Annotated in this window: 202 protein-coding genes, 3 tRNA genes and 3 pseudogenes; 105 read left to right on the top strand and 103 right to left on the bottom strand. The window is 63.5% G+C overall.

Annotated features, from left to right (window positions below; genetic code table 11):
• Positions 1 to 313: 313 nt before the first annotated feature.
• Entirely contained in the window at positions 314 to 1,561 is a 1,248-nt protein-coding gene (locus GRS80_RS03115; RefSeq protein ID WP_200840308.1) for a hypothetical protein, read from the bottom strand.
• A gap of 157 nt (positions 1,562 to 1,718) precedes the next feature.
• Between GRS80_RS03115 and GRS80_RS03110 the strand changes: the two genes are divergently transcribed.
• A complete protein-coding gene (locus GRS80_RS03110; protein ID WP_160046276.1) occupies positions 1,719 to 2,960 on the top strand; it encodes a hypothetical protein in 1,242 nt (413 codons plus the stop codon).
• Positions 2,961 to 3,126: 166 nt separating this feature from the next.
• Positions 3,127 to 3,621: a type IV pilin N-terminal domain-containing protein gene (locus tag GRS80_RS03105; protein WP_160046293.1), complete on the top strand. Its 495-nt coding sequence runs from the start codon at positions 3,127 to 3,129 to the stop codon at positions 3,619 to 3,621.
• A gap of 9 nt (positions 3,622 to 3,630) precedes the next feature.
• On the opposite strand, the gene GRS80_RS03100 is transcribed toward GRS80_RS03105, so the two are convergent.
• Positions 3,631 to 4,254, bottom strand: coding sequence for a methyltransferase domain-containing protein (locus GRS80_RS03100; RefSeq protein ID WP_160046275.1), 624 nt, complete (start codon positions 4,252 to 4,254; stop codon positions 3,631 to 3,633).
• A gap of 154 nt (positions 4,255 to 4,408) precedes the next feature.
• Here GRS80_RS03100 and ahaH point away from each other — a divergent pair, with 154 nt between their 5' ends.
• From ahaH to GRS80_RS03060, 8 genes are all read left to right on the top strand, one after another.
• Complete coding sequence (gene ahaH, locus GRS80_RS03095; RefSeq protein ID WP_160046274.1) at positions 4,409 to 4,741, top strand: ATP synthase archaeal subunit H; 333 nt, start codon at positions 4,409 to 4,411, stop codon at positions 4,739 to 4,741.
• Positions 4,728 to 7,040: a V-type ATP synthase subunit I gene (locus GRS80_RS03090; protein WP_235019615.1), complete on the top strand. Its 2,313-nt coding sequence runs from the start codon at positions 4,728 to 4,730 to the stop codon at positions 7,038 to 7,040. Before ahaH ends, GRS80_RS03090 begins: the two co-directional genes overlap by 14 nt.
• 287 nt (positions 7,041 to 7,327) lie before the next feature.
• Positions 7,328 to 7,615, top strand: coding sequence for a hypothetical protein (locus GRS80_RS03085; protein WP_149081137.1), 288 nt, complete (start codon positions 7,328 to 7,330; stop codon positions 7,613 to 7,615).
• Between the two features lie 15 nt (positions 7,616 to 7,630).
• Positions 7,631 to 8,218 (top strand): V-type ATP synthase subunit E, encoded by a 588-nt coding sequence (locus tag GRS80_RS03080; RefSeq protein WP_160046273.1) that lies wholly within the window; start codon positions 7,631 to 7,633, stop codon positions 8,216 to 8,218.
• Positions 8,215 to 9,291 carry a V-type ATP synthase subunit C gene (locus GRS80_RS03075; RefSeq protein WP_160046272.1) on the top strand — a complete coding sequence of 359 codons (1,077 nt, stop codon included), beginning with the start codon at positions 8,215 to 8,217 and terminating at the stop codon, positions 9,289 to 9,291. Before GRS80_RS03080 ends, GRS80_RS03075 begins: the two co-directional genes overlap by 4 nt.
• Positions 9,288 to 9,629, top strand: a complete 342-nt coding sequence (locus GRS80_RS03070) for a V-type ATP synthase subunit F (protein ID WP_160046271.1) — start codon at positions 9,288 to 9,290, stop codon at positions 9,627 to 9,629. The genes GRS80_RS03075 and GRS80_RS03070 overlap by 4 nt, the downstream gene beginning before the upstream one ends.
• Positions 9,630 to 9,631: 2 nt before the next feature.
• Positions 9,632 to 11,395: an ATP synthase subunit A gene (locus GRS80_RS03065; RefSeq protein ID WP_160046270.1), complete on the top strand. Its 1,764-nt coding sequence runs from the start codon at positions 9,632 to 9,634 to the stop codon at positions 11,393 to 11,395.
• Positions 11,396 to 11,397: 2 nt separating this feature from the next.
• On the top strand, positions 11,398 to 12,813 hold the full coding sequence (locus GRS80_RS03060; protein ID WP_160046269.1) for an ATP synthase subunit B: 1,416 nt from the start codon (positions 11,398 to 11,400) through the stop codon (positions 12,811 to 12,813).
• A 144-nt stretch (positions 12,814 to 12,957) separates the two neighbouring features.
• Here the strand turns inward: GRS80_RS03060 and GRS80_RS03055 are convergent, their stop codons facing one another.
• Positions 12,958 to 14,949, bottom strand: coding sequence for a long-chain fatty acid--CoA ligase (locus tag GRS80_RS03055; protein WP_160046268.1), 1,992 nt, complete (start codon positions 14,947 to 14,949; stop codon positions 12,958 to 12,960).
• 183 nt (positions 14,950 to 15,132) lie between these two features.
• Positions 15,133 to 16,053: an MBL fold metallo-hydrolase gene (locus GRS80_RS03050; protein ID WP_160046267.1), complete on the bottom strand. Its 921-nt coding sequence runs from the start codon at positions 16,051 to 16,053 to the stop codon at positions 15,133 to 15,135.
• 244 nt (positions 16,054 to 16,297) lie between these two features.
• On the opposite strand from GRS80_RS03050, the gene GRS80_RS03045 reads away from it, so the two are divergent.
• Positions 16,298 to 17,482 (top strand): ATP-binding protein, encoded by a 1,185-nt coding sequence (locus GRS80_RS03045; RefSeq protein ID WP_160046266.1) that lies wholly within the window; start codon positions 16,298 to 16,300, stop codon positions 17,480 to 17,482.
• 142 nt (positions 17,483 to 17,624) lie between these two features.
• On the opposite strand, the gene GRS80_RS03040 is transcribed toward GRS80_RS03045, so the two are convergent.
• Positions 17,625 to 18,533, bottom strand: coding sequence for a cation diffusion facilitator family transporter (locus GRS80_RS03040; RefSeq protein WP_160046265.1), 909 nt, complete (start codon positions 18,531 to 18,533; stop codon positions 17,625 to 17,627).
• A 254-nt stretch (positions 18,534 to 18,787) separates the two neighbouring features.
• Between GRS80_RS03040 and GRS80_RS03035 the strand changes: the two genes are divergently transcribed.
• Both GRS80_RS03035 and GRS80_RS03030 read left to right on the top strand, forming a co-directional pair.
• Complete coding sequence (locus tag GRS80_RS03035) at positions 18,788 to 19,216, top strand: CrcB family protein (protein WP_160046264.1); 429 nt, start codon at positions 18,788 to 18,790, stop codon at positions 19,214 to 19,216.
• Positions 19,217 to 19,281: 65 nt separating this feature from the next.
• Positions 19,282 to 19,650, top strand: a complete 369-nt coding sequence (locus tag GRS80_RS03030; RefSeq protein WP_343161424.1) for a CrcB family protein — start codon at positions 19,282 to 19,284, stop codon at positions 19,648 to 19,650.
• A 17-nt stretch (positions 19,651 to 19,667) separates the two neighbouring features.
• Here GRS80_RS03030 and GRS80_RS03025 read toward each other — a convergent pair whose 3' ends face one another.
• Positions 19,668 to 20,141, bottom strand: a complete 474-nt coding sequence (locus GRS80_RS03025; RefSeq protein ID WP_160046263.1) for a hypothetical protein — start codon at positions 20,139 to 20,141, stop codon at positions 19,668 to 19,670.
• Positions 20,142 to 20,182: 41 nt separating this feature from the next.
• A pseudogene (locus tag GRS80_RS03020) lies at positions 20,183 to 20,366 on the bottom strand (universal stress protein); the annotation flags it as partial.
• A 65-nt stretch (positions 20,367 to 20,431) separates the two neighbouring features.
• Here GRS80_RS03020 and GRS80_RS03015 point away from each other — a divergent pair.
• Both GRS80_RS03015 and GRS80_RS03010 read left to right on the top strand, forming a co-directional pair.
• Complete coding sequence (locus GRS80_RS03015; protein ID WP_160046262.1) at positions 20,432 to 21,001, top strand: magnesium transporter; 570 nt, start codon at positions 20,432 to 20,434, stop codon at positions 20,999 to 21,001.
• A complete protein-coding gene (locus GRS80_RS03010) occupies positions 21,001 to 21,582 on the top strand; it encodes a magnesium transporter (protein ID WP_160046261.1) in 582 nt (193 codons plus the stop codon). Before GRS80_RS03015 ends, GRS80_RS03010 begins: the two co-directional genes overlap by 1 nt.
• A gap of 52 nt (positions 21,583 to 21,634) precedes the next feature.
• On the opposite strand, the gene GRS80_RS03005 is transcribed toward GRS80_RS03010, so the two are convergent.
• Entirely contained in the window at positions 21,635 to 22,291 is a 657-nt protein-coding gene (locus GRS80_RS03005) for a phospholipase D family protein (protein ID WP_160046260.1), read from the bottom strand.
• 104 nt (positions 22,292 to 22,395) lie between these two features.
• Complete coding sequence (locus GRS80_RS03000; protein ID WP_160046259.1) at positions 22,396 to 23,175, bottom strand: endonuclease/exonuclease/phosphatase family protein; 780 nt, start codon at positions 23,173 to 23,175, stop codon at positions 22,396 to 22,398.
• 181 nt (positions 23,176 to 23,356) lie between these two features.
• Between GRS80_RS03000 and GRS80_RS02995 the strand changes: the two genes are divergently transcribed.
• Positions 23,357 to 24,211 carry a proline dehydrogenase family protein gene (locus tag GRS80_RS02995; protein WP_160046258.1) on the top strand — a complete coding sequence of 285 codons (855 nt, stop codon included), beginning with the start codon at positions 23,357 to 23,359 and terminating at the stop codon, positions 24,209 to 24,211.
• 63 nt (positions 24,212 to 24,274) lie between these two features.
• On the opposite strand, the gene GRS80_RS02990 is transcribed toward GRS80_RS02995, so the two are convergent.
• Positions 24,275 to 24,703, bottom strand: a complete 429-nt coding sequence (locus GRS80_RS02990; protein ID WP_160046257.1) for a PIN domain-containing protein — start codon at positions 24,701 to 24,703, stop codon at positions 24,275 to 24,277.
• Positions 24,703 to 24,972 carry an AbrB/MazE/SpoVT family DNA-binding domain-containing protein gene (locus GRS80_RS02985; protein ID WP_160046256.1) on the bottom strand — a complete coding sequence of 90 codons (270 nt, stop codon included), beginning with the start codon at positions 24,970 to 24,972 and terminating at the stop codon, positions 24,703 to 24,705. Before GRS80_RS02985 ends, GRS80_RS02990 begins: the two co-directional genes overlap by 1 nt.
• A gap of 261 nt (positions 24,973 to 25,233) precedes the next feature.
• Here GRS80_RS02985 and GRS80_RS02980 point away from each other — a divergent pair, with 261 nt between their 5' ends.
• Positions 25,234 to 25,515 (top strand): hypothetical protein, encoded by a 282-nt coding sequence (locus GRS80_RS02980; RefSeq protein WP_160046255.1) that lies wholly within the window; start codon positions 25,234 to 25,236, stop codon positions 25,513 to 25,515.
• A gap of 41 nt (positions 25,516 to 25,556) precedes the next feature.
• The gene (locus GRS80_RS02975) at positions 25,557 to 26,300 is read left to right on the top strand and encodes a DNA alkylation repair protein (RefSeq protein WP_160046254.1); all 744 of its coding nucleotides are present in this window, start codon (positions 25,557 to 25,559) and stop codon (positions 26,298 to 26,300) included.
• A 179-nt stretch (positions 26,301 to 26,479) separates the two neighbouring features.
• Here the strand turns inward: GRS80_RS02975 and GRS80_RS02970 are convergent, their stop codons facing one another.
• From GRS80_RS02970 to GRS80_RS02955, 4 genes are all read right to left on the bottom strand, one after another.
• Positions 26,480 to 27,496, bottom strand: coding sequence for a GNAT family N-acetyltransferase (locus tag GRS80_RS02970; protein WP_160046253.1), 1,017 nt, complete (start codon positions 27,494 to 27,496; stop codon positions 26,480 to 26,482).
• Between the two features lie 91 nt (positions 27,497 to 27,587).
• Positions 27,588 to 28,874 carry an antibiotic ABC transporter permease gene (locus GRS80_RS02965; RefSeq protein ID WP_200840307.1) on the bottom strand — a complete coding sequence of 429 codons (1,287 nt, stop codon included), beginning with the start codon at positions 28,872 to 28,874 and terminating at the stop codon, positions 27,588 to 27,590.
• Positions 28,871 to 30,097 (bottom strand): ATP-dependent carboxylate-amine ligase, encoded by a 1,227-nt coding sequence (locus GRS80_RS02960; RefSeq protein ID WP_200840306.1) that lies wholly within the window; start codon positions 30,095 to 30,097, stop codon positions 28,871 to 28,873. Before GRS80_RS02960 ends, GRS80_RS02965 begins: the two co-directional genes overlap by 4 nt.
• Positions 30,098 to 30,284: 187 nt before the next feature.
• Positions 30,285 to 31,493: a potassium channel family protein gene (locus GRS80_RS02955; RefSeq protein ID WP_149081118.1), complete on the bottom strand. Its 1,209-nt coding sequence runs from the start codon at positions 31,491 to 31,493 to the stop codon at positions 30,285 to 30,287.
• 131 nt (positions 31,494 to 31,624) lie between these two features.
• Between GRS80_RS02955 and serS the strand changes: the two genes are divergently transcribed.
• A complete protein-coding gene (gene serS / locus GRS80_RS02950) occupies positions 31,625 to 33,004 on the top strand; it encodes a serine--tRNA ligase (RefSeq protein ID WP_160046252.1) in 1,380 nt (459 codons plus the stop codon).
• A gap of 64 nt (positions 33,005 to 33,068) precedes the next feature.
• Here serS and GRS80_RS02945 read toward each other — a convergent pair whose 3' ends face one another.
• The 4 genes from GRS80_RS02945 to GRS80_RS02930 form a co-directional block, all read right to left on the bottom strand.
• Complete coding sequence (locus GRS80_RS02945) at positions 33,069 to 33,599, bottom strand: hypothetical protein (protein ID WP_160046251.1); 531 nt, start codon at positions 33,597 to 33,599, stop codon at positions 33,069 to 33,071.
• 321 nt (positions 33,600 to 33,920) lie between these two features.
• The gene (gene cofG, locus GRS80_RS02940; protein ID WP_160046250.1) at positions 33,921 to 35,123 is read right to left on the bottom strand and encodes a 7,8-didemethyl-8-hydroxy-5-deazariboflavin synthase subunit CofG; all 1,203 of its coding nucleotides are present in this window, start codon (positions 35,121 to 35,123) and stop codon (positions 33,921 to 33,923) included.
• Between the two features lie 112 nt (positions 35,124 to 35,235).
• Positions 35,236 to 35,505 (bottom strand): hypothetical protein, encoded by a 270-nt coding sequence (locus GRS80_RS02935; RefSeq protein WP_160046249.1) that lies wholly within the window; start codon positions 35,503 to 35,505, stop codon positions 35,236 to 35,238.
• 114 nt (positions 35,506 to 35,619) lie between these two features.
• A complete protein-coding gene (locus tag GRS80_RS02930; protein WP_160046248.1) occupies positions 35,620 to 36,252 on the bottom strand; it encodes a hypothetical protein in 633 nt (210 codons plus the stop codon).
• A 721-nt stretch (positions 36,253 to 36,973) separates the two neighbouring features.
• Here GRS80_RS02930 and GRS80_RS02925 point away from each other — a divergent pair.
• The gene (locus GRS80_RS02925) at positions 36,974 to 37,141 is read left to right on the top strand and encodes a hypothetical protein (RefSeq protein WP_160046247.1); all 168 of its coding nucleotides are present in this window, start codon (positions 36,974 to 36,976) and stop codon (positions 37,139 to 37,141) included.
• A gap of 40 nt (positions 37,142 to 37,181) precedes the next feature.
• On the opposite strand, the gene GRS80_RS02920 is transcribed toward GRS80_RS02925, so the two are convergent.
• The 5 genes from GRS80_RS02920 to GRS80_RS02900 form a co-directional block, all read right to left on the bottom strand.
• Complete coding sequence (locus GRS80_RS02920) at positions 37,182 to 37,877, bottom strand: hypothetical protein (protein WP_160046246.1); 696 nt, start codon at positions 37,875 to 37,877, stop codon at positions 37,182 to 37,184.
• 524 nt (positions 37,878 to 38,401) lie between these two features.
• On the bottom strand, positions 38,402 to 38,908 hold the full coding sequence (locus tag GRS80_RS02915; protein ID WP_160046245.1) for a VTT domain-containing protein: 507 nt from the start codon (positions 38,906 to 38,908) through the stop codon (positions 38,402 to 38,404).
• Between the two features lie 83 nt (positions 38,909 to 38,991).
• A complete protein-coding gene (locus GRS80_RS02910; RefSeq protein ID WP_343161422.1) occupies positions 38,992 to 39,942 on the bottom strand; it encodes a phosphatase PAP2 family protein in 951 nt (316 codons plus the stop codon).
• A 544-nt stretch (positions 39,943 to 40,486) separates the two neighbouring features.
• Positions 40,487 to 40,560: transfer RNA gene (locus GRS80_RS02905), tRNA-Ile, on the bottom strand.
• A 67-nt stretch (positions 40,561 to 40,627) separates the two neighbouring features.
• On the bottom strand, positions 40,628 to 41,248 hold the full coding sequence (locus tag GRS80_RS02900; RefSeq protein ID WP_160046244.1) for an FxsA family protein: 621 nt from the start codon (positions 41,246 to 41,248) through the stop codon (positions 40,628 to 40,630).
• 135 nt (positions 41,249 to 41,383) lie between these two features.
• Here GRS80_RS02900 and GRS80_RS02895 point away from each other — a divergent pair, with 135 nt between their 5' ends.
• From GRS80_RS02895 to GRS80_RS02885, 3 genes are all read left to right on the top strand, one after another.
• Complete coding sequence (locus GRS80_RS02895; protein ID WP_160046243.1) at positions 41,384 to 43,045, top strand: DUF255 domain-containing protein; 1,662 nt, start codon at positions 41,384 to 41,386, stop codon at positions 43,043 to 43,045.
• 81 nt (positions 43,046 to 43,126) lie between these two features.
• Positions 43,127 to 43,930: a helix-turn-helix domain-containing protein gene (locus GRS80_RS02890; protein ID WP_160046242.1), complete on the top strand. Its 804-nt coding sequence runs from the start codon at positions 43,127 to 43,129 to the stop codon at positions 43,928 to 43,930.
• 43 nt (positions 43,931 to 43,973) lie between these two features.
• Positions 43,974 to 45,074 (top strand): hypothetical protein, encoded by a 1,101-nt coding sequence (locus tag GRS80_RS02885; protein ID WP_160046241.1) that lies wholly within the window; start codon positions 43,974 to 43,976, stop codon positions 45,072 to 45,074.
• Between the two features lie 167 nt (positions 45,075 to 45,241).
• Here GRS80_RS02885 and mptA read toward each other — a convergent pair whose 3' ends face one another.
• Positions 45,242 to 46,171: a GTP cyclohydrolase MptA gene (mptA, locus tag GRS80_RS02880; protein WP_160046240.1), complete on the bottom strand. Its 930-nt coding sequence runs from the start codon at positions 46,169 to 46,171 to the stop codon at positions 45,242 to 45,244.
• A 400-nt stretch (positions 46,172 to 46,571) separates the two neighbouring features.
• On the opposite strand from mptA, the gene GRS80_RS02875 reads away from it, so the two are divergent.
• On the top strand, positions 46,572 to 47,846 hold the full coding sequence (locus tag GRS80_RS02875) for a DUF418 domain-containing protein (protein ID WP_160046239.1): 1,275 nt from the start codon (positions 46,572 to 46,574) through the stop codon (positions 47,844 to 47,846).
• Positions 47,847 to 48,149: 303 nt separating this feature from the next.
• Here GRS80_RS02875 and GRS80_RS02870 read toward each other — a convergent pair whose 3' ends face one another.
• Positions 48,150 to 48,557 carry a hypothetical protein gene (locus GRS80_RS02870; RefSeq protein ID WP_235019613.1) on the bottom strand — a complete coding sequence of 136 codons (408 nt, stop codon included), beginning with the start codon at positions 48,555 to 48,557 and terminating at the stop codon, positions 48,150 to 48,152.
• 72 nt (positions 48,558 to 48,629) lie between these two features.
• Complete coding sequence (locus GRS80_RS02865; protein ID WP_160046238.1) at positions 48,630 to 49,295, bottom strand: helix-turn-helix domain-containing protein; 666 nt, start codon at positions 49,293 to 49,295, stop codon at positions 48,630 to 48,632.
• Positions 49,296 to 49,485: 190 nt separating this feature from the next.
• On the opposite strand from GRS80_RS02865, the gene GRS80_RS02860 reads away from it, so the two are divergent.
• The 6 genes from GRS80_RS02860 (at position 49,486) to ftsZ (ending at position 54,739) form a co-directional block, all read left to right on the top strand.
• Positions 49,486 to 50,130 (top strand): helix-turn-helix domain-containing protein, encoded by a 645-nt coding sequence (locus GRS80_RS02860; RefSeq protein ID WP_160046237.1) that lies wholly within the window; start codon positions 49,486 to 49,488, stop codon positions 50,128 to 50,130.
• A gap of 84 nt (positions 50,131 to 50,214) precedes the next feature.
• A complete protein-coding gene (locus GRS80_RS02855; RefSeq protein WP_160046236.1) occupies positions 50,215 to 50,565 on the top strand; it encodes a HalOD1 output domain-containing protein in 351 nt (116 codons plus the stop codon).
• Positions 50,562 to 50,747 (top strand): hypothetical protein, encoded by a 186-nt coding sequence (locus tag GRS80_RS02850; protein ID WP_160046235.1) that lies wholly within the window; start codon positions 50,562 to 50,564, stop codon positions 50,745 to 50,747. The genes GRS80_RS02855 and GRS80_RS02850 overlap by 4 nt, the downstream gene beginning before the upstream one ends.
• A gap of 270 nt (positions 50,748 to 51,017) precedes the next feature.
• The gene (locus tag GRS80_RS02845; RefSeq protein ID WP_160046234.1) at positions 51,018 to 51,962 is read left to right on the top strand and encodes a calcium/sodium antiporter; all 945 of its coding nucleotides are present in this window, start codon (positions 51,018 to 51,020) and stop codon (positions 51,960 to 51,962) included.
• 89 nt (positions 51,963 to 52,051) lie between these two features.
• The gene (locus tag GRS80_RS02840) at positions 52,052 to 53,434 is read left to right on the top strand and encodes a D-aminoacyl-tRNA deacylase (RefSeq protein WP_160046233.1); all 1,383 of its coding nucleotides are present in this window, start codon (positions 52,052 to 52,054) and stop codon (positions 53,432 to 53,434) included.
• Positions 53,435 to 53,593: 159 nt separating this feature from the next.
• Positions 53,594 to 54,739, top strand: coding sequence for a cell division protein FtsZ (gene ftsZ / locus GRS80_RS02835; protein ID WP_160046232.1), 1,146 nt, complete (start codon positions 53,594 to 53,596; stop codon positions 54,737 to 54,739).
• Positions 54,740 to 54,924: 185 nt separating this feature from the next.
• Here the strand turns inward: ftsZ and GRS80_RS02830 are convergent, their stop codons facing one another.
• The 3 genes from GRS80_RS02830 to GRS80_RS02820 form a co-directional block, all read right to left on the bottom strand.
• The gene (locus GRS80_RS02830) at positions 54,925 to 55,998 is read right to left on the bottom strand and encodes a glutamate-cysteine ligase family protein (RefSeq protein WP_160046287.1); all 1,074 of its coding nucleotides are present in this window, start codon (positions 55,996 to 55,998) and stop codon (positions 54,925 to 54,927) included.
• Between the two features lie 48 nt (positions 55,999 to 56,046).
• Positions 56,047 to 56,844 carry a succinylglutamate desuccinylase/aspartoacylase family protein gene (locus GRS80_RS02825; protein WP_343161423.1) on the bottom strand — a complete coding sequence of 266 codons (798 nt, stop codon included), beginning with the start codon at positions 56,842 to 56,844 and terminating at the stop codon, positions 56,047 to 56,049.
• A gap of 266 nt (positions 56,845 to 57,110) precedes the next feature.
• On the bottom strand, positions 57,111 to 57,443 hold the full coding sequence (locus GRS80_RS02820; RefSeq protein ID WP_160046231.1) for a 2Fe-2S iron-sulfur cluster-binding protein: 333 nt from the start codon (positions 57,441 to 57,443) through the stop codon (positions 57,111 to 57,113).
• Between the two features lie 451 nt (positions 57,444 to 57,894).
• Between GRS80_RS02820 and GRS80_RS02815 the strand changes: the two genes are divergently transcribed.
• Positions 57,895 to 59,295 (top strand): S8 family peptidase, encoded by a 1,401-nt coding sequence (locus GRS80_RS02815; RefSeq protein WP_160046230.1) that lies wholly within the window; start codon positions 57,895 to 57,897, stop codon positions 59,293 to 59,295.
• A 54-nt stretch (positions 59,296 to 59,349) separates the two neighbouring features.
• On the opposite strand, the gene GRS80_RS02810 is transcribed toward GRS80_RS02815, so the two are convergent.
• From GRS80_RS02810 to GRS80_RS02800, 3 genes are all read right to left on the bottom strand, one after another.
• Positions 59,350 to 60,462, bottom strand: coding sequence for an alanine--glyoxylate aminotransferase family protein (locus GRS80_RS02810; RefSeq protein WP_343161421.1), 1,113 nt, complete (start codon positions 60,460 to 60,462; stop codon positions 59,350 to 59,352).
• 100 nt (positions 60,463 to 60,562) lie between these two features.
• Positions 60,563 to 61,612: a DMT family transporter gene (locus GRS80_RS02805; protein ID WP_160046229.1), complete on the bottom strand. Its 1,050-nt coding sequence runs from the start codon at positions 61,610 to 61,612 to the stop codon at positions 60,563 to 60,565.
• Positions 61,613 to 61,800: 188 nt separating this feature from the next.
• Positions 61,801 to 62,124: a nuclear transport factor 2 family protein gene (locus GRS80_RS02800; protein WP_160046228.1), complete on the bottom strand. Its 324-nt coding sequence runs from the start codon at positions 62,122 to 62,124 to the stop codon at positions 61,801 to 61,803.
• A gap of 133 nt (positions 62,125 to 62,257) precedes the next feature.
• Here GRS80_RS02800 and GRS80_RS02795 point away from each other — a divergent pair, with 133 nt between their 5' ends.
• The 4 genes from GRS80_RS02795 to GRS80_RS02780 all read left to right on the top strand — a co-directional run bounded on the left by GRS80_RS02795 (position 62,258) and on the right by GRS80_RS02780 (position 65,638).
• Entirely contained in the window at positions 62,258 to 64,090 is a 1,833-nt protein-coding gene (locus GRS80_RS02795; protein ID WP_160046227.1) for a Rieske 2Fe-2S domain-containing protein, read from the top strand.
• Between the two features lie 95 nt (positions 64,091 to 64,185).
• On the top strand, positions 64,186 to 64,731 hold the full coding sequence (locus GRS80_RS02790; RefSeq protein WP_343161420.1) for a DUF367 family protein: 546 nt from the start codon (positions 64,186 to 64,188) through the stop codon (positions 64,729 to 64,731).
• A 25-nt stretch (positions 64,732 to 64,756) separates the two neighbouring features.
• Positions 64,757 to 64,906: a 50S ribosomal protein L40e gene (locus GRS80_RS02785; RefSeq protein ID WP_124194562.1), complete on the top strand. Its 150-nt coding sequence runs from the start codon at positions 64,757 to 64,759 to the stop codon at positions 64,904 to 64,906.
• A 276-nt stretch (positions 64,907 to 65,182) separates the two neighbouring features.
• Positions 65,183 to 65,638: a hypothetical protein gene (locus tag GRS80_RS02780; RefSeq protein WP_160046226.1), complete on the top strand. Its 456-nt coding sequence runs from the start codon at positions 65,183 to 65,185 to the stop codon at positions 65,636 to 65,638.
• A gap of 18 nt (positions 65,639 to 65,656) precedes the next feature.
• Here the strand turns inward: GRS80_RS02780 and GRS80_RS02775 are convergent, their stop codons facing one another.
• Positions 65,657 to 66,268, bottom strand: coding sequence for an MBL fold metallo-hydrolase (locus tag GRS80_RS02775; protein ID WP_160046225.1), 612 nt, complete (start codon positions 66,266 to 66,268; stop codon positions 65,657 to 65,659).
• 133 nt (positions 66,269 to 66,401) lie between these two features.
• On the opposite strand from GRS80_RS02775, the gene GRS80_RS02770 reads away from it, so the two are divergent.
• The 4 genes from GRS80_RS02770 (at position 66,402) to GRS80_RS02755 (ending at position 69,399) form a co-directional block, all read left to right on the top strand.
• Positions 66,402 to 66,578, top strand: a complete 177-nt coding sequence (locus GRS80_RS02770) for a DUF5786 family protein (protein ID WP_160046224.1) — start codon at positions 66,402 to 66,404, stop codon at positions 66,576 to 66,578.
• A complete protein-coding gene (locus GRS80_RS02765) occupies positions 66,575 to 67,138 on the top strand; it encodes a DUF99 family protein (protein ID WP_343161419.1) in 564 nt (187 codons plus the stop codon). Before GRS80_RS02770 ends, GRS80_RS02765 begins: the two co-directional genes overlap by 4 nt.
• 105 nt (positions 67,139 to 67,243) lie before the next feature.
• Complete coding sequence (locus GRS80_RS02760; RefSeq protein WP_343161418.1) at positions 67,244 to 68,761, top strand: PQQ-binding-like beta-propeller repeat protein; 1,518 nt, start codon at positions 67,244 to 67,246, stop codon at positions 68,759 to 68,761.
• Positions 68,758 to 69,399 carry a hypothetical protein gene (locus GRS80_RS02755; protein ID WP_160046222.1) on the top strand — a complete coding sequence of 214 codons (642 nt, stop codon included), beginning with the start codon at positions 68,758 to 68,760 and terminating at the stop codon, positions 69,397 to 69,399. Before GRS80_RS02760 ends, GRS80_RS02755 begins: the two co-directional genes overlap by 4 nt.
• A gap of 356 nt (positions 69,400 to 69,755) precedes the next feature.
• On the opposite strand, the gene GRS80_RS02750 is transcribed toward GRS80_RS02755, so the two are convergent.
• Positions 69,756 to 69,829, bottom strand: a tRNA-Val gene (locus GRS80_RS02750).
• Between the two features lie 61 nt (positions 69,830 to 69,890).
• Here GRS80_RS02750 and GRS80_RS02745 point away from each other — a divergent pair.
• Complete coding sequence (locus GRS80_RS02745) at positions 69,891 to 70,382, top strand: DUF192 domain-containing protein (RefSeq protein ID WP_160046221.1); 492 nt, start codon at positions 69,891 to 69,893, stop codon at positions 70,380 to 70,382.
• 83 nt (positions 70,383 to 70,465) lie between these two features.
• A complete protein-coding gene (locus GRS80_RS02740) occupies positions 70,466 to 72,508 on the top strand; it encodes an ABC transporter ATP-binding protein (protein WP_160046220.1) in 2,043 nt (680 codons plus the stop codon).
• Between the two features lie 267 nt (positions 72,509 to 72,775).
• Here the strand turns inward: GRS80_RS02740 and GRS80_RS02735 are convergent, their stop codons facing one another.
• Complete coding sequence (locus GRS80_RS02735) at positions 72,776 to 73,120, bottom strand: hypothetical protein (protein ID WP_160046219.1); 345 nt, start codon at positions 73,118 to 73,120, stop codon at positions 72,776 to 72,778.
• A 71-nt stretch (positions 73,121 to 73,191) separates the two neighbouring features.
• Positions 73,192 to 74,115, bottom strand: a complete 924-nt coding sequence (locus tag GRS80_RS02730; protein ID WP_160046218.1) for a phosphatase PAP2 family protein — start codon at positions 74,113 to 74,115, stop codon at positions 73,192 to 73,194.
• A 110-nt stretch (positions 74,116 to 74,225) separates the two neighbouring features.
• Here GRS80_RS02730 and GRS80_RS02725 point away from each other — a divergent pair, with 110 nt between their 5' ends.
• Positions 74,226 to 74,963: a creatininase family protein gene (locus tag GRS80_RS02725; RefSeq protein WP_160046217.1), complete on the top strand. Its 738-nt coding sequence runs from the start codon at positions 74,226 to 74,228 to the stop codon at positions 74,961 to 74,963.
• 29 nt (positions 74,964 to 74,992) lie between these two features.
• Here GRS80_RS02725 and GRS80_RS02720 read toward each other — a convergent pair whose 3' ends face one another.
• From GRS80_RS02720 to GRS80_RS02710, 3 genes are all read right to left on the bottom strand, one after another.
• Positions 74,993 to 75,427, bottom strand: a complete 435-nt coding sequence (locus tag GRS80_RS02720) for a DUF5790 family protein (RefSeq protein WP_160046216.1) — start codon at positions 75,425 to 75,427, stop codon at positions 74,993 to 74,995.
• A gap of 256 nt (positions 75,428 to 75,683) precedes the next feature.
• Positions 75,684 to 75,839: a hypothetical protein gene (locus GRS80_RS02715; protein WP_160046215.1), complete on the bottom strand. Its 156-nt coding sequence runs from the start codon at positions 75,837 to 75,839 to the stop codon at positions 75,684 to 75,686.
• Between the two features lie 121 nt (positions 75,840 to 75,960).
• Positions 75,961 to 76,326, bottom strand: coding sequence for a dihydroneopterin aldolase family protein (locus GRS80_RS02710; RefSeq protein WP_160046214.1), 366 nt, complete (start codon positions 76,324 to 76,326; stop codon positions 75,961 to 75,963).
• A gap of 117 nt (positions 76,327 to 76,443) precedes the next feature.
• Between GRS80_RS02710 and azf the strand changes: the two genes are divergently transcribed.
• Positions 76,444 to 77,187, top strand: a complete 744-nt coding sequence (azf, locus tag GRS80_RS02705) for an NAD-dependent glucose-6-phosphate dehydrogenase Azf (protein WP_160046213.1) — start codon at positions 76,444 to 76,446, stop codon at positions 77,185 to 77,187.
• 39 nt (positions 77,188 to 77,226) lie between these two features.
• On the opposite strand, the gene GRS80_RS02700 is transcribed toward azf, so the two are convergent.
• From GRS80_RS02700 to GRS80_RS02690, 3 genes are all read right to left on the bottom strand, one after another.
• Positions 77,227 to 77,841 carry a DUF309 domain-containing protein gene (locus tag GRS80_RS02700; RefSeq protein ID WP_160046212.1) on the bottom strand — a complete coding sequence of 205 codons (615 nt, stop codon included), beginning with the start codon at positions 77,839 to 77,841 and terminating at the stop codon, positions 77,227 to 77,229.
• 251 nt (positions 77,842 to 78,092) lie between these two features.
• Positions 78,093 to 79,235, bottom strand: coding sequence for an aminopeptidase (locus tag GRS80_RS02695; protein ID WP_160046211.1), 1,143 nt, complete (start codon positions 79,233 to 79,235; stop codon positions 78,093 to 78,095).
• Positions 79,236 to 79,308: 73 nt separating this feature from the next.
• Positions 79,309 to 80,025: a queuosine precursor transporter gene (locus GRS80_RS02690; RefSeq protein WP_160046210.1), complete on the bottom strand. Its 717-nt coding sequence runs from the start codon at positions 80,023 to 80,025 to the stop codon at positions 79,309 to 79,311.
• 355 nt (positions 80,026 to 80,380) lie between these two features.
• On the opposite strand from GRS80_RS02690, the gene GRS80_RS02685 reads away from it, so the two are divergent.
• Both GRS80_RS02685 and GRS80_RS02680 read left to right on the top strand, forming a co-directional pair.
• Positions 80,381 to 80,575 carry a cold shock domain-containing protein gene (locus GRS80_RS02685; RefSeq protein WP_006087767.1) on the top strand — a complete coding sequence of 65 codons (195 nt, stop codon included), beginning with the start codon at positions 80,381 to 80,383 and terminating at the stop codon, positions 80,573 to 80,575.
• 210 nt (positions 80,576 to 80,785) lie between these two features.
• Positions 80,786 to 81,067, top strand: coding sequence for a PadR family transcriptional regulator (locus GRS80_RS02680; RefSeq protein ID WP_149080697.1), 282 nt, complete (start codon positions 80,786 to 80,788; stop codon positions 81,065 to 81,067).
• Between the two features lies 1 nt (position 81,068).
• Here the strand turns inward: GRS80_RS02680 and GRS80_RS02675 are convergent, their stop codons facing one another.
• The 7 genes from GRS80_RS02675 to GRS80_RS02645 all read right to left on the bottom strand — a co-directional run bounded on the left by GRS80_RS02675 (position 81,069) and on the right by GRS80_RS02645 (position 89,323).
• Complete coding sequence (locus GRS80_RS02675; RefSeq protein WP_160046209.1) at positions 81,069 to 82,199, bottom strand: hypothetical protein; 1,131 nt, start codon at positions 82,197 to 82,199, stop codon at positions 81,069 to 81,071.
• On the bottom strand, positions 82,196 to 83,470 hold the full coding sequence (locus tag GRS80_RS02670; RefSeq protein ID WP_160046208.1) for a hypothetical protein: 1,275 nt from the start codon (positions 83,468 to 83,470) through the stop codon (positions 82,196 to 82,198). Before GRS80_RS02670 ends, GRS80_RS02675 begins: the two co-directional genes overlap by 4 nt.
• A 12-nt stretch (positions 83,471 to 83,482) precedes the next feature.
• The gene (locus GRS80_RS02665) at positions 83,483 to 83,980 is read right to left on the bottom strand and encodes a hypothetical protein (RefSeq protein ID WP_160046207.1); all 498 of its coding nucleotides are present in this window, start codon (positions 83,978 to 83,980) and stop codon (positions 83,483 to 83,485) included.
• 173 nt (positions 83,981 to 84,153) lie between these two features.
• Complete coding sequence (locus GRS80_RS02660; RefSeq protein ID WP_160046206.1) at positions 84,154 to 84,720, bottom strand: thioredoxin family protein; 567 nt, start codon at positions 84,718 to 84,720, stop codon at positions 84,154 to 84,156.
• A 63-nt stretch (positions 84,721 to 84,783) separates the two neighbouring features.
• Positions 84,784 to 86,460: a hydantoinase B/oxoprolinase family protein gene (locus GRS80_RS02655; RefSeq protein WP_160046205.1), complete on the bottom strand. Its 1,677-nt coding sequence runs from the start codon at positions 86,458 to 86,460 to the stop codon at positions 84,784 to 84,786.
• A complete protein-coding gene (locus GRS80_RS02650; protein ID WP_160046284.1) occupies positions 86,457 to 88,544 on the bottom strand; it encodes a hydantoinase/oxoprolinase family protein in 2,088 nt (695 codons plus the stop codon). The genes GRS80_RS02655 and GRS80_RS02650 overlap by 4 nt, the downstream gene beginning before the upstream one ends.
• A 275-nt stretch (positions 88,545 to 88,819) precedes the next feature.
• The gene (locus GRS80_RS02645) at positions 88,820 to 89,323 is read right to left on the bottom strand and encodes a metallophosphoesterase family protein (RefSeq protein ID WP_160046204.1); all 504 of its coding nucleotides are present in this window, start codon (positions 89,321 to 89,323) and stop codon (positions 88,820 to 88,822) included.
• A gap of 61 nt (positions 89,324 to 89,384) precedes the next feature.
• On the opposite strand from GRS80_RS02645, the gene GRS80_RS02640 reads away from it, so the two are divergent.
• Positions 89,385 to 90,932, top strand: a complete 1,548-nt coding sequence (locus GRS80_RS02640) for an NUDIX domain-containing protein (RefSeq protein ID WP_160046203.1) — start codon at positions 89,385 to 89,387, stop codon at positions 90,930 to 90,932.
• Between the two features lie 265 nt (positions 90,933 to 91,197).
• Entirely contained in the window at positions 91,198 to 93,081 is a 1,884-nt protein-coding gene (locus GRS80_RS02635; RefSeq protein ID WP_160046202.1) for a PAS domain-containing protein, read from the top strand.
• A gap of 20 nt (positions 93,082 to 93,101) precedes the next feature.
• On the opposite strand, the gene GRS80_RS02630 is transcribed toward GRS80_RS02635, so the two are convergent.
• Positions 93,102 to 94,097, bottom strand: coding sequence for a phosphate uptake regulator PhoU (locus GRS80_RS02630; protein ID WP_160046201.1), 996 nt, complete (start codon positions 94,095 to 94,097; stop codon positions 93,102 to 93,104).
• A gap of 530 nt (positions 94,098 to 94,627) precedes the next feature.
• Between GRS80_RS02630 and GRS80_RS02625 the strand changes: the two genes are divergently transcribed.
• The 8 genes from GRS80_RS02625 (at position 94,628) to GRS80_RS02590 (ending at position 103,569) form a co-directional block, all read left to right on the top strand.
• Complete coding sequence (locus GRS80_RS02625) at positions 94,628 to 95,659, top strand: PstS family phosphate ABC transporter substrate-binding protein (protein ID WP_343161417.1); 1,032 nt, start codon at positions 94,628 to 94,630, stop codon at positions 95,657 to 95,659.
• Between the two features lie 15 nt (positions 95,660 to 95,674).
• Positions 95,675 to 96,676 carry a phosphate ABC transporter permease subunit PstC gene (gene pstC, locus GRS80_RS02620; protein WP_160046199.1) on the top strand — a complete coding sequence of 334 codons (1,002 nt, stop codon included), beginning with the start codon at positions 95,675 to 95,677 and terminating at the stop codon, positions 96,674 to 96,676.
• The gene (gene pstA, locus GRS80_RS02615; protein ID WP_160046198.1) at positions 96,673 to 97,572 is read left to right on the top strand and encodes a phosphate ABC transporter permease PstA; all 900 of its coding nucleotides are present in this window, start codon (positions 96,673 to 96,675) and stop codon (positions 97,570 to 97,572) included. Before pstC ends, pstA begins: the two co-directional genes overlap by 4 nt.
• A gap of 1 nt (position 97,573) precedes the next feature.
• Positions 97,574 to 98,404 carry a phosphate ABC transporter ATP-binding protein PstB gene (pstB, locus tag GRS80_RS02610; RefSeq protein WP_160046197.1) on the top strand — a complete coding sequence of 277 codons (831 nt, stop codon included), beginning with the start codon at positions 97,574 to 97,576 and terminating at the stop codon, positions 98,402 to 98,404.
• 3 nt (positions 98,405 to 98,407) lie between these two features.
• The gene (gene phoU / locus GRS80_RS02605) at positions 98,408 to 99,067 is read left to right on the top strand and encodes a phosphate signaling complex protein PhoU (RefSeq protein WP_160046196.1); all 660 of its coding nucleotides are present in this window, start codon (positions 98,408 to 98,410) and stop codon (positions 99,065 to 99,067) included.
• Between the two features lie 63 nt (positions 99,068 to 99,130).
• The gene (locus GRS80_RS02600; protein WP_160046195.1) at positions 99,131 to 100,144 is read left to right on the top strand and encodes a PhoU domain-containing protein; all 1,014 of its coding nucleotides are present in this window, start codon (positions 99,131 to 99,133) and stop codon (positions 100,142 to 100,144) included.
• A gap of 55 nt (positions 100,145 to 100,199) precedes the next feature.
• On the top strand, positions 100,200 to 100,997 hold the full coding sequence (phnE, locus tag GRS80_RS02595) for a phosphonate ABC transporter, permease protein PhnE (RefSeq protein ID WP_343161416.1): 798 nt from the start codon (positions 100,200 to 100,202) through the stop codon (positions 100,995 to 100,997).
• 115 nt (positions 100,998 to 101,112) lie between these two features.
• Positions 101,113 to 103,569, top strand: a complete 2,457-nt coding sequence (locus GRS80_RS02590) for a cbb3-type cytochrome c oxidase subunit I (protein ID WP_160046194.1) — start codon at positions 101,113 to 101,115, stop codon at positions 103,567 to 103,569.
• 69 nt (positions 103,570 to 103,638) lie between these two features.
• Here GRS80_RS02590 and GRS80_RS02585 read toward each other — a convergent pair whose 3' ends face one another.
• On the bottom strand, positions 103,639 to 104,496 hold the full coding sequence (locus GRS80_RS02585; RefSeq protein ID WP_343161415.1) for a metallophosphoesterase: 858 nt from the start codon (positions 104,494 to 104,496) through the stop codon (positions 103,639 to 103,641).
• 432 nt (positions 104,497 to 104,928) lie between these two features.
• Here GRS80_RS02585 and GRS80_RS02580 point away from each other — a divergent pair, with 432 nt between their 5' ends.
• Positions 104,929 to 105,156 carry a hypothetical protein gene (locus GRS80_RS02580; RefSeq protein WP_160046193.1) on the top strand — a complete coding sequence of 76 codons (228 nt, stop codon included), beginning with the start codon at positions 104,929 to 104,931 and terminating at the stop codon, positions 105,154 to 105,156.
• An 83-nt stretch (positions 105,157 to 105,239) separates the two neighbouring features.
• Here GRS80_RS02580 and uvrB read toward each other — a convergent pair whose 3' ends face one another.
• The 5 genes from uvrB to GRS80_RS02555 all read right to left on the bottom strand — a co-directional run bounded on the left by uvrB (position 105,240) and on the right by GRS80_RS02555 (position 112,453).
• Complete coding sequence (gene uvrB / locus GRS80_RS02575; protein ID WP_160046192.1) at positions 105,240 to 107,294, bottom strand: excinuclease ABC subunit UvrB; 2,055 nt, start codon at positions 107,292 to 107,294, stop codon at positions 105,240 to 105,242.
• 57 nt (positions 107,295 to 107,351) lie between these two features.
• Entirely contained in the window at positions 107,352 to 108,122 is a 771-nt protein-coding gene (locus tag GRS80_RS02570; RefSeq protein WP_160046191.1) for a DUF4397 domain-containing protein, read from the bottom strand.
• Positions 108,123 to 109,445: 1,323 nt separating this feature from the next.
• The gene (locus GRS80_RS02565) at positions 109,446 to 110,210 is read right to left on the bottom strand and encodes an IclR family transcriptional regulator (protein ID WP_160046190.1); all 765 of its coding nucleotides are present in this window, start codon (positions 110,208 to 110,210) and stop codon (positions 109,446 to 109,448) included.
• 218 nt (positions 110,211 to 110,428) lie between these two features.
• On the bottom strand, positions 110,429 to 111,019 hold the full coding sequence (locus tag GRS80_RS02560; protein ID WP_160046189.1) for a nucleotidyltransferase family protein: 591 nt from the start codon (positions 111,017 to 111,019) through the stop codon (positions 110,429 to 110,431).
• A gap of 3 nt (positions 111,020 to 111,022) precedes the next feature.
• Positions 111,023 to 112,453, bottom strand: a complete 1,431-nt coding sequence (locus tag GRS80_RS02555; RefSeq protein WP_160046188.1) for an amidohydrolase family protein — start codon at positions 112,451 to 112,453, stop codon at positions 111,023 to 111,025.
• A gap of 129 nt (positions 112,454 to 112,582) precedes the next feature.
• On the opposite strand from GRS80_RS02555, the gene GRS80_RS02550 reads away from it, so the two are divergent.
• Positions 112,583 to 113,095 carry a (2Fe-2S)-binding protein gene (locus tag GRS80_RS02550; protein WP_149080740.1) on the top strand — a complete coding sequence of 171 codons (513 nt, stop codon included), beginning with the start codon at positions 112,583 to 112,585 and terminating at the stop codon, positions 113,093 to 113,095.
• A gap of 2 nt (positions 113,096 to 113,097) precedes the next feature.
• A complete protein-coding gene (locus GRS80_RS02545; protein WP_343161414.1) occupies positions 113,098 to 115,596 on the top strand; it encodes a xanthine dehydrogenase family protein molybdopterin-binding subunit in 2,499 nt (832 codons plus the stop codon).
• Positions 115,597 to 115,806: 210 nt separating this feature from the next.
• On the opposite strand, the gene GRS80_RS02540 is transcribed toward GRS80_RS02545, so the two are convergent.
• Positions 115,807 to 116,322 carry a carbon monoxide dehydrogenase subunit G gene (locus GRS80_RS02540; RefSeq protein ID WP_238386811.1) on the bottom strand — a complete coding sequence of 172 codons (516 nt, stop codon included), beginning with the start codon at positions 116,320 to 116,322 and terminating at the stop codon, positions 115,807 to 115,809.
• 28 nt (positions 116,323 to 116,350) lie between these two features.
• On the bottom strand, positions 116,351 to 117,241 hold the full coding sequence (locus GRS80_RS02535) for a xanthine dehydrogenase family protein subunit M (protein WP_160046187.1): 891 nt from the start codon (positions 117,239 to 117,241) through the stop codon (positions 116,351 to 116,353).
• Positions 117,242 to 117,506: 265 nt separating this feature from the next.
• On the opposite strand from GRS80_RS02535, the gene GRS80_RS02530 reads away from it, so the two are divergent.
• Both GRS80_RS02530 and GRS80_RS02525 read left to right on the top strand, forming a co-directional pair.
• Positions 117,507 to 118,268 (top strand): cyclase family protein, encoded by a 762-nt coding sequence (locus GRS80_RS02530; RefSeq protein WP_160046186.1) that lies wholly within the window; start codon positions 117,507 to 117,509, stop codon positions 118,266 to 118,268.
• A 68-nt stretch (positions 118,269 to 118,336) separates the two neighbouring features.
• Positions 118,337 to 119,626 carry an amidohydrolase family protein gene (locus tag GRS80_RS02525; RefSeq protein ID WP_160046185.1) on the top strand — a complete coding sequence of 430 codons (1,290 nt, stop codon included), beginning with the start codon at positions 118,337 to 118,339 and terminating at the stop codon, positions 119,624 to 119,626.
• Positions 119,627 to 119,735: 109 nt separating this feature from the next.
• On the opposite strand, the gene GRS80_RS02520 is transcribed toward GRS80_RS02525, so the two are convergent.
• Entirely contained in the window at positions 119,736 to 120,161 is a 426-nt protein-coding gene (locus GRS80_RS02520) for a universal stress protein (RefSeq protein WP_160046184.1), read from the bottom strand.
• 137 nt (positions 120,162 to 120,298) lie between these two features.
• Here GRS80_RS02520 and GRS80_RS02515 point away from each other — a divergent pair, with 137 nt between their 5' ends.
• Positions 120,299 to 121,342, top strand: coding sequence for an alcohol dehydrogenase catalytic domain-containing protein (locus tag GRS80_RS02515; RefSeq protein ID WP_160046183.1), 1,044 nt, complete (start codon positions 120,299 to 120,301; stop codon positions 121,340 to 121,342).
• 17 nt (positions 121,343 to 121,359) lie between these two features.
• On the opposite strand, the gene GRS80_RS02510 is transcribed toward GRS80_RS02515, so the two are convergent.
• Positions 121,360 to 122,730: a nucleobase:cation symporter-2 family protein gene (locus GRS80_RS02510; protein ID WP_160046182.1), complete on the bottom strand. Its 1,371-nt coding sequence runs from the start codon at positions 122,728 to 122,730 to the stop codon at positions 121,360 to 121,362.
• A gap of 124 nt (positions 122,731 to 122,854) precedes the next feature.
• Between GRS80_RS02510 and GRS80_RS02505 the strand changes: the two genes are divergently transcribed.
• Positions 122,855 to 124,018 carry an MFS transporter gene (locus GRS80_RS02505; protein ID WP_160046181.1) on the top strand — a complete coding sequence of 388 codons (1,164 nt, stop codon included), beginning with the start codon at positions 122,855 to 122,857 and terminating at the stop codon, positions 124,016 to 124,018.
• A 31-nt stretch (positions 124,019 to 124,049) separates the two neighbouring features.
• On the opposite strand, the gene GRS80_RS21050 is transcribed toward GRS80_RS02505, so the two are convergent.
• Positions 124,050 to 125,903 carry an aldehyde ferredoxin oxidoreductase family protein gene (locus GRS80_RS21050; RefSeq protein ID WP_160046180.1) on the bottom strand — a complete coding sequence of 618 codons (1,854 nt, stop codon included), beginning with the start codon at positions 125,901 to 125,903 and terminating at the stop codon, positions 124,050 to 124,052.
• Positions 125,904 to 126,277: 374 nt separating this feature from the next.
• On the opposite strand from GRS80_RS21050, the gene GRS80_RS02495 reads away from it, so the two are divergent.
• Positions 126,278 to 127,660 (top strand): amidohydrolase family protein, encoded by a 1,383-nt coding sequence (locus GRS80_RS02495; RefSeq protein WP_160046179.1) that lies wholly within the window; start codon positions 126,278 to 126,280, stop codon positions 127,658 to 127,660.
• A gap of 86 nt (positions 127,661 to 127,746) precedes the next feature.
• On the opposite strand, the gene GRS80_RS02490 is transcribed toward GRS80_RS02495, so the two are convergent.
• Positions 127,747 to 128,982: a M20 family metallo-hydrolase gene (locus GRS80_RS02490; RefSeq protein ID WP_160046178.1), complete on the bottom strand. Its 1,236-nt coding sequence runs from the start codon at positions 128,980 to 128,982 to the stop codon at positions 127,747 to 127,749.
• Between the two features lie 218 nt (positions 128,983 to 129,200).
• On the opposite strand from GRS80_RS02490, the gene GRS80_RS02485 reads away from it, so the two are divergent.
• Positions 129,201 to 130,955 carry a methyl-accepting chemotaxis protein gene (locus GRS80_RS02485; protein WP_160046177.1) on the top strand — a complete coding sequence of 585 codons (1,755 nt, stop codon included), beginning with the start codon at positions 129,201 to 129,203 and terminating at the stop codon, positions 130,953 to 130,955.
• 17 nt (positions 130,956 to 130,972) lie between these two features.
• On the opposite strand, the gene GRS80_RS02480 is transcribed toward GRS80_RS02485, so the two are convergent.
• Positions 130,973 to 132,862, bottom strand: coding sequence for a CocE/NonD family hydrolase (locus GRS80_RS02480; RefSeq protein WP_160046176.1), 1,890 nt, complete (start codon positions 132,860 to 132,862; stop codon positions 130,973 to 130,975).
• 282 nt (positions 132,863 to 133,144) lie between these two features.
• On the opposite strand from GRS80_RS02480, the gene GRS80_RS02475 reads away from it, so the two are divergent.
• The 4 genes from GRS80_RS02475 (at position 133,145) to GRS80_RS02460 (ending at position 138,554) form a co-directional block, all read left to right on the top strand.
• Positions 133,145 to 134,719, top strand: a complete 1,575-nt coding sequence (locus tag GRS80_RS02475) for a solute carrier family 23 protein (protein ID WP_160046175.1) — start codon at positions 133,145 to 133,147, stop codon at positions 134,717 to 134,719.
• Between the two features lie 72 nt (positions 134,720 to 134,791).
• Complete coding sequence (locus tag GRS80_RS02470; RefSeq protein ID WP_235019612.1) at positions 134,792 to 135,310, top strand: hypothetical protein; 519 nt, start codon at positions 134,792 to 134,794, stop codon at positions 135,308 to 135,310.
• 378 nt (positions 135,311 to 135,688) lie between these two features.
• On the top strand, positions 135,689 to 136,903 hold the full coding sequence (locus GRS80_RS02465) for a CaiB/BaiF CoA-transferase family protein (protein WP_160046174.1): 1,215 nt from the start codon (positions 135,689 to 135,691) through the stop codon (positions 136,901 to 136,903).
• Positions 136,904 to 137,351: 448 nt separating this feature from the next.
• Positions 137,352 to 138,554, top strand: a complete 1,203-nt coding sequence (locus tag GRS80_RS02460) for a PQQ-binding-like beta-propeller repeat protein (protein ID WP_160046173.1) — start codon at positions 137,352 to 137,354, stop codon at positions 138,552 to 138,554.
• A 22-nt stretch (positions 138,555 to 138,576) separates the two neighbouring features.
• Here the strand turns inward: GRS80_RS02460 and GRS80_RS02455 are convergent, their stop codons facing one another.
• The 8 genes from GRS80_RS02455 to GRS80_RS02420 form a co-directional block, all read right to left on the bottom strand.
• Positions 138,577 to 142,104, bottom strand: coding sequence for a hypothetical protein (locus GRS80_RS02455; RefSeq protein ID WP_160046172.1), 3,528 nt, complete (start codon positions 142,102 to 142,104; stop codon positions 138,577 to 138,579).
• Positions 142,101 to 143,111 carry a hypothetical protein gene (locus GRS80_RS02450; protein ID WP_160046171.1) on the bottom strand — a complete coding sequence of 337 codons (1,011 nt, stop codon included), beginning with the start codon at positions 143,109 to 143,111 and terminating at the stop codon, positions 142,101 to 142,103. The genes GRS80_RS02455 and GRS80_RS02450 overlap by 4 nt, the downstream gene beginning before the upstream one ends.
• Positions 143,111 to 143,581 carry a hypothetical protein gene (locus GRS80_RS02445; protein WP_160046170.1) on the bottom strand — a complete coding sequence of 157 codons (471 nt, stop codon included), beginning with the start codon at positions 143,579 to 143,581 and terminating at the stop codon, positions 143,111 to 143,113. The genes GRS80_RS02450 and GRS80_RS02445 overlap by 1 nt, the downstream gene beginning before the upstream one ends.
• Complete coding sequence (locus GRS80_RS02440) at positions 143,556 to 144,473, bottom strand: hypothetical protein (protein WP_160046169.1); 918 nt, start codon at positions 144,471 to 144,473, stop codon at positions 143,556 to 143,558. The genes GRS80_RS02445 and GRS80_RS02440 overlap by 26 nt, the downstream gene beginning before the upstream one ends.
• A gap of 63 nt (positions 144,474 to 144,536) precedes the next feature.
• Positions 144,537 to 146,240 (bottom strand): secretion system protein, encoded by a 1,704-nt coding sequence (locus GRS80_RS02435; protein ID WP_160046168.1) that lies wholly within the window; start codon positions 146,238 to 146,240, stop codon positions 144,537 to 144,539.
• A 3-nt stretch (positions 146,241 to 146,243) separates the two neighbouring features.
• Positions 146,244 to 148,175 carry an ATPase, T2SS/T4P/T4SS family gene (locus tag GRS80_RS02430; protein ID WP_160046167.1) on the bottom strand — a complete coding sequence of 644 codons (1,932 nt, stop codon included), beginning with the start codon at positions 148,173 to 148,175 and terminating at the stop codon, positions 146,244 to 146,246.
• Positions 148,176 to 148,347: 172 nt separating this feature from the next.
• Entirely contained in the window at positions 148,348 to 148,812 is a 465-nt protein-coding gene (locus GRS80_RS02425; RefSeq protein WP_160046166.1) for a hypothetical protein, read from the bottom strand.
• The gene (locus GRS80_RS02420; protein ID WP_160046165.1) at positions 148,809 to 149,621 is read right to left on the bottom strand and encodes a hypothetical protein; all 813 of its coding nucleotides are present in this window, start codon (positions 149,619 to 149,621) and stop codon (positions 148,809 to 148,811) included. Before GRS80_RS02420 ends, GRS80_RS02425 begins: the two co-directional genes overlap by 4 nt.
• A gap of 408 nt (positions 149,622 to 150,029) precedes the next feature.
• Here GRS80_RS02420 and GRS80_RS02415 point away from each other — a divergent pair, with 408 nt between their 5' ends.
• From GRS80_RS02415 to GRS80_RS02405, 3 genes are all read left to right on the top strand, one after another.
• A complete protein-coding gene (locus GRS80_RS02415; RefSeq protein WP_160046164.1) occupies positions 150,030 to 150,710 on the top strand; it encodes a cytochrome c biogenesis protein CcdA in 681 nt (226 codons plus the stop codon).
• A 250-nt stretch (positions 150,711 to 150,960) separates the two neighbouring features.
• Positions 150,961 to 151,731, top strand: coding sequence for a coenzyme F420-0:L-glutamate ligase (locus GRS80_RS02410; RefSeq protein ID WP_160046163.1), 771 nt, complete (start codon positions 150,961 to 150,963; stop codon positions 151,729 to 151,731).
• Between the two features lie 117 nt (positions 151,732 to 151,848).
• The gene (locus GRS80_RS02405; RefSeq protein WP_160046162.1) at positions 151,849 to 152,844 is read left to right on the top strand and encodes a 5,10-methylenetetrahydromethanopterin reductase; all 996 of its coding nucleotides are present in this window, start codon (positions 151,849 to 151,851) and stop codon (positions 152,842 to 152,844) included.
• A gap of 36 nt (positions 152,845 to 152,880) precedes the next feature.
• Here GRS80_RS02405 and GRS80_RS02400 read toward each other — a convergent pair whose 3' ends face one another.
• Positions 152,881 to 153,075 carry a hypothetical protein gene (locus GRS80_RS02400; RefSeq protein WP_149080767.1) on the bottom strand — a complete coding sequence of 65 codons (195 nt, stop codon included), beginning with the start codon at positions 153,073 to 153,075 and terminating at the stop codon, positions 152,881 to 152,883.
• A gap of 114 nt (positions 153,076 to 153,189) precedes the next feature.
• Here GRS80_RS02400 and GRS80_RS02395 point away from each other — a divergent pair, with 114 nt between their 5' ends.
• From GRS80_RS02395 to yciH, 6 genes are all read left to right on the top strand, one after another.
• Positions 153,190 to 153,465 (top strand): hypothetical protein, encoded by a 276-nt coding sequence (locus GRS80_RS02395; protein WP_160046161.1) that lies wholly within the window; start codon positions 153,190 to 153,192, stop codon positions 153,463 to 153,465.
• Between the two features lie 164 nt (positions 153,466 to 153,629).
• Positions 153,630 to 153,824: a cold-shock protein gene (locus tag GRS80_RS02390; RefSeq protein WP_124194573.1), complete on the top strand. Its 195-nt coding sequence runs from the start codon at positions 153,630 to 153,632 to the stop codon at positions 153,822 to 153,824.
• A gap of 225 nt (positions 153,825 to 154,049) precedes the next feature.
• The gene (locus GRS80_RS02385) at positions 154,050 to 155,024 is read left to right on the top strand and encodes a MoxR family ATPase (protein ID WP_160046160.1); all 975 of its coding nucleotides are present in this window, start codon (positions 154,050 to 154,052) and stop codon (positions 155,022 to 155,024) included.
• A 7-nt stretch (positions 155,025 to 155,031) separates the two neighbouring features.
• Entirely contained in the window at positions 155,032 to 156,111 is a 1,080-nt protein-coding gene (locus GRS80_RS02380; RefSeq protein ID WP_160046159.1) for a DUF58 domain-containing protein, read from the top strand.
• 41 nt (positions 156,112 to 156,152) lie between these two features.
• Positions 156,153 to 158,444, top strand: a complete 2,292-nt coding sequence (locus GRS80_RS02375) for a DUF3488 and transglutaminase-like domain-containing protein (RefSeq protein ID WP_160046281.1) — start codon at positions 156,153 to 156,155, stop codon at positions 158,442 to 158,444.
• A 137-nt stretch (positions 158,445 to 158,581) separates the two neighbouring features.
• Positions 158,582 to 158,875 (top strand): stress response translation initiation inhibitor YciH, encoded by a 294-nt coding sequence (yciH, locus tag GRS80_RS02370; RefSeq protein ID WP_149080772.1) that lies wholly within the window; start codon positions 158,582 to 158,584, stop codon positions 158,873 to 158,875.
• Positions 158,876 to 158,970: 95 nt separating this feature from the next.
• On the opposite strand, the gene GRS80_RS02365 is transcribed toward yciH, so the two are convergent.
• Positions 158,971 to 159,336, bottom strand: a complete 366-nt coding sequence (locus GRS80_RS02365) for a rhodanese-like domain-containing protein (RefSeq protein WP_160046158.1) — start codon at positions 159,334 to 159,336, stop codon at positions 158,971 to 158,973.
• Positions 159,337 to 159,652: 316 nt separating this feature from the next.
• On the opposite strand from GRS80_RS02365, the gene GRS80_RS02360 reads away from it, so the two are divergent.
• A complete protein-coding gene (locus tag GRS80_RS02360) occupies positions 159,653 to 159,928 on the top strand; it encodes a ribbon-helix-helix domain-containing protein (protein ID WP_160046157.1) in 276 nt (91 codons plus the stop codon).
• A 10-nt stretch (positions 159,929 to 159,938) separates the two neighbouring features.
• A complete protein-coding gene (locus GRS80_RS02355) occupies positions 159,939 to 160,235 on the top strand; it encodes a type II toxin-antitoxin system RelE/ParE family toxin (RefSeq protein ID WP_343161413.1) in 297 nt (98 codons plus the stop codon).
• 83 nt (positions 160,236 to 160,318) lie between these two features.
• Here the strand turns inward: GRS80_RS02355 and GRS80_RS02350 are convergent, their stop codons facing one another.
• The 6 genes from GRS80_RS02350 to GRS80_RS02325 form a co-directional block, all read right to left on the bottom strand.
• Positions 160,319 to 160,543 carry a HalOD1 output domain-containing protein gene (locus GRS80_RS02350; RefSeq protein WP_160046156.1) on the bottom strand — a complete coding sequence of 75 codons (225 nt, stop codon included), beginning with the start codon at positions 160,541 to 160,543 and terminating at the stop codon, positions 160,319 to 160,321.
• A gap of 729 nt (positions 160,544 to 161,272) precedes the next feature.
• The gene (locus GRS80_RS02345; RefSeq protein WP_160046155.1) at positions 161,273 to 161,842 is read right to left on the bottom strand and encodes a hypothetical protein; all 570 of its coding nucleotides are present in this window, start codon (positions 161,840 to 161,842) and stop codon (positions 161,273 to 161,275) included.
• Positions 161,839 to 162,213: a hypothetical protein gene (locus tag GRS80_RS02340; protein ID WP_160046154.1), complete on the bottom strand. Its 375-nt coding sequence runs from the start codon at positions 162,211 to 162,213 to the stop codon at positions 161,839 to 161,841. Before GRS80_RS02340 ends, GRS80_RS02345 begins: the two co-directional genes overlap by 4 nt.
• Before the next feature lie 115 nt (positions 162,214 to 162,328).
• Positions 162,329 to 162,925, bottom strand: coding sequence for a uracil-DNA glycosylase (locus GRS80_RS02335; protein WP_160046153.1), 597 nt, complete (start codon positions 162,923 to 162,925; stop codon positions 162,329 to 162,331).
• A 158-nt stretch (positions 162,926 to 163,083) separates the two neighbouring features.
• The gene (locus GRS80_RS02330; protein WP_149080779.1) at positions 163,084 to 163,530 is read right to left on the bottom strand and encodes a hypothetical protein; all 447 of its coding nucleotides are present in this window, start codon (positions 163,528 to 163,530) and stop codon (positions 163,084 to 163,086) included.
• Between the two features lie 363 nt (positions 163,531 to 163,893).
• Positions 163,894 to 164,784, bottom strand: coding sequence for a twin-arginine translocation signal domain-containing protein (locus tag GRS80_RS02325; RefSeq protein ID WP_160046152.1), 891 nt, complete (start codon positions 164,782 to 164,784; stop codon positions 163,894 to 163,896).
• A gap of 537 nt (positions 164,785 to 165,321) precedes the next feature.
• Here GRS80_RS02325 and GRS80_RS02320 point away from each other — a divergent pair.
• The 4 genes and pseudogenes from GRS80_RS02320 to GRS80_RS02305 all read left to right on the top strand — a co-directional run bounded on the left by GRS80_RS02320 (position 165,322) and on the right by GRS80_RS02305 (position 168,266).
• Positions 165,322 to 165,395, top strand: a tRNA-Phe gene (locus tag GRS80_RS02320).
• Positions 165,396 to 165,763: 368 nt separating this feature from the next.
• A pseudogene (locus tag GRS80_RS02315) lies at positions 165,764 to 165,964 on the top strand (ABC transporter permease); the annotation flags it as partial.
• A 485-nt stretch (positions 165,965 to 166,449) separates the two neighbouring features.
• Complete coding sequence (locus GRS80_RS02310) at positions 166,450 to 167,691, top strand: MBL fold metallo-hydrolase (protein ID WP_160046151.1); 1,242 nt, start codon at positions 166,450 to 166,452, stop codon at positions 167,689 to 167,691.
• 152 nt (positions 167,692 to 167,843) lie between these two features.
• Positions 167,844 to 168,266: a nucleoside 2-deoxyribosyltransferase gene (locus GRS80_RS02305; RefSeq protein WP_160046150.1), complete on the top strand. Its 423-nt coding sequence runs from the start codon at positions 167,844 to 167,846 to the stop codon at positions 168,264 to 168,266.
• Positions 168,267 to 168,324: 58 nt separating this feature from the next.
• Here the strand turns inward: GRS80_RS02305 and GRS80_RS02300 are convergent, their stop codons facing one another.
• Positions 168,325 to 168,984 (bottom strand): helix-turn-helix domain-containing protein, encoded by a 660-nt coding sequence (locus GRS80_RS02300; RefSeq protein ID WP_160046149.1) that lies wholly within the window; start codon positions 168,982 to 168,984, stop codon positions 168,325 to 168,327.
• Between the two features lie 72 nt (positions 168,985 to 169,056).
• The gene (locus GRS80_RS02295) at positions 169,057 to 171,024 is read right to left on the bottom strand and encodes a molybdopterin biosynthesis protein (RefSeq protein WP_160046148.1); all 1,968 of its coding nucleotides are present in this window, start codon (positions 171,022 to 171,024) and stop codon (positions 169,057 to 169,059) included.
• Positions 171,025 to 171,139: 115 nt separating this feature from the next.
• On the opposite strand from GRS80_RS02295, the gene GRS80_RS02290 reads away from it, so the two are divergent.
• Positions 171,140 to 171,658, top strand: a complete 519-nt coding sequence (locus GRS80_RS02290) for a Tfx family DNA-binding protein (RefSeq protein ID WP_149080785.1) — start codon at positions 171,140 to 171,142, stop codon at positions 171,656 to 171,658.
• A gap of 75 nt (positions 171,659 to 171,733) precedes the next feature.
• Here the strand turns inward: GRS80_RS02290 and GRS80_RS02285 are convergent, their stop codons facing one another.
• On the bottom strand, positions 171,734 to 172,996 hold the full coding sequence (locus GRS80_RS02285) for a PQQ-binding-like beta-propeller repeat protein (protein WP_160046147.1): 1,263 nt from the start codon (positions 172,994 to 172,996) through the stop codon (positions 171,734 to 171,736).
• Between the two features lie 291 nt (positions 172,997 to 173,287).
• Between GRS80_RS02285 and GRS80_RS02280 the strand changes: the two genes are divergently transcribed.
• Positions 173,288 to 174,292, top strand: a complete 1,005-nt coding sequence (locus GRS80_RS02280) for a hypothetical protein (RefSeq protein WP_343161412.1) — start codon at positions 173,288 to 173,290, stop codon at positions 174,290 to 174,292.
• Here the strand turns inward: GRS80_RS02280 and GRS80_RS02275 are convergent.
• Complete coding sequence (locus GRS80_RS02275) at positions 174,289 to 175,206, bottom strand: ThiF family adenylyltransferase (protein ID WP_160046146.1); 918 nt, start codon at positions 175,204 to 175,206, stop codon at positions 174,289 to 174,291. The genes GRS80_RS02280 and GRS80_RS02275 overlap by 4 nt on opposite strands.
• A 164-nt stretch (positions 175,207 to 175,370) precedes the next feature.
• Between GRS80_RS02275 and GRS80_RS02270 the strand changes: the two genes are divergently transcribed.
• The 4 genes from GRS80_RS02270 (at position 175,371) to GRS80_RS02260 (ending at position 178,907) form a co-directional block, all read left to right on the top strand.
• Positions 175,371 to 175,553, top strand: coding sequence for an HVO_0416 family zinc finger protein (locus GRS80_RS02270; RefSeq protein WP_149080789.1), 183 nt, complete (start codon positions 175,371 to 175,373; stop codon positions 175,551 to 175,553).
• A gap of 99 nt (positions 175,554 to 175,652) precedes the next feature.
• A complete protein-coding gene (locus GRS80_RS20265; protein WP_200840305.1) occupies positions 175,653 to 175,811 on the top strand; it encodes a hypothetical protein in 159 nt (52 codons plus the stop codon).
• A 73-nt stretch (positions 175,812 to 175,884) separates the two neighbouring features.
• Complete coding sequence (locus tag GRS80_RS02265; protein WP_160046145.1) at positions 175,885 to 177,753, top strand: ATP-dependent helicase; 1,869 nt, start codon at positions 175,885 to 175,887, stop codon at positions 177,751 to 177,753.
• On the top strand, positions 177,750 to 178,907 hold the full coding sequence (locus tag GRS80_RS02260; RefSeq protein WP_200840304.1) for a M24 family metallopeptidase: 1,158 nt from the start codon (positions 177,750 to 177,752) through the stop codon (positions 178,905 to 178,907). Before GRS80_RS02265 ends, GRS80_RS02260 begins: the two co-directional genes overlap by 4 nt.
• Before the next feature lie 213 nt (positions 178,908 to 179,120).
• Here GRS80_RS02260 and GRS80_RS02255 read toward each other — a convergent pair whose 3' ends face one another.
• Positions 179,121 to 179,363, bottom strand: a complete 243-nt coding sequence (locus GRS80_RS02255) for a hypothetical protein (protein ID WP_160046144.1) — start codon at positions 179,361 to 179,363, stop codon at positions 179,121 to 179,123.
• 139 nt (positions 179,364 to 179,502) lie between these two features.
• Between GRS80_RS02255 and GRS80_RS02250 the strand changes: the two genes are divergently transcribed.
• Positions 179,503 to 180,150, top strand: a complete 648-nt coding sequence (locus GRS80_RS02250) for a riboflavin synthase (RefSeq protein WP_160046143.1) — start codon at positions 179,503 to 179,505, stop codon at positions 180,148 to 180,150.
• A 45-nt stretch (positions 180,151 to 180,195) separates the two neighbouring features.
• Here the strand turns inward: GRS80_RS02250 and GRS80_RS02245 are convergent, their stop codons facing one another.
• Complete coding sequence (locus GRS80_RS02245) at positions 180,196 to 181,626, bottom strand: MFS transporter (protein ID WP_160046142.1); 1,431 nt, start codon at positions 181,624 to 181,626, stop codon at positions 180,196 to 180,198.
• A 263-nt stretch (positions 181,627 to 181,889) separates the two neighbouring features.
• The gene (dpsA, locus tag GRS80_RS02240) at positions 181,890 to 182,435 is read right to left on the bottom strand and encodes a DNA starvation/stationary phase protection protein DpsA (RefSeq protein ID WP_149080826.1); all 546 of its coding nucleotides are present in this window, start codon (positions 182,433 to 182,435) and stop codon (positions 181,890 to 181,892) included.
• 243 nt (positions 182,436 to 182,678) lie between these two features.
• On the opposite strand from dpsA, the gene GRS80_RS02235 reads away from it, so the two are divergent.
• From GRS80_RS02235 to argS, 4 genes are all read left to right on the top strand, one after another.
• Positions 182,679 to 183,635: a succinylglutamate desuccinylase/aspartoacylase family protein gene (locus GRS80_RS02235; protein ID WP_160046141.1), complete on the top strand. Its 957-nt coding sequence runs from the start codon at positions 182,679 to 182,681 to the stop codon at positions 183,633 to 183,635.
• A gap of 1 nt (position 183,636) precedes the next feature.
• Complete coding sequence (locus tag GRS80_RS02230; protein ID WP_160046140.1) at positions 183,637 to 184,782, top strand: threonine synthase; 1,146 nt, start codon at positions 183,637 to 183,639, stop codon at positions 184,780 to 184,782.
• Between the two features lie 144 nt (positions 184,783 to 184,926).
• The gene (locus GRS80_RS02225) at positions 184,927 to 185,772 is read left to right on the top strand and encodes an ArsR family transcriptional regulator (RefSeq protein ID WP_160046139.1); all 846 of its coding nucleotides are present in this window, start codon (positions 184,927 to 184,929) and stop codon (positions 185,770 to 185,772) included.
• 106 nt (positions 185,773 to 185,878) lie between these two features.
• A complete protein-coding gene (argS, locus tag GRS80_RS02220; RefSeq protein WP_160046138.1) occupies positions 185,879 to 187,654 on the top strand; it encodes an arginine--tRNA ligase in 1,776 nt (591 codons plus the stop codon).
• 77 nt (positions 187,655 to 187,731) lie between these two features.
• Here argS and GRS80_RS02215 read toward each other — a convergent pair whose 3' ends face one another.
• On the bottom strand, positions 187,732 to 188,247 hold the full coding sequence (locus tag GRS80_RS02215; RefSeq protein ID WP_160046137.1) for a hypothetical protein: 516 nt from the start codon (positions 188,245 to 188,247) through the stop codon (positions 187,732 to 187,734).
• Between the two features lie 490 nt (positions 188,248 to 188,737).
• Positions 188,738 to 189,595: a MinD/ParA family protein gene (locus GRS80_RS02210; RefSeq protein ID WP_160046136.1), complete on the bottom strand. Its 858-nt coding sequence runs from the start codon at positions 189,593 to 189,595 to the stop codon at positions 188,738 to 188,740.
• Positions 189,596 to 189,782: 187 nt separating this feature from the next.
• On the opposite strand from GRS80_RS02210, the gene prf1 reads away from it, so the two are divergent.
• From prf1 to GRS80_RS02195, 3 genes are all read left to right on the top strand, one after another.
• On the top strand, positions 189,783 to 191,042 hold the full coding sequence (gene prf1, locus GRS80_RS02205) for a peptide chain release factor aRF-1 (protein WP_160046135.1): 1,260 nt from the start codon (positions 189,783 to 189,785) through the stop codon (positions 191,040 to 191,042).
• Positions 191,043 to 191,167: 125 nt separating this feature from the next.
• Entirely contained in the window at positions 191,168 to 192,520 is a 1,353-nt protein-coding gene (locus GRS80_RS20260; protein ID WP_200840303.1) for a CARDB domain-containing protein, read from the top strand.
• A 233-nt stretch (positions 192,521 to 192,753) separates the two neighbouring features.
• The gene (locus GRS80_RS02195; protein WP_160046134.1) at positions 192,754 to 193,524 is read left to right on the top strand and encodes a hypothetical protein; all 771 of its coding nucleotides are present in this window, start codon (positions 192,754 to 192,756) and stop codon (positions 193,522 to 193,524) included.
• A 47-nt stretch (positions 193,525 to 193,571) separates the two neighbouring features.
• Here GRS80_RS02195 and GRS80_RS20900 read toward each other — a convergent pair whose 3' ends face one another.
• The 4 genes from GRS80_RS20900 to GRS80_RS21045 form a co-directional block, all read right to left on the bottom strand.
• A complete protein-coding gene (locus tag GRS80_RS20900) occupies positions 193,572 to 193,697 on the bottom strand; it encodes a hypothetical protein (RefSeq protein ID WP_255455242.1) in 126 nt (41 codons plus the stop codon).
• A gap of 223 nt (positions 193,698 to 193,920) precedes the next feature.
• On the bottom strand, positions 193,921 to 194,244 hold the full coding sequence (locus GRS80_RS02190; protein ID WP_160046133.1) for a hypothetical protein: 324 nt from the start codon (positions 194,242 to 194,244) through the stop codon (positions 193,921 to 193,923).
• Between the two features lie 76 nt (positions 194,245 to 194,320).
• Positions 194,321 to 195,217, bottom strand: a complete 897-nt coding sequence (locus GRS80_RS02185; protein ID WP_160046132.1) for an acyltransferase — start codon at positions 195,215 to 195,217, stop codon at positions 194,321 to 194,323.
• Between the two features lie 128 nt (positions 195,218 to 195,345).
• Entirely contained in the window at positions 195,346 to 195,672 is a 327-nt protein-coding gene (locus GRS80_RS21045; protein WP_343161411.1) for a hypothetical protein, read from the bottom strand.
• Between the two features lie 26 nt (positions 195,673 to 195,698).
• Here GRS80_RS21045 and GRS80_RS02175 point away from each other — a divergent pair, with 26 nt between their 5' ends.
• A complete protein-coding gene (locus GRS80_RS02175) occupies positions 195,699 to 196,874 on the top strand; it encodes an aldo/keto reductase (protein WP_160046131.1) in 1,176 nt (391 codons plus the stop codon).
• 59 nt (positions 196,875 to 196,933) lie between these two features.
• Here the strand turns inward: GRS80_RS02175 and GRS80_RS02170 are convergent, their stop codons facing one another.
• Positions 196,934 to 197,731, bottom strand: coding sequence for an NAD(P)H-binding protein (locus tag GRS80_RS02170; RefSeq protein ID WP_160046130.1), 798 nt, complete (start codon positions 197,729 to 197,731; stop codon positions 196,934 to 196,936).
• 85 nt (positions 197,732 to 197,816) lie between these two features.
• Between GRS80_RS02170 and GRS80_RS02165 the strand changes: the two genes are divergently transcribed.
• The 3 genes from GRS80_RS02165 (at position 197,817) to GRS80_RS02155 (ending at position 200,062) form a co-directional block, all read left to right on the top strand.
• Complete coding sequence (locus GRS80_RS02165) at positions 197,817 to 198,488, top strand: helix-turn-helix domain-containing protein (RefSeq protein ID WP_160046129.1); 672 nt, start codon at positions 197,817 to 197,819, stop codon at positions 198,486 to 198,488.
• A 49-nt stretch (positions 198,489 to 198,537) separates the two neighbouring features.
• The gene (locus GRS80_RS02160) at positions 198,538 to 199,518 is read left to right on the top strand and encodes a bile acid:sodium symporter family protein (RefSeq protein WP_343161410.1); all 981 of its coding nucleotides are present in this window, start codon (positions 198,538 to 198,540) and stop codon (positions 199,516 to 199,518) included.
• An 85-nt stretch (positions 199,519 to 199,603) separates the two neighbouring features.
• Entirely contained in the window at positions 199,604 to 200,062 is a 459-nt protein-coding gene (locus GRS80_RS02155) for an NUDIX domain-containing protein (protein ID WP_160046128.1), read from the top strand.
• Positions 200,063 to 200,101: 39 nt separating this feature from the next.
• Here the strand turns inward: GRS80_RS02155 and GRS80_RS02150 are convergent.
• Positions 200,102 to 200,344 (bottom strand): annotated as a pseudogene (locus GRS80_RS02150) (DUF402 domain-containing protein); the annotation flags it as partial.
• Between the two features lie 169 nt (positions 200,345 to 200,513).
• Between GRS80_RS02150 and GRS80_RS02145 the strand changes: the two are divergent.
• A complete protein-coding gene (locus GRS80_RS02145; protein WP_160046127.1) occupies positions 200,514 to 201,194 on the top strand; it encodes a hypothetical protein in 681 nt (226 codons plus the stop codon).
• Between the two features lie 30 nt (positions 201,195 to 201,224).
• Here the strand turns inward: GRS80_RS02145 and GRS80_RS02140 are convergent, their stop codons facing one another.
• Positions 201,225 to 202,337 (bottom strand): hypothetical protein, encoded by a 1,113-nt coding sequence (locus tag GRS80_RS02140; RefSeq protein ID WP_160046126.1) that lies wholly within the window; start codon positions 202,335 to 202,337, stop codon positions 201,225 to 201,227.
• Between the two features lie 136 nt (positions 202,338 to 202,473).
• On the opposite strand from GRS80_RS02140, the gene GRS80_RS02135 reads away from it, so the two are divergent.
• Positions 202,474 to 202,941, top strand: coding sequence for an NUDIX domain-containing protein (locus GRS80_RS02135; protein WP_160046125.1), 468 nt, complete (start codon positions 202,474 to 202,476; stop codon positions 202,939 to 202,941).
• Between the two features lie 22 nt (positions 202,942 to 202,963).
• Here the strand turns inward: GRS80_RS02135 and GRS80_RS02130 are convergent, their stop codons facing one another.
• Both GRS80_RS02130 and GRS80_RS02125 read right to left on the bottom strand, forming a co-directional pair.
• A complete protein-coding gene (locus GRS80_RS02130) occupies positions 202,964 to 204,400 on the bottom strand; it encodes a DUF402 domain-containing protein (RefSeq protein WP_160046124.1) in 1,437 nt (478 codons plus the stop codon).
• The gene (locus tag GRS80_RS02125; RefSeq protein ID WP_160046123.1) at positions 204,397 to 204,774 is read right to left on the bottom strand and encodes a hypothetical protein; all 378 of its coding nucleotides are present in this window, start codon (positions 204,772 to 204,774) and stop codon (positions 204,397 to 204,399) included. The genes GRS80_RS02130 and GRS80_RS02125 overlap by 4 nt, the downstream gene beginning before the upstream one ends.
• Positions 204,775 to 204,905: 131 nt before the next feature.
• Between GRS80_RS02125 and GRS80_RS02120 the strand changes: the two genes are divergently transcribed.
• Positions 204,906 to 205,913 (top strand): PrsW family intramembrane metalloprotease, encoded by a 1,008-nt coding sequence (locus tag GRS80_RS02120; RefSeq protein WP_160046122.1) that lies wholly within the window; start codon positions 204,906 to 204,908, stop codon positions 205,911 to 205,913.
• A 621-nt stretch (positions 205,914 to 206,534) separates the two neighbouring features.
• On the opposite strand, the gene GRS80_RS02115 is transcribed toward GRS80_RS02120, so the two are convergent.
• Positions 206,535 to 207,578, bottom strand: a complete 1,044-nt coding sequence (locus tag GRS80_RS02115) for a PAS domain S-box protein (RefSeq protein WP_160046121.1) — start codon at positions 207,576 to 207,578, stop codon at positions 206,535 to 206,537.
• 352 nt (positions 207,579 to 207,930) lie between these two features.
• On the opposite strand from GRS80_RS02115, the gene GRS80_RS02110 reads away from it, so the two are divergent.
• Positions 207,931 to 208,281, top strand: coding sequence for a hypothetical protein (locus tag GRS80_RS02110; protein ID WP_160046120.1), 351 nt, complete (start codon positions 207,931 to 207,933; stop codon positions 208,279 to 208,281).
• A gap of 111 nt (positions 208,282 to 208,392) precedes the next feature.
• Here the strand turns inward: GRS80_RS02110 and GRS80_RS02105 are convergent, their stop codons facing one another.
• The 4 genes from GRS80_RS02105 to GRS80_RS02090 all read right to left on the bottom strand — a co-directional run bounded on the left by GRS80_RS02105 (position 208,393) and on the right by GRS80_RS02090 (position 211,838).
• Positions 208,393 to 209,262 (bottom strand): hypothetical protein, encoded by an 870-nt coding sequence (locus GRS80_RS02105; protein ID WP_160046119.1) that lies wholly within the window; start codon positions 209,260 to 209,262, stop codon positions 208,393 to 208,395.
• A gap of 206 nt (positions 209,263 to 209,468) precedes the next feature.
• Complete coding sequence (locus GRS80_RS02100) at positions 209,469 to 209,921, bottom strand: helix-turn-helix domain-containing protein (RefSeq protein ID WP_160046118.1); 453 nt, start codon at positions 209,919 to 209,921, stop codon at positions 209,469 to 209,471.
• 136 nt (positions 209,922 to 210,057) lie between these two features.
• Positions 210,058 to 210,924 (bottom strand): hypothetical protein, encoded by an 867-nt coding sequence (locus GRS80_RS02095; RefSeq protein WP_160046117.1) that lies wholly within the window; start codon positions 210,922 to 210,924, stop codon positions 210,058 to 210,060.
• Between the two features lie 137 nt (positions 210,925 to 211,061).
• A complete protein-coding gene (locus tag GRS80_RS02090; RefSeq protein ID WP_160046116.1) occupies positions 211,062 to 211,838 on the bottom strand; it encodes a type II CAAX endopeptidase family protein in 777 nt (258 codons plus the stop codon).
• Positions 211,839 to 212,061 lie beyond the last annotated feature (223 nt).

Raw genomic sequence — 212,061 nt, 5'->3', positions numbered from 1 at the left:
ATTTTCACGAAGTTGACCGATCAGCTGAGTTTCGCAGGCTCCTGGATCGAAAATCACCTCGACGGATTCATCCAGAAGTTGCGTTAATCACTAAGCGCCTTTCGAACGACCTCTTTGACCGGGCCGCAAGACAGCCACACCGATGCTGAAACCCAGCAAGAGACGTGTGGAACGTATGCGTCTTGAAACCAACAGGCCACAACGCTGGGCCTGAAATCCCATGGTGGGATTCCTCCGCGTTTACGCGGAGGAGGAGGTCAACGGATGTCGTGTGCTCCGGCGGCGACACACCGCCTTCCGACAGAACGGAGAGCTAATCGATCTCCGTCGGATCGACTTCCGGCAGAGTGATGAGATTCTCGCGACCGATTCGGAGTTTCTCGATCGATTCGTCGTCGTCCATCTGTGAGAGCAGTTGTGATACCTTGGCGTTCGACCAGCCGGTTTCTTTGACGATGTTCGCCTGTTTCATTCGGCCGCCGTTTTGTTTGAGCATCCTGAGGACCCGTTCCTCGTCGCTCAACAGTTCCGGATCGACGTCGTCGTCGATCTCTTCGTCGAACTCGATACTGGTGGACGACGGGCCCGCGAGATCTCCGTCCGCACGGTCGTCCGGGACCGTCTGTCCACCGCCCGAGTCCGTCGGTGTGGATGCAGACGAACTGCTCTCCGCGCTCGACGGAGCAGAGGCGGGAAGCCAGTCCGGGAGCCGCTCCTCGTCGGCGGACTGCCAGACGCGATAGAGGACGAACCCGCCAACGAGTACGATGATCAGACCAGCCAGCAGGTACTCGAGCGAGAGTCCAGCTGGGCCCGAGCCCTGGACGAAGATGATGTCGAGTTCGCCTTCCTCGAACTCGTGTGGCCCGTCCCACTCGAGGTCGGTGGGCGTCTCGAGGAAGTAGCCCGACGGAGACTCGATGACGAGCCGTTGGCCGTCGCCGAGATCCAGCCAGGAGCCGTTGTCCGCCTGGAGCGTATCATCGAAGTAGATTCGATTTTCGTCGACCCGGCTGAACTCCGTCCAGGTGAACGAGTAGGAGATGACGCCGATGCGGACATCGTCGTCGTACTCGTCTTCGGGCTCTTCGATTCGTGGCTGATCCCAGCCGTCGTCTTCGATCCTCATCTCGCGTCCGCTCGAGGCGGCGACGTCGGCGACGACGGCGTCGAACTGTGTACTCTCGTAGCCGACGTCACGGTTGCCGGCGGCAACCTCGGCGGCGTACTCCTCGAAGACGGTTTCGTCCTCGTCGTCGGTGATGAGAAACCGCGTTTCGATCGACCAGCGGGCGTCGCCGTCGTCGGTGAGGTTGATCCGGATCACCTGGTAGGGATCCGCGGGTGAGAGCGGCGACCCGTCGGTGGTGGTCGACGCGGGAGAGTGTTGGATGCTCGCGCGGTCACCTGGTTCGGCGATGGACGCCGTCGCTGGATCGACAGCGACCGCCGGGTCGGGCTCGGACTCGAGTGCGGCCGACGGCGAGACGGCCGCCATCCCGAGCATCGAGGTGACGAGGAGGGCTGTGAGGGCGACTGTGACAGCGGTGGATAACCGCATACCTAACAACGGGTGGTTTCCCGGGGGAAAAAACACTTTCCATACAAAAATACGGCGTTACTGCGCGTCGTAGCCGGTCTCGCCGTCCGAGAATCGTTCGGTAGCGCCCGTCTCGAGTGCGACCCGCTTTTGTATCAGGAACGCGTACCGTGGCCCGATGAACAGCGCGACTGCCGCCCTCCTCGCGTTGCTTCTCGTCTGCTCGCTTCCCGCCATGACGCTCGTCGCCGCGGATTCGAGCGGTCTCGCGGAATTCGAGTCGTCGGGAAGCGTCCAGGACCAGTCCCCACAACAAACGCCGGTCGAGGTGGATGGAACGACAAACCGCCTGCCGATCGGCGACGCTGGCACCAGCTACACACACGTCGGAACCGATCTCGGCACAGTTCTCGCGAGCAGCGACGACGAGTTGCGAATCGACCACGAACAGTACGTGATCGCTGAACGCGAGTTCGATACTGCCTCTCCGGACGAGCAGGCGGCGATGATCGAGGACGCACACGATAGAATCGAAGAGCGCGCACTCGAACTCGAGGAGCGCGAAGAGGAGATCATCCGCGGCCACGCGAACGGCGAGCGATCGGACGGGGAAGCCGTCCGGATGTTGTTGCGAAACTACAACGAAGCAGTCGCGTTGCAAAACGCACTCGACGACCTGAATCAGCACGCGGATATGGTACCGGGGTACTCGTTGTCGAACCAGCAACGGGATGCAACCGAGGCGACGCTCGGATTCCACAGGACGCCGATACGGACGAATCTCGCTCTGGCGAGCGAGCGAGTGGATCCGAACACCGAGTACGACATTCGCCTGCAAACGTCCCAGCATGGATATCGAGTCTCGATCCTCGACGGATCGACCTACGTTTCCGAGACGACACGGTTCGACAATCGCGAACCGCACTCGTCGGATCAGTTCGCGGAGATCGAAGACCAGACGAACCCCGCCTTCGAGCGCGGTCAGGAACTGTATCCGTGGGCCAGTGATAGCGGTAGTCCGAGTTATCCGCTCGGGTCAGGTCCCCACCTCGTCCGCCTCGTCCTCGACGACCACCACCTCGAGATCTACCTCGACGGCGGCTCCGGCGAAGTCCACCGTGAACTTCAGGAGCTATCGGTCAGCTCGTTGCCGGTCGATTCCTCTCAGAGCTGGACCAACGACGGACTCGAGATGACGCTCAACGAGACGCCGGCGAACGGACCGGCCGAAGTCATCGTCAGGGACGAGTCGACTGGCGACCCGGTCCCGGCGACGATCGCTATCGACGACCACGAGGTCGGGCAGACCGGCGTGGACGGAAGCCGCTGGATTCTCCCGCCGGACGGTACCTACGAACTGACCGCGGAGACCGAGTCGGGAACCGTCGAGGCGACGGTCGACGGGAACTGGCAGTACTGACGGACGCCGCGGCTCCCGTCTCGTTTGTCACACGGTTGTGGAACGGACGCGGCGACTGACGCAACGCCGGAGGCGAGAAGCCGGGCGTTTATATTCGAAGGCGCGGCCAGGGAGGTGCGTGACTGGGGTCGATCGAGGATCGGTGACGCCGAACGACGAGCCGCCGCTGTTCGGCGGCGGTCGAATCCCCGAGAGCGGTCGCGCTCTCAGTCCACTCGTCGGCGTCGTCGCGTTGCTCGCGATTACCGTCTGTCTGGCCGGCGTCGTCGCGGTCGGCGCGGCCACGTGGTCGCTCGAGTCGACGGGGCCGACCGCCGCGTTCGATCTCTCGGTCGACACCGACGCCGAGGACGTCGAAATCGCGATCGACCACGTCGCGGGCGATCCGATCGACGTTCGGGAGCTTTCGGTCGCCATCGCCGTCGACGGGGAGGACCTAGCCGAACAGCCACCCGTACCGGCCGCGGGCGCGAACGGATTCAACGGGACGCCGACCGGACCGTTCAACGAGCAGGCTGATCCGGAGTGGCAAAGCGGCGAGCGGGCGAGCGTTTTCGTCGCCGAGACGAACGACCCGGTGCCGACTGCGGGCGACGCAGTGACGGTCCGACTTGCGGCGGACGACCGGCAGATTGCGGCCCTCGAGGCGATAGCATCGTGAGGGCGACGGTCACTCCGGCGCGCGGCCGATCGTCGTGATCGCCACGTCCGGATCGTAGGAGGGACCCAGAAACGCGTGTTTGACCTCCTCGAAGCCGGCGCGTTTGAACATCCGATCGGCCTCGTACTCGTCGTAAAACAGCATTATCGAGTCCGCGAGTTTGCGAGCGAGAAAGCTATCGGGATAGTTGGGGCCGACGACGAGTACCTGGCCGCCGGGTTTCAACACGCGGCGAAACTCCCGCAAGGCGAGAATCGGGTTCGGCCAGTACTCGATCGAACCCGAGGACCAGACGACGTCGAACGTGTCGGTCGCGAACGGCAGTCGTTCGGCGTCACCACGGTGGAAGGTCACCGGCGGCGCTCGCTTGCCGAACTTCGCGTAGGCTCGCTCGAGTTGGTGTTCGCTCTGGTCGAGTGCGTACACCTCGTCGACGTGTTCGAGTAGCCCATCCGTGGCGAATCCGGTGCCACAGCCGACGTCGAGGACGGTCATCTCGGGCTCGAGGTCGAGCAGGCCGAGCGCGTCCGTTCGCATCTCTTCGGTCCAAATAAACGGGTTGACTCGATCGTAGACCCTGGAGAGATACTTGTAGAACAGCCGGGCGCGGGCCTTGTGTTCCAGAACTCCCATTAAACGTACGTTTCGCGCCGACCGGGATATGTCTACTGTTCTGTTCGACGATCCGTGCTAATCCGGGACTACTGCGTTCGCAAAGCGTCTGTGTCGTGGCGGACTTTCGCAACTACCATATACGCGCTGTCGCAAACGTTCGTTTGCTTAGAGTATGCCGAGGCCAGAGGTTCTCGAACGAATTCAGTCGGCGGAGCACGATGCCGACGACATCGTCGCAGAGGCAGAAGATGACCGCGACGAGCGAATAGCCGAGGCCCGGAAACGTGCCGAGGAGATTCGCACGGACGCGGAAGAGGAAGCGCGCGATCTCAAAGAGCGACGCCTCGAGGAGGCCCGCGAGGAGATCGATGAGGAGTGTGAGCGCGTCCTCGAAGAGGGCGAACAGGAGCGTGCGGCGCTCGCCGAGCGCGCCGAAAAACGGGTCGAGGAAGTAACCGACCACGTCGTCGACCTGTTCCAGGAGGACGTTCATGCTCAGACCTGAGCAGATGAGCAAGGTCTCGATGGCCGGCTCGAAGGGCGTCATGCCCACGGTCATCGAGACGATCCACGAGTTGAACCTGGTTCATCTCTCGGATTACGACGGCTCCTGGGAGGGGTTCGACAACGGTAACCCGATCGAGGGGGCCGACGACGCCTCCGAGAAGCTGGTGACCGTCCGCGCCCTCGAGAGCACGCTCGATATCTCCCGTGAGGAAACGGCCGCCGGAACGGTCGACGACAACTGGGAGCAGCGACTCGAGGAGATCCGGACGCGGGTAAACGAACTCGACGACCAACACTCCGAGGCCCGCGAGGAGCTACGGCTGGTCGAGGAGAAGATCGATCGCGTCGACCCCTTCGCCGAACTCGGGATCGATCCCGATCTGCTCTCGGGGTACGACAGCGTCGACGTCCTCGTCGGTGAGGGTTCCTACGCCGAGGTCGAATCGGCCCTCGAGGCGGCCGAGGAGATCCGCGCGTACGAGATCCTGACCGGCGGCGACGTCGTCGCGATCGTCGCCGCACCTGCGGAGGGTGAGTCGACCGACGGACTCGTCGACGATGCGCTCGTCGGAATCGAGTTCACCCGTCACCCGGTCCCGGAGACCGAACAGAGCCCCGGGGAGTACGTCCGCGAACTCACCGACGAGAAACGCGACCTCGAGGACGAACTCGATCGGATCGACGCCGACCTCGAGGAGATCGAACTCGACGACGGCGGCTTCCTCGTGCGCCTCGAGGAGGAGCTGAGCATCGAGGTCCAGCGCGCGGAGGCACCGTTGCAGTTCGCGACGACGGACAACGCCTTCATCGCCGAGGGCTGGATTCCCGCCTCCGAGTACGACCGATTCGTCGACGCCGTCACCGACGCCGTCGGCGATAGCGTCGAGATCGAACAGCTCGAGGTCGCGGAGTACGAGGAACACGAACACGGCGCCGAGGCTCACACGGGCAGCGGCGGTGACGGCGACGGTGGCAACGGTGACGCAGACGACGCCGAAGCGTCACAGCCGGCGCGTCAGAAGGCCGCGACTGACGGTGGGACGACCGGGGCGGCCGGCGCCGCCGGCTCGAGCGGTGCCGTCACGATGGACGAGGATCCGCCGGTTATCCTCGACAACCTGACGCCGGCGAAGCCGTTCGAACTGCTGGTGAAGATGGTGAGCCAGCCCAAGTACAGCGAACTCGATCCCACGTTGCTGGTGTTTCTGACCTACCCGTTTGCGTTCGGGTTCATGATCGGGGACATCGGCTACGGGATCCTTTACATGCTGATGGGCTACGGCTGCTGGAAGTACTTCGACTCCGACGCCGGCAAGGCGCTCGGAACGATCGGCATCTGGGCCGGTGCGTTCACCGTCGTCTTCGGCTACCTGTACGACGACATCTTCGGCATCCACATGGCGGACGTGGGACTCGGCTTCCTGCCGCTTGCCGGCTCGCTCTCGAAGGGGCTCCAGCTCTCGGAGTGGGCGTTGCTGTGGATCATCCTGAGCATCCTGTTCGGGATCATCCACCTCAACATCGGCCTCATCATGGGCTTCGTCAACGACCTCAGCCACGGGCTGAAGGCGGCCGTCTACGAGCGACTGTCGTGGATCCTCGCGATGAACGGGCTGTTCATCTGGATCTTCTCTCACGGTGACGCCGGGAGCATCGAACACGGTATCGCCGCGTTACCCGCTGACCTCGCGTTCAGCCAGACGAAACCCGAGTTCCTCGTTGGAACCGGCCCTGATGCCGTTCTCTACGAGTTCCTCGGCTTCGCCGGCCTTCCGGAGATCGTCGGCATCCTCGGCATCGCGATGTTCCTCGTCGGTAGCGTGATGGTCGGCGTCGGCGAGGGGATCGCCGGCGTCTTCGAGATTCCGGCGTGGGCGTTCGGCCACGTCCTCTCGTACCTGCGGATGGTCGCGGTCCTGCTCGCAAAGGGTGGGATGGCGTTCGCGGTCAATCTGCTGGTCTTCGGCGCCTACGAGACGGAGGCAGGCTACACGTACTTCAACTACCCCGGACTGCACATTACCGAGATCTCGGGGTACGAGTACGGAGAGCTCTCGCCCGAATTCGTCGGTCTCGTCCACGCCGGCGACGGTATCCTGGTCTCGGCGATCGCGATCATCGCCGCCATCGTCGTCTTCATCCTCGGGCACATTCTGGTCCTCCTGCTCGGCATCACCGCAGCAGGGATCCAGATGCTGCGTCTCGAGTACGTGGAATTCTTCCAGAAGTTCTACCAGGGCGGCGGCGAGGAGTACGAGCCGTTCGGTGAGGAGCAGACGGTCCAGCCGGCCGACTGATCGACGCTTCGTCTTTTTCCGCGCCGTTGTCGATTGACTCGAGTCCCACTGTGGACACGTACACCGGCCTCGGCTCGACACCACCTGGGCGAACGGATTCGGTCCGTCGATCGTTTCAGCCGGTACTGTCTCGAACCCGTCAGGAACCATCTTTGCCAATTTGTAGCACGATCGGGCGAAATCTGTTGATACGGTTTAGCTATGTCGAATTCTTTCGAGAGTTTTATGAGGGGAGCAGCGACAGATACGCCTGTTCGGAGAAATCCAATCCGCATATCGCACTAATCATGATCGAAAACGCACCCGAGCTCGCTGATATTGCACTGCAGGCGGCGGAGGCCGCTGAGACGAACGAATCTGACGTTGCGGTCGCGGAGAACTACGCCGAGGCTGCGGCGGCGATCTCCGTCGGTCTCGCCGCGCTCGCATCCGGTTACGCCGAGCGGGGGATCGGTGCGGCCGCCGTCGGCGCTATCGCCGAGGACGACGATATGTTCGTTCCCGGGATCGTTATGACGGTGTTACCCGAAACGCTCGTCATTTTCGCGATCGTCGTTATTTTCCTGGTTGGGTAACCCAACCGTCCCACAATGAGTTTGGACACAGTCGTCGAAGACATTCGAGACGAGGCCCGCGCGCGTGCGGAAGACATCCGTTCGGAGGGTGAAACCCGCGCTGAGGAGATCGTCGACGCGGCCGAAGCGGATGCCGACGAGATCCTCGAGAGCGCGGAGCGCGAGGTCGATCGCGAGATCGAACAGCTTCGCGAACAGCGACTCTCCAGTGCGAAACTGGAGGCGAAACAACAACGCCTGGAGGCCCGGCGTGACGTCCTCGGAGACGTCCGTGAAGCAGTCGAAGACGAACTCGCGACGCTCGAGGACGAGGAGCGTGAACAGCTCACTCGTGAGCTGCTCGACGTCGCGAGCGTCGAGTTCGAAGCGGGCGACGACGTCAGTGTCTACGGTCGCGAGGGAGACGCCGAGCTGATCGAGTCGATCCTCTCCGATGACGAGTACGCCGACTACGAGTACGCCGGTCCCTACGACTGTCTCGGCGGCGTCGTCGTCGAAAGCGAGGAATCCCGAGTCCGGGTCAACAACACGTTCGACTCGGTCCTCGAGGACGTCTGGGAAGAGAACCTCCGGGAGATCAGCAACCGCCTCTTCGACCAATGAGTTTCGGTGCCTCGAATCCGGAGTACGTCAACGGCCGCGTTCGGTCGCGTCGAGCGTCGCTGTTCGCGGACGAGGACTACCGCAAGCTGATCCGGATGGGGCCAAGTGGGATCGCACGGTTCATGGAGGAATCGGAGTACGAACGCGAGATCAACCAGCTCGGAACGCGGTTTTCGGGGGTCGACCTGATCGAGTACGCGCTGAATCAGAATCTCGCGAAGCACTTCGACGACTTACTGGACTGGTCGGAGGGTCGACTCTACGACCTCATCGCCCGCTACCTCCGGAAGTTCGACGTCTGGAACATCAAGACGATCATTCGCGGCGTCTACACCGACACGCCGGCCGACGAGATCGAAACCGATCTCATCCGGGCCGGTGAGATCGACGACGCGACGCTCGATCGTGCACTCGAGGCGGATACCGTCGAGGACGTCGTCGAGATCTTCAACCGGACGATCTTCCACGACGCACTCGAGGAGGCCTACGAGGAGTACGAGGAGACCGGCGCGCTGGTTCCACTCGAGAACGCCCTCGACAGGGAGTTCTACGAACGCCTCATCGAGGACCTGAGTGGATCGTACGATCTGTCGTTCACCGAGCCACAGTCGGGTCCGGAAGCGCTGTACGTCGAGTTCCTGCAGGCCGAGATCGACTTCCGGAACGCCCGGAACGCCTTGCGCCTCGCCCGAAGCGGCGCCGACCTCGAGCCCGCCGAGTACTACATCGAAGGGGGCGTTCTCTTCGACCGTTCGGAGCTCTCGCGGCTGGTCACCGACTACGACGAACTCGTCGACCACATCGCCGAGAGCAAACGCTACGGCGATCGGCTCTCGAGTGCCCTGACACGACTGCGTGAGGCGGAGAGTCTCATCCAGTTCGAACACGCACTCGACGCGGCGTTGCTCGAGTATTCGGATACCCTCTCGAGTATCTATCCGGTGTCGGTGTCGGCCGTCTTATCGTACATCCTCGCGAAAGAACGCGAGGTCGAGAACATCCGCGCGATCGCTCGTGGCCGGGAGGTCGGCCTTTCAGAGAGCGAGATCGAAGAGGAGTTGGTGATCCTATGAGCCAGGAGATCGCAGTCGTCGGCGACCCCGAGTTTACGACCGGATTCAGACTCGCCGGCGTTCGCCGGTTCGAGAACGTCGCCGACGAGCAGAAAGGGACAGAGTTAGACGACGCCGTCACGACGGTTCTAGACGACGAGGGCGTCGGCATCGTCGTGATGCACGACGACGACCTCGAGCACCTCTCGCGGAACGTCAGACAGGACGTCGAAACGAGCGTCGAACCGGTCGTCGTCACCATCGGCTCCGGTACGGGTGGCGGCGGACTGCGCGATCAGATCAAACGCGCGATCGGTATCGACCTCATGGAAGAGGACGACGAGGAAGACAGTAACTAACTATGAGCCAGGCAGAAGAAACCGAATCCGTCGACCAAGACGGTGTAATCGAACGCGTGAGCGGTCCTGTCGTGACCGCCACGGACCTCGACGCCCGGATGAACGACGTCGTCTACGTCGGCGACGAAGGGCTGATGGGCGAGGTCATCGAGATCGAAGGGAACCTGACCACGATTCAGGTCTACGAGGAAACCTCCGGCGTCGGCCCGGGTGAACCCGTCCAGAACACGGGCGAACCCCTGAGCGTCGACCTCGGACCCGGAATGCTCGACTCCATCTACGACGGCGTCCAGCGTCCGCTCGACGTCCTCGAGTCGAAGATGGGATCGGCGTTTCTCGACCGGGGCGTCGACGCACCCGGTATCGACCTCGAGAAGAGCTGGGAGTTTACGCCCGAGGTCTCCGAGGGCGAGACGGTCGAGCCCGGTGACGTCGTCGGGACGGTCCCCGAGACGGTCACGATCGAACACAAGGTGATGGTGCCGCCGGACTACGAAGGCGGCGAAGTCGTCTCCATCGAAGCGGGATCGTTCACCGTCGAGGAGACGGTCGTCGAACTCTCGAGTGGCGAAGAGATTTCGATGCACCAGGAGTGGCCGGTCCGCGAAGCGCGGCCGGCCGGCGACAAGATGACGCCGACCGATCCGCTGGTGACGGGCCAGCGAATCCAGGACGGCCTCTTCCCGCTCGCGAAGGGTGGGACGGCGGCGATTCCCGGTCCGTTCGGATCCGGAAAGACCGTCACCCAGCAGCAACTCGCGAAGTGGTCCGACGCCGACATCGTCGTCTACATCGGCTGTGGCGAGCGCGGCAACGAGATGACGGAAGTCATCGAGGACTTCCCGGAACTGCCGGACCCACAGACCGGGAACCCGCTGATGGCCCGGACGTGTCTCATCGCGAACACGTCGAACATGCCAGTCGCAGCCCGCGAATCCTGTATTTATACCGGGATCACGATCGCGGAGTACTACCGAGACATGGGCTACGACGTCGCGCTGATGGCCGACTCCACCTCGCGGTGGGCCGAAGCCATGCGCGAGATCTCGAGTCGACTCGAGGAGATGCCCGGCGAAGAGGGCTATCCTGCGTATCTCGCCGCGTCGCTCTCGGAGTTCTACGAGCGGGCGGGACTGTTTCAGCTGTTCAACGGGGACGTGGGTTCGATCTCGGTCGTCGGCGCAGTGTCGCCGCCCGGCGGCGACTTCTCCGAGCCGGTGACCCAGAACACCCTGCGGATCGTCAAGACGTTCTGGGCGCTGGATGCGGACCTCGCCGAGAAACGCCACTTCCCGTCGATCAACTGGAACGAGTCGTACTCACTGTACAGCCAACAGCTCGATCCCTGGTACCGAGAGAACGTCGCGGAGGACTATCCGGAGATCCGCCAGTGGGCGGTCGACGTTCTGGACGAGGAAGCCGAACTCCAGGAGATCGTTCAGCTCGTCGGCAAGGACGCGCTGCCGGAGGACCAGCAGCTGACGCTGGAGGTCTCTCGGTACATCCGCGAGGCGTGGCTCCAACAGGACGCGTTCAACGACACGGACACCTACTGCGAACCGGAGAAGACGTACCGGATGCTCCAGGCGATCAAGACGTTCAACGACGAAGCGTTCAACGCACTCGACGCCGGTGTGCCGGTCGAGGAGATCGCTGACGTCGACGCCGCCCCGCGGCTCAACCGTATCGGCGTCGCCGAGGAGTGGAACGAGTTCATCGACGACATCGAGGACTCTCTCGAGTCCCAGATCAGGGAGCTCTACTAGCCATGAAAGAATATCAGACAATTACGGAAGTCAGCGGTCCGTTGGTGTTCGCCGAAGTCGACGAGCCGATCGGCTACGACGAGATCGTCGAAATCGAGACGCCACAGGGCGACACCTTGCGCGGACAGGTACTCGAGTCGAGTGACGGGCTCGTCTCGATTCAGGTGTTCGAAGGCACCGGCGGTATCGATCGAAACGCTTCGGTTCGGTTCTTGGGCGAGACGATGAAGATGCCCGTCACCGAGGACCTCCTCGGGCGGGTCTTAGACGGCTCCGGGAACCCGATCGACGGCGGCCCGGACATCGTTCCGGAAGAACGCCAGGACATCGTCGGTGCGGCGATCAACCCCTACTCTCGGGAGTATCCCGAGGAGTTCATCCAGACGGGCGTCAGCGCGATCGACGGCATGAACACCCTCGTTCGCGGTCAGAAGCTCCCGATCTTCTCGGGCTCGGGGCTCCCACACAACGACCTCGCACTCCAGATCGCTCGACAGGCGACCGTTCCGGAAGAAGAAGAGAGCGAGGAGGGTGGCTCCGAGTTCGCGGTCATCTTCGGCGCGATGGGGATCACCGCCGAGGAGGCAAACGAGTTCATGGACGACTTCGAACGCACCGGCGCACTCGAGCGTTCGGTCGTCTTCATGAACCTCGCGGACGACCCCGCAGTCGAGCGGACGGTCACGCCGCGGATGGCGCTGACGACGGCGGAGTATCTCGCCTTCGAGAAAGGGTATCACGTGCTCGTGATCCTGACGGACATGACCAACTACTGTGAGGCACTGCGAGAGATAGGTGCCGCACGCGAGGAGGTTCCGGGTCGACGTGGTTACCCCGGATACATGTACACGGACCTGGCCCAGCTCTACGAGCGGGCGGGTCGAATCGAAGGCCGCGAGGGATCGGTCACACAGATTCCGATCCTGACGATGCCCGGCGACGACGACACGCACCCGATTCCTGACCTGACCGGCTACATTACCGAAGGCCAGATCATGATGGATCGGGATCTGAACAGTCAGGGGGTCGAGCCGCCGATCAACGTCTCACCCAGCCTCTCGCGGCTAATGGACGACGGGATCGGTGAGGGACTCACCCGTGCCGACCACGCCGACGTCAAAGACCAGCTGTTCGCCGCCTACGCGGAGGGGAAAGACCTCCGCGACCTCGTGAACATCGTCGGTCGCGAGGCACTCAGCGAGCGTGACAACAAGTACCTCGACTTCGCCGACCGCTTCGAAGAGGAGTTCGTCGAGCAGGGGTACGACACGAACCGATCGATCGACGAGACCCTCGAGATCGGCTGGGACCTGCTGTCGATGCTGCCGAAGGAGGAACTCAACCGTATCGGCGAGGATCTCATCGAGGAACACTACCGCGAAGACGACGGCGAGACGGTCGAAGCGGCCGCCGACTGATTCCGACAACGACTTCCGTTTTTTCGATGGCGGTTCGTCCGAACCGTGATGCGTCGGTACCGGCCGATCGCGAAACGGCGGGCGATCGACCGGCAATCAGTTACCGTAGACCGTATCACATGCCGAACGACCGCGAGTGGTCCGTCACTGTTCGTCGTACAGTCGATCGACTCGATCGGCGAATCGGTCCATGATAACGCGGCGTTTCTTCTTCATCGTCGGCGTGAGCATGTCGTTTTCCTCGGTGAACTCTCGCGGGACGAGTTCGAACCGCTTTATCGTCTCGTGGCGCTCGAACTCCTCGTTGACGCGTTCGACTTCCTCGCCGACGTACTCGCGGACGCGCTCGTTCTCACAGAGTGCCGCCGGATCGCCGGGGAGGTCGATTCCCTCGGTCTCGGCCCACTCTCGAACGTGATCCGTGTTCGGGACGAGCAACGCGCCGATGAACTTTCGTTCGTCACCGACGACCATACACTGTTCGACGACTTCGCTCGCCGCAAACGCATCCTCGATCGGTGCCGGTGCGACGTTCTTGCCCGTCGAGAGGACGATGATCTGTTTCGTCCGCTCGCGGAACTCGAGGTAGCCGTCCTCGCGGCGGTGGACGACGTCGCCGGTGCGAAACCACTGGCCGTCACCGATGTGTTCGGTTAGTTCCCCTCCGTCGCTGGCCCGGAGATCCGTCGTAAAGGCGCGGTCGGTTGCGGCGGGCTTGTTCCAGTAGCCGTCGGCGACGTTCGGTCCGCGAACGAGGAGTTCGCCGACGTCGCCGGGGTCGTCGAACGCCTCCTGGTCGACGACGCTCTCGTCGATCTCGATCTCGACGCCGGGCAGCGCCGGGCCGATCGTCCCGATCTTCGGCTCCTCCGGCGGGTTGACCGAGACGACGGGCGCGGTCTCGGTGAGTCCGTACCCCTCGTAGATCGGCAATCCCATGGCGTGATAGAGTTGGCAGAGTTCGGGCGAGAGGCTTCCACCGCCGCTGATCAGGAGTTCGATGTTTCCGCCGAGCGCCTCCCGAACCGTCGAGAAGACCAGCCTGTCGGCGACCGACCGCTTGGCCGAGAGCACCGGACCGGGCGACTCCGCCCGCTGATACTCGACGCCGACGTCGGTCGCCCACTCGAAGATCCGCTGTTTGACCGACGACTCGCTGGCTTGCTCGCGGATCGCGTCGTAAATCTTCTCGTAGACGCGGGGGACGCTTGTCGCCGTGTTCGGCTCGACTGCCTCGAAGTCGTCCTGAAGCGTGTCCGGATCTTCGGCGTAGGCGATACAGGCGCCGCTGGCCAAGAGGAGGAAGTGGCCCGCGGTCCGCTCGAAGACGTGTGCTAGGGGCAGGTACGAGACCGACTGGACGCCCTCGTCGATCGTCGGTAGGTCGTCGTCCTTGTCCGGACGCGGCCCGTACCGTTTGCGAATCTGGTTGACGTTCGCCCGGAAGTTTCGATGGGTGAGTTTGACTCCCTTTGGCTGTCCCGTCGTTCCGCTCGTGTAGATCAGACTCGCCAGATCGTTCATCTTCGGCTCGTCGACCCACTCCTGATACGTCTCGAGATCGAGCGCCTCCTCGCCGCGCTCGTGGAGGTCGCCGAGAGTCACCACGTCCTCGCGGTCGTCGTACCCCTCGAGTTCGTCCATCGAGACGATGAACTCGAGAGCGAGGTCGTCTTCGACCGCGAGGACGGTCTCGAGGAGGTTCTCGTTCTCGACGACGACGCCGGAGGCGTCGGGATCCTCGAGCAGATACCGGACCTGATCGGACGACGAGCCGGTGTAGACGGTCGTCACGACGCCGCCCGCACAGAGTAGGGCGAAATCACACTGTGCCCACTCCATTCTCGTATCGGCGAAGATTCCAACTCGGTCGCCGGTCTCGAGGCCGAGGTCGCGAAACCCCGCCGCGAGCGTCCGGACGATACTGCGCATCTCGGCGTAGGAGATCGCCCCGAACGCGCCAGGTGTCGCGGGGGGGACGACGTCGTCGGTCAGCGACCGATCGTAGACGCCACCCTTGTACCGCTGTGCTGGTCGATTTCTGTGTCGTTCGGCCGCGTCCTCGAACATCCGACCGAGCGTCGTCTCGCCGATCACCTCGTCGTCGTACTCCCGTTCTGCCTCCCGCCAGTCCATACCGTATGTGAACAGGCCCCGTACGATAAAACGTGATGAAACGTGGAACCGAGCCAACACCGTTTATTGTTGTGACCGTCGTCGGCCGACCGGTAACGAGACCGCGTCTCCGACGGAAACGATCGGCTTACTCCGATCGCTTGGGTCGTCGCGTCTGTGCGACTGGCGGTTCTCCTCGAGCGATCAGTCCCGATCGTCGAGGTAGCCGAGTACGCCGCGGGCGTTCATCGCCGCCTCGGCGCTGGCCTTGCGTTCGTTCCAGACGTCCTCGAGGTCGGTAGACGCGACGACGTGTTCGATCACCGCCTCGTCGTCCTCGAGTTCTTCACGCGCCGCCGCGACGTCGGCGACCCACTCCTCGAGGACGGTCGCGTACTCCTCGAGGGCGCGATCGAGGTCGTCGCCGACCTCGCGGGGACCGAAATGGGTGTAACAGAGCACGTCGGGATCGATCTCGGCGATCGTCTCGAGGTCGGCGAGACACCCCTCGAGGTCGAAGTCAGACGGCGGAGAGGTCTCGACGATCCGTTCGTGCTTGGGGGCCCAGAGACCTGCGGCGTCGCCGGTGAAGACCGCGTCGTTTTCGGGATCCGCGAAGACGACCTGGTGGAAGGCGTGGCCGGGTGCCTCGTGGACGCGCAGTTCGTGATCACCGAGGTCGATTACGTCGCCGTCGTCGATCTCGACGATCCGATCTTCAGGAACTGGCTCGGGTTCGGTGTAGAACTCCCACTGGTCGCCGACGGCGGCTTTCGTCCCGGCGACCAGCGCCGAGGGATCGGCGAGGTGACTCGCGCCCGCTGCCGGAACGTAGACGTCCGCGTTCGGGCACGCTCGTGCGAGAAACCCCGCGCCGCCGGCGTGGTCCAGATGGACGTGGGTGACCGCGATCGCCGCCAGTTCGTCGCGAGCGATGTCGAGTTCGGCAAGCGCCTCGAGGATCCGCTCGTGGTTGGTGCCGATCCCGGTTTCGACGACGGCGGGGCGGTCGTCGTCGAGAACGTAGACGGCGCCGTAGCCGTCGGTGTCGTACATCCCGGTATCGAGGTAGTAGAGATCCGTACAGTCGCCGGCCGTAACCGCTCGGACGGAACCTGACTCCATACCAGTAGCCCGTCGTCGGAGGGGTTAAAGGCTGGCGTCGGCAGCGATCGGCCGGGTCGACCGTCCGCGGCCGATCGATCACGATACACTGGGACGTGCGAGGATCACGATACACCGGACAGTACGATCACGACACAGTGGACCGTGCGAGGCCGTGACAAGTCGGTACAGACTTCACGTCTCAGTTTGTGAAGGGCGGTAGGGACGTCCGATTACCGCACGGCGCGAACCGCCAGTAGTGGAGATGACCGGAGAACCGTCGACCCGCCGCACGATCGACCACGGCCTCCCGTACGCCGTTAGTGCATTCGGTGGGCTCTCCGGCGTCGTCCTCCTGTCCTGGCTCGTCGCGTTTCGATCGACACTCGGTGTCGAGGGTGCGCTCGGTGCCGGGACGGTCGCTCTCTTCGCCCTGGGTCTGCTCTGGGGTGGGTGGCGACTCGAGCGTGGTTCAATCGGAGCCGATCAGTACGGGCGGATCGCCGGCTGGTGTCTCGCCGGCCTCCTCGCCCTGCTACTCGTCGGCGGCTTGGCACTCGTCGTCCTCACCCCCGACGATCGCCTCCAGGCCGTCGTCTGGGTTCACGTCGTCGTCACTACCGGCGCGTTCGGCGGGGTCGCGGTCGGCGTTCTCGAGGCGAGAGCGATCCGTCGAGAGGCCGAAGCGGCCGCAAACGCCGCCCACACCGACCGACTCGCACACGAGCGCGAACTGCTTCGCTATCTGAACGATCTCCTGCGACACGAAGTACTCAACAGCGTTCAGATCGTCCGCGGTCACGCGACGATGCTCCTCGATGGAAGCCGGGACGACCGAACACGAACCCGACTTGAGGCGATCAGCCAGGAGAGCGATGCGCTCACGGCCGTCGTCGAGGACGTTCGACTTCTGCTCGACGCGAACGAGTGTCCCGACCGACTGTCGACGGTCGACCTCGCGGAACTGCTCGAGGCCACGGTTTCGGCCGCTCGAGACGAACACGCTCACGCCGACATTGATACGTCTCTGCCCGACACCGCGGTCGTCGTCGGCAACGACGGCATCGAGCGAATCTTCGAAAATCTGCTCGAGAACGCGATCGTCCACAACGACTCGGAGACGCCCCACGTCGATCTGAGCGTCGAGACGACGCCGGAGGCGGCAATCGTTGCCGTCTCGGACGACGGCCCGGGCATTCCGGAACAGTGGCGCGGATCGCTGTTCGAACGAAAGTCACGAAATCACGGCCTCGGGCTCTATCTCGTCCGAATCCTGGCGGACAGATACGGAGGAACCGTCGAACTCGCCGAAACCGGCCCGACGGGGACGACGGTCGTCGTAACGCTCCCCCGGCCACCGGATTCGGCCGACCGTGACGAGAGTATCGACACCGGCGAGGCGGCCCTCGAGGGGCGACGAATCGACGAATCGGCCGTCGAACGGCCGTAGCTCAGGACGACCAGCGCAATCGGCGTGCCACGTCAGCGTGGCTCGGATTCACGTCACGAATTTCGCCTACGCTCTGGTTCGGTCGGAAAGCGGAAACGGGGGAACGGAATCACTGGAAACGTCCACTGGGCGAGACGGGGCATCACCGTTTGTCGTCCCGGTCTTTCCACTCGCCGATCCCGGACGGATCGAGGTGGATGTGGGCGTCGCCGACGTCCTCGAGTCCCCGTAGGCGGTCGATGAGGTCGGATTCGATGTCGTGGGCCCGCCGGAACGGCATGTCGCCGTCGACTTCCACGTGGACCTCGACCTCGAGGACGGTGCCGTCGTAGAAGACGGTTAGATCGTGGACGCCCTCGACCGCGGGGTGGTCGCGAAGCGCTCCCGTGATCTCGGCGCGCTGGTCGGCGTCCGCGGCGGCGCCGGTGAGGTACTCGACGTTCTCGCGGCCGATCTCGACGCCCTGGTAGACGACGAGAACGCTGACGAGTGCGCCGGCGAGCGGATCGAGCACCGGATGACCGAACAGAACGCCGAAAACGCCGACGACCGCCGCGAACGAGGTGTAGATATCGTTCAGACAGTCCGTCGCGAGCGCCTCGAGCGCGGTCGAGCCGATGTCGGCGTTGACGTACTCCGTGTAGCGGTAGACGAGGTACATATCGGCGATCGCAAAGCCGAGCGCGCCGAGCAACAGCGGGCTGGCCGCGGGTGGGTCCGGGAAGACGAGCCCCTGGACGGATTCGTAGAACAGATACAGCCCGAGTACTGCGATCACCGCGCCGACGAACAGCGCTGTCAGCGGTTCGATCCGGTCGTGACCGTGTGGATGGGTGTCGTCGGGTTCCTCGAAGGAACTCCGCCCCCAGACGAGCACGACGACGCTCGCGACCAGGTCGGCAACGGAGTGTGCCGCGTCCGCGACCAGGGCGACGCTCCCGAAGGCGAGCCCGGCCGCACCCTCGGCGAGAATCTTCACCGCGTTGCCGAGGACGTTCGCCCACGAGGCTCGAACGAACCCGCCTCTCCCGTCCGCGGCGTCGTCGACCATGTCACTGATTAGAGTCAGTCTAAACTTGGGTCTTTTCCTTCGGCGCGACGGAGTCGGAGCCCAGACCCGACCCGGTCGATTCGCGTTCCGAAATTCTGATACGGGTTCCTCGAGAATCCTGCCGTATCCGGGCGATGGGGCCCGCCCGACCCAACTGCCGACTCCCTCTGTGGCAAGACGTCCCGTCGGTGTCGCCACGTCGACGGCGGCGATCCGACCGCGAGGGCGGCTGACGGTCCCTGTGACCACCAGCCATGGCAGACGACCACCCCCTCGTTCGACTCGAGACGCTCGCACTAATCGCTATCGGCGGCTTCGCCGGTGCCAACCTCCGATTTTTCGCAGTGGGACTATTTCCGGACGTCCTCGCGGTGTTGCTCGTCAACGTCCTCGGGAGTTTTGCGCTCGGGTTTTTAGTGTACGAGGCGCAGTACGCTGGCCTCGTCGACCGAACGTCTCGTATCGTCTTTACGACCGGATTCCTCTCCTCGCTTACCACCTACAGCACGTTCGCGATCCAGACCGGGATCACCGCGGGACCCGCGGAACCGCTCGTACTCGTCGCTATCGTCGTGGGTAACTACGGGCTCGGATTCGCGGGCGTCCTCGCGAGCCGAGCGCTCGCACGCCGGGTAACCGACGGCTCGACCACGACTGCGGAAACCGGTGGTGAGACGGCGTGATCTCCGGTAGCGTCGTCGACGCGTTCGTCGCCGGCCTCCTCGCTCTCTCGCTTCTCTCGGAGGCCATCGCGTTCGATCCCGAACCCGCCCACATCGTCGGCACCGGCGGCGCAATCGGTGCCGTGTTGCGCCACGGGGTCTATCTCCACCTCTCGAGCGAGCGATTCCCGTGGCCGACGCTCGCGGTGAACGTGATCGGCAGTTTCGTCTTCGCGGTGGCGATCTTCGCCGGCGCTGGCGAGTCGACCATCCAGTTGCTCGGGATCGGCGCCTGTGGCGCGTTCACCACGTTCTCCTCGTTCTCGGTCGAGACGGTCCAGCTGTACGAACGCGGTGACCGCCGGCTCGCGGTCGTGAACGCGGCGGGCAACCTCGTCCTCTCGCTCGCCGGAATCGGTGTCGCCTGGCTCGTCGTCGCCGTTGTCTCGCTCTGAGCGCTCTCTCGAGGAAGTTATCTGGCCGACCGATCGTCGCACGTGAACTCGATCGCCTCGAGGCCGGACGGATCGCTCGGACACGGAGTGATCGATTGCTCGCTGATTTCGCCGTCTTCGTCGATCGTGATGCGTCGACAGAGTTCGCCGTCGTCGTGGACCGCTGTGGCGTCGATCTCCCAGCTCTCCCACTCCGATTCGCCGTCCAGTCGGGTCGATAGCCGGTAACTCGGGACGTCGACCGGCCAGGTGCAGCCGATCTGGACGGTGCCGGGAACGGTCCCGTCCGCGGGCGGAACCGTCTCTGTCGCCCAGTGGACCAGTGTGCCGTCCGCTTCGACGAGGAGATTGACGGCGCGTTCGTCGTCCGCTTCGTTCGCGAGCACCAACTGGCGGAGGGAAACCGTCTGGTCGAGCATCGTACACCCGGCGAGTCCACCGAGGGCACCGACGCCGAGGACGCCGAGGACCGAGCGGCGCGATACGTTCATTTTCGCTGACTAGACGCCGGGCCGTAATTTCGTTAACGATCTCACGGACGAACGACCGTCACCGGCGCGAGCGAGCGCCGAACGACCCCCTCCGCGACGCTCCCGAGGAGGTAGCGTGCGACTCCCTCGTCCGTGACTGCCGATGACGACGTGGTCGACGTCGCCTTCCTCGGCGTAGTCGACGATCGTTCGCGTCGGCTCGCCAGCGACGAGTTCGGTTTCGAGCGTCTCCTCGCACTAACGTGGGATCGTCCCGGTAAACTTAACAGTCGACTGGATGATTCACCCGTATGAGCGTTCGGCGTGACTTCTGGTCGATCTATCGGGAGGCGATACCGGTCTTGCTCGTCGCACTCGGCGGCGGACTGTTCGCCGGCCTGGTGCTCGAGGGGATGATCGAGAGCGTCGAGCGGTTTCCGGGCCTCCTCGTGATGATCCCGGTATTTCTGGCGACGAGAGGGAACGTTTACGGCGCACTGGGCGGGCGTATCGCGAGCGGCCTCCACCAGGGGCTGATCGAACCACGCTTTAGGTGGGACGACCGACTCGTCAACGCCGTCCTCGCCTCGTTCGTCAACGGGATCGGCATCTCGATCGTCATCGGCGTCGTCACCTGGATCGCGCTCTTGATACTCGGCTGGCAGGTCGCAGCGCTGTACGAACTCGTCGCCATTATGTTGGTCGCCGGCGCGTTGACGTCGGTCGTCTTGATCTTCGGGCTGCTCGCGTTGATCTTCGCCGGCTACACGTTCGGCTACGATCCCGACAACCTCGTCGGACCGATCGTTACCACGTTGGGTGACATCTTCGGCATGGTGTTCATGCTGTTCGCGATCGGGTTCGTCGAGGTGATCGTCTGATGGTCGTCGTCGGCGGCGGCTCGCTCGGCACGTGGAACTGGAAGCGCATCGTCGGGAACATGTTCCCGTTGCTGATCGTCCTCTCGATCATCGTCCTCTGGGCTGGCATCACTCTCGAGGGCGCAGAGGAGATGCTTAACCAGTACGCGATCCTTGCCGTGATGGTGCCGACGATGGTCGACATGGGCGGCAACCTCGGTGCGATCTTGAGTTCGCGGCTCTCGACGCGCTTTCACCTGGGGACGACCGAACTCGACCCGTCCGATCGCGTGCTGTGGGCGAACGTCGCGGCCATCCTGGCGCTCGCCGCGACGATCTTTTCTGCGCTCGCGGTCGGTGCGTACGGGCTCGGCATCCTCATCGGCTCGCCGCTCCCGCTCTCGCAGTTGCTGGTAATCTCGCTGGTCAGCGGGATGTCCGTCGCCGTCATCGCGGTCGTCTTCAGTTTTCTAGCGACCTACGGCTCCTATCGACTGGGGATCGACCCCGACGACACCACGATTCCGATCGTCACCAACGTCGTCGACGTCTTCGGAATGGTGATCTTCATTGGCGTCTCGGCGCTCGTCCTCGGCTTTTGAACGCTCGTGGCGACCGCTCCAGGTCGGCTCCAGACCGGGAGATCCGTCCGATTTAGACGAGTCGAAACAGACCGGCGAGGACGAAGAGCAACAACAGGACGGGTATCACCCTGAGCGCGACGTTTCGCATCGGGAGTAATCGAGCCTTGTTCGACCAGTTGCGAACCGAACTCCCGACGAGAACCGGGGGAAAGAGGTCGCGCCGACGCAACGGCTTCGACGTCGCCACCATCTCGTCGAGCCACTCGAGAAACGGCTCGATGTCCGGATGATCGGAGCTCTCCCGCGTCAACTCGAGGTTCAACTCGACGTTGTACTCGAAGGCGACCTGCGTGATGTTTGCGGATCCGATGATACACGACGGGTTCGGACCGTCTCGGATGTAGAGTTTCGCGTGGAGGCCGCGTGGTTGTTTGTACAACCGGACCTGGTCGTTGTCGTCGAGTTTCCAGAGATCGTACGCGATCCGCGGCGAAAACTGATCCGAGGCGGGGCCGACGATCACGACCAGTTCGTTGTCTCGAGAGCGCTCGAGAAACGAGACGACGTCGTCACGGATCGAGAGGTAGCCCTGATACGTGAAGTAGCCGCTTACGATGTACACTGTCCCGTTCCCGTCGAACAGCGCCGAGATTCCCTCTCGAACCCCGCGGCCCGTGCCGTTCGTACTCAACAGTCCGACGGAGGGCTCGAGTTCGGCTTCGCTCATTGCACGCTGTATTCGTCCAGGGATATTGAATTGAAGGTGTCGTTCCTCGTGTCCCGAAACGACACTCGAACGCTCGTCGTCTCGCCACTCGAACGGCCGAACAGTCACCAGCCCGTCTCGAGGACGATCGGTCGATGATCGGATAGCTGGACGTCGAGGACGTCACAGCGCTCGACGGCAATCGTCGGCGAACACAGGAAGAGATCGAGCGTTCGCGACTCGACGAAAAACTCGTCTAGGGGCCGCTTCGGAACGGTTTCGCCGGGAACGCGCATTTCGAGTCCCGTCCGATCCGCGAAGCTGGCCAGTTCGCCCGCCTCGTCGAAGGTGTTGAAATCGCCCGTCACGATCACGTCACGGCTTCCGGCTCGTCGCTCGATCAATTCCGCCAGTTCGAGGAACTGGCGGCCCCTGCTCCGGGCGCCGAGCGAGAGGTGGACGGCGAACAAGACCGCGTCCGCGGCGAGTTCGACCTCGAGGACGAGGCGCTTTTGACCGGCCGAGAGGTAGTGTGCCCTCGTCGGACGATCTCCCCTCGAGAGGACCGCGTTCGCGAGGTGGCCGAAAAACGGCACCGACTCGACGAGCCCGCCGTTACCGTACTTGTTGGCGACGTCGCCGCCGTAGGAAAGTCCGCGTTCCCGGAGTGACTCGAGGAGAGTTCGAAACTGGCAGTCGGTGACGGTTCGATGGGAGCCCCGATCGACTTCGAGAAGCGACACCACGTCGGGGCGTTCGCGATCGATCACCGACGCGAGTTGCTCGAGTTTCCGGCGTTCGACCTCGGCATCGCCGAGAACCGATCCGATCGGTGGCGGGACGTAGCCACCGAGGACGTTCCCGTATCCGAGCAGATAACCGGCGTTGCAGGTGAGGAGCTTCATTGGGACTCGAGTCGGGTGTAGAGACTCGGTTGACCTGACTGAGGGATCGTGAACTATAAATTTTCCTTCGTGTGTGTTGGTCACACCCCACATGGTCCGCGGGATGGTTCCGAGACGACGTGCATCGGGGACGACCCCGAAACGACACCCTAACTAACCGCTCGAGGCTGGTTCGTCCGCTATGATCCCGCCCGTCGCGAACCGCTTCGTCGCCGGCGAGAGAGCGATCGAGGCACTCGAGTACGCACGCCGGCTGGACCGCGAGGGAGTCGTCCCACTGTTGAACCTGCTCGGCTCCCACCACGACGACCGGGCGAGCGTCGAAGCCGACGCCGCTGAGTATCGTGCGCTCGCCGACCGCCTCGCCACCCTCGAGGGCGAGGCCGCGATTTCGGTCAAACCGACCCAGCTCGGACTCGATCTCGATGACTCCGTCTTTCGAGGCGAACTCAAGCGGATCGTCTCACGCGGCCGCGACCGCGACGTCTTCGTCTGGCTCGACATGGAAGAACACGGAACCATCGAAGCGACGCTCGAGGCGGCCGTCGACCTCGCCGCGGCGTACGGCGACGGGATCGGCGTCTGCCTGCAGGCCGACCTCTACCGCACTCGAGAGGACTTCGATCGACTCGCCGACACCGACGCGGCCCTGCGACTCGTCAAGGGCGGTGCCTACCCCCGGCCGGAGGCCATCGCGCACACCGATCCCGATCGGCGAGATCGCGCGTACCGAACCCTCCTCGAGCGGGCGTTCCAGCGCCGCGACCGTGCCATTGCCGTGGCGACACACGATCCCGACATGATCGAGTACGCACAGGAGCTCGGACGCCGCCACGACACCGACTTCGAGATCCAGATGCTGATGGGCGTTCGCCCGGACGCCCAGCGCGAACTGGCCCGCGAGTACGACCTCTCCCAGTTCGTCCCCTACGGCGAACGCTGGAAGCGATGGGTCCTCAATCGAGGGAAGCGAAACGTCGGCTTCGCGGCTCGAGCCGTCGGCGAGACAATGATTCCCGGCAATCGAGTGTCGTGACGTCCTGTTTCATCGCCGGCTACAGTTCGTCGGTCGAGGCGACCAGATTATTGCCGAACGCCATCACCCGAACGGATTATGTGGAGTGTCCAACCGGGTAATTCCGTCCACGGCATCGAAGTCGTCATCGAACGAATAGACGTATTCGATTCCTTCGCGTTCCATGTACGCGACGATCGATGCGTCGCCGAATGAGAGTCCGTCGTGGGTTTCGAATAGCTCGAGTGCTCGCAGGAAGTCCTTCTGTGCTGTGTGGTGGATCTCGAATCCGGCTGATTCGTTCAGGCGAGCGTAAGTCTCGTGTGCTTTCTCGTGACGGTGGCGGCTGTGGATCCAGTTCAACGTCTCGAGGATGACGTAGTCGATCACACGTCCCACCGGGAGGTCGCCGTGGTCCATCGCTCGAACGATCTCCGTAGCGGCGGCGTGGTTCCCGTCGTCAGCATCGACTATCCCGACGAGAACCGCCGTATCGACGGCCGCGACGTGCATCACGAATCCTCCGAGAGCGTGGAGTCAGATTCGTGACCTGCCAGATCGTGCGTTTCTAGCCCATCTCCGCCCATCGAAACGGGATCGAAATCGTCGAACGCACCGTGTCGCTGCTTGACGACTTCCACCGTAAGGTTCCCGTCCTCGTCGAGGTCCCACCGAATCTTGTCGCCCGCCTCGATGTCGAGACGCCGGCGCAACGATGCCGGAATCGTGACCATCCCTCGATCGCTGACGGTCGTCGACTCGGGGACGTTCTCGGCTGGCATAGTTGGCCCAACGGGCCGCTGTGCAATACATGTTGGGCTGCATGTGGCCCACGTTTCGTGAGCGAATCAAGACTGGTGGGTACTCGAGCGGTGGGTGAAACGGTGATTCCCGGCAATCCAGTGTCGTGATGGTTCAAGGTGAGTTCGTCGATCCGCTTTCACACAGCGCATTCTTCGTGAGTTACGGGTCGGAAACCATATGTGAACGTGTAGTCACTACCGACGTGTCTCGTGTCAACCGACCGATCAGCGACGGAACGAGTGAAAACGAGATTGTTCAGAGAACCCGACGAGGTCTGGACGGGAACGAGCTACGTCGCGATCAGTCTCCCATTTTTCGGGTTGTACGTCTACGGAAGTATCGTCCGCGGTTTCGGGTCGGATATCAACCTTCTCTTCGGACTACTGTGGGTTTTGTATGCAGTCCCGGAACTGCTTCCCGAACGCCATCAACGACTGGCCGGATCCCCTCGAATTGCCGGGTTCGCGTCCGTGCTCTTGTTGGTACTCTACTTCCTCCTCCAGCTGTCGGTGTTTCACTAACACGGAATTATTATCGTCCAGAATGATAGAAAGAGAAACCAATGGAACAGGATCTGGATAGCTGTAGCCTCCCGGAGATCCGTGAACTGGCGGATCAGTACTCCTGCGACCACGAGTGGGAAGATATCGAGGCGCTCGAGGCGACTAACCGGGACGAGACGGCGTTCAAAGTCGAAGCCTGGGCCAGGAAAGCGGTCGCCGAGGACGAACTGCCGGACCGACTCGGCTATCTCGAGGAGGTTTCGCGGAGCGAAAGCTGGCGCGTGCGAGAGCGCGTCGCGATGGCACTCAAATACGTCAACGCCCACTCGTTCGAACAGGTCGAGCAGACCTGGTACGCGTGGGTCGAACACGACGATAACTACGTTCGTCGGGCCTGTGAAGTCGGCTTGATGGGGATCCCGGAGGATCACGTCGATCCGGCGCTCCGAATCCTCGATCGCGTGATGTCGGATTCGAACGAGTACGTACAGAAAAGCTGTGGCGGATTCGCCGTGAGTTTCGTCGCAAACAAGGACCCAGCAGTCGGGCGAACGTATCTAGACCGGTGGAGCGACTCCGAAAACGTGCGGACGAGGTGGAACGTCGCCAAGGCAATCGGGGGTGCCTACGGACGGGATAACGAGCACGCACTCGACCTCGCATACCGGCTTTCGGACGACGACGAATACCGAGTACGACGGGCAGTTGCGTCGTCGCTACGGTCGTTGTTCGAAAAAGACACACAGGTCCGAGAACGGGTCGACCAATGGGACGATAGGGGGGAGTTCCGCTCTCTGTTGTAGGACAACACTCCCTCGTCCTGTTCACACACCGTCACTGGTAAACAGAAATATCGACGAGAACGCGTGGGTACGTCTCGAACGTGAGAGACGGATACGATCATCACGACGGACGAAATCGTCCGCGATGCGGGAATCGAGACGGTCTGGAACTAACCAATGGTGCGGATTGACCGCCGGTTTCAGGACTCGAGCCGTCTCGAGATCGTCCGCCCGGCGTTCAATACCGGCAGGGCGGGCGCGGGGTGGCCGCGCTCGTAGACCAGTAGCGGAATCGTCTCCGCGCCGAAGTACTCCTTGAACCGGAAGACGCCGTTTCGGAAATCCGGCGGCGACCCGCGCAGTTCGTAGGTGTCGTAGCCCTCCTCGATCCCCCACTTGATCGCGTGTTCGTGGAGCAACTCCGGGGCGTGATACTCGAAGTGGGCCTCCGTGACCGCGGTGAAGAGGTGCTGGAGCGTCGACTGTTCTTCGTCTAACAGGTACATGTACCTGCCCTGCGTTCCGCCGTCGACACGGAGCGAGAACACCACGATCCGGTCGTCGAACTCGTGTAATTCCCTGAAAAAGGACCGCGGATGGGTCGGCAGACCGACGCGGTCGGCCACCGCCGCGTAATCGCGGTAGAACTCCTCGAGCGTTCGCCCGTCGAGATCCTCCTCGACGACCTCGAAGTCGGAGTCGTGGCCGCGTCTGATCCCTCGCCTGCGTTCTCCGTCCATCTCGGAGAACAGCGTTTCCCAGCCACGCGAGAGGTCGAGCGTGAACCGACAGGTGAGGATCGTCGGCCGGTAGCCCTTCGCCTCGAGTAGTTCGTGATAGCGGACGTAGTTCTGGTCGTACGTCCTGATCTCGTCGAAGAGGATCCGTCCCGTGCACAGTTCCGCGACCGAATCGAGGAGCAACTCGAGGGCCTCCTCCTCGTCGGTCATCGTGACTGGGCCGCCGTAGCCGGGCCTGATTGAACTCAGCCGGTTGATTCGCCCGAGGTCGGTGACGAAGTTTGGGAAGACGGCGACCGGATTCTCACTTTTCGAGACCACGAGGTGTTTCGGCTCGTGGGAGAGCCCCTCCTCGACCGCCCGGAGCCACTCGTATCGATGATAGACGCAGCTGAGATCCGACTGGTCGACGACGTTGTTCCACTGATTTCGGTTGACCGCCTCGATGCTTTCTACGTGACGAACGTCCAGCCCCATCTAGGGCAGGCGGTTCGGGAGACGTCACCATAATTACGAACCGGCTTCCCAGCGTACAGTCGCCTTACTGGCGCTCGAGCCAGTGGACGAACTACGCCCGCTCGAGTTCGTACCGGCGCCGGAGATACCGCGAGAGCGAAAACGCCATCCAGGCCTGGCACCACCGCATCAGGGTAAAGTGCTTCGTGTACAACCGGCGTTTCTGGTAGTAGAACTGGCCGCCGCCGGCGTGGAGTTCCTCGCGCGTCCAGTCGACGATCCGGCGGGCCATCTCGAGGTCGCCCAGTTCGGCAAAGAGGACGATCCCCTGTGCGGCCGCGTGGACGTCTCTTGGGTAGGTACTCGACTCGTCCCATCGGGGCGCACCGCCGTCGAACAGCCGCTCGCGGTAGAACTCGAGGCCGCGCTCGAGCGTGCTCGCGTACCGATCGTCGCCGGTGACCGCCTGGTACCGAAGGAACGATTCGAGGATGAAGCCGTTGTGGAAGCTATCCATCGACAGATGCGAAGCCGTCGGCGGGTCGGTATACATCCAGCCGCCGACGGCTGTCTGCGTGCTCGCGACGTAGTCGAGGATCGCCGTCGCGGCCTCGAGCGAGCGTCGGTCGTCGAAGCGGTCCGCCAACTCGAGCAAGAGGCGGGCCCCGATCGCGTTCGCGTTCAGGGTATACGACTCGCCTCCGCCCGCTGAGCCGTCCCGCGAGGCGGTGTAGTTGATCCGCGCGCCCTCGTCGATGTCGGTGTACTCGAGGTCACGGAGGACGAACGCGCGGGCGGTCCGTGCGACGTCGGCGTACCGGGGTTCGGCGAGGACGTCGGCTCCTCGCAGGAGCGCCCGAACGGCGTACGTCGTCGATACGACCCCGGAGACTTCCCCCGGCGTCGAGGCGGTCGCACTCGAGAGGTCCTGCAGTGGGTGGCGGTGGCCGCCACCGCCGAAGCCCGAACACCAGTCGTTCGACTCGGCGATCAGCCACTCGAGTAGTTCCTCGGCGTCGCCGGCGTACTCGGCTTCGCCGGTCAGCGCGTAGAGTTCGAGGTTCGCGAGGGCGAACAGGGCCGCCCCCTTGTAGTTGCGCCGCTGCTCGACGAGAAACAGCGGCCGGAGGTTGATCGGTGCCCGCTTGATTGTCTCCTGGACGGCGAGGTTCAGGTACCTGTGTTCGAACGGGAGCGACTGAACGAGGGCGCTGCTGAGCCCATCCGCGTAGTCCCAGCCGGTGTACTCGCGCTCGCTCGCGTAGCGGAGCGCGTCTCGACAGAGCCAGTAGTACGGGTCCGACTCGAGTGTCTCCAGACTCCCGGAATCGACTCGCTCGCCGCCGGAGTCGTGATCCGCCGACAGGCCCAGCCGAGGGAGACTCGAGAACCGGCTCACGCCTCGACCCCTCTCCGCTCGTCCCGCACGGTTGATTCGGTACCTCTCGTCGGGGACGAAACGTCGATAGTCGGGAGCTTCGCCAGAAGCGACACCGGTGGAACCAGCCAGGCACCCAGATCTCGGTGGTCGACATCCCAGGCTGCGGTTCGCCTGCAGACGGTCGCCGCGTACTCAGTGGGGGAGGCCTCTTCTCGATTCTCGAGTTGGAACTGCAACTCGCGGAGTGGAAACACCATCTCGCCGTGCTCGGCCGGCGAGCCGACCGGCGTCTCGACCGCCAGATCGAGGCAACCTGCGACGATGGTCGAGGCGAACCGATAGCCAAAGCGGCGGGCGAGTGCGTAGGAGGCCCAGAACTTCGGGTTGATCTCCATGAGGACGAACGTTCCGTCGGCCCGGCGCTTGAACTCGACGAGGGCGACGCCGTCCCAGCCGATCGTCGTGAGCAGGCGGGTCGCGTCTCGAGCGATCGATTCCTCGGGCTCGAGGCGGAGGTGAGTTCCGCTCCCGCCGTGACGTGGCACCGACCGAAGCTCCTCGTGAACGCACGTCAGTTCGACCGCGTTGTCGAAACAGAGTACGCCACAGCCGTACGTCGAATCCGAGCCATCGACGTACTCCTGGACGAGAACGTCACCGCGTGGCGCGGCCGCCGCGATCCGGTCGTAGCTCTCCCAGAACGCCTCGGGATCGGAAACGGGTGACGTGGTCGCCGAGCCGTTCTCCCGACGCGCCTTGAGAAACACCGGAAACGGGAGGTGATCCGAGACGTCCGGCCGACCGTCGGCCGCGAGATCCGCGACGCGTCTCGAGTAGTCGATCGGCGTCTCGATCCCGAGTTGACTCCCCTGTCGGAGCGTCGCCGCCTTGTCGACGGCGGCCCGAAACGAGTCCGACGGCGGGAGACACAGCGAGACGTCGTCGGGGATCGCCGACCGGATCCCGTCGACGCCCGCCATCGATTCGTAGCCGACCGGCAAGACCACGTCGGGGCGAGCCGAACGAATCACCCCGGCCACCGCATCGGCGTAGGTCGGATCGTCCGGCGGCGGGACGACCGCGCCGTAATCGCAGTAGGTCGACCGAAGGAGCCGGCTGTATCGCGTCGTTCCCGTCCCGACGATCGTCGCCTCGAGATCCTCGGTTAGCTCTTTTGCGATCACCAGCGACGTATCGTAATCGCCGTCGAGAACCAGTACCGACGGCCCGTCCGAATCCATGACAGTGGCCCCTCCAAGGAGGATGAAAAGTATCCGATCGCTATGAGACTCGTCCCGGAGTTACGTCTCTCCTATGGCACGAAACGTCACCGTTCTCGTGGGGTTCGGACCACGCCGGCGAGTCGAGAGCCGGTAAATCCCTCACTCGAGTGCACCGGTGGCGACGGCGGAACGGGACCGACGACGATCACGCCGCCGAGAGCGCGTCGAACGCCTCGCCGGCCGTCCGAGTCCCTTTCGAGATGAGGACGTCACCGGCCTGGAGTTCGACGTCCGAGTCGCCGACCAGTAGCCAGCCGTCACCCGGCCGGCGGATGGCGATTACCGACATGGTCGATTCCGCGTCGGGGACGCCGCCGGTCACCGCGGTGCCGTCGAGTTCGCTTCCCGCTTCGACTTCGACGCTCGTGATGATCTCGTCGCTTTCCTGGACTGCAAGCTGGACGACCGGGTGAACGTCGAGGTCGCGAAGCACGCCCTCGGTGATGTCGACTGCGGCGTCGCTGATCACCTCCGTACTGCTGCCAAGCCGGATCAGCCCGCGTAGCGAAATCGGATCCTCGGCGTCCGCGGCCGCCCGCAGCGTCCACGCCTCGAATCGCGACTCGAGGGCGTCGACTTCGACCTCGAGGTTTCTGACCTCCTCGGCTAAGTTCTCGCTGTCGAACAGCACGCTGCTGTAGGCGAGATCGACCGCGAGTTCCGAGAGGTTCTTCATGTGAACGATGGTGTCGACGGCACGCTCCAGATCAGCGACGTCTGGTGCGTCGACGACTGGCAACTCGTAGGTGTCGCCGGTCAACGACTCGTAGACGCCCTCGATCGCCGGATCCGGACCGCGGAGGAACGCGACGTCCTCCGGTTCGATAGTCGTCTCCGGGCCGGGGTTGAGCAACCAGTCGTCGCCCCGGCGGAGCGCGATGACGCGGACGCCGGTCTCGGACTCGAGGTCGATCTCCTCGAGCGTCCGGCCGGCGTGTGCCGAATCGACGTCGACGACGCCCCGGACGAGCGTCTCGGTCGCCTCGGGGAGCGCCGCGCGCATCGCCTCCGGCAGTCCCATCTCCTCTAAGACGATCTTCGCGATGTCGCCGGCAGCGTCGCTGATGTCGTCGGCCGCGGTGACGATGCCCAGCACCGGTGCGAGCTGTTCGGCGTCGCCGGGGTTGCGGACGGCCATCATCAGACTCATCCGCCCCTTGAGTTCGAGGACGTCCATCCGCTCCTCGAGACGAAGCACCTCCCTCGCGAGGTCCTCGTTGCGGTGTAACACCGCCGAATAGGAGAGATCGATCAACAGCTCCGCGGTGTCTTTCATCTCGATGAGGATCTCTTTGACACTCACGGGCTCGTACTCGACCGATACCGACGACGCCTCCCCCTCGAGCGGGTCCATACTCGAAACCAGCGTCCCGCGTCGAAAAAAACGTTTCCCGCGTGGTCCGTCCCCGACGGGGGGATTGCGTGACGCCTCGGAGACGCCGCCTTCCGACACGGTTTTGGCTGGGCGCAGTGAATCCCCGGCAAATGCTCGACCGGACTTACCTGCGCGAGAACCCCGATGAGGTACGCGACGCCCTCGAGAATCGGGGTGCGGACGTCGACCTCGACGAGATTCTCGAGATCGACGAGCGATGGCGGGAACTCAAAGCCCGCGGCGACGACCTGCGCCACGATCGCAACGAGATCACCCAGCAGATCGGAAAACTGGTCGCCGAGGGAAAAGACGACGAGCGAGAGGAGGCGATCGAACGATCCAGGGAGCTCAAAGACGAAATCGAGGCCGTCGAGGCCGAGGCCGACGAACTTCACGACGAACTCCAGGAACGGCTCCTCGAGGTCCCGAACGTCCCCCACGAGAGCGTTCCCCTCGGGCTCGAAGAGCGTCACAACGTCGAAGACCGACGCTGGGGGTTCGACGACCTGCGCGAACTTCCCGACGACGTCGTCCCCCACTACGAACTCGGCGAAGATCTCGACGTCATCGACGAGGAACGCGCCGCCAAGACCACCGGATCCGGCTTCTACTTCCTCAAAGGCGACGGCGCCCGACTCGAGCACGCGCTGGTCCAGTTCATGATGGACGTTCACCGCGAGCAGGGGTACGTCGACCTCTTTCCGCCGATTCCCGTCAAGAGCGCGTCGATGCGAGGGACCGGTCAGCTACCGAAGTTCGCCGACGACGCTTACCGTCTCGGTGCCAGCAACGACGATCCCTACGAGGAAGAAGATCTCTGGCTCTGTCCTACTGCGGAGGTCCCCGTCACCAACATGTACGCAAACGAGATCCTATTGAAAGACGACCTTCCGCTCAAACACCAGGCCTATACGCCGAATTTCCGGCGTGAAGCCGGCGAACACGGAACCGAGACCCGCGGTATCGTCCGCGTCCACCAGTTCAACAAAGTCGAACTCGTCAACTTCGTCGAACCCGAGGAGAGCTACGACCGCCTCGAGGGACTCCTCGACGAAGCCGAGGCAGTCCTCCGACGGCTCGGGCTCCCCTACCGCATCCTCGAACTCTGTACCGGCGACCTCACCTTCGCCTCCGCGAAGACCTACGACATCGAGGTCTGGGCACCGGGCGACGACTTCGAGGACGGCCCCGAGGAAGGCGGACGCTGGCTCGAGGTCTCGAGTGCTTCTAACTTCGAGGATTACCAGGCCCGGCGCTCCGGGCTCCGATACCGCCCCGAGCGTCACGAGTCGGCGGAGTACCTGCACACCCTGAACGCCTCCGGCCTCGCGCTCCCCCGGGTGATGGTGGCGATCCTCGAGTACTACCAGAACGAAGACGGCACCGTCACGATCCCCGAGGCGCTGCGGCCGTACATGGGCGGAAAAGAAGTTATCGAGGGCCACGAGAAGGTCGGCGAAGCGGCGTTAGGTGCGGGCGAGCGGGAGTGAGACGCGCTCGAGAACTCGCACAACTCCACGACAGGTGGGATGTAACTGCTGATCATCTCCCGAGTTACCGATCGGCGACTGGTCGGCTATCCGCGTTCCGATCGTCGGGAGCGCTGGCGAGTGTCGCCCGCTCGGCGTCGTCGTACGCTGCCCCGAGCGCGATGAGGAAGCCGACGATCGCGGTCACGACCGCGACCGCGCCGACTGCGACAACGGCGATCGAGAAAATCGCCCCCGAGAGCACCTGTGCCGACGTCAGGAGCGCGATGGCGGTTACGGCGGCGATCAGCGCGAGCAGGCGGCCAAAGCGGCCGGTATCGAACCCATCCTCGTGTCCCTCGCTCGTTTCGAACAACTCGTTGATCACCCCCCGGTACTCGGCGTCCGGGCCGACGTTCCCGAGCGAGTGAATCGAGTGAGCGATCCAGAGCCCGGCGGTGAGGTTGAGCAAGGCGACGAACGAGACGAGCCCGATCTCGCCGCCGACGAACAACCCGGCCAGTACGGCGTTTGCGAACGTGATCACCATGATCCCGTGGACGACGAGCGACCGCGTACCGAACTCCTCGAGCGACTGTACGTGTGCGAGTCTCATACGCTAGACGTTAGTTCCTAACGGGGATAGCGCTGGTCCCTAACGGCGACTTCTCGGGCCGCCGAACGAACGATACCCGCCTCGAGACGGGCACTGCGTCCGAGTACTCGAAGATTGTCACGTCCCCGCACTCGCGGTCCAATCGTACTGTCGTAGTCAGCCGCTCGAGCGAGAGTAGAGACCGCTCACGACGAGCGGGGGGATCGTCAGTACGTTTCGACGGGGACGCCCAACGTCTCGAAGTCGGCCGGGCTGGCGGTCAGAACGGAATCGTCGAGAACGTCGGCTACCGCGCCGATGTAGGCGTCTTTCGTCTCGTCCTCACCCGTCCGACTCGAGGACGCCCCGGTAGCGCCGTCCCGCCTCGTCGTCCGCCGTCAGCGCCGCCCGGATCGCCGGCGAGATCCACTCGCGTTCCCCACTACTGTTCGAGTTCCCGGCCGACGCGTCGTTCGCCCCGCCGGTCGACGGATCGCCTGTCCCGTCCGCCGGCACGCCCTCGAAGCCGTCGGTTCGCAGATCTGCCGGCAGGTATCGCTCGTACACCGGCAGGCGTTCGCCCAGCGGCACGCCCGCGTGGTCGGCGATCTCCTCGAGTTCCCGCAGGGCGGGCCAGGCGTACTCGGGGTTGATGTGGTCGTCCGTCACAGGGGAGACCCCGCCTAGATCGTCCACCCCACAGTCGATCAGCTCGCGGGCAGGCGCGAGATTGGGCGGCACCTGTACCGACACCTCCTCGGGTAAGGCGGCGCGGGCCATCGCCGTCACCCGTCGCATCGTCTCCGTGTCGGGGGTTCCGCCGGACCAGCGCTCGTTGTCCACCACCGGCTGGACGATCACTTCCTGGACGTGATCGTACCGGTCGTGTAGCTCACGGATCGCGAGCAGGCTCTCGGCCCGGTCGCGCCACGTCTCGCCGATGCCGACGAGAATTCCCGTCGTGAAGGCCACGTCGAGCTTCCCCGCATTTTCGATCGTCCGCAGCCGCTGAGCCGGCTCCTTCCGACGCGGACCCGCGTGGGCGTCGACCTCGGCCGTCGACTCGAGCATCACGCCCATGCTGGCGTTGACGTCCGCCACCGTCTCCATCTGTTCGATCGTCTGGTCGCCCGGGTTCGCGTGGGGCAGCAAGCCTTCCTCGAGTGCGACTTCACAGGCCGCCCGGAGGTAGGTGTGGATCGAGTCGTGGCCCCACTCCTCGAGTTGTGCGTAGATCTCGGTGTAGCGGTCGTCCGGATCATCGCCGAAGGTAAAGAGCGCCTCCGTACAGCCGGCATCGGCGCCCTGGCGACAGATCTCGCGGACCTCCTCGAGCGAGAGTAACGAGGCCTGTCCCGGCGGGTCGAAGTAGGTACAGTACGTACAGGTGTACCGACACGCGGTCGTCAACGGGACGAACACATTCCGCGCGAAGGTAAGTTCCGACGGCGCCTCGACGTCAGCAGGCTCGACGGACAGGAGGTCGTCGACGTCGCTCGGGTGAATCGAAAGGTCGACGCCGTAGTCGGCCACACCGGAGATCATCGTCTCGCAGTGTCGTCGCCGTCCATATAAGCGCTTACTTCTCGGTGCGACGGCCCGAGCGATTCACCTCGGGCTGGCAAGACATTCGGTCGGCGTCGAAGCGCCGTTCGAATCAGGAATCGGGCTCGGCGTCGCTACTGAGGTTCGCGTCGACGCGAACCTCCGAATCGGTGATCGTCTCGATGTTGTCGGCCGGAATCTCGAGGTCGTCCTCGCCGGCGCTACCGCGGCCGAGGCTCTGGATCCAGGCGTTCGTGAGACTCGGCTCGGGGTCGACGTAGGCGACCTGTTCGATCGGATCGATCTCGGTGACGATTCCAATCTGTTCGCCCCTGACGTCCATCAGGAACTTTCCTTCGTCTTCTGTCGAGAGGACCGACATGGTACCCGAACAAGGATTGTTCGTCGCTAAGTAACTATTGATTTCTTCGAAAGTCCGTGAGGAGAATGAACGAGGGGGATGCCGGATTACGCCGCCACTCGACTCGTCGCTGGTTTAGTGGGCCACGTTACCCTGTCGGGCATTGCGTTGTTGCATCCCGCCCATGTCGTCGACTTGCTCCGAGTTCGCGATCTGTTGTTGGATCATCCGGTGTGCTGCTTCCGAATGGGGGATGTTTTTGATCCTCATGCTCCCGGCCCTACCGATCCCCTGAATGTAGATATCTCCAGTATCGAGGAACTTGTCCCACCGGTCCTGTCTGTAGGAGGCGTCCTTGGCACGGTTGACGGGAAGACTCTCGCTTCTGGTCGTCGATGGCGTCTCCTTGTACTTGACGAACTGTTGGTCCGTAGCCGCGTATTCGATGATGGTATTTTTCAGGTAGTAGTATTTGTAGCCGACCCACCCGATCGGAGCGACGATCCCGACGGCGAGAAACGCGAGAAACCCCCAGAGAACCCCGTCTAACGCACCTATCGCGAAGACTGCGGCGACGATTCCGAAGATGAACATGATGACGACCATCTTCAGTTTGTGCAAGATGAGGCTCAGCCACGCCGTCCGTAAGTCCTGTTTGGCAACCCACTGAACCTCTTCGTTCGGCGGAACCTGGTTTTTCAACCCACGGGATGGCTCCGTTTCTTCTAACGTTTGCTGTGCTTCCCTCATGTCTGGATCCGCTCCCATGCCAACATACTCAAACTCCAACATAATATAGTCTATGTAATTATATTGGTAATAGATGGGCGAATCGGGAAAAGCAGAGAAACGCCGGTACCTTCGACAATCGCTCATTGGTCGGGATCCCCAAACCGATTCGGTGTGAATTCGATTATCCCTATTATCTCCGTTGTAGGTGCTAAAAAACCATATTTCACCACTCTATGTTACTAATTCGACACGATTGGTTGGCCGTTGCTGAAATTCTGCAACCCCTTCTTCGGGATTACTTCAATGTAACCTATCCACTGTGCTCGAGGTAAGTGTATAATTCAGAAACTATATTCTCAGAAGCAACTCGACCGGCCGGAGTTCGACGACAGTCGGTCGCGATGGGGCGAGACAGCGGCCAGGTTGGGACAGCACCGTGGCTGGACCAGTCTCCGCGAGGGCGGCGGGATAACCAGTGCTAGATCCGAAAGCGAGGTCCTGATACGGACTGTTGTCGTCGGTGCCGGTGATCGCTCGGATGAGGTCGTCATACGGTTTACTGTAGATCATTTTCGGTGGGGCCGCGACCCGGACGGCGGTCTCACCGGTACATCGCTACAGTAATCCGTATCAGTCACCGGTAACACGCGACAACGATTCATATGAGTGGGTGTCAGAAGCCAACGAACGGGCACGAACTGTCCCGACGGCGTCGACGACATCGTCTCCTTCGCCACCGACACTACCGTCTACGTAGTTGACGCCGATATCCACGAACCGGGAACGGGTACAGCACGGAACGCGCGATCACGACCACAACTGGGGCGAACCCGCCTCGCCAGCCGACAGACCGTCGCTCGAGGAGGCCGAACAGGAACGCGACTCGAGCGCCAGGTCGGTGACGACGACACAGCGAGTGGCGTAACGTCGACGCGATCCGCTCTCGCCGCGGTGTCGTTCCCTCCCTACATCTCGTTCCAGCCGTCCGGAAGTCGAGCGCCGAACTCGAAGCGGCCGTTCAACGACTCGTCTTCGTGGCTATCGATCTCCTCGACGACCGTCAGGATTCCGTCCCGGTCGATGTGAACGAACGGCTCGTCGGTAAACCGCCGACCGTCGAGTTCGCCCGCGATCTCGTCGTCCGCGAGGCGACCGTCCTCGTACAGTCGATAGATGACGTTCCCGAGCCGAATACCGTCGTCACGGGTGAAACCGAACGAATCGGACTCCGCCCACTGCCCCATCGTATCCTCGACACCGATCACACGCGTGACGTTGACCTCGAGTCCGTAGTCACGGTACTGGCCGCCGCGGAACGTGCCCTGAATCTCGAACCGTTGTGCACCGGTCGCACTGACGTCTCCCTCGGATAGCTCGCCCCCGCTTGCGATCCCTGACAACTCCACCGTCTCGTCGCCGACCGTCATGATCGCCGTCCCCGGATCATCCGGTATCTCGACGCCGTCGTGGGGATCCGTCCACCCATCTTCGGCCTCGAGTCGAATCGACTCGCCGCCACCCTCTCCTGCGCTTTCGGCCTCGGTTTGAGTTGTCCCGTCACCGGCTGGATCGCTCGTGTCGGTCCCACCGTTGGCGTTCCCGCCACCGTTTGTGCCGTCGTCGTCGCCGAGACATCCCGCTATGCCAGCGATACCGACCATACCACATGCTCGTACCAGCGATCGTCTTCCCATCGGTCGATCCGCGGTCGTCCGTCTCGAAAAATCCATACGCAACTCACACACGCAGCGTTCCTAACGTTCAGGTTACTCTCCGTCCATTCCGTAGATTACTCGGTCGTAACCCCATCGTAACGGTGTGATACGGTCTGCTGTCCGTCAGTACCGCTGCACCCGGAGAACGGGTCCCGGGTGCGTCGGCACACAGGTACAGCAATCCGTACGAACTACCCGGGCATAAGATCGAACACTCGTGATATCGAGTCGTCGAACCCGGCAGTAGAGTCCGATTCGTCGGTTCCCGACGTATTCGAGGCCAGCAGCCTTCATCAGGGACGCACTCGTCTTTCTCAGTGCGGGCTCGAGTCCGTGCGGAGAGCGTCCCGATCAGGCGTTTACGGAACATCACTGGCGGTCGAGTACTAGTGCTTTGGCACGCCTGCACTGCAGGGCTGAATTCGGTGGTGTGGTTCGATTCGACCCTGCAGTCGACGCTTGTCGAAGTACTAGAATATCGTCCGCACTGCCCCAACCGCGACGGCGACGATGGCCGTGTGATAGATCACCGTCGACGTGAACGCAAAGAACACGAGTGGCGAAACCGGGTAGCGCGCTATCCCTGCCGGGACGAAGATCAGCCCACGGAGATACGGAACGAAGTTCGTGACGAACACACCGATGCCGCCGTACTGCTCGAGCCACCGTTCGGCCTGGTCGATCCGGTCGGGCGGGATGTGTATCCGCGATGACGACTGGATCGACGACAGTCCCTCGCGCCGTGCGAGATAGTAGATGAGCAGTTGGCCGATGACGTAGCCGACGCTCGAAACGAGAACGATACCCGCGGTCTCGATGCGGTTCGCAGAGATTGCCAACACGTATCCGGGCAGAATAACCGATGTCGGGAGCGGTTTCCCGACGAACGCACCTTTCAACACGAAGACCGCGAACAGGGCTGGAAAGCCCACGTACAGGAGAACGGCAAACAGCACGTCCACAAGCGTCTCGAGCATCGGGGTCTGTACTACTTTGGCTGAGAGAGGATAATACCACCTGTCGACGCGCGCGATTCGAGATGTGGGCGCAAGAGCTCGGTTTAATCGCCCCGTTTTGTCGTCTCGACGTTGACTGTCCGGTTACTAAAGGGAAGCTGTGACTGCAATCGTCTGACGAGCGGTCGATCCTCGATCGTCATCGCGACCCACGGAAGCAACAACACCGCGGCAGTGAGCACTGTGTATCCAACGATTTCCCCGAAGAAAGCCACTGGCGTAAACGCTCCGCCAGTGGCTGCAACCCCAACCAGTATCGAGACGAGACGAAGCACCGCGATACCGACGAGGGTGACGGACCCGAGTACCAAGACTGCAGCCCCGCTTTGGGTGGTCGGCCGATCCTCGATGTAGTGCCAGCCGACCAAGCCGCCGATCGATGCGCCCAGTGTCAACGTCAGAAAGACACGGGAACCAAGCAGTGCCGCGACAACAGCGATGACGACCGCGAGTGCAAACATCGGGCCAGGCTCGAACAGCCCTTCGTCGCGTGTCCAGAGGCCGATGGCAACCAGCGCGAGCCCGAGTGCAACGCCGACGACGACGTCACCGAGATAGTGAACGCCCATCACGACCCGTGAAAACGCGACGATCACGATTACGCTCCCGGCCAGAAGATAGCGTCGGAGGCGGGTACTCCACTCCACCGTCACCGCTAGTGCCCCGTAAAACGCCGCACTGCCCATCGCGTGGGCACTCGGGAACGAATACCCAGGATACCCCTCCGGCGCAAACGCCACTTCCGGACGGGGTAACTGAACGACACCTTTCAGTCCAGCCGACAGGGCCAGGGCCGCGACCCCGACGGCGATCACGAACACTCGGTCCCGGCGGCTCTCGAGTGCGCCGAACCAGTAAATGAGTACACCCAAGACGAGCAACAGCGCGCCGTCACCGAGATGTGTGAGTGCGGCAAACACGGAGGCAAGTGGCTCGACGAGCCCACGAATCCACTCGTTGGTCGACGGATCCCAGAGAAAGACAGATCCCTTCACAGCACGGATACAGGAGGACATACGGTAAAAAGCATATCGGCTTCGAACGTTCTCGAGGGCGACGACCACGGTCAGAGCTCCCGATGACGGCCTCTCGGAGCGAGTATCCTACCAGCCGCCCGACGCGTCTTGACAAGGACCGCGATGCGTCGGTCCCGACCGATTGCAGACCGGCGGACGATCGACCGGCAATCAGCCATTGCAGGCCGTGTGTGGTATTTGAGCGGTGAGCCTACTCCCGCTCCGGAATTGTATCGAGGGTAATCATCACTCATACTGACTGCTGTAAGTCCTTACCGGGGCAACCGCAAGGCGAGGCGCGGTTGCCCCGGTAAATAGTTACAGCAATCCGCATCAGACAACCGTTTGACCTAATCGGAATTCCTGGACGGAGGCGACCCGCGTTCACAAGCTGAGTGGGCCAACTCGGATTTGAACCGAAGGAAGACGTTCCTGCTCGCTCCGCTCGCGGGCTGCGACTTCCAGGGTTTAAATCCGAGTTGATCCACGATTTGCTCCTCACGTCCGTTCGTCGCAAAAGTAGTGGGCCAACTCGGATTTGAACCGAGAGCCTCCACCTTATCAGAGTGGCGCTCAACCTAATTGAGCTATTGGCCCGCTCTGCACTGAATAGTTGCTGGGTGGTACGTTTAAGCGTTTCTTTCCGCGGATGCCGTGAGAACCGCTAGCGAGCGTGGCGATCGCGCTCATCGTCGTCTTTCGTGTCCGATGATCTCGAGGCGTCGTCACCGAAGTCGATCGTATAGGAGTCGGTGCCGTCGTCCACGCTGTAGGCGTCCTCGCCGAGATCGTACGTGTTGGCGTCGCTCGAGCCGGCGTTCGCGCCGGTGCTCGAGCCCGCCTGTCCGACGCCGTCGCCCTCGGGGAAGCCGTAGGTCCAGACGGTGCCGCTGATCAGCCCGTCGGTCTTCTTGTCCGCGTAGGGGACGATCACGAACCGCTTGAGGCCCGCACGGATGGGGATTCGGGTAAGCGGGAGCACGAGCATGAAGCCGATGAGGTCAGTCACGAGCCCGGGCGTGAGCAAGAACGCGCCGGAGGCGATCAGGAGCCCGCCGTCGAGCAACTCGTTCGTCGGCGGCTCGCCCTGGGCGAGCGTTCGTTGCATCTTGCGAAGCGTCCGCCGACCCTCGGCGCGCACGAGCAACATCCCGATCAATCCAGTGAGGACGACGAGCAGGACCATCCCGATCCAGCCGAGTACCTCGGTCTGGCTCACGACGATCGCGAGGATCACCGCGTCCAGAAACGGGATGAGCAACAGCGCGAAGATCCACCGGAGCATGCCCCGGTATAGCCGACCGAGGGTCAAAACCCTTTACTCTCGAGTCAGGTTCGGTTGCCGCCGTCGGATCGGCGGCGTGATCGCTGTCGACCCTCGAGCGAAGGGCTTACGCCCGGGACGCCCGGACGATTCGGTATGAACGACGAGACGCGCGTCGAGTGGCGCGAGTGGGGCCAGGCAGCCTTCGACGAGGCGGCCGAGGCCGACGTCCCCGCCTTGCTCTCGCTCACTGCGACGTGGTGTGATCACTGCCACGAGATGGACGCGGAGACGTACGCGGAGCCACGCATCGCAGCGAACGTCAACGACAGCTTCGTTCCGATCCGCGTCGACGTCGACCGCCGTCCCCGCGTTCGGGACCGGTACAACATGGGCGGGTTCCCCTCGACCGTCTTTCTCGCCCCCGACGGCCGGGTGCTGACGGGCGCGGGCTACCTCGGCCCCGACGGCATGCGGCAGGTGCTCGATAGCGTGCGCACGATGTGGCAGACCAAAGGCGACGGCGCGGCCCGCGTCCCGCGGTCGCTACGCGAGGACGACCCGCCGGCTGGCGACCTCACGCCCGACGTCGAGGCCGCCATGCTCGGCCAGCTGACCGAGACCTACGACGAGGTCGCCGGCGGCTGGGGCGGTGAACCGAAGTTTCCCCTCCCCGACGCCCTCGAGTTCGCGCTCAAGCGCGATCGAGAGATGGCACTTCGGTCGTTCGACGCCGTGAGCGCGAACTTGCTCGACGAGTACGACGGGGGATTCTACCGCTTCGCGACCGAGCGCGACTGGTCGGGACTCCACTACGAGAAACTCCTCGACTCGAACGCCGCGTTGGTCCGCGCGTTCGCGAACGCCTACCTCCACACCGGGGCCGACGAGTACCGCGAGCCCGCAGAGCGAACGATCGAGTTCCTGACGACCACGCTGTGGAACGACGACATCGACGCCTTCGCTAACAGCCAGGCTCCCGGCGAGGACGCGGCCCACGGGCTCGACGCCACCGACCGCGCGACGGCACCCGAGCCATCCGTCGACGATGGCGTCTTCGCCGGTTCGAACGCGCTCGCGATCGAGGGGCTCCTGACGTACTACGGCTACACCGACGACGAACGCGCCCGTCGGTACGCCGAGCGCGCACTCGAGACGCTCCGGACTGACCTCCGCTCCGACGGCGTCGTTCGACACGTCCACAGCCAGCCCGTGGCGGACGACGACGATCCGACCGACGCCGAGTCGGCGTGTCTGCTTGCAACCCAGGCACGGGCGCTGTCCGCCTTGACGACCGCCGGGAGCGTCCTCGAGACGGGCGCGCTGGCCGACGCGACGACGGTCGCGGATGCGACGATCGATCGGCTCCGGGACGGCGAGTCGTTTCTCGACGGACCGGCGTCGGGTGTCGGTTTGCTCGAGCGTCCGCTGCGACCGCTCGACTCGAACGTCGCGCTCGCGGACGCGCTGGTCGATCTCGCCGTCCTCACCGGCGAGGATCGGTACCGGACCGTCGCGCGCGAAACGCTCGAGTCGTTCGCCGGCGCGAGCGATCGGTTCGGCGTCCAGATCGCCCGGTATGCGACGGCGGTGTCGCGGCTGCTCGAGGGTCCGCTGGTGATCCGGGTCGGCGACAGTCCCGGATCTGACCTCCACCGGGCGGCGTTGCGCATGGCCGACCACGAGAAGGTCGTCGTCCCGGCGGCGACAGACGACCTCGAGTCGGGGACGGCACGCGTCGAGTTGAACGAACGCACGTCGGCGGCTGTCGAAACTCCCGAACAGTTGAGTGAGCGCGTCAGGGACGTTCTCGACTGATAGCGGCCCTGGATCGCAGTTGCACACAGCCGCACAAAACTACCACAGTGTTTATGTTTCTTCGGTGGGTTCTCTCACGATATGGCCAGCCTCAGGGACCTCGGACTCTCGGAGTACGAAGCGCGGGCGTATCGATCGCTGCTACAGACCGGACCCACAACGGCCAAGGAGTTGTCTCGTGCGAGCGACGTCCCGATGGGACGAATCTACGACGTGTTGAACAGCATCGAGCAGTACAACCTCGTCCGGAGCCAGACGGCGAGTCGACCGAAAAAGTACGTCGCAGTCGAGCCCGCGACCGCGCTCGACCGGCTGCTCGAGGACAAGAAACGCGAACTCGAGGAGAAAGCCGACCAGTACGAGTCGATCGTCGACGATCTCTCGAGTGAACTCGACGCGGCCGAACCGGTCGAAGATCAGTTCTGGACGGCCGCGGTCGGTCCGGAGGAGACGACCGATCTCCTGTTAGAGCGGCTGGCAGCGGCCGACGACCGGATCGTGATGGTCGCCGCCGATCCGGTCCCCGAGCGGGACATCCAGGCGGTCAGCGAGGACGTCACCGCGGAACTCGAGGACGCCCTGGACCGCGGGGTCTCGATCGACGTGTTGATGACCAGGCATTTGGTGTCGTCGCTCTCCGAGAAGGTCGGCGAGCGGTACCGGGGAGTCCTCCAAAACCGGGCCGATTTCGACGTTCGGACGACCGACGACGTAACCGGCTCGTTCAACCTCATCGACGATATCGAGGTCTGCATTCAGGTCCCGAACCCGCTCTCCTCGGGCGACGCGTTCGGGATGATCGACCTCAAGGATCCGGAGTTCGCCGCGAACGTCCGCGAGGAGTTCGTCCCGCGGTGGGAAAACGCGGAGTCCTTGCAATTTTAACAAGTACAGCAAATATTTAACGCCACTATTCTTCTAGAAGTCTATGGACAGTAGTGGCTGGGTCGCTTCTGATTCAACAAAGTATAAATTCCACGACCAACGTCCAAATTGGATTAGTTTAGCCTCAGTTGCTATTGCTGTAGATGATATCTGTGAGTTCAATTCATCATATGAGGCAATAATAGAGGATAAAAAGTCGGAATATGGTATTCGAACACAACATCCAATCATAAAAGACGAAGATATCACTAGATGGGTTCCAGATTGGGAACGAGCAGAAGCACGCCGAGATATCGTTACAGAGTTATTATCAATTGAATATATTCGTGACATTCAGTTTGTTGAAACATCCTTAGATCCTATGTGGGTAACCGTTTTTGAAGACAATGAGGATGATAAGCGACGGATGAACTCACAAGAGTTCATGAATTCAATTCTAGAAAAATATTATAATATAATAGCGATATGGGAATATCTCCGAAGGGAGCACGTTCGTCCAGAGGATTGGCCAAGCCACGATTGGCCTGTTCATAAGAACATACTTACTGACGATTTCGGAGGAAATGTTTCCCCAGCCTGGTTAGAAATTGGGTCAATGGCTGATGATATCAAAGTAGTCCCACAAGGAGATCGGACGTATCCTCTTCTTTCGTTAGCTGATCTCACGATGGATATGGTTAAACAGCATGTTCCGGAATGGCATGAAAAGCAAATATATGAATTTCTGAAAAGGATAACACCAGAAAATTCTGCTTATGTGGACTCAGTCGCTCTTGATTCAAATCCGCCGCTCTCGAAAGTTATTCCACACACTAAAGATAGTGTGAGAACCCTCATTCACTATCCAACACCGACAACATACATTTATTCTGGGTCGGTGGGTAATAAAAAGGCGAAATCATTAGATATATACGAACATGCATGTCGGTTTGCTATGGAGAATAATGGGTGTGTGAAATTCTTTAATGAGAGTCACGATCGGGACTTTATGTCAGACGAAGATCTCCTAATCTCTCTTAACGAACATGCAGGGAATCTGAGAGAATATGAGGATTTAAATGATGATAAGTCTGTCACTGTCCTCAATAGAGAGGAAGCAAAAGAATTATTTCATGATGAGATAGGTGGTTTTGAACATGAATGAAGTAGCTATCCGTTTGGTAAGCGGCTCCGGGGAAGGAGCCACGAAAATACGCGCCCCGGGGATGGGACACGTGACATCAATTTCTATCTCCGTATTGTATAAATATCTTACTAAAGATCTCAGTCACAAATATTCCTACGGAAAATACGCTCTGTTTCTGTTTACTATTACTCGCCGTTGACTTCCTCGCGCAGCCGTCCCATCTCGACGACGCGCTCGGCGTGGGCGTTGTGCTGGTGGATCGACTCGTCGTTCGACTGTTTCATCGTGATGACGGCGTCGTCCGCGAGGTGGTCGAACTCGTCGACGACCCCCTCGGCCATCGAGCGTACGCAGTCCTCGACGAACTTCGCGTCCGAGTGTGCCGCGAAGGTCATGTGATCCTCGTCGGGGCGTTTCGCGAGGTTGTAGATGCGTGCGCTCATCGCGTCGCGGGCGATGTCGATCACGTCGTTTAAATCGACGTCCGGATCGCCGGCCGCCTCGACGGTTAGCGTCGCGTGGCCCCGCTGGGAGTGACCCGGCTGTGGAACTTCCTCTAAGAACTCGGTGATCGTCTCCTCGTCGACCTCGAGATCCTCGAGCGTCTCTTTTGCCCGCGCGGCGGACATCCCCTGCGAGCAGGGACAGACGGTCATCCCCGTTACCTCGGCACCAATCTCCTCGCGGGTGCCCTCGTCGGTCGCCGTCGCGGCGGCGACGATGTCGACGGTGTGCTGGGTCTCGCGGTCGGTCGCCGGCGTCTGCTCGCGGCGCATGAACTCCGCTGTCATCGACACCTCGGCTTTCGACGTGTAGTCGTGTTTCTCGAGTAAGCGTTCGGCGGCGTCGCCACAGACCTCCTCGACGCGGTAGGCCTCCTCGCGGGTCGCGTCCTCTAAGATCTCGTCGATGACCTCCATGTTGCGGCTCATGTCCGCGCCCTTGCGCCAGCCCGGCAGATCGACGAAGACCTCGAACTCCGCCGTAAAGACGAGCGGCCGTTTGTCCTCGCGGGCGATCTTGACGAGCTTTTCGACGCCGGTGACGCCGACCTGACTGAGGCCGACGGTGACGTCGGGCGACGTCGCCTGCACGTCCGGAAGCTGGTGACTCATTGGCCGTACTCGGGCCAGCGGCCGATTAGGCCTTTCGGAAGGGGAACCTCGACGGTGAGTACGGAGAGGGGGGGTCACGCTTCGCCTCGAAGCGATCCCTCGGCGCACGCCGCCGGGTCCTTCACCCGGCCGGTCGAGTTCCTTTACGTATCTCTGGTCACAAGGTGTGGATACGACGGAAAGCCGAGTTCTCTCGTGTCTTCGATTCTCGAGCCACAGCGCTCGAGGGTGGGTTCGACTCTCGAGCGATCGCTCCGGGCTGGACTGGGTTCTCGAGGGTAACAAGACGTTCAGACCATAGCGATATACGCCAACTGGTAAGGCAAAAACAGCGTACAATACCCAGAGATCGCTGTAGCAGATCAAACGGATTTTACTACCGGAAAAATATGCTATTTTCATGTCGAGAAATTCGTCCGGTAATCCGAAGACGACACCGGGCTCAGACGAATCTGGTCCAACGGCTCCCGCTGACCGGATCGTCGCCCTCGATGCCCTCCGTGGGTTCGCCCTGCTCGGGATTCTGGTCATCAACATCTGGTTGTTCGGGCTGCCGACGATTGCGCAGTTCAATCCGACCCTCTACGGGGACTTTACCGGCGCGAACTACCTCGCGTGGGCGATCAGCCACGTTTTCTTCGAACAGAAGTTCGTGACCCTGTTTACGTTCCTGTTCGGTGCCGGGATGGTCCTGTTCCTGGAATCGAAAGAGCGGAAGGGTCAACCCGGACGGATGCTACACTTCTCCAGGACGTTCTGGTTGCTCGTCATCGGCCTAGGCCACGCGTACCTGCTGTGGTACGGCGATATCCTCGTCTTCTACGCTCTCTGTGGGTTCCTCGTAGTCTGGGTGTGGCGATGGCGACCTAGCCGCCAACTCGTACTCGGTACCGCTATGTTCTCGATTCCATCCATACTGTACCTCTTGACGGGTGTGGGATATCTCTCCCTCTCGGAGGATGGGCGGGCCGAACTCGAGGAAGAATTCCTCGCTGCGTTCGGCGCGGGACTCTCGCCCGAACGGGAAATCGAAATCTACCAAGGCGGCTGGCTCGAGCAGGTCGCTCACCGCATCCCCGTCGTCTTCGAGTTCCAAACGCTCGGGTTCGTCTTCGAGGCGTTCTGGATGCTCGGTGGAATGATGATCATCGGAATGGCACTCTACAAGTGGGGTGTCATCTCCAACCAGCGGAGCACACGCTTTTACAAACGCCTCCTCGTCGTCGCGGGTGGCCTCGGACTTGCACTCGTCCTCGTCGGGGTGTGGCTCCGCGAGGTGTTCGCCTGGGAGACGGTTCCCGTCCTGACGCTCGCGTTCCAGTTCAATTACTGGGGTGCGCTGCTCCTCGCAACCGGCTACCTCGCGGGGATTATGCTGCTCTGTCGGTGGCTCCGCGACGGACTCGTCGTCCACGCGCTGGCCGCGGTTGGCCGGACCGCGTTCTCGAACTATCTGCTCCAGACCGTCGTCGCAACGTCGATTTTCTACGGGTACGGGCTCGGGTTGTTCGGCCAGTTGGGATACCTGGAGTTACTGGGAGTGGTCGTGCTGATCTGGGCTATCCAGATCCCGCTTTCGGTGTGGTGGGTGAACCGCTTCCGGTTCGGCCCGGTCGAATGGGTGTGGCGGACGCTTACGTACCGCCAACGCCAGCCGATGCGTCTCGAGTCGTAACGACCTGTTCTCGGGGTCGGGGTGAACGGTTGCCTCGCGACGCTGGGCTCGAGCGCCGCGTTCCTTTACGTATCTCTGGTCACAAGGTGAAGATACGACGGGAAGCCGGCTTCTCTCGTGTCTTCGATTCTCGAGCCACAGCGCTCGAGGGTGGGTTCGACTCTCGAGCGATCGCGCCGGGTTGGAGAGTGGTTCGAAACTGGAGCTACTCGATCACACCTCATACGGTTCACTGTCAGTCATTTCCGGCGCAACCACGACCCATGCGGCGGTTGCGCCGGTAAACCGTTACAGTAATCCGTATCACTGGGCGACGTCGTACGGTTCGACCAGCGCCAGGATGTTCCGTTCGAGTTCACCGCCAACGAACTGGACGTGGTCCAGTTCGGCTTCGTAGTCGATTATCCGAGCCTCCTTCAGTTTTGGAAGATGGGTATGGCGAAGGGCGATCCGGACGCGTTGTCGGTGTTCGTCTGACTCCCGCGTCGCGTCTTCGTCTCGAACCCGGTCTGCAACACGGTCTACGAGCACGTCGTATGCCAGCCTCTTCTCGGACGCGTCGATCACTGCGTTGAGGATGGCGCGTCGATGTTCGTTCGCGACAGCCGACAGAAGCGTATCGGGGGAGATCTGCCTCTCACGCCCCGAAGTAGCGGAACCCTCTTCGATTGACTGGATATCTCCTGTCTTCAGCTTTCGACTCTCATCCATACTCTCCTAGCGTTGGTCCAACTGCCTGGTCCTGTCCCATGGTGTATAATGGGGCGCTCACAGCAATCCATGTCAGTCCACGTGCGCCGGTGACTCGGGTGTGAGAAGTGCGTGCCTCCCGAACGTTCCAATGGCACGACGCAGTCGCTCCGTCACTGCCTGATCGGAAATCCCGAGCTCGCCGGCTAACTCCGCGGTCGTACAGCCTCGTGGGATGTCGTAGTATCCCATTCGGACGGCAAGCAGAAGCGCTTCTCGTTGGGGGTCACTCAAGCCGTACCATGGGCCTGCCTCGGGGTCCGTTGGATTGTATATGCGAGTTATCTTCAGGGTGATGTGGGCGTCCTCACAACAGTCCTGACACTGACTCAACAACCCGCGGTCTCCGAATCGGATCTCGAAATTCCACCCTTCGGGTGCACCAGTCGCACTTAGTATTTGCCCATTGTGGTCCAAAATGCACTGAAAAAGGTGATCCTGGCTTGCATCCCAGTCGATCCTGAACAGCGTCCGATCGTCGAAGACGTCCACCTCCGTGACGCTGTTGACCGTTGGATAGCGTTCGACGGTATCGAGAAAGCCGTCTTCGATCGGTTCGTAGACCCAGAAGAACGGCACGGTAGCGTCCCCACTCGGGACGAGCGTCTCGAGTTCGATCGCCGAGGCGTGCTCCAGACTGAGAATTTGTCCGAGTTCAAAATCCTCGGACGGGACGCGAATCTCCGTTATCACACTCATACTCGCTTGTGCGACTAGATTGCCCGGTCGTACAAAAGGAGATAACATGGTGTACCATGTACGTCGGGATGCCAAACGGACTTCCCGTTCGAAGCGCACACTCCCCCAGCCAGCAACGGTACGTTGACTCGTCTCGACGCCATGGTACACCACCCATGCTGGTTATTCACCTGGCGGACGAAGGATTCCCATGGCGACCGTGATGGAGTTTACGAGTCCGGTAGCGGAGTTTCCACTGGGGAGTGTCTTCGAGAATTTGCCGGGCGTGACGGTCGAACTGGAGCGACTCATCCCACACGAGACGCTGATTATCCCGTACTTCTGGGTGCGTGGTGTACAAACGGGGAACATCGAAGCTGCGTTCGAACAACACGCTGGCGTATCCAACATCCAACTGGTCGATCACATCGAAGACCAGTATCTCATGCGTGCCGAGTGGGATCAGGCGTACTTCGGTATCCTGAGTGCGCTTGCCGAGGCCAACGTCGTCGTGCTCTCCGGAATCGGGACGAAAGACGAGTGGCGATTCGAGGTGCGCGCCGAGAGTCAGGTGGCAATCGCCGAGTTCCGAGAGTACTGCCAGGAAAACGACATCCCGATAGCGATCACCGCCGTCCACGCCATGCTTTCGATCCAGGGAGAAGGCTACGAGTTGACTGAGACCCAACGTGAGGCGCTGATACTGGCCTACGATCGGGGCTACTTCGACACTCCACGCGAGACGTCACTCGAGGAGGTCGCTGACGAACTCGGCATCACCCAGCAGTCACTATCGTCACGTCTTCGACGCGGGCATCGTCGGCTCATTGGCGCGACGCTCACCAGTTCGTCGTGACCACTCGAATAGAGGCCCCATTTTAAACCCCCTGTATAATCAGTATCCTCGTTGATCCGACACAGACGGCTAGAACCAGATAGAATGGACACAACGGTATCTGGGGTTGGAGTCGAGGCGGTCGAGTACGTTCAGGAATCTGGGGCTGTTCGCACCCAGTTCGATCAGGAGAAGACGCCCGCGAGCATGGCTGTTATCGCAACGCTGGCGGACGTGATGGACACTGACCCGGTAGAACTGGACCCACTCTATTCTACGCTCGATCCCGACGAATTAGATGCACTCGTCCGCGTTCGAAACGGAACGAACGGTGATTCCCACGTCGAATTCACACACGAGGGGCACGCGATAACCGTACACAGCTACGGCGTGATCTCCGTCACACCAGAACCCGAACCTACAGCGGAGAAATACGAACGGGGTGCGGGACGATGACCTCCGAGGAGACCTCGCTTACGTCGAAGGAGGAACTGAACGCGGAGTTGAAAGTCCTCCTTCGCAGGGCCTACGAGAGCGGAATCGATGTGGAAGGCGGATTCGAGTGTCGGAATGGGGCCGAACACCCCGACTGGGACGTGATCGTCACGGAAGTCGAGAAGAACGAGCAGTCGGAGTGACCGACGGCGATCGGTTCTCGAACCGCCACTCTCATACCGGGACAACACGACGGAGCGCCAAGAGAGATCACGGTTCGGCGCTCGAGGCGAACCTCGGTTGAAGACGCGAGGTCCACCGACCACCACTCGAGTTCCTTTAAGTATCTCTCGTCACAAGGTGATGATACGACGGGAAGTCGGCTTCTCTCGTACGTTTGATTCTCGAGGTCGCTTCGTGCCGAGTGACGACGTTCCGGACCGCTTTTAGGCCGCTTTCGAGTAGACGCCTCCATGCTCTCCGGGACGGCCGGCGCCCTCGTCCTCCTGGCTGCCGGCGCGATCGCACTCTACGCCGGAGCCGAGCTACTCGTCGCCGGGGCGGGTCGGCTCTCGCTGGGGATCGGACTCCGCGCGGCGACGGTCGGCGTGACGGTGATTGCGTTCGCGACGACCGCGCCCGAACTGTTCGTCGCCACGATCGGCGCGCTCGACGTCTCGACGGACGTGGGACTCGGTACCGTTCTCGGCTCGAACGTCGCCAACATCGGACTCGTTCTCGGGGTCGCGGCGCTCGTCAAACCCCTCTCGGTAACCGAGCGGGTTATGCGTCGGCACGTCCCGTTCATGGTGTTCGCCGTCGTCTTGCTCGTCGTCCTCGGGGTCGACGGCGTGATCGGCCGCCTCGAGGGGGCGATCTTTCTGCTCGTTCTGGCTGGGTTCACGGCGTATCTGGTGTACAATGTCGGTGCGGATCCGGCACCCATCGCCGACGAACCCGATGCCGGCGAGGGAATACAGGGGCGAGATGTCGCGTTCGTCCTCGGCGGATTACTGGCGCTCGTGGTCGGCTCGCGATGGCTCGTCGCCGGCGGGACCGATCTGCTCTCGGCGCTCGGATTTTCGGAGCTGTTTATCGGACTCACGGTGTTGGCCCTCGGCACCTCCCTTCCCGAACTGGCGGCGTCGGTCGTCGGTGCCGTCCGCGGCGAGACGGCGTTCGCGATCGGCAACGTCGTCGGCTCGAACATTTACAACGTCTTGGCCGTCCTCGGCATCGTCGCGATCATCACCCCTATTTCGATTGCTCCCGAAACGCTCCGATTCGAGTTCCCGTTCCTGGTCGTCTTCACGCTCGTTCTCGTCGCGATGATGGGCTACGGTCGTCGACTCTCGCGGATCGACGGCGCGATCCTCGTCGCCGGCTACGGTGTCTTCGTCTTCCTCCTGTTGCCCTGATCCGGCTGGCCTCGCGTCTTCAGGCGACTGCGCCGGATCGCCCCGTCCGAAATCCGGCGATTTAACGCGGTCGGTCACCGAAACCGGATATGACTGACATCGCGATCGTCGAGAGCCGGGCCGACCGCGCGTCGACGCACATCTGCGATCGGCTTCGCGACCTCGAGTCCTGGTCGGAGCTGACGGACGAGGACCGTCCGGACGACGACGGGGGCGGGAGCTACTATCGAACGGACGGGTTCGAACTCCGCTCGTTTGCGGATCTGCACCTCGACCTCGAGCGCCCGGCCGAGGCGTTCGACTGCGAACCCGACCTGCTCGTCTTCGCCTCGCGTCACGCCGGCGACACCGGCCCGCTCCTGACGGGACACTTTACTGGTAACGTCGGCCCGGCCGAGTACGGCGGCGACGACTATGCGGTCGCCGAGGCCTGCCCGAACGCGCTCGTCCATTTGCTCGAGGCGTTCGACGAGTACGCACCCGACGGCTACGACGTGGGAATGGAGTGTACCCACCACGGGCCGACCGACGTCGGCTGTCCGTCGCTGTTCGCCGAACTCGGGAGCGACGACGAGCAGTGGGACGACCCCGACGGCGCGGAGGCAGTCGCTCGCGCGATCCTCGAACTTCGGGGTGTCTCGCCTCACACCGAGCCGATCGGGACCGGGTCGACGGGTAGCGGGGATGGTGACCCGACTTTCCGCCGGCAGATCGTCGGCTTCGGCGGCAACCACTACGCCCCCAGGTTCGAGCGAATCGTCCGCGAGACACCGTGGGCCGTCGGCCACGTCGTCCCCGACTGGGCGCTCGCGGAACTGGGCCATCCGTCGGCACACGCCGACGTCCTCGAGGTCGTCTTCGCGGCGAGCGGGGCGGAACTCGCGGTGATTGACGACGACCGACCCGTTCTCGCGGAGACGATCGAGGAGCTGGGATACCGGATCGTCAGCGAGACCTGGCTTCGCGAGGTCGGCGACCAGCCCCTCGAGGTCGTCGAAACGGTCGAGAGCCGTCTGGGAACTGTCGAGGACGGGATTCGATTCGGCGAGCGAACCGCACCCTCGGTCGCGGTGATCGATCTGCCGACCGACCTCGTCGACGTCGCGGAGGGGATCGACGCCGAACGGGTACGCGAGATCGTCACGTCCCACACCGTCGCGTTCTCGACCGAAAACGGCGGCAGTCGCGTCGGGGCTCGCGCGGCGGTTCCCGAAGGCGATACCGACTCGAGGATCGCCATCGGCGAGGCGCTCGCAGACGTCCTCGCCTCGACGTTCGATTCCGTCACCGTCGAGGATAGCACCGTCGTCGCGGCGGAGGCGGCGTTCGCTCCGGAACTAGCGAGGAAGGCAGGCGTTTCGGAGGGACCTGCGTTTGGCAAACTCGCGAACGGCGAGGCGGTCACCGTCGACGGCGAACGTATCACGCCCGAGAGCGTTCACGTCGATCGAACGCATCGGTTCCAGCTGTGAACTGACAGAGACCTGGTGGTAATATTTAGATACCGAGTGACTGCGACGAGGTATCGAATGGATATATGTTGTATACGTAATCGAATAATAATGTGTCAGACACACGGCTGACGTGTAGGGGAAAGGTAATTATGCTTCGCCCTTTAGAAGGTCTCAAGAATGGACTCACTCATCGACGACGCCATCGACGAGGCCGAGGACGGAGAGCCGGCGGAGGCTCTCAAGGACGGCCAGTCGGCGGACGAGTCAGCGAGCGGCCGAGAATCGGGGACGATGACCGACGAGGAACTCGCGGACGTTCTTCAGGATCTCCAGACCGACATCACCGTCGTCGGCTGTGGCGGTGCGGGCGGTAACACGATCGACCGCATGGACGAGGAGGGCATCCACGGCGCGAAACTCGTCGCCGCCAACACCGACGTCCAGCACTTAGTCGAGATCGAAGCCGACACGAAGATCCTGATGGGTGAGGAGAAAACCGGCGGCCGCGGCGCTGGCTCCCTGCCACAGGTGGGTGAGGAGGCCGCCCTCGAGAGCCAACAGGACATCTACGAGGCGATCGATGGCTCCGACATGGTGTTCGTCACGGCGGGACTCGGTGGTGGCACCGGCACCGGTTCCGCTCCCGTGGTCGCCAAGGCTGCTCGCGAGGCCGGCGCGCTGACGATTTCGATCGTCACGACGCCGTTTACGGCGGAAGGCGAGGTCCGGCGGACGAACGCCGAGGCGGGCTTAGAACGGCTTCGTGACGTCTCCGATACGGTGATCGTCGTCCCCAACGACCGCCTGCTCGACTCCGTCGGCAAACTGCCCGTTCGCCAGGCGTTCAAAGTCTCTGACGAAGTCCTGATGCGCTCGGTCAAAGGCATCACCGAACTCATCACGAAACCCGGCCTCGTCAACTTGGACTTCGCCGACGTTCGCACGGTGATGGAACGCGGCGGCGTCGCCATGATCGGTCTCGGCGAGTCCGACTCGGAAGCGAAAGCCGAAGATTCGGTGAAGACCGCGCTCCGCTCGCCGCTGCTCGACGTCGACATCTCGGGTGCGAGCTCCGCGCTCGTCAACGTCACCGGTGGCAACGATATGTCCATCGAGGAGGCCGAAGGCGTCGTCGAGGAGATCTACGACCGGATCGATCCCGACGCCCGCATCATCTGGGGGACCTCGATCGACGAGACCCTCGAGGGCAGCATGCGCACGATGATCGTCGTCACCGGCGTCCAGTCGCCCCAGATCTACGGCCGGCCGGAGGGCGAGGCCGTCCAGCCCGAGATGGGCGACGACATCGACTTCGTCGACTGAGAGTTACGTTCAGAGTCCATTACCCGGCTTTGGGATCGGCACTTCCGGCGAGACGAACACCATCACCGACGAGCATAGCGAACGGCTGCTGGCGTCGTCTCGAGTGTCCCTGTTCTCCGGCGCAGTTTCGGATTATCTATCGGATGCCTGTCACACAAGTGAGCGTGTACAGGTGGTGAGAACTGTCAACTGCTCGCTAAGTCATCCACGTCTCGTCGCAGTCGTCTCCCGTATCGAAGGCGAATTTCACGGGCTTCGTCAAGACTGACGTACTCGTGCCCGTCAATTTTCTGTGTGAGTGGCTCGTATTCCCGAACGTCGAACCCCATTCGCTCGAGGTACGCAGAGAGCTCTGATGACTCTCTCCCATCGTGTATCGCTTCCTCGACGTAGTCAAGTACGGCATCGAATTCGGGAATCGTGATTCTCTCTTCTGTCACGTTACCGGTGGCGCCTTCGATACGAACTTCTGCGTGATGGAGCTGCTCCATTATGGTACCGATTTCCTCGGCTAGACGGAGAATCTGGCTCGGAAGCGACGTGTCGGGTGCGCGCCACTCGACGGTTGGCATCTCGTCACGTAATCTGACTGGCGTCCACACGATATCTTGTGGGGAGAAACTGGCATCGATATCGTTTTCTTCGACCCCCTCGTTCATGGACGCTCGTTTGAACGAATCGAAGAGCCGGTCGAGTTGTCTCTCCCACTGTCCGACGGTATTGACGTAATCCCAAAGCTGGCCGTGTAGGGGGAAGTATTCATAGCACTTCTTCCGGTAAATATACGCACGAGCACTGTTTGCAACCCGCTCCCCCTGGAAGTACGGAGAGGAATTCAACAGGCATAGCGCCGGATCAAGGCTGGCAAGTACGTTGAGTTGATCTGTGACGTTTCGCTTCTCGAAATGGAGATGCGTCCCGGCACAGTGTTTCGCGTAGGCAAAGTTGTCGCCGAGCACACGCTTTTGTATCCGGCTTCGTTCGCTGGGTCGAACCTCGATCGATTCACTATTGATTGGCGTCCCGAGCGGGACGAGCATTTTGTCGAGTTCGTCGGCTTTGAGGAGGAGCTCGTCTAGTAGTTCGACGAACGTCGATCTCAGTGCCGAATACGTCTCACATGGTGGAGTTTTCACCTCGAGTAGCGGATACACGAACTCCTCCTCGACGAACGCCGAATACTCCGTGAGTTCCTCTGGATCCGTGAGCGCGCCGTCCTGATCGATGACCCAGTACTCTACTTCTATGCTTTTTTGCATCGATTTGTTATCCTTCTGACTATGGCTCATGGTGATCGCACCTCGTTCCTAATTGAGCAATATCTCTCGAACTCGTTCGAGTGAGTCCGCTATTTTGGCTCCCTTGTAGCCAAAGATATCCGAGTATCCGTCAGCTGACATCAAGATCGGGTGAAACGGGTCATCTGTGATCAGCCCCTGCCCATCGACGCTTGCATAGGTCGTCCCCGCTGGGACTGATTCGAAATTCGTGACGTGAACCTCGTAGGATATCCCGGACGGTTTTCGAATCGGGTCGGCCATATGGAAGAAATCCGGGTCTGCGGTGGGTGGCTCACCAGGTAGAGCATCCACTAGCTTGAGAAACGCATCAGCTTGGTGTTCGGCTGCCACAGCTGCTTCCTCTGTGCCCTGTGGACCGACTTCGATTTCGACGGAGAGCCCACAGGACGTGATCGCGCCCTCGTTTACCCCCCAGTGGTCGACGACGTGTGGGACGGGCATCCGCGCTGCAAGATCAAACTGGCGGGGCTGCGAACGGTGGATGAGTGCAAACGGTGTGGGCTGGGAGTGGGTACCGTGCAGTGAGAGTGTCGTACGGTCCTGAACCAACTTTCGGAGGTGAGCGGCGAGTCGTTCCTCACGATCACCGGCTGGGTTGCCAGGGAAGGCACGATTGAGGTCCGAGTCCAGATACCGTTCACCGACGTTGACTGCGGCCGGATTGGCGACGACGAACGCGACACCCCGCTTTAGGTCGAGGTCCGCCTCCCGCAAACGGCGTACTGCACGGACGCCGCCGGTCTCGTCGCCGTGGATACCACCAACAACCACAATCTCCGGCTCTCCCGGACCTCGAGTGGTCACATCGAGTGGGGTCGTTTCATTTTTCACGTTCTTCCCTCGAGTTGGAGGGAGACATCCCGATACCGTTAAACTTCTGTCTCTCAGACTACTCTAGGAACGCTCATTTAATCCAAAATAAAAAGTATATCACATATCTTCTGACGTTACTCTCGGTTGACCGCTTGATGGGATCTCGGGACACGTTGATACTCGACGTCAACAGCGGGACGTACGATACGGTCTGCGATGAGTCGGTTCCAGCGGATCGCAGAACGGTCGGCGATCAGTCAGTCGTCGGCCGCCGCCGTCTCGCCGCCTTCGGCCTCGAGGTCGCTTTCGATGCTCGGCGGGTAGACGCCGCGCTCGAGTTTCAGGTCGGATTGCGGGCGGGCCATACAGGTCAGGGCGTAGTTCTCGGCTTCCTCCTCCGTGAGGCCGCGTGCGGCCGGCTGGGTGACCTCCCCCTCGAGGACTTCGGCTGAACAGGCCAGACACATCCCGACGCGACAGGAGTATTCCTGGGCGATTCCCTCCTCGAGACACCGGCTGAGAATGGTTTCTTTCTCCGAGCAGGTGATCGTCTCCCCCGTCCCGACGAACTCGATAGTGTACTCAGTCATGCGAGTCGCTACGAACGAGCGGACTAAAACTCTTTATTACGGATCTGACCCGTCGGATACGACGAAAGTCCGGACGTCGGACGACTCTTCGGCCGTTCCGGCCTGCGCGGATAAACCTCGTCGTTCGGTGTCATCGTCCGGTGTCGTCGTTCGAGGCCGTTTGGCTCCGTGGCCGACTGATACGGAGTGCAGTCCTAATCTTCTGGCGCACCCACCCCACGGGTCGCGGCTGCGCCGGCACTGACGAGCATTCACGCACGAGTTCGCGACGACCTCGCGTACGTTCGACTGTGCGCCACCAGAAATCCCATACCTGCCACCGGAAATCCCACCAGTGTCTGAACTGATTCGTGTCGAAACTCACGCGAACCTTCTATGACACGCTCGAGGTCACCGACGCGAGAGCAGCCCAGACGGAAGGCTTATTCCTCCGCTTTACAGTCCAGATTCCATGACACTCAGCCGTCGTCAACTGCTCCGGTGTGTCGGCGTCGGAGTTTCCGTGAGCGTGGTCGGGAACTCGGCGTCGGCGTCGCCGCCGTCGCCGTCGACGACGGACACCCGCAGGGTGTTCGTCCACCCGCGCAACGGGTTGCTCGGCGACCTCCTCGGCGTGATCGAGGCCGTCGGCGGCCGGACGCTCCTCGAGTACGACAACTTCGAGTTCGTCGTCGTGGAGGTACCGTCGAACCGACTCGAGGAACTCACGAACGCGGCGGCGGTCGCGTTCGTCGAGGACGACGGCGAGACGGAAATTCCCGACGACTGGTCGCCGTCGCTGCTGGAGCTCTTGTTGCCGCCGGACCGATCGGACTGTTCGACCCACCCCGACCAGCGGACGTCGTGGGGCCTCGAGCGGATCGGTGCGGACGAGGTCGACGCGGACGGCTCGGGTGTGGATATCGGGGTTCTCGATACGGGGATCCAGACCGATCACTGTAGCCTCGAGGTCGCGGGCGGTCGGAACTTCACGGCCAGCGGCGTTCCCAGCGACTACGAGGATCGCCACGGACACGGGACCCACGTCGCCGGCATCGCCGCCGCGGTGGACAACGACCTCGGAATAGTCGGCACGGCACCGAACGCGAATCTCCACGCGGTGAAGGTACTCGACGACGACGGCCAGGGCCGATACAGCGAACTCATCGCCGGCATCGACTGGTGTCTGTCCAACGACATCGAGATCATCTCGATGAGCCTCGGCGGCACCGAAGAGAGCGCGACGCTAGCCGAAGCGATCGAGGACGCCCACGCCGCGGGCCACCTGCTGCTCTCGGCGGCCGGAAACGAAGGGAACCCGGGGAACGGTTCCTGTGAGACGGAGACGATGACCTATCCGGCGACCCACGAGGACGTCCTCGCGGTTGCGGCGATGGACGATGACGGCCGGCTGGCGTCGTACAGCAGCGTCGGCGACGCCGTCGACCTGCTGGCCCCGGGGACGGACGTCAATTCGACGTTCGTCGGCAACGAGTACGCCGAGGCCAGCGGGACGAGCATGGCCTGCCCGTTCGTCACCGGCGTCGCGGCGCTGGTCTGGGGGAACCGAGAGAAGGACGGGCCGGGTTCCAACGAGGCGGTTCGCCGAACGCTCACCGAGACGGCGGAGCCAGTCCTCGCGACCTGCGAGGAAGGCCACGGGCTCGTCGACGCCCGGGCGGCGCTCGAGGCGGATACGGACGGCGACGGCTCACCCACGGACGACGACTCACTCGCGTCCGACGGCCAGGACAGCGGGCTCACGGATGGCGGACGGGACGATGGACTCGTCGGCCGGGCCGGAACGGCACTCGAGTGGGTTTCGGACGCGATCACGGGCGTTCTCGAGTGGGTTCGCGGGCTGGGTCGGTAGGCAAGTCCGCCCGCTACACGCACAACGGTCGGGGGACCGAGGTGTCGTTGGTGACTACAGCCCGGCGACGTCCTCGATGGCGTCTGTCAATTCCTCGATCGACTCGAGGTCGTGTTCGCCCATGTGGCCGATGCGGAACGTCTTCTCGCCGAGTGCGGAGCCGTAGCCGTTCGAGAAGACGAAGTCGTACTCCTCGCTGACGGCGTCGATGGTTTCCGCGACGTCGATCCCCTGGGTGTTCTCGATGCAACTGACCGTCTGGGACTCGTAGCCCCCTTCGGGGAACATCTCGAAGTGCTCGTTGGCCCACTCGCGGGTGTATTCGGCCATCTCCCGGTGGCGTGCGTCGCGGGCGTCGTGGCCCTCGGAGAGCATGTGTTTCATCTGCTTTCGGTAGGCGAGCATGACCGGGATGGCGGGCGTCGAGTGAGTCTGGCCCTTCCGGTCGTAGTAGTCGAGCGTACGCTGGAAGCCGCCGTACCACGAGGCCGAGTCGGACTCGAGTTCCCGTTCGTAGGCGTCCTCGCTGACGACACAGACGGCCAGGCCGGGCGGCATGGCGAAGGCCTTCTGCACCGAGGTGAAGATGACGTCGATGTTGTGTTCGTCGATATCGACGTAGTCGCCGCCGAGCGCGGAGACGGCGTCGACGACGAAGTAGGTGTCTGGATACTCGGCGACGACGTCACCGATCTCCTCGACCGGGTTGCGGACGCCGGTCGAAGACTCGTTCATCACGCACGTGACGACGTCATACTCGGTGTCGCTTCGCTCGAGGACCTCACGGACGTCGCCGGGTTTGACCGCTTGCCCCCACTCGTACTCGAGGGTGTCGACGTCCTTGCCGAGGCGTTCGGCGACGTTGGCCTGGCGCTCGCTGAAACTCCCGCAGGTCGTCACGAGGAGGTTTTCGTCGACGAGGTTCAGAATCGAACTCTCCATGAACTCCGTGCCCGACCCCGTCAGAACGATGACGTCGTTGTCGGTGTCGAGAAACTCCTTCGTGTCCTCGACGATGGTCGTGTAGAGGTCGGTCATCCGGTCCATCCGGTGGCCGAACATCCGCTGGCTCATCTCGTCGATAACGTCCTCGCGGACCTCGGTTGGACCTGGAATGTACAGCGTCTTGTCGGGATAGTCGTCCCTGTATTCGCGTTTCTTGGTCACGGAACCACCTAAGTAGAGAGTACTGTATCACGAAAGAGTATGGTACTTTTGGTGGCGCTCGAACAACGAGCCGTATTTAGCGCAGTCGAGTGAACGGCGGTCAGTCGGCGGCTGGTGTCCCACACCGGGTGTCAGCGGAGGGTACCGCGACGAAGACGTTGCCGTCTCCGTCGACGACGACTCCGTTTTCGGCGCACGGATCTGCGGGTACGACGCCCGATACTGGTGGGCGGGAGGGGCCGTAGCCGACGACCGGTCCGGCCGTCTTCCAGAGGGTGTCGATCTTGCAGAGTGCGAATCCGACGAGGATCAACGCGAAGCCGACGATCGTCGTAAGCGTGACCGCTTCCCCGAGAACCACCCAACCGACCACCACCGCGACGACCGGCGCTGCGTAGTTGATGAGACTGGCTTCGGTTGCCCCCACCCGCTCGAGCAGAGCGAAGTACAACAGGAACCCACCGGCAGTCGAGACGAGTCCGAGATATGCGATCGCACCGACCGTCGCCGGCGTCGCGGCCGACACGCTCGCGATGTGCTCGCCGGGGTGGGCGAGGCTCAGCGCGTGCAAGAGCACGGCACCGACGGCCATCGCCCACGCCTGCAGGGACATCGTCGACAGCGTCCTCTCGGTTCGCTCGAGGATCACGGAGCCGACCGCAAACGAGAGCGCGGCCGCGAGCAGCAATCCGATGCCGAGTGCCTGTCCGTCGAGCGAGCCTCCTGCGGTGGCGATGGCGACGATCCCCGCGAGACCGACGACCAATCCGAGGACGGCCGGCGCTCGAACGCGGGCCCGTGGCAACACCGCGAGTGCGAGTGGCGGCGTCAGGATCGGGATCAGGCTCATCACGATAGCCGAGACCGCACTCGAGACGTACGACTGGCCGAGAAAGAGGAGGGCAAAGTGCGCGCCGACGAGCAACCCGCCGCCGACGCCGATCGCGATCCAGTCGGCGTTCGTCCGCGGTCGCCACTCGAGACCCATCGCGAGGACGATACCTGCAAACACGACCGCAGCGACGTCGAATCGCAACGCGGCAAAGAGAATCGGCGGAAGCGACTCGAGTCCGATCTCGATCGCCGTAAACGCCGTCCCCCAGGCGACCGCGAGCGCGGCGAAGAGGAAAACGTATCTGTTCACGTTCATTTATATCGTTACGGTTTCCCGGGTACTTGTGAGTTTAGATCCGTCGCTATAGAGGGTGTGTGTCCCAAATTCAGAGGGAAATGGTATCGTGGCACGTGCTCAGTTTGGGTGTGTTACTCAGTGAACCGATATAGTCTCGAGTCCGTTGGGTGGGGTCCTCGCGTTCGGAACAGAGCCGGTCGGGACGGTTACCTAGAGTACGTCTCGAGTTCGACGATTCGCCCGTCCTCGAGTTCGAAGAAGTCGGCGAACTCGAACAGGGGGTCGCCCGAATCGAGGACGCGGCCGCGAGCCGCGACCGTCTCACCTTGGCCGACGATGGCAACCAGTTCGTGAGTCGTGTTCGGATTCGGACGGTCCTCGCGCATGAACCGGACGAACGACTCGCGGTCCGGGAACGACCGGTCGGGACGCCGTTGTACGAATCCTGGGGCGAGCACGTCCTCGAGCGCGTCGTACTCGTGGTCGTCGAGTGCGTCGTAGTACCGCCGAACGACCGTCCTCGAATCCATCGGAAAGACGTTTCGTCGCTGTCGTAAAAAGTCTGGTACTCGGTGGGTACGATCGAGGTGGCGGATACGTCCGTTTCCATACACAAATCAGATTCAGCAAACGCTTACACGGTCGGACGGCGTTCGACGATCCATGCCAATAGCTGACGATTTCCACGCGGTCGCGTCACTCGAGGACGTCGAGGCGTCCGGCCGCGAACTGGCGAGCGTCGACGGGACGCCGATCGCGCTCTTCGCCCACGAGGGCGAGATCCGGGCCGTGAACAACCGCTGTCCGCACATGGGCTTTCCGCTGGTCGAGGGCACCGTCGACGACGGCATCCTCACCTGTCACTGGCATCACGCGCGGTTCGAACTCTCCTGTGGCGATACGTTCGACCCGTGGGCCGACGACGTGCCGACGTACCCCGTCGAGGTCCGCGATGGAACGGTCTACGTGAACCCGAACCCGCCGCGGGACCTGCCACCCGACGAACACTGGGCCGAACGGTTAGAGACTGGCCTCGAGGAGAACCTCCGACTGGTCGTCGCCAAATCGACGATCGGGTTACTCGACGCGGGCGTCGACTTCCGCGACCCCGTCGAGACGGCGCTTTTCTTCGGTACTCGGTACAACGACTCCGGCTGGGGATCGGGGTTGACGATACTCGGCTGTATGGCGAACGTGATCGACGACCTCCCACTCGAGGATCGAAAGCGAGCGCTGTACACCGGTGTTCGCCACGTCGCGGACGACTGTGCGGGCGAGTCGGTGAACTTCGACCAGCCGTCGTTTTCGACCGACGCGGTCCCGTTCGATCGGCTGAAATCCTGGTTTCGTGACTGCGTCGAGGTGCGCGATCGGGCCGGCGCGGAACGCTGTCTGCGCACTGCCGTCGCAACCGGTCGCTCCGAAGCGGAACTCGCTGAACTCGTCTTCGCTGCGGCGACCGACCATCCCTACCTCTCGGACGGCCACGTCCTCGACTTCGCGAACACGGCGTTCGAGGCGCTCGAGCACGCCGACGCTCTCGACGATTCCGGTGGTGTGAGCGGCCGAGGGAACGACCCGATCGCCGGCGACGCGCTCGCCGCCGTCGTCGAACCGCTCAGGACCGCAGCGCGAAGCGACGAGCGCTCGGCGTGGCGCCAGCCGATCGACCTGATTACCCTGCTCGAGGACGTCTACGGCGGCGACGTCTCCGAAACGAGCGGGCTCGAGGAGCTGGTCGACGAGGGTGCGGGGACGTCCTGGTCCCGTCCCGACGGATTCCGATCGACGCTGCTCGCGGACGACCCCGAGGCCATCGTCGACGCGCTCGCGGACGCCATCGGCGAAGGAGCGACGAGCGAGGAACTCGCGGCCGAGGTCGCCCACGCCGCCGCGACGCGGGTCGCCCAGTTCGGTACCGCCAACGAGTTCGGCGACTGGAACACGGTCCATCACACGTTCACCTACGCGAACGCCGTCCACGTGGCAACCCGTCGGACCGACGCGATCGAACTCTACCGCGGGGTCTTCGACGCCGCCCTCTCGGTCTACCTCGATCGATTCCTCAACACGCCACCCGCGCCGATTCCCGAATCCGGCGAGGAGGACACCGGCCGCGATCCCGACGCGATCCTCGAGGCCCTGCTCGAAACGTTCGACGTCGACGGCGAGGTGAACGAAGCCGGCCGACTCGTTTCCGAGTTCTTCGACTGCGGGGGCGATCCGGAGGCGCTGAAACGGACGCTGGGGCACGGATTGCTTCGCGAGGACGCCGGCTTCCACACGCTGCAGAACCTCGAGGCGGCGTTCCGACAGTTCGACCTCGCCGACGCGAGTGCAGACGACGCAGCGAGCGACCTCGAGTCGCGCCGTCGGACCCCGCTGATCGCGAGCGCCCGCTACATGGCGGCGCACTTCCCGACTCGCCGCGAGGCCGAGCAGACGTTCACCATCGCCGCCCGGCTCAACCGCGGCGAGACGATCCACGAGGAGTGATGTGGCGTCGGCGCGCTCACTGCCGATTTTGTGGTTGACTCGAGTGGCGGAGGCGGTCCGCGGCCCTTTTCTTCCGGCTTCGCCTACGAACGCCCGTGGAGTGTCACGTCTACTACGAGGGCGACGACGATCCGAAGAAGTGTACGGCGCGTCGCCTCGAGCAGTTCGACGAGGCGATCCTCTATCGGCGGATGGAACAGGTGCCCTACGGGATCGTCCTCAACCCCCACGCCGAGCGGGCGCTCTCGCCGGCCGATCTCGATGACGGACTCGGGACGCTCGTCGCACTCGATTGCTCCTGGGAGTCCGCGGAGGCCGCCTCGTTCCGGATGAACGGCGTCCACCGTGCCCTCCCCTTTCTCGTCGCCGCGAACCCGGTCAACTACGGTCGCCCGTTCCAGCTCACCACCGTCGAGGCGCTCGCTGGCGCGCTCTCCATCCTTGGCGAGCCCGAGCGTGCGGCCGAAATTCTCGAGCCGTTTCGGTGGGGCGAGACATTCCTGACGCTCAACGAGGAACCCTTGCGCCGGTACCGCGAGTGTGCGGACTCGAGTGATATCGTCGCCGTCCAGGACGATTATCTCGCCGACGACGGGGACGACCACGACGAGGGGGACGAACGGAGCGATCACAGCGGTTAAATGGACGTCGGCCCAACGGCCCGATATGGCCAGCTTCGACGCCGCAGAGAAACGGACGCTCGAGAAGATGATCTGTATGCGCTGTAACGCACGCAACCCGAAAGACGCCGACAACTGCCGCAAGTGCGGCTACGGGAACCTCCGCCCGAAGGCGAAGGAAGCTCGAGCGGCGTAATCGACCGCCTGCGGTCCGGTTTCTTCCGCGTATTCGAGGTCGAGTAGCCGCTTTACTCCGAATCGAACGAGCCGTCTCCGACTTCCTCGAACAGATTCTGGCCCAACTTCTAATCAAAAATACTATCCGATCGTTACGACGCTCGGCCGGCGGATCGAACTCGACGAGAAGGTCCGCCGAACCCCCTTCGACGCGCTGTTTTCCGGCGGGGAGGTCGCCGTCTCGCGGACGTTCGGACTGCTCGCCAGGTACTACGTCCTGCTGGTCACGTTCTTTGTGGCGATAGAGTGGCTCATCCACCGATACGCGTCGGTTTCCACGAGGTTCATCTCAAATTGGGCGGTCGAGTTCTTCGGCTACGTCCCGCCGATTCTCATGGGGACCGTCGTTCTCTTCCTGGGCTTCTATCTCGCCAGCCACGCCGCCGATCAGGTCCGACAGTCGTCGGTTGCGAAGGGGACCGGTTTCTCGCCGGCGCTCGCCGGTGGGACGAAGATGATGCTGTACTTCGTCGTCCTGGTCATCGGTCTCGATACGATGGGCGTCGACGTAACGATCTTGCATACGTTCGCCCAGGGCATCGCCTACGGCGTGGGGCTGGCCGTCGCGCTCGCAGTTGGCATCGCCTTTGGCTGGGGCGGAAAGGACTACGTCGCCGAGAACATCGAGAACTGGCCCGAGAACTCGAAACAGGTCGCCCACGAATCGCCGGCAGTAACGAGCGACGACTAGCGCCCTGCCCAGACCGGACTACTCGTCGGGGTACTTCGGCTCGCGTTTCTCCGCGTGCTTGAGGGCCGTCTCGACGACGTCGCGGACGTCGCCCTCGAAGACACCGCCGTGGCCGGCGTACATCCGGGAAACGCCATCGGGCATCCGCTCGAGCAGCTCCTCGATGCTCTCGATGAGCCGCTCGCGGGACTGGCCAGCCATGTCGGTTCGGCCGAAGCTTCCGTAGTCGAACGCGCCGTCGTCGTGGACGACGACATCGCCGGAAAACAGCGAGCGATCGGAGACGAACGAGACGTGATCGTCGGCGTGACCTGGCGTATAGACGACGTCGAACGTCTCGTCGCCGATCGTCACCTCGTCGCCGTCCGCGAGTGGGTGCGTCCGAGCCGGGTGATCCGCGTAGGCGTAGACGTCGGGATCGAACGCGTCGACGATCGCCTCGAGCTGAGCAACGTGATCACCGTGTTGATGGGTCACGACGACCGTATCGACGTGGCCCGTGTGCGATCGGATCTCGTCGACGACGCCGTCCCACGTGCCTGCGTCAACGAGCGTCGTCTTCGCGCCGACCGCCAGGAACGCGTTGCAGGTGAACGTCTCCGCATCCTCGGTGACGTGATGAACCTCCATGACCGAACGCTCGCGTTCCGGCGTCAAAACGGTGGCGTCGTCCGAACGGTTCCGCTGATGTTTATTTCACAATATCGATGGCCACAGCTATCACCGCGGAACTTTTCAAGTAGAGACCCGTAGGTTGTCCCGTATGGGATTCGGGAGCTACGACGAATCCGAGCAACAGGACGTTGACGCTGATTTTGACGAAGACGACGGAGTCAAATCCGGAGAGAATAGCCACGACGGAACGATCGAGTTCGAGAACGGCGCATCCAGCGACGAGCTACTCGATCGATTGAAAGAGATCAAAGACGACACCGAGTGACGAAACCAGGGACGCGGGCGCTTGGCATCGCCGAATCGTACCGGAGCGGCCGGGACCAGAGCACGCTCGCCGGAGCCGTCGTACGCGCCGACGGCGTCGTAGACGGACTCGCCTACGGCTCGTGCACCGTCGGCGGCACCGATGCAACCGACGCAGTGACGTCGCTCGTCGACGACACAGCGCGGCCCGACGCCCGGTACGTCCTGGTCGGTGCCGTCGCTCCAGCCTGGTACAACGTTCTCGAGCTCTCGACGATCCACGAGCGGTGTGACCGTCCCGTGATCGCGGTCACGTTCGAGGCGAGCGACGGTCTCGAGGACGGAATTCGCGAGGCGTTCGACGGCGCAGCCCTCGAACACCGCCTCGAGGCGTACCACGACCTTCCCGAACGACGGGCGCTGTCACTCGGCGACGACACCGTCTACGCCAGGGCCGTCGGCTGTGAGTTCACGGCGGCCACGGAGGTTCTCGAGGCGTTTACCCACTCGGGTGGCCGCCCCGAACCCATCCGTGTCGCGCGACTGGCTGCTCGAGCCGCCGACCGGTACGCACCGGCGTAAGCCGGTCTGCCGTCCATCTCTCAACTGGGTTACTTCGAAGTAGGCGTATGAGTTACTTCGATCGTAGCTAACAGTCAAGCGTTCCCCGGCCAACGCGTCGATATTGTGGAACTGAGGACGCGTGAACGCGACGATCAACGTAATAGTCGGTGGGGGGCTCTTCGTCGAACCCGACCGAGGAACTTAGAAGACGCAACGGAGGGCCGGTCGGGTTCGACTCGACGGGACGTTCTCCGGGCGAGTGTCGGAGTGGCGATGGCGGGTGTCGCTGTCGCCGGGGCTACCGAGACAGCGGCTGCAGGCGGGACTATCGAGTGGGTCTACGAAGCCGATCAGCGGGCCCGGACTGCACCGACGGTCGTCGACGGGACGGTCTACGTGGGGATGTCGGAACAACCGAGCCATCGAGTGCACGCAATCGATGCGGCGACCGGCGATCACCAGGAGGCGATCTTCCAGGATCGGCCGGTCAATGCAACGACCGTCGTCAACGACATCCTTTTCATCGCCCAGGACGGCGGAGACGCCGCCGTGGAAGCTTACGACGCGGCGACTGACGATCGGCTCTACAGCGTCGACGTGGAGTACGCCCCCAGCACACAGCCGGTCGTCTTCGACGGGATGATTTGCCTCGGAAGCGACGACGGCGTCGTCTACGCCCTAGACGCGTGGACGGGTGAACGCGAGTGGCTCTTCGAAACCGACGATAGCGTCGCCTCGACGCCACTCGTTGCCGACGGAATCGTCTACGTCGGGTGCGACGATGCCCACCTCTACGCGATCGACGCCGAGACGGGCGAGGCGGAGTGGGCGTTCGCGGCAGACGGACCGATTCGCTCCTCACCAACCATCGCAGACGGGACAGTGTACGTCGGCGAGGTCGGAAGTCGACTGCTTGCGATCGATGCCGAGGACGGCGACCTGTCGTGGGAGTACTCGCTCCAGTCGTCCGAGGTCAGCGCCTCGCCGACCGTAGCCGATGGGACCGTCTACGTCGGCGACTGGGAGGGCTATATGTACGCGGTTGACGCTGATGATGGGGACGAACAGTGGACACTCGACGTGACCGACGAGGCACGTGCGACGCGAGGCGATGGCGAACGAGTGCGTTCGTCCCCAACCGTCGCGGATGGACTTGTCTTCGTCTTCAGTGACGACGGATACCTGTACGCGATAGATACAGAACGCGGCGATGTCGACTGGCGGTTCGATACCGAGACTCCGATCGGTCTGATGCAGCACGCGCCGTCTCCGACCGTCGTCGACGGTATCGTCTACTTCTCGAACGATACGACGGTGTACGCCATCGATGCGGGTGTTTCCGGGTCAGGTGCGGGATCGCGGATGCAGCACGGAACACTCGGTCACCACGACACCTGGGCCGAGACAGCGGCGGCGGCCGACAGACCCTCACTCGAGGAGATCCATCAGCCGCGCGACGTCGGCGGTGGGTCCGGAAATGACGATGGCTCGGCCGACGGCTCAGCCAGCACGGACGACGGTGCAGTTGGGGCCGGTTCGGACGACAGTTTGCCCGGTCTCGGCGTCGCCAGCGCGCTCGCGAGCATCGGTGGAGTGTCGTATCTGCTGGCCCGACGTGGGACGACGGAGAGCGAGCGATGAGCGAGCGACTGACGCGGCGTCGACTGTTGATCCTCTCCGGTGTCGGCGTGGCCACTGGACTGGCCGGGTGTACGAGCGACGGCGGGAGCGAAGGCGATACCAGCGACGACGGAAACGGCAATGCAGACAGCTCGACCGACGAGGGTGACGACGCTCCTGGCCAGCACGGAACCGGATCCGGAGGCGACATCAACTACGGAGAGTCCTACGTCTCGGAGATCGACCTCCACGAAGCCGGCTCTCCGGAGATCTCTCAGACCCATCACGAGGGAGACCACTACACTCGCACCGAGTTCGGCAACGGCGAGGTGGTCGAGTCATACTACGTCGACGGCGAGACGTACGGGATCGTCGAGGGAAACTGTGTCATTACGGACGATCCGGCGGCGGAAACCTCCGTGCCAGACATCGAGAACCCACAGGGCGTCCAGGACTCGCTCGAAGCCACCGAAACGACGACCCTGAACGGCGACTCCGTCGAGGTGTACGAACACCCCGAGGAGGACGCTCGCTGGTACGTCGACGCCGAGACCGGGTATCCCGCTCAGCTCGAGACGGACGTCGCGACGGTCACCTTCCACTCGTGGGGCGACACCGACCCGATCGACAGCCCCGAGGGAGAGTGTATCGAACTCTAGGACTCGATCCAGTCCGCCGGGAGCCGGGTCGTAAACCGACTCGGCCCAATATGCGGTCGTATCGTCGCATTCCGCCATCCGGATGACTTCGATGCGACTCCCGTCGACGCGATACGACCCGCTCGCGGTGTTGCTCGCCACAGAAATGGGATCGGGCGGGTTCGAACCACGGTCGCAGCAAAGCTGCTCCCTGATTCGAACCCGCCTCGTTCCACGTACTTGCTGCTCGCGGGTTTGCTCGCAGCAGGAAGTGGGCTCGGGCGGGTTCGAACCACGGTCGCAGCAAAGCTGCTCCCTGATTCGAACCCGCCTCGTTCCACGTACTTGCTGCTCGCGGGTTTGCTCGCAGCAGGAAGTGGGCTCGGGCGGGTTCGAACCACCGACCTCGGCCTTGTAAAGGCCGCGTCATAACCAGCTAGACCACGAGCCCGTACGCGAACGGAAACGCCCCGTCCGAATAACCTTTACTTTCTCGAACCGCACGACCTGACATGACTGCGGAGCGCATCTGGAAGGGACTTCTCGCCGTCGCTGCGCTCGCGATCGTTGGATTCGTGCTCGTTCAGGCCGGGGTCGTCTCTGCCCCCTGGGCTCAGGATCAGGCGGTCGTCCACGTCCTCGACAACGACGGCGAGCCGAAAGCCACCGTCGACGTCGAGGTCGCCGACACTGTCGAACAGCGGTACACCGGGCTGAGCGACCACGACTCCCTCGAGGACGGCGACGGAATGTTGTTCGTCCACGCCACGGAGGGCGATCGGACGTACGTGATGCGCGAGATGGACTTCGACATCGACATCGTCTTCGTCGGCGCCGACCGCGAGATCACGTCGATCGAACACGCCCGCGCGCCAGAACCCGACGAAGACGGCGAGGAGTTGCGCCACTCCGGTCGAGCGAAGTGGGTACTCGAGGTGCCCCGCGGCTACACGAACGAGACGGGGATCGACGTCGGCGACGAGATCGTGATCGACGCCGACTGACCTGCGGTGTCGACTCTCAGCGGCAGCGATATATTTCGATTCGTAGCAAACCCTTATTGGCGACGCTCCCGGAGCCGAACGTAATGAGCGGCGTCGACTGGGACGAAGACGACCCCTTCGAGGAACAACGCGAGCAGGTCGAGAGCCCGATGCGTCGGTTGATCGTCGAGTACGGTCGTCCCTACTGGTTCGCGGTGAGCGTCGGACTCGTCGGGAGCGTCCTCGCCCGCGCGCTCGATCTGCTCCCGGCGCTGTTGCTCGCGGTGGCGATCGACGCGATCTTTTACGACGCCGCGTTCGCCGAACAGGTCCCGCTGTCGGCGGTGCCGGAGGCGTGGCTGCCGGCGACACAGGACGGTCAGTTCTGGTTTGTCGTCACTGCGATCGCGGCCTCGTTTGCGTTCGGCGCGGTCTTTCACTGGATACGCAACTGGGGGTTCAACGCGTTCTCCCAGAGCGTCCAACACGACGTCCGAACGGCCACCTACGACAAGATGCAGCGACTCGACATGGAGTTCTTCGCGAACAAGCAGACCGGCGAGATGATGTCGGTCCTGAGCAACGACGTCAACCAGCTCGAGCGGTTTCTCAACGAAGGGATGAACTCCGCGACGCGGCTCATCGTCATGGTCGTTGGGATCACGTTCTTGCTGTTCTGGCTCGAGCCCCAACTGGCGCTGGTCTCGCTGGCACCCGTGCCGCTGATCGCGATGTTCACCTACCTCTTCGTCAAGAAGATCCAGCCGAAGTACGCCGCCGTCCGCTCGTCGGTCGGCAAGGTCAACTCGCGACTCGAGAACAATCTGGGTGGGATCAACGTCATCAAGTCCTCGAACACCGAGGGGTTCGAGTCGGGCCGCGTCGAGGACGTCTCCCGGAAGTACTACGACACGAACTGGGAGGCCATCTGGCTGCGGATCAAGTTCTTCCCTGGGCTGCAACTGATCTCGGGGATCGGCTTCGTCCTCACGTTCCTCGTCGGCGGCTACTGGGTGTTCACGGGGAGCGGCCCCGGGCCGATCACGGGCGAACTCGCGATCGGGACGTTCGTCGTCTTCATCATGTACACCCAGCAACTCGTCTGGCCCATGGCCCAGTTCGGTCAGGTTATCAACATGTACCAGCGCGCCGAGGCCTCGAGCGAACGGATCTTCGGATTGATGGACGAGACCGGTCGGATCGAGCGCGACGAAGACGCCGACGATCTCGAGGTCCGCGAGGGGCGAGTCGAGTACGATCACGTGAGTTTCAGCTACGACGACGAGTCGTCCGTCGGCGAGGAATCCGCCTCTGCGACCGAATCGGCTTCTGGGGACGATTCGAGCGCTACCGAGGCATGGGGTAGATCCGACCCGCACCCGGCCGATCGGATCATCGACGACGTCTCCTTCGCGGTCGACGGCGGCGACACCGTTGCGCTCGTCGGGCCGACCGGGGCCGGCAAGTCGACGGTTCTCAAACTTCTGCTCCGGCTCTACGACGTCGACGACGGCGAGATCAGAATCGACGGCCAGGACGTCCGTGACGTCTCGCTCTCGAGTCTTCGTCGATCGATGGGGTACGTGGGCCAGGAGTCGTATCTCTTCTACGGCACCGTCGAGGAGAACATCACCTACGGCACGTTCGACGCGAGCCGCGAGGAGATCGTCGCGGCCGCGAAAGCCGCCGAGGCCCACGAGTTCATCCAGAACCTACCCGAGGGCTACGACACGATGGTCGGCGAACGCGGCGTCAAACTCTCCGGTGGGCAGCGCCAGCGCGTCGCCATCGCCCGCGCCGTGCTCAAAGATCCCGACATTCTCGTGCTGGACGAGGCGACCAGCGACGTCGACACCGAGACCGAGATGCTCATCCAGCGCTCGATCGACGACCTGACCGAGGACCGGACGACGTTCGCCATCGCCCACCGCCTCTCGACGATCAAAGACGCCGACCAGATCCTGGTGCTCGAGGACGGCTCCATCGTCGAACGCGGCACCCACGAGCAACTGCTCGAGAACGGGGGGCTCTACTCGCACCTCTGGGGCGTCCAGGCGGGGGAGATCGACGAACTACCACAGGAGTTCGTCGAACGGGCACAGAAACGACAGGCTCGAACCGAAGTCGACGCCGACGTCGACGATTGACGAGCATTCGAGCGACGGTGACGAGTCGACTTGGTAAGGCGGTTGGACCGGGAGAACGATTCGATCGTCGGCTGTGGGGCGATTCAGTTGCTCGACGTCGTCCCGGAATACAGTTGCCCGGCGTCGTCTCAGAAGGATTTCCTTCGCGCTGTTCTCTCAGGAGGACTTCCTTCGGGCAGCCCTCTCATACGGTTTACTGTAGATCAGTTCCGGTGAGACCGCGACCCGGACGGCGGTTTCACCGGTACATCGCTACAGTAATCCGTATCAGAACGACTCCTGTTCGCGCTGTCCGTCTTGATCCGGCGCTCCCTCGTCTTGCCGTTGCTCGCCCGTCGCGGGCGGCGTTCGGTCGCTGTAGTTCTTGCGTCCGATCGCCGAGTCGCCGACCATGTTCATGACCGCTCCCTCGAGTTCGTCGAGGGATCGATACTCGTCCTCGTTCAGCGGCTCGAGCAGCTCCTCGATCGTCGCGGTCTCATCGCCCATCTCTACCTCCTCGTCGCCGTGCTCGTCGAACAGGTCGTCCTGGCTGATGGGGAACTCCTGGCTCTCGAGTGAGTCACGAAGATCGCCGAGTTCGACGCCCAGTTCGCGGTCGTCGTCGGTCATGGTCGGGGGTTGGCCGCGAGCGCTGAAACAGGTTGACCCTGCGTGCGCCGTCTCCGGTGTGCGGTCGGGTCTCACCGCGCTGGGTCGACCGAGAGCGCGGGGAGAGCGACGGCGAGAACCCCGAAGAGTGCGGACGAGGCTGCCGTCGCCCCTGCCACGACGAAACACGTGACGACGACTGCGACACCCGCCACCACGAACGCGACCGGTGGGCGCGCTCCCGCCCCCGGATCGAATCGGCGGCCCACGACGGACCACGCGGCGAGCGCGCCGGCCGAGAGCGCAACGTACTGAAGCGCGCGCGTCGAGAAGCCGCTGGCGACGGCGGCGAGTGCCGCTAGCCCGAACGCGATCGCGAACGAGACCGTCGTTCGATCGCCGCGAGCCTGCTCGAGGAGCCATCCGACTCCCGCGAGATAGCCGACCCCGACTGCGATCCCGGCGACGACGTCGAGCGGATAGTGGACGGCGACGACGAGCCGAGAGAGACTCACTGCGAGGACGACGACCGACGCGACCGCGAGACGGAGCCGTCGGGTGCCGACGCGAGCCGAGAGCGCGACCAGACCGTAGACGACGGTCGCCCCGGCTGCGTGACCGCTGGGGAAGGCGTAGCCGCCGATCGTCACCGACGAAACGAACCAGGGCTCGAGAGGGGCGGGGACGACGGTGGGGACCGCGACCACGACCGAGGGGCGAGGGAGCGCGAAGGCGTATTTGAGGACGATCACCGCCGATAGCCCGCCGATGGCGAGGCCGAGAACCCACGGTCCGACCGGGCTGGAGCCGTCCGACGGGACAAACGGCGTCCGCCGGCCGGCGGTATCGGTGCTCGTCCGTGACCTCCGTCCGCGAGCGAGTGCCCACGACGCGACGAACGCGACGGCCACCAGGACCGCGACGTCGCCGAGGCGCGTGACGAGGGCGGCGACTGCGACCGTCCACTCCGGGAGCCCGTCGACGAGCCACTCGAGGACGACGCTGCCGCGATCCATACCGGTACTCCGTGACGAGGCCAGTGAAGCGTTTCGGGGACGGCCCGACCGGTACGCTCCGGTCTCCGCTCACCGACGGCTTCTTGACGACTCGGCCGGAGTACTCGCGCATGGATCTGCGCGCCGCCACGTGGACGGACGTCCGCGACTACGAGACGGACCTCGCCGTCGTCCCCGTCGGAAGTACGGAGCAACACGGCCCCCACGCGCCACTTGGAACCGACGTCCTGACCGCCGAAGCGGTCGCCGACGCTGCGCTCGAGCGGACCGACCGCGAGGTCGTCCGCGCGCCGGCGATTCCGGTTGGGGTCGCCGAGGAACACCGGCAGTTCCCCGGCACGATGTGGGTCTCCGCGGAGACGTTCCGGCGTTACGTCCGCGAATCGGTCGAGAGCCTCGCACACCACGGCTTCGATCGCGTCGTGATCGTCAACGGCCACGGCGGCAACGTCGACGCCCTCCGTGAGGTCGGCGGCCGACTCACGAGAAGCGGCGAGGCGTACGCGGTACCGTTCACCTGGTTCGAGGCGGTCGGCGACCACGCCGCCGACATGGGCCACGGCGGCCCACTGGAGACGTCACTTCTGTGGCACTGCGCACCCGACCTCGTCGACGAAGACCGACTCGAGGCGGCGAGCGAAGGCGCTGCCGACGGCTGGGGGGAGTGGACGAGCGGGACGAACCTGGCGTACGATTCCGCCGAGTTTTCGGACAACGGAGTCGTCGGCGAGCCGGCCGACGGTGACGAGCGGCGAGGCGCAGAGCTACTCGAGCTGGCGAGCGACGCGCTGGGTCGACTCCTGGAGGCGGTCGCCGAGCGGGACGTTACGCGTCCCGAGCCGCGTTGACCGATCGTTCGTGTCGAATCCCGGAGAGGTCACTCCTCGTCATCGGCGTCTTCGTCCCCGTCGTCGGCCTCGTCGACACCCACGTCCGCGAGGGTGCTCTTGAGCGCCGGGATCGTCGAGGTGAGGTCGCCCACCTGCTCGCTCGCGTCGGCGATCTCCGTGATCGCGTCCTCGAGGTCGGTAATCTCCTCCTCTAAGTCCGCGGCGTCGTCGAAGGCGTCGGCGCGCTGGCCCATCGTGAACCACTTCTTGGCGTCCCGGAGGTGGTCCTCGGCGTCACCGACGTCCAGTGCAGAGTTGAGCCCGTTCAACACGCCCAACACGTTGTCCGCGTCGGTTTCCCAGACGTCGTCGGCCGCCGGAAGGGCAGCCCATCCCTCCTCGAGGGAGGACTCGACGTCCTCGCGCATCTCGTTGGCTGCCTCGCCGAACAGGTCGTCGTCGCCGAAGGTCGCTTGACTCATGGGTTGCCCTTCTCGGGGATCGAGGTTAAAAGGTCGCCCGAAAGTGAAAGTGAAATCGGCCTCGAGCGATTCGTTCCCGGCCGAACGAGGGATGGAATCCGAAAGGGACGTCGTAACTAATCGAGTCACGAACCGATGCGCAGTGCCGAGGACGTCTGTGAACCGATGTCGAACCCGGTGACGTATCGACGCAGAACGAGACTCGACGTCGACCGGCATTCGGACGAACGACGTTCGAGAAACTCGAGGACGCGTATCAGGGGAGCAGCGAGACCAGTTCGAAGAAGACGAACGTACCGACTCCGGTGATTCCAGCGGCCGCGACGAGCGGGACGAGTACGCGAGTGGCTCGAGCGACCGCGTCCAGCGTCGACGACACCGTATCGATCGAAAGGGCGGATTGCTGTACCATACCCCGACGGCCACGTGCTCTCCCTTGAAGGTCAGTCAGACGCCCGAATGACGTCGCCAGACGGCCCGGCCTACCCGTAGCCGCGTCAGCTCGAAATCGGTCGTTTCACCGTCGGCGGGGATCACTCGCGACCGCCGACCGACTCGAGTCGCATCAGCGGGTAGCCGTCTTCCATCTCCATGCGCGTCACGACCTCGCATCCCTCGTAGTCGACGACGATCTCGACCTCGAGAAACCGTCCGGTGAGTTCGGTGTACTCGGCGCTCGCCTCCGTGAGCGCCTCCTCGAGTTCCTCTTCTCGGACGTCGACCGTGACGGCGGTACAGTGTGGTTGGTTCTCGATCGAGTCCTCGATCGCCCGCGCGAGGCTGTCTGCGCTCGCCGGCGAAATCGGCGTCCCGGCGAACTGGTGGTAGAGCGACCCGAACTTGATGCCCGCCTCGAAGCAGGCCGTTTCCGCGTCGGTCGGCGTGACGTCGTCCGTCATATGTGACTCCTCGAGTGGACTCGGCAAGGGGATTCCGATCGGTCGCGGACGACGCCACGGGCCCCGTTCACCTGGAATCGCACGATACTTATCGGCGCTATCCCTCACACCGAACGAATGGTACAGTCCGTCCTGCTCACGGGGGCTGCGGGGCGTGTCGGGGAAGCGATTCTCGCCGACCTCGCGGACATACACGAGTGGCGCTTGTTAGATCGCGACCCACCGACGGGGGAACAACCGGGCGAGTTCGTCGTCGCGGACATCACCGACGAGGAGGCGGTCCGCGAGGCGATGGACGGGATCGACGTCGTGATCCACCTCGCGGGCGACCCCCGTCCGGAGGCACCCTGGGACAGCGTCCTCACGAACAATATCGACGGCACGCAGACCGTCTTCGAGGCGGCCGTCGACGCCGGCGTCGAGACGGTCGTCTTCGCGTCGTCGAACCACGCCGTCGGGGCCTACGAGACCGACGAGCGCACGCCGGAGATGTATCGCGCGGACGACGACTACCTGCTCGACGGCACCGAACTGCCGCGTCCGGGCAACCTCTACGGCGTCTCGAAGGCCGTCGGCGAGTCGCTGGGACGGTACTACCACGACGAGTACGGTCTCTCGGTCGCCTGCGTCCGTATCGGCAATCTCACGGAGGGACACCCGCCGATCGACTACGAGCGCGGGCAAGCGATGTGGCTCTCCTATCGCGACTGTGCGCATCTGTTCGATCGCTGTATCCGCGCCGAGTACGGCTACGAGATCGTCTACGGCATCTCGGACAACGACCGCAAGTACTACTCGATCGACCGTGCTCGAGAGGTCCTCGGCTACGAACCGCAGGACAACTCCGCCGAACACGACTGATCGGCACCCAATACGACTGACTGGCGCCGAACGCCGCGATCAGAACAGGCCGTCGACGTCCTCCTCTCGAGTGCGCCGTCGGTCGACGTGATCCGTCAAGCGCTGGAAGACGATCCCGCGATGGTCGTCCTCGCGGACGAAGTCGAACAACAGCGTGATGAACCGGCTGTCGTCCTCGCCGGCCGCGAGATCGCGCTCGGCGTATGCGCGGGCCCGTTCGATCGACTCCTCCTCGAAGCCAAGCGCGTCGGCGAGGGTGCTGGCCGCGATCGCGGTCGCTTCGAACCCGAGAGTCGCCCGAGTCGGCGTTGTCTCGTCGTGTTCGATTCGGATCGGCGGACGACGTTCGACGACCTCCGGATCGGCGGCGAGCGTCGCGAGATACGTCCGGATCGGAACGAGCCGAACGTCACGGTATGTCGATGGGAGCCCCTCGAGATACGCGAGTGCGCTGTCGGCCAACCCGGTCGTACCGTCCCAGTTTCGGTCCTGAGCGTGGTAGACCGCCGCAGTGGTCTGGATCAACCCGTGGAGCAACTGCTCGTCGTCGGTTCCCGCCTCGAGTTCGAGCCAGTGATCCTCCCAGGCGTCATGAGCGGCGTGGTAGTAGCCGTCGTTGTAGATCGCAGCGCCGGCCCGCAACTGATCTCGCATACCCGACGTACGGACTCGAGGCTGGTGAGGGTCACGGTCGCCAAAAAATCTGGAAGTGAGGCCGGATACGTACCGCCTCCGGCGGGGCGGGCAGACACTGTGGAAACGGGGAACGGGGCGCGAGAAAGCGCCCTTCGACCGGTTACTAGCCGCCACCGGTCAGGGCGGTACTCGTTTCGAGTGTGGAGACACGTATAATTATGCAGTCGGTTCGATTCCTTCGGGACCGCATTCCGGACGGTAGGTGGTGATTACTCCTCGAATTCGTCCTCCCACCGGAACCGCCCGTTCCGCTGGACGATGTCGCCGTCGACCTCGAGGCGGGCGTTCTCGCTGACGTCGGCGATCAGATCGACGTGGACCGCGGAGTCGGTGCCCGACTCGCCGTCGGCCAGGCAGGCGTCGTAGGCCCGCCCGAGCGCGAGGTGGATCGTCTCGCCCATCTTCTCGTCGAAGAGGATGTTGTCCGTATAGCGGTCGATCCCGCGGTTCATTCCGACGCCGAGTTCGCCGAGCCGACGCGCTCCCTCGTCGGTTCCAAGCACCTCGGCGATCACGTCCGCCCCCTCGTCGGCGTCGTGGTCGACGACCTCGCCGTTCTCGAAGACGAGGCGGACGTTTCGGACCGACTCCCCGCGAACCGTCATCGGGACGTCGAAGGTAACCTCGCCCTCCGTGGCGTACGGTGCAGTAAACACCTCGCCGCTGGGGAGGTTGTGTGAGTCGTACGCGACCGAAGCCGCACTGTTGACCGCCGTCCGGCCGTCGATCCGCATCGTGAGGTCGGTGTCGTCCGCGACGAGTCGAACCGTCGATCCGTCGTCGAGCAGTTCCTTCATCCGGGCCATCTCGTCGGCCAGTGACTCCCAGTCGCGAAGTATCGCGTCGTAGGCGAACTCGCGATACTCCTCGTAGGCCATCCCCGCCTGCTGGGCGAGCGACCGCGTCGGGTGAACCGTCGACACCCACCGCGTCCCGAGTCGACGTTCGCGAATCTCGGTCCGGGAACTGCTGTAGGCCTGTCGCGTCTCCGCCGGCACGTCCGCCGTTGCACTCGTGTTTCGGCCGCCGCCGAGCGAGAGGTAGACGTCTGTCTCCTCGAGCAAGGCGAGTTCGTGAGCCGGATCGTCGTCGAACTCGACACTCGCGCGTTCATCGTGTTCGTCTTTCGAGACGGCTGAGTCCCCATCGTACGCCCGCAAATACGCCCGCGTGAGCTCGCCCGAAGAATAGGTCGCGAGCAGGTTCGCCCCGCGTTCTCCCAGACACTGTGCGACTGCGACGGCGAGGTCGTGAGCGTCGGGGCCGACCGAGAGCACGACGTTGTCGCCCGCTTCGACTCGAGCGCTCCAGTCGACCAGTATCTCCGCGTGTTCGCGAACGCGTTCGTCCATGGCGGAGGAAGGAAACGAAGCCACAAAATCCCGTCTCTTGGCGAACGGGGGGAACGCGTCTCTCGACCCGAGACTACGCCGTCGCCGCTCGTCCCTCGGCGTCGGTTCGGCTACGAACGAGCGTGACGACGGCGTACACCACCGGCGTATCGAGGACGGCGATCGCGAGCTTGAGCAGGTACTGGCCGACGATCAGCGCGAGGATCGCCTCGAGGGGCAAGACGACGCCGACGCCGAGAAGAGCGGGCGCGATAGCGAACGCGATCGAGACGAAGATCACGGTGTCGATCGCCTGGCTCGTCCCCGTCGAGACGACGTTGCGCAGCCAGAGGTAATCCGACCCCGTCCGATCGCGGATGCGATGGAAGAGCCAGACGTCCCAGTTCTGACTGATGAGATAGGCGAGCAAACTGCCGAGGACGACGTTCGTCGACGCGCCGAGGGCCGTCGCGAAGGCCTCGGGATCGACGCTCGCTTCGGCCGCGGGCGCGGCGATCGTCGACCAGACGAGCGCGAGCACGACGAAGTTGAGCACGAACGCGACGTTGACGACGATCTGTGCCGCACGTTTGCCGTACAGTTCGGTGTAACAGTCACTCGCGAGGAACGTAAGCGCGTACGCGAGCGCCGCGCCGGGGAGGACCAGTTCTGCACCGGTAACCGGTAACGCGAACGGCAGATCGAACGCGAGTACTTTCGAGGCAGTCAACTGCGCGGTGACGAGCGACGCGACGAACAGGCCGATCAACGTGACCTGAGCCACCGTCGGCGCTCCGTGACGATCGGTCATACCGACTGATTTTGCTGGACCTACGTAAGCGATACTATTTCAAACGTCCTCGAGGATCACTCGAAGAATATCTCGTCGCTCGATCGCTCGCTTCAATCATCTCCCACTCGGTACTCGACCCAATTCTGAACGTTTGGTCGGTTCTGGCCGTGTGTGTTCGATACCGCTTATCCACACTGTTACGAACTCTCTACGGAGAAAAATTTCTGTATTATCGGTGGATAGTGGGGTTCGCACTCGACTGAAAAAAGGGTTCGAACTGCTCTAGCGCAATTTTCACCTGGAATTATGGCCAGAACGAAAGCGATTGTATAACCAAACTGTTATATGTGTCGCGTGGATTCGTACAATTGCAATGGCGAAAGGAAACGTTGATTTCTTCAACGACACAGGCGGTTACGGTTTCATTTCGACGGACGACGCGGACGACGACGTGTTCTTCCACATGGAAGACGTTGGCGGCCCGGACCTCGAAGAAGGCACAGATATCGAATTCGACATCGAACAGGCCCCCAAGGGCCCCCGCGCCACCAACGTCACCCGCCTGTAATACGGCACCTCACGTTCGGTAACGGGTTTTACTCTACGACCATTCATTCTTCGACGGCCAATGCGAGAGCAGTGCCGACCCGGAGTAGCGACCTGCTGTTCTGTACAGTGACGTCGTACGACGAGTAGCTTCGCCGAAACTGGATCGCCGGGAGAAATACGTGCTCGATAACAAATAGTCACTCTCGTGGTGTGATCATATGGGTGAAACATGGACGAACTGACCGGTTTCCAACGGGATCTTCTCTACGTCATCGCGGGAGCGGATCGGCCATCCGGTCAGGACATCAAAGGGGAGGTCGAACGGTACTACAGCACCGACGTCAACCACGGTCGGCTCTACCCGAATCTCGATACGCTCGTCAACAAGGAGTACGTCGAGAAGGGACAACTGGATCGGCGAACGAACTACTACGCGATCAGCGACCGCGGCCAACGATCGATCGAAAACCGCCGCGACTGGGAGCGACAGTATCTCGAGACGAATCGGTAGATCACGCTACCGGGAGACGATCGAAGTCAGTAGCCGTTCCGAGGATATACACGTCGTCGTCGGCCTCGAGTGGTACCTGCTCGGCCGGAAACGGGATCGTCTCGTCGTTCCGGACGAGACCCACCACGGTCCCGGACAGCCAGCCGACGAACTCCCCCTCGAGAGGGCCGTCTCTGGAGACTGTCAGCTTGGCGACCGTGTGATCGAGCGCTCGAATGGTCGACAGGAGCTCGTAGATGTCGGACGACGACGCGGGGCGTGTGACGATCCGATACCGCTCGTGACTGCGTATCTCCTCGGCACGTTCGGCGTCGGTTACGATCGTCGCGACGTCTCCCGACGTTGCCCGGAGTGTTCCGGTCGCCACCAGTCGACTCGTACACTCGTCGTCGGTCCAGATCTCGACTCGCTCTCCGGTCGACCCACTCGACTGAGCTACACCACGAACTGCGAGAGCGACCGCGTTTGGCGCTATCGTCGACCCGATTCCGACCCGTTTCCGACCGAGGCGAACCCGGGAAATCGCTCCGTCCGACGTGAGATCGACGGCGACGTGTCCGATGCCGAAATCACGCTCGAGGCGGTTCTCGAGTCGGGATACACGGCTGTCGGCGGGGATATCACAGGGAACCAGCACGGATTCCCCTGCGAGTTCGCGTTTGACCGAGTTCTCGACGGGAGGAGAGCCGGGCAGATCTGTGAACTCCTCCGGCAGTCGATACTCGACCGAGAGTCGTCCGCGCCGGACGACCGACGCAGCTGCGGTTCGGTCGTCGATTCGATCGATGTTCGCGCTCTCACGCGCGACGGCGTCGCCGATCCGTCGCCCACCCGCGGCGGCGACCGATCCGACCGCGAACGCGGCGAGGAAGTAGGTTGCAGTCGCGTGGTGGAACAACGGCGTCTCGTCGATGATCGTCGACTGGCGGACGCTGACGACGTTTATCCAGAGGCCGACGACGGCTAGACCGACGAGTACGGCAGCGCCAGCCGGTATCGACCGTGTACTGTATCGGCGGTACGCGAACGCGACGACGAGCGTGACGACGCCGGTGAGCAGTCCGAACCCGAACACGTTGACGACCGCGGTTTCGGTCCACTCCGTGAGTATTGCCTGTGCTATCGCTGTCATCGTTTCACCGCGGGTTCTTTCGACACTCGAACCCCCGCTGGTCCGTCCGATTCTCGTCGTGAACGTCCGGCGAGTCGGTGGATGGTGGTCGAATCGGCGACGACGAACACGTCGGCTCGATCCTCGAGGCGGTCCAGATCCGGGTCGACGATCCATCGGTGGCGTGTGTCGGGTCCACCGTTTGCGACGTCGGACTCCGCAACGAGCGGCGTGATGTCGTCTTCGTCGACTGTCTCCGAATCGATCGAGGCCACGACGTTGCCGACCTGGCATCGGTACACGTGATGTCCCGCTCGGCCGAGGCGGACGAACGCCTCGACTGTGGGCGTCGTTTCGTCGGGAGGGACGGTTACGTGAATTCGGTTCGCTCCCAACACCGGTTCGGCGTCCGTCGCGGGAATCGCGACCGTCAGTCGTCTGCGGCCGCCTTCCGAGCCGCCTGTGGGGTGATCGGCCGCTGTCGACGACACCTCACCAGCGTCTCGCTCGCTCGGACCGGCGTCGATCGAGGCATGCGTTTCGAGAACGATCCCCTCTACGTCGGTGGCGTCGGTGGAGAGGACGACCGTTTCGTCCGCGTACAACCCCGTCGGGATCAGGGCCTCGATAGTGATCGCACGCCACCCCTCCGGTATCCGCGACCCGGTGACGGACGTCGGCGGTGCGGCGGCGATCGTCGCCCGCGCTCGGCCGTCGACCGAAACCGAAACGGCCGACAGATCGTAGCTCGTTCGAAGACGCGTCTCGAGTCGACGTTCGAGTTCCGAACGCGGGAGATCCGCGGGAAGCCGCCAGACCTCGTCCCCGAGCGATCGCCGCAGATTCGGGGGTAACGGTGGATACCCCTCGAGATCACGGACGCCACCCGTCGACTGGATCGAGACCTGCCCGCTCGCATCGATCGCCTCGGTCGCGTCGCCCGATAGCGATCGACCGCGGACGAGTCGGCCAGCCGTCCCGATCGGCAACTCGGAACCGATTCGACTCCCGTGACCGTTCGCGTACAGTGCGAGCGTCACAACCACGATCGACGCGGCGGCGAGCCGTGGTGTGTGTCCTCGAATTGCGGTGGCCGGAGGGGCGATCAAGCCGACTACGTACGCGTTTCCAGCCGCGAGCGGAAGCGCAACTGCGATGCTCTGTCGACCCGAGAACTCTCGACTCAGGTATTCGCCGATTGTCCCGAGTGCACCGACGGTGATCGCGGGGCCGATGCCGACGACGAACCCGAACGAGACGCCGACGATAATCTCCGTCGTAACCTCGAACATAGATCCGAGTGGCTAGCCGTCGATCAGAACGATCTCGGGATTCGATCGCTCGTCGACGTAGTTGCTGTTACTCGGTGGAACGATTTCGACTTCGAGCGTCCCCGTGTCCTGGTCCCGACGTAGATCGGCATCGTCGGGAACGGTGATCGTGTTGGTATCGGAGACGTGAACCGGATCGTCGAGTTGTGCAGAGCCGGCGGTAAGGATGACGGTAAACTCCTCGAGTTCGTTCCCCTCCTCGTCGACGACGGAGAAGCTGAGGGATTCCGCCAGATCGCCCGTCTGGACGACGTGGTCGTCTTCCCACTCGATCGTTACTTCAGTGTCGCCGAACTCGCCGACGCCGCCGAGCATGTTCATCATCACTGAGAGAGCAGCGATACCGACGACGAGCGCGATTACGAGTCTGATCGGTAGTCCCTCGATTGCCCGGTCGTCGGACTCGAGCGATTGTGATCGATCCGTCGTGCGTTCGGACGGTGGTTCCGTCCGGGTAAGCGGTGAACGCATACCCGCTCTGGCCTCGGTTTCGTACTTAAACGTCCGACCCAGGGTTCAAATGTGAAGCCGCATGGAGCGCCACTCGGGTTGTGGTCGTCGACGCCGACCCGCGGCTGGTCGTATGATGGATAGGAGAAACTGAAATGGCAGGCGAACGCTGACTGTCGCCGCGAGTAACACCCTCACCTGCAGGCGTCGTTGATCGCGGTCTCGATCTTGCTCGCCCGTGCGATCTTCTCGACTGTCGTGGTCGTCCCGTCGGGACAGACGACGACCAATGGCGATTGTGCGTGGACCGAGATTTCCTGTCCGAACTCGTCGACCAGCGCTCCGGTGAACGGCTCCGGTGCGGCCCCGAACGCCCACTCGTAGCCGTTCTCTTCGGCGTGGGCCCTGACGTCGTCGGGGTCGTCGTTGCCGTCGATCACGAGGTCGACGAACCGGACGTCGTCGCCGACCGCTGCATGGCTCTCTGCGATCTCCTCTTGCTGGCTGTTACAGGTCGGACAGAACGGCGCGAACGTATGGAGTACGACCGGACGGTCGGCGTTTGCGACCGTGAACGACTCGCCGGTCGTCACGTCCTCGAGCGTCGTCTCCCGCCAGTTTTTCGTCTCTTCCGAATCGCCGCCGGACGCTTTCTCGTCTCCCGTGTCGTCGGTGCCGGTCTCGTCCTCGAGACAGCCCGCAAGGACGAGCGACGTCCCGGCGGCCGCGAGGAGGGTCCGGCGGGTCGGCGGCTGGCTCATGGCTGAAACGTCTGGCGCGAGCACGAAATAGCTATGTGACTGTGCGCGTTCGTACACGGGTAGTTACTCCTCGCGGTCGTCCGGATCCCCGTGGCCGCCCCCGCCCGGCGTTCGGACCGTAACGGTCGTCCCCACCTCGACGTCGACGGTCGTCTTCGCCGGGGCCTGCGCGTCGTCGATTAGATTCTCGCCGGGTTCGCCGTCCTCGCCGCCGCCAACGCCTCGCGGACAGTGTCGGCGCCGCTCCGTGAGCAGGGAGACGGTCGCGTCCGTCTCGACGGTAACCGATCGCTCGAGGCCGTCGCCGCCGTCGAACCGGCCGCGACCGCCGCTGTCCGGACGGAGCGCGTAGCGTTCGACCCGGAGCGGGTACTCCGCCTCGAGCGCCTCGACCGGCGTGTTGAGCGTGTTCGTCATGCCGACCTGGACGCCGTCCATCCCGTCGCGGTCGGGGCGTGCGCCGAAGCCGCCGCCGATCGTCTCGTAGTAGGTAAACGAGCCGTCTCGGCCGCCGATCGTCAGGTTGTTCATCGTCCCCTGACCCTGGGCGGGCACGCGATCCGGCGCGGCTCGTGCGAGCGCGGCGAAGACGACGTCGGTCACCCGCTGGCTGGTCTCGACGTTCCCACCGACGACGGCCGCCGGTGGTTGGGGGTCGAGCAGCGACCCCTCCGGCACGCGGACGCTCACCGGCTCGTAACAGCCCTGGTTCGGCGGGATCTCGGGATCGGTGAGACACCGGACGACGAAGTAGACTGCGCTCGTTGCCACCGCGAGTGGCGCGTTCAGGTTCCCCTCGAGTTGGGCGGCCGTCCCCTCGAAGTCGACGTCGATCGATGCCCCGTCGATCGTCACCGCTACTTCGATCGCGATATCCTCGTCGGTGACGCCGTCGCCCTCGAGGACGTCGGCCGCCTCGTAGGTGCCGTCCGGCAACGCCTCGATCTCGCGTTCGATCCGCGCTCGCGAGTAATCGATGACGGCGTCGAAGCCGGCGCGGACGGTTTCGCGTCCGTGCTCGTCGAACAGGGCGGCGAGTCTGCGCTCGGCGCGCTCGTTCGCCGCGAGCTGTGCCCGGAGGTCCGCCCGCCGCTCCCGCGGATTCCGGACGTTCGCGAGCAACAGCGACCGCACGTCCTCGCGAACGTCGCCGTCCGCGACGAGACGGGTCGGCGGGAGTCGCAACCCCTCCTGGTAGATCTCCCGGGAGTTCGCGGGCATGCTCCCCGGCGTCGCCCCGCCGACGTCCGCGTGGTGGGCGCGGGAGACGGCGTAGCCGACGATTTCTGGTTCGGCGGCACCGGTTTCACCGTTCTCGCCACCGCCCGTCTCGTCGAGATCGTCCGGCGGAGCGAGCGGCGAGACCATCGTCACGTCCGGTAGGTGTGTGCCGCCGGTGAACGGATCGTTGAGCACGAAGACGTCGCCCGGGCGTGGATCGCACTCGCGGACGGCGTCGACGGCGGCAGGCATCGCACCCAGGTGAACCGGGATGTGCTCGGCCTGGGCGATCATCCGTCCTCGGGCGTCGAACAGCGCCGTCGAGCAGTCCCGTCGCTCCTTGATGTTCGGCGAGTACGCGCTCCGGATCAGCGTCCGTCCCATCTCCTCTGCCACCCCTTCGAGCTGGTTGCGAAGCACCTCGAGCGTCACGGGATCGATTTCGGGAGCCGTCTTCCCGCTCGAGTCGGCCGCGTCCGCGCTCTCGTCGCCGGAATCGGATGCGTTCGAGCCCGTCATCGTCGCTCACCCCCCGACCGACTCATGACGAGCGTTCCGTCGGTGTCGATCTCCCCCCGCCACTGCGGCGGGACGACCGTCGTGCTCTCGGCCTGTTCTAAGATCGCCGGCCCCGACAGCGTCGTCCCCGCCTCGAGGCGATCGCGATCGTAGACGGTCGTCCCCCAGCCGCCGGTCTCCGAGAAGTGGACCTGACGGGTGCCGACGAGCGCGCCGCCGTCGCCGTCGTGGTCGACGTCAGGATCGGCTCCGGAAACGGTCGCCGTCGTGCGAAGCGTCACCACCTCGATGGGTTCGTCCGCCGTGTAGCCGTGGGCCCGGTCGTGGGCCTCGTGGAACCGCCGCTCGACCGCCGCGGGGTCGAACCCGTTGCCGACGGGTACGGTCAGTTCGAAACTCTGTCCGGCGTACCGGCAGTCGGCCGCCCGCTCGACGGTCGCCCGGTCGGGATTGGAGACGTCTGCGAGGACGTCCGCCACGAGGTCGTCGTACGTGTCCTCGAGTTCCGTCGGCTCCGCGTCGGAGAGCGTGACGCCGACCGTCCGCGCGGCGTCGTAGCTCTCGTCGGCGGCCAGCAGGCCGAAGGCCGAGAGGACGCCGCTCGGCCGCGGGACGACGACCCGATCGATCTCGAGGGCGTCGGCCAGCGCCGTGGCGTGCATCGGCCCCGCGCCGCCGAAGGCGACGAGCGCGAACTCGCGAGGGTCGTGGCCGCGCTCGACGGTCACCGAGCGGATCGTCCGGGTCATCGTCGCGTTCGCCACGCGGTAGACGCCGTGGGCTGCCTCGAGTGCGCTCTCGAGGCCGGCCTCGTCGGCCAGCCGTTCCATGGCCACGTGGGCGGCCTCGACCTCGAGGGTCATCTCGCCGCCGAGTGCGGTCTCGGGGCCGATGTAGCCCAGCACGACGTTCGCATCGGTGACGGTGGGATCGGTCCCGCCGCGGCCGTAGCAGGCGGGACCCGGATCGGCACCCGCCGAGCGCGGCCCGACGCGCAACGCGCCGCCGTCGTCGACCCAGGCGATCGAGCCGCCGCCCGCGCCGACGGTGTTGACGTCGACCATCGGCGTTCTGATCGGGAGGCCGTCGATCGCCGCCTCGGTCGTCCGCTCGGCCCGGCCGTCTCGGACGAGACTCACGTCGCTCGAGGTGCCGCCCATGTCGAACGTGACCAATCCCTCGACGTCGGGTTCGCCGACCGTCGCGGCCGCGCCGACGACGCCCGCTGCCGGACCCGACAGCGTCGTCGTGACCGCGTGCTCGCGGACCGTCTCCGGGTCGGCGACGCCGCCGTTTGCCTGCATGATCCACGGCACTGGAAGACCCGCCGCATCGGCCTCCTCGACCAGTCGACCGACGTAGCGATCGATCGCCGGGCGGACGTAGGCGTCGACCGCCGTCGTCGACGTCCGCTCGTACTCCCGGAACTCGGCGAGCACCTCGTGGGAGGTCGAAACCGGCACCTCGAGGTGCTCGCGGAGGATCTCGGCGACCGCCTGCTCGTTCGACGGGTCCGCGTAGGCGTGGAGCAGACAGACCGCGACGGCCTCGACGTCCTGTGTGCGAAGCGTCTCCGCGAGCACCCGTACCTCGGCGTCGTTAACCGCCCGTTCGACGCCGTCGACCGTCGTCCGCTCGTCGACCTCGAACCGGCGTTCCCGCGGGACGAGCGGCTCCGGTTTCTCCGCCTCGAGGTCGTACAGGCTCGGCCGATCCTGGCGGCCGATCTCGAGGACGTCCCGGAAGCCCGCCGTCGTGACGAGGGCGGTCTTCGCGCCGCCACGCTCGAGGAGGGCGTTGACCGAGACGGTCATCGCGTGGGCGAACTCCTCGATCTCCGCGGGGTCGATCCCCGCCTCGTCACAGGCCTTCTCGACTCCCTCGAGAACGCCGACGTGTTGGTCGTCAGTCGTCGGGACCTTCGCGGTGACGAGACGGTCGTCGACCGAGAGCGCGACGTCGGTGAACGTGCCGCCGACGTCGACGCCGATGCGCGTAGCGCCGTTCGCACTCGACACCGGAAGCGCTCGATCCTCCCGGCTCGATTCGCCGTCGTTCGGTTCGTGGGAACTCGAGTCGGTCATGGTGATCGAATCCGCAGTGTCGGCCCCCGTCCGCCGGATCGCCGGGGGAAGGGGTGCCTCGGTGGTCGTCGATTCCGTTGTCGTCGCGCGGCGTTCATACGGCCCCACTCGAACCCCACTCGAGTATAACTCACGGAATCCCGGACGGTCTACGGTATTGCCGACCGGGCCATCTCGAGGACGGATCCAGCGTGATCGAGGGTGTCTCGGCCGAGCAGACGGCGTCGGCGTGGAGGCGGCAGAACCTACCTCGCCTGCCCCAGGTGGCGGCGGAGTCAGCGCGTCAGCGAATCGACCGCGACGTCGCCGTCCTCGATATGAGCGACGAGCATCGTCTCGTGTGTGGCAGGGCTGGCCGCGGTCGCACTACCCGGGTTGAGCACCCGGATCCCGTCCCGAGCCGTGTCGACGACCTCGTGGGTGTGGCCCGCGACGACGACGGCGTTTTCGCCGGCGTCGACCTCGTCGCGTGCGGTCTCGACCACCCGCCGGTGCCAGCCGCCCGGCGATCCCGTTCCGTGAGTGACGACGACGGTGACGTCCTCGAGGACGAGCGTGTCGGTTCGCGGTAACTCGAGCGTCGAGGGATCCATGTTTCCACGCACACAGGTTAGGTTTCCATCTGCGAGCGTAGCGATCCGATCGTACGCCTCCCGCGAGTCGAAATCGCCGGTGTGGATCGTCCGACCGGCCGTTCGAACCTCCTCGGCCACCCAGTCGGGGAGCCCGGTCGCTCGAGACGGCACGTGCGTGTCTCCGAGGATCGCCACTCGCGTCATACGCGGCGGTACGACGGCGACTCCCGAAAGCGATTCCCCGGCGGCCGCCGTCGACCGACGTATGAGCGAGCGCGATCCGACGCGTGCGAGCAGGGACCAAGACGGTGAATGCGCCGGCGGGGGCGGCGAAGACGACGGGGTGGGAGCGAGCCACGTCGTCACCGCGTTCCTTCGGGACCGTGGCGAGGTGTTGCTGTTGTGCCGAAGCGACGCCGTCGGTACCTACACGGGACTGTGGGGCGGCGTCTCCGGCTTCGCCGAAGGGGATCCCGACGGGCAGGTTCGCGTCGAGATCTGCGAGGAGACCGGCCTCGAGGACGACGATATCACGTTCGTCCGGTCGGGTCGGCCGGTCCAGGTTGTAGACGACGACCTCGAGCCGAGCCGAGAGTGGGTCGTCCACCCGTATCTGTTCGATCTGACGGGGGACTCCCGCGAGATCGAACTCAGCGAGGAACACGACGAGTTCGCGTGGACCGATCCGACCGAGATCGTCGCGGTCGACGCCGAAACCGGTGTGAGTGCCACCGCAGAGGACTCCGAAGCCGCTGTACGTGCCACCGCCGGAGACTCTGGCCACGACCTCGAGACGGTGCCGAAGCTCTGGACGGCCTACGAGCGCGTCGCACCGACGGTTCGATCGATCGCCGCCGACGACGACCACGGCGCGGCGTTCCTCTCGATCCGCGCACTCGAGGTACTTCGCGATCGGGCGGGATTGCTCGTCGCCGAGCGGGAGGCGTTCGGCACGGAACCGGACGAGGAGTGGGACGAACTCGCCGAACTGGCGACCAGACTGCTCGAGGCCCGTCCCGCGATGGCGGTCCTTCGAAACAGGGTGAACCGCGCGATGGCGACCGCGGCGGGGATCGACGCCACCGACGCCGCTGGGAGCAATTCCGACGGCTCCGACGACGGAACCGACGGCTCGGGTCGACGGGACGCAACGGCGGTTCTCGAGACGACGCGTGGGGCGATCGACCGCGCGCTCGCGGCGGACGCGAACGCCGCGGCGACCGCGGGCGAACGCATCGAGGGACGGGTCGCGACGCTTTCGCGCTCGGGAACGGTGCTCGAGGCCCTCCGTGCGGGGTCACCCACGCGGGTGTTCGTCGCGGAATCGCGACCGGCACGCGAGGGCGTCGCCGTCGCCGAGACGCTGGCGGCCGATCCGGCGGTCGATTGTCCGGTGACGGTCCACACCGACGCGGCCACCGCGTCCGTCCTCGCCACCGAGTCGATCGATCGCGTCGTCGTCGGCGCGGACACGATCCTGCCCGACGGTTCGGTCGTGAACAAGACTGGGACGCGAGCGCTCGCGACCGCCGCCGCACGTGAGTCCGTTCCCGTGACCGTCGTCGCCGCGAGCGACAAAGTCTCGACCCGCGAGGAGGTCAACCTCGAGTCGGGTGGTCGGACGGCAGTGTACGACGGTGACGCGGCCGTCGACGTCCTCAATCCAACGTTCGACGTGACGCCGCCAGGCTGCGTGAGCGAGATCGTCACCGAACGGGGGCGACTCGAGCCCGCAGCGGTAAGCGAAGTCACGGCGGAGTTGCGCGGCCTCGAGGACTGGAGAGCGGGCACGGGCGACGCTGCCAGCCGGTGAGACGACGCTGGCGACGCGGCGAATCGGGTCCGGGGATCGAAACGACAGATCGAAATCCCTCGGCGCGGTATCTCGAGGTGGCGGCAGTGACGAGGAGTTACCCCCACCGAGCCCCGTGTGACGAGGGATTTTCCCGAGCCGCCGTTCTCGAGACGAGTTCTCCGGTGAGCGACGGGAGAGTTCGCCGGTGAGAAACGAGAGCCACGACGCCTCAGCGTCGACGAACGGGGTTACCTTCTAATGGGGTCAGCGCTGTACGTTCCGTATGGCTCCGTCGACCGGCGGTCGATCGTGTGTCGATCCACTCGAGAACGTCGACGTTCTCTGTGTCGACGACGACCCATCTTCCGCGAGACTAACGCAGGCGTCTCTCGAGCGTCGCCACCACGAGTTCGACGTTCGAATCGAACACCGGGCCGCTGCCGCGCTCGAGCGACTCGAAACCGACCGATTCGACTGCGTCGTCAGCGACTACGACATGCCGGAGATGAACGGCCTCGAGTTCCTCCAGGCGGTTCGCGACTCCTTCGGCGAGATTCCGTTCATCCTTTTTACCGGCAAGGGATCCGAAGAGATCGCGAGTGAGGCGATCTCTGCCGGTGTCACAGACTACCTTCGGAAGGAGACGGGCAAACACCAGTACGACGTCCTGGCGAATCACGTCCGCAACGCCGTCGAGAGCAATCGCAGGCGACGGGCACTCGAGCGATCCCGCGCACTGTTCGAGACGACGTTCGACGACCCCCATCGACTGATCGCCGTGCTCGACCCGGACGGAACCGTCAGACGAGCGAACCGGCGACTGAGTACGTTCGTCGGGGTCGAAACGGACGATCTCGTCGGCCACCGCTACTGGGAGCTTCCGTGGCCGCGGGCATTCGAAGCGGCCACACCCGATCTCGCGGAGTGGCTCGAGCGAGCGACAGCGGGTCGCCGGACGACCATCTCCTTCGAGTACTCTTCGGAGAGTGGCGAACCGGTCACCGGTGAGGAAACGACCGAGTCACTCGTAACCGAGCACGTCTTCGTCGAAGCGGTCGCTCAGCCGGTGACGATCGACGGCGCCGTTGGGGCACTCGTCGTCGACGTCCACGACGCGAGCGCGGCGGTGACGTGGGAACGAGAGGTCGAACTCAAAGACGCCGCGTTCGACGCTGCTCCGGTCGGGATGAGCATTACCGACCCCTCTCTCGAGGACAACCCGATCGTCTACGTCAACGACGCGTTCGAGCGGTTGACTGGCTACTCACACGAGGAGATTCTCGGACGGAACTGTCGGTTTCTCCAGGGCGAGGGGACGAATCCGGAGCCGGTCGCCGCGATGCGCGAAGCCGTCGACGCAGAAGAGCCAGTGGCGGTCGAACTCACGAACTACCGCAAAGACGGGACCACGTTCCACAACGAAGTGACGATCGCCCCCATCCGCGACGCGGACGGAACGGTCACTCACTTCGTCGGCTTCCAGAACGACGTCACCGACCGACGGACGGCGTACGACCGCCTCGAGCGCGAACGCGATCGGTTAGAGGAGTTCGCGAGCGTCCTCTCGCACGACCTTCGGAATCCGCTAACCGCGGCGATGGGGTACGGAGAACTCGTCCGCGAAGACTGTTCGAGTCCGTTTCTCGACGATCTCGACGAGGCTCACGAACAGATCGAGCAGTTGATCGACGAAACGCTCGCCCTAGCGCGTGCCGGGAGTGTGGTCGGTTCGCTCGAACCGGTCTCGCTGTCGGAACTCGCGGTCGACTCGTGGCAGACCGTCGATTCCGGCGACGGCTCGCTCGAGGTCGTCGACGACGAGCAGTTTCTCGCGGATCCGGGCCGAAGTCGACAGCTGTTCGAGAACCTCTTTCGAAACAGCCTCGAACACGGCGTCGACTCCGACGGACAGGGAGACGGTCCGGCGGTCACCGTCACCGTCGGCCCGCTTGGCGACGGGTTCTTCCTCGAGGACGACGGCCCCGGAATCCCGCCTGCCGAGCGCGATCGCGTGTTCGAACGCGGGTACACGACGAGCGAGGAGGGCATCGGGCTGGGATTGCGGATCGTCGAGGAGATCGCCACCGGCCACGGGTGGACTGTCGCCGTGCTCGAGGGGGAAGACGGCGGCGCGCGGTTCGAGATTACCGGGGTGGACCGACCGTGATTGACGTCGAGTGAGCGAGCCTACGGACGGGGCGCGGCCCTTTGCAGCGCCGTTTCGGCCACGTTGCCGCCGTAGTCGGCGCTCCGGGAGAGCGAATCGAGGACGAGCCCGAGCGACTGCGCCTGAACCGGATCGAGATTACGCAACAGATCGTCGATACGTCTGGTGTGTTCGTCGATCTCGAGGACGGACTCGAGGGCGTCGTGTCCGAGGTCGGTCGCCCGTTCGGCGTCGTCGGCGAACAGCGCGTCCATCGACTTCTCGACGACGGTCGCGACGTCCGCGTGGAGGGCGAGCAGCGCGTCGGCAACGTCCTCGGGAATGTCCTCGAGCTTGCGCGCAAGCTGGGCGATCTTGACGGCGTGATCGGCGATCCGCTCGAGTTGGCGAGCACTCGAGTGGTACTCGAAACAGTCCTCGCGGTGGACGCCGAGTTCCTCGGCCGCGCGGGGGGAACGAAGCGTCGCGCGGAAGATCCGGGAGACGACCAGCCAGAGCCGATCGACGTCGTCGTCGCGTTCGGTAACGTCGCGGGCGACGTCGTCGTCGTTCTCGACGAGCACGGTCACCGCGTCCTCGAGCATCGACGCCGCGATGAGTCGCATCCGGGTGACGGCGTTGACGATCGACAGCTCCGAGGAGTCGAGCAAGTCCTGGACGACGACGCGATCCGAGCCTTCTTCGACGATTTCGACGCCGATCAACCCCTGGATCGCACTCCGGATCGCCCGACGCTGGTCGGTCGTGATACGCCCCGCCTCGAGCGTGATGACGTCGAATCCGCCGACGTACATCGTCATCACGGCCCGGATCAGCTGTTCGTCCTCGAGACTCGAGACGTCGAGCGTTCCTTCCTGATTGGTTTCGTCGCTCTGTGGCGTCACGAGCAGCGTGTCGTCCTCCGTATAGATTTCGACGGCGGTTCCGCTACTGACGTCGTTTTCCGTCGCCCACGTTTTCGGGAGCGAGACGGTGTACGTCGACCCACCCGTCACCTGGACCTTTCGGGTCTCCATACTGCGCGTTTTCTATGGCCAGAATATAAATCCACCTGTATCTATAGAGTGGGTTGGGAACGTGCCGTTTACATCTCCCAAATCTCTATCGAATTCGGTACGGAAACCCGTCTCAAGGTATGTTTATATTGGCAAATGTTTACGTATATCGTAATATATAGAGATTTGGTCTCTACGGTGAACATCCGTACGTTCGTAGCGAAACGGTTCGTTGATACGGACTACTGTACGTATTCCCGATGCGACTGCAGAGGCGGATCGTAGTTGTGCCGGTCGCTGGATCCGACGATCCGGATGACGAGTGGTCCGTGTTCGATCTCGAGGACGCCCGGCTCCTTGCTGCTGATTTCGGTGTGGTGAGTCCGATCGGTAGTCGGAAAATACTGTCCGATACATAGATCAATGTGATGGGTGGTAATCGGCTATATAGATATTAGAAGGCTACTTGTTCGTCTCCGATCGTCGTCTATCTGATGACGGACAATCAGTCCGGTCGAACCGGTTTCAGTGGGGTATCGCGGCGTAACTTCGTGGCTATCGGCGCGACGGCGGGGATCATCGGCGTCGCTGGCTGTAGTAGTGACGACGGCGGAAGCGGCGGCAACGGCGGTGGAAACGGCGGCGGAAATGGTGGCGGAAACGGGGGTGGTGATCTCTCGGGTACCATCGACGCGTCCGGATCCAATACCGTCGCCCCGATCACCTCGTGGGCCGGCGAGAACTTCTCGAACGAGTTCCCGGACGTCCTCGTCGACGTCGCGCCGGAGGGGACTGGTGCGGGCTTCCAGGAGTTCTGCCGCGCTAACTCCGATGTCCAGAGTGCGAGTCGGATGATCACCGAGGAGGAGATCGATCTCTGTGAGGAAAACGACGTCAACTACGGCTTCCTCGAGGTCGGCCTCGACGGCCTTTCGGTCGTCAAGAACTCCGCGAACGACTGGGTCGACAACATTACGCTCGACGAACTCCAGACGGTCTGGGAGTTCGAAGCGACCGGCGAAGTCAACCTCTGGAGTGACGTTCGCGACGAGTGGCCCGACGAGGAGATGCAACTGCACGCCCGCGACAGCGCGTCCGGGACCTTCGACTACTTCACGCGCGAGATCAACGGCGAGATCGGCAACGTTCGCGACGACTACTCCGCGACCAGCCAGACCAACGAGATCATGGCCGCAGTCGCCGACAACGAACACGGCTTCGGCTGGGGCGGACTGGGGTACCTCCGCGATATCGAGGACGATCAACCGATCGAGGCCGTTCCGGTCGAGAGCGACGCCGACGGCGACTTCTACCTCCCCACCCAGGAAAACATCGAGGAGGGGCTGTACTCGCCACTTGCCCGCCCGCTGTTCGCGTTCGTCAACATCGCGAGCCTCGAGGAGCGAACGGACCTCATCGGCTCGTTCGCACGGTTCTACACCAACGACGCCCAGCAGTTCGCCCGCGACGAGGGGTTCTACGCTGCCCCGGACGCCGTGACTGAGGAGAACCACGAGAAGATCGACGAGTGGCTCGAGGAGGCCGGTGCCTCGCCTGACGATCTGACTGTCCAGCGCGCATAACCCTCGAAGTAACCAATGAGTACCGAATCACACCACGGGTCAGGTCCCGGGATCAGCGGCGACGGACCCGTCCAGACAGACAACGCGGCCGACCGTCGAGCCCGTCGCATCCTGTTCGTCTGTGCTGCGATTACGGTCCTGACCACGCTCGCGATTTTTTTCGTGTTGATCGACAACGCGGCGAGTTACTTCTTCGGCGCGAAATTCACCGAGATGTTGTTGGGGGCAAGCGTCGAACGAACGGTGACGTTCACCGAGTTCTTCACCGGCACACGGTGGGCACCCGATCACGCGACGCCCGGTCACGGGGTCCTCCCGGTCGTCTTCGGGACCCTCGCGATCACGATCGGGGCCGCGTTCGTCTCGGTTCCGATCGGGACGGCGACCGCGATCTACCTCTCGGAGTACGCCTCCGAGGGCGTCCGTTCGAAGCTCAAGCCGACGCTCGAGATCCTCGCCGGGATTCCGACGATCGTCTACGGCTACTTCGCGATCGCCTTTATCAACCCGGTGATCGTCGCACCGATCGCCGAGACGGTGTTCGGCATCAACATGGGCCGGTACAGCCTGCTCTCGGGAATGCTCGTCGTGGGTATCATGACGATTCCGATGGTCTCCTCGATCAGCGAGGACGCCATGTCGGCCGTGCCGGACGATCTCAGAAACGGTGCGTACGCCCTCGGCGCGACGAAGTTCGACGTCTCGACGAGAATCGTCCTCCCGGCATCGATTTCGGGCGTCTTCGCGTCGTACATCCTCGCCATCTCCCGGGCGATCGGTGAGACGATGGCGGTCACGCTCGCCGCCGGGATGCAACCCCAGATCACGGCCAACCCGTTCGCCGAGATCATGACGATGACGGCGTACATGGTGAAGATGGCCCGCGGGACGACCGCGGTGGGGACCGTCGAGTACCAGTCGCTGTTCGCCGTCGGCCTGCTGTTGTTCGTCATGACCCTGAGCATGAACCTGCTCAACGACTGGTTCAAACGCCGCTTCCAGGAGGAGTACCGATGAGTTCCGAAACTGATCACGACCTGTTCGCCGACATCGACCTCGGGTGGGAACACCGGAAGAATCGAATCTTCCTCGGACTCATCTTCGCGGCGTCGATGTTCGGCGTCCTCATGCTGGCACTGTTGTTGTTCGACGTCGCCACCGACTTTTACGTCGGACTGACCGAGTACAACATCAACCTCGTCGACTTCTTCACTCGAGACGGCTCCCGACGCGAGGAACTGTCCGGCTTCAGGGGTGCGATCGTCGCGTCGATCATGTTGATGGTCCTCGTGACCATCCTGTCGTTTTTCGTCGGCGTTGGCTCCGCGATCTACTTAGAGGAGTACGCGCCGGACAATCGCATCACGCGACTCATCGAGGCGAATCTGGCGAACCTCGCGGGAGTCCCTTCGATCGTCTACGGACTGCTCGGTCTGGCGGCGTTCGTCAACGGAATCGGGATGGGACCGATCCTGCTGGCCGGGGCGATCGCGCTTGGCTTGCTCGTCATGCCGATCATCATCGTCTCCGCACAGGAGGCACTGCGCGCGGTCCCAGACGGCGTCAGGAACGGCTCGCTGGCAACTGGCGCGACCCAGTGGCAGACGATCCGGAACGTCGTGCTCCCGGCGGCGATGCCCGGCATCATGACCGGAACCATCCTCGCGCTTGCCCGCGCGATCGGTGAAACCGCTCCGCTGATCATGGTCGGCGCGATCTTCATCAACCGGATGCCCAGGGGACCGTTCGATCGATTCAGCGCGATGCCGACCCAGATCTACAACTGGGCGAACGAACCGAGCCAGCACTTCATCCACCTCGCTGCGACCGGGATCGTGGTACTGCTCTCGTTCCTGTTCGTGATGAACCTGATCGCGATCTACATCCGCCACCGGTACGAGACGGAGATTTAACATGTCGACAGAAGAACAATCGCTGATCACGACCGACGTACAGACCGAGAACACGACGCGTGCCGACCGGCCCGACGAGACCGTTCTCGAGGCCAGAAGCCTCGACGTCTACTACGGCCAGGATCAAGCGCTTACCGACGTCTCGATCGAGATTCCCGAGCACAAGGTGACCGCGATGATCGGCCCGTCGGGCTGTGGGAAGTCGACGTTCCTGCGGTCGATCAACCGGATGAACGACCAGATCGACGCCTGTCGCGTCGACGGTGAGCTATCTTTCCACGGGAAGAACGTCTACGACGACGACGTCGATCCGGTCGCGCTTCGGCGAAAGATCGGACAGGTGTTCCAGAAACCGAACCCGTTTCCCAAGTCGATCTACGACAACGTCGCCTACGGGCTTCGCGTGCAGGGGACGGTCGACGACGTCGACCTCGACGACGCCGTCGAACAGGCCTTGCGTGGCGCGGCCCTCTGGGACGAAGTTGAGGGAAAACTCGACTCGAGCGGACTCGACCTCTCAGGTGGCCAACAACAGCGTCTCTGTATCGCGCGGGCGATCGCGACCGACCCCGAGGTCATCCTGATGGACGAGCCGACGAGCGCGCTCGACCCCGTCGCAGCGTCGAAGATCGAGGATCTGATCGACGAACTCGTCGAGGAGTACACGGTCGTCATCGTCACCCACAACATGCAACAGGCCGCCCGTATCTCCGATAAGACGGCGGTCTTTCTCACCGGCGGCGAACTCGTCGAATTCGACGACACTGCGAGCATCTTCGAGGACCCGGCCGACGACCGCGTCGAAGACTACATCACCGGCAAGTTCGGCTGATCCATGGCGCGAATCGAGTACCAAGAACAACTGGAGCAACTCCGCGAGGACGTCCTCGAGATGAGCGACGTCGTCTGTCAGCGTCTGCGCCGGGCGCTCGAGGCCTACGAGACGACCGACGCCGCGCTCGCGAATCGCGTGATCGCGGGTGATCACGAAGTAAACGAACTGTATCTCGACCTCGAAGGCGACTGTATCGACCTCTTTGCGCTCCAACAGCCGGTCGCAGGCGACCTCCGGTTTATCGCCTCGTCGTTCAAGATCATCACCGACCTCGAGCGAATCGCCGACCTCGCGGTCAACTTAGCCGAGTACGCGAAGCGAGGCGACCGGGAACGCTACCCCGATATCGACGTCGTCCACATCGGCACCGAAATCGTGTTGCTGGTCGAAGACGCCATGCGGGCGTACGCGACGAACGATGCCGACGCCACCTACGGGATCGCCGCAACCGACGACGAGATCGACGAACTCTGTGGTCGTGCGAGTCGTATCGTCGCCCGCGACCTCGTCGAAACTGATGTCGTCAACGACGACCTCCTCGAGGAAGTTTCGCGAATGCTGTTGACGATTCGCGATCTCGAGCGAGTGGGCGACCACGCGGTGAATATCGCCGCTCGAACGCTGTACATGGTCGAGAACGACGACGAACTGATCTACTGATGATCGAAAACGACGAGTTGATCGACCGATGACGGCCGAACACACCGGCGGTTCGAACGACTGATGAGCAACGGAGAGCACCCAGCCGAGTACGAGCCGGTCGAGCGGAAGGTACAGCTCGCCGGAAACTCGACGTTCGTCGTCTCGTTGCCAAAAGAGTGGGCGCGGGCCCAGGACCTCGAATCCGGAGCGTCGATGTATCTCTACCCCCACGAGGATCGACTGATCGCGGCGGCCGAGACGGTCACGGGTCGCACCCAGCCAGTCACCGTCGACGCCGCCGATCTCGACGGCGAAACCGTTCGACGGCGGGTCGAAGTCGCCTACGTCGAGGGCTGTGATCGGATTACGATCACCGGTCTCGAGCATCTCGAGCCCGACTCACGCCGGCGGCTCGAGCGCTCGATCGGCCGCCTCGTCGGCGTCGCGATTCAGACCGCTACCGACGAGACGATGACGGTGACGAACGTCCTCGACGCCAGCGAGGTATCGCTCCCCCAGACCCTCGCACAGATTCGCCAGCTCACGCTCGAGATGTACGAGGACGCGATCGAGAGCCTCTGTCGCGGCGACGCCGACCTCGCCCGGCGAGTGATCGATCGCGACGACGACGTCGACAGACTGTTCGCGTTCGTCAGCCGGGGCGTCTATCGCGGCCTGGAGGACGTTCGTGAGATCAACCACCTCGAGACGGACCGGACGTCTGCGTTTCGCGAGTACCGGGTCGCCGACGAACTCGAGCGGATCGCCGACGACGCCACGGAGATTGCGGCGGCGGCGACGAAACGCTCCGGCCCCGCGGACGACGAGTTCGCGCCAGAGATCGAGGCGATCGGCGCACAGACCCGTTCCGTGGTCGAACACGCTTTCGACGGAGAGCAGGCTCGAGTCATCGAGGCGGCCGCGACCGCACGCGATCGAATCGCAACGTTCGACGACCGGCTGGCCGAGCGGGACGTCCCGGAGGGCTACCTGTACGGAACGGTAATCCAGCGGCTCCGACAGACGACCGAACACGGTCTCGCGATCGCGGACGCGACCGTGGAATCGACGGTCGAAGGCTCTCGGAGTCGGTAAAAATTGTCCTCCCCGGAGCGATCGGGATTTCTTCCCGCTCACGCTGTATTTCGGCGTGATTCCCTTCCTCGACCTCTCCCAGTACTGGGCGTTCATCTCGGAGCGACAGCTCCTGTTCGATCCCGACGTCGGCCGGCTCCTCATCGCCGATCCGGTCGCGTTCTTCGTCGACGAACTCGGCGTGTTTTCGGTGTTCGGACAGGCCGGGATCACCCTCGCAATGGGACTCGCTGGGACGATACTCGGCTTCCCCCTCGCGTTGCTGTTTGGCGTCCTCGGCTCCGAGCGCGTGACGCCGTTTCCGCTCAACTTCGTCTTCCGCGGGACGATGTCGGCGATCCGCTCGATTCCGGCGCTCGTCTGGGCGTTGATATTGATCCCTCTCGCGGGCCTCGGTCCGGCCGCGGCGACGCTCGCGATCGCGATCGACACGATCGGCAACCTCGGACGGCTCTTTACGGACGAACTCGAGGAGATTTCCGACGGTCCGATCGAGGCGATGGAGACGACGGGCGCGAACCGCCCGCAGACGATCACGTTCGGGATGCTGAGTCAGGTGACGACGCCGTACATCGCCTGGACGCTCTACATCTTCGAGATCAACGTCCGCATCGCCGTCTCGCTCGGCGTCATCGGCGCCGGCGGCCTCGGCCAGATCCTCGACGTCCAGCAGGGGTTGTTCCAGTTCACCAACGCGATGGCGACGCTGCTCTGTATCTTCCTGTTGATCATCTCGGTCGAACTGTTCAGCCAGCGGACGCGAGCACGGCTCCGGGCGGACGAGGAGCCGATGGGGCTTCGAGAGCTGATCGTCGGGTTGCCACGACGGCTCGTCGAGTCACTCTCGAAGTGATCTCTGCTGATCGACTCGAACCACCGTTCCGAACTCGAGGGGAGCCCACCTCGACAAGGACGTTGCCAGTGCAGGTTGCGCTTCTTCGTGCACCGTCGACGTACGCCTGGGTGACATGAGCGACCTTCCGCCCGTGACGTCGGTCAAACGGTGGCTCGTCACGACGAACCACAAGGACATCGGGGTGTTGTACCTCGTGACGGCGATGTTCACGTTTTTACTCGCCGGCGTCCTCGCGCTTCTCTTCCGAACGCAACTGTGGGGTCCAGGTGGAACGGGACTACTCACGGGCGATACGTACAACCAGTCGGTGTCCGCACACGGGTTGCTCATGATCTTCTGGTTCATCTCGCCGCTCGGACTCGCGCTGGCGAACTACCTCGTTCCGTTGCAGATCGGTGCGAAAGACCTCGCGTTCCCGCGGATGAACGCGCTGAGCTACTGGCTGTACCTCTTTTCGCTTTTGCTGGTCGTCTTCTCGTTCTTCCAGGGCGGGACCTACGCGGGCGGTTGGACGATGTATGCACCGCTCAACGTGCCGATGTACACCCCGGCGATGGAAGCGACGACCGGCGGCACCGCGACGGTGCTCGCGTTGATCCTGTTCGTCGCCTCCGTGACGGTCGGTTCCGTGAACTTTCTCGTGACGATCCACCGCCACCGGGCGGAGGGGATGGGGCTGTGGAATATGCCGCTTTTCACCTGGTCGATCCTGCTGACGATCTGGATGATGCTGTTCGCGTTCGCGACCTTGCTCGCCGCGTTGTTGATGTTGGGATCGGATCGAGTTCTCCTCACCCAGTACTTTTCGACCGATCAGGGCTCGAGTCTGTTGTGGGCGCACCTATTCTGGTTCTTCGGTCATCCGGAGGTGTATATCGTCTTCTTCCCCGCGTTGGGGATCATGTTCGAGACGTTCCAGACGTTTACTGGTCGACGGCTGGTCGGGCGCAAGTGGGTCATCATCTCGATGGTGCTCGTCGCCATCCAGTCGTTTCTGGTCTGGATGCACCACATGTTCCTGACGACGATCAACTTGGAGATCAAGACGTTGATGATGGCGACGACGATCGGGATCTCGTTACCCTTCGACCTGATGGTCTTCGCGTTGATCTACACGATGGTCAAAGGCCGGGTGCGGTTTACGACGCCGTTTCTCTTTAATCTCGGGGCGCTCGTCCTGTTCATCCTCGGCGGCATCACCGGGGTGTTCCTCGGTGCGGTCGTCCTGGATTACGAGTTTCGGGGCACCTACTGGGTCGTCGCCCACTTTCACTACGTGATGGCCGCCGGCGTGACCGCGTTGGTCGGCGGCATCTACTACTGGTGGCCGAAGATCACCGGCAAGATGTATTCGGAGGCGCTCGGAAAGCTTCACTTCGCCGTCTATTTCGTCGGCTTCAACCTGCTTTACTTCCCGCAGTTTCTCGCCTGGGAGACGCCGCGACGCGTCTTTCACTTCAACCCCGGGTTGACGGTCTACCATCAGGCTTCGACCGTCGGCGCGTTCGTCTTCGGCGCGTCGTTTCTGATCATGTTCTACGCGCTCGGAAAGAGCCTCCTCGCGGGCCCGACCGCCCCCGACAACCCGTGGGAGTACTCGCGGACGGCCGAGTGGGCGACCGGATCTCCGCCGCCACTCGAGAACTGGGACGGCCGACCCAGCTACGAAACGGGACGCCTCGAGTTCGTCGACGAACGAGCCGGCGTTCCGGACGGCGGGACGACCGGGGCCGAACCAGCGAGCGCCGTCGACACGGAACACGCGGATCACGCGAGCATCTGGCCGCTCGGGATCGCGTTCGGGCTGTTCGTCTTCTTGCTCGGACTCTCCGGGATCGCCCCGTACGTCGAACGCTTCGCCGCCGCCCGCGGACACAGCGTGGTCGGGACGCCCGATCCCTCGATCGTCTACCCCGTGCTCGCGGTCGCCGGATTCGCGATCTTCGCGGCGACGGCGATCCAGTTCGGCAGGGAGCGGTTCGTCGTTCCCGAACTCGCGATCGCCGAACGCTGGCCGTTCGACGGCGTCGACGACATCAAGATGGGCGTCTGGGTGTTTCTCGCCTCCGACGTCGTCCTCTTCGGTGCGGTGATCGGCTCGTACGTCTTCTTGCGTCTCCACGCCGGCTGGGGGGACTGGACGACCGTCCCCTTCGCCGCCTGGCCGGGTCTGCTCAACACCTACGTCCTGATCACCTCGAGTTTCACGGTCGTCCTCGCGTTGGTGTTTGCAGAACGCCGGAACAAGCGCGGACTGATCGGTGCCCTCGGCGCGACGCTCGCACTCGGGTTCGTGTTCATGAGCGTCAAAGCGTTCGAGTACAACGTCAAGTTCCAGCAAGGCGAGTACTGGTGGACCGGCATCGAGTACTCGATCTACTACGTGACGACCGGGCTCCACGCCTTACACGTGATCATCGGCATGAGTATCGCCGTGTTCATGCTCGTCCGAATCGTCCGCGTCGACGCCTACCTCGAGGATCACCGACCCGTCGAGTTCTTCGGGCTCTATTGGCACTTCGTCGACATCGTCTGGGTCATCCTCTTCCCGCTGTTCTACCTGATGTAGCGTCGCTCGACTCTCGGTTTTCTCCGTGATCGCTTCGTATCCTCCCGCCGACCGATCGCTACTCGCGGGTTATCGGACCGGTTTCGCCGCCTCGGCCGAGGGTGAGCCGACGATCAGCGGCGGTTCCGAGAGCAACGGCGAGTCCTCGAGTGCGTTTTCGGTGATGCCGAGGAGCGTCCGCCGAAACGTCGGCCCCGCTTCGGCCAGCTCGTAGGCCTCCGATCGACCTGCCTCGCCCGCGACCGAAACCAGCCAGACCGACGTCCCGTCCTCGTCGATTTCGAGGAGACAGTACGCCTGCGGATACGACGCGAGCGCGGGGGCGATGAGCTGTCTCGTCTCGCCGTGACGGACCACCGCCGGGAGGTGGTGGTGTCCGGAGAGCACCAGCCCACCGTCGTGTTTCTCGAGGACCGACCGGAACCGCTCCCGTCGACGGATGGTGAACGTCCGCCAGGGTTGGCTCTGGCACAGCGGGTCGTTCACGATCGGCATCGGGTTGTGATGACAGCAGACGATCGGGGCCGTCGTCCCCTCGAGTTCCTCGTCGAGCCACTCGATCTGGTCGCCCGAGACGAGCCCTCGGTGTGTGTCCGTGTACGCGCCGTCGGGTCCCGACGCGCTGTTCAGTACGAAGAGGTCGATTTCGTCCATCTCGTAGCGCCCCGGCAACGACCCAGAGGCGTACCGATCGGCGAACGCAGACGGCGACGGACAGTCGTGTTCGTCCTGGCGTTTCTGGAGGTCGTGATTGCCGGGGGTCGCCACGAACGGCCGCTCGAGTTCCTCGAGCAAAACGTCGACGCGGTCGTAGTTCCACGGCTCTCCGTCTTTCGTGAGATCGCCGGGAAACACGACGAGGTCGACGTCCCGTTCGTTACAGTCGTCGATCGCGGTCCGAAGGCGCTGTTCGGTGCGGTGGAACACCCGGTAGGTCTCCCGTGATCGGGTCGCGACGTGTGGATCGCCGAGAACCGCGAGTCTGGTCCGACGGTCGGCCCGCGGCCGGAAAACTGGGCGAGCAACAATCGATCGCCGACGGCGGAAAGACCACACTCAGTAGCGTCCACCGTCACCCGTCTCGAGTCTTCGTCCTCGATTGCGACCGGCTGTTCGAACGGGCCGGAGCCGTTCCGGGTACAACTCCCAACTACGTCCCATGTCGAATGCTATAACGATCCACGACCGGTCGACGTCGTTGCTCGACTCCGGTCACCTCTCGGGGATTTTATCCACCCGGCAGTTCCCGACGACTACGAAACGACTAGAACCACTCGAGAGGCCTCAATAGGCCAACTAGCAGTGACTTTGTAGGTCGGGAAACCGTTCCTGATACGGTGTCATCGACCCCGATTCCACATGAGTGATCCAGCAAGCGGCTACGACGACCGAAGCGTTCGGGAGCGACTGGAGACTGCGGCGGAGTACTCCCGATCGTCGATCGATCTCGAGGCGATCGTCGTCCGGTACGAGAGCCGTCCCGACCGGTGTACGGTCGTTCCACAGGAGTGTCCAGAGGAGAAGCGGTTGACCACCTGGCTGTCGGCCGATCTGGGGTCGTTCGTCGAACTCGACGAAGTTCGCTAACGGACACGACACGAGCCGAGAGACGTTTTCCAGACGAAATCTGTCCGCGAGATCCCGACCGGTCGACGGTCCGTGATCGTCGGTTAGAACTCTTCGGTCGGCGGGGCGACTCCCTCCTCGTCGCTTTCGAGGTCGAACTCCTCGCGGAGCTCCCGGATGCGATCCCGGATGTCCGCGGCGAGTTCGAACTCGAGGTTGCTCGCGGCTTCCTCCATCCGTTCCTCCAGATCGGCGACGTAGCGGGTGGCCTCCTCTTCGTCCGCGAGCTCTCGCCCGGAGACGCTCGAGGTGTCGGTCTTCGAGCCGGGGAGGTTCGTCTCGCCGACTTCCTTCTCGATCGTCGTCGGCTCGTAGCCGTGTTCTTCGTTGTACTCCCGCTGGATCTGGCGACGGCGTTGAGTTTCCTCGATCGCCGACTCCATCGCGCTCGAGGGATCGTCGGCGTAGAGCACCACCTCGCCGTTGACGTTGCGGGCGGCCCGCCCCATCGTCTGGACGAGCGTCGTCTCGCTGCGCAGAAAGCCCTCCTGGTCGGCGTCGAGGATCGCGACCAGCGAGACCTCGGGGATGTCCAGTCCCTCCCGCAGCAGGTTGATGCCGACGAGGACGTCGATCTCGCCAAGCCGGAGCGAGCGGATGATCTCGTGGCGCTCTAACGTGTCGGTCTCGTCGTGCATGTACTCGACGTCGACGCCCGACTCCTCGAGATACTCCGTGAGATCCTCGGCCATCCGTTTCGTAAGCGTCGTGACGAGGGTTCGCTCGTCGCGGTCGATCCGTTCGTCGATCCGATCGAGCAGGTCGTCGATCTGGCCGGTCGCCGGCGAGACCTCGACCGCGGGGTCGACGAGGTGAGTCGGGCGAACGATCTGTTCGACGATCCGTCCCGACTCCTCGCGCTCGTAGTCGCCGGGGGTCGCCGAGACGTACAGCAACTGGTTGGTCTTCTCCTCGAACTCCTCGAAGGTGAGCGGGCGGTTGTCGTACGCGGTGGGAAGCCGAAAGCCGTTCTCGACCAGCGAGTCCTTCCGGGACTTGTCGCCGGCGTACTGGCCGCGAACCTGCGGGAGGGTGACGTGGGACTCGTCGACGACCGTCAGGAAGTCCTCGGGGAAGTAATCGAGCAAGGTGTACGGCGCTTCGCCCGACTCCCGATCCGAGAGATAGACCGAGTAGTTCTCGATCCCCGAACAGTAGCCGGTCTCGGCCATCATCTCGAGGTCGAACGTCGTCCGTTCCTCGATGCGCTGGGCGGCGATCAGATCGCCCTGGCGCTCGAAGTAGGAGATGCGCGAGTCGAGGTCGTCGCGGATCTCCGCCATCGCACGCTCGAGTTTCGACTCGGGGATCGAGTAGTGTTCGGCGGGGTGGACGAGCACCGCGCGCTGTTCGCCTTTGGCTTCTCCCTCGAGCGGGTCGACTTTGATCATACGGTCGATCTCGTCGCCCCAGAGTTCGACGCGGACGGCGTAGCGGCCGTACATCGGGAAGATCTCGATCGTATCTCCTCGAACGCGGAACGTCCCCTGCGTGAAGTCGACGTCGTTTCGCTCGTAGTTCAGGTCGACGAGTCGTTTCAACAACTCGTCGCGGCCGACCGCCTCGCCGATCTCGAGGCGCATCGACATGTCGACGTAGTTTCGCGGGTCACCGAGGCCGTAGATCGCCGAAACGGAGGCGACGACGATGACGTCCTCGCGCGTGAGCAGCGAACGGGTTGCGGAGTGACGGAGCCGGTCGATCTCGTCGTTGATCGAGGCGTCCTTGTCGATGTAGGTGTCGGTCTGTTCGACGTACGCCTCGGGCTGGTAGTAGTCGTAGTAGGAGACGAAGTACTCGACGGCGTTGTCGGGGAACAGCGAGCGAAACTCCTCGTACAGCTGGGCGGCGAGGGTCTTGTTGTGAGCGATTACAAGCGTCGGCTTCTGGACCTCCTCGATCACCCACGAGACGGTGTTGGTCTTTCCCGATCCGGTGACGCCGAGGAGGGTCTGTTCGCCCTGTCCCGACCGGAAGCCGTCCGCGAGCTCCTCGATCGCTTCCGGCTGATCGCCGGCCGGGTCGAAGGGGGCGTCGACCTCGAAGGGTCGGTCGACGTCGGGTCGGTCCGGCTGCAGCGGGCCTCGAGTGTCGCTCATTACCGGCCCCAGGGGTTCGAGGCACTTTACCCGCTCGCATCGGGTCGTCGATCGTCGTCAGTCGCCTGCGCCGAATTCGCCGTCGACCGTGGGCAGGACGATGAACGAACGGTCCTCGAACTCCTCGGGTGGCTCGAGGTAGCCGATCGCGTACGCGGTGTAGGCCGTCTGGGGGTCGACGTCGGCGTCGAAGGAGGCGACGACGGTCTCCGGATTACCAGCGGGTGTGATCGACAGTTCGTAGCTGCCTGCAGGGACCGCGAGGTAGTTGGTCGACTCCTCGAAGGCGAGGTTCTCGAGCAGGACCTCCCCATCGACGAGGATGTCGACCGCCGGCGCGTCGGGCGAGAAGTGTGCGACTCGGACCAGAGCCGATCCGGCGTCGACGAGGATCTCCGGGCGGAACGTGTCCGCGCCGAGTTCCCCGATAGCGGCGACGGTGTAGAACGCGCTTCCGAACTCGACGTCCCCGTCGAAGACGACCGCCTGTGGATCGCCTGCCGCGGTGATCGTGACCGTGTACTCGCCGGGTGCGACCTCAAGGTACGGTGACACGTCGGCGTACGCGAACGCCGAGAGCACTCGGTCGCCGTCGATGTAGACGTCGACCGCCGGCGCGTCCGGAGCGAAGTGAGCGACGCGGACCGCGGCCTCGGGTACAACCGGTTCGTCCGCCTCGTCCGGTTTGTCGTCCGCGTACTTGCCGTCTTTTTCCTTCGTTCGCTCGTCGTCTTCGTGTTCTCCCACCGCGAGTACGGTCCCGCTGGCTGCGGTGAGTCCACCGACGGCGCCGACGGCCTTCAGTGCCGAACGTCGTGATACTGGCATGATGCACTCGAGTCACAGGATCGCTCCGGGAAAGAGGCCGTAGTTAGTAGCGATGAATTTCGGAGATTTCCCTGCTGCGACAGGGACCGTATGGTGGCTGTATCAGCCGTAATCTGCTCGTACAAGCGGGTGCAGTCTGTCCACTGTGGTCGGTCCCGGACGAGTAGAGACTGGTTGGTTAGTATCAATCCGCTATCCGACAACCATCTCGTGGATAGGGTCGTCCTGACCGTGGTTGTGGACGATCCACTGAAGCAGGCCTGGGACAAGCCCAGACGCAGATCGTCGTCGTCGGACGTCTGCTCTGCTTACTTCAAATCGTCGCGAACCTGTTGGGGTTCGCGGGCCATACGCGGGGCGTCCACGAACGGATGCAGACCTATTGGGCGGACAGTGGTGACGTTCGGGATCTGTGCCGCCGACTGGTGGGACCATACACGACGGGACGCAGGCCCACTGGAACGGACTCACACCAGCCCGTCTGAACACGGCACGTGACGCTCTCGAGGCGGACGCTCACCGCTACCTACGTTGGAACTCGCCGTCGAGCGCAGTTCTCCGATATCGTCGCGTCCGACTGGTGGACCTATTGACAATTATTCGGTGGCGAGCGGTAGTGTTTTGTCTGGGTCGAGACTAACTGTGAACTGCGCGTCGATTGTGGCGTGCATGGGTCACTTCGGGCTGGATACCAGAGGTGACCCTGTTTCCACAGGAGTCAGTTACGACTCTAGACGAGTTTGAGACACGACCAATTATTCTCGCCGTCGGACTCAAGAGTTGCAGGCTCGTCGGACCTGGCGCAATCGGCCGGCGTCTGCCGACCGGTTTCGTACTCGGTCCACGGGAATCGATACATTATAAATTTTCGATATTTCACCGAATGATAATTATCTTGACTTATATACTTCTGTCGACCCGAACGAACGCACGGTGCAGGTCCCGTAGTTGAGTCTGTACCAGAACCGATCTATTAACACTGATATTTCGATTTACCCGGTGAGTTCGCGAAGTAGATTCCTATTTATCATGATACTGTTGTGTTTGTGGATCAAACTGGAGAGAAGAACCATCGAGAAGATTTAGTGTGTGAATTTAAGGAATGCGATGTTTCGTTAGATGTGAACCGATCTCGGTGTCTCGTCCTCGAGTACCGGTGTACGACCACAAACCATTTTTCGAGTGACAGTTTAAATTACACTCATACATACGTAAATAGAGCCGTTCGTTCGAGGCGTCCACCGGAGTCGTCGTGCAGTGGCGAACGGCTCCGAAGTCGCGAGTAGTAACGAAACGCTATCGTTCCACATCACCGAACGACTCTCACGTGTGCTGAATGTTGAGTTCGATGACGTTTGCGATTCCGAGCACCGTCTCTGGCAGCTCGGTTTCGAACCGTTCGCCTTTCATCCGGTGGGTCGGCCCCGCGACACTGATCGATCCGATCACCGAATCGGTGCCATCGAGAATCGGGGCGGCGACGCTCCGTAACCCGTTCAACCGCTCCTCGTCGTCGTACGCGATCTTGCGTTCGCGAACGGCCTCGAGTTCCTCCTCGAGTCTCCCGCGATCCGTTATCGTGTTGTGGTTGACGGCGGGAAGTTCGTGCTGGTCGATAATCGCCGCACGGCGATCGTCCGGCAGAAACGCGAGAATTGCCTTACCGAGCGCTGTACAGTGGATCGGCACCCGATCCCCGATACAGGTGTCGATCCGAGCGGCCTCCGACCCGCGGCTTCGGTAGACGAACACGCCGCGACCGTGTTCCTCGGTCATCAGTGCCGAAATCTCACCGGTCTTCTCCGCGAGATGCTCGACCTCCGAGCGCCCGACCTCGTAGAGAGCGTGTTGATTGCGTGCCGTCTCACTGATCTGGAGAAACTTCAAACCCGTCCGATACGTTCCGTTTTCACGGACGACGTACTCCGCACGCTCGAGCGTGTCCAGGTGATTGTGGACGGTGCTTTTCGGCAACTCGACGTGTCTGGCCAGCTCTGAGACTCCCGCTCCGTCGAGTTCGTTCAACGCTTCCACGATGTCGAACGCTCGATCGACCGCCTGTATCCCGGCCGAGTTGGATGTTGTCATACCACACTGTAGGAGTTCAAGACTCATAAGTGTTCATCATCGTGGAACGTTAATCCACTTTGTCACACCGTCGACTGCCGAGAGTTCACCACGTCGGTGATGGTATCGTCGGATTGTGCCAGAAAAGTGGCCGATTGTCTGACTGTCGTCGAACTCACGCGCTCAAATCGAGTATTCTCGAATCGGGAGAAAACAAATCCGTTCGGTATTGTGGGACGCTACTCGCACTCGAGCGACGCGAGGTCGTCGACGGTATCGACGTCGACGTGGATTCCCGGATCCTCAACGGGAAGTCGTCGAACCGCGACGGTCTCGAACAGGGCTCGCCCGCCGGTATCTCCGGAGAGATCAGCCAAGTCGTCGAAACAGCTGGCGTCGAACAACACCGGATTCCCCCGTCGGCCGTCGTACACCGGAACGACGGCGTCGACGTCGTCCTCGCGTGACGCCTCGACGATCCGGTGAACCGTTCGCAGATCGACGGTGGGCATATCGCCCGGAAGGAAGACCGCGGCGTCGGCGTCGCGCTCGCGTGCCGCTATCGCGCCCGTGCGAACCGACGTGCTCTGCCCCTGCTCGTAATCCGGGTTGTGGACCGTCTCGTCGACGACGCTCGAGACGACCTCGCGGACGGCGTCGGCCTCGTGGCCGACGACCGCGACGACGTGATCGACGGCGTCGGGAAACGATCGCGCGGCGCGGACCACTATCGGCTCGTCGCGCTGGCAAACCGGGGCGAGCAGCTTGTTCCCGTCCTCGAACCGGGTTCCAAGTCCGGCCGCGAGCAGGACGCCGACGAGTTCGGACATCGGTTACTCGAGTGAAACGCCCTCGGGGCCCCGCGGGAGGTAGTTGCGTCCGCCCGGATCGGTCTGGAGTTCGCCATCCTCGACGACGGTCTCGCCGCCGACGATGGTGTGGGTCGGCAATCCGGTCAGCTCTTCGCCGTGGAACGTCGAGTACCGCGGTTCCATCGTGTGGTAGAAGTCGTCGTCGACGACCGCCGACTTCTCTAGGTCGACGATCACCATGTCGGCGTCCGAGCCTTCGACGAGCGCGCCCTTGCGGGGGTACAGTCCCCAGCGCTTGGCGTTGTTCTCGGCACAGACCTCGACGAGTCGTTCCATGCTGATGCGATTCTTGTTGACGCCCTCGCTCATCATCACAGGGAGGAAGTACTCGATGCCGTTGTTGTCGCCGGGGATCGCGTCCCAGATGTCGCCGTGTTTGCCCTCGTCTTTCTCCTTGAACTCGATCTTGTGCGGGCAGTGGTCGGTTCCCATGTAGTCGACGACGCCCGTCCTGAGTCCCTCCCAGAGGCGTTTCTTGCTCTCCTCGCCGCGCAGGGGCGGGGATATCTTCCCCCAGACGCCAAGATCTTCCTGCTCGTAGGTGTGTGAGAGAAACGCCGGGAGCGTCTCCGCGTGGAGGTTGACCCCCTTCTGCTGGTAGCGCTCGCAGATGTCGACGCCCTCGCCCGTACTCATGTGGACGATGTACGCCCGCGAGTCGGTGTACTCGGTGAGCTGGCCGATCTGTTCGATCTGCATCGCCTCGCAGATGTTCGGCGCGGCCTCACTCCAGGCCTCGAGGTCGTTTCTGCCCTCTTCTTGGAGTTCCGTGCGCCGTTCGATCGCGAGGTCCTCGTTTTCGGCGTGGAACATCACGACGCCGTCCGGGATCTCCGAGACCTTATCGAGTACCTTGTAGGTACGACCCGCATCGGAGTGGTCGATCCCGAGTTCCGGCGAGGCGTGTTTGTACCAGTTGAAGAAGATCTTGTACGAACGGATCCCCTCTTCGGCCAGCTGTTCGATCTCCTCGACGTGGTGGTCCTGGTGGACGATCGCGTGGTAGGCGAAGTCGATGTAGGAGTTCTCCTCACCTGCGCGCTTGAAGAAGTCCATGTCCGGCACGTACGGCTCCTTCTGCAGGAGGAAGTTGACGACCGTCGTCACGCCGCCGTGGACCGCACCCCGCGTTTCGGTCTCGAAGTCGTGCTCAAGTCCTTCGTGGTACTCGTATTCGTACCGAGAGAGTCCCCAGTGAACGTGGGGATCGATGAAGCCGGGGATCAGGTAGTTGCCCTCGGCGTCGATCTCGCGTTCCGCGTCGGGGAGGTTCGATTCGGTGCCGACGCCGACGATGGTGCCGTCGTCAGCCGCAACGCCGCCGCTCAACGTTCCCTCCGGCGTGACAACTCGTGCGTTGACCACGCGAAGGTCTACTGTCGATTCGACCATATGACCTCTCTCTCGGCGACCTACTTGAGTGTACCCCGTTTGGCCCTCGACTTGCCTCTCGATGACGACCGGATCCACCCCTGTACGGCACAACGTTTATATCTCGCTCGAGTAACGTACTAGTATTCCATGAGCACGGATAGCACAGGCGATTACGACGGTCCCGTTACCGAAGAGATCAGCGTGACCGTCAACGGCGAGACCGTCACCGCCGAGGTCGAACCGCGGCTCAAGCTCTCCGATTTCCTCCGCAACGAGTGTGGACTCCACGGCGTTCGCGTCGGCTGTGAACACGGAGTCTGTGGCGCGTGTACCGTCCAGCAGGAGGGTCGGACGGTCAAGAGCTGTCTCTCCTATGCGGTTCAGGCGGACGGCATGGAGATCGAGACAGTCGAGGGGCTCGCCGAGGACGGCTCGCTGCACCCGATTCAGGAGGCATTCCACGAGACCCACGCCCTCCAGTGTGGGTTCTGTACCAGCGGGTTCGTGATGGCGACCAAGGAGTTACTCGAGGAGAATCCCGATCCCTCGCGCGAAGAGATCGAGACGGGACTGGCGGACAACATCTGCCGATGTACGGGCTATCAGAACATCTACGAGGCGGTCGAACGTGCAGCCGACCGAATGGAGGGAGGTGAGTAGTCGTGTCGACCCAGCAACCGACGGACGCAGAACCGAACGTCGAGACGGACGCCGACGCCGAGTCGGAGTCCGAGTCGTTCACCGGAACGGGACTCCCCCGGGTCGAAGACCACCGCATCCTGACCGGTGAAGCCGAGTATATCCACGACGTCACGCCGGAGAGCTGCCTCCATATGGCACTCGTGCGAAGTATGCACGCTCACGCCGAAATCGTCGACATCGACACGAGCGAGGCCGAAGACCATCCGGAGTGTGAACTCGTCCTCACCGCCGAGGACATCAAAGAACAGTACAACCCGATGCCGACCGGCATCCCGGAGGTCGAAACCGACGACGGCGTCGAACCCCTCGAGGAGTGGTCGCTCGCCGGCGACGTCGCGCGGTTCGTCGGCGAACCCGTCGCCGCCGTGTTCGCGACGAACCGGTACGTTGCCGAGGACGCCGCAGACCTGATCGATGTCGAGTACGATACCAAGGAGGCGGTCGCCGACGGGATGGCCGCACGCGAAGACGAGGTCGTCGTCCACGAATCCGTCGGGACGAACGTCATCGACGGCGAGCGAATCGAGTTCGGCGACCCCGAGACCACCTTCGAGGAGGCCGACCACGTCGTCGAAGGCGAGTACTCCTGGGGACGCATCTCCGGGGTGCCACTCGAGACGGCGGGCGTCGTCGCGACCTACGACGACGAGACCGACTCGTTCGATATCGACTGTAACATCCAGTTGCACACGCTCGTCGACGACACCATCTACGAGACCCTCGGCTACGACGCCGACGACGTCCGGGTGAACGTCCCCGCCGATGTCGGCGGCAGCTACGGGACGAAGATCGCGATCCACCGCTATTGCTGTCTGGCCGCGATGGCGAGCAAGGAACTCGATCGCCCGATCAAATTCGTCGAGGACCGGATCGAGAACCTCCAGGGCGGCGATATGCACTGTTCGGACCGCGAGTACCGGATGCGGATGGCCGTCGACGACGACGGGACGATGTGCGGGCTCGACGTCTGGTTCGTCGACGACTTCGGGGCGTTCCCCCGGTACCCGGTCAACCAGGTTTTGAAGCCGCTGTCCGTGGTCACCAACTCCTACGCGATCGACGACGTCGTCTACGAGTACGAACTCGCGTTGACGAACAAGACCTCCCAGACCGCCTACCGCGGCTTCGGCGTCGATCCCCACATTTACGCCCTCGAGATGATCGTCGACGAGGCCGCCCGCGAGGTCGGGATGGACCCGACCGAGTTCCGCCGACGGAACCTGATCGAACCCGACCAGATGCCCTACACCCTCCCCTCGAAGAACATCTACGACTCGGGGGACTACCCCGCGACGCTCGAGCGAATCCAGGAGATCATCGACGACGAACGCGACGGCGGGCTCCTCGACCCCGAAGTCGTCGGGGCCAAACGCGAGGAGGGCAAGTACCGGGGCGTCCAGCCGAGTGTCATCATCGAACCCGGCGTCAGCGGCTCCGACTGGACGGACCGTCAGCGCTCGGACCGGGAGGAACTCGAGGGACGGTCGCGTGAGGAGGTCGCGGAACTGCCCGAACACCTCCGCGCCGAACTCCGTGCGGACGGCACCGTCCGCGCGTCCCTCGCAACCGACTCCTCCGGCCAGGGTCACCAGACGCTCGTCTCGCAGTTGCTCGCCGACGAACTCGAGATCCTGCCGAGTGACATCGAGGTCGACTACCTCGACAGCGTCGACGCGCCGACCGAGTACGGAAGCGCCGCCTCCCGGATGGCGGTGATGCTCTCGGGGGCGACTGTCGGCGTCGCCGAGCGTCTCCTCGAGAACGCCGAGGAACTCGCGGCCGACCACTGGGGTGTCTCGAGTGACGGCGTCCAGTATCGCGATGGCTCCGTCGAGCGGGTCGACGGCGACGACTCGCTCTCGCTTGCCGACCTCGCCGACATCGACGCCGACCGCGACGAGCGACTCACCCAGGTCAGCTACAACTACGACCACCCGGCGACCGACCACGAGGAGTTCGACGAGGCGTTCCGACGGAAGTTCCCGGTCTACCCGACGGCCGCCTTCGGCGCGAACGCGCCCATCGTCGAGGTCGATGTCGAGACCGGCGAGGTCGACATCCTGAAATTCTACACCGTCCGCGACTGCGGGACGATGCTCAACCCGATGATCGTCGAGGGCCAGGCCCACGGCGGCATCGCTCAAGGCGTCGGCGCTGCGTTACTCGAGGAGTTCGGCTACGAGGACGACGGCCAGCCACAGGCGATCACGCTGTTTGACTACCTGTTGCCGTCGATCGAGAACGTTCCCGAGATCGAGATGGAACACACGGTGACGCCGTCGCCGTACACCGAAACCGGCGCGAAAGGCGTCGGCGAAGGCGGCATGATCGACGCGCCCGCGAGCATCGCGACGTCGATCAACGCCGCACTCGACCCTCTCGAGATCGACGAACCGGCCGATCGCATCCCCGTCGCGCCAGACCACCTCCGAAAGAAGGTCCGCGACGCCGATCAGTAACGTCGCCCGCTCCGGGATTTTTCGAACGCGCGAGTTGCCGCTGACCGGCGGGTTCGACCATCGCAGCCGGATGCGAGTCTCGGCGCTCCCTGTTGGTTGGATTCGGGTGTCGCCAGTCGGTGTGCCGTCGATCGCACTCGAGTCTCGGCGCTCGCCGGTAATCGAGTATCGCCGGCCACAGCAAATGGGTTTTCCCAGACGGAGTCGCAATCAGTCGTCGGACTCGAGGGAGATGTCGTCGGCGTCCTCGGGGGCGGCCTCGAGTTGGCTCTCGGCGTCGACGCCCTCGTCGGCTTTCTGTTGCATATCCGCGAAGAACTTCTTGACCAGGCGGTTCGTGACGCTTTTCAGCGCACGGCCGCCGAGGCTCGCGATCGTTCCCGAAACGTCTGCGGTGGCAGACCAGGAGACGGTCGTTCCGCCGTCGTCGGTTTCCAGCAGTTCCATCTCGGCGGTCGTCTCGAACTCGTTTCGTGGGGCGTGGCCCACCGCCGTCATCTCGAGGGCGTCCGGCCGGTCGGCCCGGGTGACGACGACGTCGACGTCGAACTCGGGTTTGACGCTCCCGACGCCGACGGCGAGTACCGCCTCGATCTCGTGGGGAGATTTGAGCGTCATCTCCTTACAGCCCGGCGCACACTCCGCGAGCACGTCGGTGTCCGTAAAGTACGGCCAGAGTTCATCTTTCGACTGTTCCATCTCGTTTTCGCCGGTAAATTCTAACATAGGGTGAGCGTGTGGTATTCGGTCTCGATTAGCTATCGATCGCGCGTTCGTACGACGTTTCGAGCGAGCGTACCGCGTACTCGCCGGCCACTTCCTCCTTGTACTCTCGGTCTGCGTGCATCTCCCCTTCGGGATGGACGGCGTCGGTCACCAGTTCGCCGACCTCCTCGAGGCCGCTCTCGGAGAGCGGTTCGCCCTCGAGGACGGCTTCGGCGTCCTCGACGCGGAGGGGGACGTCGGCGGCGTTCGCCAGCGCGATTCGGGCGTCCTCGACGATCGGGTCGGCGGCGGACGGATCGTCGACGCGGATCGCGCTCGCGGCGCTGACGGTCGGCCAGGTCTGGGCGGCCCGTTTGAGTTCGAGAAACGCCATCCCGGATCGCTCGGGCGGGAACGGGTCGGTCGGCACCGAGACCGATTCGATCAGTTCCTCCTCGCGAAGGTCCGTAAACATGTACGCGATGAAGTACTCGTCGGCGGGTACGGTTCGGGTCTCCTCGAGCGAGCGCAGGTGGAGCGATCCCTCGAGGGCGACCAGCGCCGCGGGATAGTTGCCCGCCGGATCGGCTTCGCCGATGCTCCCGCCGATCGTCCCCTGGTTGCGAACCGAGGGGCCGGCGATCTGCTCGGCGGCCTCGGGGAGCATCGGAACGAGTTCGGCGAGTCGATCCGAACGCTCGAGCGTTCGGTGACTCGTCATCGCGCCGATCCGGATCTCGTCGTCTCGCTCGTCGATGGAGGCGAGTTCGTCGACGCCGTTCAGATCGACGAGGTGGTCCGGCGTCGCGAGCCGGTTTGCCATCACGATCCCCAGCGACTGGTTGCCCGCGAGGAGTTCGGCATCCTCTAACTCGGCGAGCAACTCGAGGACGTCCTCGACGGTCTCCGGTCGGTGGTGAGTAAACGGTGCCGGTTTCATAGCTCACCGTGACGGCTCGAGGTGTCGGCTCGTCGCCGGACGGCCGTCGACCTCGATTGGCCGTCGACGGGTGGGAAGATACTGCGTCGATACTGGGGTGTGGTGCGGGTGTTCATGTGACTATCACACGGACACCGTGTTGATTACCGTAGCGGACTAATAAGTGTTGGTGCACCGTCCCAGCGCGAGACGAGCCGGCGGGATCGAACCGGAAGAACCCGGTCGGTTACTGCATCTTTAAGTGGACAGCCACACATCTTCCGCTATGCTCGATGGCTACGAGATGTACGACCTGACACAGCCGTGGTCGCAGGATACGCCGGCGTGGCCCACCTACGACAACCCGAAAGTGTGGTACGAGAAGAGTCTCGACACCGAGAAGGTAAATGGACAGAAGATCGAGTTCATGAACCACACGGGGACCCACCTCGACGGCGAGAAACACTTCGTCGCACACGGCCGGGACATCGAATCCGTCGGTCTCGACGAACTCGTCGGCGACGCAGTCGTCGCCGACATCTCCGACAAGGTCGGCGACTACGACGTCTACACGAGCGAGATGATCGAGGACGTCTGTGACGTCCAGAAAGGAGACATCCTGTTCGTCCACACCGGCTACCAGGAGTACGCCTGGCACACGGAGAACGCGGATCCACATCGGTTCTTCTGTAAACACCCGGGCCCGAACGCCGAGTTCGCGGAGTGGTGTAAAGAGATGGAGATCAACTATCTCATCCTCGACTGTGGGAGTGCAGACCACCCGATGAACACGGTCATCCGAGACATTCGACCGGAGCTCGCCGAGGAGGCGGCAGACCACCTCGGCGTCGACGACTTGGACGAAATCTTCCCGCCGGAGGGCTACCAGCTGATGCACACCGAACTCTTCCCGGAGGGAATCATCCACGTCGAGAACGCCCAGGTGCCGGAGGAACTGCTCAACGAACGCGTCCAGATCGGCACCTTCCCGTGGCGGTTCCGCGGCGGCGAGTCGAGCGTCTGTCGTTGCGTCGCGTTCAAGCAATAACCTGCGTCGCGTTCACGCACCAGGTCTCGCGGATCAACGTTTTTTAGTCCGGTCGACGAGGTGGAGCTATGACCCTCGAGTCAGACCTCGTCGTCCGGAACGCGACGGTACCGGATCGACGGGAGCCGACGACCGTCGTCGTCTCCGACGGCCGAATCGAATCGATCACAACCGAGAGCGACGACGCCGGGCCGGACGGCGTCCCCGACGTGAACGGCGACGAACTGACGACGATCGACGCCGACGGCGGCCTGGTCGCCGGCGGATTCGTCGATCCCCACGTCCACCTCGACAAGGCCTACGTCGCACCCGACCTCCCGCCCAACGAGTCGGGAACGCTCGCGGAGGCCATCGCGAGCATCCACGAGCGCAAAGCCGACTACACGCGAGAAGACGTCCGCGACCGCGCGATCCGGGCGATCGAGGCCCACGTCCGCAACGGCTGTACGCGCATCCGGACCCACGTCGACGTGGACACAATCGGCGGCCTGACGCCGCTCGAGGGCGTCGTCGCCGCCCGCGAGGCCTGCGTCGACGTCGCCGACGTCGAGATCGTCGCCTTCCCCCAGGAAGGGATCGGACAGGACGAGGGGACCGCCGACTTACTCGAGCGCGCACTCGAGTCGGGCGCAGACCTGATCGGCGGCATGCCGGACAACGAGCGAACCGACGCCGACCGGCGCGCACACGTCGACGTCTGTCTCGACCTCGCCGAACGCTACGACGTCGGCGTCGACATGCACGTCGACGAGACCGACGACCCCGCGGCGCGATCACTCGAGTACCTCGCGGCCGAGGTGATCGATCGGGGGTTCGACCGGTCGGTGACGGCGGGCCACACCTGCGCGCTGGCCGCCTACGACGATCCGCACGCGGCGCGGGTGATCGACCTCGTCGCCGAGGCCGGCCTGTCGGCGATCACGAATCCGCCGACGAACCTCGTCCTGCAGGGCCGCCACGACGCCCACCCGAAACGCCGCGGGATCACGCGGGTCGATGAACTGGTCGAGGCGGGCGTCACGGTCGCCGCGGGACAGGACTGTCTGCTCGACGGCTTTTACCCCTACGGACGGGCAAGCATGCTCGAGACGGCGTTGCTGACCGCCCACGCGGCACAGCTCACGACCGCGGCAGAGCGGCGGCTCGCGTGGGCGTTCGTGACCGAGAACGCGGCGTCGATTCTCGGAGTCGAACACGGGATCGAACCCGGAAATCCGGCGACGTTCAACGTCTTCTCGAGTGACGTCGGGAGTCGCCACGAGGCGCTCAGGCGTGGCCGTCCGCCCCGACGGGTGGTCCACGAGGGAGCGGTCGTAGCCGAGACCGAGGTCGAGTCGACGGTCGGGCTGGGCTGCTAGTGCTTGGGACGCCACTAGCGATAGTGCTCGGTGACGTTCTCGAGTCGCGTTCCAGTCGGTGTCAACTGAGTATAGTTGTCGGGAGCGGACCGATCCGTGTGGTCCGAAGCTACCGAACGACGAGAGCCGGAACCGGCGATCGGCGGACGACTTTCTCCGCGACGCTTCCGAGCAACACTCGCGAGACGCCGTCGCGGCCGTGACTGCCGATGACGACCATGTCGTACTCGCCTTCGTCGGCCAGTTTGACGATCAGCCGGTCGGGGCGACCTCGGCCGCGTTTGGTTTCGACCACTGTCCCTGTCTCCTCGCCTCGCTGCCGTGCGTCTTCGAGGATCTCCTCGGAGTGTTCGAGTCTGGGTTCGTCGTCCGGAATGTCGCCCGTCATGCCGGAGAACGTTCCGAGATCCCCCTGTCCGGCTTCGACTGCGTGAAACGCCGTGATCGTCGCGTCCGGAAACGTCTCGATGGCGTACTCGAAGGCCTCCTCGGATTGCTCCGAGCCGTCGACTGGTACCAGGATGTTGTCTGGCATAGCTACCTGTTAACACTCCAGTAACTTAGCGTTTTGCCGACTTCCGAAACGTCGGAAACGAGCCCCGGAGCAGTCGAATTTCGACCGGACGGGGAAGTCGATGGTTTAAGGTCCCTCGAGTGGGTGTGCGTGAACATATGACAATGATGAACGCGTGTGTGCTTGAGGAGTGGAACGGATCGCTCTCGATCGAATCGGTGCCGGAACCGGAGCCGGGCCCCGGCGAGGTCCGCGTCGACGTGCGGGCCTGCGGCGTCACCCGAACGATCGAGAACGCGATCCGCGGCGGACTCGCCGACGACCCCGACCTCACGCCGCGAATCCCTGGCCACGAGTTCGCCGGCGTCGTCGACGTGGTGGGCGACGGCGTCGACGACGTGAGCCCGGGCGATCGCGTGCTGGCGTACTTCTATCTCACCTGTGGCAACTGTGACGCCTGCCGGCGCGGGGACACCAACCAGTGTACCGACTTCGGCGGCTGGTACGGGGTCAACTGCGACGGCGCGTACGCCGATCAGGCGGTGATTCCGGCCTCGAACGTCCTCCCACTCCCCGACGGCGCGAGCTTCCGCGAGGGAGCGATCGCCACCGACGGCCTCGCGACGCCACTCCACGTCTGTCGTAGAACCGACGTCTCCGACGCCGACACCGTGTTGGTGATCGGCGCGGCCGGCCGCATCGGCATTCACCTCTCGCAGCTGGCGGCGCTCAGGGGTGCCCGCGTGCTGGCCGCCGAAATCGACGACGACCGCCTCGAGCACGTCGATGCGGTGACGAGCGACGCCGTCCAACCGATCGACGCCCGTGGCGAGGACGTCGCGGATCGCCTCCGCGAGGCGACGGGCGGCGACGGGCCGACGGTCGTCGTCGACACGGTCGGCGACACGGCAACGCTCGAGGACGCCTGGAACGCGCTCGCGATGGGCGGCCAGATCGTCACGCTGACCACGCACCACGAGCGGTCGTTCGCGCCGCCGCTGAAGGAGTTCGTCGTCAAGGAAGCGTCGATCGTCGGCTCACGACACGCCACGAAAGAGGAGGTCGTCCGCGCCGCCCGACTGCTCGCCGACGGTCGGATCGATCCCATCGTCACCGATAGCGTGGGTCTCGAGGACGTCCCCGACGTTCACGAGCGGATTCGAAACGGTGAGAGCCACGGAACGGTCGTCCTCGAGCCGTAGGCGTCGAGTCGCCGATCTCACCCCGATCGTTCCGTCTCCTCGACCTGCGTCGGCCCCTGTCGGGTACGGCCGTCACCCGGAAGGATCGCGTTCAACACGAGCGCAGTGACCCCGCCGACGAGTAGCCCGGAGCCGAGCAACACCTGGACGTCCTCGGGGAACTGAGCGATCGCATCCGGCCGAACTTCGACGCCGACGCCGAGGACGACCGAGACGGCGACGATCGTCAGGTTTCGACGGTTCAGGTCGACCCGGTTGGCGACGATCCGGAGCCCAATCGAGAAGATCATCCCGAACAGGACGACCGCCGCCCCCCCGAGGACGGGATCGGGCATCGCTGCGACGACTTCGGCGACTTTCGGGATGAGCCCGAGTATCACGAGGAAGACGCCACAGATTCCCACCACGAGCTTGCTCGCGACGCCGGTAAAGCCGATCAGTCCGACGTTCTGCGAGAAGGAGGTGTTCGGAAACGCGTTGAACAGCCCGGCGAACATGCTCATGAAGCCATCGGCGTACAGCGCGCCGCGCATCTCGTCGTTTGTCGCTTGCCGTCCAACGGTTCCGGTCGTTCCCTCGACGTCGCCGATCGTCTCCATCGACGTGACGACGTACGCGAACGCAGCGATCAGGATCGCACTCGGGTGGAACTCGACGCCGAACTCGAGGGGCATTGGGACGGCGATCCACCCTGCCTCGGCGACGCCGGAGAGATCGAGCAATCCGAGCGGGATCGCCACGATGTAGCCGATCACGACCGCGATCAACACGCTCGAGATCGAGAGCAACCCGTCGAAAAACTGGTTGAAGCCGATCGCCGCCGCGAACACCAGTCCTGCGAGGGCGAGGTTCTCGAGGTTGCCGTACGTCTCCGCGCCGGGTCCACCGGCGGAGTAGTCGATCGCGGTCGGGATCAGCGTCAGTCCGACGAGCATGACGACGACCCCGGTGACGAGCGGCGGGAAGAATCGTCGGAGATCGTCGTAGAAGTAGCCGATGACGATCTCGACGGGTGCGGCGACGATTACTGCACCGAAGATCGCCGCCAGGCCGAACGCGTTCCCGATATCGATCAGCGGTGCGACGAAGATCGCGCTCGTCCCCATCACGATCGGAAGTCGCGCCCCGATCGGCCCGATTGAGTACACCTGTACGATCGTCGCGAGACCGGCGACCAGCAGCGCCATCTGGACGATAAACGCCGTTTCGCCCGGGCTGAGACCGATCGCGCCGGCGATCACGAGCGGCAACGCGACCGTCGAGAGGAACATCGCCAGCAGATGTTGAATGCCGAGTGGGATCGCCTCCTGTAGCGGTGGTTCGTCGTCGATGTCGTACTCGATCAACTCCGCCTTCCCCTCTTCGTGTGGCTGGGTATCAGTACTCATGACACGACTACGTCTCGAAACAGAACTCTCATATAGCTTCCGGAAACTATTTGAATGTTCACACGTTCTGGGAGGCAACACGGCTCCGTAACGTATTTACCCGAATGATTGCATCAACGTGACGATGGATATGTCGACGGCGACCGCGAGCGAGGGTCGACCGCTGCCGTGGGTCGCGATCGGCGCGATCGGTGCCGGATTGTTCGGTCTTGGACTCGCCGTCGGCGGCTACGGCGCGTACGTCTCGGTGCTTATCGCCCGCGGCGTCTCGCCGGACGCGGCCGGCTTTGGCATGACGCTGTTCTTGCTGGGCCAGTTCGTCGCCGTCGTTCCGGCCGACCGGCTGACCCGGCGTGCGTCTGTCGAGCGCGTTGCCGCCGTCGGACTGCTCGTCGCCGGCGCCGGCATCGCACTCGGTGCGGTCGTCACGCTCGAGACCACGTACGCCTCTCGGCTCGTGCTCGGACTCGGGCAGGGAACGGCGTTCGTCGCCGGTATGAAGTACGTCGGATTACGGACCAGCGGCGCGGACACCGCCACCGCACAGGGAATGCTCGGCGCGTTGTTTACCCTCGGGCTGGCCCTTGGACTGGCAGCCGGCCCGGTCGCCGTTCCCGCTGTGGGCCCGGGTGCCCCCGCAGCCGTCGCAGCGACAATCGCGGTCGTCGGCGGCGTATTGACGGTACGACTCTCCCCTACCACCGGAACCGGGGGGACGACGCTTCGGTCGTATCTCGAGCCGTTCACCTCGGCTAGTGGGCTCGCACTCGGACTCGGCAACATGGCGACGTTCGGCTTTCTGATGGTCGCATCGACGTGGTACGCCGAGGTGCTCACCGGCTCGCCGCTTCCGGGAACCGCAGTGCTGGTCGGGTTTGCGCTGGCGACGGTCTTCGGGCGCGGCCTCGGCGGCTGGCTGTCGCGTGCCTACGGTGAACGAGCGACCGTCGCGGGGACGTTGCTCGGACTCGCGGTCGTCCTCGTCGGGCTAGCGTGGGCGATCGACGCCGACTCGGCCGGCGGAATCGCCGCCGGACTCGTCTTGACCGGCTTCGGCTTCGGTATCCCCTTCGGCCCGCTGTTCAGTCTCGCATTCTCCGAACTCGCGGACGATCCGGGGGTGACACTCTCGGGTATGTTGCTGGTCGGTAACGGGGGCGCGCTCGCGTATCCGTGGCTCGTCGGCTGGCTGCTCGCTGCGACGGCGAGCTACGCCGCGGGCTTCGCCGCGATGGGGGTGACCGTCGGCGCGATCTGGCTCCTGTGGATGGGGGCGATCGGACGGTGACGATCCCCCGTCTCGAGCGAGCCTGGGACCGTCAGCCCGCGAGTTCGTCGAGGTCGAGGCGCTCGAGCGTCTCGGTCGTCGGCGTTCCGTCCTCGTCCCAGCCCCGGAACGCGTAGTACTCCTCTATCATCGCCTCGAGTTCCTCGGGCGGACAGTGCATGCCGGCGGCCGGCCCGTCGGGGATCGGTTCGTGCATGACACGGTGGGGAAGCGTGTCCGTCTCGCGGCTCGCGATACCGCGTTCGACGTTGATCGTCCGCTCGAGGGTGTAGATTCGCTCGCCGATCTCCTCGACGTCCTCGGTGGTGAGTTCCCAGCCGGTCGCGGCCTCGAGGGCGTCCCGGTAGCGGTCGTCGATCCGTTTGCCCCAGCCGCCCTCGCTGACGAACCGACACTGGGTCAACGAGTCGCCAAGCGCGGTGAAGTGCTGGGAGCGGGCGGCGAACTCGGCCGTTCCCTCGGTCGTCTCGTCGTGTTCCCCGCTGTACTGGAGCGTCGGCCGCGTGTCGTGGTGGGAGCCGCCGCGAGTCGACGTCGCGTAGCCGATACTCATCCCCTTGAGCCCGCGGGGCGAGTGGGCGGCGAACTCGAGACCCTTCGCGCCGTGGAGGTACCGCTCCGATTCGTCCTCGAGTGCCTCCGCGATCCGAAACGAGCCCTCGGCGAGTTGGTCGCCGACTCCCTCGCGGGCCGCTGTCCGGCGGGCGAGTTCGACCAGTCCGTCGGCGTCGCCGAACTCGAGGTGCGGGGAGTCGGACTCGAGCAGTCCGTTCTCGGCGCACTCGCGGGCGAAGGCGACAGTGACGCCCCAGCTAATGGTGTCCATTCCGAGGCGGTCACAGAGATCGTTCGCCTTCATCACGCGCTTGATGTCGTCGACTTCCTGCATCGTCGCGGTGGCAAAGAGGCTCTCGAACTCCGGAATCTTCGCCTCCGTGATCCCCTCGGATTGGACGGTGACGTGTTTTCCACAGCGGACCGCACAGTTGGCGCAGGTCGTGTCCTCGCTGACGTACTCGGCCTCCAGCGTCTCGCCGCTTACCGCCTCCGCGAACTCGTCGTCGGCCTGTTCGTACTGGTTGTTTCGCATCCCGAGTTTCCCCATCTCGTTGATCGGGTTGACGAGACCGCTCGTACCGTAGTCGGTGAGCATCTGGGTTTCTTCCATCAGCGGGCCCATTCGGCTCGCCGTGAGTTCGCGAAACGCCGATTCGTCCGCGACGTTGGGTTCGAACGAGCCTTCCCGGATCGCGACGGCCTTGACGTTCTTCGAACCGAGGACGGCTCCGCTGCCGCCGCGGCCGGCAACCCCCTCCCGGTCGCGACCGCGGTGGACCAGACACGCGTAACGCACCAGGTTCTCGCCGGCGGGGCCGGCCGCGATCACGTGAACGTCGTCTTCGTCGTCGCCCTCTTCGCGCTCGCGGACTGCCTCGCACGTCTCGTAGGTATCGACCCCCGCCAGACCGTCGGCCGCCGCGACCGTCGCTCCGTGCTCGTCGACGACCACGGTGGAGAGCTCGGGCGCTTCGCCGTGGAGGACGATCGCTTCGAACCCGGTCGTCTTCTGTGCGCGGGGGAACGTCCCCCCGAATGTGCTGTCGAAGAAGCCGTTCGTCATCGGGCTGACGAAACCGACGACGCCCCGACTCGTGCTCTGAAACGGCGTCGCGTTCATCGGCCCGACCGCGAAGACGACGACGTTCTCCGGATCGAACGGTCCCGCGTCGGTCGGTACGTGCTCGCGTACCTGCGCCGCGGCGAAGCCGTTTCCACCGAGCAGCGCTCTCGCCTGCTCGGGATCGATCTCTTCGCGTTCACTCTCGCCGGACTCGAGGTCGACGTGGAGGATCTCGCCGCCGTAGACGGACGGGAGTTCGCTCACGACGCTACCCCCACGGCGGCCCCGACTCGAGTCGCTCGGCCGCTCGGAGCCCTCGACCGGCCGCCTCCCGTTCCGGTTCCGTCGGTCTCGTCGACTCGCTCGACGATCGCAGATACGATTGCTCGTTCAGTCAGTCCGCCGAAATCCGTGCCGTCAGTGCCCATCGTGGTCTGTCTGTTGGTACTCGCACTAATCAAGGTTTGGTCCGACGTGGCACGACCGTGATTGGTTCCGTCGACTCGACCCACCGATGTTGTCTATCGGTCCGCGCGTGGACGTCCATCACCCGTGTCCGCTCGTCTATCGATCCGTCGAGGTCTCTCGGCTCCGAAACGGGTACGAACTTTTATCGGCGTCTGATACGTTGTCGGAGTATGGTAGAGACACTCATTCAGGGCGGAACGGTCGTCACACCGACGGATACGATCGAAGCGGACGTCGCGATCGACGGCGAACGGATCGTCGCCGTCGGCGACAGCGAGTCGATGCCCGAGCCAGCGCGGACGATCGACGCGACGGGGTCGCTCGTGATGCCGGGCGTGATCGATCCACACGTTCACATCGACGACATGTTCTCGTTCGACACGTACGAGACGGCCACGAAAGCGGCGGCGCTGGGCGGGACGACGACCTACATCGACTTCGCCTGGCAGGCCTGGGTCGGCGAGATGACCGACTGGGAGGAGCCGGGAACGATACTCGAGGGAATCGAACGAAAGCGGGCGAAAGCCGAGGACGCCGTCGTCGACTACGGCCTCCACGGTGCGATCACCCGCCAGGATCCGGCCGTCTTCGAGGAACTCGAGGCGGTCGTCGACGCGGGCGTGCCGTCGATCAAGCTCTTTACCGCCTACGAGTTCGGCCTCGAGAACGGCTTCATGGATCGTGTCTTCGACGCGCTCGCGGATCTGGACGCGTTCGCGGTGTTACACACAGAGGAGGCGACGATCTGTGACGAGCGGACGGCTCGCTTCCAGGAGGAAGGGAAAGGCGATCCGGAGTGGTATCCGAAATCGCGGCCGGATTACGCCGAGGCGATCGCGGCCGACGCCGCCGCGCGGATGGCGATGGAAGCCGGCTGTCGGTACTACGGCATCCACACGTCCTGTCGCCAGTCGGCCGAGGTGCTCGCGGACTACCGCGAGGAGTACGGTCCGGAGATGCTCCGGGCGGAGACCTGTACCCACTACACGACCCTCGACGACTCGATCTTCGAGGAACTCGGAAATCTGCCGATGATCGCGCCGCCAATCCGGAAACCCGACGACATCGAGGCGATGTTCGAACACCTCGCGGCCGGGACGCTCGACGTTGTCTCGACGGACCACTGTGGCTACACGAAAGAGAGCAAGCAAGTCGACAACTGGTGGGACAGCAAGTTCGGCGCGAACGCACTCCAGACGAACCTGCCAGTCTTCCACGACGAGGCGGTCAACCGGCGTGGCTTCTCCTATCCGTTCCTGGTCCGTGCGCTCTCGTACAACCCCGCGCGGATCTTCGGCCTGCCGGGGAAGGGGACACTCGATCCGGGAACCGACGCCGACATCGTGATCTTCGACCCGGACGAGACGTACACGATCACCGCCGAGGACAACGCTTCAGTCGCCGACTTCTCGATCTACGAGGGTCGCGAGGTGACCGGCCGCGTCACACGGACGTTCGTCCGCGGCGAACTCGTCGCCGACGACGGCGAGATCGTCGCCGACAACGGCCACGGCGAGTTCGTCGAACGCGAGTCGACCGACTGGGCGTTCTAACCGACGATTCCACCCCCCGTTTTCGTTCGATTCGCTGGGTCGTTCCGCGCGTTATTTGAGCCAGTTCACTGCGTCTCGAGTCGGCGTCACTCCTCGAGTTCGGCCACCCGAACCACCGCGTTCGCGAGCGTGTTCGCCGCCGCATAACAGTCGTCCCAGCTCGTGAACTCCTCTTCGGTGTGGCTCTTGCCGTCCTCGCTGACCGCGAACACCATGCTCGTATCCATTACCTTGCTCATGTGGGCGGCGTCGTGGCCCGCGCCGCTGTACAGCTGCATGCTGTCGTAGCCGAGGTCGTCAGCGCTCGTCTGGACCGCCTCGATACAGCGGTCGGCGAAGTCGACGCTCTCGGATCGCATGCGTTTCTCGGACTCGTAGTCGACGCCCTCCCGCTCTGCAGCGGCTTCGACCTCTGCCAGCGCCCGGGCTTTCGCTTCGTCGACGATCTCGTCGGAAGGGTCACGAAAGCCCCACGTGATCGTCACCTCGTCGGGAACGATGTTGATCGAGTTCGGCTCGACGTCGACGTATCCCACCGTCCCCACCGTTCGGTCCCCGAGCGAGCCCGGAATTCGACGGACGCCCGTGATCACGTCGGCCGCAGCGACCAGCGCGTCAGACCGGTAGTGCATCGGCGTCGGCCCCGAGTGGTCGGCCTCGCCGAAAAAGGTCGTCGCGCCCCAGTAGAAGCCGACGACGCCCGTGACGACGCCGACGTCGGCCCCCTCGAGTTCGAGGTACGGCCCCTGCTCGACGTGCAACTCGAAGTACGCCTCGTACTCGCCAGGCTCGGCGGGCTCATCGCCCAGATAGCCGATCCGCTCGAGTTCCTCGCGGACGCTGTTGCCGTCCTCGTCGGTCTTTGCGTACTCCGTCTCGAGGTCGAGTTCGTCGATCCAGACGCCGCTTCCCTGCATCGCGGGCTGGAACCGAGATCCCTCCTCGTTCGTCCAGTTGACGATCTCGATCGGGTGGCGGGTCTCGAGGCCCTCCTCCTCGAGGGTGCGGAGCAATTCGAGTGGGGCGATCATGCCGAGTGCGCCGTCGTAGATGCCGCCGTAGGGCTGGGAATCCAGGTGCGAGCCGACGAGGACGGGATCCGCATCGGGGTCGGTCCCCTCACGGCGGCCGAACATGTTTCCGAACTCGTCGATTCGAACCTCGAGACCGAGGGCGTCCAGTTGCGCCCGGAACCAGTCTCGTATCTCCTTGTCTTCGTCGGAGAGCGCGAGGCGGTGGAGTCCACCGCCTTCGGTCGCGCCGATCTCGGCTTGTTCGCGCATCGTTTCGACGAACCGCTCTCGCTCGAGTGACAGTGTCATACGATACCATCGAACAGAAATATCATAAGTGTTGTCTCGGAGCGGGACGCCCCGCCTAGCGGCGACGACGGGGACAAACCATCGGACTGGCGTACCGCCGTTCGGTCGTACGAGCGGTTCTCGAGCGGACAATTCGGGAATCTGCGAGCGGGACCGAACGAACTGTTCGGATAATTACCGGCGAACAGATTTAAGTTGATTTATAGTTCGTGATACGTATGCGCTACTCGATGTTGTCCGTGTTCGGGAGTACGGACCCGGCGGAGGAAAGCGGATCCGAAACCGATTCGATATCCGCCGAGAGCGGAACCGCTGAGAACGCATCCCAGGTCGAAAACGCGGACGAGGCCACCACGGTCGACGTCTCCGACTGGGATACCGTCGGCAACGGGGTGGTGGACTCCGAGGGGGACGTCGAACGGCCAGCCGAGGGCTCTCCGTTCGGGCACGCGACCGCCGAGTCGATCATCGTCAGCTACCTGCGAGGCTCCACCGATCCCATTTTCGTCGTCGACGCCGAGGGGAATTTCACACACTCGAACCGGGAGTGTCGCGATCTGTTCGGGCGGGTTCCGGGCGAACTGACCGGGACGAATCTGTTCGAGTACGACGAAGCCGACAACTCCGTCATGCGCGAAGTCCTCGACACCGGCGAGGCGATTCAGGACCTCGAGGGCGTCGTCGAGGTCGACGACGAGATCGTCCATGTCAGCCGCACGTTTTTCCCGCTGTTCGACGCAACGGGTGAACTCGCCGGCGCGATCGAGATCAATCGGGACGTCTCCGAGCGCGTGGAGGCACTCGACCGACAGGATACCTTAGAGGAGTACCGAGCGTACCAGAACGAGGTGATTGCAGCCTTCGAGCGGTGGACCGACCGACTCAGTCGGGGTGATTTTACCGTCGAACCCGAGATACCCGAACCCGACGCCGACCACGAGGAGATCCGAGAGGCATACGACCGGTTCTCGCGGATGGCCGCGGATCTGAGCGGAGCCATCGAAGACGTCAACGACGCACTGGTCGATACACGACACACCGCCGAACGGTTGGCCGAGATCAGCGACGATCTCGTCGACGCGGGCGAGCAGACGACGACGGCGACCGCCGAGATCGACGACGCCAGCGACGCCGTCGACGAGATGGCGAGCGAACAGGCAGAACAGGCGACCGTCGCCAAAGAGGACGTCGCCACCCTCGCGACCGCCGTCGAACAAATTTCTCGGAACGCGACCCGCATCGAAGACCACGCCGCAACGGCGAGTAACCGAACGGAGGAAGGCGTCGAGGACGCCGAAACGGCCCTCGAGCGGATCCGTGAGGCGATGGCGGCCTCCGAGGACAACGTCGAGCACGTCCGCGGGCTCGAAGACCGGATGGACGCGATCGGCGAGATGGCCGACCTGATCGCGGACATCGCCGATCAGACCAACTTACTCGCGTTGAACGCCAACATTCAGGCCGCCCACGCCGACGGCTCCGGCGACGGTTTCGGCGTCGTTGCCGACGAGATCAAGGGACTGGCCGACGAGTCCAAAGCGTCGGTCGCGGAGATCGCCGACGGCCTCGAGGATCTCCGATCCGGGATCGAGGAGACGATGACCGCGATCGAGCGAAGCAATCGAACGGTCGAAACCGGTGCCGATGCCGTCGAGGGGGTCGTCGACCACATCGAGGAGATCGAGACGGCAGTCGGGAAAACTGACGAGGAGATCCGAACGATTTCGCAGGCGGCGAGCGAACAGGCGGCGACCACCGAGACCGTCGAGGAGATCGTTCGCGACCTCTCGGAGCGCAGTGACGAGATCGAAACGCAGATGGCGTCGGTCTCGACGAGCATCGACCGGCAGATCGACACAGTCGAGCGCGTCGTCGACGTCTCCGAGACGGTAGACGACATGGCCGCGGAGATGGAAGCGACGCTCGCCGCGTTCGAACTCGAGACGGAGGAACAGGGAGATATCGGGAGCTGAGCGGGATATTCCGGGAGTTAACGGGGCTGAATGGGCAGCTCGACGTGCGTCGCGAACTCGGCGTCGTGGTGGACGGTGTTCGTCGCAGTGCGATACTCGCGGTCGCCGTACAGCGGTCCGCCGGTGTTGTGGTTGACGTCGTAGCGCGGGTAGTTCGACGAGGAGATGTCCAGACGGATGCGGTGGCCCTCCTTGAACACGTTCGCCGTCGGATACGGCTCCATGTAGAACTCGTAGATCTCGCCGGGCTCGAGCAGGTCGGGCTCGTCGCGGTAGCCTCGGTAGCGACCGCGACAGACGGAGTCACAGAGATTGATCGCCGCCCCGTTCGGGAACTCCGGGCTCGGGGGATGTTCGTCGATCAGTTTTGCCGTGAAGTCGGTGTCGGGCCCGTCGGTCGATCCATAGACGCGAACGCGGATTGGCCCGGCGATCTCGAGGTCCTCCTCGAGCGGGTCGCTCCGGTAGACGAGCACGTCGTCGCGCTCCTCGAGCGGTCCGTACGGCGCCTCGGCACCGAGCGTGTCGGGCCGAGTTCGCTGGTCGAAGCCGCCGCGGCCGGTGAGATCCACCATCTTGCGTTCGGAGAGCGGATACTCGAGGATGTTCTCCTCGCGTTGCTCGTAGGTGATGTACGACGAGCAGTTGCCGCCGACCGTCGGAACGGGATCGCGCGGATCGAACGTGTAGGTCGTCGACGCATCGTCGACGGTCGGTTTCTCCGTCGAGAGACGCCCGTCGCCGTGGACGTAGTAGCTCTCGAACTCGGTGTCCGGAAGTGGCCACTCCTCGCCCGATCGCCACTCGCCGCCGTGGAAGAGCCGCCCGTCGCGGCTCCGAGAGCCGTCGCCGGTCCCCATCTGGAAGTACTCGACGGTCGGTTGGTCGCTCCAGGTGTCCTCCCCTTTGAGGTAGTGGTCGAAAAAGCGAAGCCGCGTCTCCTGGTACTCCCTGAGCGCTTCCTCGCCGAACTCGAGTTCCCCGGAGTACGATTTGTTCCACGACGGGAGCGGGTAGGTGTTCCAGCCGTGGGTCCACGGCCCCATCAGCAGATAGTGATCGCTGTCCTTTCGCTCGGCCAGCGCCTCGAAGTTGTCACAGGTCGCCTTCGTGTAGGAGTCGTACCACGCGCCGGCGTAGACGGTCGGGACGTCTGCCGACTCCTCGTAGTAGGCCTCGAAGTTGACGCCAGGCTCCTGCCAGAGTTCGTCGTTGGCCGATCCCTGGGTCATGATGTCGAACGCCCACTCCTCGTAGTCGGGGATGTGCCGAAGCGGTGACTCGCCCTGGTGGAGGGGGCCGTCCTCGAGAAGCGCCCTGACGTCGGTGTTTGCGAGCCGTTGTTGGATGTCGGAATCCTCAAGGGCCCGTTTTGCGAATCCGCCACCGAGCGTGAGCGCCCAGCACAGCCAGCGAAGTTCGAACGTCCCGTTGTGGCGAAATGTCGCCTTCCGACCGTTCGCGGCACCCTGATTGACGAACATCGCCTCTAAGTGGGGTGGATCCTGGGTCGCGAGTGCGGACTGGACCCACGCACCGTAGGAGGTGCCGATCGTGCCGACCTGGCCGTCACAGTAGGCCTGGTCTGCGAGCCACTCGACCGTGTCGTAGCCGTCTTCGGGTTCGTTGACGAAGATGTAGTACTCCCCCTCGCTGTCGAAGCGCCCGCGACAGTCCTGAATCGCGACGACGTACCCTCGTTTCGCGTACCACTCGCCGTGGCGCTCCATCCGGCCGCGTTTGCCGTACGGCGTCCGGTCGAGCAGGGCGGGTTTGGGCTCTTCGATCGGTTCGCCGGTGTCGGGATCCGCCGGACGATACACGTCTGTCGCCAGTTCGACGCCGTCACGGGTTTCGACCGTGACGTTCAGTTCGGCCGCTACCGCATACTCGGGCTGAGAGACCATCAGGCGTACCGTCGTAGTCGAACTGTAATAGTTTATTCCTCTGGTTCTCCTCGAGTCCCGCTACTCGTTCCGCGTTCGATGTAGTCTCCCGCCCATTTCGTTCGAAATCCCGGTTCTGAGTGAACGCAACCTATTAAATAGGGGTGTCGGATTACCGATTTGAGGGTGCGTGTGGTGATTCGACCGTCGGTATCTTTATGTATGCGCCGTTGGGTTTTACTTCGTATACCGGCGTGGGTGTGAACACTCGCCACGGTAACGGTACATTCAGAGAGGGAATCCATGACAGAGAAACCCGATACAACTGACGAACTGAGAACGGACGGCGGCGAGCCCTCACGCGAAGAGGCGTCGTTCGTCGAGTACGGAATCGAAGACAAACCACCACTGGGAGAATCGGTCCTATTGGGCATACAACACTACTTGACGATGATCGGCGCAACCGTTGCGATTCCGCTGATCCTCGCAGGCGCGATGGAGATGCCCGCCGCGGAGACCGCACGGCTCGTCGGCACGTTCTTCGTCGTGTCAGGTGTCGCGACACTACTCCAGACGACGGTCGGGAACCGGTACCCGATCGTCCAGGGGGGGACCTTCGCGCTGCTTGCACCGGCGCTGGCGATTATCGGTGCGCTCGGCGCACAGGGCGTCGGCTGGGAAGTGACGATCCTCGAGTTGCAAGGTGCGATCATCGCCGCTGCAGCGGTCCAGATCGCGCTCGGATACGTCGGTGCACTCGGAAAACTCAAGTACTACCTCTCACCGGTCGTGATCGCGCCGGTGATCGTTCTGATCGGTCTTTCGCTGATCGGCGTCAACGACGTAACGAGACCGGATCAGAACTGGTGGCTGCTGGGGCTGACCCTGTTCCTGATCGTGCTGTTCTCGCAGTACCTCAATCAGTACAGCCGCTACGCGAAACTGTTCCCGGTCCTGCTGGGAATCGTCGTCGCCTGGGGCCTCGCCGCAGTGCTCTCCGCGGTCGGCGTCTACAGCCCGGAAACGGTCGGGTACGTGGACTTCGGCGCAATCGCAGATGCGTCTGCGATTCAGGTCATCTACCCGCTCCAGTGGGGTATGCCGCAGTTCACCGTTGCGTTCTTCGTCGGCATATTCGCTGGTATCATCGCCTCGATGATCGAGAGTCTCGGCGATTACTACGCCGTCGCCCGGATCGCCGGCGTCGGTGCGCCGAGTGAGAAACGCATCAACCACGGTATCGGAATGGAGGGAGTCGGTAACGTGATCGCCGGTATCATGGGAACCGGGAATGGATCGACTTCCTACGGTGAGAACATCGGTGCGATCGGTATCACCGGCGTCGCCTCACGATACGTCGTCCAGATCGGTGCGATCGTCATGTTGCTTGTCGGGTTCGTCGGCTACTTCGGTGCCGCGATCACCACGATCCCGTCACCGATCGTCGGCGCACTCTACATCGCCATGTTCGGACAGATCGCCGCAGTCGGTCTGTCGAACCTGAAGTACGTCGACCTGGACGCCTCGCGTAACGTCTTCATCATCGGTATCGCACTCTTCATCGGACTCGCGATTCCGGAGTACATGGCGAACGTCGGCGGCGCGGCCGAGTTCCAGGAAATTACCTCGGGCGCGACGCTCATCGGACCAATTCTCGGTCAAGAGATCATCTCCGACACGATCTTCGTGTTCGGTTCGACCACGATGGCCATCGGTGGTATCGTCGCGTTTGTCCTCGACAACACGGTCAAAGGAACCAAAGAGGAACGCGGGCTCGCACAGTGGGAGCAACTCGCCGAGGACGAGGACGAGTTCGTCACCTTCTTCGAGGAACTCCGCTCCTCCGACGATCAGCAACCAGTCGATAGCGCGGACTAACTGCGCGGTTCGCCGCCCCGTTTTCGGTGGCCCAGGGAAAGTTTGATGACCGGCGCTCGTCGAGTGATGGTAATGCCGAGCCGAACCGGTCTCGATCTCGATACGGGTGAACACCTCCACTATCGCGGCGATCTCCGGTCGGGTGACGAGATCGCTGTGACCGATCGACGCCTTCTCGTCCGGCGACCCGACGAACTCGTGAGCGTTCCGTACACCAACGTCAGCGAAGTTGCCCACGAGTCGTTCAACTGGTTTCTCACCCTGATGAGTCTCTCGCTCGCCGGATTTGGCTTCTACTCGATCTCGGAGAACGCCTTCGTCGGAGTCGGCCTGGCCGCGTTCGGTCTCTGGAGCGTCTACCGCACTTATCGTCACCGCGATCGCGTCCGCATTCACACCCACAGCCAGGCGAAGCCGGTCGAAGTGTTTCCCGAGGACGTCGACGCCCTCTACGACGAACTCGAGCCGGCGATCGACGCGGCCAGAGCCGAGCAAGAAACACAACGGGAGGGCGAAAAGAGTCGTCGAAATCGGGATCAGGAACGGCCGAACGAAGAGCGAAGCCGAGAAGAGATACACGAACCCGGATAACAGTCGCTCCCGCGTCACAGACACGGTTCTCGTTCTTCTCAACGGGCTATCTGATCGAATCAAGACGGTCTACTTCGTCATCTCTGCTCACGATCTCCCTCGACGTCTCCGATCACGACGACCCACTCCCGCTCGAGGGCGACACGGCCACGCAACTCTGTCCCGTCGCCCGTCGTTCGCCGGTGTTGGCCTCCGAGACGACGCTTGACCCGAAGTCGACTCCGCGAGTACTCGTGGAGTAACCGTCGCCGAGTTCGTTCTCACCGACTTCGAGCTATTTCGGATGGTGGCGCCCAATGCGGGAACGGCCCGGAAATGGCTCAACGATGGTTCAAACCGAAGGTTTTTCTCTTGGCGGACCAATCCCCCTGTCAGTACATGACTACCGACGAGCGTATTCTCGAGGGCATAAACGTCGTCGATCTGACGACGTTCGTCACCGGCGGATTCTGTTCGCTGATGCTCGCCAACCAGGGCGCTAACGTCGTCAAGATCGAACGACCGGGCGCAGGAGACGACAACCGCCACTCCGGGCCGCCGTTTATCGACGGCGAATCACCGTACTTCTGGACTGTCAACTACGGCAAGAAGAGCGTCGAACTCGATCTCAAGACCGAAGCCGGACGCGAAGCGCTCTACGACCTCGTGAGCGAGGCGGACGTCTTCCTCCAGAACTACCGTCCCGGAACCGCAGAACGTCTCGACGTCGACGAGGAGACGATCCGCTCGCACAACGACGAGATCGTCTACTGTGCGATCTCGGCGTTCGGACAGACGGGTCCCTGGCGCGAACGGCCTGGCTACGACCTGATGATCCAGGGGATGAGCGGCGTGATGAGTGTCACCGGCGAAGCCGACGGCCGACCGGTGAAGGTCGGCCTCCCGATGACCGACCTCATCACGGCGATGTGGGCCGCATTCGGGATTTCGAACGCCCTCTACCGGCGCGAACTGACCGGCGAAGGCGAGTACATCGACCTCGGGATGCTCGACGCCGTCTTACCCTGGCTCACCAAACAGGCCGGGAAGGTCTTCGCCGACGAGTCGCCGTCCCGAATGGGAACCAAAGATCCCGTCCTCGCACCCTACCAGACGTTCGAGACCGAAGACGGCTATCTCAACGTCGCCTGTCTGAACCAGAAACTTTGGCGACAGCTTTGTGAGGCAATCGACCGGCCCGAACTGGCCGAGGACGACCGTTTCGAAACCAACGGCGATCGCGTCGAACACATGTCCGAACTCGAGGCCGAACTCGAGGAGACCTTCCGTGAGCGGACGACCGACGACTGGATGTCGATCCTCGTCGAGGACGCCGGCGTGCCGGCCGGCCCCGTCCTCGAGGTCGAGGACGCACTGTACAACGAACAGACCGAGGCCCGCGGCGCGACGACGACGATCGAAGATCCCGAACGCGGAGAGATTCCGGTCGTCGAACACCCGCTCAACTACGGTCGTGCCCAGAGCGGATTCGAGTCGCCCCCGCCACGGCTCGGCGAGCACAATCGCGCAGTCTTCGAGGATCTCGGCTACGACGAGGCCGAGCTCGACGACCTCGAGGAGCGGGGTGCGTTCGGCGACGACGAATCGAAATAGAGTTTCACGGAACCTGGCCCCGTTTTCGAGGCCTCTCGCAGACTCGAGGTCGATCCGGATCAGTGACGACCACGTTCCGTCCGATGACAGACGATATACCAAAAATACACATATATCGAAAATAGTGGTTATCGGATCAAACCACTCGTAGCTCGACTTAGATATTCGCTCGAGACGGTGAACAGACGAGTTCGAATTCGTAGTCAGCACGAACTCCTCGAATCGACCCTCACCTTCCAGATTGTAACCGTACCTTCGACGAAAGTCAAATGAGAGTATCGATCGATTCGGTATCGGTCTTCGACCAGTGTAGTACTCGAGATCTACATCATTCTACAATCATATCATTTGAGTAATCAAATAGTTGGTAAATATGCTTTCCTATCCTCCTGTTCGGTAATAGCCAACCGAAATATTATTTATTCGACGGATAGTCGTTGTAGATAATATGGGCGATAACCGACCCCGTTCACGCCGGGAGTGGCTCGGCGTCTGTGCCGGTACAGCGGGGATTACGATGCTCGCAGGCTGTGCGAGCGACGACGAAACCGACGACGAGAGCGAAACTACCGACGACGGATTGCTCAACCTCGGCGACGACTCGAGCGGCGACTGGCCGATGTTCGGCGCCGACCTCCAGAACACCGGGTACCAGCCCGACGGCGACGGCCCAGTAGACGACGTGGAAGTTCGATGGCGACTCGAGGGGGATGGCCGCTTTGTTTCTAGTCCGGCCGTCGTCGATGGGACTGTGTACGCCGGCTGTCGCGACGGATATCTATACGCAGTAGATTCCCAAACCGGATCAACCGAGTGGGCGGTCGAGTTGAACATGCGTGCTACCCCATCACCAACTGTCATCGATGGGATCGTCTACGCCTCGAGTCACGGCGTCCCCGACAAGATGCACGCACTGGAAGCCGATTCCGGCGAACAGTTGTGGGAAGAGGAACTCGACAATTCGACACACAGCCCGGCTCCGTACGGCAGTGAGATTTACACGTATCACTCAGGGAGGCTCATCGGTCTCGATCGAGACTCCGGATCGTCGTCGGTTCTATTCGAAGGGTATCGTCAAACGCCAGATGCACCTGCAATAAAAGATGGTGTCTTGTTTGGTGGTGGAAGGCGCTCCATTGTTGCGCACGACCTTACCCGTGATGAGATTAAATGGGAATTTGAAAACAAAAATGGGGAGTATATGTCAACTGGGTCGCCTGCTGTCCAAGGAGAGAGTCTTTATGTCGGTGCAGGGGACGGCAAGCTATATTCGATTAACGCTGATGACGGAGTAGAAGAGTGGTCTTTCGAGACAGAAGGACCACTTTCGTTTGGACCTGCTGTTTCAGAGAATACTGTCTTTATTTCTGGGTTTGATGGACATCTCTATGCAATTAATACAGAAACAGGTCAGAAAAGATGGTATATTGATTTTGATACCATTCTGCACGGTAAACCAGCAGTAACCAGCGAGATGGTGTATCTTATTGATGGCAAGTCCCTATCCGGAATCAGTAAAAATAACGGTGAAAAGCAGTGGTCGTTCACTCCTAATGAAGACAAGACAATTGGTGGTTCCACTGCCGTTGCAGATGGTGTTCTCTATCTCCCTTCTCGAGATCATCATCTCTATGCGCTGGAAGAAGCCTAGAAATCATTGAAAGCTAATTTTCTTAAGAAGGTCCCGCTTCTGGCCATCCTTCCGACTCCTCAGCCCAATCGCCAGTCCGATCACCAACGCCGAGGCGCTGTGACGGTACCAAGACGATTACCACCGTCCGCGACTCGAAAGATATCGCTCGTGTTGATCCAACGGGTTCGCCTTCGAATTCGACGGATCCATCTTCGCGAACGTAATTTTCGCCCTGTACGTTCGACGGCGTTCCCGTGTTCGACTCGAGTTCGAACCTGGCGTACTCGCCTCTGACTTTCACGTCCCAGACGTTCGTCGTCGCGACCCATCCGCTTGGCAACGGAACGATCGGTAATCCGGCGGGGACACGGTTCGGTGAGAGGTTGAACTCCCCGTCCTCGTCCATGATGCCGGTCTCGTTGTTGCGCAACCAGTCGTGCTCGAGGTCATGTTCGTCTATCGTCTCGTTCATCCGCTGAGCAACGATCTCTTCGGTGCGTTCCTCGAGTTCGTCACGCACACTTTCATTTATATATTCTACAGTGGCTGGATTGAAGTCGTCAACTGTCGTTTGGTTCACAGCCTCGGTTAGTGCATAGTTGACACTTGCTGCCGCGTGTTGTTTGAACACTTCTTCACTTTCATAAGGATTTTCACCGTGATTGTCGACGACAATTCCCTCTCGAACGTGCTGTTCCACGTGGTCGACGCCTTCTCCACTACCGAGCATTGCTGCCTGTTGACCGGGCGTTCCATCTCCGATATCGTCAATACCCTCGTCGACGAGTGCTTCGATCCTGTCGTTGTCGAGGTCAATACCATGTTCCAATCCATCGAGTTCTTTAGTCGTTCTCCATCCGAGAGTATTGACTTCTGCATCTACTGCTTCCTCCAAGTCATTATAAACAGCGTCATTGTCAATTAGTTTCTCTTCTTCTTCTTCAAGTAGAATATCCGCCAGCCTCGCGGCTTCGAGGAGTTCACCGGCCATCCGCAACGTCAACACGGAATCCTCGGAATCGAACAACCACTCGAGCACCGACCCGAGCACACCGATATTGACTTCGTTGTACGGAATCGCGAACCAGTTGTTGTTTCGCGCCGCCATCGGCGTGTGGGTCGCGTTTCCGGTCGCCGGAACCTCCTCGGCTTCGACCTGCTCGAGTGAGAGGTACGTCGGCGAACCGGTCGGCGTATACGCTATCTCGTCGCTGTAGGGCGAGTCGATCGTCGCCGGTTCGTACTCGGCTTCGCCGCCGGCGACGCCGCGGGAGAACTCGGTGAGGTCCTCGAGGACGTCGTCTCCGGCGTCGAGTTCGTCGCCGAGTCTGTCGTCGAGTTCGTTCTGTACCTGTTGGTTGGCCTCGCTGGTCGTCTCGATCTGGCCTTTGACGTTGTCGATGTAGTTCTGGCGGGCCTCGACGCGGGCTTTGTCCGCCGCGGTTGGGTACCGATCCGGAACACGATGGTAGACGAGCTGTTCGTCCACCTCGTCATTTAACTCGCCGAACGGATCGCCCGTCAGGAGCTCACCGTTCTCGAAGGTGACGGTATCTGCGTCCTTGCGAAGCTGTGTACGAATGTAGTAGATATCGAGTGCAATGGCCACCGCGATCAGCTCGTTCGGCGGATCCGTCTCGAGGACCTCCTCGTCTCCGTCTTCGACCTCGAGGCGGTTGCGAAGCGCTCCCTCGCTTCGAATCTGGTCGGCTTCGACGACCTGGCGCTCGAGTTGTGACTCGACGTCACCGCTTCGATTGACGCTAAGTAGTCGTTCGGTGCTCTCGTTCGGGAACGCCGCGTAGTTGTCGAGGGTGACGTTTTCGGCGAGGTCGGTCTGCCACCCGCCGTCGTCCTCGAAGAACTGCTCGGGTAAGCTGTTGGGCCACTCCTCGTCGACGGTTTCGTTGTAGCCACCGTCGATTCCGCGGTAGTCGATCGCCTCTCGATTCGCATGGCTGGCAATCACCTCCATCTCGGTTTCGTACACCGACGTCGATCGACGCGTTGCATTGGCGGTCGGTCCTGCGTTCTCCGGGCCGTCGTAGCTCCACGTGAGTTCGCGTACGTGATCCTGTCGAACGGTGACGATGGCAGTCGCGTACGTCGTCTCTTCCTCCGCAGTGTCGGGATCACCCTCCTCGAACGTGACCGTCACGTTCGCATCCGTCGAGAGGTCGTTGTTCGATTCCGTCCAGTTGCTCGAGTCGGTGAGACCGTCCGGTTTGCTACTACTCGGGAGGTTGCGTCTGTCTGTCGCGGTCTCGAGATCGGCTCGCGTCTCAACGCTGTGGACGTCGTCGATCGCGTCGTGGACGCCCATCTCGACGAGCGTCTGTGCGTACGCGAGGTCGGCGAACAGGTTGACGTCGATCGTCTGCTCGGAGTCGACTCTCGTCTGCTCGCCAGCGGCGTTTGCCGTCGATTCCATCACGTCCCTCGAGTCGATCGGATCGTCCAGATTCGCGTTCTGGTCGCCGTAGAGATACTCCAGGCCGTCACAGAAGTCTTCGGCGTCCGCGACTGCGGGTTCGTCACCGGTGTGTCCCTCGTAGAGTTCTTCGGCGTCCTGTGCGGCGAGACAGCCCCAGGCGTTTCGCATCACCGCCTCTCGATTCGGATCGGTGGTGCCGAACGCCGACTCCTGAATGTCGAACGTGGCGTCGTTTGCCATCAACTCGACGTGGCGATTCGCCATCACTTCCGAAATCGGTGCACCGCCCCACTGGGCGAGGCCGCGTGCCCAGGTGAGTGGGTAGAGTCGCGCCGCGATGTGTTGTCCGAAGCCGTTGAGGCTGGTCGGATCGCCGAGTCCGCCCTCGACGACGCCCATGTTCAGCTGGTGTTCGTACTCGCGGGTTTTCTGGTGGAGGACGAAGACGTTCGTTCCGACCACGACGGAGACGTCTTCGACCCGATGTGCGACTCGCTGTCCGTCGCGTTCGACCGTTATTTCGACGCCCTCGATCGTCACCTCGAGCTGTCCGGGCTCTAAGTCGTTGCCCGAATCGATTCCTGGATCGAGTTTTACCCGATCGATCGCGTCTACGGCCGAACTCCGGTTGTCCTCGAGCGGCGGAACCGAGACGTTCGTCGTGGTGTCGCCTCGAAACTCGCCGTCGAGATGGTCGAGGTCGCGTTCGACTTCGTTGTAGATTCGGAGTTTGAGATACCGCTCGAACGCGTGATCGGGATCGACGTCGGATCGGCCATCCTGGTACTCGCCTGGCATCTCGTCGATCCATTCCGGCGGATTGTGGGTGTCTGTCGCTGCAATCGCTTGACCCCACGAGTGACTCTCGTTCGGGTCCATCAACGGCTCCTGGGCCGACTGCTCGGCGGCGTTGGTGGCGGCGTTTCGGACGACGGTCTGGGCCGTTGCCGAACTGCGATCCATCGCCAGCGAGGCGTCGACGCTCGGTTCCGGTGAGACACGGGACTGGAGGACTGCAACGGACATGACGCTCGTCACCAGCAACAACACGCCGATGATGGCGAACGGAATGCGCGCCCGTTCATCGAGCGTGATCGACACCGTCGGCGGTCGGGATTCGCTGGTCCGTTTCATTCGTCCCACACCCGTACGGTGATCGTCACTTCGTCGGTTGCGACGCTCGGTGCGACGAGGTCGTCGACCTCGCCTGTCACTGCCTCCTCGTCTTCGGGATACGTCGCGTCGAGTTCGGCTTCGATCCCGTCGATCTCGTCGCCGTACGTCTGCTCGAGATCGTTCGCGATCGTTTCCGTAAGGTTCTCGGCTAGACGTTCGTTGGCAGCGGAGACGTTGACGTCAGTCCGGCTGAGATTTCCGTTCTCGGGGTCGTACTCGACGTCGAGTGCGTCACCGGCTCGGTGGTACTCGTACAGCGCGAGATCGCGATCGAGGTCGTTCCCCTGGAGTGCGATCGTCGTCGATTCGTTCGGGAACAACCCGGAGACGATCGCGTCGGCGATCGGCTCTGCGGTTTCGTCGAAACTTCGGTTCTCGGCGTCGTAGGTTCCCTCGAGTTCGTCCTCGCGAACCGGCGGAAGGTCGCTCGCGACGGTGAACGTCGCGATGCTGACGTCGGCGTCCCCTGGTGGACGGTCGCCGGCGACGGTCTCCCCACGGGTCGACGCATCCTCGTAGGGTTCCCAGGTTGCGAGGACGTGAACGTCGTCGTTCGCGCCAATCAACTCGCTTCCGACGTTGGCGTCGACCGCCTCGCGAAACTCCCCACCGGCGTGGGAGAGGGGCTCTCCGTCGAGGTGGAGGTTCGCGATGGCCGCCGCGGCGAGCAACTGGGCCAGCGGTCCGTGTCTCGCTCGTTCGTATCGATCGGCCTCGTACTCTGCGCCGTCGAAGACGCCGGTGTCGTCGTGGCGTTCGACCGACTGGATCGAGTATTCGACCGTCGTCGTCGACGTCGCGATCGTCTGTGCAGTTTCGTCGGCTATCTGTGGATCGTGACGATCGACATCTTCGGCGAGAAAGACCGCGATGATCCCGATCGAGGCGGTAATACAGAGCAGACAGAGCGAGACGTCGACGACCGTGCTGACCGCACGATCGCTCCGGCAAGCGTCGGTGGACATCAACGCCACACCTCCACGTGAAGCGTTCCACCGCGGACGTCGCCAGCCGGATCACGCTCGAGGTGGACGCCGACCGATCGACGTGCAGTCCCGGTCGTTTCCGGTCGGTCAACGTCAGTTTGCCCGTACCGGATGGTGCCGTCTTCCCGGACGACAGCGCTATCGACGGTGATATTCCGTCCCGCATCGGTGACGGTCGTCACTTCGATGAGGACCGTGTAGCCGTCCGGGAGTTCCACCCCCTCGTGGAGATCGTTTCGATCGGTCGTCTCGTGGTAGACGCCGTCGGAGCCGACGCCGTTCCAGACCTGTTCGAGGGTTGCGTCGGCCGGGTCTCGCGCGGTCGTTCCCGGATAGAGGGTGGCAAGGACGCCGGTGTAGAGGACGACGCCCGCACAGACGAGCCCGATCGCCACCAGGGCGGCGAGCGGTTCCGTCTGCCCGCTACTCCGCGACGACGAGCGTAACACGGTACTCCCCCGCCGATTCGTCGACGGTGATTTGGGTCGTTTCGTTGGCGATCTGGTCGGCATCCTCCGGATCGGTTCCCTCACAGAGGACGACTTCCTCCCCGAATTCGGAGACGTCCCCCGCCTCACACGTAACGTCGTCGACGCCGACAGTCAGATCCAGCGGCTCTGAGACCGAGCTGGTGTTCTCGAGACTGAACATCGTCGAGTCAGCCCCGTCACGGAACCACGTCGATTCACGTCGTTCGACGTCTTCTTCTTCGCCGTAGCCTTGCCCTACTACGGAGATGTCGGCCCGCTCGCTCCCGTCGCCGTCGTACTCGAATCGAATATCGGTCGCGAAACCCGTATTCGGTTCTCCGAGGCCGTCGACCACTTCCGCGGTGATCCGCGGCCTCGCGGTCACGTCGTCGGGCTGGACGGTCACCGTTCGAACGACGACCCGGTCGCCGGCCGGATACCACTCGTCGTCGGTCGTTTCGTGGGATTCGTTGATCCGTCCGAGAAACTCGGCGGCCGCGTCGACGTCGTCTCGCTCGAGTTCGGCTTCGAACTCGTCGCCGAAGGAGTCCCCGTAGGTGACGTTCTCGAGGCGTTCGTCGTCCGTCACCAGCACGACGTTCCCGTACGCGAGACTCGAGTGTGCACGTCCGTGTTCGTTTCGTAACTCGAGGGTGGTCCCCTCCTGGAGACGCAACTCGTCCGCGTCGTGTTCGTAGACGGTGCTAGCGCTGTAGGGGCTTCCCGCGATTCTGTCGATCGAGTTTCCGACACCATTTGCATCGGGTGGCGGCCCCGTCGGGAGTCCGAGGACGACGCCGGCGATAACGACGCTCGCCGCCGAGACGCCGAACCAGACGTACCACGCGTCGACGGGTGCTTCCAGATCCATGGCCGGCGTTTCCCTCGTGATCGTATTTAAACGGTAGCCGGCTGGACCGATGCCGTCGTCCCCTCAGATCAGCCCGACGAGTGTGATCGTCAACATGTACAGAACCACACTCGAGAGGAGTGCACGGCCGACGTGGTATCCGAACAGTGCGCGGTCGATCCCGTGTTTGAGCGCGATCGAGAGCGGGACGAGAATAAAACACAGGACCACGACGTAGAGGCCGACGACGATCCCCAGTTGTTCGGTCGGTAACGCCGTCGTATCGGTAAACTCGAGTAAATCGCCGGTCATCATTCCTGCCAGTCCGACCGTCGCTCCCGCCACCAGCGGTCCGAAGTACGCCGCGGTGCTGTCGAGTGTATCCGTCACCGCCGCCAGTTCGCGTTTAGTCTCGGCCTCGACCTCCTCGAGTTCCTCTAAGTGGTCGGCCATCGCGACGATCGCGCGACCGGCGGGTCGTCCCTCGCTGGCGGCGATGGCGAGCAGTGCCGCGGTCCCGCGGGCACGATCACTCGGGACATCCGTGAGCGCACCGTACTCGCCGAGAAACGACTCTTCGACGCTGACAGCGAGTCGACGCTGGAGGCCGGCCGCGTCTGTAAAGACGGTCCCGGTTTCGCCGGGGATTCGATCGGCGGCCAGGTCGATCGCCGACTCGACCGACTCTCCTTCCGACACCTGTCGACCCACGAGATAGAGCGCGTCAGTGAGGTGTTCTTCGACGTCTCGAACGTAGTGTCTGACGTCGAGGATCGGCCGATAGACGGCGAGCAGGCCGACTCCAATGCCGACTCCCGCAGCCGCGATCGAGGCGAGATACGCCGGGCCGAACCGAGAGATGAGTACGTACGTGAGGAGACCGGCGACGATTCCCCATATCCCTCGGAGCCACAGCCGGTCGGGAACCATCGGGTGGTCACGGCTGACTGTCGGCGGTGGAAAGGCGACGGGCCGACGGACCAGTAACCGGACGCTCGCGGCGACGAGCACGATCGGCAACACGAGGTTGTAGAGGACGACGAGCATCCAGATGTTGACGGAAAACCCCGCCATCGGAACCGCCGGGACGAGTGCGACGAGCGCGAGCGGGAGCATGACGCCGAACGCGAACAGCGCTGTCGTCGGGTTACGGATCGCTGACGTGAAGTCGGCCATCCGATTTCTCGTCCCGTTGAGGATCGCAGTGAGCGATCTGTCGAGCGTCCGTACACGCTCCGCCTCCGGTGCCTCCTGTGCTGTCGCGAGCAGGTGGGCCGATCGTCGAAGCGCCGGGAACTGATCGGACCACTCGTCGGCGAACGTCAACAGACCGGTCCGCGGCGTTCCCATCGATCGATCGACGTGTGCCGAGAGACTCGCCGAAAGCGGCCCGTGGCCGGTCTCTGCTGCGAATCTGACGGCGCTTTCGAGCGACGGTTGGACCTGCATCCGCAGGACTGCCCGACCGATGAGATTTGGTGTGTCGCCAAGTGCCTCGGTGCGACGGAAGGCGGCGGCGAGGTGGGGTGCGGTGTGGATTCCGTGGACGACGCTCACCGCGAGACAGATCACGATGCCGATCACGACCACCTCGGGCAGCGGCGTCAGCACCAGCGGCACCGACAGGATACCGACCGCTACCCCGCCACCGTAGCCAGCCCGAACGACGGTCTCCGCCTCGAGTGCGTCGTCGGCAAACGCCAGCGAGTCGGCGAGGTCTTCGCTCGGCTCGACGTCCCACGGGTAGACCGACGCGAGCGCCCGAAGTAAGCCGATCGTCACCCCCATCGGTTACTCGAGGCCTCGGGTGGCGTACGCCGACGCCACGTCCCGTGGGTTGGTTCGTCCGTCGTCGGCCAGTCGTGCGAGTTCGTCGGTCCGTTCCTGGATCGCCCGGCGAACGTCGGCGTACGTCTCCGTCGGATCGGCCAGTTGCTCCACGAGGCGACTTTCGCCGCGGTCGATCCTGCCCGCGGGAACCGCCCGTTTTCCCTCGAGAGCGTACAGCGGCTCGAATCGGACGTCGTCTCCGGAGCCGATCACCTCTTCGATCCGTGCGACGCGCCTGCCGTTTCCGTCGGCCGTTCGGTAGGACTGGACGGTGACGACGAGGTCGGTCGCGGCGAACGACGACGGCTCGACGCCGAGGTCGGAGACGACGCGCTCGTAGACCTCTTCGGCCCCGTCGCCGTGAATCGTCCCGAGGACGGCGTTCGAGTTGGCACCGACGCGCATCGCTTCGTAGAGGACACGGGCCTCCTCACCGCGGATCTCGCCGACGACGAGCGCCCCGTCGCCGAGACGGAGCGCGGTCCGCAGCGACTTCGCGGGGGAAATCTCCGGACCGTCTCCCGTTCCGGTTCGGAGTGCCTGGACGTCCCTGTCGACTGTCTGCAGGACCGGGACCGGAAGCTCCGGCGTATCTTCGATGACGACGGTCCGCGTATCCGGCGTTAGTTCGTACAACAGCGTTCCGAGCAGCGTCGTCTTTCCGGAGCCACGCGTTCCCGCGATGAGTCCGGCGGCGTTGCGTTCGACCGCGACCGAGAGAAAGCCCCCCACTGCCGGGGACATCGTTCCGTTGGCGACGAGTCCGGGAAGCGTAAACCGATCGTCGACTCGCTCCCTGAACGCGAACGCGACCCCCTCCGCGACCGGATCCGTAACGCCCGCGATTCGGACACCCGTGCCGTTGATCAGATCTGCCGTCGCGTCGACCGTCGGGGCCGCACGGGAGAACGCCCGCCCACTCGTCCTGCGAACGCGGGACGCCAACGCGTCGACACCCGTCGGCGTCAGCCGAACGTTCGTCGTCGCGGACTCCCCGTCGACGACGACCCGGAGTGGGTTCCGAGAGACGGGAGAGGTGGCATATACGTCGCTGATACGCGGATCCGCGAACAGATCCTCGAGAACGCCGTACCCTGCCGTGTGTTTCGACAGGATCGACGTCAGTTGCGGATCGACCGGTCCGTCGTCCACCCGTCCGATCGCCCTCGAAGCGGCACGATCCCCCTCGACGAGCCCGTTGGCGATCGCTTCGTATCCGTCGATGAGCGTCTGGCGTTTTGGCGCTGACAGCGAGAGATCGACGGTGTCGAGTGCGTACAGCGGGACGCTGTCTGCCCGCTCGTACAGGCGGGCGACGCTTCCCGTCTCGAGTTCGGTCACCTCGACGAGCGTCGCCCCGTTCGGAATCGAACGCTCGAGGTAGTAGTACGCGATGCTCGGGCCGACGGTCGGCTGGAACACGCTCTCGGGGTCGTCTACGTCTCGGCCGATTCGGACCAGCCCGGACTCCAGTCCGACGTCCGCGATCGGTCCGACGCGCTGGTCGACCTCGGTTGCGACTGCGAGCGGATCGTCCGCGACGTCGGTCGCGAGCCGCTCGTTACGGTCGCCGAGGAGTTCGAGGAATCGGCCAGCAGCCGAGAGGAGCGTCACTCCGTGGCCATCGTAGCGGCGCTCGATCCCGTCCGATCGGACGCAGATTCGCTCGGCGTCACGTTCGGCGAGTCGATGTACGACTGCCCGTCGGCACGGACCGGGTTCGTCGATGGTACCCTTCCCGTCACAGTTGCTCGCCTGAAGAACCAGCGTACCGTCGTCGAATTCGGATCGACACCGACAGGCGTCGTCGGCCGATCCGAGCGGATTGACGTCGAACACTCCATCGATGCCGGCGACGATCGATCGAAGCCTCGAGTCGCCCTTCGTAGGCATAGGGGTCGTACCTGCCCGTTCGTATTTAAACTCGAACCCGGCCCGACGCCAGGGAGGATCCGTTCATCAGGGTGTGAGTAGCCACTCCTGGAGTAGCCAATACACGTCACTGCACACCTGGTCGCCAGGCAGATCGGCGATCAGTGTGGGCGTCGTTGCAGTTGTTGCTACATCACACACGAGTAACGACGACGACGTTCGTCCCGGAGGGATCCGTCTCGAGTCGCAAGAGCAGTTCGGTCTTCGTGGCGGTTCCGCCGAGTTCGACGGATCGGTTCTCCGTCGGCGTCGCGTACACGATCGGCGCGTCGATCACGGTCGTTCGTGGATTCTCTCCCTCGAGTGCGACGACGACGGCACTCGTCTGCTCGCTCGTCCGGTCGATGCTGAACCGATCGACCGGCGTCGACGTCAGCGAGTCGGAGGGCAGCGATACAGGAACGACCCGCTGGGGTGGTGGATGTCCGTCCGGTGGGAGGTCCTCGTGGTCGACGAGGGAGGTTGCGGCGCGGTCGATCTCGTCGACGTCGTGATCGATCTGGCGCTCGCTCGACACGGTGGCTCCGTGTTCGATCGCCGGTACCGACAGCGCGAGCAGCGCAACGGCGAGCAAGACGGCCAGAACGTAGCGTATCATCGAACCCAGGAGAGAATCGAGGGGACGAATCCCGACGACGTCTCATCACCGTTTGGCTGTCGACCTCGAGCGTCCGCTGGTTCCGTGTCGCCACCCTCGGCCGACGAGACGCGTCGTGCGACGGTTCGCTGATCGGTCGTCCGGGTCGGCGGTTCGGGCCGATCGTCGTCACCGCCGACTCCGCCGTTACGTCGTCGATCGCCTCCGACCGGCTGTTCCGTCGCGTCGGTCGAACACCGACTTTCGGGTCGTCGCTCATCCGACGCCGACCGCAGTGGGTCGTCGCTCGAGGACGGGCTGCCAGTGGTGGCAACTTGCTGTTCGTCGCCACCACCGGTGGCGACTTGCTGTTCGGCGCCGTCGGAAGTTTCACCGACGATGTCGGCGATCGTCCGCTCGATACGATCGTCCGTTCTTTCCTCGGCCGTCGGCTCACAGTCACTCTCCTCGTCGGTCGGATCGGCCGTTTCCCCCGCGTCAGTTGGGGCCGACGCGGAGACGTCCTCGAGACGCCTCTCGAGGTCGGCCACCCTGCGTTCGAGGCGATCGACGACCGCAAGAGCCGTCGTCGCCTTGGTTTCGACCGCGTCGTTGACGGCGTCGATTCGGCCGACGTACCCTTCGATCGACTCCGTCCGTCCCTCGAGCGTCGCGAGCCGGGTCTCGTGGCCCTCGAGTTTCGTCTCGAGTCGGTCGAGATCCGCTCCGAGTGTCGCCAGCTCCGGTATCTCGTCTAGCGCGGACTCGCCGTCGACGACGGTTCGCTCGACGGCCGACAGTCGCTGGTCGAGTCGGTCGAGATCGGTCACACCCCCATTGGCCCCCCGTTCGTATATAAACTCACGGCAGCCATCGCTCGGCGTCGGCGACTGCTCGAACCGAACTCTCGCTCACGATGTGCCGGTCGTTCGCGGGCGTGTCCGTTTACCACGTCGGCCGTTCGCGAGCGTGTAGCCGACCACTCGCACGGATACGACTTTGTGTTCGCGGCGTCGAGATCCTGTTACTGCGGCGTCGAGAACCCCTAGTCGTCTCACGGAGAGGGCCGCGTCGCCGTCGGTGACCGCGAGGGCGACTGGGACCGATCGATCGACCGCCACACGACACATGTACGTACCTGTCCGAGACACGCAGCCTGCTCTCGTTACCGGTCGGACGGCCGAACCAACGCGCTTTCCCCCGCGATCCCCGTCGTGGGAACCCCCGCTGAGGGTCCGATGACGCTTTCGGGGCTCGTCGAGCACTTTCTGCTCGGCGTCGCGACGCCGCTGACCGCAGCATGCGTGATCCCGCTGTATCCGGCGTTTCTCGCCTACCTGGCCAGCGCCGACGCCGTCGATCATCGCCGACCGGTGTCGCTACTCGGCCTCCTGGTCGTGGCCGGGGTACTCGCGTTCATGGCCGTCGTCGGCGTCGTGTTCACGTACCTCCTCCAGGAGTCGGTCAACAGAGTCGTCGCGGACGTCTCGCCGGTCGCGTTCGCCGTCCTCGCGGTCGTCGGCGCGGTCTTGCTCGTCGACCCGAGCGGGTTCTCGAGGGTTCCCACGCTCGAGCCGCCTCAATCGCGTTATCCCGCGCTTTCGGCGTTCAGCTACGGCTTCTTCTTCGGGGCGATCGTCATCCCCTGTAATCCGGCGACTATCTCGCTGTTTTTCGCGCGGACGCCGGTGCTGTACGACACCCACGTTGAGAGTGTGCTCGGTTTTCTCGCGTTCGGCCTGGGCATCGGCGCGCCACTGCTTGCGTTCGCGCTCCTCTCCGAACCGTTCGGCCGGCGGGTCACGCGGACGCTCGCCCGCTACAGCAGTCAGATCAACCGGGCGACCGGTGCGATTCTGCTCGTGGTCGCGGCCTACTACCTCCTGTTCGTCTTCGACGTGGTTCCCTGGATGGGCTAAAGTATAGTAACGACTGATACGGATTCCTGTAACGATTTACCGGCGCAACCGCCGCTCAGGTCGCGGTTGCGCCGGAAATGACGTACAGTAAACCGTATGAAACGATTCACACACTGATCGCCGATCTGCCTGGCGACCGAGTGTGCAGTGATGTGCAGTGGCTACTACACCGTGATCAGTACTGACGCTCTCCGTCGCCACCGTTGTTCGGTGACGGTGCGCTTTTCACGGCGCTTTCCCACTCTCCGGTATGGAACTCGAGCCAGTGAGGGATCTCCCCGAGATCCGCGCCGGCGACGACCTCGCCGACCTGATCGCGGACCGGACTACTCTCGAACCCGGCGACGTGGTGACCGTCGCGAGCACGGTCGTCTCGAAGGTTGAAGGACGGACGGCGGATCTGGACGACTATCCGGTCAGCGGCCGCGCGCGGGAAATCGCGGACAAGATCGGCGAGTTGACCGCCGAGGAGAAGGACCCGCGGTTCGCCCAGGCCGTCCTTGAGGAGAGTACCGAACTGTTGATCGACGCGCCGTTTTTGCTCACCGAAACGCGCTTCGGGCACATCTCCGTCAACGCGGGGATCGACCGATCGAACGTCCCGGATCACGACCTGCTTCTGTTGCCGAAGCGACCGGGGAAAAGCGCCGAACGGATCCGTGCGGGACTCGAGGAACGCGGCGTCGACGACGTCGCCGTGATCGTCACGGACACCTGTGGGCGGCCGTTCCGACACGGCCAACGCGGCGTCGCACTCGGCTGGGCCGGCATCTCCGCGAGCCGCGACTGGCGTGGCGAACCCGACCGCGACGGGCGCGAACTCGGCGTCACCGTCCAGTCGGTGGTCGACGAACTCTCCTCGGCCGCCAACCTCGTCGCCGGTGAGGGTGCCGGCGGAACGCCCGCGGTCGTCGTCCGCGACTGGGCGTTCGGAGATCTCGAGGGCAGCGACGAACTGTTCCGGTCCGTCGAGGACGACCTCGTCCGGCAGGCGCTGCGGGAGTGGGAGTTCGACGGCTGATCGCCGGATCTCCGGTGACGGTGGGCTTTTTACGCCGCTGCCCGACCCTGCGAGTATGAACCGACACGCGGCTCGCGATCGCTTCGAGTGCCGACTCGAGGACGGAGGGAACGACCGATGACCGGTGGCGGACCGACCTGGGGGATCGAACTCACTCCCGAACACGACCTCGAGCGGATCGCGGGGCTGGCGGCGCTCGCGGAGGACGAGGCGTTCGACGTCGCGTTCGCGAGCAGTCACTACTTCAACCGGGATCCGTTCGTGGCGCTCTCGCGGATGGCCGACGCGACCGACGAGATCCGGCTCGGGCCGGGGATCGTCAACCCCTACGAGACCCATCCGGTGAAACTCGCCGCGCAGACGGCGACGGTCGACGAGGTAAGCGACGGTCGAGCCGTCTTCGGCGTCGGGGCGGGCGACCGCTCTACGCTTGCGACCCTCGGCGTCGATCAGGACCGGCCGCTTCGACGCGTCCTCGAGACGGTCGACGTCGCACGCGACCTCTGGGCCGGTGAGACGGTCACCCACGAGGGGACCTTCACTGCGCGAGACGCCTCGCTCAACCTCGAGCCGAGCGAGATTCCGGTCTACGTCGGCGCACAGGGACCACACATGCTCCGAATGAGCGCGAAACACGCCGACGGTGTCCTGATCAACGCCGCTCACCCTCGGGACCTCGAGTGGTCCGCCGGGCAGATCGAGCAGGGGCTGGCCGACCGACCCGACGATCGCGGAGAGTTCGAGTCGCTGGCGTTCGCGAGCGTCAGCGTCGCGGGCGACGAGGAGGCGGCCCGCGAGGCCGCGCGACCGCCGGTCGCGTTCATCGTCGGCGGCGCGGCCGAACCGGTCTTCGAGCGCCACGAGATCGATCGCGAGGCGGCGAGTGCGGTGAGTGAGGCGCTCGAGCGCGGTGACCTCTCCGAGGCGTTCGGCCTGGTGACGCCCGCGATGATCGACGCCTTCTGTGTCGCGGGGACGACCGAGTCGGTGACGGACCGGTTCGAGGCGATCCTCGAGCACGTCGACGGAATCGTCGTCGGTTCGCCGCTGGGCCCCGATCTCGAGGACGCCGTCGAACGCGCGAGCGAAGCGCTCACGCGGGCGACGAACTGACGGGAGAAGGCGGTGAACTGACGGGAGAAGACGGCGTTAGTTCGGGGTGACGAGACTGCCGATCGCGCCGAGAGTGAGCGCGCCGAAGACGCCGAGGGAGAAGACGACGAGGATCGTGCCGACGAGGACGAGCAACGGTGCGAGCCCGTCGCCCATCGCGACGTCGGTGAAGAGTTCGTTCATCTCGACGATGTTGTCCACGATGACGTTCAACGCTGCGGCGGATTCCATAAACGGAGATTGTCGTCGGTGGTACTTGGCCGTGCCGGTCTCGGTCAGTCGAACTGTACAAACCGTCCTCGTACAGTCGAATCGTATAAACCGCCTTCGTGCGTATCCTCGTGTGTGACCGAGGACGCGACGCTCTCGGAGTTCGGAGTCGACTCGGACGAGGGCGACGACTCGAGTTCCAACGATTCGGAGTCCGACACACGGGAAACCGACGAGTCAACGTCGGTGGTGACCGACCCCGCTCCCCCAGCATCGACAGACGACGGGGGGCCGACGTCGCTGTCGACGTACGCCTGGGGATCACACGTCTGTCGGCGTTGTGACGCCGAAAGCTCGCGAGTCTGGCGGGACGGCGACGGGTTCGTCTGTCCCGATTGCAAGGAGTGGTAGTTCACGATCGGAAGACTACAAGGAGCGATAGTCCGCGATCGAACGTATTCCGGATGGCGACACGAAGCGGACCGGACCCGGGGCATCAGCGGACCGGACTCGAGGGGAAACGCGTGGCAACCTCCCGAACATTTATATCTTTGTCGTGGGTCTATTCACGTGCAATGGCGAAAGGTACGGTCGCATTCTTCAACGACACTGGCGGTTACGGGTTCATCGAGAGCGAGGATTCGGACGAGGACGTGTTCTTCCACATGGAAGACGTCGGCGGTCCCGACCTGGAGGAGGGTCAGGAAGTCGAGTTCGACATCGAGCAGGCCGACAAAGGCCCGCGTGCAACCAACGTCGAACGGCTCTGAGCGCCCGGTAAGTAGTATCGTTTTCCGATCGTCGCTCCGATAGCGGCTGCGTTGCCGTGTGCCGGGAGTATTCTTTTCACTATCCCGATCTTACTGAGAACGAATCGACGTAATCTGGAACACCAGTACGCATTCGTATCGGTGACACAACGCATATGTTTGCCAGCGCCTGAGAACGGATAACTGACGATGAACCGCAGCCCGGATACACTCTCCCCGTGATCGATGACCGACGTCGACCCGACACCCAACACGACCGACGAACCGCCCGTCGACCCGCTCCCCGTCTCGAGCGTCGCGACCCTCTGTGAGGAACTCGCGGCGAACGTCGCCCGCGTCATCGTCGGCCACGACGACGTCGTCGAGCACGTCGTCACCGCCATCCTCGGACGCGGACACGTGCTACTCGAGGACGTCCCCGGCGTCGGCAAGACGATGCTCGCCCGATCGATCGCGACGTCGATCGACTGCTCGTTTCGTCGCGTCCAGTTTACGCCCGACCTCCTCCCCTCGGACGTGACCGGCGTCAACGTCTTCGATCAGCGCAACCGGGAGTTCGAATTCCAGCATGGCCCCGTCTTCGGCAACATCGTTCTCGGCGACGAGATCAATCGCGCACCGCCGAAGACCCAGACGGCGTTGCTCGAGGCCATGGAGGAAAACCAAGTCACCGTCGACGGCGAGACCCGCGAGCTCCCCGATCCGTTCACGGTGATCGCAACCCAAAACGCCGTCGAGCCCAACCGCACCTACGACCTCCCGCTGGCCGAACTCGACCGGTTCATGAAGAAACTCCGGCTGGGGTATCCCGACCCCGAGGAGGAACACGAGATTTTGGCGCGGACCGTCGGCCACCACCCGATCGAGTCCCTCGAGGCCGTCACCGACCGCGAGACGGTCGTCCGCGCCAGAGAGACGGTCACTGGAATTCATGTCAAGGAGCCGATCAGAGCGTACGCGACCCGACTCGCCGGATACACCCGCGAGAACGCGGAGGTCGGCGCGAGCCCCAGGGGGACGATCTCGCTCCTTCGAGCCGCCCAGGCGCGAGCCGTCGCCGACGGCCGCGAGTACGTCATCCCCGACGACGTCAAGGTGGAGGCCCCGGTCGCGTTGAGCCACCGGATCCGAACGGTCGACCGTGACCGCGACGGCCGTGCCGTCGTCGAGAACGCCCTCGAACGGGTCCCGATCGAGTGATCGAGCCATGAGACTCACGATCCGCGGCTGGACCGCCGTCGCCGTCGTCGCGTTCGCGCTCGCGATGAGCTGGCAGTACGGCCCCCGGTCGCTGAACGCCGTCGTCGTTCCGGTTGCTATCGTGACCGTCGCGGCGCTGTTTACGACCGCCCGGATCGACCCGCCCACCGTCGAGGGAGCCGCCGTCGACGACGGCTTCGTCGGCGAGACGCGCACGGTCGAACGAACGATCGAGAGTCCACAGACGGCCTCGGGGACGATCCACGCGACCGTGGGCGACGGGCTCTCCGCCCAGGCACGGGCCCGACTCGAGACGACCCTCGAGGGAGACGCCGAGACCCGGTTCACCTACGAGCTCTCCCTCGAGGCCCGCGGTGAGCACGACGTCGGGAGACTCGAGATCACCGTGACCGACGTGCTCGGACTGGTCGAACGCCGGTTCGAGTACGAGTCGACCGACACCGTCGTCGCCTATCCGCAGGTGTACGGACTCGAGGGCCGCGACGCCGGTCGGTTGACTGCTACGGCCGTGGCCGCGAGCCGGACCGACCGCGGCGAGTTCGACGGTCTTCGGGAGTATCGGCGCGGCGACTCGCTTCGGGACGTCCACTGGAAGTCCGCCGCGAAACGGCCCGACGAGGAGCTGTTCGTGATGGAGTACGCCGATCACGGCGACGACAGTGCGGTCACGGTCGCCGCGTCGGCACCGTCGGGTCGCGAGGACGAGCTGGCGAGTGCCGCCGCGAGCGTCGTCGTCCACCTGCTCGAGGCGGGTCTCGACGTCGGCCTCGAGCTACCGAACGCGGCTCGATCCGCCGGATCTGGGTGGGGACACCGACAAACGCTGCTCGCCGCGCTGGCCGTTGCCGACGCTGGAGACCTCGAGGATCGGGTTCGGGCGGATGCCGACGTGGTGGTCGACGCCGCCGGCGTGGAGACGACCGTCGTCGTCGATGGTGCGGAGATACCCTTCGACCGACTGCGAGGCGAGGGGACCTCCGGCGGCCCCGTCGACGCGTCCGGGCGAGGTGGCGGTGACGAACGCTCCGAACGCCGCGACGATGGTTCGCGGGGGGTGGCCGCGTGAGCACCGATCACGGCTCCGGATCGGGGAGTCACGGCCGGACGATGCGCCTCGACACCGATGGAACGGTCGGGCCGACCGTGTTCCGCCTCCTCGCACTCGGGTGCGTCCTGATCCTGACGGCGTCGTACGTGAGCGTGTTGCTCGACGTGACGCGCGTCGTCGGCGGGACGCGAACGCTGTTCGCGCTCGTCGGATCGATGCTGGTCGTGGCGACGATCCTGGCTCGCGCGATCCGTCCGCGAACCGCGACGGTCGCGGCGCTCGTCGCCGGTGCCGTCGGCTTCGCGTACTACCTCGAGACCAGCGGGCTCGGCGTCGGCGTGGTCGTCTCGGGGACCGACGCGCTCCTCGAGGACGTGTTGACGCTCGTGACCGGGATGCCGTTGCTCCGGATGATCGAGGCGGGTATCTGGACGCTCGCGTTCGTCCCCGCACCCGTCTTCCTCTCGTGGTATCTCGCCGTCCAGGGCCGGTACGCCTCGAGTGTCGTTCCCGGCGGCGCGGCGTTGCTGTTTCTCGTCCTGACCGGCGACGCGGGGACGGCGGTCACGTTGATCGGGACGCTCGGTGCGATCGGGACGATCGGGTTCGGCGAACTCGAACGCCGCGGCGGATCGATCGCACAGGCGGATCTGATCGCGGTCCTCTTCGCGCTCATCGTCGCGCTCTCGCTGTCGGTGACGTTCGTCCCCGCCGGGCCGGCGACCCCGACGACTGCGGGCGGGGCGAGCGACGGCACGCTCGAGGGGACGATCGACTCGGCCTCCGAGCGATCGGGAATCTCGGGCCAGGTCGATCTCTCCCCCGAGGTGCGGTTTACGGTCGAGTCGGATCGGCCCTCCTACTGGCGGACGGGCATCTACGACCGGTTTACGGGCGACGAGTGGGTGCGGACGGGAACGGAGCGCCCGCTCGAGGACGGCGACGCCATCGCCAACCCACCGGGGCCGACCCACCAGCACCGCCACGTCGTCACGGCGGAGACGGAACTCGGCGTCATGCCCGCCGTCCCCGAACCGGCGTCGATCGAGGGTGATATCGTCGAGCACACGGAGGTCTCGAGACACGGTCACGTTCATCCGACGACGACGCTGATCGAAGGCGACACCTACGTCGTCGAGAGCGCGGTCGTCACCCCGCAGCCGGACGAACTCCGGGAGGCGGGAACCGACTACCCCGACGAGATTCGCGACCACTACCTCCAGCGCCCGGAGGAGACCTCGAGCGAGTTCGAGGACCGAACCGCCGAAATAACGGCCGACGCGGAGACGCCGTACGAAAAAGCGGTCGCGATCGAACGCCACCTGCGGAGCTCCAAGGAGTACTCACTCGACGTCGAACGGCCCGACGGCAACGTCGCCGAGCAGTTCCTCCTCGAGATGGACGAAGGCTACTGCGTCTACTTCGCGACGGCGATGACCCAGATGCTTCGGGCCGAAGACGTCCCCGCGCGATACGTCACCGGCTACACGAGCGGCGAACAGATCGACGACGGCGAGTACGTCGTCCGCGGGTTAGACGCCCACGCGTGGGTCGAAGTCTACTTCCCGGAGACGGGCTGGGTCGCGTTCGAACCCACACCGAGTAGCGAACGGGACTCCGTCCACGAGGAACACCTCGAGGACGCCCAGGAAGACGAAGCCGAAGGCGAAGACGACGACGAACTCGAGGACGAGCCCGACGACGAATCAGATGCCGACGAGACGGACGACGAACCCGACGACGCGACCGACGAGGAGGGAGACGGCGCGACGGACGACTCGATCCCCGACGTGGACGACGAACCGCCAACGACCGACTCCGAACCGGACCCGAGAGACGACCCATCGCCGCCGGGTGGCCCACAGGGTCCGATCGACACGTCGACCGACGACGGCGACGACGACCGCGAGCTATCGCCGCCGGTTGCGATCACGCGCGAACTCTTGACGATCGCGGCCGTCCTGTTCGTCGGTCTGGTCGCCGGCGTCCATCGGGCCGGGGCAATCGCGAGCGCCCGCCGCACGGTCGGGCTGTTCTGGCACGGACGCCGCCGTGACCCCACGAGCGACGCCGAGCGAGCATACCGCCGACTCGAGGCGCTCCTCGCCCGCGAGTACCGCCCGCGTCGTGACGACGAGTCCGCGCGTGAGTATCTCTCGGCGCTCGAGACGCGCTCTGGCGAGGGCGTCGCGAGCGACCCGCAGGTCCGGACGGTACTCGAGCGTTACGAACGCGCGGTCTACGGCGGCGGCGTCGACCGCGAGGACGCCGACGAAGCGATCGAGATCGTCGACCGACTGACCCGCGAGCGTCTCCCGGTGGTCGGTCGGTCGGCCGCGACCGGTCGCTGACGGCGTCGATTTCCGCGTGTTTGGCCCCACGGACTGCCGACGACCGCGAGCACGTCAACGTTCGTTCAAAAAGAACCGCACGACGGCGCGTAGGTCCCGATAGTGTTTAATATGGTCATTTCGTACGGACGAACGTAATGTCGGAAGTCTGCTCGACGTGCGGGCTGCCCGAGGAACTCTGCGTCTGCGAAGACGTGGCCAAGGGTCAACAGCAACTCACCATCCGCATTGACGAGCGCAGATACGGAAAAGAGGTAACGATTATCGAAGGATTCGATCCGAAGGACGTCGATCTCGACAGTCTCTCGTCGGATCTCAAGTCCAAGTTCGCCTGTGGTGGGACGGTCGAGGACAGCCACATCGAACTTCAGGGCAATCACACCGGCCGCATCGAAGATTTCCTTCGGGATCGCGGCTTCAACGTCGCATGAGCCCGCGATGATCTGAGACGACTTCCGAACCCGACTTCGCGACCCGACACCACCACCGTTTCTTCGACGACCCGATCGACCAGCGCCGGCACCGATCAGAACGGCGAGTCCGAACGCGCAGCCTCGTCTACCGGCGATTCCTCACGAACCAGCCCGTATTGCATTCCGTACTCCTCGAGTCCACCGGCCATGCTCTCGACACGCGCGTCGGCGCTTCCCTCGTAGGAGCCGATGAGTTTCGCCGCCTGAACGCTCGCCTTGCCGTGGGGACAGACGGTGACGATCCGATCCGCGTCCTCGAACTCGTCGATCCGAGCCGTGAGTTCGTTGAACGGGACGTTTTCGCTTTCGGGGATGTGACTGCGCTCGAAGCTTCGTTCGTCCCGGATGTCGACGATCCGAACGTCCGTGTCGCCCTCGAGAAGTTCCTTGACCTCCTCCGTCGAGATTTCGCCGTCCATTACCGCCGTGTTCGAACTCGGACGGAATAAGGACACGGGTCGGACTCGAGGTGGAGAGGGCGGGACCTCGAGCGAAACTGCTGGTTGCACCGTCGGCGTCGAGTCGACAGCGTACTGAAACGGAATCGAGGGAGTTGATCGTCTGGCAGTACCGATCAGCGTACCCTTACCAGTTGTTGCAAATACGATTCCTTTATTCAGCAACTGGCGTACATATTTCGCGAAGACATATCAAAAAAGGTAGGTGGTCATTGGTGTGGTCAGCGACCGGCGAGTGAGCGACAATTTATTGAGTACCACCCACGTACCACGTTACATGAGTACGAACGCGGGAGACAACGGCGACGGGGACATGGTAAAGTTGAACGTGAAGGTCCCGAAGCGGCTTCTCGAAGAGATCGACGAATTGGCCGAGGAACTGGAGTACACCAACCGCTCGGAGTTCGTCCGTGAGGTGTTGCGCGACACCACGGAGCCGATTCTGACGCCCGGCGCGCAGGAGGGCGTCTCGGAGGGCTACTCGGACGTGGCAGCGGGACGTACGATGTCCACGGACGAGGCCCGCGAACACCTCGGCATCGATCAGGACTGAGGGCTGAACAGTGGCTCACGAGGTCGTTCTGACGGAGACGTTGGTCAAAACGTTGGAACAGTTCGAGACGGAGGACGCCGAGCGGATCATCACCAAGCTGGAGGACATCGGCGACTTCCCGGACCATTTCCTCGACCGGTTGAAGAACCATCCCGGCTACAAGCTTCGAGTCGGTGACTTCCGCGTGCTGATCGATTGGGACAAGGACAACGAAGTGATCTACGCCATCGACGCCTTCGAGCGGAAGAAGGAGTACCGCGAACTCGGTAAGTATCGGGAGGTATGGGGGTCGTGGCGGGATGAGTAGCGGGTGACAAACTGTGGCGAAGGAGAAAGACGAGCCGACTGAATCTCGGTCGGTGTTGCTGAATAAAATCGGCGTGTTTTCAACTACTGGTACTCGTTCTCCCCGATCACCTCCACCTCGAGCGACCCGGATTCGATCACAACCGTATACCCCTCGTACTCGAAGCGGACGGTGACGGCGGCGGGAGACTCGAGCAGCGAGACCAGCGCCTCGGTATCGACCGCCTCGTACAGCGGCGGGAGCGCCGTCCGCTCACAGCCTTCACGGGCCGCGATTCGAGCGAGTGCCGTAGCGAGTGCTGGGTGCATCGTGATCAGGGACGAATTCGATGATCGTCGTCTCGAACGCCGATTCGCAGTCGGGGCAGGCAACTCGGCCGTCGGTCTGTTCCGTGTGAACGTCGGTACCACAGTCGCAGTGGATGGTGAGTTTCGTGACCATGTGTCTTCGTATGGCCCGACACAGCGCAGAACAACCCAGCCGGAGAACCAGAAACGCGTAGGCTACTCCAGTAGAACGCGTGGGACTGGCTCGGCGACACGTCGGCAGGTCTTTATTTCACCGACGTGAAGCATGGTTTGCTCCCGCTATGCGGGGGCGTGTGTGAGTCGGAGTGCATAGGTTGGTGCCTGGACTCCGGCTCAGCGCACTTTCGTGCGCATCCGTTCGATACGCAACCAAGCATAAAGAACGTTAGGATGCTAACCAGTTGGTCGTGTTCGGATTTGTTCTGCGGTGGACAGTGGCGAAGGAGAACACTACGAAAGCCCCTGCCCGCGTCCAGTCGAGGGACTCGCTGTGCGCGTTCCCTTCGGTCACGTGCTTGCTTCGTCCGTCTTCCCGGACGCGGACAGCCCCTTTCATTCCCACCCCGCGGTGGTCTGACCGGCCAGCCGACACGGGTGGGAACGAAAGAGGCAGATCCGATCGACCGAATCGGGGGCTTTCGTGGTGACCGAAATGGGCGAGAGTCACGTTCAGTCGTTCACAACCGACCGCAAAAGCGAGACACGCGACGCCGGCGTACCGTCGCGGAACTACGACAGGCGCTCGAGCAACTGCGTCACGTAGGGACTGTTCTTCCAACTGCGATGTGAACCGATGGCGGTGATGAGCGTACGTGCCGTCTCGACTGTCATGTGGCCGTTGCGTGCATACTCACGAATGAGCCGGGGAGTTGGGACGATCCGTGGACCCTGGAGCGTCGCGTGGATGAGCGCGAAGTTCGTGGCGCCGAACTCGTCGGTCAAAAATCCATCGACGTCGAGTGCGTTTGCGAGCACGATCCCGTCGGTCTCGCCGTCGTCGAGGCCAAATGTCGGACGTGGGTCGGGCGTCTCGGCTCCCTCGTACGGATCGACGACCGTATAGTACTCGCGTGCCGCAAGGACGGCGGTGGCTGCACTCCCGTGTACGTCCGGATACTGTGCGATATCCTCGAGTTCGGAGACGACTTCTGGCGGAACGGAGACGACACACGACGTGAGGAGATACTGGAGGGGATCCGGGGACGTTTCGGTGTCGTAAGCAGTGTCAGCACGGGGAACGGCAAGACTGACGAGTGCGCTCGTATCGGCGACGACGGTCCGCAACTGCGGCTCGCTCATCGCTTTCCGGCGTCGGTGTCATCGGTGGATACCGTCACATCCCCATCGTAGATGTCGACGTCGTCGTCCGGTTGGGCGATATCGAGCGGCTCGCCCTCGAGATCCGCTTTGAGAAGGCGGAGCCGCTGGGCCGTTTCGGCGCCGACGAGTTGGGTGACCGTCTCGAACTCCAGTTGATCGTCGTAATACTTCGTCGCGACCAGTTCCTGGAACGTCTCGCTTTCGGCGGTTTCCTCGAGGTACTCGCGGATCGCTTCGACGAGGAGGTCGGTTCGATCCTTGTCGAAGAGATCCGCAACCGCGTCGAGGCGCTCGACGAGATACTGCGGCGACTGAAAGTGAACCCGGCGGGGGTCGTCACTCGCGCTCATTGTATGTGCACGTTCTGCACACAGACTGTTAGTGGTTTCGCCGGATACGAACAGTTCGGCTCGGTGATGCGCACTCGAGGCGGTTTCCACTCGACGAATTGAGCCCGAATCCTCTTCAGAACCCGTCCAATCGCGTCTGCCCGCTTCCGTCGTCGCCGACGTCGGCCAGGTCCGCGGCTCGCTCGAGCGCCGAGGCGAACGTCTCCTCCTGGCTCCGATCGTACAGCGTCGCCGCCGGATGGACGCAGATCAACAGCCGCCGGGGGGTTCCTTCGATGCGGACGTCCTCGAGCGTGCCCGCCTCTTTCGTGACCGCGACCGATCGCTCGAGGAGGTGTTCGCTCGGAACCTTGCCGAGGGTGACGATGACCTCCGGGTCGAGACGGCCGAGTTCGGCCTCGAGGTAGCCCCGGCAGTTCGCGAGTTCGTCTTTCGTCGGGTCGCGATTCTCGGGCGGGCGACACCGAACGCAGTTGGTGATTCGAACGCGGTCGCGCTCGAGGCCGACGATCCGGAGTTGGTCGTCGAGGACGGTACCGCTTCGGCCGACGAACGGCTCGCCCTCGGCGTCCTCGTTCGCACCTGGCCCTTCGCCGACGAACACCACGTCGGCGTCCTCGGGGCCGGTTCCGTTGACGATCTGGCTCCGCGAGTCGACCAGCGCCGGACAACGGGTACACTCGGTGACGCAGAGATCCTCCATCGATTCCATATCTGTGGGTCAGAGGGGCGACTACTACGTCTTTCGGGTCGAGATCACGGAGCCAATCGTGGGGAGACCGCGCCCGCGGTCGTCAAGAACGACGGGTGGTGGATCGCATCGGCGTAATCCGAAACTATGGGCGTTCAGCCTGCACTTGCCAGGAGTAGTCAGTGCTTGAGGCGGGCTACGTTCTCACGAATCTGGCTGAAAAAGCCATCACCGGACTCGGTTTCGAGTGCGGCGTGAAGCCGCGAGTTCTCGGGTTCGTCGCGGATGACGATGCGGAGATACGGCTCGAGTTGCTCGTAGTTGTCCGCGAGCACGACCGTGTGGTTGTTCTCGTCGTGGTCGACGACGCCGGCATCTGCCAGTTTCGGGACGTGGCACTGGACTGACGAGACGTAAACACTCTTGTACTCGTTTTTTGCGACCTCCTCGGGCGGAACGTCGTGTTCCCAGCCGGCGATTCGCTCGGCGAGTTTCGATAGTTCGATCGGTCCATCCTGTCCGCGAAGCGCGTAAAGCAGGTACCGCCGACGCCGATTTGCCAGCAACTCGAGGATGGTATCCGCCGAGAGCTCACGGCCGTCCTGACTCGTGGTAAGGGCACCCATAACAGAGTATTACCCGCCGACGCGGAAAAGGGTGTCTTGAATATCCGACTATCCAACAGGCGGCCGTTACACCACCTGTACCGGGCGTGTAGTCCGAGCGTTACTAATCAGATATTGGGTTTTCGAACGGCCGACATTCGTATTCGTACGAACTGCTATCGTACGGTCTACTGGAAGTCGTTTTCGGTGGAGCCGCGACAATCCGGCGGCCGACCGGTAGATCGGTCCCTCTCATACGGTCTACTGTAAGCCATTTCCGGGCGACCGCGACCCATCCTGCGGTCGAACCGGTAAATCGTTACAGCAAACCGTATCAGTCCACCGTCGATTCGAAACTGGCGGGCGACCGATGACCGATGTCGATCAGCTCGTCCAGTAGGTCATCGACGGATCCGGTCGCCCGACGAAACAGATACTGGTGAACCCGTAGTGCTCGATAATCGCTTTGGCCTTCTCGGCGTTTTCCTTCTCGTCGAACATGAGGAGCGCGCTGTTCCTCGAACGAACCCGCCACCGGTTGCCGCTAACCTCGTCGATCTGTACGTTCGAGGGATCGACATTGATGCAGTCTTCGCCTCCTTCGACGGATCCTGGAGCGGACGGTGCGTCTCCGTCTACGAGCCAGTAGGTCATCGGCGGATCCGGCCGCCCGACGAAGCAGATGCTGGTGAATCCGTAGTGTTCGATGATTTCGGTGGCGTTCTCGGCGTTTTCCTTCCCGTCGAATACGAGGAGCCCAGCGCGTCCCGAACTGACCCGCCAGCGGTTACCGCTGATCTCGTCGATCTGTAGGTTCGAGGGATCGACACCGATGCAGTCCTCGCTGAACGACGGCTCGAGATCCTTACTCTCGTCGTCCCCGTCGTCGTCGTCGTCTTCACCCACGTCGTCCTCGGAATCAGTGCCATCCTCGTCGTCGGCGTCGTCTCCACTCGGGTCGTCTGCCTTGTCCTTGCTCCCCGCGTCGCCCTCGCCGTCATCAGCGCCATCTTCGTCAGTTGGATCCCCGACGTCACCGTCGTCAGTGAACTCTGAATCGTCGCCGGAATCGTCGGGAGACTCGGAACCACCACCGGGACCGGTGCTGGGACCAGCGTCGCCACTTGCCTCTGTATCGTCCGAGTCGCTGGAGACCGTAATTTCGATATCCTCGTCGAGACAGCCGGCCAGCGCGGTCGCCCCCGAAGCCGCGACCGCCGTCCGGAGGACCGAGCGACGAGTCGGCTCTTGATCGGATTCGTCGCCGTCAGACATGACACATCCCTCGCGCGTCTGCTGTCACCGCCTCGCTCGAGTGACGTTCCAGTGTGGCCTCCGACACCTCGGATTGCGTATCACTTGCGACATCGGTCGCTCCATCGTCGCTTTCGCCCGAATTGCCCCAATTGATTGCCTCCTCCGCACCCCCCGTACGCCCGGCAATACCGACCAACGTCCCCGCAGAGGACGGTCGGAAACACTGCCGTCGTCGAATCCGTGAATCCATGGGGGGACTACTGGAGAGATGTTACATAAATTGAGAGTTACCTCGAACACAGTTGCGAGATTATATCGAAGTGACCCACATTGTGTCGATCACGTAACTGTTCGGCTCGCTCGAGGCGGTGGACTCGATCATAATCGACAGTATGCAAATCGGTGAAACGTTTCGCTCCGATCGCACTCGAGCGACATGGAGGATGACGGCGGAAAACGACTACGCTATGACGACTTTTCGTACGTGTGTGAACGAGTCGGATGCCGCCCTCGATTCGAAATCCTTTTTTAGACGATCGACCGAGGTAGAGATGCGCCGCCTTAGCTCAGACTGGGAGAGCACTCGACTGAAGATCGAGCTGTCCCCGGTTCAAATCCGGGAGGCGGCATGTTTCAAACCGGTGAGCGTAGCGAACCGGTGTAGAAACTCCAACGACCGGATTTTACGCGATTTCCATTCGAGAGGCTTACGCACTCGATTGAAGATCGAGCTGTCCCCGTTCCCGCGAGCGTAGCGAGCGGGAAGTCGAAAGACGAGCGCCAGCGAGTCTTTCGGAAGTTCAAATCCGGGAGGCGGCATGTTTCAAACCGGTGAGCGTAGCGAACCGGTGTAGAAACTCCAACGACCGGATTTGAACTAGACTGAATTCCTGTGGGCGAAGTGAGCAGCTTCTCATACGGTTTGCTGTGCCGCTGTACCAGTGTAACCGCAAACTGTGCGACGATTGCACCGTCAAATCGTGCAGGAACCCGTACCAACTCCGTCACGTACGGCGTCGATGCCGCACGTGCGATCGTGCTCGACGAAGACGTGACGTCCGTCCTCGAGGTGACGGCGTTCGGCGGTGCGCTCGACACGATCGTCCCACCCGTCGCCGTTCTCGTTGGTTTGGGGCTCGCGTTCGGTGCCGGAGCCGTCTACCTGCTCTCGAGGGCCTCGATCTCGGACGTTCGGTAACGGAACGAGCGGGATGCAGGGGAACGCGCCGCGTTGCAGCCGCAATAAGGCGTGGATCGGTTCTGTTCGGGGAGCCGTACCCGTCGGAGACGGTTGACCGTCGTGTCGTGTTCGACTTCCCGAAAGACGCCGACGATCAGTACGCACGGACCGTGATGAGTCGTCACCGGCCGATCGCGAAACGACGGGCGAGCGGAACGGCTCGGTCGGATGGAACCCGGACGGAACGCACCCCAGTCTCGGGGAGTGTCACTTCCAACTGATAGGGACGATCGTCACAGTTCAGAGCGTCGGAACACGGGACCAAGCGCCGTGGACGAGTCGAGGACCACGAAACACGCGGTCGGCGACGATAATTCCTTGAACCATCGAGACGAAACGGTCACCCATAAACCGACCGTGTTCTACGACACTCGTTGGCCACCTCCACCTTCGACGCCAGTCGATCGACGTTGTCAAACGGCACCAACGACTACCCTGTCACGATGGATATTCGGTTTCTCGGCGGCGCTCGAGAGATCGGCCGGAGTGCGCTCGTCGTCGACGACAGACTCTTGCTCGATTTTGGGATGGACTCGGGCAACCCACCGTCGTTTCCGATCGCCGACGTCGATCCCGAGGCGGTGGTGGTGAGCCACGGCCACTTGGATCACGTTGGCTCGATCCCCTCGTTGCTGTCTGGCGAGGCCCGCCCACCGGTTCACTGGACGCCGCCGACGCGCGATCTCACAATGCTGCTGGCTCGAGACACGCTGAAACTCCACGGCGGGACCTACGACTGCCCGTTCACGGAGGCCGAACTCGCCCGGCTGACCCAGGTTTCGGAGACCCACGGCTACCGCGAGTCCTTCGAGGCCGCGGGCTACGAGATCACGTTCTTCGACGCCGGCCACGTCCCCGGGAGCGCCCACGTCCTGATCGACGACGGCGACACCCGCCTGCTCTACACCGGCGACTTCCACACCGAAGACCAGCGCCTGCTGTCGGGCACGACGGCCAGACCCGACGCCGACGTCGTGATCTGTGAGAGCACGTACGCCGACACGACGCGCGAGCCCCGTCCGGAGATCGAACGCGCGTTCGTCGACCTGCTCGAGCGAACGATCTGGGAGGGCGGCACCGTCGTCGTCCCCGCGTTCGCGATCGGACGCACCCAAGAGGTGTTGTGCATCTGCGAACGGTACGACCTCGAGTGCTACGTCGACGGGATGGGAACCCGCGTCGCGGAACTCCTCTTGCGCGAGCCGAACCGCGAGTTCCTGCGTGATTCCGACCTCCTCCGGCGCGCGAAGGGCAACGCCCGGTTTGTCGACGGCCGCGACGGCCAAAGAGAGCGGGTCGCCGAACAGAACACCGTCATCGTCACCACGAGCGGGATGCTCCACGGCGGACCGGCGATGACCTACGTCCCCGCGGTTCGGGACCACCCGGCGAATACGATCGCGATGACCGGTTACCAGGTTGAGGGAACGCCCGGCCGGGACCTCCTCGAGACCGGGAGCGCCGAGATCGACGGCCGGATGATGCGCGTCAGCGCCCGTGTCGAACAGTTCGACTTCTCCGCACACGCGGACAGCGAGGGACTGCGCTCGTTCCTCGAGTCCTACCGCGAGTCGACAGTGCTGATCAACCACGGCGACCGTTGTGAGACGTTCGCCGACGAACTCCGTTCGGGGGGGTACGACGCGAGCGCGCCCGAACTCGGGGAGCGACTCGAGGTCGGTTGACCCCTCGAGGGCCGCTGACGTGGGTTCGAGGTCAGCTGACGACGACTCGAGGCCAGTGACCGACTCGAAGGCGACCGATACCGCCGTCGATAGCCACCGTCGGTCGCCGCCGTTCGAAATACTGATATTGGACTGGCATCTCGAGGGCAACCATGAATATCTTCTTCAGCGGCTCGATCCGCGGCGGTCGAGACGACCGCGACCTGTACGTCGACCTCATCGAGCACCTCGAGGACCACGGCACCGTCCTCACCGAACACGTCGGGAACGAGGACGTCGAGGAGATGGAAGCGGAGGCGGAGCTCACCGACGACGAGATCCACGACCAAGACGTCGAGTGGCTCCAGCAAGCCGATATCGTCGTCGCCGAAGTGACCACGCCCAGCCTCGGCGTCGGCTACGAACTCGGCCGCGCGGTCGCCTGGGAGAAACCGGTACTCTGTCTGTACCGTCCCGGCGCGGCACACGAACTGTCGGCGATGGTCCGTGGAAACGACGCAGTCGAGGTCCTCGAGTACCGCGACCTCGAGACGGCGACCTCGAGAATCGATACCTTCGCCCGGCAACACAGCTGAGTTCTCCACCTGATCCCGGCGATCCCGTTCTCGCGTGCAAAATCTCTGCTCCCTGCCCTCACTCCGCCGCCGACCGCTCGCCGGTCGGCTGGAGTTCCTCGTCGACCAGCGTCTCGTAAGCCCGCCTGAATCGTTCGGAGAGCGCCTGATGGGAGATACCGAGTTCGGCCGCGAGTTCCTCCATGGAGATGCGCCGGGGGATCTCGAAGTAGCCGTACTCGAGGGCGGCCTCGAGGGCCTCCCGCTGTTCCGGCGTCAGCCGGGTCTCGGGTTCGGCCCTCTCACTCACGTCGGTCACCCGGCGGAGGTCGGCGTTGATGTCGCGCTCGACCAGTCGATCGTAGGCGTTACACAGCGCATCGCGGTCCGGAAACCGGATCCGTACTTGCCACCAGCCGTCGGTCGCCCACGCCTCAAGCAAGGAGCCGCCGTCGGCGAGAAGTGGGTCACAGAGGCGATCGATTCCGGACCCATTCGTGAAACTCACGTCGAACAGCAGCCGGGAGCGCGTCTCGACGAGGAGGTCGTATCCGTCTACGGAGGGATCCGCGTCGAATGCCGACTCGACCCGCTCGTGGTCGACCCCCGAAACCCAGAGGCAGGGCCGGGTCTTCGACACTGACGACTCGAGTTCGAACGTCGCATCTGGCGCGTGCTCGAACGCAGTCTCGAGCGTCGTGTCCGGGACTGGGAACCGGAGCTCGGCTATCGTCGACATCACGCCTCGTACATCGTGGGGACGTAAAAATCGCTGTTCACGACACGTTGAGAGTCTCTACTACGTATAATTTCACTCGAGACCGTCGCTCTCGATCGCCTCCTGGAGATCGTGGACGCCGGCTTTCGCCGTCCGATCCGGGTTCGCGAGGACGCGAATCCGTTGCTCGCCGAGCGGGACGAACTCGAGATCTAGCCGGTCGGCCGTGTCGGCGAGTCCGAGACCGGCGTCGGCGTCGCTTTCGATCACCTTCCGGGCGGGGCTCTCGTGGGCACGCAGTCCGAGATCGAAGCCGTCGACCGCGTCGGCCAGGTCCCGTTGGCTCTCCTCGCGGTCGTCGGCCAGGTCCTCGAGCGCCCGCTCGACGCTCATCCGGAGGCCGGAGTCGGCCGTCCGGTTGATGAATCGGAGATCACGATCGATCAAGTCGGCCACCCCTTCGATTTCTTCGGGGTTGCCGGGTCGGACGACCAGTCCCCACTCGCGGTGCCAGTCGCCGATCGCTTCGGCGTCGACTTCGCGGTCGAGCGGTCCGGCGACGACGGCGATGTCGGGGACGCCCTCGCGGAGCTGCCGGAGGGCGGGCCGGCTCCCAACCGAGAGATATCGCGGGCGCTCGAGTCGGTCGAGCAGTTGGTTCAACGTCGGATCGTCCTCGCCCACGCCGAGCAGCGTCGGCGGCCGGACGTCCGGCGAGAAGAGTCGGACGTCGACGGCTTCGCCCGCCTCGAGGTAGTCGGTGTCGGCGTCGACCGAAACGACGCCGTCGGCCTCGGCGAGACTGGTCGTCGCGCCGCTTCCCTTGTCGACGGGGTAGACCAGGAGATCGGTTTCCGGGTCCATCCCGGGACTCCCTCCGCCATCACCACTCACGGGAGCGACTTCGTCGGGTCCGGTTTCGACCAGCCCGACGGGCATCAGGCGGAGTCGTCCCTCGCCGTAGCGTTCCTGGCGAGCCAGCTTTCCAGTAACGGTCGCGGATTCGGGTTCCGGAAGCCCGGCGGCCTCGCGGATCGCCGGCGCGACGAACGTCCGGAAGACCATCATCGCGGAGACGGGGTAGCCGGGGAGGCCGACGTACGCCGAGTCGGCCAGCCGACCGACGAGCATCGGCTTTCCCGGCTTGACGGCGACGCCGTGGACCAACAGTTCGCCCTCCTCCTCGATCACCCGGTAGATGACGTCGACGGCGCTCGCACTCGTCGATCCCGAGGAGAGCACGAGATCGCACTCCTCGGCGGCCTCCCGAAGCACGCGTTCCATCTCCTCGCGGTCGTCGCCAGCGTGGGGGTAGAGGACGGCCTCGCCGCCGGCGTCCTCGACACCCGCGGCGATCGTGTAGCTGTTGACGTCGTAGATCTCGCCGCGGTCGCTCGCCAGATCGTCGCCCGGCCGGACCAGTTCGTCGCCCGTCGAGACGATCCCGACTCGAGGCCGGGCCCGGACCGGCACCTCGTCGATCCCGAGCGCCGACAGCAATCCGATATCGCGGGGCGTAACCTGCGTCCCGGGGCCGAGCGCTCGTTCGCCCGCCGCGACGTCCGCGCCGGCGAACATCACGTTGTCGCCGGGGGCGACGGCGGTCCGAATCAGCACTGCTTCGCCGTCCGTCTCGTCGGTTCGCCCCCCCGTATCCACTTCGTCGGTTCGCTCTACCGCGCCCGCGTCGTCGGTTTGCTCCACCGGGACCATCGCGTCCGCACCCGAGGGCATCACCGCTCCCGTCGAGATTTCGACGGCCTCTCCCTCCGCGACCGCCACGTCGGGTTTCTCACCGGCGTGGACCTCGCCGACGACCTCGAGGCGTGCGGGGTCGGCCTCGTCCGCGCCGAACGTCTCTCGGGCCCGAAGGGCGTAGCCGTCCAGGCTGGCCCGGTCGAAGCCAGGAACGTCGAGTTCGGCGTCGAGCCGTGCGACGAGGACGCGACCACGGGCGTCCTCGAGCGGGACGCGGTCGATCCCGCCCTCGAGCGACAGCGATGCGATCGCCTCGTGGGCCGCTTCGGGTGAGACGAGGTCGCGAAACTCCTTTCGATCCATACCTGCCCTTCGGGTGGCGACGCTAAAAACGTCGGTCGTCGCCGTCCCATATTCGATCCGGTGATCGAGGATCGGTTCGCCGAACCGCTACACTCACTTACGGCCGGACGCATAGTTGACATATGCTTTCGCGAACCCGACCCGGTCGGATCGGCACGCGCCGGAGGCGGTCGCTGTGATCGACGAGACGGAGGAACTCCTCACGGAGATCGGTTTCGACGCCGAGACGAGCATACTGACCCGCAGACAGGCGCAGGTGCTCGCGTTACGCGAGCGCGGTATCTCCCAGGCAGACATCGCCGACGAACTCGGGACCTCCCGGGCGAACGTCTCCTCGGTCGAGTCGAGCGCTCGCGAGAACGTCGAGAAGGCCCGCGAGACGGTCGCGTTCGCCGAAGCGCTCCGGGCACCCGTCCGCGTCCGTGTCCCCGAGGGGACGGACCTCTACGACGTTCCCGAACTCGTCTACGAGGCCTGTGACGAAGCCGGCGTCAAGGTCGATTACACGGCCCCGGATCTGATGAAGGTCGTCAGCGACGCCGCCGGCTCGGCCGTCTCCGGTCGACAGATCACGACGCCGTTGATCGTCGGCGTCACGTCCGATGGGATGGTCCGCGTTCGACACAGGGAGTGATCGGCGTTCTCGAGGCCGGGTTCCACACACAGACACCGGCTTCGCGCACAGTCACGTCTCTCGGTCAGGACGCGATCATCCGCCGAGTGCGGTGACGTCGCCGCCGTGTGACGCCACGTAGACGACACCATCGGAAACGACAGGGGGTGTCTGGGTCCCCCCGAAGACCATGTCGTCGATCACGCGCTCGTCGAACTCGTACGTCCACCGTCTCTCGCCGTCCTCGCCGAGACATATCGCAGTCGAGTGATCGGTGACGACGACCGCGTCCCCGACGACCGAGGGCGCGTTCACCCGCGACCGGCCGTCGAGCGACCACGCCTCCGTTCCGTCGGTGTCGAGCGCCACCAGGCCGTCCGCCGTGGGTACGTAGAGGCGTTCGTCGGTCGCTGCGATCGACTCGGGAACGTCGTCCCCGACGGACGCGACCCACCGCGTCTCCCCGTCCGCTGGCTCGAGTGCGTACACCGTCCCGCCTCTCGAGCCGACGTAGACGGTGTCGTCGACGGCGATCGGCGCGCCCCACACGCGGCCGTCGGTTTCGACCCGCCAGCGCTCCTCGCCGGTGGCAGCCTCGAGCGCGTACGCGGCGTGTTCGCTGCCGCCGCCGACGTAGACGGTTCCGTCGGCGACCGCGGGCGTCGTCGCGTACTGGCCGACCTGAACGCGCCAGCGTTCGGAGCCGTCCGTCGCCTCGAGGGCCACGACGTCTTCGCTGTTCAGGGAGCCGCCGACGTAGACGACGCCGTCGGCCAGCGTCGGCGCGGAGGAGACGTCGACGTCCGTGATCGCTCGCCACCGCAGACTCCCGTCCTCGAGGTCGACCGCCGCGACCCCACGATCGGTGTCGGGGCCGCCGTTCCACGCCGTCACGTACGCGGTGTCAGACGTCACCGCCGGCGGCGCATCGAGGCTGTGGCCGATGTCGGCTTCCCACCGTTTCGATCCGTCGTCGGCGTCGAGGGCCACCAGGTTGCCGGCAGTGACGAGTACCTGTCCGTCGGCGACCGAGAGTCCGCCTTCGGTCGGCGACAGCTGCGTCTGCCACTGGACGGCATCGTTGGACGGTGCACGAGCGTCGGCGACGCCCGCGTTCCCTGCCGTGTACTGGAACTGCGTCGTCGCGGTCGTATCCTCGGGCGGGCCCGCATCGGGTTCGGTGGACACGCTGGAATCGTCAGTAGAGGCCTCATCAGGCTCGTCCGTGGCGGGATCTTCGGAGCCGTCGTCCGTTCCGCCGGCGTCGCTCGAGGGGGCGTCGCGCCGGCCGAGACACCCCATCAGGGTCGCCGGGAGCGTCACCGCTGTCGTCGAGAGGAACGTTCGTCTGGAGGGCACGTTCGTCGAACACTGGACTCGGCGTACACTTTTATTTACGGATCAGCCCGACTCCGTCGGTGCCGGGAAGCCGTCACGCCGAACCGACGACCGAGGCGAACAGATCGGTGTCGAGACCGGGGCGGGGGTATCGCAGTGTCGAGACCGGGGCGGGGGTATCGCAGTGTCAAGACCGGGGCGGGGGTATCGCAGTGTCAAGACCGGGGCGGGGGTATCGACATCAAATACGATCGGGCGGCTGGCTGGTCGCGAATCGTAACCCTCTCGACCCCCCTCGAGCGACTGTGGCGTGTGTACGGCCCAGTCCAGATCGCGGGATACGCCGCCCTGGTGGTGACGCCCGTGGCGTTGGTTCTCAGCGCGCTCGCCGGGCGTCCGGAGGTGCAGGTCGGGACGGTCGGCGTCCAGGCGGGAATCGTCCTCGTCGGTGGCGTCGCCGCCGTCCTCGAGTCCCGACGCACGTTCGGCGGCTCCTCCGTCGACGCGTCGGGACTCGAGGAGACGGGGTTCGACGAGACGGACGTGATCGACGCGATCGCGGTCGTCGTGGGTGCGGTCGTCACCTTCCTTGCGAGCGTCTCCCTCGGTCTGGGACCGGTGGTCGCCTCCGCGCTGGTCGGGGTGCTCTCCGGGGTGTTCGTCCCGCGAGTCGCCGTTCCTGCCTACTGTGGCTCGTTCGTCGGCATGGCCTCGCCGGCGGCGTTCCCCTCCCTCGAGTACGTCGCCGCAGCGGGCGCGATTTCGGGGGTGGCGTACGTAGCCACGACGGAGTCGTTCGACGGCGTTGGCGGAAAACTCGGCACGATCGCGCTCTGTGGCTGTCTGGCGACGGTCGTACTCACGGGCCTCGAGTACGGAACGCCGACTGCGCCCCAGTGGGGAATCGCCGCGGTGGTCGCGGCGGTCGCGGTCGTCGCCGCGGTCGCGACGCTACTCGCAAGCGTTCGACTCGAACTCGGGGCGGTGGTCGCCTCGGGCCTGACCGGCGTCGTCGCCGGGATCGGGTTTCCCGTCGCAGGAATCGGCGTATCCGTCCTCCCTCCGGAGACGGCGTCGACGCTCGCTGCGGTCGCGTTCTGTGCCTCGTTCGTCGGCATGTCGAGCGTCGATCGGCTGTCGACGGCGGGCGTCGCGGGGGCCGGCGGGCTCTCCGGGTTGGTCTTTCTCGCGGTCACGCCGGCGGTCACCGGAGCGGGCGGAAAACTCGGAACGATCGCGTTCGTCTCCTGTCTCGCCGTTCTCGGCGCGCTCGAGCTGTCTCGAGTGGCGGATCCGCGACGAAACGGCTCGACCTAGTCGGCCGAAATTTCGCAGGTACCATCGTAGGCGACGTCCTCGACCGACTCGATCTCCGGGTCCTCGCCACAGACCGGACAGGCCGGATTCGATCGGTACTCGACCGTTTCGAAGCTCAGTTCCATCGCGTCGTACATGAGGAGACGCCCCTCGAGCACCTCGCCTTTCCCCAGCAGGTACTTGACGACCTCGGTGGCCTGGATACAGCCGACGGTACCGGGGAGAACGCCGAGAACACCGGTGGTCGCACAGTCGGGGACAGTGCCGGGTTCGGGTGCCTCGGGAAAGAGACACCGGTAACACGGCGATCCGTTCGGTGCGCTGTCTCCGTCGCCGCCATCCCTGTCGCTTTCGCCCACGTCGCTGTCGGCTCCCTCACCGCCCCCGTCGCCGTCCGCACTCGAGCGGTCGTTCGTGAACGTCGTGATCTGGCCCTCGAAGCGGTAGATGGCGCCGTGAGAGAGCGGCGTCCCCGTGAGCACGCAGTGGTCGTTGAGCAGGTACCGCGTGGCGAAGTTGTCGCTGGCGTCGAGGACGACGTCGTAGTCGTCGACGAGGTCGGCGACGTTCGCCGTCGTGAGCCGCGTCTCGTGGGGTTCGACGTCGACATCGGGATTGAGCGCTGCGACGTAGTCGGCCGCGCTCTCGACTTTCGGCCGGCCGACGTCGGCGTCACCGTGGACGATCTGGCGCTGGAGATTCGATCGTTCGACGGTGTCGTCGTCGACGATCCCCAGCCGGCCGATGCCGGCGGCCGCGAGGTACTGGATCGCCGGCGAGCCCAGTCCGCCCGCGCCGACGACGAGGACGCTCCCCTCGAGCAGGCGTTTTTGTCCCTCGGGGCCGATCTCGTCCATGATGACGTGTCTCGAGTACCGATCGAGTTGGGTCGCATCGAGGCGTAGGTCGCTCATATGCCGACCTTGGGCCGAGAGGGAGAAAAGACCGCGGGTCGGTTCGTCTGGCGAGGAGACGACGGGGAACTCCTGGCCCCTGACCCATGTCACCTTCTCACACGATTCCGGCAGCGTTTCGGTCGACCCAACGATTTAATACTGTGGTGTGCGATACCATGACTATGGCATCCTCACCCAACGGTGCCGGCGACGTGTTTGACCAGTACCTTACCGACCGCGGTCACGCTGTCGAACGAGTAGGGTGGGACCAGGAGTATAACAAGAAACAGTGTCCGGAGTGTGGCGGACTCCACGATACCTCCGCGACCACGTGTACCGTCTGTGGGTGGGAGCCGACACGGTAACTCAGACGGTCGTCGGTTCGTCTTCTGACGTGTTTTTCATCGCTACTGTTCGGTACAATTATTATAGAGCACTCATCACTATCCCAACGAAGAAGGACAATGCCGAAATGCCAGAACTGCGGCGCGTTCGTGACGGACGCTTACGCCCGCGTGTTTACCCCCCGCAACGTCGACGACCCCCGCGTCTGTCCGGAGTGCGAGGACAAGATCCGTGACGGCGCCGACGTCCGATCCGCCCGCTCACCGCGGAATCCGTAACTATTGTTCGCCGGCAATCGGTATCAACGAAAACCCACGTCACTTATAGGTATCGCGCCCTTGAACAGCTACAATGGCTACTACGGAGACGAAGGTGACCCGGCTGTTCGGTGGTCCGGGAAGCGGGAAGACGACCGCGCTTCTCGACCACGTCGAAGAGATCTTAGAGCAGGACGATGTCACGTTCCGGGACATCCTCGTCGTTTCGTACACGCGAGCCGCGGCACAGGAAGTTCGTGAGCGACTGGCCGAGCGACTCGACGAGAGCCCGCGAGCGTTGCAGGGCAACGTCTGTACGATGCACGCGAAGGCGTACGATCTGCTCGATCTCTCGCGAAGCGACGTCATCGGTGAATCCGAGAAAGAGGACTTCTGCGAGGAGTACGGCCTCGAGTTCGAAGACGAGTACAGCGGCGCCGGCCGCCGAACCGCCCGGTCGACGACGATCGGGAACAAGATCATCGCGACGAGCCAGTGGCTCCAGCGGACCCGCCGGGAAGTCTCCGATTGGTACGACGTTCCGTTCCAGTGGGACGTCGAGGAGGTCCGCCTCCCACCCGAGATCGACCCCAACGCCCAGGAGGGCAACAAGTACACGCCGACCTGGCCCGCCGCCGACGACCGGACCGACGTCCCCGAAGCGATCCGTGCCTGGCGCACCTACAAGGGCGAACAGGGCAAGATCGGCTTCGCCGATATGTTAGAGCGAGTCAAACAGCGTTCGCTCGTTCCGAACGTCGAGTACCTCGTGATCGACGAGTTCCAGGACATCACTACCCTCCAGTACGACGTCTACGAGGAGTGGAAACCCCACGTCGAACAGGTTCTGATCGCCGGCGACGACGACCAGGTCGTCTACTCCTGGCAGGGTGCCGATCCTGCGCTCTTGCTCGAGGAGGAGGTCGACGACGACGTCATCCTACCGAACTCCTACCGATTGCCGTCGAACGTCCTGAACGCGGTCAACCAGGAGATCCGACACATCGACCAGCGCCAGGACAAGGACCTCAATCCACGCAAGGAAGGCGGCGCAGTCGAGGCCCGCCGGAACGCATCGATGCTCGACGTCGTTCGGATGGTTCGGCGGACGCTGGTCGACGGCGACAGCACCATCATGGTGTTGTTCCGTGCCCGGTACCAGATGTTCCAGTTCATCGACGAGTTCATCACCGAGGGGATGCCGTTTACGTCGCTGACCGACCAGCGGCTGTGGACCGACCGGCTCACCCAGTACGTCCGGGCGGTGGAAGCGATCGATGCCGGCGAGGACGTCACCGGACTCCAGGCTCGTCGACTTGCCGATATGCTCCAGGAGTCGGCGTTCGGGAGCAACGAGCGCGACGACCTCTTCGACGAGATCGACGAACGCCAGGAAGACACCGGGATCGACGACCTCCAGGAACTGCTGATTCCCGGCGAGGTCATCGAAGATCACGCGCCGTTTATGCCCGGCCCGGCTTCGGCGGCCGACATGGTCCGGAAGGTTACTAACTTCCAGAAGAAGAGCATCCGTTCGTACTTCGCGATCGGCGAGTATCAGGGGATGGATACCGACCGAATCCGCGTCGGCACCATCCACTCCGCGAAGGGGCGCGAGGCCGACCACGTTATCGTCGGCACCGACCTCACCGAGAAGGTCGTCGAACAGATGGTCGCAACGGTCGACGATCCCGAGGACGTCCCCGGCTGCGAGGAGTTCACCAAGACCACCTCGCCCGTTCCCGTCCTCACCGACAACGAACGTCGTGTCTTCTACGTCGGCATGTCTCGAGCCCGCGAACGACTCGTCCTCCTCGAGAACTTAGTCGACGGCGCGCCAACGCTCCCGATCGACGTCCTCTTGCACAACCGCCTCACCGAGACGCCCCTCGAGGAGCTGATCGAGCGGGCCCAGGAGCCGGAGTCGACGACGGCCGACGAGATCGAAGCCGAAGCGACGTGATCGACGGAGCCGACCGTGCCGGGAGTCGACGACTCACTCCCGATGCCCTCGGTGGGACGTTACTGTCCGAACTCGACTCCCGGGAAGCAACGGCGTTCGTCCACGTCGGCCCCGTATGTGATCCCGACCTCGCGTACTGTCGGATCGCCGACTCGGGATTCGAAGACGACGGAAGCACCGCCGAGACCCGACAGACGGCGATCGCCTTCGACGGCGAGCGGTGGGACCGCGAGTCGGCCACCTCGTCGTCTCACCCGGCGAAACGACTCGCCGAGACCCTCGCGGATCGATTCGCGGACGGAACGATCCTGACCCCCGCACGGATCCCGCACGACGCCGCGCTATTTCTCGAGAACCGGGGCTTCGCGCTCGCCTCGACGGACGTGGTCGCAGGCGCTCGAGCGACGAAGACGCCATCCGAACGCGAGCGGATCGCGAGCGCCCAGCGGGCCGCAGGCGACGGGATTCGACGGGCGGCGGCGATCCTCGCGGACGCCGTCGTCGAGGATGGGCGACTCCTCGTCGACGGAACGGCGACGACGGTCGATCGACTTCGTCGCGAGATCGACGAAGCGATCGTCGCCGCCGGTGTGTTTCCGGCGGGCAACACGAGTGTCGACGCCGGAGCGACCGACACCACGGATCGTCGATCCAACGAGCCGACGGCAGCCCGATCCGACGAACCGACGACGGTCCGACCCGGCGAACCGATCGTGGTGTCGGTTGCCCCTCGTGGCCCGACAGGCTATCACGGCGGAGTCGTCCGAACGTTCGTCGTCGCCGGCGAGGGTGGGCGGGAACGCCGCGCTCACGTCGCCGTCACGCAAGCGCTTCGCTCGAGCCGAGCGATGCTGACGGCCGATTCGGCGTCGGTGACCGCCGTCGAGGCCGACCTCGAGGCCGAGATCCGCGCGTTCGGCGAGGACGGCGCGATCGAGACGCGGGTGTCGGGCGTCGGACTCGAGCCCCGCGAACGACCGTCGGCCGGCGAGGAGACGGTCGACGTCGGGAGCGTCGTTCGACTCGATGCGGCCGCCCAACTGGCCGATGGGGCGTGGGTTCGGGTGGCGGACCTGCTCGCGAAGACCGAAAACGGAGTGGACTACCTCGCCGCGCCGTCGCGGTCGCTCGAGCCGAGAAACGTCCTCGAGTGATCGTCACGAGCAACACGCCGAAGACGGCCGCGAGCAGTGCAATGGTCACCCGCTCGTGGTTCCCGTCGAACAGGATACACCGCTTGAGCCGATTCTCGACAGGAGCCACGGACAAAAAGGACGGCGGTCGTTCCAGCGGTCTGGCGGGCCGGTCAGTCGGTCGTTACTCGACCGATCGCGTCGGCCGCCACTCGGGCTGCACCGACGACTCGCTCACTCCTCGTCGTCAGAGTCGGTCGTTACCGCGCTCGTGATCCGCTTTGCAACGGCGCCTTTCACGTCGGTCGGTGACGAAAGCCGTTGCTGGGCGACGACGAGTGCGACCGCGAGCCCGACCAGGACCGAGCCGGTGAGCGTCTCGCCGCGAACCAGCAGAAACTCGAGGCCGGCGAGGGCGGCGGGGATCGCGAGGACGAGCGAGCCGGCCAGTTTGATCGTATCGAGGATACCTGCCATCGGAGTTCGATAGCGCGGGCGGGTGCAAAAGCGCGGCGGCTCCCCGCCATCAGCCGTGAGCCACGCGCGAGTTGCATAACGAAAACGTGATGCGTGCCTTTTTCGGAACGTCTTTATTCCTCGGCTGTGACCACCGCGTATGTTCACGGGAATCGTCGAGGAGACGGGCGAAATCCTCGACCGGACGCGGACCGAGGACGGCCTTCGACTGCGGATCGGTGCCGACGACGTCGCGATGGGTCTCGAGGACGGACAGAGCATCAGCGTCAGCGGTGCCTGCCTCACCGTCGAACGTTCCGAGGAGGGGGAGTGGTTCGAGGTCTTCCTCGCGAGCGAGACGGTCGACCGGACCTACCTCGGCGAACTCGAGGCGGGCGAGGCGGTCAACCTCGAGCGGGCGATGCCGGCCGAGGGGCGCTTCGACGGGCACGTCGTCCAGGGTCACGTCGACGCGGTGGCGACCGTCTCGGACGTCGAGTCCGTGGGTGAGGATTGGTTCTTCGAGTTCGAACTCCCCGAGGGATACGAGCGCTACGTCGTCGAGAAGGGGTCGATCACCCTCGATGGCATCAGTCTCACCGTCGCGGCCCTCGAGAGCGGGGCGTCTTCGACGCCGCGAACCGAAGGCGGTGAAACCGCCGCAGCTGGACGCGTCACCGTCGCGATAATCCCCACCACGTACGAGCTGACGACGCTCTCTGCGAAAGAACCCGGCGATCCCATCCACCTCGAGGTCGACGTGCTCGCGAAGTACGTCGAACGGCTGCTCGAGGGCCACCTCGAGTAACCGAGACGCTCGAGGCCGACTCGAGTTCGGAAAAGCGGTTATCGTCTACGTGCCGTTTTGCTTCGCATACGCCTCGAACTCCTCGCCGAACAGCAGGAAGTAGGCGGTGCCGACCAGCCCGATCACCGTCGCGATGGAGAAGGCGAGCACGGGCGACCCCTCGAGGATCACGTCACCGGTCAGCGGGTTCGAAAAGCCCGCCCAGATGAGCCCGCCGATCGCGGCGCTTGGGATGACGATCAGGTTTCGCACGAGGTAGTACGAACCGGTCACTCGGCCCCCGGCACCCATCTCGGCTGGCCCGACGATCAGCGCCTTGTGGGCGGGCAAGCCGGCGAACCGAAGCCCGGAGAACGCAAAGAGCACGGCGAGGGCGAGGGCGCTCGCCGGCGCGGTGATCAGCAGGATCGGAAAGATCGCGTACACCGCGAAACCCAGCGCGACGACGGGTTTGAGTCCGACGCGCTCGGCGACGTTCGCCGACGGCACCATCACCAGCAAGGCGACGAGCATCTCGAGGCCGAGCAAGAGTCCGAAGTACGCCTGTGGCGACAGCGAGTCGCCCGCGACCGGAATCGAGAACGGCAACTCGAGGCCGACGCCGAGAAACTGGGTGACGACGAGGACGAAGAAGATGTAGACCATGCCGTTGGCAAAGCGCACCAGGGTGTCCGCGACCAACAACGGACGCAGTTCCTCGGGCATCTCCCGCAGATCTCGACGAATCCGGGCGATCCCCTCGAACTGCTTGCCGAAGCTATCGCCACTCGAGTCGTAGAGGACGTGCTGGGCGACGGTGCCGACCACGCCGAAGACGATGGCGACGCCGAGGATCCACTGGAACGCGGTGATTATCTCGGCGGCGACCGCGTCGCTCACCCCGACGTCGGCCGCCTCCGCCGGGACGTCGATCGGGAGGAAGAAGGCGGCGGCGATCAGCGGGCCGATCAGGAACGCCAGCCGTCGAAAACTTTCGGTGCTGGCAAAGCCCGCGGCGAGTCTCGAGGGCGGGACCGCCTGTTTGACGATCGCGTAGGTCGCGCCGAGGCCGAACGATTTCCAGGCCTGCGAGAAGATCAGGCCGACGAAGATCAGAACGATCGCGAGCGAGACGGGGCCGATCGTGACGTCGGAAACGAGCGGAGCGGCGAGCCAGACGCCGAACCCGAGGGTCGAACAGAGCCCGAAGACGGTCAGGGCGTACCGCGAGCCGATGCGATCCGAGATCGCTCCGCCGGGATAGGGGTAGACGGCAGCGATGATGTTCCCGAACGTTCCGAACAGCCCGATGACGAACGCGCCCGCACCCAGCGCCACCATGTACTCCGGAATGTATCGGTTGGTCATCTGAAAGCCAAGGCTGAACGCGAACATCGCCAACGAGAGCACGATGACGTCGCGCTCGAGCGCGAAGAACTGTCGGTAGGCGTCGAACGGATCAGGCTCCTCCTCCGGGGCGTCCTCCTCGATGCTCATGCGGGTAGCTGACCGCTCGGGGGCATTATTCTTCGCGTTCGATACGTTCGACATTTCGTCGAACGAGGTGGTTTCAGCGTCGAACGAGCCGGACTGATTCAGACGGTCTCCTGTGCGTCAGTACCGCCGCGTCCAGGACCTTCGCTTCGGGTGTGGCGGTACACAGGGACAGCAGTCCTCTCATACGGATTGCTGTAGCGATTTACCGGTGAGACCGCGGTCCGGGTCGCGGTCTCACCGGAAATGATCTACAGTAAACCGTATCAGTGCGTCGCCTCGTCGAGGACGAGGGTGTCGTCCTCGAGGTAGTGTTCGATGTGGTGGGCGTGTTCTTCGATCGTCTCGAGCTGTTCGCGGAGCATCTCGCTGGTCGCGTAGTCACCGAGGTTGTCGGCGAGTTCGATGTGCTCGCGGTAGCTCTCGATGATGTTGCCCATCATCTCGAGGTCGTTCGAGAGCGAGGTTCGAACGTCGTAGACGTCCTCGTCCTCGGGTTCGACGGTCGCGTTCTCGGCGAGCGTCGTCATGCTCGCGTGTGGGACACCGCCCAGCGCCTGGAGCCGTTCGGCGAGGTCGTCCGCGGCGTCCTCGACGTCCTCGTAGACCTCCTGGAGAAAGACGTGGAGCTCGAGGAACTCCGCACCCTCGACGTTCCAGTGGTGTTTGTGAAGCTGGTGGTAGAGGACGTACGCGTCCGCGAGGTCCGTGTTCAGCGCGTCGACAATCTGTTCGGCCTTTCCGGGCTCGAGTCTGAGTGCGTTCTCTTCGACCGTCCCCGCTTCCTGTCTGACTGTTTTCTGCGTGTTCATCACGGTCTCCGCTTGGACGTCCATCGTCTTAAAACCCATCAAAATACCAATATTTCGTATCACCTGAAACTCGGACGGGCGTTGGAACGAATCGGACGGATCAGAACAGGTACAACAATGTGTCTCCCCCCATTATGTATTATATATTATGTTTCTTGTCGCATCCAGTACTGCGGGTTCGATCGGTAAACGTCTGCGACGACAAAGGACAGTATAAAGACCGGCCGGTCCGTCGTGGGTGACATGACGACGCTCGGAACGGCGAGCGCGGAACCCGGTGAGATCGATACGGGCCGTCTCGAGGTCGGCGAGACCAGGGACGGAAGCTCGTTCGGTCTGCCCGTCGCCGTGATCAACGGCGCCGAGCCCGGAAAGACGCTGTACATGCAGGCGGCGAGCGACGGCGACGAATTAAACGGCGTCGGCGTCATCAGTCGGGTCGTTCCCCGGCTCGATCCCGCCGAACTCTCCGGGACGATCCTGATCGTCGGGATCGTCAATTATCACGCGTTCCAGGTCGCCGAACACCGAAATCCGATCGACGATACGAAGATGAACCGTGCCTACCCCGGCAACGAGAACGGCACCTCGAGCGAACGGATCGCCGCGGCGACGTTCGACGTCGGGACTCGTGCGGACCTGATCCTCGATCTCCACCAGGGCTCGACCAGCCGGATGATCGACGAGGTTCGGGTCAGATGCGGGAAACGACACCGCCTCTACGAGGACTGTCTCGAACTCGCGAAGGCCTTCGACTGCGGCTACGTCCTCGACCAGAAAGGCCCCGACGGACAGCTTGCACGTGCGGCCCCGGACGAAGGCGTGCCGACGGTCGATCCCGAACTCGGTGGCTGTGTCGGCTGGGACGAAGAGAGCATCCGCAAGGGCGTCGACGGCGTGTTCAACGTCCTCACGCACTACGGTTTTCTCGATGGCACCTTCGAGTTGACCCGCCAGACGCGGGCCAACAGCTTCGAACAGTACGGCGCACCCGGTGGCGGACTCGTCCGGTTGACGAAGGATCTCGGCGATCGAGTCAGCCGCGACGAGGTGCTGTTCGAGTTGACGACCCCATTTGGCGAACCGAAAGACAGCGTCACCGCCGATACCGACGGGATCCTGTGGCGGACGCGCAGACTCCCGCAGGTCGCAAGCGGCGAGTACGTCTGCTCGGTTGGCACCGACGTCGACTCCTACTGAGATGCCGTCCGATCTCACCTGTCCCGCCTGCGGGGCGACCTACGAGGCCGGTTCCGACGAGCCCTGGCGCTGTGCGTGCGGGAGTCCCCTCGAGTTCGTCGATCGGCCGTACCCCAGCGGCGATCCGCTCCCGCTGTCGAGACTCGACACGAGCGAGGGGCTGTGGACGTTCTTCGAGTTCCTCCCGATCGAACAACACGTCACCTTCTACGAGGGATTCACCCCGCTGGTCGACGCTCCCGACTGGGACGCCTCGTTCAAACTCGAGTACGTCTTCCCGACCGGCTCGTTCAAAGACCGCGGCGCGACGACGACGCTCTCCCGGGCGGTCGAACTCGGCGTCGAGAAGGTACTCGAGGACTCCTCGGGCAACGCCGGCGCGTCGATCGCCACCTACGCCGCACGGGCGCGGATCGAGGCCGACATCTACGTCCCCGCGGACGTCAAACAGTCGAAGCTGATGGCGATCCAGCGCGCGGACGCCCGCCCGGTCCGGATCGACGGGGGTCGGAGCGACGTCACCGACGCCTGTCTCGAGGCCGTTGAAGGCGACCGCGGCGATACGGAGGACGACGGGGCACCGTTCCAGACGGGAACGGGCTGGTACGCGAGCCACGCTTGGAACCCTGCCTTCTACGCCGGGACGATGACGTTCGCCTTCGAGGTCGCGGCCCAGCGCGACTGGACCGTTCCCGACGCGCTCGTCCTCCCGATCGGTCACGGAACGCTGTTTTTGGGCGCGTATCGAGGCTTCTCGCTGCTCGAGGAAGCCGGTATCGTCGACGAGATACCGCGATTGCTCGGCGCTCAGGCCGCAGGTCACGCACCGATCGTCGAGGCACTCGGTCGCCAGGCCGTCGACGAGGACGGAGCCGACGCCGACATTGCGGATGGAATTCAGGTCGCAGCACCCGCTCGCCGGGAGGAACTCCTCGAAGCGGTCGAGTCAACCGGCGGCGACGTCATCGCGCTCGGCGACGACCCCATCGAGAGCGCGCTCGACCGACTCCACCGCGACGGATTCTACGTCGAGCCGACGTGTGCGGTCGCGCCGGCGGCCCTCGAGGAGTACCGCGAGATGGGAACCCTCGACGGCGACGAGGACGTCGTCGTTCCGCTGACCGGGAGTGGACTGAAGACGCTGTGATCGGCGTCGACATTCCGGCCGTTGACGATGATCTCTGTCAGTTGTGGCAATTTCTTCAGTACCGACCAGTAGAGATGATGATTTAGCTCCCCGAGGTAGTAATTGAGTATAATCTTTAATTGTGTTGGATACGTGGGACGGGATATGTGCTCGCTCGACGACCGAATGGTGCGATTGATCACGGACGGGACGAACCGCGCGGTTCTCGAGGCTCTGGAGGATGCCGACGCCCCGCTTTCGATCGACGAACTGGCCGCGGAACTCGTCTCCCGAGAGGCGTTCGTTTTCGACGCACTCGAGTACGACGAGCGCCTCGAGCGCGCTCGAATCTCACTCTATCACGCCCGCCTGCCGAAACTCGACGAAGCGGGGCTGGTCAAGTACGATCCCGAGACGGCCGTCGTCTCCCGGGGGATGCTCGCGCCGGTTTCCGCCCAGTGGGAGGAGATCGAACTGATCGGCGAGTTACTCTCACGATTCGAGACGGGTACCGGAGACGAGCGGAAAATCGGCGTTCTCGAGGGACGAGACGAGGTCTACGAGTACGCTCGCGAACTCGCGGAGAGAGCGGACGAGGAGCTGTTTCTGATCTACACGTCCGGGGAGTTACTCGACGAGGAGTGTCTTCCCCACGCCGAGCGGGCGATCGATCGCGACGTCGACTTTTATGCCGGTGTGAAAGATCGATCCGGTCGGCAGTTTTTCGACCGACAGCTTCCGGAGGCGACGGTCTGGGTGCCTCAACTCGACTGGCTCCACGATCCGACCCAACCGCCCACGATCAGTCGACTCGTTTTCGTGGATCGAGAGACCGTCGTCGTCGGCCTCTGGGAGGAGGACGACGACGGGAGGAAAACCGAAATCGGAATGGTCGGCGACGGGCGGGCGAATCCGCTCGTGACCCTCGTCCGCGAACTGCTCGGCCCGCGACTCGACCACCTCGATTACCAGAGCGATCAGTTTCTCGACGAACTCCCGTTCGAATCGTGACGGCGGACTGGTGGCTGGATAGCCTCGTCCTCGAGAGGATTCGTGAGGACAGCCACCGGCGACGAAACCCGACATTCCTTTACTCCCGCCCTGAATACGGGCGGGTATGTTCCTCTCCCTACGAACTGAGGTCGAGGAGGCCCTCGAGGGGGCGCTCGCCGAACTCGAGTACCCCACGGACGATCTCGGGATCGAAGAGCCGCCCGAGGACGTCGAGAGCGTCCTCGCCTCGAGCGTGGCGTTTCGACTCGCAAGCGAGGCGGGCGCGCCGCCGCCACGGGTCGCAGGCCAGGTCGCCGATGCGATCGACGTCGACGAACTGACCTACGTCTCCGAGATTCGTACGCAGGGTCCGTATCTCAACTTCCTGCCGAGCGACGCCTACTTCGCGGAGACGCTTGCGGCCGGCACCGAGGAGACGTACGGCTCGCTCGCGGACCGCGACACGTCACTCGTCGTCGAACACACGAGTGCGAACCCGACAGGCCCGGTCCACGTCGGCCGAGCGCGCAACCCGATCATCGGCGACGCGGTCGCGAACCTGCTGGATTTCGCCGGCTACGACGTTTCCCGCCACTACTACGTCAACGACGCCGGCCGCCAGATGGCCGTCTTCACCTGGGCCTACGAGACGTTCGACGAGGCCGACCTCGAGAGCGACCCCGAACGCGACCGCATCGAGTACGACCTCGTCCGGTACTACCGGAAGGGGAACCGCTTCCTCGAGAACGCCTCCGAGGCCGAGGTCGAAGCGGCCGAAGCCGAGATCGACTCGATCATGCAGGGACTCGAGGCCGGCGACGAGGAGACCTACGAGCGGGTCAGCGAAGTCGTCGATCAGGTGCTCTCGGGGATGAAGACGTGTCTCGGCCGACTCCCCGCGGAGTTCGACGAGTTCGTCAAGGAGACGCGCTTTATGCGCGACGGCTCAACCGACGACGTCGTCTCCAGACTCGAGGACCTCGACGACGCGGTCTACGAGGAGGAAGCCTGGCAACTCGACCTCGAGTCGTTCGGCATCGAGAAGAACCTCGTCTTCCTGCGTTCGGACGGCACCTCGCTGTATCCCACTCGCGATCTGGCCCACCACGAGTGGAAGTTCGACAACTACGACCAGGCGGTGACCGTCCTCGGCGAAGACCACAAACTTCAGGCCCGACAGATCAACGCGACCCTCGAGTTACTGGGCAACGACACCGACCAGCTCGAGCAGGTGCTTTACTCCTACGTCAACCTCCCGGAGGGGAAGATGTCGACCCGCCGTGGAACCGGCGTCGACGTAGACGATCTGCTCGACGAGGCGATCGACCGCGCGCGAGAGGAGGTCGAGACCAGACTGGACGATCGCATCCGCGACGACGACCTGGACGAAGACGATATCGAACGCATCGCCCACCAGGTCGGGATCGGTGCCGTTCGCTACGACATTGTCTCCAAACAGCCGACGAAGGCGATCACGTTCGAGTGGGAGCGTGCACTCGACTTCGAGGCCCAGTCCGCACCGTACGTCCAGTACGTCCACGCCCGCTGCTGTGGCATCTTGGAGGAAGCCGGCTTCGACGTCGAAGCGGGCGAGTTCCCCGAGGCTGACGTCGACGCGGACTTACTCGAGACGCCGGCGGAGCGAGCCCTCCTCGAGACGATCGCGCGACTGCCGGCGGTCGTCGACGAGGCCGCCGACGACCTAGAGCCCCACCAGATCGCGACCTACACACGGGAGTTCGCCGATCGGTTCAACGCGTTCTACCGCGAGTGTCCGGTGTTGGCCGACGACGTCGACCCCGACCGCCGCGAGGCGCGACTCGCGCTCGTCGCCACCTCGAAACACACCGTCGCGAACGCGCTGTCGATCCTCGGCGTGGCTGCACCGCGTTCGATGTAGCGTCATGATCGGCACTCGCCGTGGTCTCCCGGAAAGAAACAGCGAGCCGCCGTTCGTTCGGAACTGGTCGACGACTCTCAGCGTTTGGAATCGACGATCTTGTCTTTGAGCTCTTTGCGGGAGATCTCGTCTTCGAGGTAGTCGAGCAGCCACTGCACGTCGACGATCAGGCCGAGGACGTGTGCGCCGTCGTGTTCGATGTACAGTTCGATGATCTCGACGTCCCGCTTGAACCGGTCCGGATCGGTGACCGCGTACGCGAGGTCGTGTCCGACGACCTCGAGTTCTTTGTACAACTCGTCCGTGTCGGTGGTGTCGGTTTCGACGTCGACGCTGACGGTACCGCTGTCGTGGGTGACGTCGGTGACGGCCACTTTGTCGCTGTCCGTCTCGACGTCGCCGTCGAATCCGGGCACTTCGCCATCGTCACCGTCGTCGTCATCTCCCTCGTATCCGTCGTCGTCGTATCCGTCGTCGTCGTCGCCGAACGAGCTGTCGTCGCCGGTCTCTTCGTCCGTTTCGCTACTGGAACAGCCCGCGAGCACGGTTGCGAGGACGGCTCCACTGCCGAGGAGGATCTTTCGTCGCTCCATGCTCGAGCGGTCGAGAGACGTCCGGATTAGTAATTAGCTCGTACCCTGGCCACCCAGAATCGTCCGTTCACTACATTTTATTTCCATAACTATCTGTGGGAGGGAACGCTATAACGGAGAATATCAACGTCCTGGACGAAAAACAGCGTCACGCCCGGTTAGATTCGAATACGTTCCGGAATGAACGACCATCTCGTGGCTCGGGTAGTCTTCGACTTCGATAGAAGTTGCCGCCTCGGGGTGTGAAAGGGGTGCTCCAGGCATCTCCTACCGAGCGGTAGTGGCGGAGCACCTCCGTTGTGGCCGGAGTCGAGGGGACCGCTCGGCCGACGTTCGCGTGGCCTCCGATCAGCTGCCGGTCACGACCGGTCGACCCACCAGACGCTGCGGACGAGGTGCGCCCCTTCTCATACGGTCTGCTGTCCGTCAGTATCGCCGCACCCGAGACCCGTTCTCCGGGTGCGGCGGGACACAGGAACAGCAATCCGTCTCAGTTGTTGGATTCTGCTTCGGTGATCGCACTCGAGACGTCGTCGTGACCGGCCTCTCGCTCGTCTGCCGTCGCCTGTGGTTCGGGTTCGGACGCCGACTCCTCGTCGTCGTCGGCTCCGGAGTCATCGTCGGACGGCGTCTGGATGTCGATACCGGAGAGATCGCTCGCCAGTCGGCGGTAGGCCCCGGATGCGGAACTCTGTGGATCGTAGACGACGAGTGGCGTTCCCGCACAGACGCTCTCGCGTGAGGTGGGATCTTCGGGTATCGTCCCGAGCAACGGAATCTCGAGTTGGCCCGCGATCTCGTCGTAGCTGATGTCGCTGTTCGGATGGGTTCGGGTGACGACCAGCCCGGCGATCTCGCCGCCGGCGCGGGCGGTCAACTCGACGGTTTTCTGTGAGTCCTGTACGGCCGCCGGTTCGGGCGTCGAGACGACGACGACCGAATCCGCGAGACCGAGCGGAAGGACGGTCTCGTGGCTGACGCCCGCACCGACGTCGAGAAAGACGAAGTCGTAGGTCGATCGAAGCTCTTCGACGACGGTGCGCAGCCCTTCGGGGGAGGTTTTCGCGTACTCGTCTAGATCGGTACCGCTCGGAACGGCGACGATGTTATCAGCTAACCGGTAGGTCGCGTCGTCGATCGATGCGTCCCCGGCCAGCACGTCGTGGAGCGTCGTCGCGTCCGGGGTCAGGCTGACGAACCCCGCGAGGTTCGCCATTCCCAGATCGGTATCGACGATCGCGACGCGCTCGCCCGCCTGTGCGAGAACCGTTCCGAGGTTAACCGTCGTCGTCGTCTTCCCGACACCGCCTTTCCCGCTCGCGATAGCATAGACAGTCTCGTGTGACATTCTCGGATACTATCCGGACAGTGGAACGGCTAGCCCTTAAATCGTCACCTCGTCGCGAGGCTCTCTCCTTTCGTCCGATTCTCTGCCAGTCACGGATTCCCTCGGCGATCCGTTTTCCGGCCCAGTGCCGCCGTACCACGACAGCGTGTCAAAGAATACTTACCCACAGCACCGTTTTGTACGGCCAATGAGCCAGGAGGGCGAGCAGGAGCAATCAGACCGGAAGAAATACGAATTTCGGAAGGTCATCGAGGACCTCAAGAACTACGACGGTTCTGGCACGCAGCTCGTGACGATCTACGTTCCCGACGATCGACAGATTAGCGACGTCGTCACCCACGTCACCCAGGAACACAGCGAAGCGGCCAACATCAAGTCCAAACAGACCCGGACAGCCGTCCAGGACGCGCTGACGAGCATCAAAGACCGACTCCGGTACTACGATACGTATCCTCCGGAGAACGGAATCGTCCTGTTCTCGGGTGCCGTCGATTCGGGCGGCGGCCGAACCGAGATGGTCACGAACGTCTTAGAGAGCCCGCCCCAACCCATCGAGTCTTTTCGCTATCACTGTGACTCCGATTTCCTCACCGAACCCCTCGAGGAGATGCTCGCCGACAAGGGGCTGTACGGTCTGGTCGTCCTCGACCGGCGCGAGGCGAACGTCGGGTGGCTGAAAGGAAAACGCATCGAGGCCGTCAAATCCGCCTCCTCGCTCGTCCCCGGTAAACAGCGAAAGGGTGGCCAGTCCGCCCAGCGTTTCGCCCGGCTGCGTCTCGAGGCGATCGACAACTTCTACCAGGAGGTCGCGGGGATGGCAAACGACCTGTTCGTCCCGCGACGCCACGAACTCGACGGCATTCTCGTCGGCGGTCCCTCGCCGACCAAAGACGAGTTCCTGGATGGCGACTACCTCCACCACGAGATTCAGGACAACGTGATCGGCAAGTTCGACGTCGCCTACACCGACGAGTCCGGGCTAAAAGACCTCGTCGACAACGCGGAGGACGCGCTGGCCGACGCCGAGGTGATGAAGGACAAACAGCAGATGGAGGAGTTCTTCGAGGAACTCAACGCGGGCGACCGCGCAACCTACGGGTTCGAGCAGACTCGTCGAAACCTGGTGATGGGCGCGGTCGACCGTCTGCTGATCAGCGAGGATCTTCGCAAAGACGTCATCACCTACGACTGCGGCGAGTGCGGCAACACGGATCGCGAGGTCGTCGACCGGCGCAAGTCGACGCCGGAACACACCTGCACCGACTGTGACGCCGACGTCACCGCGACCGAGGAGGACCGCGAGGACGCCATCGACCACCTCATCGAAATCGCCGAACAACGAGGGACGGAGACGAAGTTTATCTCCACCGACTTCGAGAAGGGCGAACAGCTCTACAGCGCGTTCGGCGGTTTCGCCGGCATTCTGCGCTACAGCACGGGCGTCTAAGTGCACTGCTCGTTCGATTCCCGAGAGTGGGCTCGCCCACAGGTCGGTACTCGCGGTCGAAAGCACTCGTTTCTCCCGTAACGGTCGCCCGATCTTTTCATTCCGGGAGCCCAGCACAACCGGGTATGCCAGATCGAGCGTTCGGCCGACGAGCCGTCCTCGAGGGGGCCGCAATCGGTGGGATCGGATCGCTTCTCGGTGCCGGCGACGTCGCCGGCGGGATCGAACGCCGCACACGACGCACAACGGCGTCCGCCCTCGAGCGGCACACCCCCGCCGCGAGCGAGGTGTCAGTCGTTCCCGGATCGACGCTGCTGTTCGAACTCGAGGCCCCTGTCGGGTTCGATCCGGGCGACGTCGAATGGGGCGGCGACGGAGAGACCGGCGGCGGCGGAACGCCGCTTGCGACCGACTACGAGTACGCAGCCGGGGTTCCGGCGACGTTTCGGACGTTCGACTCGCCGGGAACCCACCGCGTGACCGCAATGTATGGGGCAAATGAATCAACCGCGTGGACGGTACACGTCGATCCCGACGGCGCACGACCGCCCGAGATCGATCTCCGATCCGAGCCAGGCGACGGCGAGCGGGTCGGCGTCGACGACCCCGTGACGTTTACGGCCGAGTCGTCGGCTCGAGACGGGACCCTCGAGTACCTCGTCTGGGTCGAGGGGCAGAACATGACGGTCCCGGACGTCACAGATCTCGAGGGCGAGACCGACAGCGCGACGCTCGTCCGCGAGCCGCCGGGCTGGACGAGTGCCGGCTATCCAACGTCTGCTATCGCCGTCTCCGAAACGGGCGTGTTGAGCGACGCGGCGAGCGTCGACGGGCCGGAGATACGTCCGCCGCTCGCGGTTCGGATCGTCGAGACGAACGACCCCGTCCTCGCGGGCGAGAGACTCGAGGTCGTCGCCGAAGTAGAGAACGTCGGCGATACGATGATGATCGGCGACCCGACCCAGGAACTCGAGTTCGTCGTCGGCGAAGATCCCGAGGTCGTCGACGCCCGGACGGTCGCCGTCGACTGGCCGGAGACCGAACGGGTCTCGTTCGCGTTCGAGACGTACCCCGTCGACCACGACGATCGGTTTCCCGTCCGCGTCGTCGGCGCGGACGACGCCGACGAACGAACCGTCGAGGTGGTCGCTCGAGACGATTCAGACTCCAGAGCGGGCGTCGACGTAACGATCGTGAGGACCAACGCTCCGGTCCGAGCCGGCGAACCGCTCGAGGTCGTCGCCGAGGTCGCAAACGCTGGGACCGAACGGGTCAGCCGGGAGGTGACACTCGTCGTCGGGCACGATCCAGAGACGGTCGATTCGACCACCGTGGCGCTCGAGGCCGGCGAGCGCGAGACGGTCCGTCTCGGCTATCGGACCTACCCCGCGGCGCAGACGACCGAGTTCCCGGTCGTCGTCGACGCCGGCGACGGCTCGGACGAGCGCTCGGTTCGGGTGTGGGGGACGGCCGACTGACGACGCCGTCAGTATCCACTGTCGATCCGCGGCCGATCTCGAGTATCCAGTGCCTACACGTACGCTTCCCTCTCCTCCGAGATGCGGATATCGAGAGGAGAGTGGCCGAACACCGTCGGCAACTCTCGTGAGAGCTGTCGCGGAGTCGTTCTCCAGAGAGTGACTTTCTTTCTAATCAACTGTTTACCACAACGGAAGCGTTATGCCGGTAGTCACGTATTACCGTTCGAACAATGGACGATTGTCCGCCCGTCCCCGAATCGTTCGACGACCCACGGATCACCGAGCAGTTCTGTCGCCACCTCGAGGGATCCGCCGGTGATCTGATCCTCCTCGGCGTCGTCCACGACCACCCGGCGAGCGTCGCCCGCGTCGAGCGCGTCCTCGGTGCCGTCGATCCCGACGTCCTCGCACTCGAGTTGCCGTCGGCTGCCCTCCCGCTGTACCGTACCTACGCCGCTGGCGGCGCGGACGAATCCGATTCGCCACGATTCGGCGGCGAGATGAGCGCAGCGATCCGCGCGTCACCCGACGCGGATGTCGTCGGCATCGACGCCCCGAACTGGTCGTTCGTCCGGCGGCTAGTAACCCGGCTGGTCGCCGACCGCGTCTCACCCGCGACGGCCCGCCGGGTCGTCTCGAGTCTCGGCGGCGCGACACGGGAGGCGCTGGCCTGTCGGGCCGCCGCCACGCTGACCCACGCCACGTCGATGACGGTGACGCGGGACGACCCGATCGAGTACGACTGTACGCACACGGACCCGCCCGAGCGACAGGCCGCCCACGAGCGTTCCCACGTCGCGACCGTCCAGGCGCTGCTCGGGGGCGTCGATTCGGACGGGACCGCACTGGCCTACCGGGACGAAACCCGCGAGCGATGTATGGCCGAACGACTCGCCGACGTTCGCGACGAAGGTGACGCCGTCGCCGTCGTCGGCGTCGACCACCTCGAGGCGCTCGAGTTTGCGCTGACGAGACGCGAACTGGGGCCGTCGACCGGGTAGAGTCACTATGCACTCGTCGGTGCGATGGGGTCCATCGCTATGCGCGGCTACGGCGTAACGCCAAACAGGAGGTTCACGAGCTCGAAGTACGCGACGACGCCGACGACGACGACGGCGATGGCGAGGGAAAACCCAACGAAGAACTGGAGTGTATCCCTAATTTGGAGGACCATACAAAGGGAACGTCGCCTACATACATATGTTTTCTCCGACCGGTAATTTCAAACGAACCTCATGAAATAGTGTCGTTCAGTTCCGCTAACGTCTCCGGTCACCGACGGTCGTCCCGTCGGGTTCCGCGCGGGAGAGAGTCCAATTCAGCGGCGAGAGTCGGCTATCGGTCGGATCGGCGCCGAGGTAGTCAGCGAGCGCGTCTGTAGTCGACGCGTGGGAGTACTAGTGGCGAAGGGTGGAGATACAGCGCCAGCAGTACGTAAACGTCTGGTCGGCCGCGTTGTGGGCACCGCAGTGTGGACAGCGGATCGTCTCGCCGTCGACGTCGTGTTCCCCGTCGGAGTCATCTAGCTCGTCGACGTCGTCGGGTGCGCGTGGATAGTGGTCGGAGCTGGGTGTGAGATTCGACCGCCCTCGGTCGGGATCGGCGAACGATGGGGCGCGTGTTTGCTCCCCATCCTCGCGGCGGGCGTACACGTAGTATAGTATCAGATGGAGGAGGGCGAACAGTATCATGTAGCCGATGATCCAACCCACGAGATCCATCACTGTGCTATTCGTTCGCAAGGCACTTGGATGTTCCCTGAGTCAGGATCGACACACAGTCACGGTCGAGAACGGATTACGTGCGATCGAGGTCACGGTCGAACTCGTCGAACACCTCGAGGTCGTCGGGGAGGTCGTACTCGATTCGGCGCTGCTCCTGGCAGTTGACGCCCGCCTCGTCGATCGGCGTCGCGACCGACTCCCAGCCGGGTTTGATCTTGACGCTCTGTGCCGGCATGCCGACGACGATATGGTGGGCGGGGACGTCGTTCTGGACGACCGCTCGCGCACCGACGATAGCGTTCTCGCCGACCCGGTTTCCGGCCCGGATCATCGAATCGAACGTGACTCGTGCGTCGTCTTCGATGATCGTGTGGTAGTTGCGAACCGCGGTCTGGTCGACGACGTCGTGGTCGTGGCTGTAGACGTGGACGCCGTCGGAAATCGAGACGCGATCGCCGATCGTGAGTTTCCCGCGGTCGTCGAGATGGACGTCGTCGTGGACGACGGCGTTGTCGCCGATGGTGATGTTGTGACCGTACGTAAACGAGATTCCCTTGAAGAACCGACAGCCCTCCCCGCACTCCTCGAAGAGGTGATCCGCGAGCATCCGACGGAACCGGAGTGCGAACTCGACGTTGTCCGCGATCGGTAGACTGTCGAACTGTCGCCAGAGCCACTGGAGGTGTTTCGACCGCCGAAATCGTTTTTCGTCCTTTTCGGCGTAGTACTCGCTTTCGAGAGTCGTGTTACAGGGGTCGTAGCTCTGGAGTCGCACGCGTTCGGCCGGTGAAACCGACTCACCGTGCTGCCAGCGTTCGTAGGCGTCCCGGTCACCCGAGAGGTCGATCAGGATATCCTCGACGACTGAACAGGTGTCCTCGTCGCTCGAGAGTCGACGATCGACCTCGTCGATGAACTCCCGCATACCGTCTTCCGCCTCGTCGGGGAGCGAGACGTACCGCTTTGTCATACTCCGAAATTACGCTGCGGAGTTGATAGGGGTTCGGTTGTACGTCCGTCTCGCCGCATTGTACGGGTGACTCGAGTGTTATCGGGACGGGACTGGGCCGGTAGTTGCTCGGCGAGTCGACGGTCGGCTCACCGGTCGGCGGCCTGCCATCGCGAGAGGATGAGCGCGGGGAGTGCGATCGAGCCGGAGACGAGCAAGATGCTCACTACGACCGTCCCGACCGTGATCCGGTCCGGTCGGACCTCGAGTTGGCTGATGGCGAGGGGAACGAGCACGACGACGGCGAGAACGATCGCGAGCAGGATCCGATCGGGCGATCGGTGGCGAGCGCCGTCCATACTCGACGTAGTCGACGAACCATCAAGAGCGGTTCGGCTCCGTTCGGTACCGGGGGCACGCTCGAGGAGGGTTTCCGAACCGGTTCGGACCGGCGCGTTGACCGTTCCGGACGCCATAAGTCCCCTCGATCTGAATGAGAACTATGGAATACCGTCGACTGGGCGACTCCGATGTCGAGGTCAGCGAGGTCGGCTTCGGCGCGTGGGTCGTCGGCACCGACTGGTGGGGTGACCGCTCGGAGGAAGACGCCCGCGAGATGGTTCGCTACGCCATCGATCGGGGAGTCACCTACGTCGATACGGGCGACGTCTACGGCCACGGACGGAGCGAAGAACTGATCGGCGAGGCCATCGCCGACGTCCGCGAGGACGTCACCCTCGCCACCAAAGTCGGCTACGACTTCTACAACAACCCCCAGGCCGGCCACGGGGAACTCCCCAAGCAGATGGATCCGGACTACCTCCGCGAGGCCGTCGAACGCTCCCTCGAGCGCCTCGACGTCGACGTGATCGACGTGCTCCAGCTCCACAACGCCAACGTCGAGGAGATCACGCCGGACGTCCTCGAACTGCTCGACGAACTCGAGGAAGAGGGGGTGATCCGCGCCCGCGGACTCGCACTCGGTCCGTCGATCGGCTGGCTCGCGGAGGGTAATTTCGCCATCGAGCGGGAGTTCGACTCGATACAACTGGTGTGGAACGTTTTAGAACAGGCGGTCGGCACCCACTTCCTCGAGACGATCGCGGAGACGGGGTCGTCGACGAGTCTCGTCCCGCGCGTCCCCCACTCCTCGGGGATTCTGAACGAACAGGTCACGCCCGCAACCGAACTCGAGGACGGTGACCACCGCGGCTTCCGGCCCGACGAGTGGTACGAGACGGGCTGGGAGAAACTCGAGACCCTTCGCTTCTTGGAGCGCGCGGAGCCACGGTCCGCGGACGACTCGAGCGGTGCGAGGCGCGAACGGAGTGAGGGCCTCGATGAAGCGAACGGCAAAGCCGTGAGCGGGCAGAGCCCGCCAGAGCGCGACGAGTCGGGTGAACGCGAACGGACCATGGCACAGGCGTCGATCGCGTGGTTGCTATCCCACGATCCCGTCGCGAGCGTCACGCCCACGTTCCGGACGACCGACGACATCGACGAGTGGGCGGCCGCCAGCGACGTTCCAACGCTCACCGACGAGGAGATAGCCCGTGTCGGGCGGCTGTACGAGGACGGGTTCGACATCGACCGCGACGACGGGATGGACTCGCTTCGTTCGTCGGTCGACGGCGACGACATCGAGTCGGCGGGACTCGACACACTCGCGGCCGACTGATACGGTCTGGTGTACCGATTTACCGGAGGCGTCGACGTTCGTTCACCGTCAGGAAGACCTTACCGTTCGGCGGTCGACTCGAGGCGATCGCCGAGCCACTCCTCCCAGATGGTCGTTCCGACGGTTCGATCCGGACAGGTCGCCGTGCCGGAGCGAAACGCCGCGGCGGTCGAACCGGGGACCGGAAGCCGAACGATCGGCCGGCGAACGCCCGTCGCATCCCGGTAGGCCGCCGCGAGTTCTCGGACGGTTCGAACGTCGGGTCCGCCGACGTCAGGGACGCGGCCGCTCGGTTCGCGGGTCGCGTACTCGAGGATCGCGTCGGCCGCCTCACCGACGTCGATCGGCTGGATGCGAAACTGCGTCGGCAGCGCCCAGACGGGCACTCGAGCAACCGTCTCGAGCAACTCGAAGACAAACGAGTGAAACTGGGTCGCGCGGACGACCGTCGAGGGGACGGAACTGTCCTCGACCGCCCGCTCGGCCCGACGTTTGTGTTCGTAGTACGAGAGTGGAATCTCGTCTACGCCGACGATCGAGACGTAGACGACGTTTTCGACGTCCGCATCGTCGGCCGCCTCGAGGAGCCGTTCGGTGCCGCGGACGTCGACCGCTTCGCTGTCGCCTCGCGGAGCCGACGCGGCGTGAATCACGACGTCGACGTCGGCGAGCGCCTCCTCGAGTCCGGTCCCATCGAGCAAGTCGAGTTCGACCCACTCGACGTCGCTGTCGTCCGCCGACGGCGGTGATCGGCTCGCCGCCCGGACGTCGTGTCCGGCCTCGAGGAGGCGCGGCCGGAGTGCGTTGCCGAGCGTCCCCGTCGCGCCGGTGACGAGCGTCCGAGTCCGTGGTGTCATCGATCCCTAGTTGGGACCGAACGACCGAATCGGCGACGCCGGATACGTCTGGATGATTTAAGTATAGGGAGTCGACAGGACGAGTATGAAGTACGTCCGGCTGACTCTCGATGCCGGCGGCCGCGAGGCCGAAATCCATCCGATGTACGACGTGCTGGTCAACGCGTCGTACGTCGAGCGAGCAATCGCGATGCACTGGAGTTTCGTCGGCGACGAACTGGGAATGATGCACTACGTCGAGGGTGTCCAGGACCCCTTCCGGGACGCCCTCGAGCGCATTCCCGAGGTGTTCGACTACGCGCTCACCACCGATGACGACGGCTCGTTCTACGCGTACGTCCGGGATTCGACGACCGAACCGCTCCGGAAACTGTTCGGCGCGACCCAGCGGTGTCCTGCGGTCGCGCTCCCGCCGCTCGAGTACGCCGACGGAACGGTATCCTACGCGGTGTTCGGTCCGCCCGAGGAGATCCAGCGAACGCTCGAGGCGCTTCCGGCCCCGATCGACGTGACGATCTCCGCGGTCGGCGGCCTCTCCGCGCTCTCCGGGGCGGTCGAATCGACGGTGACCGAGCGCCAACGCGAGGCGCTCGAGGCCGCCCTCTCGGTCGGCTACTACGAAGTCCCGCGCGAAGCCGACCACGAGGCGGTCGCCGACGCGATCGACTGTGCGCCGAGTACGGCCGCCGAACACCTCCGCCGAGGAGAGGCGAACGCGTTGCGAGCGCTGTTCGACGGCTCGAGGCGGTGGATATGAGTGCGGCGTCGGATCAGTGTGAACCGACGCGTGTCGGGGTGGAGAGAACGTGATACCGCTTCTCGAGCGAGTCGGCCGGCTCACGAGCAGGTACTTCGTCGTCTGGGTGCTGGCCGGGTCGGCGCTGGCGCTTTACACGCCGGGGACGTTCACCCCGATCGCCGACTACATCGCGCCGTTGCTCGGGATCGTCATGCTCGGTATGGGGTTGACGCTTTCGCCGGGGGACTTCCGGCGGATCCTCGAGCGGCCCCGGGACGTGTTCGTCGGCGCAACTGCCCAGTGGGTGTGCATGCCGCTTTTCGCGTATCTGCTCGTCGTCGGCCTCGGGATTCCCTGGGAGATCGGCGTCGGCTTGATCCTCCTCGGTGCCGCGCCCGGCGGGACGGCCTCGAACGTGATGACGTACCTCGGACGTGGTGACGTCGCTCTGTCCGTAACGATCACCTCGGTGACGACGCTCGCCGCGCCGCTGGTGATGCCGGCGTGGGTGGTCGTCCTCGTGGGCGAGGGGATCACCGTCACGTTCGCCGAGATGGCCCAGGAGATCGTCCTGATCGTGCTGATCCCGGTCGTCGCCGGGGTCGTCCTCCGCCTGCTCCTCGACAGATACGCGCCGACGGCGGCGAAGGCGGGGCTCTCGATCTTCCCGGCGATCAGCGTGATCGTCATCGTCGTGATCGTCGCCGCAGTCGTGGGCCTCAACGCAGGGGACGTCCTCGGAGCCAGCGTCGTCGTCGTGCTCGCGGTCGTCGTACACAACGCCCTCGGTCTGGGGGCCGGCTACGGGTTCGGTCGGCTGACGAAGATGAGCGAGGAACGAGCCCGCGCCTGTGCGTTCGAGGTCGGCCTCCAGAACAGCGGCCTCGCCGTCGCGCTCGCGGTCGCGTTCTTCGATCCGATCGCAGCCCTGATTCCGGCGCTGTTCAGCGTCTGGCACAACGTGACCGGGCCAGCGCTCGCGACCGTCTTCGTCCGGCGCGACGGCGAACCGATCGCCGAGTACGAATCGGACTCCGTCTCCGATTGATCTCCGAACCCACCAAATCCCCTTAATCACATTTAATCCCCTGGGAGATATCCTTTTACGTCCAGCCAGTGTGTTATATCGTAACATGGATGAGGTCACCTACGTCCAGAAGGCGTGTGCCTACATCACTCGAGAGACCGGCGAGTTGCTGGTCTTCGAGGGGCCGGGCCACGACGGGTTACAGATTCCGAAGGGGACGCTCGAGGCGGGCGAATCGCCCCGGGAGGCGCTCTTTCGAGAAGTCAGAGAGGAGAGCGGACTCGGGACGCTCGCCGGAACGCGCCCGCTCGCGACCGACGTCTGGACCCGAAGGCGGTCACCGCCCAAACGCTACGTTCGCCACTTCTTCCACGCGAGCGTCTACGAGCCACGCGACCGATGGACGCACGTCGTCGACGACGGCGGCGACGAACATGGTTCCGAATTCGAGTTCTCCTGGGTTCGCCCATCGATCGACCGCGAGTTCGCACTCGACCTCGACGACTACGTTCACCTGCTGCCCGCGACGAAGCGACTCGAGGAGGTCGCTATCGCCTCGGACTGATTCTGTCGGCAGTCTTCTACCGAATGTGGACGTACCGGATCACTTCAAGAGCGCGCGTTCGACCGCCTCCGCGACACTTTCCGCCTTCTCCGCCAGGTCTTCGCCGACCAGTCCCTCGTCGACGCCGGCCTCGAGTTCCGCTGCGTCGACGATTTCGACCGTTCCGTCGGGGCGTTTGATCACGTCGACGCAGAGGTCGACGTACCGGATCTCGTCCGGAAAGGGTTCGACCGGCGTACAGACGTTGACGTACGTTCCATTCGTTCCTCCGTCGGAACCGCGGTCGATGATCGCGCTTTTCGATCGGATCGTCGAGTATGAACCGACCGCAGTCTCCGATTGAGTATCTCTCCGCTTCTCGAGCCGTTCGAATCCTCTCGGTCCCGTTCGACGCCTTGGAAGGCTTATTTTAACCACAAAAAATTTCCCCTCTGGTAAATAAGATCAGATTATGTACCGGAGGAAGTATATCGAAGTAATCGGAGCTAGTGCCCTCCTGTCGGGTTGTTTGAGCTCGGAAGGTTTGGATGATAGTGAGACTAAAAAAGAAGAAAATCTAGAAATTGTAGAGGAAACACGTGTTGATGAGCCTCCTTACGAGATTGTGGAACCTGATGAACCAGAAACAGTGGAGGAAGAAACACAATGGAATGATGAATATTTAGGGGAGCATATGAAAACAGTGCCCTCAGTTGAGTTTAATGTTTTGGAGGAGGGTAAGTTATTGGAGGAACCAAGAGTCCCAGACGCGAACCATGCGTTTTGGTCAGATACTATCATCTCGGAAACTGAACTAAGCCAATTTGTGGAAAGAAACCAGATGGAAGAAGTACCTGCTCAAATTTCTCATGTCGATTTTGATGAGTCTGTGTTAGTTGTTGTCGAATCCGGCTGGGGTTCAAGAACTGTGGAGCATAGATGGGCGCGTATTGAGGAGATCGAAGACGGTGTACACCTCTACGGATACTACACCGTGCCTTGGGAACACTACGGTGACACAACCAGAGAGTCAATCATTGAAATCAAACGGCATGAAAAGAACATCCAATTTGCTCGTATAAGTTTAACTGTCAAAGAGAGCACACGAACTCATTTCAATACCACTGAGGGTTCGGTCACACCCGAGATATAGTGGTCAATCCGACATATTCAATGTTATAGATCAGTCAAAATATCCGCTATACTCGTCTGCAATATAATATGCAGTAGAACCCCTTACTCGAGATGTTACGTATCTATTGCAGATCTCCTCACTAGTAGTGTTTACTCCTCGAGAATGGAATCCGATCAGATAGGCACCTCCATTACGAAGATCGTAATATGGGCATCCAGAGTCACCAGCAGCGGAATCTAGCTCTATCTCAATACCCTCCGATTGAAAAGTTGGACAACTGGATCTAGAAACCTCGGTTTCTAAGATTGGACCAGAGGTCATTCCTGTTCGACAGCCCATTTTATAAACGGTCTCACCATCGCTTTCTAGATCCTTAAGACCGTTCAGCGTCACATACCCAGATACATCAACAGGGGATGGATGTTGCTCAATTTCTCCGTTCATACTATAATCACTATCCAACGACACCATCACAATGTCTAAGGCATTATATTGTTCCATCACTTCACCCCAATAGTTACAATGTTGTTCAACCTCACTTCCAACTAGATCTTTGTCACAATAATCTAAATCAACATTGTGTGCAGCGGTAATCATGTAGTCGTTTCCTCGTATTCCGTGTGCGAAGAACCGAGCCCCTGCTGTTGCTCCCGCGAAAAGCACTCCTCCTGGCGTCGGATCAAATGTAGAAGAATTCCAGCATTTATCATCACAACTTTCTTCAACTTCTTCAGGTTCTTCTTCAACATTGAGTTCTACTCCATCAATTGTATCTGGAGTAACCGCGTTCGGAGAGACGTTTAATTCCTCAGAATCAACTCCTACGTTGATACTAAAGCCACGTTTCCCACCGAAATATTCGTTTCCAAGCCCAATCGATACTGATTCCACACCTTTTTGCCTGATATATTCGTTTTGGACCTGTTCTCGCACCAATGAGACTCTGTCAGAGTGTTCCTTCCAAGAGCGGGGTACTTTCTTGGTGATCTCGTTTTCTTCATCTCCTATGATATGTGTTATAATTTCAACTGTTTTTTCCGCTTTGGCTGACCCTACGAGATTTGATGAAACAGCAATACTACCGGCAATCCCGGTTGATCGTAATATTCTTCTTCTCGATACTGCCTCGCAGTTATTGCCATCACGGTTCATTGCATCCATAGGTGATACCCAGGAACAATTATAACTTATCATTCCAAGAGTATAATATTATAAATAAAATGCGATATCTTAATATATAATATGATATTCCATCTCACACCCATATATGTATCTATGTGTTTATCGTATGTTCCTAATGACATGGGAGGTCGCATTCATTCAGAAGGCGTGCGCCTACATCACTCGAGAGACCGGCGAGTTGCTGGTCTTCGAGGGGCCGGGCCACGACGGATTACAGATTCCGAAAGGGACGCTCGAGCCGGGCGAGTCACCGCGAGAGGCGCTCTTTCGCGAAGTCAGAGAGGAGAGCGGACTCGGGACGCTCGCGGGAACGCGCCCGCTCGCGACCGACGTCTGGACCCGACGGCACTCGCCGCCCAAACGTTACGTTCGCCACTTCTTCCACGCGAACGTCTACGAGCCACGCGACCGGTGGACGCACGTCGTCGACGACGGCGGCGACGAACACGGTGCCGAATTCGAGTTCTCCTGGGTTCGCCCGTCGATCGGCCGCGAGTTCGCACTCGACCTCGACGATTACGTCCACTTGCTCCCGACGGTCGACGTCGCCGACGCCGACGCGGCCGCGCTGGCGTCCGATTGAGACGAATCCGAACCGAACTCGCTCACTTCGAGAGCGCGCGTTCGACCGCCTCGGCGACACTTTTCGCCTTCTCCGCTAAGTCTTCGCCGACCAGTCTCTCGTCGACGGCAGCCTCGAGCTCGTCGGCGTCGACGATCTCGACCGTTCCGTCGGGGCGTTTGATCACGTCGACGTAGAGGTCGACGTACCGGATCACGTCGGGAAACAGTTCCACCGGCGTACAGACGTTGACGTACGTCCCCTTCGTCGAGCCGTCGGCGCCCCGGTACGTCGTCGGATACCACCACCGACCCTCGCGGAACTTGGTTACGGCGGTATCGCCGTCTTCTTTGGGCGTATCGAGTGCATCGTAGCTCCCGCCGCCGCCCATCGAGCGCTCGAGGGTGAGTTTCCCCTCGGAATCGACCGCGGTGACGTCGCCGTAGCCAAGCGAGATCAGCCGACCGTCGGGTTTGCCGTGGCCAATCTCGAGGCGATCACCTTCGGCGGGGCCGAACTGTCGGGAGACGGCGTCGAACGGGAACGAGCCGTCCGGGTTCCCGTCGGTCGTCGCCGATCCACAGACCGCCTCGGCGAAGTCGACCGCCGCGCTCGCCGCGCGGTCGGCGGCTTTCGTCCGGTGGTGGCCGGCCATCGTCGTTTCGACCTCGCGGCGGGCGTCGTCCAGTGCGAACCGCGACTCGCGGCCAAACCAGAGCCACGCCGTCGCCCGCGGTTCGGCGAGTTCGCCCGGTTCGCCGGGTTCGGCGGGCGCGTCGGCGAGTTCGTCCTCGAGCGCCCCCAGCCGGTCGACGGCCCGCTCGAGCGCTTCGCCCATCGCCTCGAGGTCGGCGTCGGCCGCCGTCTCCTGCCAGCGCAGTCCCCAGCCATCGGGGACGTCGGTCGAGAGGAGGTCGGTCATCCCGACGAGTTCCTCGCCACGTTCGCCGCGGACGGCCGCCGAAACCCCGGTCCGATCCCGTGAGAGCGTACAGAGACCGCCCTCGACCTCGAGGGTCGGCTCGACGAGCGGCCGATCGTCGTCCCACGGCGGCGTCGGCTCGTCGACCTGCACGCGATAGCGGTTACCGGCGTCGACGTAGCCGTCGACGTCGTCGTATTTGAGATAGCCCCGCCGGCCGTCCCCCAGGTCGACGGGCGCGCCGCGGCCACCGCCCGCCTCGAGCACCTCGGCGTCGAAGACCGCTCCCCGCGGAACGTCGGCATCCCACCGGAACGCGTCGATCGCGACGTCCTCGAGTTCCGTACAGACTGCCGCCACGGCGTCGGGGTCACCGGAAATCTCGAGTCCCTGTCGGTCGCGAGTCGTGTAGATCGTACCGTCGGCGGGAGCGACGGCGAACTCGCGATCGAACCGCTCGCGAATCGGCCCGGAGGCCTGGACGACCTCGAGACCGTTCTCGGCGAGCAGTTGGGTGACGGCAGTCGTGTAGATGCCGCGGACGCGGACGGCCGTCATCGGAACGTCTCCCGGTCGGGCGCGAACCGGACCCGGTCGTGGATCGGCGGCCCGAGCGTCAGTTCGACGGAGTCGTCGTCCAGAATGCGTCCGTCCTCGACGTAAGCGCCCCACGTGTCGAAGCGCAGCCAGCCCCGCATCTCGTCGGCGTGGGTCGTCAGATCGAGCGACTCGACCGTGTGCTCGGGGTAGGCCGCACTCGAGTGGGCCATCTCCATATCCGAGTACACCGTCTCGCGCTCGCCGAAAACGTCCTCGAGCGCCGCCGCGTCGGCCTCGACGGCCTCGACGACCGCCTCGGAGGCGGCCCGGAGATCACCGGTCTCGAGGCCAACCTCGTGAAGCGCGCGCTGGGTTCGCTGATCGAAGTGCATAGCGGCCGTTGGCGCGCGATCCCTTTGTGGATTCCGAGTTTTCGCCGACTCGCCGTGAGAGATCGGAGTCGACAGCCGTCCGCGTCGAGGTGGCACGAACGCTTACCGGAAAGCAAGCCGTAGGACGTCGTATGTCGCGACGGCGAGATCCGGTCGAACGAGCCGACCAGGAGTCGACCGACCTCTACGACGTCTCGACCTGGGAGCCGCGGTCGGCGGTCGACCGGCTCTCCTACGGCGTCTATCGGGGGATCAACTACGGGCTGCGTGGGATCATCCTGCTGGTCGCACTCGGGATCACGCTCCTGTTGCTCGTTCAGCCGGGGTATCTCGTCCTCGAGCAGCCGCTTCTCGGAGTCTTCTTCGGGCTCTCGATCGTTCCGGCAGCGTTGCTGGCGGGGTTCATCTGGTACACGGACATCACGTCCTCCGAACCGCTCGGGTTACTCGTTGCCACGTTCGTCCTCGCCGTGTTGTTCGCGACGTTCGCGGCGATCGTGAACTCGCTGACGGGTCCGTGGTTCGAACGGTTCGGCGCAGTCGGATTGGTCTTCTTTTTCTTCCTGATCGTCGGCCCCGTCGAGGAGGCCGTAAAGCTCCTCGCGGTTCGGGTCTTCGCCTACCGGAGCGAGTCGTTTGATGCGGTGATCGTGGGTGCCGTCTACGGGGCGGTCGCGGGACTCGGGTTCGCCGCCATCGAAAACGCGATCTACATCGCCAGCACCGTCGCCGAGGCGGAGATCGGATTTTTCGCCGCGGCAACCGGAATTACGACCGTCCGCGCACTCGTCGGCCCCGGTCACGTCCTCTACTCCGCCATCGCGGGCTACTACCTCGGGCTCGCGAAGTTCAACCCACAGTACGCCGGACCGCTCGTCGTCAAGGGGCTGTTGATCGCAGCAGTCCTTCACGCCACCTACAACAGTACCGTCCAGGTCGTCCCGGACGTCGCCGCGGCACTGTATCCTATCACACCCGAACTTGCGTTCGTCGGCTACGTGATCGTCTTCGACCTCGCGGTCGGCTACTACCTCTACCGGAAAATCGCCCGCTACCGGCGGACTTACGACGCTATCAGGGACGATGCGCGTCGATCATCACAGCCCGAGTTGACCGAATTCGATCCCCCCTCCAGATGACGGGATCCAGCCCTCGAGGTGCATCGGTCCGATTCGTTCGGTTTGTACGGATTGCTGTCCCGATGGACCGCCGCACCCACCCCAGGAGTCGCGGCTGTGCTGGCACTAACAGACAGGAAACCGAATCAGATCCGCAGTCTTCTCGTGGGTTGGTACGGTCTGCTGTAACGGTTTACCGGAGCGACCGCGAGCCGTCCTGCGGCCACTCCGGTAACGACGTACAGCAGTCCGTATGAGCTATCTTGATTCAGCGAGAGAATCCCGCCATTCCCGCGAAGGACGAGCGTTCCGACACCAGTCGGAGCCGAGGACTGATAGGGATTATCGTAGGAGTTCATCGTTTCCCAGTGAAGAACCGAGAGACAGTGCCGAAAGAGAGGATTCGAAACCGGTGGTTGGCTACGATAATCCCTATGAGCAGGGCGGGAGTGAATCGCGTAAGCTCTGCTGAGAAACTGCCGTGTTATTGTTGGTCCTGAGTCTCCAACGTGTCGAGTCCGGCTTCTAGCAACTCTGTATATGCTTCTGATAGTGTCAGGTCGCGTTCCTCCGCGAAGTCTTTGATACGTCCCTGTAGTGTGTGAGTTATTTCTACGTTTGGTCGCATGGTCCAACAGTCTTTTATTCGATGGGATCGATACCGACGATCTCGAACCGTGCACCGCCGTTCGTGCTCTCGGTCGCCCGAATCCGCCATCCGTGGGCTTCGACGATCCGCTTGACGATAGCAAGCCCAAGCCCGGCGGAGTCACCACCCCCTGACGCGACCGGTTCGAATATTTCGTCAGCCATATCGGTGGGGAGACCGACGCCATCATCTTCGACGTAAAACCCGTCTTCACACGAGCCGACACGGACGGTTACGTCGTCGCCACCGTGTTCTATCGTGTTCCGAAAGAGGTTCTCGAAGAGGTGACGGACCGCCCGCGGATCGGCGTTCGTACGTGGAAGGTCGTCGACCTCCAGTTCGCCACGAGCGGTGTCGACGGTCTCCCAACAGTGCCCGGCGAGTTGAGCCAGATCAGTCGACTCCTTCTTATCGATCGTTCGCCCGTGTCGAGCGAGCGCCAGGGTCTGGTTGACGATCTGGTCGATTCTCGTGAGAGCGATATCGACGTCCTCGAGATGATCGCTGTCACACTCCGTACGAGCCAACTCCAGGTACCCCTGTGCGATAGTGAGCGGATTTCTGAGGTCGTGGCTCACGATGTTGCTGAACTCGTTGAGTCGCTCGTTCTGACGCCGCAATTGCCGTTCGCGCTCTCTGCGCTCGGTGACGTCGCGGCCGACCGCCACCGAGCCCTGTCGTTCGCCCTCGGAATCGACGATTGCATGAGAGTTCCACGAGATGATACGCTCTGTCCCATCCCTGGTTTCGATCGTCGTCTCGAACGATTCGACGGCTTTCTCCCCCTGTAAAATCTCCTCGACGGAGCGCAGTATCTCCTCCCGGTAGTCGTCGTCCGGATACAACCGCGTCCAGATGTCGTCGTCCCCAACGACGTCGGCGGCAGGGTAGCCGCTGATCTCTTCGGCGGCTCTGTTCCAGAGCGTAACGTTTCCCTCCTCGTCGAGCGTATTGATCCACACGTTCGCACTCTGGATGATGGCTTCTCGGAACTGGTTCAATTCCCTGAGTGTCTCCTCTCGCCTCTCCGATCCCATTTGAGGATGATCTGGACAGGTATAACGGGCTGTTGCATATCAACTCGTTGGTCAGTACGAAGCTTATTCACGAGTTCTATCACTTCTCTTTCGAAGAACCGTCCGAACTGAAACCGCTCTTTCGGTACGAAGCGACTCGAGATTTGGTAATTTTCTCGATACGACCGAGACGATCGCCCTCGAGCAGCCGTTCCGACGAGAGCCACCGGCGTGGATTACGCGGCGCGGAATACGACAGCAGAGCCACCGACCGCCGGTCGACGGTACTCGAGCGACCGAACGGACACTGACGGTCGGCGGGAACGATCGGTCACCACAGCGTATTTTTCGGTCGAACAGTAAGTTCGTGGTGATGATCTCGCCCGTCGCGTCCCTCGTCGCGTTCGTCGTCGCACTGTTCGTCGGGAGCCTCGCGATCTACCTCGGTGCGAGCGTCGTCACCGACGAGGAGAGCTACTCTCGCGCATTGTTGACCGCGTTTCTCGGCGCGATCGCGTGGGCGGTGACGTCCTGGATCCCCCTCGTCGGGTCGTTGCTCGCACTCTTCGCCTGGATCTGGGTCATCAACTGGCGCTACCCCGGCGGCTGGATCGACGCCGCAGTCGTCGGCTTCGCCGCCTGGTTCGTCGCCTTCGTGATCCTGTTCGTCCTCAACACGGTCCTCGGCCTCGGCGTCGGCGCGTTCGGGGTTCCGGGGGTCTGATACGGACCGCCCGTTCGACCCGTTTGCTGGTGACAGACGTGTCGTGGGAGACCGGTTCCGACGGACAGCGAACCGCTCGACGGTGCAGGCTCGAGCGCAGTTCGGTCTCGTTCAGTGGTCGACGATCTGTTGTGCGTACAGCTGGACGTAGACGCCGTACCAGACGACCGAGAGCAACTCGCCGACGCTCGTCGACAGCAGGCCAACTGTCGACCCGAACGAGTCGCCGCCGACTGAGGGAAGAGAGCCGACGACGTAGAAGAAGCCGGTGCTCGCTCCCGTCGCGAGCACTAACAGGAGGAGTTTCCAGCGAAGGTTCGTCGTGATCGTCCAGCTCGTTTGCAGGGACTCGAGCGGGCCGTAGCCGCCGACCACGCAGGCGTCGACCGAGAACCAGAGCTTGAACACCACGATCACCAACGGAAGCACGAACGTGAGCAGAATCAGGCCGACGAACACGTACCCACCCACGGTAAACAGCAGATCGCTTTCGGCGACGAACGTGCTTCGACTGGATGCGAACCACATTACGCCGACCGCGACGATCATCGAAATCGACACCAGCCCCATCGCGGCCGGAATCGCGAGAAACGCGACACAGAGCAGTCCCACCAGCGCGGAAGTCCGACGGAGGGTGTGCCAGACGGCGCTTCGAACCGAGACCCGGTCGTTGGTGATCTCGCCCGCAACGATCGTTCCGACGTACGCGCGGAGTCCGATCAGGAACGCGAACGCCGCTAACAGTCCGACCGTATCCACCAGCGGTTCCGGCGCGTACAGGATCGCAATCTCGTCGAGAAAGCGGTTGACGCCGACGAAAAACAGCGCGAACGCCAGGATCGACGGCCGCGCTCGAAACAGCCGTCCGCTCCAGACCAGCGCGTCGAGAATCGACCGACGGAGTGTCTGCACGCCGACGTTCCGGCAGTCCAGACAGGAACAGCCATCCACGTCCGTTCGAGCCGCGATCCGGGGGACCATTCGGTCTCCAGTACAGCCCGTTCTCGTTTCAACTCACCGACTTCTTTTGGCCGCGGACCGGGCTGAACGCCGCACTCGAGTGGTGGGTCCCACCGGAACCCGAACTCGAACGGTTTGCTGTCCGTCTCATACGATCTGCGACGGCTGATCGCCGCTCGATCCCTCGCCCATCTGTGATCGACCCGACAGACTCGTAGCGGTCCGTCTCAGTCGTCGTTCGTAAACCGGGAGAACAGTTCCGCGATCGAGAGGAGGACGGCGGTAGGGCCGACGATCGACGAGAAGGCCGAAAACGCCCGCTTGATCGACGTGCGGTCGTCGCTCGTGCCGAGAAAGACGACGGTCGGATCCTCGGCCACGACGAACACCTCCATCTCCCGACCCTTCTCCGAGTAGCAGGTGTCGACGACCTCGATCAAGCCGGCGTCCTCCAGGTTCCCGAGGTGGTAGTGAACGTTCTGGATCGACGTCTCGAGGCGGTCGGCGACGGTCGCCGGCGTCGCGGCCTCCTCGTTCAGTAGCTGGAACACGTCGTGTGCGGTCTCCGAGGAGAGAGCCGAAAGGACCTCCCTCGTCTCCTCGTCGTCGAGACACAGCACCGACGGATCGCCGCTTCGACTGACGGACGCGTCCGTCTCTGTCGGCAGTAGTCGTGTCATGTCGTGTCCGAATCTCGTGGTAATCGTGTTTCCGTCGAACGATCGTATGCGTTTCGTAGCAACTCGCTCGAGTCACTCAGTTTGCTGTCCCGGCCCGGACGACCGGTGGGCCGGCAGGTCGGGACAGCAAACCGTCTCACTCCGCCGGGCTGAGATCGGCGTCAGTCGGTTGGTCGGCGTCGTCGGAGTCGGCCGGTTTTGGGAGCAAGCGGACGTAGTAGGCGGTGTAGACGGTGTAGAAGTACGCGGCAGCGACCGTCGCCACGACGACGCTGAGCGCGATCGACACTCCCTGGCCGATCTCCGGTTCCATCGCGAGCAGTTCCGTGAGCCCGTACTCCGACAGCGCCGACACCAGGGTGAGCTCCGGCGTCAGGAAGACGTCGAGGGCAATCGCCCAGAGGATCGAGAACCCGATCACGCTCGGGAGATTTCGACGGACGACCCCGATACTCCGCCGGAACGACGGAACAACGCCCTTGTCTTCGACGACAATGGCGGCGGTGTAGAACTGCACCGCCACGAGCAAAGCGAGCACCGCGACTACGGCCAGGAGTACTCCGGCGATGATCACCACGAACGTCGCCACCATGACCACCTCCGGCGGGACGGCAGTCGAGGCCACCATCGCGAGGACGAACGTGACCACCGAACCGGCCATACTGAGGAGCATGGCGACCACGACGAACCCGAACACGACGGCGCCGTACAGGATCGTCGCGAGCAACAGGCGAACGTAGTGGGTCCGTCCCGACCGGACGAACCGCTCGAGTGAGGTCTCCGACTCACGGATTGCCTCGAGAGCCATCCCGATGAACCCGCCCACGACGAACGGGAAGACGAGGAGCCAGCCGAACCAGACCAGCGGTGCCACGCTCGAGTCGACGATTCCCCAGATCACGGAGAGCTGTCCGCCGAGCGCGATGAACCCGCCTGCGACCAGGAGCGCTGGATTCGCTCGAAGCGCGGTCCAGCCGTCCTTGAACGCCGCGAGGACTATCATACTCGAGCGTTCGGCCGTCGAAGTATTAGAGCGACCGAAGGATCAAATACCGTTTTGATCCTTTCGAGGGGTCGAGACGTGGCTTTGGAGTCGAAAGGCGGCCGTGGGTGAGGTGGCGAGTCGTACCGCGCTCAGCCCTAGAGCGGTGCCTGAGAGAGGAAGACGACCGCGTTGTAGACGCCGTGGATGCCCATCACCAGAACGAGATTGCGGTACTGCTCGTAGACCCCGCCCATCACGAGCGAGAGCGCGAAGATGGCGACGAGCGAGGCGACCGCGGACGAGAACCCCATCGTGAGATACACCGGTAGGTGGATAATGGCGAACAGAATCGACGTCCAGACGACGGCACCCGCGGAGCCGAACGCCGGTCGGACGTAGTTTTGGATGAGGCCGCGAAAGAGCAACTCTTCGACGGGACCGATCAGAAGGATCGAGACGACCGCGAGCAGGACGTAGTAGCCGACGGCTCGATCCTCGGTCAGGAGACTGTGCTCCGACGATGGGACGCCGAGCTGTTCGGTGACGAAGCCGACGAGGATTGCGATACCGAGCAACGCGACGACCGAACCGGCGCCGACGAGCAGTTCCTTCGGGGTCGGAAGTTCGATACCGAGCGCGCGTTTTCGAATCCAGCCCTGGGAAAACGAGAGGGCGGCAAGCCCTGCGGTGACGGCACCGAACAGGACCGGCTCGGCGACGAGCGCGATAATCTCGAACTCACCGGTGAGGAAGCTCTCGAACCCCTCGAGGTCGCCGGTGACGCCAAACGCGACGACGAGGGCGAGCATGAAAGAGAACGCGATGGCGAAAATCACCGCGAACGGAACGACGACGAAACCGATGGAGCCGAGGGCAGCGACGATGCCGGATCGCGACGGCGGCTGGTCGCTCGGGGCGGGCAGGGTGCTCATACGGGTACTCGGGCGGATGATGAAATGAGTCTGACGATACTTTTCCGTCGGTGAGACAGAATAAAACGATCGTGCCGGTCACGTCGACGAGTGCGGTGGCTGTTTACGCGTTCGCTCGAGTGAATCGACTAGTACCGTCCCAACCGTGGACAGACTAGGTTATCTCCCTTGAGCGCCTCTCTACAGGAATGGGACGGAAGAAGCACGTTGTCGATCTCTCGAA

Source organism: Natrialba sp. INN-245, assembly GCF_009807105.1.
GTDB classification, from domain to species: domain Archaea; phylum Halobacteriota; class Halobacteria; order Halobacteriales; family Natrialbaceae; genus Natrarchaeobius; species Natrarchaeobius swarupiae.
This window is presented reverse-complemented; position numbering and strand designations above follow the sequence as displayed.

Bases quoted from the DNA above. Each gene is read 5' to 3' on its own strand.
- GRS80_RS03115 (WP_200840308.1), bottom strand. From the start codon at position 1,561: ATGCGGTTATCCACCGCTGTCACAGTCGCCCTCACAGCCCTCCTCGTC.
- GRS80_RS03110 (WP_160046276.1), top strand. From the start codon at position 1,719: ATGAACAGCGCGACTGCCGCCCTCCTCGCGTTGCTTCTCGTCTGCTCG.
- GRS80_RS03100 (WP_160046275.1), bottom strand. From the start codon at position 4,254: ATGGGAGTTCTGGAACACAAGGCCCGCGCCCGGCTGTTCTACAAGTAT.
- ahaH (WP_160046274.1), top strand. From the start codon at position 4,409: ATGCCGAGGCCAGAGGTTCTCGAACGAATTCAGTCGGCGGAGCACGAT.
- GRS80_RS03090 (WP_235019615.1), top strand. From the start codon at position 4,728: ATGCTCAGACCTGAGCAGATGAGCAAGGTCTCGATGGCCGGCTCGAAG.
- GRS80_RS03085 (WP_149081137.1), top strand. From the start codon at position 7,328: ATGATCGAAAACGCACCCGAGCTCGCTGATATTGCACTGCAGGCGGCG.
- GRS80_RS03080 (WP_160046273.1), top strand. From the start codon at position 7,631: ATGAGTTTGGACACAGTCGTCGAAGACATTCGAGACGAGGCCCGCGCG.
- GRS80_RS03075 (WP_160046272.1), top strand. From the start codon at position 8,215: ATGAGTTTCGGTGCCTCGAATCCGGAGTACGTCAACGGCCGCGTTCGG.
- GRS80_RS03070 (WP_160046271.1), top strand. From the start codon at position 9,288: ATGAGCCAGGAGATCGCAGTCGTCGGCGACCCCGAGTTTACGACCGGA.
- GRS80_RS03065 (WP_160046270.1), top strand. From the start codon at position 9,632: ATGAGCCAGGCAGAAGAAACCGAATCCGTCGACCAAGACGGTGTAATC.
- GRS80_RS03060 (WP_160046269.1), top strand. From the start codon at position 11,398: ATGAAAGAATATCAGACAATTACGGAAGTCAGCGGTCCGTTGGTGTTC.
- GRS80_RS03055 (WP_160046268.1), bottom strand. From the start codon at position 14,949: ATGGACTGGCGGGAGGCAGAACGGGAGTACGACGACGAGGTGATCGGC.
- GRS80_RS03050 (WP_160046267.1), bottom strand. From the start codon at position 16,053: ATGGAGTCAGGTTCCGTCCGAGCGGTTACGGCCGGCGACTGTACGGAT.
- GRS80_RS03045 (WP_160046266.1), top strand. From the start codon at position 16,298: ATGACCGGAGAACCGTCGACCCGCCGCACGATCGACCACGGCCTCCCG.
- GRS80_RS03040 (WP_160046265.1), bottom strand. From the start codon at position 18,533: ATGGTCGACGACGCCGCGGACGGGAGAGGCGGGTTCGTTCGAGCCTCG.
- GRS80_RS03035 (WP_160046264.1), top strand. From the start codon at position 18,788: ATGGCAGACGACCACCCCCTCGTTCGACTCGAGACGCTCGCACTAATC.
- GRS80_RS03025 (WP_160046263.1), bottom strand. From the start codon at position 20,141: ATGAACGTATCGCGCCGCTCGGTCCTCGGCGTCCTCGGCGTCGGTGCC.
- GRS80_RS03015 (WP_160046262.1), top strand. From the start codon at position 20,432: ATGAGCGTTCGGCGTGACTTCTGGTCGATCTATCGGGAGGCGATACCG.
- GRS80_RS03010 (WP_160046261.1), top strand. From the start codon at position 21,001: ATGGTCGTCGTCGGCGGCGGCTCGCTCGGCACGTGGAACTGGAAGCGC.
- GRS80_RS03005 (WP_160046260.1), bottom strand. From the start codon at position 22,291: ATGAGCGAAGCCGAACTCGAGCCCTCCGTCGGACTGTTGAGTACGAAC.
- GRS80_RS03000 (WP_160046259.1), bottom strand. From the start codon at position 23,175: ATGAAGCTCCTCACCTGCAACGCCGGTTATCTGCTCGGATACGGGAAC.
- GRS80_RS02995 (WP_160046258.1), top strand. From the start codon at position 23,357: ATGATCCCGCCCGTCGCGAACCGCTTCGTCGCCGGCGAGAGAGCGATC.
- GRS80_RS02990 (WP_160046257.1), bottom strand. From the start codon at position 24,703: ATGCACGTCGCGGCCGTCGATACGGCGGTTCTCGTCGGGATAGTCGAT.
- GRS80_RS02985 (WP_160046256.1), bottom strand. From the start codon at position 24,972: ATGCCAGCCGAGAACGTCCCCGAGTCGACGACCGTCAGCGATCGAGGG.
- GRS80_RS02975 (WP_160046254.1), top strand. From the start codon at position 25,557: ATGGAACAGGATCTGGATAGCTGTAGCCTCCCGGAGATCCGTGAACTG.
- GRS80_RS02970 (WP_160046253.1), bottom strand. From the start codon at position 27,496: ATGGGGCTGGACGTTCGTCACGTAGAAAGCATCGAGGCGGTCAACCGA.
- GRS80_RS02960 (WP_200840306.1), bottom strand. From the start codon at position 30,097: ATGGATTCGGACGGGCCGTCGGTACTGGTTCTCGACGGCGATTACGAT.
- GRS80_RS02955 (WP_149081118.1), bottom strand. From the start codon at position 31,493: ATGGACCCGCTCGAGGGGGAGGCGTCGTCGGTATCGGTCGAGTACGAG.
- serS (WP_160046252.1), top strand. From the start codon at position 31,625: ATGCTCGACCGGACTTACCTGCGCGAGAACCCCGATGAGGTACGCGAC.
- GRS80_RS02945 (WP_160046251.1), bottom strand. From the start codon at position 33,599: ATGAGACTCGCACACGTACAGTCGCTCGAGGAGTTCGGTACGCGGTCG.
- cofG (WP_160046250.1), bottom strand. From the start codon at position 35,123: ATGATCTCCGGTGTGGCCGACTACGGCGTCGACCTTTCGATTCACCCG.
- GRS80_RS02935 (WP_160046249.1), bottom strand. From the start codon at position 35,505: ATGTCGGTCCTCTCGACAGAAGACGAAGGAAAGTTCCTGATGGACGTC.
- GRS80_RS02930 (WP_160046248.1), bottom strand. From the start codon at position 36,252: ATGGGAGCGGATCCAGACATGAGGGAAGCACAGCAAACGTTAGAAGAA.
- GRS80_RS02920 (WP_160046246.1), bottom strand. From the start codon at position 37,877: ATGGTCGGTATCGCTGGCATAGCGGGATGTCTCGGCGACGACGACGGC.
- GRS80_RS02915 (WP_160046245.1), bottom strand. From the start codon at position 38,908: ATGCTCGAGACGCTTGTGGACGTGCTGTTTGCCGTTCTCCTGTACGTG.
- GRS80_RS02900 (WP_160046244.1), bottom strand. From the start codon at position 41,248: ATGCTCCGGTGGATCTTCGCGCTGTTGCTCATCCCGTTTCTGGACGCG.
- GRS80_RS02895 (WP_160046243.1), top strand. From the start codon at position 41,384: ATGAACGACGAGACGCGCGTCGAGTGGCGCGAGTGGGGCCAGGCAGCC.
- GRS80_RS02890 (WP_160046242.1), top strand. From the start codon at position 43,127: ATGGCCAGCCTCAGGGACCTCGGACTCTCGGAGTACGAAGCGCGGGCG.
- GRS80_RS02885 (WP_160046241.1), top strand. From the start codon at position 43,974: ATGGACAGTAGTGGCTGGGTCGCTTCTGATTCAACAAAGTATAAATTC.
- mptA (WP_160046240.1), bottom strand. From the start codon at position 46,171: ATGAGTCACCAGCTTCCGGACGTGCAGGCGACGTCGCCCGACGTCACC.
- GRS80_RS02875 (WP_160046239.1), top strand. From the start codon at position 46,572: ATGTCGAGAAATTCGTCCGGTAATCCGAAGACGACACCGGGCTCAGAC.
- GRS80_RS02870 (WP_235019613.1), bottom strand. From the start codon at position 48,557: ATGGATGAGAGTCGAAAGCTGAAGACAGGAGATATCCAGTCAATCGAA.
- GRS80_RS02865 (WP_160046238.1), bottom strand. From the start codon at position 49,295: ATGAGTGTGATAACGGAGATTCGCGTCCCGTCCGAGGATTTTGAACTC.
- GRS80_RS02860 (WP_160046237.1), top strand. From the start codon at position 49,486: ATGGCGACCGTGATGGAGTTTACGAGTCCGGTAGCGGAGTTTCCACTG.
- GRS80_RS02855 (WP_160046236.1), top strand. From the start codon at position 50,215: ATGGACACAACGGTATCTGGGGTTGGAGTCGAGGCGGTCGAGTACGTT.
- GRS80_RS02850 (WP_160046235.1), top strand. From the start codon at position 50,562: ATGACCTCCGAGGAGACCTCGCTTACGTCGAAGGAGGAACTGAACGCG.
- GRS80_RS02845 (WP_160046234.1), top strand. From the start codon at position 51,018: ATGCTCTCCGGGACGGCCGGCGCCCTCGTCCTCCTGGCTGCCGGCGCG.
- GRS80_RS02840 (WP_160046233.1), top strand. From the start codon at position 52,052: ATGACTGACATCGCGATCGTCGAGAGCCGGGCCGACCGCGCGTCGACG.
- ftsZ (WP_160046232.1), top strand. From the start codon at position 53,594: ATGGACTCACTCATCGACGACGCCATCGACGAGGCCGAGGACGGAGAG.
- GRS80_RS02830 (WP_160046287.1), bottom strand. From the start codon at position 55,998: ATGCAAAAAAGCATAGAAGTAGAGTACTGGGTCATCGATCAGGACGGC.
- GRS80_RS02820 (WP_160046231.1), bottom strand. From the start codon at position 57,443: ATGACTGAGTACACTATCGAGTTCGTCGGGACGGGGGAGACGATCACC.
- GRS80_RS02815 (WP_160046230.1), top strand. From the start codon at position 57,895: ATGACACTCAGCCGTCGTCAACTGCTCCGGTGTGTCGGCGTCGGAGTT.
- GRS80_RS02805 (WP_160046229.1), bottom strand. From the start codon at position 61,612: ATGAACGTGAACAGATACGTTTTCCTCTTCGCCGCGCTCGCGGTCGCC.
- GRS80_RS02800 (WP_160046228.1), bottom strand. From the start codon at position 62,124: ATGGATTCGAGGACGGTCGTTCGGCGGTACTACGACGCACTCGACGAC.
- GRS80_RS02795 (WP_160046227.1), top strand. From the start codon at position 62,258: ATGCCAATAGCTGACGATTTCCACGCGGTCGCGTCACTCGAGGACGTC.
- GRS80_RS02785 (WP_124194562.1), top strand. From the start codon at position 64,757: ATGGCCAGCTTCGACGCCGCAGAGAAACGGACGCTCGAGAAGATGATC.
- GRS80_RS02775 (WP_160046225.1), bottom strand. From the start codon at position 66,268: ATGGAGGTTCATCACGTCACCGAGGATGCGGAGACGTTCACCTGCAAC.
- GRS80_RS02770 (WP_160046224.1), top strand. From the start codon at position 66,402: ATGGGATTCGGGAGCTACGACGAATCCGAGCAACAGGACGTTGACGCT.
- GRS80_RS02755 (WP_160046222.1), top strand. From the start codon at position 68,758: ATGAGCGAGCGACTGACGCGGCGTCGACTGTTGATCCTCTCCGGTGTC.
- GRS80_RS02745 (WP_160046221.1), top strand. From the start codon at position 69,891: ATGACTGCGGAGCGCATCTGGAAGGGACTTCTCGCCGTCGCTGCGCTC.
- GRS80_RS02740 (WP_160046220.1), top strand. From the start codon at position 70,466: ATGAGCGGCGTCGACTGGGACGAAGACGACCCCTTCGAGGAACAACGC.
- GRS80_RS02735 (WP_160046219.1), bottom strand. From the start codon at position 73,120: ATGACCGACGACGACCGCGAACTGGGCGTCGAACTCGGCGATCTTCGT.
- GRS80_RS02730 (WP_160046218.1), bottom strand. From the start codon at position 74,115: ATGGATCGCGGCAGCGTCGTCCTCGAGTGGCTCGTCGACGGGCTCCCG.
- GRS80_RS02725 (WP_160046217.1), top strand. From the start codon at position 74,226: ATGGATCTGCGCGCCGCCACGTGGACGGACGTCCGCGACTACGAGACG.
- GRS80_RS02720 (WP_160046216.1), bottom strand. From the start codon at position 75,427: ATGAGTCAAGCGACCTTCGGCGACGACGACCTGTTCGGCGAGGCAGCC.
- GRS80_RS02715 (WP_160046215.1), bottom strand. From the start codon at position 75,839: ATGGTACAGCAATCCGCCCTTTCGATCGATACGGTGTCGTCGACGCTG.
- GRS80_RS02710 (WP_160046214.1), bottom strand. From the start codon at position 76,326: ATGACGGACGACGTCACGCCGACCGACGCGGAAACGGCCTGCTTCGAG.
- azf (WP_160046213.1), top strand. From the start codon at position 76,444: ATGGTACAGTCCGTCCTGCTCACGGGGGCTGCGGGGCGTGTCGGGGAA.
- GRS80_RS02700 (WP_160046212.1), bottom strand. From the start codon at position 77,841: ATGCGAGATCAGTTGCGGGCCGGCGCTGCGATCTACAACGACGGCTAC.
- GRS80_RS02695 (WP_160046211.1), bottom strand. From the start codon at position 79,235: ATGGACGAACGCGTTCGCGAACACGCGGAGATACTGGTCGACTGGAGC.
- GRS80_RS02690 (WP_160046210.1), bottom strand. From the start codon at position 80,025: ATGACCGATCGTCACGGAGCGCCGACGGTGGCTCAGGTCACGTTGATC.
- GRS80_RS02685 (WP_006087767.1), top strand. From the start codon at position 80,381: ATGGCGAAAGGAAACGTTGATTTCTTCAACGACACAGGCGGTTACGGT.
- GRS80_RS02680 (WP_149080697.1), top strand. From the start codon at position 80,786: ATGGACGAACTGACCGGTTTCCAACGGGATCTTCTCTACGTCATCGCG.
- GRS80_RS02675 (WP_160046209.1), bottom strand. From the start codon at position 82,199: ATGACAGCGATAGCACAGGCAATACTCACGGAGTGGACCGAAACCGCG.
- GRS80_RS02670 (WP_160046208.1), bottom strand. From the start codon at position 83,470: ATGTTCGAGGTTACGACGGAGATTATCGTCGGCGTCTCGTTCGGGTTC.
- GRS80_RS02665 (WP_160046207.1), bottom strand. From the start codon at position 83,980: ATGCGTTCACCGCTTACCCGGACGGAACCACCGTCCGAACGCACGACG.
- GRS80_RS02660 (WP_160046206.1), bottom strand. From the start codon at position 84,720: ATGAGCCAGCCGCCGACCCGCCGGACCCTCCTCGCGGCCGCCGGGACG.
- GRS80_RS02655 (WP_160046205.1), bottom strand. From the start codon at position 86,460: ATGACGGGCTCGAACGCATCCGATTCCGGCGACGAGAGCGCGGACGCG.
- GRS80_RS02650 (WP_160046284.1), bottom strand. From the start codon at position 88,544: ATGACCGACTCGAGTTCCCACGAACCGAACGACGGCGAATCGAGCCGG.
- GRS80_RS02645 (WP_160046204.1), bottom strand. From the start codon at position 89,323: ATGACGCGAGTGGCGATCCTCGGAGACACGCACGTGCCGTCTCGAGCG.
- GRS80_RS02640 (WP_160046203.1), top strand. From the start codon at position 89,385: ATGAGCGAGCGCGATCCGACGCGTGCGAGCAGGGACCAAGACGGTGAA.
- GRS80_RS02635 (WP_160046202.1), top strand. From the start codon at position 91,198: ATGGCTCCGTCGACCGGCGGTCGATCGTGTGTCGATCCACTCGAGAAC.
- GRS80_RS02630 (WP_160046201.1), bottom strand. From the start codon at position 94,097: ATGGAGACCCGAAAGGTCCAGGTGACGGGTGGGTCGACGTACACCGTC.
- pstC (WP_160046199.1), top strand. From the start codon at position 95,675: ATGAGTACCGAATCACACCACGGGTCAGGTCCCGGGATCAGCGGCGAC.
- pstA (WP_160046198.1), top strand. From the start codon at position 96,673: ATGAGTTCCGAAACTGATCACGACCTGTTCGCCGACATCGACCTCGGG.
- pstB (WP_160046197.1), top strand. From the start codon at position 97,574: ATGTCGACAGAAGAACAATCGCTGATCACGACCGACGTACAGACCGAG.
- phoU (WP_160046196.1), top strand. From the start codon at position 98,408: ATGGCGCGAATCGAGTACCAAGAACAACTGGAGCAACTCCGCGAGGAC.
- GRS80_RS02600 (WP_160046195.1), top strand. From the start codon at position 99,131: ATGAGCAACGGAGAGCACCCAGCCGAGTACGAGCCGGTCGAGCGGAAG.
- GRS80_RS02590 (WP_160046194.1), top strand. From the start codon at position 101,113: ATGAGCGACCTTCCGCCCGTGACGTCGGTCAAACGGTGGCTCGTCACG.
- GRS80_RS02580 (WP_160046193.1), top strand. From the start codon at position 104,929: ATGAGTGATCCAGCAAGCGGCTACGACGACCGAAGCGTTCGGGAGCGA.
- uvrB (WP_160046192.1), bottom strand. From the start codon at position 107,294: ATGAGCGACACTCGAGGCCCGCTGCAGCCGGACCGACCCGACGTCGAC.
- GRS80_RS02570 (WP_160046191.1), bottom strand. From the start codon at position 108,122: ATGCCAGTATCACGACGTTCGGCACTGAAGGCCGTCGGCGCCGTCGGT.
- GRS80_RS02565 (WP_160046190.1), bottom strand. From the start codon at position 110,210: ATGACAACATCCAACTCGGCCGGGATACAGGCGGTCGATCGAGCGTTC.
- GRS80_RS02560 (WP_160046189.1), bottom strand. From the start codon at position 111,019: ATGTCCGAACTCGTCGGCGTCCTGCTCGCGGCCGGACTTGGAACCCGG.
- GRS80_RS02555 (WP_160046188.1), bottom strand. From the start codon at position 112,453: ATGGTCGAATCGACAGTAGACCTTCGCGTGGTCAACGCACGAGTTGTC.
- GRS80_RS02550 (WP_149080740.1), top strand. From the start codon at position 112,583: ATGAGCACGGATAGCACAGGCGATTACGACGGTCCCGTTACCGAAGAG.
- GRS80_RS02540 (WP_238386811.1), bottom strand. From the start codon at position 116,322: ATGTTAGAATTTACCGGCGAAAACGAGATGGAACAGTCGAAAGATGAA.
- GRS80_RS02535 (WP_160046187.1), bottom strand. From the start codon at position 117,241: ATGAAACCGGCACCGTTTACTCACCACCGACCGGAGACCGTCGAGGAC.
- GRS80_RS02530 (WP_160046186.1), top strand. From the start codon at position 117,507: ATGCTCGATGGCTACGAGATGTACGACCTGACACAGCCGTGGTCGCAG.
- GRS80_RS02525 (WP_160046185.1), top strand. From the start codon at position 118,337: ATGACCCTCGAGTCAGACCTCGTCGTCCGGAACGCGACGGTACCGGAT.
- GRS80_RS02520 (WP_160046184.1), bottom strand. From the start codon at position 120,161: ATGCCAGACAACATCCTGGTACCAGTCGACGGCTCGGAGCAATCCGAG.
- GRS80_RS02515 (WP_160046183.1), top strand. From the start codon at position 120,299: ATGACAATGATGAACGCGTGTGTGCTTGAGGAGTGGAACGGATCGCTC.
- GRS80_RS02510 (WP_160046182.1), bottom strand. From the start codon at position 122,730: ATGAGTACTGATACCCAGCCACACGAAGAGGGGAAGGCGGAGTTGATC.
- GRS80_RS02505 (WP_160046181.1), top strand. From the start codon at position 122,855: ATGGATATGTCGACGGCGACCGCGAGCGAGGGTCGACCGCTGCCGTGG.
- GRS80_RS02495 (WP_160046179.1), top strand. From the start codon at position 126,278: ATGGTAGAGACACTCATTCAGGGCGGAACGGTCGTCACACCGACGGAT.
- GRS80_RS02490 (WP_160046178.1), bottom strand. From the start codon at position 128,982: ATGACACTGTCACTCGAGCGAGAGCGGTTCGTCGAAACGATGCGCGAA.
- GRS80_RS02485 (WP_160046177.1), top strand. From the start codon at position 129,201: ATGCGCTACTCGATGTTGTCCGTGTTCGGGAGTACGGACCCGGCGGAG.
- GRS80_RS02480 (WP_160046176.1), bottom strand. From the start codon at position 132,862: ATGGTCTCTCAGCCCGAGTATGCGGTAGCGGCCGAACTGAACGTCACG.
- GRS80_RS02475 (WP_160046175.1), top strand. From the start codon at position 133,145: ATGACAGAGAAACCCGATACAACTGACGAACTGAGAACGGACGGCGGC.
- GRS80_RS02470 (WP_235019612.1), top strand. From the start codon at position 134,792: ATGCCGAGCCGAACCGGTCTCGATCTCGATACGGGTGAACACCTCCAC.
- GRS80_RS02465 (WP_160046174.1), top strand. From the start codon at position 135,689: ATGACTACCGACGAGCGTATTCTCGAGGGCATAAACGTCGTCGATCTG.
- GRS80_RS02460 (WP_160046173.1), top strand. From the start codon at position 137,352: ATGGGCGATAACCGACCCCGTTCACGCCGGGAGTGGCTCGGCGTCTGT.
- GRS80_RS02455 (WP_160046172.1), bottom strand. From the start codon at position 142,104: ATGAAACGGACCAGCGAATCCCGACCGCCGACGGTGTCGATCACGCTC.
- GRS80_RS02450 (WP_160046171.1), bottom strand. From the start codon at position 143,111: ATGTCCACCGACGCTTGCCGGAGCGATCGTGCGGTCAGCACGGTCGTC.
- GRS80_RS02440 (WP_160046169.1), bottom strand. From the start codon at position 144,473: ATGGATCTGGAAGCACCCGTCGACGCGTGGTACGTCTGGTTCGGCGTC.
- GRS80_RS02435 (WP_160046168.1), bottom strand. From the start codon at position 146,240: ATGGGGGTGACGATCGGCTTACTTCGGGCGCTCGCGTCGGTCTACCCG.
- GRS80_RS02430 (WP_160046167.1), bottom strand. From the start codon at position 148,175: ATGCCTACGAAGGGCGACTCGAGGCTTCGATCGATCGTCGCCGGCATC.
- GRS80_RS02425 (WP_160046166.1), bottom strand. From the start codon at position 148,812: ATGATACGCTACGTTCTGGCCGTCTTGCTCGCCGTTGCGCTGCTCGCG.
- GRS80_RS02415 (WP_160046164.1), top strand. From the start codon at position 150,030: ATGACGCTTTCGGGGCTCGTCGAGCACTTTCTGCTCGGCGTCGCGACG.
- GRS80_RS02410 (WP_160046163.1), top strand. From the start codon at position 150,961: ATGGAACTCGAGCCAGTGAGGGATCTCCCCGAGATCCGCGCCGGCGAC.
- GRS80_RS02405 (WP_160046162.1), top strand. From the start codon at position 151,849: ATGACCGGTGGCGGACCGACCTGGGGGATCGAACTCACTCCCGAACAC.
- GRS80_RS02400 (WP_149080767.1), bottom strand. From the start codon at position 153,075: ATGGAATCCGCCGCAGCGTTGAACGTCATCGTGGACAACATCGTCGAG.
- GRS80_RS02390 (WP_124194573.1), top strand. From the start codon at position 153,630: ATGGCGAAAGGTACGGTCGCATTCTTCAACGACACTGGCGGTTACGGG.
- GRS80_RS02385 (WP_160046160.1), top strand. From the start codon at position 154,050: ATGACCGACGTCGACCCGACACCCAACACGACCGACGAACCGCCCGTC.
- GRS80_RS02380 (WP_160046159.1), top strand. From the start codon at position 155,032: ATGAGACTCACGATCCGCGGCTGGACCGCCGTCGCCGTCGTCGCGTTC.
- GRS80_RS02375 (WP_160046281.1), top strand. From the start codon at position 156,153: ATGCGCCTCGACACCGATGGAACGGTCGGGCCGACCGTGTTCCGCCTC.
- yciH (WP_149080772.1), top strand. From the start codon at position 158,582: ATGTCGGAAGTCTGCTCGACGTGCGGGCTGCCCGAGGAACTCTGCGTC.
- GRS80_RS02365 (WP_160046158.1), bottom strand. From the start codon at position 159,336: ATGGACGGCGAAATCTCGACGGAGGAGGTCAAGGAACTTCTCGAGGGC.
- GRS80_RS02360 (WP_160046157.1), top strand. From the start codon at position 159,653: ATGAGTACGAACGCGGGAGACAACGGCGACGGGGACATGGTAAAGTTG.
- GRS80_RS02350 (WP_160046156.1), bottom strand. From the start codon at position 160,543: ATGCACCCAGCACTCGCTACGGCACTCGCTCGAATCGCGGCCCGTGAA.
- GRS80_RS02345 (WP_160046155.1), bottom strand. From the start codon at position 161,842: ATGAGCGAGCCGCAGTTGCGGACCGTCGTCGCCGATACGAGCGCACTC.
- GRS80_RS02340 (WP_160046154.1), bottom strand. From the start codon at position 162,213: ATGAGCGCGAGTGACGACCCCCGCCGGGTTCACTTTCAGTCGCCGCAG.
- GRS80_RS02335 (WP_160046153.1), bottom strand. From the start codon at position 162,925: ATGGAATCGATGGAGGATCTCTGCGTCACCGAGTGTACCCGTTGTCCG.
- GRS80_RS02330 (WP_149080779.1), bottom strand. From the start codon at position 163,530: ATGGGTGCCCTTACCACGAGTCAGGACGGCCGTGAGCTCTCGGCGGAT.
- GRS80_RS02325 (WP_160046152.1), bottom strand. From the start codon at position 164,784: ATGTCTGACGGCGACGAATCCGATCAAGAGCCGACTCGTCGCTCGGTC.
- GRS80_RS02310 (WP_160046151.1), top strand. From the start codon at position 166,450: ATGGATATTCGGTTTCTCGGCGGCGCTCGAGAGATCGGCCGGAGTGCG.
- GRS80_RS02305 (WP_160046150.1), top strand. From the start codon at position 167,844: ATGAATATCTTCTTCAGCGGCTCGATCCGCGGCGGTCGAGACGACCGC.
- GRS80_RS02300 (WP_160046149.1), bottom strand. From the start codon at position 168,984: ATGTCGACGATAGCCGAGCTCCGGTTCCCAGTCCCGGACACGACGCTC.
- GRS80_RS02295 (WP_160046148.1), bottom strand. From the start codon at position 171,024: ATGGATCGAAAGGAGTTTCGCGACCTCGTCTCACCCGAAGCGGCCCAC.
- GRS80_RS02275 (WP_160046146.1), bottom strand. From the start codon at position 175,206: ATGAGCGACCTACGCCTCGATGCGACCCAACTCGATCGGTACTCGAGA.
- GRS80_RS02270 (WP_149080789.1), top strand. From the start codon at position 175,371: ATGGCATCCTCACCCAACGGTGCCGGCGACGTGTTTGACCAGTACCTT.
- GRS80_RS20265 (WP_200840305.1), top strand. From the start codon at position 175,653: ATGCCGAAATGCCAGAACTGCGGCGCGTTCGTGACGGACGCTTACGCC.
- GRS80_RS02265 (WP_160046145.1), top strand. From the start codon at position 175,885: ATGGCTACTACGGAGACGAAGGTGACCCGGCTGTTCGGTGGTCCGGGA.
- GRS80_RS02255 (WP_160046144.1), bottom strand. From the start codon at position 179,363: ATGGCAGGTATCCTCGATACGATCAAACTGGCCGGCTCGCTCGTCCTC.
- GRS80_RS02250 (WP_160046143.1), top strand. From the start codon at position 179,503: ATGTTCACGGGAATCGTCGAGGAGACGGGCGAAATCCTCGACCGGACG.
- GRS80_RS02245 (WP_160046142.1), bottom strand. From the start codon at position 181,626: ATGAGCATCGAGGAGGACGCCCCGGAGGAGGAGCCTGATCCGTTCGAC.
- dpsA (WP_149080826.1), bottom strand. From the start codon at position 182,435: ATGAACACGCAGAAAACAGTCAGACAGGAAGCGGGGACGGTCGAAGAG.
- GRS80_RS02235 (WP_160046141.1), top strand. From the start codon at position 182,679: ATGACGACGCTCGGAACGGCGAGCGCGGAACCCGGTGAGATCGATACG.
- GRS80_RS02230 (WP_160046140.1), top strand. From the start codon at position 183,637: ATGCCGTCCGATCTCACCTGTCCCGCCTGCGGGGCGACCTACGAGGCC.
- GRS80_RS02225 (WP_160046139.1), top strand. From the start codon at position 184,927: ATGTGCTCGCTCGACGACCGAATGGTGCGATTGATCACGGACGGGACG.
- argS (WP_160046138.1), top strand. From the start codon at position 185,879: ATGTTCCTCTCCCTACGAACTGAGGTCGAGGAGGCCCTCGAGGGGGCG.
- GRS80_RS02215 (WP_160046137.1), bottom strand. From the start codon at position 188,247: ATGGAGCGACGAAAGATCCTCCTCGGCAGTGGAGCCGTCCTCGCAACC.
- GRS80_RS02210 (WP_160046136.1), bottom strand. From the start codon at position 189,595: ATGTCACACGAGACTGTCTATGCTATCGCGAGCGGGAAAGGCGGTGTC.
- prf1 (WP_160046135.1), top strand. From the start codon at position 189,783: ATGAGCCAGGAGGGCGAGCAGGAGCAATCAGACCGGAAGAAATACGAA.
- GRS80_RS20260 (WP_200840303.1), top strand. From the start codon at position 191,168: ATGCCAGATCGAGCGTTCGGCCGACGAGCCGTCCTCGAGGGGGCCGCA.
- GRS80_RS02195 (WP_160046134.1), top strand. From the start codon at position 192,754: ATGGACGATTGTCCGCCCGTCCCCGAATCGTTCGACGACCCACGGATC.
- GRS80_RS20900 (WP_255455242.1), bottom strand. From the start codon at position 193,697: ATGGTCCTCCAAATTAGGGATACACTCCAGTTCTTCGTTGGGTTTTCC.
- GRS80_RS02190 (WP_160046133.1), bottom strand. From the start codon at position 194,244: ATGGATCTCGTGGGTTGGATCATCGGCTACATGATACTGTTCGCCCTC.
- GRS80_RS02185 (WP_160046132.1), bottom strand. From the start codon at position 195,217: ATGACAAAGCGGTACGTCTCGCTCCCCGACGAGGCGGAAGACGGTATG.
- GRS80_RS21045 (WP_343161411.1), bottom strand. From the start codon at position 195,672: ATGGCGTCCGGAACGGTCAACGCGCCGGTCCGAACCGGTTCGGAAACC.
- GRS80_RS02175 (WP_160046131.1), top strand. From the start codon at position 195,699: ATGGAATACCGTCGACTGGGCGACTCCGATGTCGAGGTCAGCGAGGTC.
- GRS80_RS02170 (WP_160046130.1), bottom strand. From the start codon at position 197,731: ATGACACCACGGACTCGGACGCTCGTCACCGGCGCGACGGGGACGCTC.
- GRS80_RS02165 (WP_160046129.1), top strand. From the start codon at position 197,817: ATGAAGTACGTCCGGCTGACTCTCGATGCCGGCGGCCGCGAGGCCGAA.
- GRS80_RS02155 (WP_160046128.1), top strand. From the start codon at position 199,604: ATGGATGAGGTCACCTACGTCCAGAAGGCGTGTGCCTACATCACTCGA.
- GRS80_RS02145 (WP_160046127.1), top strand. From the start codon at position 200,514: ATGTACCGGAGGAAGTATATCGAAGTAATCGGAGCTAGTGCCCTCCTG.
- GRS80_RS02140 (WP_160046126.1), bottom strand. From the start codon at position 202,337: ATGGATGCAATGAACCGTGATGGCAATAACTGCGAGGCAGTATCGAGA.
- GRS80_RS02135 (WP_160046125.1), top strand. From the start codon at position 202,474: ATGACATGGGAGGTCGCATTCATTCAGAAGGCGTGCGCCTACATCACT.
- GRS80_RS02130 (WP_160046124.1), bottom strand. From the start codon at position 204,400: ATGACGGCCGTCCGCGTCCGCGGCATCTACACGACTGCCGTCACCCAA.
- GRS80_RS02125 (WP_160046123.1), bottom strand. From the start codon at position 204,774: ATGCACTTCGATCAGCGAACCCAGCGCGCGCTTCACGAGGTTGGCCTC.
- GRS80_RS02120 (WP_160046122.1), top strand. From the start codon at position 204,906: ATGTCGCGACGGCGAGATCCGGTCGAACGAGCCGACCAGGAGTCGACC.
- GRS80_RS02115 (WP_160046121.1), bottom strand. From the start codon at position 207,578: ATGGGATCGGAGAGGCGAGAGGAGACACTCAGGGAATTGAACCAGTTC.
- GRS80_RS02110 (WP_160046120.1), top strand. From the start codon at position 207,931: ATGATCTCGCCCGTCGCGTCCCTCGTCGCGTTCGTCGTCGCACTGTTC.
- GRS80_RS02105 (WP_160046119.1), bottom strand. From the start codon at position 209,262: ATGGTCCCCCGGATCGCGGCTCGAACGGACGTGGATGGCTGTTCCTGT.
- GRS80_RS02100 (WP_160046118.1), bottom strand. From the start codon at position 209,921: ATGACACGACTACTGCCGACAGAGACGGACGCGTCCGTCAGTCGAAGC.
- GRS80_RS02095 (WP_160046117.1), bottom strand. From the start codon at position 210,924: ATGATAGTCCTCGCGGCGTTCAAGGACGGCTGGACCGCGCTTCGAGCG.
- GRS80_RS02090 (WP_160046116.1), bottom strand. From the start codon at position 211,838: ATGAGCACCCTGCCCGCCCCGAGCGACCAGCCGCCGTCGCGATCCGGC.